A 230,686-nucleotide genomic window follows, 5' to 3' on the forward strand; every position below is an offset into this window, starting at 1 on the left:
ATTTGAATAATCATCTCTATCACCCTTTCATTCATCATTATGATATACATTTCTTAATTAGTAAATGCTTGATTTTTAAAGGCTCGTACTATAAAATTTTAAAGTATAGAATATGAAATGAGGGAGTATGCTATGAGCGATAATATAGACTACAAACAAAAGGCATATGACCAGCTAAGTCAAGATGCAGATAAAATTTTGCAGTTGATTAAATTACAGATGGATAATTTAACGATGCCTCAATGTCCGTTATATGAGGAAGTTTTAGATACACAAATGTTTGGTTTAAGCCGTGAAGTAGATTTTGCAGTAAGAATCGGACTTGTCGATAGTGATGAAGGAAAGGCTTTACTGACATCTTTAGAAAAGGAACTTTCAAAATTGCATGATGCATTCACCAATATTTAAGGGGTTGGGTCAATATTTTGGTGCCCGACCTCTATTTTTTAGAAATGAGCGGATTTAATGATTTATTTAAAGAGATTCTTTCGTTACGTTAAAGACAACACAAAATATGTTGATTTTCCTTTGTTAATCACTTATGTAGTGCTCGCTTTAATTGGACTCGTAATGGTATATAGTGCGAGTATGGTTGCTGCAACACGTGGTACATTAACAGGCGGTACGCCCGTCAGTGCGAATTACTTTTATATTCGACAGTTATTTGCAATTATATTAAGTTTTGGCATAGTTTTTGTTATGACATACTTTATGTCCATTAACTTGCTTTATAATAGAAGGTTGCAGCAATATGCAATCTTTGGCATTATGGCACTGCTCATTCTGACACGTATATTTGGTCGTGAAGTTAATGGTGCAAAAAGTTGGCTACCACTTGGATTTATGCAGCTGCAGACATCAGAACTATTAAAACTCGTCGTCATTATTTATTTAGCATATATATATAATAAAAAACGTAATCTTGATAAGTTAAGTGTGGATATTATTGCACCGCTTATACTTGTTGGACTTTGTTCAGGACTTGTATTAATGCAGAATGACTTAGGTTCTACATTATTAATTTTAATGATCGTAGGTAGTATTTTCCTTTATTCAGGAATTGCGATAAAGACTGTATTGAAAATGGGGGGTATCATTTTCGGTGGTTTGATCACGGCAGCACTTTTTTCTTTTGGAACTGGATTAACGAACTTTCTTGGTGCCCATCAGAAACAACGTTTTGAAGTGTTGGCAAACCCGTTCGCAGATGAAAGCGGGGCAGGGTATCATTTGTCTAACTCATTACTTGCAATTGGTAACGGTGGGATATTCGGTAAAGGGCTTGGTAATGGTGTGATGAAACTCGGTTACTTACCGGAGCCGCATACGGATTTTATATTCGCAGTTATTGCTGAAGAACTTGGCCTCGTTGGCGTACTCGTAATTATTAGTTTGCTGTTCTTTATTGTATTTAAAGGATTTATTTATGCAGCGACAGCGCGTACGATGTTCCATAAGCTTATTTGTGTCGGTGTTTCTAGTTATATCGGTATTCAGACGTTCATTAATTTAGGCGGTATTTCAGGATTAATTCCGTTAACAGGTGTGCCATTGCCATTTTTAAGTTACGGTGGTTCAAGTTTATTGAGTTTATCAATCGCGGTCGGTTTACTGTTAATGACTTCAAAAGATATAAAAAGAGACAATGAAAGAAGAACACGTTGATTGAATAAGAAAAGCGCATTACAGAGCAAATTGCTTTGTAATGCGCCTTTTTTATAGTATGAATTCATTTGATTATGTGAAAACGTTAACAATATGACAACTTCGTGTCACTTACAGTGCAACTTAAGATTCCCGTCATTTATATACTATAATAAGTGCGTACGATAATACGACCAGGAGGCATCATATGAAAACAATCAAAAAATTACTCGTTGCAAACCGTGGTGAAATTGCAATACGTATATTCAGAGCAGCGACTGAGCTGCATATTCCGACAGTCGCAATTTATGCAAAAGAAGATAAAGGGGCATTACATCGCTATAAGGCGGATGAAGCATATTTAATTGATAGTACAAGTCCATATCTGGATATTGAACAGATTATTGCTTGTGCAAAAAGTTGTGGTGCAAATGCAATCCACCCAGGATATGGTTTTTTAAGTGAAAATCAAACCTTTGCTGCTCGATGTGCTGAAGAGGGAATTATTTTTATCGGTCCTGAAATTAAACATTTGAATATGTTCGGTGATAAAGTAAAAGCGAGAGAAACAGCTATTGCTGCGGGTCTACCGATTGTACCTGGTATGAATGAAGCAAATATCGAAAGTGATGCTGTAAAACAATTTGCACAACAGCACTATCCCGTTATTATTAAAGCAATTTCTGGTGGTGGTGGAAAAGGAATGCGTATCGTTCATGATGCGACTGAACTGGAAGAGGCAATCATTCGTGCACAATCGGAAGCGGAAAAGTCATTTGGAAAAAGTGAAGTTTATATCGAGAAATATATAGAGAATCCAAAACATATTGAAGTTCAGATTATTGGTGACACGCATGGTAATATCGTTCATTTATATGAAAGGGATTGTTCTGTACAGCGTCGCCATCAAAAAGTAGTTGAAGTTGCACCTTCAGTTGGCCTATCTCAAAAACTACGTGATGAGATATGTCAGGCAGCATTACATTTAATGCAGCAGATTGAATACGTGAATGCAGGAACAGTAGAATTTCTAGTGAGCGGTGAAGATTATTATTTCATAGAAGTAAATCCACGCATACAAGTGGAACATACGATTACTGAAATGGTGACGGGTATTGATATCGTAAAAGCTCAAATATTAATTGCTGAAGGTGCAGCATTATCAGATCCACGCGTTGCAATTCCTGAGCAATCTCACATTATTACTCATGGCTTTGCAATTCAATGTCGTATTACAACTGAAGATCCATTAAATAACTTTATGCCAGATGCAGGGACTATTACTGCGTATCGCTCAAGCGGTGGATTCGGTGTTCGTCTTGATGCAGGTGATGGATTTCAAGGCGCAGAAATCTCTCCGCTTTATGATTCACTGCTCGTTAAACTTTCAACACACGCGCTTACGTTTAAGCAGGCAGAGGAGAAAATGGTGCGTTCACTGAAAGAAATGCGTATTCGCGGTATTAAAACGAACTTACCGTTTTTATTAAATGTCGTGTCACATCCTAAGTTTATTGAAGGTGATTATAATACTGGTTTCTTAAATGAATATCCTGAACTTTTTAATATCGCTGTGCCAAGAGATAGAGGTTCTAAAACGCTCTCGTATATCGGGAACGTTACTGTAAATGGTTTTCCGGGCATTAAATCGAATGAAAAACCGAAATTAGCGTCATTTATAAACAAATTTAATTTACCTGATTACGAAGGTACGAAACAGTTGCTTGATACACATGGAGCCAATTACGTTGCAGACTGGATAAAGCGACAGGATGATGTCTTAGTAACTGATACAACGTTTAGAGATGCACATCAGTCACTTCTTGCAACACGTATTCGAACGAAAGATATGCTGAATATTGCACACGATACAAGTCATATTATGAAAAACAATTTCTCTCTTGAAATGTGGGGTGGTGCAACATTTGATGTCGCATATAATTTTCTGAAGGAAGACCCATGGGATAGATTGAAACAGTTAAGAAAAAGAATTCCGAATGTGTTATTCCAGATGTTGTTCAGAGCATCCAATGCAGTAGGTTATAAAAATTATGCAGACAACGTTATTGAACGATTTGTGGCTCAAGCAGCTGAGCATGGCATCGATGTATTCAGAATTTTTGATTCTCTGAACTGGCTTGATCAGATGAAAGTCGCAAATGAAGCAGTTTTGAAAGCCGGAAAAATTTCTGAAGGTGCAATATGTTATACAGGAGATATATTAAATCCGAATCGCTCTAGTATTTACACACTTGAATATTATTTAAAAATGGCTAAAGAGATGGAGCAAGAAGGGTTTCATATATTAGCGATAAAAGATATGGCAGGCTTGCTGAAACCTGAAGCGGCTTATACTTTAATCAGCGCTTTAAAGGCAGAAGTTTCAATGCCGATTCACCTGCATACACACGACACGAGTGGCAATGGCATCATGATTTATAATAGAGCGATTGACGCAGGCGTTGATATTATTGACACTGCATTAAGTACGATGAGCGGATTGACGAGTCAGCCATCAGCGAACAGTTTATATTATAGTCTTGAAGGTAAAAAGCGCAATTTACGTTTAAATATTGAAGGCGCAGAACATTTATCTAAATATTGGGCACAAGTCAGAAACTATTACAAAGATTTTGAAAGTGACATTAAATCACCCCATACTGAAATATATCATCATGAAATGCCGGGAGGTCAATATTCAAACATTGAACAGCAGGCAAAAAGTTTAGGTTTAGGCGATAAGTTTGAAGATGTAAAAGCAATGTATGCACGCGTAAATCTCATGTTTGGTGATGTAGTGAAAGTAACACCTTCGTCAAAAGTTGTTGGAGATATGGCGCTATATATGGTGCAGAATAATCTTGATGAAACGTCTGTTATAGAAAGAGGAGAGACGCTTGATTTTCCTGAGTCAGTCGTTTCATTCTTTAAAGGCGAAATCGGGCAGCCGGTGAATGGTTTTCCTGATACATTAAGCAAAGTTGTATTGAAGGGTAAACCACAAATGCATGAACGACCAGGAAAGTTGCTAGAAGATGTTAATTTTGAACAGCTAAAAGAGAAACTCTCGTCACGATATAGTACGTTAACTGAAGAAGATATTACGAGTTATGCGATATATCCGAAAGTGTTCGAGGCATATAAACAAACAGAAGCGCAGTTTGGTAATGTGTCTTTACTAGATACGCCTACATTTTTCTATGGTATGCAAAAAAATGAAACTGTTGAAATTGAAATTGATAACGGTAAAACATTAATCATTACATTACTTAGTATCGGACATGTTCGTGAAGATGGTACGAGAACACTGTACTTCGAACTCAATGGTATGCCAAGACAAGTTGTAATCCAGGATAAAAAAGCACATGTTTCAAATGATGTGATGAAAAAAGCCGATCGCAGCAATATAAATCATATCGGTGCACAGATGCCTGGAACTATTGGTGAAATAAAAGTTTCTGTTGGCGACAATGTAAAAAAAGGTGATGTGTTATTAATTACAGAAGCGATGAAGATGGAAACGAGTGTGCAGTCACCAGTAGATGGTGTCGTAAAACAAATACACGTAACAAAAGGTTCATTAATTCAAACTGATGACTTATTAATTGAACTTGAAGCATAAAAAATCCCGAAAGACATGTGTCTTTCGGGATTTTAATTTAATTATTTCGCTCTGTTTATTAACAATATGAAGTAGCAGAGTAAACCGAATAATAACGTAATAAATAATGCATGAAGTAATGCAATATACAAGTTAACCGTCGTAAATATCGTTAATGCACCAGTTAATACTTGTAAACAAATTAGAATGAAGGCAATAAGATAGCCATATTTAATTACACGATACTGACTATAGTTTCTAATCGCATGAAACGCAACGTATGTCAGCCATATAAATAAAATAAATGCTAACGTTCTATGGCTCATCTGTACCCATTCATAAAAGTTCTGCGGTAAAGAAAATTCACCATTACGACAAAGTGGCCAGCTCGTACAGGCTAAACTTGCTTTTTCGTGTCTTACAAGTGCACCACTATAGATTACAAAGTAAATATAACTTGTTATACCGATTGTATGACGTCTCAGTTTTGGTTGCAATACGAGCATCGTTGCGTCGAATTTCTGATCCACTTCAAATATTAATAATGTAAGCAATAGAACAGAACTAAAGCTGATCAGTGAAATACCGAAATGAAGTGCCAGTACGAAACCATTTTGCTGCCATATCACTGCTGCTGCTCCAATGAGTGCCTGTGCGAATATAAATCCGATACTCATCGAACATAAAAACTTAGTTTCCTTTTTGTAACCGATGTACTTCATACTTAAAATTACAAGCCATGTCACACTGATCAGCGCTAGTCCTGAAACGCCACGATGTGCAAGTTCGATTAATGTTTCTTTCGGAATATAAGTTGGTAAAAACTTGCCGTGACAAAGTGGCCAGCTACTACCACATCCATCAGCAGAGCCTGTTTTCGTAACGAGTGCACCGCCTATTTGCACAAATAGCATCAAAATCGTGGTGAATAGCGATAACCATTTTAAATTTTTCTCCTTTAACAACAAAAACACCTCTATCTATATTCTTAACATTTAACATAATTATCGTATAATCATATATAAATAGTATATACTTAAGTAATAGTATAACAATCATATGAATAATTAAATGTGTCACATTTGTGAACAAATGCGTTAATTCATAAAAAAGAAAAATGTCACAATTTAATTTCGAAAATGTATAGAAAATGTGACAGTTTTCATATATTATTGTTATTATATGCGTTAGTATTGTAAAAGGAGGGTGAAAATGCAGAATGAACACATTTTAAATGGTGTTAAACCTATAGAGCGGCGTCTGACTATTAAAGATGTAAAGGCTATCATTAAACTAGGACTCGTACAAGGCAATTTAATACCAGCGTTTGCAGGTGCGTTTATAGCGATTATGTTAAGCGGACGTTCATTTTTAAGTAGTATACCTGAACTTTTAACGATGCTGATTGGCACTACACTTATTATGGCAGGAAGTTGTGCTCTGAATAACTATTACGACCAGGATATCGATCGTATTATGCCAAGTAAGCAAACGAGGCCGTCTGTTACAGGTAAGATTTCATCAAACGCAATATTGCGATTAAGTTTTATCTTAATGGCAATAGGAGAAGTTTTCCTGTTTATGATAAACGCTGAAGCCGGAATTATCGGTTTTCTCGGAATCTTTGGTTACGTTGTGCTTTACTCGATCTGGTCAAAGCGACACCTTGTTTCAAATACTATAATAGGTAGTTTTCCAGGTGCGATTCCACCACTTGTGGGTTATGCAGCTATCGAACCATCACTTAGCAAAGTGGCCTGGATGTTATTCATCATTATGTTTATATGGCAACCTGCGCATTTTTATGCACTTGCGATTAGACGCAGCGATGAATATGCACTTGCAAACATTCCGATGTTGCCATCTGTAAAAGGGTTTAAACGTACGAGAGTTTCAATGCTGTTTTGGGTATTGCTCTTATTACCGACACCATTTTTCATGACTGAACTCGGAACAATATTTGTAGTACTTGCTTCGGTATTAAATCTGGGATGGCTTTTGTTAGCGATTTCTGGATTTAAATCAAATGTTAAAGAAAATAAATGGGCAATGACAATGTTTATTTATTCTTTAAACTATTTGATGATATTTTTTGTTATGATAGTAGTAGTTACATTAATTCAAACAATTTGATTATGAATGGTGAAAGAGGGGTTAGAATTAAATGAAAAACAAGTTTAAAAATGTAAAGCTGATGGGTTTAATTGCATTATTGTTAACTGTATTAGCAGGATGTGGTAAACCTGAACTTTCTGCTTTACGTCCTGCAGGGGAAGTTGCAAGAGATCAGTTTAACTTAATGATGCTTGCAGTAGGTATTATGGTTTTCGTTATTATCATAGTTGTTATTATTTTCGTATTAGCAGTAATTAAATTCCGTCGTGGCAAAGTTGGAGAAGACTTTGTACCGAAAGATGTTCACGGAAACCATACATTAGAAATTATATGGACAACAATTCCAATTATCCTTCTGTTAATCTTAGCGATTCCAACAGTAATGCTTACTTTTAAATTAGCGGATACGAAAGCAATGGATAAAGTAGATGCTAAAGGTAAGAACAAGGAAATGGTTGTTAATGTAACTGCAAATTTATACTGGTGGGAATTTGAGTATCCTAACGAAGAAATCGTAACAAGTCAGGAATTAGTCGTTCCTACAGATACGAAAGTATACTTCCGATTACATTCAGCGGATGTTAAACACTCATTCTGGATTCCGGCAGTTGGTGGTAAATTAGATACAAACGTAGAAAACATCAACAAATTCTATTTAGTGTTTGATGGCGATAAAGCTAAAGAAGCAAAGAACATGTTCTATGGTAAGTGTGCGGAGCTTTGCGGACCGTCACATGCTTTAATGGACTTCAAAGTAAAAACGATGTCTAAAGAAGATTTCAAAACTTGGGTATCTGATATGAAAGCTATCAAAAAACCAGTAGCAACAACTGATGCTAAAGAAGGAGAAAAAGTCTTCAAACAATCTTGTCAAGGTTGTCATGCTGTAACACCAACTGGTAAAGGTGCGAAAGGTCCAAACTTAACAACATTTGGAGATCGTAACCGTGTTGCTGGTGTAATGGAACACAATGAAGAAAACCTTAAGAAATGGATTAAAGATCCAGAATCAGTTAAGCCTGGTAATACAATGACAGGTGCTTACAAAGTTTCAGATAGTGAGATTGATGCTTTAGCTAAATACTTAATGGAACGAAAAGTTGAAAAGTAATCATTAAAGGGAGGGTACTCAATTGTCTACACAAAAAAAACGTGGTTTATTAATGGAATACTTGACAACAGTAGACCATAAAAAAATTGCAATTTTATATTTAATCATGGGTGGATTATTCTTCGCCATGGGTGGTATCGAAGCGATGATCATTCGTATTCAGCTTGCAGTTCCAGAAAATGATTTCGTTTCTGCTGGTTTATTCAACGAAATGATTACGATGCACGGTACAACAATGATTTTCTTAGCGGCTATGCCGTTACTCTTTGCATATATGAATGCAACAGTACCTTTACAAATTGGAGCGCGTGACGTTGCGTTCCCATTCTTAAATGCTTTAGGTTTCTGGTTATTCTTCTTCGGGGGAATATTCTTAAACTTATCTTGGATTTTAGGTGGCGCACCTGATGCTGGATGGACTTCTTATGCATCACTTTCACTTGCGTCTCCTGGGCATGGTATTGACTTCTATGCATTAGGTTTACAAATTTCAGGTGCAGGTACTTTAATTGCTGGGATTAATTTCGTGGTTACAATTGTTAATATGCGTGCACCAGGTATGACATTTATGCGTATGCCATTAATGACTTGGACAACTTTAGTTGCGTCTGCATTAATCGTATTTGCATTCCCACCACTTACTATCGGATTATTCTTATTAATTTTCGATAGAATGTTTGGTACAGGATTCTTCATAGTATCACAAGGTGGTAACACAATTATCTGGGAACATTTATTCTGGATTTTCGGTCACCCTGAAGTTTATATTTTAGTGTTACCGGCATTCGGTATTTTCTCTGAAATTTTTGCTACTTTCTCAAGAAAACGTTTATTCGGATATTCAGCAATGGTATTTGCTACTGTTTTAATCGGTTTCTTAGGATTCATGGTTTGGGCACACCACATGTTCACTGTAGGTTTAGGACCAACAGCTAACGCAATTTTCGCAGTTGCAACGATGGCAATCGCAGTTCCAACTGGGGTTAAGATCTTTAACTGGTTACTTACAATCTGGGGTGGTAGCATTGAGTTTACTACACCAATGTTATACGCATTAGCATTTATTCCATCATTCGTTATGGGTGGTGTGACTGGTGTTATGCAAGCTTCAGCACCAGCTGACTATCAATACCACGATTCATACTTTATCGTAGCGCATTTCCACTACGTAATTGTAGGTGGGGTAGTGTTCGCATTATTAGCAGGACTGCATTTCTACTGGCCATTAATGTTTGGTAAGATGTTAAGTGAAAAATTAGGTAAAGTTTCATTCGTATTATTCTTTATCGGTTTCCATTTAACGTTCTTCTTACAACATTTCTTAGGTTTAATGGGTATGCCACGTCGTGTATTCACTTACCTACCTGGTCAAGGGTATGACACATACAACTTAATATCTACAATTGGTGCATTAACAATGGCAGTTGCAGTAGTTGTATTATTAATCAACGTTATTATAACGACAGTAAAAGGACCAAAAGTTGGTCGCGATGCTTGGGGCGATGGTCGTACATTAGAATGGGCATTACCAATTCCGGTTCCATTCTACAACTTTGCGCAAACACCACTTGTACGTGGTTTAGATGCATTTGATTTAGAGAAGAAACAAGGTAACGGTGAAATTTTACCTGCGGAATCGTTAGGTGACATTCACATGCCGAATAACACAATCTTACCTTTCGTTCAATCACTAGGATTATTCGTTGCAGCGTTTGGTGCATTATACTTAGCGGATGGTAAAGAGTGGGCGTTAGACGCAGTTAAGAACTTACCAACTCAACCTTGGGCACCATTTGTATTAATCATCGGATTAGCAATTACAGCAGGTGCTATGATGGCACGTTCATTAAAAGATGATCATGGTTATCATATTACTAAAGAAGAGCTTATCGAGTATGAAAGAGGTGTTAAATAATGGCACATCACGAAGAACAGATGACAGTAGAAAGATGGCCAAGCCATCCTGAAACAGCTTCGTTAGAAGGTAAAAACAAATTATTAGGATTCTGGATTTTCTTAGGTGGAGAAACAGTATTATTCGCATCACTATTTGCTACTTATTTAGCACTTAAAGATCATGTACCAAGTGAAGATCACTTATTAGCTAAAGATTTATTCCACTTACCACTTGCATTTGTAATGACGATGTTACTATTAACATCGTCACTTACGAGTGTTTACGCACTATATCATATGAAGAACTTTGAATTCAAAAAAATGATTACTTGGTTCATCATTACTGTAGTATTAGGTTTAGGATTTTTAGGGCTGGAGATTTATGAGTTCGTTGAGTATATCCACAAAGGGCATACTTTCCGCTCAAGTGCTTTCGGTTCATCATTCTACTTCTTAGTAGGGACACACGGATTCCACGTTATTATCGGTTTAACTTGGATTATCCTGTTAATTATTCGTAATATGAAACGTGGATTAAGTGTATATAACGCTGCGAAATTCAATACAGCTGCATTATACTGGCACTTTATTGACGTAGTTTGGGTATTCATCTTTACAGTAGTTTACTTGTTAGGGGTGTTAGGATAATGACGAACGAACTTAATAAGACAGAATTTAATAAAGAACGTTATGAGTTTGAAAAACGTGCGAGAACTGAAGAAATGAGAATGCAGGTTACTACTTTTGCTGTGATGATTTTCTTAACGTTTGTCGCATTTGCAATGGTAGCTGCAGGATTAAGTAAAGAATTTATCGTACCAGTAGTATTATTACTTGCTTTAATTCAAGTTATTTTACAATTCTACTATTTCATGCATATGAAACATAAAGGACATGAAACAGCGAAGTTATTTATTCTGACTGGATTATTCTTTGCAGCAAGTTTCATCGTTATGGCGTTATATCTCGCTTGGATTGGTGATCCATTGAAATAATAAAAACCCGGAGCAATCCGGGTTTTTATTTTTGCCACAAATTAGTTGAAATATTGTGCGTTTTTATTCCTTAATTACGTTATAATACAATTATATGAAGTAAATTTATGGAGTGATTTTATGGGTAGTATTAGCTCAATCAGGATCTTCGGATTTTTAGCGAACTGGAGTCCATTCTTTTTAGTTGCCATTATTTTCACGACTATCGTCTTCTTTTTACTAACAGGCAGATGGCGTCATGAAATACCTGGAAATCGACCACTAAAAAAGTCAGAAGGTATCATATTTGTTATTTGCATGATATTACTATATGCAATGAAAGGTTCACCAGTTGATTTACTCAGTCATATTATCTTTAGTTTTCATATGCTGCAGATGGCAGTAATGTATTTAATGATTGTGCCATTATTATTTTTTGCGATTCCTGAATACTTAATTGATTATTGTGTTAAACAGCCTTATATTGAACGCGTATTTAATTTCTTTACACGTCCAATTATAGCGTTGATTACGTTTAACGGGCTATTCTCAATTTATCATATACCTGAAATTTTAGATGGTTTAAAACAAAATGCGACACTGCATTCATTGTTTACAATTTTATTGTTCATTACAGCAGTGTTTATGTGGTATCCAATCTTTAATAATACGAATTTAGAAAGAAAGAAATTATCAGGTCTGATAAAGATAGGGTATATCTTTTTAATCGGTGTGTTACTTACGCCGGCATGTGGCTTAATTATATTTGCAACGCATCCAATGTATAAAACTTATACAGATCCAGCAGCATGGATGAGTGCGATGAGTTTATGTGTTCCAACAGGTACATTGCAGGATATCGTACAAAATTCCGGAATAAGTGGTCCGCAATATTTTACGAACATGACACCGAAAGACGATCAGCAGACGGGTGGCGTTATCATGAAAGTCTTACAGGAAGTATTCTTTGGTGTTATGATGTTCCATGTATTCTTTAAGTGGGCAAGAGATGAAAGACGTACACCGGACGAGATTACTGAGCAAAGCTTGAAGGAAATGCAGCAGCAGGAAGCATACTTTAACCAATACAGATAGGAGACATTTATGAATTTACCAATTTTACCTACAATCAGTACAACATTTATCGTTATTAGTGCAATTCTCGTAGCAATCGGATGGTTTAAAATTGCAAAGCGTGATATTGAAGGTCATAAGAAAGTGATGTTATTCGCAGGGGCAGCAGCACTTACATTCTTTATTATTTATGCAACACGCACAGTATTCATCGGTAACACAGCTTTTGGTGGACCTGATAATATAAAACCATACTATACGATTTTCTTAATCTTCCATATTTGCTTAGCAACGCTTGGCGGAGGACTTGGATTATTTAACATCATTACAGGTCTGAAAAACAATTTAAAACTTCATCGCAGAGTAGGGCCTATCGCATCAGTTATCTGGTTTTTTACAGCAATTACTGGTGTAGCAGTATACATGTTACTTTATGTTTTTTATAAAGGTGGAGAAACGACTTCAGTCATTAAAGCAATTATCGGAAGTAGTTTCTAAAAAAAGGAATGCGCAATTTTGCGCATTCCTTTTTTTATATAATTCCTTTTTATTAAATTTTAAAGTCTAAGTTAAATGCACCAGACTCTAAAATGATCAGGATAACGATGAGTATAATTGGCCCTATAAAGAAACCGACAAATCCCATCAGCTTTAAACCGATAAACATTGCAATTAAAGTAGGCAGCGGACTTAAACCAACGCCTTTACCCATAACTTTCGGTTCTAACACTTTTCTTTGCACGAGCAGGAATACTGATAATACGATGAGTTTTATTGCAAGTGCCGGATCACCAGTAATATATGCATACAAAGCCCATGGAATTGTTACACCCGTTGCACCAAGTATCGGCAATAAATCAACGAGACAAATAATAAAGCTTAATACGAGTGCATTTTTCGGAGTAATAAACAATAGTCCGATAAATGTGAAAAACCACGTAATACCAGATAAAATAAACGCAGCACGTAACATACCGAATATAGATGTTGAGATTCTACGCCATATATATAACCCTTTATTGTATGTATTCTCATATGTATGTGCCTTAATAAATGCCTGTATATTTGGAATCTCTAGCATAAATAAAAAGAGTGCCACTAAAAATACGAGCAATGTAATAAATGTTTCCGGTAAACTTGCAACTAAGTTTGTTATACGTTCAACATTAAAGTAATTGAGTATCGCGTCTCTTATGTTGAATAGAAATTTTTGAGTTTCATTGAATAAAGCATCCGACACATTTTCCGGAATAATTTTTGATAATCTCTCTTCAAATATACTCCATGCACTTAGCAGGTTATTCATTTTATCCGGTAAATCTTTTGAGAACTGGATAATGTGCTGAATGAGCTTCGTAAGGAATAAATACATAAAGAGTAGTAGTAATGATAAAATCGACGTGTAGATTATCGATACGCTCCACTTTCTGCTATTTACCTTTTGTTCAAGTAGCTTAACGAATGGTTCTATCATAAGTGCGAAAAGTAAAGCTACGATAAGTGGTACTGAAATTGGGACGATAAAATAAAGAAAGAGTAACGTAATAATAATAATAGATACGATTGTTATATTTCTTTTTGTTATAAAACGTTTGAACATTGCAACACCTCATTTCACATAATAAACAACCGAATGAAACATAAAGTATGCATCATTCGGTTCATATACATCATAATTATTTTTGGATTGCTACGATATCGTTATAAACTTTCGTAATCGTACGTTTGCAATGTTCAACAAGTTTGTCAGAGAAATACTCATCTTCACCGTATTCAACACCCGTTGGATAATAATGCTTTCCTAAGTAAGGGTCCATCATCTGAAGTTTGGCATCACGAGCACCAACATCCCCTTCGACTGCATAACCTGGAATACGCAGGTAGTAAATGCCTTCTTCTAATTCATATTTCAAATCATACGTCACACGTTCATAATCCCAATGTCCACCTAAAACAAAACCATGCTTGTTCATAACATGCTGGATTAAAGATTGATCAGCAATGATCGTTTCAATGCCTGAATTTGCGAATACCATATTAAAGTTCCTCCCTAAGTCATTCTACTTCTAATTTTATGATAAAATCATAGTTTCTGCAATCGAATATTCATTTGATTTTAAATAATGTTAAAATAGTAATAGAATAAAGTATAAACGTAAGAAATAGAGGTGTGTTTTTGAAAAGTATATTGCTTAAATTATTATTTATTTTCCTTGTATCGATTTTTATGTTTTATTTGTTTTATTCTCCGTCGATCAAGTTTGATATATTAGAAAACCCGGCAAAGGACAAGGTTGCTCATAAAACGATTAAAAAGACTGAGCAGCAAAGTCATAAAGTGAAATTGACAGAAGGTGTCGGTCAATACGTTGGAAAGTCTATCGATGAGTTGACGAAAGCATTTGGCTATCCGAAACGTATTTATAAATCGAATTACAGTTATAGAAACTTCATATTTACGTTTAAGAATCAGTATTATATAGTCGGCGTAAAAGATAATACGATTAAAATGATATATGCGACGGGTAAAGAAGCGAACGTATATCCATACAAAATATATAGTGAATCAGGAAAAATTTTTAACGGTGGGAATGTTGTTTCTGAACCTATCATCTCAACGAAAGATGGAGATTATCAATTTCAGTTATCTGAAGCAGATATAAAGACACAGGCGTTAGTAGAATATGAAAATTTATTTATGCAGGTATTTATTGATCGCTTCACTAATAAAGTGCTTGCAGTCAGATATTTATCGCCTGATACTCTCGTGGAGATGCAGCCATATGCACTGAGCTATAATGGGAAAACAATTGAGAGAAAGATAAACGATGAAAAACATAATATTGAGGAAGGTGTCAATAACAGCAACAGTGTACTGACGATGTTCGAACTTACGAATTTAATGAGAACGTTAAATGATAATCTGGCGCTTAGTTCAAATGAAACAATCAATCATATCGCGCAAATTCAAGTCATGAAATTAAGTCAATCTAATCAAAAAGTAACATCTGTAGAAAATGAAATTGGTTCACAACTTAATGATGAAGGAATACAGTTTAACCATTTAACACAAAATATTGCGGTAAATTATGAAGATATTCCAGCGCTCATCAATAGCTGGATGAACTCGAGCGAACACCGTGAGCATATGCTTGATGATCAAGTGAATGAAATGGGTGGCGGTATATCAGCGCAATATAATTCTATAGTATTTATAGATAATCAATCATTAAATGAAGAGCAGGAAGTGAAATCTTGATATATACGGAAGAAATTTTTAGTTGTCTTGATAATGCAGAAACGATTAATAAAATGCTGTTAAATAGTGGCGCATATAACAATTATAAAGCGCAGTCTGTAAAAATCAATTTTGATACAGAAGTACAGCAATTAAAACGGGAATTTCTGAAAATTAAAGAACGATATGATGAAGTACAGCGGTTCGGAAGATATCATCCTGATTATACTGAAGTGATGATGGAGACGAGACGTCGTAAAAAATTATATGATATGCATCCTGACGTCGTTCAATTCAGACAGTATGAAACGCAGTTACAAACGTTACTGGATGAAATTATTACGATTGTTGCACATGCAATTTCAAATGAGGTAAAAGTTGAAAGAGGGAATCCTTTCTTTGTTGATCATTCATGCAGCTCAAATTGCGGCTGTAGTTAGGAGATAGCTATGAAAGAGAAGAAACTGATACATCAATGGATTAAAAAAGTTGAATTTTTAAATAGACCTGATGAAACGTTATATAAACATCGCAGTACGGATATTTTGTACACAAAATGGATGAGTCAATATGTACTGAAATATATTCACTTTAAGTTTCATGAAAAAGTATTATGTATCGGGTGTCATGGTGGTAAATGGGTGAGCGATATTGACAAGCAGGTGAATATAAAAGGATTTATTCTGGATCAGTCCATTCGTCTACTACAGCATGCGATGCATCTGTATCCCCATTTTAACTATGATATTTCAAACTATCAGCTTTCTTATAAAAACCGAAAATTTCATAAAGTAATCATTAATCAACGGTTTGAAAGTTTCTATGAACAGCAATTATTACTCACCGAACTTGAACGTGTCCTTAAAAAGAAAGGGCGTATCATTTTGTTTCAGCGAAAGTCCTTTATATTATCTAAACAAAATTTATCACAATTAATAGAACATACGCATCTTGAAATTATACAGTCAACAGCATATAAAAATATGGTGGTATATGAGTTGAAACATAATATAAAACAATAAAATCGTCGGGTATCCCGACGATTTTATTGTTGTTTAAGGCGAACTGCGATATCTGGTCGATCTGTAACGATAGTATGGGCACCATTCTTTAACAGTTGTTTCATCTGGTCAATACTGTTAATAACCCAGTAGCCTGGTGCTACATTTTGTTTTTGAAGCCATTGAATGAACTTTTGTGTATCGAGTGCAATACCGTTAAATTGCACAGGTATTTGAAATGTATCAGCATCAATACGTATAAAATTCCCGTATCCTGACTGGAACATTAAAAATGTTTTCGCAACTTCACCCTGACCGGCACCATATGCAACTTTTGCATCACATCTGTTTCTAAAGCGTTTGATCTGAGCATCATAGAAACTTGTGATAACAACACGGTCAAATGCGTCACAGTATTTAATAACGTTATAGAGCGCTTCAATTACGTAGCGACCTGCATGCGTGTCTGGTGCATCCTTAATATCGATATTAATGCGCATTTCAGGGAATGCATTAATGAGTTCGTGTAACGTCACGACTTTACAGTCTGCGTGATGACGATAAGGGAATGCACCGTTTAAATCTTTAAATTGGAACCCGAAATCAAGTTGTTTTAATTCATTTAATGTATGATCAAATACAAGACCGGAACCATTACTTACACGGTCAACAGTTTCATCATGTAACACAACGACTTGATGATCTTTCGTTAAGCGTATATCAATTTCGAAACCGTCAACACCGAGTGCATGAGCATTGTTAAATGCGGCCATCGTATGTTCAGGGCGTAAGTATAAGCCACCACGATGTGCAAATATGTATGGCGCGCGTCCGTTGAAGAACGGTTTAACCGACTTTGCTTCCGGTATTGATTTTCTTTTTGCAAGCGTTGTTGTAATAGCATATGCTGCACTTACGGCAATAACTGATTTTATATATTTATTCACGTTAAATCCTCCGTTAATATTTGATAATTTAATTTTATCAGAACTAATGGTACTATAAAAGAAATGAAAAACGAGAGGAACATGGTAATGACATTAGTGGATCGTACGCAATTAATTGTATATATAAAAAGTCCGAAGCACGAAAGACAAATTCGTAAATTCGGACACATTACATATATTAACCGCAATGAAAAATGGTTATCACTTTATATTAATACAGATAAACTTGAATGGACGATAACGCAACTTGAAAAACTTAAGTTTGTGACTAACGTTATCGGATCAAATTATAAGGAACTCAAAACGGATTACGCTAATACATTGGTGGAATAATGCGCTGCAAGCGAAGCACACCCGTTAAGTACTGATAATAAAGCTCATCTTCATAAAAGTGCTGTTTACTTTTAATTTCGTGTTCTTTTATATCAATACCATATGTTTCTGCCCATCCTTTTAATAATTCATACTTTTTACTTGGACCATTATATGGGTACTTGATACATTCAAAAATGCTGTACATTGCCTGAAATTTATCATTTGCAGGTTGCATAATTAATATACATGAAGTTTTTGGCTCAGTTTCAAGTGTAGTATGCAGAAACAATAAACAATGGATACGTTCATGGTTGTATTTCATGAGTTGTTCAAATTCAAACAGGTCACTTAAGCCAGACCCGAGTGGAATAAATGTTTGTTTCATAATTTGCTCCTTTATAAATGTTAATAAAATCATTATACTAAATAATTGTGAAATAGAATATGGAGGTTTTTATGAGAGTAATCGGAGGGAAATATAAAAGGTTTCCATTAGAAGCGCTAAAAGGGGTAACGAGTCGCCCAACAACAGACAAAATTAAAGAGACAATGTTTAATATTATCGGGCCATTAGAAGGTACTGGTCTAGATTTATTTGCCGGGAGTGGTGCGCTTGGGATAGAAGGGTTGAGCAGAGGACTTGAACACGTTATCTTTGTAGATGGTAGTTTTCAGGCCGTACAAGTAATCAAGAAAAATACTTCAAAGTTAGATGAACAAGTAGAAGTATATAAAAACGATTATAAACGTGCATTAAAAGCATTAGTGAAGCGTGATATTCAGTTTGATATGATTTTTCTTGATCCACCATATGATAAAGGAATAATAGATGATGCGCTGCCATTTATACGTGAAAACAATTTACTAAAAACGAATGGGCGAATTATGATAGAATGTGAAAAGCATGAAGTGATAGATACGTTAGATTATGAAGTATTAAAACATGAAAACTATGGCATTACAAAATTAATTTTATTAAGAGGGGTATCATGAAAAATATAGCAGTTGTTCCAGGAAGTTTTGATCCGATAACATTAGGACATTTAGACATTATTAAGCGAAGTGCAGGATTGTTTGATGTTGTACACGTTTCTGTACTAAATAATGCGAGCAAACAAGGATTCTTTTCGATAGAGGAACGTATCGAAATGATTCAGGAAGCGGTTAAAGACATTCCGAATGTTGAAGTAGCTTACTTTCAAGGATTACTCGTTGACTACTGCAGGAAAGTCGGCGCAAAACAAATTGTACGTGGACTACGTGCGGTCAGTGATTTTGAATATGAAATGCAGCTGACGAGTATGAATAAAAAACTGGATGATGATCTTGAAACATTGTATATGATGACGAACAATCAATATTCATTTATTTCTTCAAGTATGACAAAAGACGTAGCGAAATACGGGGGAGACGTATCGAGTATCGTTCCACAAAATGTTGAACGTGCTTTAAAGGAAAAATATGCACAGTTGCATCAGTCATAATAAAAAGACCTGCTTAAGGTCTTTTTATTATGACTGGCGTATTAAAATCTGTCCGTTCGCAGTCTGATATTAAATTATAAATTTCAGTCGCTTTCGTTTCGAGCGCAAAATAATGATGATTGTCCCGGTTTACATTCGTGATAACAGGTACAGAACATTTTTGTTTGATGGCTTTTAAATATTGACGTCCGTTCTCGTTCATTGCAAGAATACGCAGTGCATTTATTTCTGGGTGCTTATCCATTTCTGTAATATTAAGTAGTACGTAGCTTAAAAGTCGTCTTATGCGTGCTTTTGAGTAACGTTTCGTGCTTAATAGTTCAATATAATGGTCGTAACACTGTGCATCATGTATATATTTTTTTAATCTGTATTCAAGGCCTTCGTACATCGTATAAATTTGTTTCAGCTCATCTATATCCTTTTGAATGACTGCATATTTAATCAGTAAAAATAGACGATTCTTATTTAAAGTGTTTGCGATGAATTCAGCAGAGGTAGCTGGTATTGCATGGTGATATGTACTATTCTCTTCATGAGCACGTCTAATCGCGGTGGCGCTGGATATTGTTCCACTTAAATGTTCATCCCGATAATCGTTATTAATTCTTTCAATCGGCAGCATGTCAATTTCAGGATAGATACGTTCGGCTTGTCTGATGTACTGTACAGCAAGGATATCATTACTTTTTAAATTTGTATCCATTAAAGCAGCATATCCGGCATCCGATCTATTTAATGTTTTATTATTAATCTGCTGTGCTGTTATTTGTAATTGAGAGAGATTACTCTGTTCACTGCCGAATGATAATATGTCTGCATTAAGTAGTTTTGCAACTGTAATACCACCATATGCAAAATCATCAGCAAAACTCAGTGCATAAAATTGTGGCAGTTCAACGACGAGGTCACAATGCGCAATTGCCATTTGCGCACGCTGGAACTTGCTCACAAATGCCGGTTCACCGCGTTGTGTAAACTGCCCACTCATTATAGCGATGATGAGATGGTCAGGAAATTTTTCTTTTATTTTTTTTATTTGATATAAATGTCCGTTATGAAATGGATTATATTCTGCAATGATCGCAATAGCCTTCACTAGTATTTCCCCTTATAAGCGTATATAATTACATTGTAACAGATATATCTGTTAAGAAAATATCTTGACAAAGTATACGAATAAAGTGTAGAATAAATTTTGTGTTTGTAAGAGGTGAAACCATATGAAATGGTCATTAACTGAACTAAGAAAGCATCGTGATAATGCTTTGTCAGTTGATTCAGAAATCAACTTAAATGAATTAATCAAAAGTCTGGACTTAGTCGATTTATCTCCAATTCGTGTTGAAGGTAAGCTGACACCAAAGTCTGATGAAGTTATCGCAGACTTACATCTGACAGGTCATTACGTTATGACTTGTGCGAGATCTCTCGAAGATGTAATCGTTCCGTTTGATATCCAATCGATAGAATATTTTGATGATAGTGAATTTGAAGTTGACTATGAAGATAACAGACATCCATTAGAGAATGGTGTGATTGACCTTAAACCTGTTATCCAGGAATTAGTCGTACTCAACAAGCCTGCACGTGTGGTAAAGGATAATGTTGAACTGACATCAATGAAAGGTAACGGTTGGGAAGTTATTGATGAAAGTCAATTAGAAGAGGAATTACCTAAGGTTGATCCTAGGTTAGCGAAACTTCAAGCTTTAAAAGACAGTATGTCTGAATAATAAGTGATAGGAGGCAAAAACAATGGCAGTTCCATTTAGAAGAACATCTAAAACAGCAAAAAGAAAACGTCGTACACACTTCAAATTATCAGTGCCTGGTATGGTAGCATGTCCATCATGTGGAGAAATGAAGTTATCTCACCGCGTATGTCCAGCATGTGGATCATACAATGGTAAAGAAGTAGTTTCTAAATAATAATTATAGTCATCGTCTTGACTATTGCTGAAGCGTTAAGTTTTGATTGTCAAAACTTAACGCTTTTTTATTTTGCTTTTTTTCAAGCCGTTAAATTGTGTTTTATGAATATAAACTTTATACTGAATATTGATTATATGTGAGGTGTGAATAACTGTGAAACAATATAAAAAAATAGAAGACGGCAAAGGATCATTTATTGACCGTTTAATACATACAGAAGACTTTAAACCGTTCTATCATTATGTGCTGAATGAATCAGGATTCAAAGAGAGAAATGAGGTCGCTCGCAACGGTTTAGAAAGTCAGTTAGGAGATGTTATTCAGTCATATATTGGTGATGACATTTCAGATGCGCAGCAAAACAATATTGAAGCTTTAAAATCAGGGCATCAAGTTGTTGTTGGGGGTCAGCAGGCAGGCTTATTTGTAAGTCCGCTATATACCATTCATAAGATTATTTCAATTATCGTGATGGCGAAAGAGCAATCAATAAAACTTAATAAGCTAGTCATTCCAGTGTTCTGGATAGCTGGTGAAGACCATGACTTTGATGAAGTTAATCATGCGAATGTATATGATGAAAACAGCATTATACATCGCGTGAAATATTATTCAAAGCAGGAAGTAACCGATTCTGTTTCGAATGTTCAAATTGATCGAGATGCATATATGACTGCGCTTAATAAAATGTTTACACTGCTCGGTGAAACAGAACATACGAAAGTAATATATCAGAAGCTGCGCGATATTCCGGGTTACTGGACGGAACACTTTAAATCCATACTTCAGACGTTATTTAAATCACATGGAGTCTTATTTATTGATAGTCAGTATAAGCCGCTCCGTGCATTAGAGCGACATATATTAAAGTGGCAGTTTGAACATCATGAAGCAATAGATGCGGCTTTTCGTAATGGACAGAATGCATTTGAACAATTAACTTCAGAACGACAAATAATTACAGATACGAATGTACATTTATTTTTACAATATGATGGCATGCGTCAGCTGTTAAAGTTTGATGGTAACGAATATATATTGCCGAAATCAGGCGTTGCTTTAAGCAAGGAAGAAGTGCTTGCAATTATAAAACATGAACCAGAGCGTATATCAAACAATGTCGTAACGCGTCCGTTAATGCAGGAAAGTGTATTTAATACTTTAGCATTTATCGGTGGCCCTTCAGAAATAAAATATTGGGGAGAATTAACACAAGTTTTTGAATACGCCCAAATAAAAATGCCGTTAGTAGTACCCCGTATGCGCATAACATATATGACGCAGGAGCTTGAGAAAATTATTACACGCTACGACATCTCACTTGAAGGATTATTCGCAAACGGCATTGATGAATATGTTGATACATTTTTAAAAACGAAAGAAAACTATATGGTCGAACAGGAAATACGTGCGATAGAAACGCAACTTGAAGCGTCATATGAATCATTAATACAATCGGGTGATAGTGCTTTAGCACATATTGCAAAATCGAATGTAGCGCATCATAAAGTACAGTTTGATTATATGCTTGAAGCATACCGTAAAGAAATAAAAAGAAAGTATACAACTGAGCTCAAACATTTTACAAAAATTAAAAACGAACTCAATCCAGATGGTCTGCAGGAACGTGTTATGCATCCGGTACAAATAATGAACCGATACGGCATCCATATATTTGATGATGTATTGAATGCGTTTGACCAATATCAATATGAACATATTATTCTATTAAGTAACTAACAAAAGAACCACAACAGAAGTTATTCTGTTGTGGTTCTTTTGTTAGTTTATCCAATGTCACCACTTTATGCGCAATATTATCTATATTAATAAACATTCCCCCACATGTCACCACTATGTGAAAACATTGAAAATCTTGAATTCACTACTGTTTAAAAATACAAAATAAAAAGTTGTAAAAAGTTTTGTATAATTAGTGGAGGAAAGTGGGGTATTGTGGTAAATTATAGTTAAGGCGAGGTGAAACGGAATGTTTATGGGTGAATTTCAGCATCAACTGGATGCAAAAGGACGAATGATTGTACCTGCTAAATTTCGCGAACAATTAACTGAACATTTCGTAATTACACGTGGCCTTGATAAATGTCTTTTCGGCTATACGCTGGATGAGTGGGCAATCATTGAGGAGAAATTAAAAGCATTACCACTCACAAAAAAAGACGCTAGAAAATTTATGCGTATGTTTTTCTCAGGTGCTGTTGAAGTTGAAGTTGATAAGCAAGGCCGAATTAATATTCCGAAACATTTAATGGAGTATGCGGGCTTATCGAAAGAAGCAACAGTTGTCGGTGTTTCGAGTCGCATTGAAATTTGGGATCGTGCACAGTGGCAGCAGTTTTATGAAGCAACAGAAGATGAATTTGAGACTATCGCTGAAGATTTAATTGATTTTGATTTATAGGAGGATATTATGTTCCATCATGTAACCGTATTATTAGAAGAAACAGTCGATCAGCTTAATATTAATCCAGATGGCATTTATGTTGACTGTACGCTAGGTGGAGCAGGTCATAGTCTTTATCTTGTTCAGCAACTTAAAGGCGGAAGATTAATATCTATTGATCAGGATCAAACAGCAATTGACAACGCACACATCATTTTGAAAGACCATTTAGATAAAGTTACCTTCGTAAAAGATAATTTTCGCAATTTATTTTCTATTTTAAGTAAATTAAATATTGCAAAAGTTGACGGAGTTTTATACGATTTAGGTGTATCAAGTCCTCAGCTCGATATTGGTGAACGTGGTTTTAGTTATCATCAAGAAGCAAAACTTGATATGCGTATGGATCAATCTCAACCACTTTCAGCATATGAGGTAGTTAATGAATGGCCATACGAGAAACTTGTATCAATATTCTTTCGATATGGTGAAGAGAAGTTTTCTAAACAAATAGCACGAAAAATTGAGGCAGAACGTGAAGTGAAGCCGATTGAAACAACGACAGAATTAGTAGAGATTATTAAATCAGCAATACCGGCACCTGCAAGGAGAACTGGTGGTCATCCCGCTAAACGTGTTTTCCAGGCAATACGTATTGCTGTAAATGACGAACTCGGTGCCTTTGAAACATCAATTGAGCAAGCAATCGATTGTGTCAAACCAGGTGGACGTATTTCAGTGATTACATTCCATTCACTTGAAGATCGTTTATGTAAACAAGTGTTCCAAGAATATAGTAAAGGTCCGGAAATTCCTCGTGGCCTTCCTGTTGTCCCTCCTGAGTATCAACCGAAACTTAAAAAAATTACAAGAAAACCAATCACATCATCAGAAGAGGAATTAAAAGAAAACAATCGAGCAAGAAGCGCTAAGCTAAGAGTAGTAGAAATTTTAAAATAAAGAGGTGACAACATGGCAGTAGAGTATATTAATTCAAACTATTACAATCAGGTCAATGAGCAAGTTAAAGTAAAATCGGTATCAAAAACTCATGTTGTTTCTCTTTCAAGATTAGAGAAATTTATTTACTTAACATTAGTGTCATTGATTGCGTTTGTCAGCATCTATATGCTATCTTTGAAATACGATGCGTATCAAACGAATACACAAATTGCTGCAGTAGAAGGTGAAATAGTACATCAGCAAAGTGTGAATGGGGAATTAAATTCAGAAGTGATGAAGCAATCATCATATGAACGTGTCTACAGTAAAGCAAAATCTTACGGATTAAGCTTGAAAAACGATAACGTAAAGGTAGTGCAGAATAATGTCACGAAGTAGATTAAAACTTAAGAAAAACAAAATAGGAGCAGTCCTCTTGATTATGCTATTCGGACTGCTCTTTTTTTCATTGATTTTTAAATATAGCTTTATTATGCTGACAGGGCAATCCAGTGGGCAAGATCTTGTAATGCGCGCTAGTGAAAAGTATGTTCGTAATATCGTGAATCAACCTGAACGCGGGAAAATTTTAGATCGTAATGGCCAGATTCTAGCTGAGGATATCGAATCATATAAACTTGTTGCAGTACTTGATGAACGCATTTCAAAAGGTAGTAAAAAACCGAAGCATGTTGTTGATAAAAAGAAAACTGCAAAAGCATTATCAAAAATAATCGATATGAAAGAAAAAGAGATTTACAAAGTATTAAGTAATAAAAAGGCGTTCCAGGTTGAGTTTGGTAAAGCCGGGAGAGATTTGACGTTCGAACAGAAACAGTCAATACAAAACTTAAATGTGCCAGGATTAACATTTTTCTCTGAGAAAAAACGATTTTATCCAAATGGTAACTTTGCATCACATTTAATCGGATTAGCAGAGAAGAATGGTGATACGAATGTAATGACAGGTATGCTTGGTACTGAAAAAATCTTCGATACGTATTTAGCAGGTAAACCAGGTAAAACGACCTTTAAACAGGATATATGGAACTACGTGTTACCGAAGTCAGGTAATGTTATTCCAGCACAAAATGGAGATAATGTTCAGCTGACAATTGATAAAAATATACAAATATTCGTTGAAGATTCACTAGATATGATGGTGGCCCGTTATAAGCCGAAAGATATTTTTGCGGTCGTTATGGATGCAAAAACTGGTGAAATTCTAGGTAGTAGTCAGCGCCCAACATTTAATCCGGAAACGCGAGAAGGGTTTGGGGAAAAATGGGCCAATGATTTATATCAGAATACGTATGAGCCAGGATCAACGTTTAAAACATTTGGTCTGGCAGCTGCAATACAGGAAGATAAATTTAATCCGAAAGAAAAGTACAAGTCAGGTGAAAGAGATATTAATGGAATCACAATCTCAGACTGGAATGACGTTGGTTGGGGAATGATTTCAATGAACCGAGGTTTCCAGTTATCTTCAAACGTTTTAATGATGAAACTTCAGGACGAAGTCGGTATTGATAAGATGAAAACTTATTATGAAAAATTTGGTTTTGGAAGTTCGACGCATTCGCTGTTTGATTCAGAAGCAACGGGTCATATTTCATGGGGGGACGAACTGAGTCAGAAAGTTAGTGCTTTCGGTCAGTCAACAACTGTTACACCTGCACAAATGCTGCAGGCTCAATCCGCAGTGTTGAATGATGGAAATATGCTCAAACCTTACTTCGTTTCTTCGATTAAAGATCAGGATAAACAGTTGATTTATAAAGGGAAAAAAGAAATCGTCGGCAAACCGATTACGAAAACGACGGCACATAAGACGATGGACCAGCTTTATGATGTTGTTTACGGTAAGGAAATGCATGCATACAATTATCGTCTTGATGATTATAAAGTTGCAGGTAAAACGGGAACAGCACAAGTGCCTGATACTGAAAAAGGAGGCTATGTGCAAGGCGCCAATCCATATATGGTTAGTTTTATGGGACATGCCCCCGCAAATGATCCGAAAGTCGTAATATATTATGGTATGTCACTTGCACAAAAAAATGATGCTGAAGCATATGCGCTTGGAGTTTCTAAAGGATATAAACCGTTAATGGAGAACACACTCAAATATTTAAATGTTGGTTCTAAAGCGTCAGCAAAAGAACAACTCGTATTTAATGCACCGGACACGGAATCGGATGCGACTGAAAAGGCGATTGAAAAGCTTGAAAAAGCATCGCTTATGCCTATACAGATCGGTAAAGGCGAAAAAGTAATAGCGCAATTACCCGTTAAAGATACAAAATTATTAAAAGATGACAAAGTTTTTATATTAACTGATGATAATATTACAATGCCTGATGTTAGCGGCTGGAGTAAACGTGATTTATTGATGCTAAAAACTTTGACCGGCATAGAGATATCCTTCAAAGGAAGCGGCTATGCGGTAAAACAATCTATAGATCCTGGGACAGCAATCAAAAAAGGTGATAAGCTGAAGATAGAGCTGGATTCATTGGATCCAATCAAACAATCTCCAGTATATAAAGATGTTCTCAATGAAAAGTTACAACAGGAAAAAGAAATGCTGAAAAAACAAATTGAAGCTGAACATAAAAATAACAAATCAACGAACTAATTAAGAAAGGAAATCAGTATAACTGATATGTGAATGTTATGAATGAAATTTATTTTGGAATTATCGCTTTCGTACTTACTGCGATTTTAGTACCGTTATTTATCCCGTTGCTTAAAAGAATGAAATTTGGTCAGTCTATTCGGGAGGAAGGACCAAAGAGTCATATGGTTAAAAGCGGTACACCGACTATGGGAGGCCTTACATTTTTAATTAGTACGATCGTACTTAGTGCAGTTGCATGTATGTTTGTAGAAGATAATGGCCCATTAATCCTGCTCATTTTAGTTACACTTGGATTTGGATTAATTGGATTTGTTGATGATTATATTATAGTCGTAAAAAAGAATAACCAAGGTTTAACATCAAAACAGAAGTTTCTTTTCCAGATTATCATTGCGGTGTTATTCTACGTAGTAAGTAATGTTTTAGGATTACTTACTTTAAGTAATGAAATTAACATTCCGTTTACAGATTCAGGAATTCCGTTATCAGTATTTTACGTTGTATTCATCGTATTCTGGCAAGTTGGATTTTCAAATGCTGTAAATTTAACGGATGGATTGGATGGTCTTGCTACCGGCCTATCTATAATCGCATTCGGCTGTTATTTCTATTTAGCACAGTTACAAGGTGCTACGGCAATGAGTTTCTTCCTTGCAATTCTTATCGGAAGTTTATGTGGATTTTTACTTTATAACAAAAACAAAGCAAAGTTATTTATGGGTGATACAGGATCACTAGCACTTGGTGGTGTTATTGCTACAGTATCGATTATGCTGAATCAGGAACTAACGTTAATTTTAATCGGATTTGTATTTGTTATTGAAACTTTATCTGTCATGATGCAGGTAACGTCATTCAAATTGACAGGAAAGCGCATATTTAAGATGAGTCCGCTGCACCATCATTTCGAAATGGTCGGTTGGAGCGAATGGAAGATTGTAACGGTATTCTGGATTGTAGGTATTATTACGGGTGTTATCGGAATTTATTTAGGAGTGAATTAAATGAAAGCAATCAGTAAATATAAAGGACAGCACATATTAGTGTTAGGTCTCGGGAAAAGTGGTTTTGAAACAGCGAAATTACTCCATCAACTCGGTGCTATCGTTACGGTTAATGACAGTCAGGATGTGACGCACACTGATGCATATAAAGCATTAACTGAAATGGGGATTAATGTTGTAAGTGGAGCACACCCGATTAGTTTGTTGGAGAACACTTCATTAATAGTTAAAAACCCTGGTATTCCATATACAGTTGCATTACTAAAAGCAGCAGATGAAAGACAAATTCCGATTATAACAGAAGTTGAACTTGCATATGAAATTAATGAAGGTGCGATTATCGGTATTACAGGTACAAATGGAAAAACAACAGTGACATCTTTAATAGGAGATATGTTTAAACATAGTGAGAAAGACGGTTTATTATGTGGTAACATTGGATTCGTCGCTTCTAAAGTAGCACAAAATGCCATGGAAGCGGATACTTTAATAATGGAGATGTCATCATTCCAATTGATGGGTATAAATAAATTCAGACCACATATCGCACTCATTACAAATATATATTCTGCACATCTGGACTATCACGGGAGTCAGGACAATTACGTATCAGCTAAGTTTAATATTACTAAAAATCAAACTTCATCTGATTATTTAATATTTAATTATAAGCAGCGTGAATTATTGAATAACTATGATATACAATCAAAAATTGTTTATTTTTCAGCGGACGAAGTCGTTGAAGGTGCTTATATTAAAGACGATAAAATTTACTTCCTTGATGAATTTATTATGCATGTAAAAGATGTTGTTTTACCTGGTAAACACAATCTGGAAAATGTACTGTCGAGCATCGCTGCAGCGAAACTATTCAATCTTGATAATGAATGTATTATTAAGACATTAACAACGTTTGAAGGCATAAAGCACCGTCTTCAGTTTGTAACTGAAACTAATGGTGTTAAGTATTACAATGATTCCAAGGCAACAAATACGTTAGCGACGACATTTGCGCTTGATTCGTTCACACAGCCGATTCATTGGCTGGCAGGAGGATTAGATCGAGGTAATGGGTTTGAAGACCTGGATGCGCACGTAGATCATGTTAAACGTATGTACATATTCGGTGAAACGACACAAAAACTTATTGCGTTTGCGAAACAGCACAATATTCCATATACACAATGTGATGACGTAAAAGATGCGGTACATCAAACAACAACTTATACAACAAATGGAGACGTCGTATTATTAAGTCCGGCGTGTGCAAGCTGGGATCAATATCCAACATACGAAGTGCGAGGAGAACACTTTATCGGCCAAGTGAAATTAATTTAGAGGTGAAATTATGGATGATAAAATAATTCACGCACCAAAATTTGATACTGCAAGACGTAAAAGAAGAAAAAGAAGGCAACGTATCCAGTTGACGATATTTCTAGCGATTGTCGCAATTGTTGCGCTTATATTATTTTATATGTTTTCAAATATAAGCTACGTTAAATCAATTTCTGTAAACGATACGACAATAAACAGCTCGAAATCGATTAAAGAACAGTCGGGCATTACAAAAAATATGAGAATTTACAGTCTTGATAAAAATCAAATCGTATCACGTATCGAATACTTAGATGGTGTTAAGAGTGTAACCGTTCACCGTTATTTTCCGAATATAGTAGCGATTGAAGTTGAGGAATATAAAGTACTTGGTGTCGTAAAAGATGATGATTCGTATCATCCAGTACTTGAAAATGGGCAAATCTTACACAAAGTAAAATTTGATCGACCATCAGATGTACCAGTACTGAATAATTTCAGTTCTAAAGCGCTTAATCAACTTGTTAAAGTGCTGTCGACGAGTAAGGAAGAAATTATTAATCAAATTTCAGAAGTTAATTTCATCCCGAAGGAAGAAGCGACAAACCGTGTTCAGTTTTATATGAAAAATGGACTTGAAGTGATTGGTGATATGCGTACGATTGATGATAAGCTGAACTATTTTCCAGGTATGGCAAGTAAATTAAAGAAAGATAGCCAGGGGCGTATATTAAAACCGGGCATAATAGACCTTGAAGTTGGGGCTGTATTTATTCCATATGAATCAAAGAAGGCTGAAGCAAGAAGACTGGAACTTGAAAAAGAAATGGAAAAAAACTCTGAGAAGGATAAAGCAGAATTAGAAAAATCAGTTGAAAAACTTAAAAAAGAGTTAAATCAAATTAAATCAGAACAATAATAAGTATCAATTTTCAAAAAAAATTGTATAAAATTCATAAAATAGTTTATAGTTTTTTAAATTATGTCTATAATAAGAATAGTGTATGATTGAATAAAATGTGTTTAGGGGGTGCCTATCGATGGAAGAACATTACTACGTTTCTGTAGATATAGGTTCATCGAGTGTAAAAGTAGTGGTAGGAGAAAAGTTTCATAATGGCATTAATGTGATAGGTACAGGCCAGACTTTTACTACAGGTATTAAAAACGGAATGATAGACGACTTTGATGTCGCACAACATGCGATTAAAGATACAATTAAGAAAGCACAAATTGCATCAGGCATAGAGATAGAAGATGTTTTCTTAAAAATGCCAATCATTTATTCAGAAATTCATGATGTAGTTCATGAAATTAAGTTTGATGGCACGTCTACTGAAATTACTGGAGAACATGTCGAGGATGTATTAGATGGTATCCGTGCTAAAAACAGTGCGAAAGACATCGAAATTATCGGTGTTTATCCAAAAATGTTTAAAGTAGATGACCTGCATGAAGTGTCTGATCCGAAAGAAATGGTTGCAACTCAGAGTTTATCAGTAGATGCTGGTGTTATAACGATGGAAGGCAGCGTACTGATTAACATACTGAAATGTGTGGAAAGTTGCGGTGTTCATGTACTTGATGTATATTCTGATGCATATAACTATCAGCATATATTAACACCAACTGAAGTTGAACTAGGAACATGTGTTATTGACATCGGTGACCAGTTAACACAAGTTGCATACTATGAGCGTGGGACATTATTTGATGCAGATCATATTCCGATGGCAGGAAGTGTAATTTCAGAAGATATCGCAGAAGCTTTAAATATTTCATTTGACGATGCTGAGAAAGTAAAAGAACAATATGGGCATGCGTTTTATGACTTAGCAAGCGAACAGGACGTATTCAACGTTACGCAAATTGATGCTGAAGCACCTGTTGCTTTCAGCCAGAAAGATTTAAGTGATGTTATTGAAGGTACTGTTGAAGAAATTTTCCTTGAAGTTTTTGATTTACTACAGGAAATGGGATTAGATAAAATTAATGGTGGATTTGTTTTAACAGGTGGTTCAAGTAACTTACTTGGTATTAAAGAACTACTTACGGATATGGTAAGTGAAAAAGTAAGAATTCATGTTCCACAGCAGATGGGGATAAGAAAGCCTGAATTTACATCTGCAATTTCAACGATTAATAGTGGTATTATCTTTGATGAATTATTAGATTATGTTACAATTAATAATCATGATGTACCTTCTGAAAGTGAAGAAGTGCCGGCAGAATCTGAGCCGCGCAAAAGTGCTTTTGATGGATTATTTAAACGTAAAAAAGACACAGTTGAAAAAAGTGTGTACACTTCTAAAGAAGATACACATCAATCAGCGCAATCGTCTGAAACGATTGACAATGAAGAAGAAAAACCAAGTGTAATGAAAAAGATAATGAAATCATTATTTGATTAAAATTGGCCATTTATAATATTAGGAGGAAAAACAATGTTAGAATTTGAACAAGGCTTTAATCACTTAGCAACTTTAAAGGTAATCGGTGTAGGTGGAGGCGGTAACAACGCTGTAAACCGAATGATCGATCACGGAATGAACAACGTAGAATTTATTGCGATTAATACGGATGGCCAAGCTTTAAACTTATCTAAAGCTGAATCAAAGATTCAAATCGGTGAGAAATTAACGCGTGGACTTGGCGCTGGTGCTAACCCTGAAATTGGTAAAAAAGCAGCAGAAGAATCTCGCGAACAAATAGAAGACGCAATTCAAGGTGCGGATATGGTATTCGTAACTGCTGGTATGGGTGGCGGTACTGGTACTGGTGCAGCTCCTGTAGTTGCAAAGATTGCTAAAGAAATGGGTGCGTTAACTGTAGGTGTTGTTACACGTCCATTCTCATTTGAAGGTCGTAAGCGTCAAACACAAGCAGCAGCTGGTGTGGAAGCAATGAAAGCAGCTGTTGATACATTAATCGTAATTCCAAACGATCGTTTATTAGATATCGTTGATAAATCAACACCAATGATGGAAGCGTTTAAAGAAGCAGATAACGTTTTACGTCAAGGGGTACAAGGTATTTCTGATTTAATCGCAGTATCAGGTGAAGTAAACTTAGACTTTGCTGACGTTAAAACTATTATGTCTAACCAAGGTTCTGCATTAATGGGTATCGGTGTATCAAGCGGAGAAAACCGTGCGATTGAAGCTGCTAAAAAAGCAATTTCATCACCATTACTTGAAACATCTATCGTAGGTGCACAAGGGGTACTGATGAACATTACTGGTGGCGAATCGTTAACATTATTTGAAGCACAGGAAGCAGCAGACATTGTTCAGGATGCAGCAGATGAAGATGTAAACATGATATTCGGTACTGTAATTAACCCTGAATTACAAGATGAAATCGTAGTTACTGTAATTGCGACAGGATTTAACGATAAACCGACACGTTCAGTGTCACCAGCAAGCACATTTGGTCACTCTGCTCCAGTTCAGGAACGTGAAGTGCGTAAAGAAACGCCAGTACAGGAAACTAGAGAGCGTCAATCAAATGAAGAAGGTCTGGATGTACCGAGCTTTATCCGTGATCGTGGTTCAAGAACACGTCGCTCAAGAAGATAATAAGATTTGAACTTATAAGGAGTGGACCATTTTCGTGTTCACTCCTTTTTCATTTAGGAGGAAATAATGGATATCTTCAAACGCAAAGTAAACACATTTAACTTTAGAGATGATGAATACATCATCGGAATAACGTCTCGTAATGGTGGTGTCAGTGCATATCCAGAAGCATCATTGAATATGGCACGTTATATTAACGATCTTAGTGAGAATGTAACGGAAAACCAAAAACGTGTCGCAGCAGAAATTGATATGGATACGTCAACGTGGATTTTTCCGATACAAACACATGGCAACAATATTGAATATGTCTCTAAAAAAGATAGAGGCACGAATATTTCTCAATTAAACGAAGGTTTAAATGATTGTGATGGACTTTATACGTATAATAAAGAGGTATTATTAACAATGTGCTTTGCCGATTGTGTACCGGTATATGTTTACAGTGAAGTCGATGACTTTATTGCATTAGGACATGCTGGTTGGCGTGGAACAGTCGGTTTAATCACGGATAAGTTAATTCGAGCATATGCAGGGGATCCGCATCACCTTCACGTCGTTATCGGCCCATCTATTAACGGTGCAGCGTATTATGTGAACGAAGATATTAAACAGCAGTTTTTAAACTTAAACTTAAATTTAGAAGATTGTTTTACAGCAGTCGAAGGGGAATATGAGATTGAATTAAAGGAAATTAATAAGCGTATCGCACTAAATAGTGGTATACTCGAAAGTCACATTCATATCTCAAATTATTGTACAGCACAATCAATCGAAAATTTCTTTTCTTACAGAACTGAAAAAGGGCAGACTGGAAGAATGCTAGCATATATCGGAAAGAGGGAGAATAATGGACGTTAAACACAACTTACAGCAAATTCAGACTGAAATTCAATCTGCATTACAAAAGTCAGAACGTAATGAAGCTCCGACTATTATTGCAGTTACGAAATATGTTACAATAGACCGTGCTAAAGAAGCAGTTGACGCAGGTATTACGCATCTTGGTGAAAATAGAATAGAAGGATTTCTTGAAAAACAGAGTGCGATTACTGGTGTTTCGATGCATTTTATTGGTACACTGCAAACACGTAAAGTTAAAGAAGTGATTAATCATGTCGATTACCTACATTCTTTAGATCGCATGTCTTTAGCGAAGGAAATAAACAAACGTGCAGAAAAAACGATAAATTGTTTTGTGCAGGTGAATATAAGCGATGAAGCTTCAAAACATGGATTAAAGCAGGAAGAAGTACTTGACTTTATTCGTGCATTAGCAGATTATGAGCGTATATGTGTAGTTGGGCTTATGACAATGGCACCTATCGATGCGACAGATGAAGATTTGAGAAGTTATTTTAAAGCGCTTAAAGCACTTCAGTTAAATGTTCAGTCAGAACAGCTTCCATATGCACCATGTACGGAGTTATCTATGGGGATGAGTAATGATTATACGATTGCAGTCGAAGAAGGTGCAACGTTTATTCGCATCGGTACGAAGTTAGTCGGATAGGAGGATATTATGGCATTTAAAGATGTATTCAAAGGATTTTTTACATATGATGAAGAAGAAGTATATGTAGAGGAAACAAAGTCGGAAACACCATATAAAAAACAGGCACCTAAAGAGCCGACACAACAAAGTAAAGTCGTGCGTAAAGAAAATTTTCAAAAACAAAGTAAACCAACAGTGAAAGTGAATGAAGAAAAAGTGACGAAAGCGAATGTGGTAAATATGCATAATGATACAGTGAATGTAAGTTCAAAAGTATGTTTATTTGAGCCTCGTGTATTTTCCGATACACAGGATATTGCAGATGAACTTAAAAATCGTCGTGCAACGCTCGTTAATTTACAGCGAATTGATAAAATTTCGGCGAAGCGCATCATTGATTTTTTAAGTGGAACAGTTTATGCAATCGGTGGCGATATTCAGCGCATTGGACAGGACATATTCCTGTGCACACCGGATAATGTGGAGGTTGCAGGTTCTATAACAGAAATGCTTGATGCTCCGGAAGATGAGGGTATTGAATGAACACGTTTATGATTGTGCTATATTTATTTAAAACGATTATGACATTACTTAATATATTATACTGGGGTATGATAATATACTTTTTTATGTCATGGTTACCAGGCGCGAGAGAATCTAAAGTTGGTAGAATGATGCAGAAAGTATACGAACCAATACTTGACCCTTTTAGAAGAGTCATTCCGCCACTTGGGATGTTTGATATTTCTTCTATTGCAGCGTTAATTGTGTTTAGATTTTTTATGGTAGGACTTTCAGCCATTTTTAATTTAATTTTAAGTAACTTAATATAACATTTACCGGCCAGTAGATAGCGATCACGTGCAATAGCACTCAGTACGTAACTACAGCCGGTATATTACGTTTAAGAAAGGAAAATTATGAGTATTTATCAGCATTTCAGACAAGAAGAGATTGAAACGGTAAAGTTGCTTGAACAGCTCGTTGCACAAGCTGAAAGTCAGTATGCACCGATGTTGACACATTTCCTGGATCCTCGTCAACAATTTATACTCACAACGCTCGTAAATCGAACGGAATTACATGTCCATTTTTTTGGAGGCAGTGGGGAACGAGAGCGCATGCGTGCATTAATTTATCCGTATTATTACGTTCTTCAGGATGAAGATTTTGAAGTCAGTGCATTTCAAATAAAGTATGCTGAAAAATTTGTGACGTTAACACATCGTAATGTTTTAGGTGCGTTAATGCAACTCGGATTCAAACGTGAATACCTTGGGGACATTATAATAGGTGATACGATTCAAATCGTTATTGCAACGCATTTAAACGAATATATTAAGCAGCATTTAACGAAACTAAAAAGTTCATCTGTAAAACTCATTCAAATTGATCCAAATGCATTGACGAATCCTGTAGAGACGTATCAATCATTTGATGCAACAGTTTCAAGTTTAAGGCTTGATAATATCATTTCTGAAATGATGCGAAAATCAAGAGCTGTTGCTCAAAAACATATTGAAGCAGGCAAAATTAAAGTAAATCATGTTATAATAGACAAAGTAAGTTTCGTACTTGAATCTGGCGATACGATTTCTATTAAAGGATATGGTCGTGCGCAACTTATTGAAATTGGTGATTTAACGAAGAAACAAAAATATCGCATTACATATAAAACATTATTCAACTAATTTATGAGGTGGAAATATGAAATATAGTCCTGAAGAAATTAAGTTAAAGCAATTTAATGTCGTTCATAAAGGATTAAATGAAAATGAAGTCAGAAGTTATCTTGAAGAATTAAGCAATGAACTAGAAACATTAAGACGTGAGAAAAAAATGCTTGAGCAATTGATTGCTGATAAAGATGAAAACATCAATCGCTTCAAAAGCGTGGAAAATACAATCTCTGAATCTATTTTAGTGGCACAACGCGCAGGAGATGAAATAAAAGCTGCTGCCGGCATGCAGGCAGATGTTATTATTAAAGATGCAAAAAGCCATGCAGACGTTATCGTTAACGATGCGATGCAAAAAGCACGTGAAATCGCATACCAGACAGAAGATATGAAACGTCAGTCAAAAATTTTCAGATCGCGTTTTCAGTTGCTTGTACAGGCACAGCTTGATCTGCTGAAAAATGAAGACTGGGATTACTTACTGAACTATGACCTTGATACACGTCCTTTAGAAGAGAACCAACAACTGCAAGCTGATGAACAAATTACAGAAAATCAAGGTGGCGGTTCATTAACAGAAAATGAAAGTTCAAAAAACTAACACTTACGTTTTTTAATATTTCATGTTAATATTATGATTAACAAATACGCAGAACCGGATTAACGACGCATTATGAAAGCGAACGAGGGATAGTGAGAGCCTCGACATAATGACTTTAATCAGATCAGTCTGCAATTAAAAAAATACAATAAATTTAAAGTGAGCTCTGTATGAGTTAATCCAGGTGGTACCGCGGCAATTGTCGTCCTGATTAATGATTATGTGCTCACTTTTTTTATTAAAGGAGAATGGATATGAACTATAAAGATACGTTATTAATGCCAAAAACTGATTTTCCGATGCGTGGAGGTCTTCCGAATAAAGAGCCTCAAATTCAGGCAGAATGGGAAGATAAAGATTTATACAAAAAAATTACTCAAAAAAACGAAGGTAAAACGCCTTATATTCTTCATGATGGACCACCATATGCAAATGGCCAGATTCATATGGGACATGCATTAAACAAAATTATTAAAGACTTTATCGTGCGTCATAAATCAATGACAGGATATTATACACCATTTGTTCCGGGTTGGGATACGCATGGACTTCCGATTGAAACGGCATTAACGAAAAAAGGCGTTGATCGTAAATCAATGTCTGTTGCTGAATTCCGTGAACTTTGTCGTCAATATGCATTAGAACAAGTTGATATGCAGCGTAATGATTTCAAACGTCTTGGATTAAACGGAGACTGGGCAAATCCTTACATTACATTACAGGAAAAGTTTGAAGCTGAACAAATTCGCTTATTTGGTGAAATGGCTGCTAAAGGATATATTTATAAAGGAAAAAAACCAGTTTACTGGTCACCTTCAAGTGAATCATCATTAGCTGAAGCAGAAATTGAATACCAGGATAAAGTATCACCATCAATTTATGTTCTTTTTGATGTGTTAGATGGCAAAGAAAAAGTAGATGCACATGCAAAATTCGTTATTTGGACGACAACACCATGGACGTTGCCAGCAAACGTTGCAATCGCATTAAATAAAGATTTAGATTACGTACAAGTACGTGTCAATGATGCGTCTTATATCGTAGCACAAGCTTTACTTGATAATGTATGTGAAGCGGTTGGTTGGGATAAAGAAAGCGTACAAATTGAAAAATCATTTAAAGGTTCTGAATTAGAATTCGTAAAAGCACGTCATCCTTTTATCGACCGTGAATCATTAGTAATTTTAGGTGATCACGTTACTACAGATGCAGGTACAGGTTGTGTACATACAGCTCCTGGACACGGGGAAGATGACTTTATCGTAGGTCAGAAATATGAATTAGACGTTATTTCACCAGTAGATGAAAAAGGTGTATACACGAGCGAAGCTGGAGAGTTCGAAGGCATGTACTATGATAAAGCGAATAAAGTAATCACGGAGAAACTTGAAGCGTCAGGTCATTTATTGAAGCTTGATTTCTTCAAACACTCGTACCCACATGATTGGAGAACGAAAAAACCTGTAATTTTCCGTGCGACACCACAATGGTTTGCATCAATTAACAAAGTACGTCAAGATATTTTAAATGCGATTGAAGAAACGGAATTTAAAGTAGACTGGGGTAAAACACGTATTTACAACATGATTCGTGACCGTGGGGATTGGGTAATTTCACGTCAGCGTGCTTGGGGTGTACCGCTTCCTGTATTTTATGCAGAAAATGGCGACATTATTATGGATGAAGCAGTCATTGAACATGTTGCGAAACTAGTTGAAGCACACGGATCAAATGTTTGGTACGAAAGAGAAGCAATAGATTTATTACCAGAAGGATTCACGCATCCAGGTAGCCCAAATGGCGTCTTCACGAAAGAAACAGATATTATGGATGTATGGTTTGATTCAGGTTCATCACATCGTGGTGTATTAGAAGCGCGCCCTGAATTATCATTCCCGGCAGACTTATACTTTGAAGGTAGTGACCAGTATCGTGGCTGGTTTAACTCTTCAATTACGACAGCTGTTGCAACACGTGGGAAATCACCATATAAAAAACTTTTATCACATGGTTTCGTAATGGATGGTCAAGGACGTAAAATGAGTAAATCTCTTGGGAATACGATTCTACCTGAAAAAGTAGTGAAACAAATGGGTGCGGATATTATCCGTCTTTGGGTTATGTCTGTTGACTATTTAGCGGACGTACGTATTTCTGATGATATTTTAAAACAAGTATCTGAAGTTTACCGTAAAATCAGAAATACATTTAAGTTCTTATTAGGTAATGTCAATGACTTTAATCCTGCAACGGATAGCGTTCCATATGCTGAACTTAAAGAGATTGATCAGTTTATGCTGAATAAATTATATGCATTTATCAATAATGCACATAAACATTACGAAAATAATGACTACTTATTCATGTATCAGGAATTACAAAACTTTATTAACGTAGAATTAAGTAACTTTTACTTAGACTACGGTAAAGATATTTTATATATCGAAGGTGAAAACAGCCATATTCGTCGTAGTATGCAAACAGTTATTTATGAAGTGTTAATGTCAATGACAAAAATGTTAGCACCGATTATTCCGCACACTGCTGATGAAATCTGGAGTCATACACCTCACGTAACTGAAGAAAGTGTACATTTAGCTGATATGCCTGAAGTGAAAACAGTAGATACTGATTTAATTGCGAAGTGGGATCATTTCCTTGAAATTCGTGATGACGTATTAAAAGCAATCGAAGAAATGCGTAACGAAAAAGTTATCGGTAAATCACTTGAAGCAGCTGTATACATCCATGCAAAAGATGAAGCAGATCAAGCGCTACTAAAATCGTTTGATAATTTACATCAATTATTTATTACATCTCACGCGGAAGTTGTTGATTCACCGCAAGGTAAAGATTATCAACTGAGTAATGTACTCGTTAAACATGCTGAAGGAGAAAAGTGTGAACGCTGCTGGAATTACTCTAAAAAGTTAACAGATGCAAGCCATGCATTCCCTCATGTTTGTCCAAGATGTTTATCAGTATTAGAAGACTAGAATGAAAACCAGGAGAATTCCTGGTTTTCTTTTTTATTTTAAAAGAGTTACTTAAAACTTTTATTTATAATAACAATATTATGTAAACTATAAGTTTGAAGACGTGAAGATAATAATGTGTTAAAATAACAAAGATTGGAGTGAAAACATGAAGAAACAATATCGCGTTGTACCTATGGCAATTTTATCGTTCTTTTTTATTATATTAGATCAAGGGACAAAATATATTATCGTAAAAACGATGGACGTTGGGGACAGCATTCCTGTAATCGGAGATATTTTAAAAATTACATCGCACCGTAATTATGGTGCTGCATGGGGGATGCTGCAGAATCAAATGGTGTTCTTTTATATTATTACGGTTATCGTTTTAGTGGCATTAATTTATTTCTATATTAAGGAAGCGGGGAATCATTTATTGATGCAAACGGGACTAATGTTAATATTTGCTGGTGCTATCGGGAATTTTATTGATCGATTATTCCGTGGTAATGTCGTTGATTTTATTGATACGAAAATCATTAATTATGATTTTCCGATATTTAATGTCGCAGATAGCTGTTTAACGATTGGTGTATTCATTTTACTTTATGAACTATTATTTAACCAAAAAGAGGAGAAACAACATGGAAACATATAATTTTGAAATAAATGAAGAAGAAGTTGGGCTACGCATCGATAAATTTTTAGCAGATGCAAACCCAGATTGGTCACGCAGTCAAATTCAGGACTGGATTAAAAATGATTTAGTACTTGTTAACGGGAAAGTGATTAAATCTAATTACAAATTGCGACTAAATGATGAAATCGCAGTTACAGAAAAACCGGTAGAAGAAATCGATTTAGTAGCGCAGGATTTAGGCATTGAAATTTATTATGAAGATAAAGATGTTGCAATTGTTTACAAACCTAAAGGGATGGTTGTTCATCCTGCACCAGGGCATCCGGATGGCACGCTTGTAAATGGATTAATGTATGCGATTACGGATCTATCAGGAATAAATGGAGAAATTAGACCAGGTATCGTGCATCGTATCGATAAAGATACGTCAGGTTTATTAATGATTGCTAAAAATGACATTGCGCATCGTGGTTTAGTAGACCAACTTGTTGATAAATCAGTAACACGTAAATATACAGCACTTGTGCATGGCGTTATTCCACACGAATTTGGAACGATAGATGCGCCAATCGGACGAAATCAGAAGGATCGTCAGGAAATGGCAATTGTTGATGACGGAAAAAATGCTGTTACACATTTTAATGTACTTGAAACATTTGATAAATATACACTCGTTGAATGTGTGCTTGAAACAGGAAGAACGCACCAGATTCGTGTACATATGAAGCATATCGGATTCCCATTAGTAGGAGATCCTAAATATGGACCGAAAAAAACGATGGATATCGGTGGTCAGGCGTTACATGCTGGTGTATTAGGATTTGAACATCCTGTAACTGGAGAATATATTGAAAGAACAGCACCACTTCCTGAATACTTTGAGGAATTGTTAAGAAAGTTAAGAAAGTAAAGTGTAATTTTACTTTTATGATTGACAAATTCGTTCAGAATGTTAGTATTAATTTAAATAAATCACGTTAAGCTTTTAAATAAGTCCAGAGAGGCTTATAAGGCGTCGAGAAAACCTCACGTCTATTTGACGTGAGGTTTTTTAGGAGGAAAATGATGGATAAACGTGTAATTCTAGATGATAAAGCAATCGATAGAACTTTAACACGCATTGCGCACGAAATATTAGAGAATAATAAGGGTGCGCAAAACCTATGTTTACTCGGCATTCGAACGCGTGGTATTTATCTTGCGAAACGTATTCAGTCTAAAATTGAGAAAATCGATGGTATTACTGTACCGACCGGTGTTCTGGATGTAACACAATATCGTGATGACGTTACAGACCGCGTATCACAGGATGTGATTGCATACACGATTGATACTGATATGAACAACAAGCATGTTGTTATCGTAGATGATGTACTGTATACAGGTAGAACAGTGCGTGCATCACTGGATGCAGTGCTCGACCATGTACGTCCAAAACGTATTAGTTTAGCAACACTTGTTGATCGAGGACATCGTGAACTTCCGATTCGTGCAGACTTTATCGGAAAGAATATTCCGACTGCACTGAGTGAGGAAATCGTAGTAACGCTTGATGAAATTGACGATAAAACACAAGTATATATTAAATAATCCTTTTAAATTGGTACGAGAGACCAGCAAAGGGTTTAAGTGATTACGGACACTTAAGTCTCTTTGCATACGCAAAGAGACTTTTTTTTATAAAATGGAGGGATATTATGACAAACGAAGAGATTTATGAAAGAACAGTAGAACCAATTTTAGATGTACATGAAAAACCGAAAGCAAATGAATGGTTATTACTCAGTTCACAACATTTATTCGCAATGTTTGGAGCAACAGTTCTCGTGCCTTTCCTGACAGGTTTACCTGTTTCAGCAGCACTCATTGCATCAGGAATTGGAACATTGCTTTACATATTAATTACAAAAGGAAAGATACCTGCTTATCTCGGATCAAGTTTCGCGTTTATAACGCCTATTATTGTCGGTCTAAAAACGCATAGTTTAGGCGAAATGCTTATGGCGCTTTTCATGAGTGGATTAATGTACGTAGTGATTGGGATACTTATTAAATTTGTCGGTGTAAACTGGTTGCTGAAATTATTACCACCAGTTGTTGTAGGACCGGTTATCATGGTCATCGGACTAGGGCTTGCGCCTGTAGCTGTGAATATGGCGATGTATACGAACAGTGGAACGATGGAAGGCTACAGCGGAAAGTATTTATTCATCGCATTTGTAACGCTTTTAACGGTCATTATTTTCTCTGTTTTGGTTAAAGGGTTTTTATCGATTATTCCAGTGCTCATCGGCATTATAACAGGATATATTACAGCTTTAGCATTAGGTGTCGTTGACTTCAGTGGCATACAAAAAGCAAAGTGGTTCCAGCTGCCTGATGTGCATGTACCATTCGTAAGTTACACACCAAGTTTTGACTGGATGCTGATTTTAATTATGTTACCAATCGTGTTTGTAACTGTAAGTGAACATATCGGACACCAAGTCGTTATAAACAAAATTGTCGGACGCAACTTCTTCAAAAATCCTGGGCTTCACCGTAGTTTAATCGGTGACGGAGTTTCAACAATGGTTGCTTCAATTATCGGTGGGCCACCGAGTACGACTTACGGTGAGAATATCGGCGTACTTGCAATAACAAGAATTTATAGTGTATGGGTTATCGGAGGCGCTGCAGTCCTTGCATTAATTCTTGGGTTTGTTGGGAAATTTACTGCATTAGTATCAAGTATACCAACACCGGTTATGGGCGGTGTGTCTATACTATTATTCGGTATTATCGCGTCAAGCGGACTCAGAATGTTAGTGGAATCAAAAGTTGATTTTGGAGATAAGCGTAACTTAGTTATCGCTTCCGTCATATTAGTACTTGGTATCGGTAAAGCACATCTTGACTTCTCTTTCGGACAAATTAACTTAAATATTGAAGGTATGGCATTAGCGGCGCTTGCAGGTATTTTACTTAATGCGATATTACCGGAATCGAAAGTATACGAAGAATATTAAGGGGTGGAAAAATGAAACATCTACATTCAATAACAGCATTATCAAATCAGGATATAATGGACACGATTCATCGTGCGATTGCTTTAAAGAATGGCAAAACGCTTCATTGTGGCAATATTTTTACGGCGAATTTGTTTTTTGAGAACTCTACACGCACGAAATGTTCATTTGAAATGGCTGAAAGGAAACTTGGTTTACAAGTGATTCCGTTTGATACGAGTACTTCAAGTGTTTCAAAGGGTGAAAGTTTATATGACACATGTAAGACACTGGAGGCTATTGGTTGTGACGTGCTTGTCATTCGACATCCAGAAAATGAATATTATAAACAGCTTGAAGGTTTAAATATTCCGATTATCAATGGTGGTGATGGAAGTGGCCAGCACCCGACGCAATGTTTACTGGATCTTATGACGATTTATGAAGAATTTGGTAAATTTGAAGGATTAGAAATCATCATTTGTGGTGATATATTAAATTCTCGCGTCGCAAGAAGTAATTACTACGCGTTAACGAATCTCGGTGCTAATGTGAAATTTGTAGCCCCAGAAATTTGGCAGGATCATTCATTACCTGCCTCGTATGTGCATATCGATGATGTTATTAATAAAGTAGATGTATGTATGTTACTTCGTGTTCAGCACGAACGCCACGGAGATACAAATAAAGGTTTTTCTAAAGAAAGTTATAATGCGCAGTTCGGACTTACGAAAGCGCGTTATGATCAACTGAAGGATACTGCAATCGTTTTACATCCGGCACCAGTTAATAGAGATGTAGAAATTGATAGCGACTTAGTGGAAGCACCGAAGTCACGCATATTTAAACAGATGGAAAACGGTGTGTTTACACGTATGAGTATTTTAAGTCAAGTAATAGAAAATAATCGATAGGAGTGTTTAATATGTCAACATTATTAAGAGGCGGAAAAGTATTAGTAAATGGTGAACTTGTTACAAAGGATATTCGCATTGAAGACGGTAAAATTACTGAAATGGGTGAGCAGTTAAACGTTTATAATTCAGAAATTATAGATCTTGATGGCAAGTTTGTAACACAAGGTTTCGTCGATGTTCATGTTCATTTAAGAGAACCTGGGGGCGAACATAAGGAGACGATTGAAACAGGTACACGCGCTGCAGCACGCGGTGGGTTTACGACTGTATGTCCGATGCCAAATACAAGACCAGTACCTGATAGTGTAGAACATATAGATGCATTGAATGAATCGATTAAGAAAAATGCAAAAGTGCGTGTATTACCTTACGCATCAATTACAGAACGTCAGCTTGGTAAAAATTTAGTAGACTTTAAAGCTTTAAAAGAACACGGAGCATTCGCATTCACAGATGATGGTGTCGGTGTACAAACTGCATCAGTAATGTATGAAGCGATGCAGCAGGCAGCAAAACTAGATATGGCAATCGTTGCACATTGTGAAGATAATTCACTCATTTATGGAGGCGCGATGCACGAAGGTGAAGTATCACGTGCACTTAACATTCCTGGTATACCATCGATATGTGAAGCGGTTCAGATTGCACGTGATGTACTCTTAGCCGAAGCAGCAGACTGCCATTATCACGTATGTCACGTATCAAGTAAAGAAAGTGTGCGTGTAATACGCGATGCTAAGCGTGCCGGCATTCGTGTAACAGCAGAAGTTACCCCACACCACTTACTATTAAATGAAACGGCAATTACAGAAGATGATGCGATATTAAAGATGAATCCACCTTTAAGAAGCACAGAGGATCATCAAGCATTAATTGAAGCATTACTAGATGGCACAATTGATTTTATCGCAACAGACCACGCACCGCATGCAGCAGATGAGAAGAATCAGTCGATGACAAAAGCACCATTTGGTATTGTTGGAAGTGAAACGGCGTTCCCATTACTGTATACGAAGTTTGTTAAAAATGGTGACTGGACACTTGCACAACTTATCGATTATTTAGCGGTGAAACCTGGAGAAGTATTCGGATTACCTTATGGTAAAGCACTTGAAGTAGGAAGTATTGCAGATATCGCAGTTATCGATTTAGATGAAGCGTATGAAATTAAAGCTGAAGATTTCTTATCTAAATCAAGCAACACACCATTTATCGGTGAACGCGTATACGGTAACGTTAAATTAACTTTAGTCGAAGGACAAATTGCATATCAGGAGGGGCAACATGCGTAAACAAAGATTTCTAGTATTAGAAGATGGTACAACATTTAAAGGATACAGATTCGGTAGCGATAAAGAAGTAGTAGGTGAAATTGTATTTAACACTGCAATGACAGGTTATCAGGAAACATTATCTGATCCATCATACACAGGTCAGATTATTACATTTACGTATCCTTTAATCGGAAACTATGGAATTAATCGTGACGATTTCGAAACATTAAATCCATCACTTAAAGGTATGGTCGTACGTGAAGCATGTGAATTACCGAGTAACTTCCGAAATATGGCGACGCTTGATGAAACGTTAAAAAATTATGATGTACCGGGAATTGATGGTGTCGATACGAGAAAGTTAACGCGTATTATTCGTCAGCATGGTGTGCTGAAAGCAGCGATCATTAACGAGGAAAAAGATATTGATGCGACGATTGAACGTTTAAAAACAGAAGTTTTACCGACGGATGAAGTTGCACAAGTTTCGACGAAAAGTCCATATATTTCAACGGGGCATGATTTACGCGTCGTACTGATTGACTTCGGAAAGAAAGAAAACATTGTACGTGAATTAAACTTGCGTGGATGTGACGTAACCGTTATGCCATATACAACAACTGCAGAAGAAATTTTAAGATTAAGACCTGACGGTGTGATGTTATCAAACGGACCAGGAAACCCTGAAGTCGTTACTGAAGGAATTGAGATGATTAAAGGTATTTTAGGAAAAGTACCATTCTTCGGAATTTGTCTTGGACATCAATTATTCTCACTTGCTTGTGGTGCAACGACATTCAAGATGAAATTCGGTCACCGCGGTGCGAACCACCCTGTTAAAAACTTAGCAACAGGTAAGATTGAAATTACATCTCAAAACCATGGTTATGCAGTAGATCCTGAATCAGTTAAAAACACTGATTTAGAAATTACACATATTGCATTAAATGACGGTACTGTAGAAGGTGTTAAACATAAAACATTACCTGCATTCTCAGTACAGTATCATCCAGAAGCTTCACCAGGACCACATGATCCAAACTATTTATTCGACCAGTTTATTGACTTAATGAAAGAAAATAAGGAGCGTGTCACAAATGCCTAAACGTAATGATATTAAATCGATTCTTGTAATTGGCTCGGGTCCGATTATTATCGGACAAGCTGCTGAGTTCGACTATGCGGGAACTCAAGCGTGTCTTGCACTTAAAGAAGAAGGGTATAAAGTAATACTCGTAAACTCAAATCCTGCAACAATTATGACAGATACTGAAATTGCAGATAAAGTGTACATTGAACCGTTAACATTAGATTTCGTTGCACGAATTATTCGTAAAGAGCAACCGGATGCTTTACTTCCGACATTAGGTGGACAAACAGGTTTAAATATGGCTGTCCAGTTACATGAAGCAGGTATATTAGAAGAGAACAACGTAACATTACTAGGAACGAAATTATCATCTATTGAGCAGGCCGAAGACCGTGATTTATTCCGTAATTTAATGAATGAATTAGGAGAACCAGTTCCTGAAAGTGATATCGTAAACACAGTACAGCAAGCGATAGACTTTGCAACGAGTATTGGATACCCGGTTATCGTTCGTCCGGCATTTACGATGGGTGGAACAGGTGGCGGTATTTGTCACGATGAAAAAGAATTAATTGAAATCGTTACAAACGGATTAAAGTATTCGCCTGTGACACAATGTTTAATCGAAAAATCAATTGCAGGTTATAAAGAGATAGAGTACGAAGTAATGCGCGATTCAAACGATAATGCAATCGTAGTATGTAACATGGAGAACATTGACCCTGTCGGCATTCACACAGGAGATTCGATTGTTGTTGCGCCGAGTCAGACACTTGCTGATAAAGAATATCATATGCTGCGTAACGTATCATTAAAAATTATTCGTGCATTAGGAATTGAAGGTGGATGTAACGTACAGTTAGCATTAGATCCACATTCATTTAATTACTACATCATTGAAGTGAATCCACGTGTATCACGTTCGTCAGCACTTGCGTCTAAAGCAACAGGTTATCCAATCGCGAAACTTGCAGCGAAAATTGCTGTAGGATTAACACTCGATGAAATGATGAACCCTGTAACAGGTACAAGCTATGCAGCATTTGAGCCGGCACTGGACTATGTTGTTTCTAAAATTCCTCGTTTCCCGTTTGATAAATTTGAAAAAGGTGAACGTGTACTTGGAACACAAATGAAAGCAACTGGTGAAGTAATGGCAATCGGTCGTACGTATGAAGAGTCACTGCTTAAAGCAATTCGCTCGTTAGAATACGGCGTACACCATTTAGGTTTACCAAATGGTGATCAATTTGAACTTGACTTTATTAAACGCCGTATCGGTGAACAGGATGACGAACGTTTATTCTTTATCGGAGAAGCAATTCGTCGTGGAGTGACATTGGAAGAAATTCATGAAATGACAAAAATTGATTATTTCTTCTTAAATAAATTCCAGCACATTATCGATATCGAACATGATTTAAAAGAAAATGCTGGTGATATTGACCGTTTAATCTGGGCGAAAAAATATGGCTTCAGTGATAGAGTTATTGCACATCGCTGGAACATGACAGAAAAAGAAATATATGATTTACGTCATGAAAATAATATTTTACCAGTATATAAAATGGTAGATACATGTGCATCTGAATTTGAATCGAATACACCTTATTTCTATGGAACGTATGAAACTGAAAATGAATCTATACGATCACATAAGAAGAAAGTTGTCGTACTTGGATCTGGTCCAATTCGTATCGGTCAAGGGGTAGAGTTTGATTACGCAACAGTACATGCTGTATGGGCAATTCGTGAAGCAGGGTATGAAGCAATCATTATTAACAACAACCCTGAAACGGTATCTACTGACTTCTCAATTTCAGATAAATTATACTTCGAACCTTTAACAGAAGAAGATGTAATGAATATTATTAATCTTGAACAACCTGAAGGTGTCGTTGTTCAGTTCGGTGGTCAAACGGCAATTAACTTAGCAGATAAATTAACGAAATATGGCGTTAAAGTATTAGGTACATCTTTAGAAAACTTAGACCGCGCCGAAGACCGTAAAGAATTCGAAGCGTTAATGCAGAAGATTGAAATCCCACAACCATTAGGGAAAACTGCAACATCTGTTGAAGAAGCAGTTGCGAATGCGAACTTTATCGGTTATCCGGTTCTTGTACGCCCTTCATACGTACTTGGTGGACGTGCGATGGAAATCGTATATAATGAAGCAGAACTTGTAAACTACATGACACAAGCTGTTAAAGCGAGTCCTGAGCACCCTGTATTAATTGATAGATATTTAACAGGTAAGGAAATTGAAGTCGATGCTATTTGTGACGGTGAGACGGTCGTAATTCCAGGTATTATGGAACATATAGAACGCGCTGGTGTCCATTCTGGTGACTCTATTGCAGTATATCCACCGCAAACATTAACTGAAAAGCAAATTGCGACGCTGGAAGATTATACGAAGCGTTTAGCACATGGATTAGAGATTAAAGGGTTACTGAACATTCAATATGTTATTAGTAATGATGAAGTATTCGTACTTGAAGTAAACCCACGTGCAAGTCGTACAGTACCATTTTTAAGTAAAATTACCGACGTACCGATGGCAAACTTAGCGATGAAAGCTATATTAGGTGAAACGTTAGCATCGAAAGGTTACAAAGATGGACTTGTTCCTTACAAAGAAGGTGTTTATGTAAAAGCGCCGGTATTTAGTTTCTCTAAACTTAAAAATGTTGACATAACACTTGGTCCTGAGATGAAATCTACAGGAGAAGTTATGGGTAAAGATATGACGTTAGAAAAAGCACTTTATAAAGGGCTTGTAGCAAGCGGTCTGCAAGTGAAGGATCACGGAACTGTACTCATTACAGTTGCGGATAAAGATAAAGCTGAAGCGCTTGGACTTGCAAAGCGTTTCCATGAAGTAGGGTATCGTATTATGGCAACAAGTGGTACAGCGAAATTACTTCAGGAGAATGATATTCCTGTAGTGGAAGTGAGTAAGATTGGAAGCGAATTTAACTTACTGGATGTTATTCGTGATGGACATGTACAAATCGTCATCAATACAATGACAAAAGGTAAACAAATTGAACGTGATGGCTTCCAGATTCGTCGTGATTCAGTTGATAATGGTGTACCATGTTTAACATCACTTGATACAGCACGTGCATTACTTGAAGTCATTGAAAGCATGACATTTAATATGAATCAAATGTAGGGGGTCTATTGATGCAGGAAGAAATGCGAGTCGTTAAACAAACAAGTATCGCAAGAAATATATTCGAAATCGTTTTACAAGGTGATATTACGAAAAATATGACTACACCTGGTCAGTTTGTGCATATACGTGTTGGGAACAGTTCAGAGTTTATGCTGAGACGTCCAATTTCTATCTGCTCAGTAGATCAACAGGCGCAGACTTTAACATGTTTATATCGAGCTGAAGGTAAAGGTACAATGCAGTTATCACAACTGAAATCAGGAGATACAGTAGACATATTAGCGCCTCTTGGTAATGGTTTTCCAGTTGAAGCTACACAAAAAACGGCATTACTCATCGGTGGAGGTATCGGTGTACCACCGTTATATGAACTATCTAAGCAATTAAATGCACGTGGCATTAAAACAATCCACGTGCTCGGCTTTCAGTCGGCTGATGATATGTTTTATATTGATGCTTTTGAAGCGCTTGGTAAGACACATGTTGCAACAGTCGATGGTACTTACGGTACAAAAGGTTTTGTAACTGATGTTATTCAAGCATTACCGGTGGACTATGATACGTTCTACACATGTGGTCCAATCGTCATGATTAAGGCAATTCAGGAAACTTTACCGAATACGCCTGGATACGTATCATTAGAAGAGCGTATGGGATGCGGTATCGGTGCATGTTATGCATGTGTATGTGAAGCGGATAATGAAGATGGCTACGTGAAGATTTGTACGGATGGCCCAGTATTTGAGAAAGGGGCACTTGCACTATGAGATTAAATGTTGAATTGCCAGGTTTAAAGTTAAAAAATCCAGTAATGCCTGCAAGTGGATGTTTTGCTTTTGGTAAAGAGTATGCCCAGTTTATGGACTTAAACGAACTTGGTGCAATAATGATTAAAGCAGCGACACCAGAACGCAGATTCGGAAATCCGACGCCGCGTGTTGCAGAAACGTCTAGCGGAATGATCAATGCGATAGGACTGCAGAACCCAGGTGTGGACCATATTATTCAGCACGAACTGAAGTGGCTGGAACAATTTGAAACACCAATTATCGCAAACGTTGCAGGATCTAAAGTTGAAGATTATGTAGAAGTTGCTGAAAAGATTTCAAAATCTCCAAATGTATGTGCACTTGAATTAAATATTTCTTGTCCAAACGTTAAAGAAGGCGGTATACAGTTTGGAACAGACCCTGAAACAGCTAAAGAATTAACACGTAAAGTTAAAGCCGTTTCAAGCGTTCCTGTATACGTCAAGCTTTCTCCGAATGTTACAAACATAGTAGATATGGCGAAAGCAGTTGCTGAATATGCGGACGGTATTACGATGATTAATACGTTAGTAGGATTAAGAATCAATGAAAAAACAGGTGCTCCAATTATTTCTAACGTAATCGGTGGATTAAGTGGCCCTGCTGTTAAACCAGTTGCGATGCGAATGGTTTATGAAGTGCGTCGCGCATTACCGAATATTCCAATTATCGCTATGGGTGGTGTCACAGAAGCACAGGATGTTATCGACTATATTTCAGTTGGTGCAGATGCGGTTGCGGTTGGTACAGCTAACTTCCAGAACCCAACGGTTTGCAAAGATATTATTGATGCATTACCAAATCTTTTAGATAAATTAGGTGTTCATCATATTCATGAATTAAAAGGTCGTACACAGGAGGCAGTTAAATGAGTAAACCGATTATCGCATTAGATTTTAAAGATATGGATGCTGTCAGAAATTTTTTAAGTCCTTTCGAAGAATCGTTGTTTGTTAAAGTAGGGATGGAACTATATTTACAGAATGGTCCTGATATCATTAAAGAAATTCGTAATCAAGGTCATGAAATTTTTTTAGATTTAAAGTTGCATGATATTCCAAATACGGTTGGTCAGGCGATGAAAGGTGTAGGAAAACTTGATATTCAGATGGTGAATGTACATGCAGCAGGAGGTTCTATTATGATGCAGCGTGCACTTGAAGGATTACGTGACAGTGGCAGTACTGCGTCACTTATTGCAGTTACACAGCTGACAAGTACTTCAGAACACATGATGCAACAGGAACAGAACATTCAGTCTTCAATAAATGACAGTATATTAAACTATGCAACGTTGGCTCAGAAATCTGGCCTCGACGGTGTTGTGTGTTCAGCGAACGAAAGTGCAATGATTAGAGATGCACTAGGGACATCATTCCTGAAGGTGACACCTGGTATTCGTACACTTACTGATGCTAAAGGTGATCAAGTGCGTGTAGCGACACCTGAATTTGCTAGAGAACATGGTTCAACGCATATCGTTGTTGGACGTTCCATTACTAATGACGCAAATCCAGTTGAGAAATATAAACAAATTAAGAAAGCGTGGGAATTAAATGTTAAATAAAGAAATCGCAAAAGCATTACTTGACATTGAAGCTGTATCATTACAACCCAATGATATGTTTACATGGTCATCTGGTATTAAAAGCCCGATTTATTGTGATAACCGTTTAACGATGAGTTATCCGGAAGTCCGTGATCAAATTGCTGAAGGTTTAAAATCAATAATTGAAACGCATTTCAGTAATGCAGAAGTGTTAGCAGGAACTGCTACAGCAGGTATTCCACACGCAGCATATACATCTCAGAAGATGAATTTACCGATGAGTTATGTCCGTTCATCAAGCAAAAAGCACGGTAAAGGCAATCAAATTGAAGGCCGAGTATTAGAAGGTCAGAAAGTCGTTGTAGTAGAAGATTTAATTTCTACTGGGGGTTCAGCGATTGAAGCTGCAGATGCGTTAAAAGCGCACGGTGCGGATGTATTAGGCATCGTTGCAATATTTACATACGGGTTAAGCAAAGGGAAAGAACGATTAAAAAGTGCGGGCTACGAATATTATACATTATCAGACTTTGATAGTTTAGTAGAAGTGGCAAGTGAAACTGGTAAAATTGAAGCGAGTGATATTGAAGGATTAATCAACTGGCGCGATAACTTATAAGCAAATTAAAACTGTTTAATGTATACTTACATTAAGCAGTTTTTTTGAGGTGAAAATATGGGAAAATGGGATCATATTAATAACTTTATTACGGATGAACAATCAAAGCAGCCGTATGCACATCAGAAAGGTACAGTTTCTAAAAAGAAAAGCAAACGTGCAAAATTAGTTGCACAAGTAAAACGCCCAATTAAAGAATTTGATTATCGTATTGATTCATTTTTAAATTATGCATATCGATCATTTGTAATGCCAAATAAAATTATTGATAATCAAAAAAGTAGTAAATATTTTTATTTTGCATTGATGAATTTCGGAATCTTTTTACTGATGCTATATTTGCTCGGAGCATTTCATTTAAGAATGTTCAATAATGCAGAAGGGTTAAACTATGTTATAAGTGGTGGTACATTTGCGCTTGTGGCAATTTTAATGACATATTTGATTCAGATGCTTGCATTAAATCGTACGAATAATTTTTATAAAGTGTTTGTAGATACGATTAGTTATTATACGTTATACAACTTTTTTATATTGCTTGAGCTTGTCAGTATTTATACGTATCCGGATATTGTAATGATTTTTTATACGATTCGTTTTCTTATAATTATGATTGTTCCGATTAAACTTTTCTTTACATATAAAGAGATGAGTAAAGTTGAAATCGATGTTTTTCCGCTTCAGATCATTTTCATTGTTATTATGGTCACGTATATTTATATAACGCGAGATATGACCTGGCTCAACTTCTTTAAATTTGTGCCGATGGAATAAAGTGTTCTATATCAAATTAACCCTGGTGAAAACATCAATTGATGTTTTCATCAGGGTTTTTAAAATTATTTAAAGAATATATCGTTTATGTTATTTGCTAAAGTCTCTATATCGTCACTAATGAGTGAAACGTATAGTTTAATTTTAGGTTCTGTACCTGAAGGACGTAATGCAATCCAACCGTTGTCAAAATGAAATTTCAGAACATTTGCTTGCGGTAGATCAATCGGATGCGTTTCATTACCGACATAGCGTGTTTGTGCTAAATAATCATCAACTTGTGTTACTTTTAAACCGGCAATTTCAGTTGGGAAACTATTGCGTGCATCTTTCATAATTTGTGCAATATGTTGCGCACCTGATTGTCCATCAAATGTATGTGCAAACAGCTTTTCTTCATATTTACCGTACTTTTGATAAATGTCATGCATCTCATCAACGATAGTTAAATTATTGTTTTTAAGTGTACTTGCAAGCTTAATAATGAGCGGCACAATTTGTACGGCATCTTTATCTCGAACGAACGGTCCGGCCATAAAGCCGTAACTTTCTTCATATCCGAATATATAATTGTAATCATTATTCGCTTCAAACTGTGCAATTTTTTCTGCGATGAATTTGAATCCTGTTAATACATCGAACATTGTAACATCATTCGCTTCAGCTATCTTACGTCCAAGTTCACTCGTCACAATTGATTTCACTGCCGCTCTGTTTTGAATGTGCGCTGTTGATCGAATACGATCACTTAAGAGAAGCGCACCAATCTGATTCCCGTTAAAGTAATGGAACTGTCCATTCACTTGTGCGACAATTCCCATACGGTCTGCATCAGGATCCGTTGCAATTAATAAATCTGCGTTTGATTGTTTCGCATATGCAACCGCCATATCAAATGCATCGTGATCTTCAGGATTCGCAGATTTTACAGAAGTGAAGTCAGCATCAGGAATGGCTTGTTCAGACACAATTTCATATTGCGTAAAATTCAGCGCATCTAATATTTCCGGGACAATCGGTACACTCGTACCATGAAGACTCGTGAAAACGACTTTTAAATCACTTTCCGGAATTTCTTTCACGAGTTTCAATACTTCATTCTTATATGCATCGATGACTTCTTGCTGCACATATGCTATTAAACCACTTTCAATTAGCTGTGATTTATTTTCGAAAGGTAAAGAGAAAACATCGTCAATTTCATCGATAAACTGACTGACACGCTGAGAAGCTTCAAGTGCCATCTGTCCTCCGTCTGGACCATAAATTTTAATACCATTATATTCTGGTGGGTTATGACTCGCTGTGATCATTACACCTGCATCTGTCTGTAAGTGTCGGACTGAAAATGATAATTCAGGTGTCGTATGGTAACGGTCAAATATATATGTTTTAACATTGTAATGACCTAAAACTTCTGCAATTGTATCACAGAACTCAGGTGATAAATGTCTCGTATCATAAGCGATGACGACAGAAGGGTTAGCTTTAACAGAAATTAAATATTTAGCTAAACCAGTTGCTACTTTTTGAACGGTATATTTATTCAATCGGTTTGGCCCCAGCCCAATTTTACCGCGAATGCCAGCAGTACCAAATGCTAAATTACCGAGAAAACCATCCTGTTTTTCCTGCTCTGAAAGTGATGCATATTGCGTACTACTTATTAAACTATTATCAATATAAGTTTCCCAAGACTTCTGTATACTCAATTGTGCCATCTCCTCTATATTTATTAATTCTATTAAAGCATGAAATCAAATATTTAACTACTGATATCGTATTGCATTATAGTTCTTTCTTAAGCAATATACATTGGTACGGTAACAGTGTTACTTCGTGTTGAATTGTTCCGATGTCTGTTTCAACATTTGATAAACTGATTTCATATGTACCGTTTCTCGGTAAATTGATTGTATGATTCAGTTTCGTAGGATTGAACAGTAATATGAACTCTGTTTTACGATCAAATAGTAAAATGCCGAGTAATGGTTGTTCGATATTCAGCTGAATAATACGTTTCAAATAGTTGTGTGATTTAAACACTGGAAACTGCTTTTTTATTTGCAGGGCTTTCGTTATACATTTAATATGGCTGTCATATTTAATCCGTCTATTCCAGTCGATACGATTGATAAAATCACTTAAATTATATGTGTTCCCATGACCGTATTTCGTACGATAAAACTCCTGACCAGCATGAATGAATGGTGTACCATGCGCAAGTATTGTAAAAATGGTCGCCATCTGTTGTATACGGTGCTGGTAGTCAATATCTTTATGCGTCGTAAAATTAATACGATCGAATAGTGTATGGTTATCATGTACTTCAACATAATTGATAGATTGTTCAGCGGGTATGACTGAACGATTACCGGTAAATAATTGAAACATACGTTCATAATATCTACCTTTTCCGTTAAAGTAACCCCGATCCTTCAAATCAAAGTTATTGCCTTTTAAAGTATCCCGAAATTCATCATTAAAGAAGTGAATATTCTTAACAAATCGAGCTTTATCATGCGTCGTCTTTAATATATCAGGCATCGCACTGTTTAAGTGCCATCCTTCACCTAATAAAAAGGAATATGGATTTTTCTCTTGCGTACGTTTTTCAATTAACTGCATCGTCGTAATATCGATAACGCCCATTAAATCAAATCTGAAGCCGTCAATTTTAAAAGTATCCATATAATAATCAATCGTTTCGAGAATAAACTTTTGCATCATAATACGTTCAGTTTTAATATCATTTCCTACACCAGTCCCGTTACTTAAAGTACCATCATCATGATAACGAAAATAATAACCCGGAACGAGTTGTTCAAAAGGGGATGTTTCTCTTTTAAATACATGATTGAAAACGACATCAAGAATAACACCGATACCAGATTGATGATATTTCTGAACGACTTGTTTTAACTCTTCAATGCGCACTATTGGATTCTCAGGGACGACTGAATAACTGCCATCTATCGTCTGATAATATTCAGGGTCGTACCCCCAGTTATAATGTTCTTCAAAATGTATATCATCGACGCGTGCAAAATCATTAATTGGTAAAAGCTCAATATGTGATATGCCGAGACTTTTTATATAATCAAATCCGGTCGTATGCCCAGTATTCGTTTTTGTGTTTTCTTCAATTAAACCGATTAACTTACCCGCATGTTTAATACCGCTATTTGGATGCATTGAGAAATCTCTGACGTGCAGTTCATATATACTTACATCTTCTTTTTGTGTTTGCATAAATGTACTGTCAAACGACTTTATTTGCTGGAAATCTATGACGAGACTTTTTTTACCGTTTATTGTTAAGCCTTTTGCATAAGGGTCATTAATGTATTTCACTTGATGATTCATCGTTACTTCGTATTGATATGAAACACCGTGTAAATTTTTCGGTACTGTTACTGAATACGTGCCATTTTGTTTGCGCTGCATTATATATGCACCTTGTGCAGTCATAACGCGAATCGATTGTGCAACTGGTGACCAGACTGAAAATGTCGTGTTGTTTTCATGAACGGTTGAACCTAATGTTTCTTCAGATGCATCGTACTTTTGTTCAAATGCTTCAGTACGTGTAATAGCCCCGATATATAGTGGATAAATTTCGTTGTCATATTCTACAAAACTTGCTTTATTTAAATGTATCGGACGACTCAGTTCAAATTTTTGAATGCACTTTTCTGCATGTAGTATGTGAATCTCTTTCATCATATTACTTCTGTCATGAATAAGCACTGGCGCTTTCGTTAATGGTTTATCTGAAATAAATGTGATTAAACAGAAATCATCGATATAAGCCTGTATCATAACCACCCTCCTAATCGCTTTACATTATAACGTGTTCATAATAAGATATAAAATCTTTTATTTTGAAACTTTAAGTAATATTTTTCATTTGAATGGGTATTGTATATAATCTGAAATAATTTAACATTTTATAATGTTAAATTAACACATCATTCACATTTTTCAATTATAATGAAAATGGTAAAGGAATGGAGGCGTGAGATGGTTACACAATTAGATACATATTTATTTCATCAAGGAACACATTATGCTTCATATCAATTTATGGGTGCCCATTTCAATGGTGAACAAAATGATACAACATTTACAGTGTGGGCCCCAAATGCGCAGCACGTCTATGTTGCAACAGATGAAAACGATTGGACCGGAGAAAACTTTGAACTTACAAAAATACCCGATAGTGGACTTTTCACCGGTACGTTTGCATTAAGTTTAAATACTGTTTATAAGTATAAGATTATTACATCGTCCGGGAATACAATTTATAAATCTGATCCTTATGCATTTTATGCAGAACGAAGACCGAATACTGCATCAATTGTTACAAATACATCTTATGAGTGGACGGATGATGCGTGGCAAAGGAAAAAGTGTGACCCGTATGACAAACCTATAAATATATATGAAGTGCATCTCGGTACGTGGAAGAAACATGATGTACAACGCCACGAAGATGAATCCATTGATTCATATACAGACAGAACACATTTTACTTATAAGGAAATGGCGGACACATTAATTCCATACGTAAAGGAAATGGGTTACACACATATTGAAATTATGCCGATTAGTGAACATCCATTCGATTTATCGTGGGGATATCAAGTGACAGGTTACTATGCACCAACATCGAGATTCGGAACGCCTCAGGATTTTAAATACTTTGTTGATATGTGTCACAGTAATAATATCGGTGTAATCCTTGACTGGGTACCCGCACATTTCTGTAAAGATGATCATGGATTACGATTATTTGATGGCACACCTATATATGAACATCAGGATGCATATCGTGCTGAGAAACGTGGTTGGGGGACGTTAACATTTGACTTCGGTCGTACAGAAGTGCAGAGTTTTCTTATTTCAAACGCTTTATTCTGGATTAATGAATATCATATTGATGGGTTACGTGTCGATGCTGTCCATTCAATGACAGATTTAAATTTTGAGAATTACGATGAACATGAGCGCATTTATAATGATGACGGCACGTCTATTAATAAAGAAGCAATAGCATTTTTACAGAAATTGAATACGGAAGTGTTCAGAAATAATGCGCATACATTGATGATTGCAGAAGATTCCTCAAAAATGAAAACTGTTACAACTGCTGTTAAAGATGGCGGACTCGGCTTTAATTTCAAGTGGGATCTCGGGTTTATGCATGATACGTTAAATTATATGGCACTTGATCCAATAGAGCGACAGCATCATCATAAACTGATTAATTTTCCGATGATGTATCGATACGATGAAAACTTTATACTACCATTCTCACATGATGAAGTCGTTCACGGTAAACTAAGCATGCTCGATAAAATGCCGGGCGACCAGTGGCGAAAGTTTGCGCAATATAGACTATTATATGGATATCAGTTAACACAACCCGGCAAGAAACTGAATTTCATGGGAAGCGAAATTGGTATGTATGCAGAATGGAAAGATAAAGAACAAGTAGACTGGTTTTTACTCGATTATCCGATACATCATGGCTTACAGACATATGTAAAGGACTTAAATCATCTCTATAAGAAAGAACGTGCATTGTTTGAACTTGATTATGTGCAATCTGGTTTCAAATGGATTGATGCAGATAACAACAGTGAAAACATTGCAAGCTATATCCGCACAGATCGTAATGGTGAGAGTTTAATCATTATTTTAAATTTCTCACCGAATGTATATTATGATTTCCCGCTCGCTGTAGATCAGCCGGGTAAATATAAGGAATACTTCAACTCAGACCATAAACAGTATGGTGGATCACATCAGATTATTCATAAGTATTTATTCTCACAACAAAACGCGACAAATGGTTTTGAACATTCAATTCGCGTGAAAGTTCCACCGTTTGGATTTGTAATTTATAAAAAAGTGAAAGAAAGAAAAACGAAAAAGAAATTGCAAAAAATATAAAATGAGGATTGATGACAATGGCAAATGAAGTAGTAGGGATGTTATTAGCAGGTGGTAAAGGTTCAAGGTTAGGTCAGCTTACAAAAAATATTGCAAAACCAGCAGTACCGTTCGGTGGAAAGTATAGGATCATTGATTTTACATTAAGTAATTTATCTAACTCAAACATTACGACAGTCGGTGTACTCGTTCAGTATGCACCGCTTATGTTAAATCGTCATATAGGTCTCGGTAAACCGTGGTCATTAGACAAAGAAAATGGCGGCGTTTCTGTTCTCGCACCGTTTGCAAATCAGGAAGGTGCTTCGTGGTTTGAAGGGACTGCAGACGCGATTACGAAAAATATTCATTTTATCGATCAATATGACCCTGAATATTTACTTATTCTCTCAGGGGATCATATATATCAGATGGATTATCAGAAAATGCTTGATTTTCATAAAGAGAATCAGGCGGATGCTACAATTTCAGTAATTGAAGTACCGATTGAAGAAGCAAGCAGATTTGGAATATTAAACACTGAAGAAGATTTAAAGATATATGAGTTTGATGAAAAACCGAAAGTCCCGAAAAATAATTTGGCATCGATGGGAATATATATTTTTAACTGGCGCATTTTACGTGAATACTTAATTGCTGATGAAAATGATGAAAATTCAGATCATGATTTCGGACATGACATTATTCCGAAAATGTTACATGATCATAAACGTCTATATGCGTACCGTTTTGATGGATACTGGAAGGATGTCGGAACAATCCAGTCATATTGGGAAGCGAATATGGATTTGCTGGACGAAGACTTAAAGGAACTTTTAAACAGTAAAACTTGGCCAACATATTCACATGAAGAGAATTTACCGCCGCAGTATATCGGTAAAAATGCGGATATCGACAATTCACTCGTTTGCCCGGGGTCATTTATTTTCGGTCATGTGAATCATTCGATTTTATTCAGTGAAGTTACAGTTGGAGAAGGTTCACAAGTTGTTGATGCAATCATTCATCCGAAAACTGAAATCGGAAAAAATTGTACAATTAAAAAAGCAATCATAATGGATAATCTAAAAATAGAAGATGGTATTGTCATTGACGGTTCTGAAGCGGATGAACCTATTGTTGTCGGAAAAAATAATATTCATGAATTTACTGGAGGTGAAGCATAATGCGCACATTAATGGGATTAATTAATTTATCAAATGAACATGAATATCTTGAAGAATTAACATACTTTAGAAATGGCGCAAGTGTTCCCTTTGCAGGACGTTATCGATTAATTGATTTCAGTCTGTCAAACATCGTAAATTCATGTGTGGATGAAGTTGCGATATTCGTTAACCAGAAGTATCGTTCGCTACTCGACCATCTTGAAAATGGAGATAATTTCGGACTTGACGATCGAAAATCACGATTATTCGTGCTGCCACCTGACTGGCATGATCCTTCTGATTATTCACGAGGTGAGTTAAGACATTTTCATAATAACCGTGATTTCTTCCTGAGAAGTAATGCAACAGATGTTATTATTTCAGGATCACAGTTTATCGCGAATACAGACTTTAAAGATGCATACAAACATCATATTGAAAGTGAAGCAGATGTTACATTAATTTCTGAACATATAAATGAGCTTGAAGAGATGCATCAACCGTTACTCCGTGTACATCATGAAGGTACGAAAGTCACGTATATTAATCATGATAACGACCACCATCATGTTTTTACAGGTACGTATATCATTAAGAAGGAGAAACTATTTGAAGTGATGGATTTCTGTATACAGAACTATAAGGAAAACTTCTTCTTTAATGGCATATTAGAAAGAATAGATGCTTTAAATGTTTCGTTTTATGATATTGATGAGGAAACGATGTATATCAATTCCCTTAAATCATTTTACAAAAATAATTTACGCATTCTTAATCCTGAACGCTATAAGGCGATTTTTATGAAAGAAAATCGCATTAAGACAAAAATTTCAAATCAACCTCCAACGAAATATAGTGGAGATTGCACTGTTCACAATTCAACGGTCGCGAATGGTTGTGAAATAGAAGGCCATGTTGAAAACAGCATATTATATCGAGGTGTGTGTGTTGAACGAGGTGTAACGATTAAAAATTCTATTATTATGACGAACTGTCATATTAAAGAAGGTGCCGTTTTAGAAAATGTCATATTAGATAAAGATGTTATCGTCAACAGCAATCAAAAACTCATCGGTTCTTGTGATAAACCATTTGTCGTAGCGAAACGTCAGACTATTTAACGAAAGATGGGATAAAAATATGAAAAAAGTACTATTTGTTGCATCGGAATGTACACCATTTTTTAAGTCTGGTGGACTTGCTGATGTTATCGGTAGTTTACCGCAATATCTGGAACGAACGGGCGAATGCGAAGTACGCGTCATTTTACCGCTGTACAAAGATCTGAACGAATCGTATCGTGCTCAACTAAAAGAAGAAATGGTTTTCCAGACACAAGTCGGATGGCGCTTCCAGTACACACGTATACTATCATTAAAATTAAACGGCATTATGTATTACTTTGTAGACAATATGCACTATTTCAGTCGTGATGCGCTTTATGGTTACGGTGATGATGGTGAACGATTTGTATATTTTTCTAATGCAGTCATTGAGTTTATATATCGAGGAGATTATAAACCTGATGTATTACACGGTCATGACTGGCAGGCAGGTGCAGCAGTTGCAATTTGTAATATAAAAAAGCCGGTACAAAGCATAAAAACGGTATTCACGATTCATAACCTTAAATATCAAGGTTTATTGATGTATGATGCGTTTGAGAATTTATTTAACCTTGATCGCATTCACTTTGCAGGGTTTGAGTGGGGCGGTATGCTGAATTTAATGAAAGCAGCCATTTTTCATGCAGACAAGATAACTACGGTTTCACCGAGTTATGCAGAGGAGATTAGGACGCCATATTACGGAGAAGGGCTTGAAGATTTACTGAATATGCGTAGTCGAGATTTAGTCGGGATTGTTAACGGTATTGATGTTAAAGATTATAGCGCACTGTATGACAAAGCACTCGCTGTTAACTTTAAAAGCTCGATCGATAAGAAGCGACAGAACAAATGCGCACTGCAGGAGCAATTTGGGCTTCCGGTTCATTCAGATACGCCATTATATTCAATCATTACGAGAATGGTAGAACAAAAAGGACTGCATCTTGTGATGAGAATTATGGAGGAGTTTGTCCAGAATGATATCCAACTTGTCATAATGGGAAATGGCGACAAAGAATTTGAAGATTATTTTAAGTACCTTGAAGAAAAGTACTGTGACAAAGTAATATTTTACCGAGGTTTTGATGAACAGCTTTCAAGACGCATCTATGCGGCGAGTGATTTCTTTATTATGCCGTCGAAATTTGAACCTTGTGGACTGAGCCAGCTTATTGCATTACAGTACCGCGCAATCCCAATCGTACGTGAAACTGGTGGTTTAAGAGATACAGTACAACCTTTTAATGAAATTACGCTGGATGGTACAGGTTTATCATTTGCAAATTATAATGCACATGAACTACTGGATCGATTAAAGGCTTCATTGAAGATTTTTAATGATGATCATCAATACAAAGCACTAATTAAAAATATTACTAAAGTAAACCATAGTTGGGATGCTTCAGCTGAAAAATATTTAAAATTATATTAAGGAGACTGCAATGAAAACTTATACTAAATCAGAATTTCGTAAAAAGTTAGAAATGAAGTTGACGAATAAAAGAACAGCAACATTAGAAGCCTCTATGAATAACGATTTATTTTATGCGATTTGTTCGTTATTAAAAGATGAAATTAATCAGGCAGGTTTAGAAACGAAACAAAATAATATTAAACAAAAGCGACGTCAAATAAACTATATTTCTATGGAATTTTTGATTGGAAGACTGATTGAGAGCAATTTACTCAATGCAGGACTACTTGATGTATGTAATGAAGTGTTAATCGAATTAGGAAAGGATCCGAAAGCAGTATACAGTGAAGAGAATGATGCCGGTCTTGGGAACGGTGGATTAGGACGACTTGCAGCTTGTTTCCTTGATTCCATCGCTTCACTTGGGTATATGGGTAATGGATTTGGAATACGCTATCGCTACGGATTATTTGAGCAGCGTATCGTTGATGGCAATCAAATCGAATTACCGGATAACTGGTTACAGGAAGTATATCCATGGGAAACGAGACGTATTGAAGAAGCAGTTCATGTTCATTTTGGTGGTGAAGTGACCGCTGAACAATTAGCAGATGGTAATTTAAAGTTCAATTATAAAAATCAGGAAACTGTACTTGCAGTACCTTACGATGTAGGTGTTGTAGGTTATGATAATGACGTTGTTAATCAATTGAGATTATGGAGTGCTGAATTACCGAATGATACAGTTGATGCGGATTATTCGAATCGTTTAGAACATATGCAAAGTGTTGAGCGAATTTCAGGATTTTTATACCCGGATGATTCAACAGAAGAAGGCCGTTTCCTAAGATTGAAACAGCAATATTTTTTAGTATCTTCTACGATTCAGACATTAATTAAACAATATAAAGAACGTTATCAGTTACCGATTACAGAATTCCATAAGTATCACTGTATTCAAATTAATGATACGCACCCAACATTCGGAATACCTGAACTGATGCGTATTTTAATGGATGAAGAAGGATTAGGCTGGGATGCGGCATGGGAAATCGTTACGAAAACATTTGCGTATACGAACCATACAATTATGCAGGAAGCACTTGAAAAATGGCCTGTATCTCAAGTAAACCGCGTTAACCCAAGAATTTTCATGATTATTAATGAAATAAACGAACGTTTCTGTAGAGAAGTGTATGATAAACATCCTGATATGCGTGATAAAATTAGTGATCTTGCAGTTATTAGTCATGACGTTGTACATATGAGTAAACTTGCAATTGTTGGATCATTCAGCGTTAATGGTGTTGCTGCGCTGCATTCACAAATTATTCAAGATCATACATTCAATGATTTCTACAAAATTACACCGGAGAAATTTAATAATAAAACGAACGGAATCACACATCGACGCTGGTTAATGGTATCAAACCCGAAGTTAACGCATCTTATAAATGATGCAATTGGAGACAACTGGATTAAATATCCTGGAGAACTGACACAACTGATGCGTTATTACAACGATACATCATTTTTAGACCAACTTGCAGAAGTGAAGCTGCACAATAAACAAGTATTACAGGAAGTGATATATAAGCAGACGGGAATTGAAGTTGATGCAACTTCTGTATTTGACGTACAAGTGAAACGACTTCATGAATATAAGCGTCAACTACTGAATTTATTACACATTATTTACTTATATAATGAAATTAAGCGTAAACCGTCGATTAAAATTCAACCACGAACATTTATATTCGGCGCGAAGGCAGCACCAGGGTACCATATTGCGAAAGAAGTTATTAAATTAATTCATGCAGTCGCAAATGTCGTTAATCATGATAGCGATGTCGCAGATCGAATTAAAGTTGTGTTTTTAGAGAATTATAATGTTACACTTGCAGAAGACATTATGCCTGCAGCTGAAATTTCTGAACAAATTTCAACAGCATCGATGGAAGCATCGGGGACTGGTAATATGAAAATGATGATGAACGGTGCGATAACACTTGGTACGATGGACGGTGCAAACGTTGAAATTGCGGAGCTTGTCGGTAATGAAAATATATTTATTTTCGGACTAAGTTCAGAAGAAGTAATCCAATATCAATTAAATGGTGGGTATCGTGCCGAAGACATTTATAAAACAGATGTACGTGTGAAAAGTGCGATGGATGCTCTTATTAATGAACAGTTCGGACATGATTATGCGTTTAATGATTTATACTATCATATATTAACGAATAATGATCCGTACTTTATATTGAAGGATTTCAATGCTTATGTAGATATTCATCTTACTGCGATGGCAACATATCAGGATAAGAAGAAATGGAATCAGATGAGTTTAATGAATATTATGAAGTCTGGTTCATTTTCAAGTGATAGAACGATTAAACAATATGCAACTGATATATGGAAGTTGAAATAATCAAAAACTGAGACGGCATCGTCTCATTTTTTTTGTTGAAATTTTACATCAATCTGTTATACTAAATGTATAACAACCATATATTTTTTGTATTAAAATCTGTTCTATAAATCGTATAACAAATGGAGGTGTATGACGATATATATTGAATTAAATGAAGAAAGTACAACACCTGTATATTTGCAGCTTGCAAATGCGATTATTGCGAATATAGCATCAGGAAACGTAGTGCCATATGATGCTTTGCCTTCAAGCAGAAGTTTAGCGCGTGGATTACAAATAAACATGCATACTGTGAATAAAGCATATCACTATCTGGAAGATAAAGGGTTAATCTTAGTTCAGCCTAAGTCAGGTGCGATTATTCATCCGGATGCATTGAAGACCGCGACGAAAGCTGAACAGGAAGATTTACTGGAGCGTTTAAAGCCAATAATAGATGAAGCAAAATGTAAGCAGCTCGATGTATCGGAATTATTAAAAACTTTAGAGGAGCGTGAATAATATGGAAGCCGTAATTACAACGATTATTGTACTTTGTACTGGTTTACTTTTTTTACTGAATGCACGATATATTAGACGCAACATTCTTTTTAGTGTATATGTGCCAGATGATAAACGTACTGATAATAATGTTTTGAATATTGCACGTACGTATAAAAGAAATGTATTCATAATGAGTATATTATTTGCTGTTATTAATTTAATTTTAATGACGATTTTACAGTCTGAATTGGCGTTTATTCTATTTACGTTACTGTTATTTCTATTGATCATCGCAATGATATGGATATATAGAAGTGCTTTTAATCAGATGAGGTTTTTAAAAGAGAAAGAAGACTGGATGGCAAACATTAAAATGTATAAAGCTGTTGATACAAGTTTAATGGATGGAGAAAATTCGACGACATCATACTTCTATTTAATACAATTATTAATGCTTTTTGCAGCGGTTATATATGTCGCAATTAATTATCATACAATTCCATATACAATTGCGACACACTGGGGACTAAATGGTGTGCCGGATGATTGGAGCGATAAAAACATAATTACTGTATTCTTCCCGGCAGGTATGGCACTGTTTATGATATTTGTACTGTGGGGTTCAAGTAAAGGGTTAACTTTCTACCAGGTAAATGTCAATCCTGCGAATAAAGAAGCTTCGAAAAAATATGCGGCAAATACAAAACGCAATAACGAAATGTTACTTCATGTCATATCTTTTATTATGACAATTTTATTTATCTTCATTCTCGTAAGACCTGTATTGTTCGGTAAAGAATATATGCCGCCATATATAATGGAAAGTATTATATTTATATCTATAGTAGTCGTTGTTTTCGGTATTGTTCAGCAAATCAGTAACGATAAGAAATATCGCGCCTCAGCTGCATTAAATGATAAAGCACCGTATCATAACGAAAAAAATTATATATGGGGATTGTTTTATTATAATAAAGAGGATGAAAATGTATGGGTTCCAAAAGTCTCTGAGTTTGGAATGACACTTAATATGGCAAGACCAGCTGCATGGTTTATCTCATTTATGATCATTGTGTTTCCAATCATACCAATTGTGATAATGATTATTATGACTTGAGTTAAATCATTAATATGTTCTGGGATATGTGTGAATTTAAATCAAACCGGGATATTCCAGTGAAGTAATTTGAAATGTTGTGACAGTGATCGTTAAAAGCTAAGCGAATGCTTAGCTTTTTTAATTTTTTAAAAATAAAATTTTGAAAAGTGTAAAAAGAATATGACAATTAACAGCTAATATTTGTTATTATAGAAAGGACATGTGTATATATAATAAAAACAGAAAGGGATTGTTGTTGTGGATATTTTAATAGGAACAGGTTTCTTACTTCTTGTTCTCGTGTTGTTTACGTTATTTACGTATAAAGCGCCATCTGGTATGAAAGCAATGGGCGCATTAGCAAATGCAGCGATTGCAACATTTCTTGTCGAGGCATTTCAGAAATATGTTGTAGGCAATATATTTGGAATAAAGTTTCTCGAAGAATTAGGTGATACAGCTGGAAGTCTCGGTGGTGTTGCTGCAGCTGGATTAGTTGCATTATCTATCGGTGTTTCTCCTGTTTATGCACTCGTTATTGCAGCGAGTTGTGGCGGTCTTGATTTATTACCAGGATTCGTTGCAGGTTATGTTGTTGGTTATATTATGAAGTATGCAGAAAAATATGTACCTGAAGGTGTTGATTTAATTGTAGGCATTATCTTTATTGCACCACTTGCAAGAATGCTTGCAATGCTTGTTACACCTTTGGTGAATAATACATTAATTAAAATTGGAGATGTTATACAGCAATCGACAGAAGCAAGTCCACTTATTATGGGATTTGTACTTGGTGGTATTATTACAGTTGTTGGAACAGCACCACTGAGTTCGATGGCGTTAACTGCATTACTCGGACTAACAGGGTTACCGATGGCAATAGCGGCTATGGTATCATTCAGTTCAGCATTTATTAATTCTACAATGTTCTATAAATTGAAGTTGGGCGATCGTGCTTCTATCGTAGCTGTTGGAATCGAACCATTATCACAGGCAGATATTATATCTTTAAACCCAGTACCGATATATTCGTGTAACTTTATCGGAGGTGCACTTGCTGGTATGGTGATTGCACACTCTGGAATGATTAACGATGCACCTGGTACTGCGAGTCCATTAGCCGGATTTTTAGTAATGTTTGGTTTCAATGATCCGCTGCAAATTATCGGATGGGGTAGCGTTATTGCAATTATTTGTTTAATTGTAGGGCTCATCGGTAGTCGCATATTCAAGTCATATCCATTGCGCAGGAAAGCAGAGTTCTTATAATGTGCAGTTATACATCTAAAGTATGACCGTGTGAGAATATCTTTTTATATAATATTAGTGTTATAATAGTATAGAATTTTTATATAAGGAGATAGTATATGTTAAAAGAGATTAAAGAATGGGTAATATCGATAGTTGTTGCAGTTATCGTATTTATGATTGTACATACATTCTTATTTGCGACGTATTCGGTAAATGGGGACTCTATGTATCCAACATTTAAAGATAAAGAACGTGTCATAATAAATAAGATTTCAACGCGTTTGGACAGTATTGATAGAGGAGACATTATCGTATTCCATACGGATACGAATAATGATTATATTAAGCGTTTAGTTGGTAAACCTGGTGATACGGTAGTGTACAAAGATGACAAGCTTTACATAAATGGTAAATTCGTTCAGGAAGATTATTTGAAGGAAAATCGTCAGAACAAAACAAATGAAAAATTAACAGATGATTTTTCGGTAGATACTTTAGTAAATTCAAATGGCAGTAATACAATTCCAGAAGGAAAATATTTAGTGCTTGGCGATAATCGTGAAGTTAGTCTTGATAGTAGAAGAGAGTTAGGACTTATTAATAAAAGCGACGTCGTAGGAAAAGTTTCATTACGTATATGGCCGATCAATGCATTTGCAACCGATTTTTATGAATCAAATTTTGATTCAGTAAATAAATAGAAATAATAAAGTCCCGGGATGAGTTATCCCGGGACTTTATTAAAAGAAAAACTGAGACATTCGTCTCAGTTTTTTATTATGCAGTTACCCATTGTGATGGGCCAGCAGTGTTATATAATTTTACAGCTGCTTGATCCTGAATGTATTCTGGTGCTGATGCTGGTGATTTACCAACCCAACCTGCAGGAGCTACTGAATCCCAAGTTGATTGTAAGAATTGATATTTACCTGCTGCTCCTGAAGTAGGGTTGATTGCACGAATATTTCCACCTGATTCACGTTGAGCAATTAATTTTAAATGATCGTTTACTTGAACATTAGAACCAGTTGAAGCTTGATAGCTTTGAGCTGGTGCTTTATAAGTTTGAGGTGCTTGATAGTTTTGTGCTTTAGGTGCTGCATACGTTTGAGCTGGTGCTTGAGCTACAGGTGCTTGTGCTTGAACAGCCGGAGCTTCTTGTTTGAAGTTATTGTTTACAACTGAGCTGAATACTTCTGAATCAGCTGCGCCAGTGTATTTGTATTCCCATGTCCAGTATGCACCATTTGACTCGAAATTGAAGTTATATCCATCTTTTGAAAACTCATAATGGTATGCACCTTTGTGTACCGGGTTTTCATTTAAAGCTGATGGGTTGTTTAAAGCTAAGTTTGCTAACTCTGCTTTGTTAACTTGAGTTTGTTGTGTTGTTTCTGCTGCATCTGCGTGAGATGCTGATACTCCTGTTACGCCTAATGCTAATGCTAAAGATGAAGTCATAATTGCTTTTTTCATTATATAAAATCCTCCAGTTAATTTCTAAATTAATTTTTAATTTTAAGTTTTGCCAATCGAATAATTGATTGGTCAAGTGACACTACATACACTAACACATAAAAAATGCTCGTGCGTTACAGCTATATAACAAATCATTGATTTAATGAAATGTTATTGTAATATTCGTTTGAAATATGTCGAGCTGTAACTGGACATAATTTAAACATATATATTTCATCATTACAAACAAAAAGGGATAATTTTAAATGTAAGAAAATATTATTTGGAAAAAATTTTAATGAATTATTATTTAATCATTCAACTATTAATTTTGAAAAGAACTGTCGTACCAACACGTTTAGAAGTATGTAAAATTTTGTTAGTAATGTCATTCGTTTTTTATTATTTTTTTAATAAAAATATTAAAAATTTTTATTAATTAAAGTCAAAGATAGTCAAATAATAGTTTGACTATCTTTGATTTAAGGTGTATAATGTAATTGTAGAGGAGATAAGAAACCTCTGCAAATATGACAAACAATTGAATATAGGAGTGATTATTTATGAATAACGGAATTTTTGATAGCAATTTTGATGCAATTTTTAATAGAATGTTTAACGAAATGAATAATGGACAAGTTTCACGTAAGTTTTATATTAATGGACAGGAAGTTCAGCCTGAGGCACTGATGCAGGAAGGAAACGTACTGCCACAGCAAAATAAACAAAGTGGTGATAGCTTTTTAACTAAGATAGGTAGAAATTTAACGGAAGAAGCAAGAAATAACTTGTTAGATCCTGTAATTGGTCGTGACAAAGAAGTACGTCAAGCTGCTGAAGTTTTAAGCAGAAGAATTAAAAATAACCCTATTTTAGTCGGTGAAGCAGGGGTTGGTAAGACTGCAGTTGCTGAAGGTTTAGCCCAAGCAATCGTAAAAGGTGATGTTCCTGCATCCATTAAAGATAAAGATATTATCTCAATTGATGTATCGTCTCTTGAAGCAGGTACACAATACCGAGGTGCGTTTGAGGAGAATGTACAGAAGTTACTTGATGAAGTAAAAGAAAAAGGAAATGTTGTATTATTCATTGATGAAATTCATCAAATTATTGGTAGTGGCGCGACTGGTGGAGATTCAGGCAGTAAAGGATTATCAGATATATTAAAGCCTGCTTTAAGTCGTGGCGAAATCTCGATTATTGGAGCAACGACTCAAGATGAATATCGTAATAATATATTAAAGGATCCGGCACTGGCGCGACGATTCAATGAAGTAGTAGTCAATGAACCATCTAAGTCAGATACAATTGAAATACTAAAAGGAATCAAACATCAATATGAACAACACCATAATGTCGTAATTGAAGACGATGTTTTAGAAACAATTGTCGCATTATCAATTCAGTATATGCCTAGCCGCATGTTACCGGATAAAGCGATTGATCTGATGGATATTACTGCAGCACATATTTCTTCACGAAACAATGTCGTCGATAAAGTTGAAACAGAGAATGAAATTGAGCAGTTAGAAACTGAAAAACTTCAGGCAGTTGATAAAGAAGACTTCAGCCATGCACATGATTTACAAATGAAGATTAAATCATTACAAGATCAGTTATCACAAGAAATTGTAAGCAATCACGTTACGAAAGAAGATGTATCAGCTACTGTAGAACGTATAACAGGTGTTCCGGTATCGCAAATGGATAATAATGAGATTGAACGTCTTAAACATATGCAATCCAGACTTGAAGGTAAAGTCATTGGCCAGGATGAAGCAGTTCAGGCAGTAGCGAAAGCAATAAGACGTAATCGTGCAGGATTTGATGACGGTAATCGACCAATAGGTAGCTTCTTATTTGTAGGACCTACAGGTGTCGGTAAAACAGAACTTGCAAAACAATTATCGTTAGAACTATTTGGTACGACTGATTCAATGATTCGCCTTGATATGAGTGAATATATGGATCAGACTGCTGTATCTAAAATGATAGGTACGACAGCTGGTTACGTCGGTTACGATGATAATTCAAATACATTAACAGAACGTGTACGCCGTAACCCATATTCAGTCATTCTGTTAGATGAAATTGAGAAAGCGAACCCTCAAATATTAACATTATTACTGCAACTATTAGATGATGGTGCATTAACTGATGGACAAGGTAATACAGTAAACTTTAAGAATACAATTATAATCGCAACAAGTAACGCTTCATTTGGTGAGGATAGAGACCGTGCTTCTATATATGAAGAGTTACAAGGATACTTCAGACCTGAATTTTTAAATCGATTCAATGCAATAGTGGAGTTTAAACATTTACAAAAAGATGATTTAAAACAAATCGTCAACTTAATGTTAGATGACGTAGCACAAGTAGTTGCTCGTAAATCTATTGAAATGGGAGTAACTGACCGCGCTAAAGATTGGTTAGTAAATCATGGTTATGATAAGGCGCTTGGAGCGAGACCGTTACGACGCTTAATAGAAAGTGAAGTGCGTGATACAATTACAGATTATTATTTAGATCATACGGATATGACGCACGTAATGGTTGATGTAAGCGAATTTGATGATGGATTAATCGTAAAACAGTAATACTAATATAGAAAGTACCAGAATATCGATTATTCTGGTACTTTCTTGTTTAAATAGTTATTGCGTAGTTGGGCTACATAGTCATCTTCAGGTGTGATCATCACAGTAATTTGATCAGTATACGTTACAAAGCCCGGCTTAGCGCCACTAGGTTTGTGGACATGCTTAATTTCTGTATAGTCAACAGGTATTTTTGAAGAACCATGTGCTTTTGAGAAATGTCCCGCAAGAATTGCAGCGTCTTCAATTGTGCCGTCTGTAGGATTGCTATCCATTATTACAACGTGACTACCTGGAATATCTTTCGTATGGAACCAGAGGTAATTATTTCGACTGAGTTTGTGCGTTATATATTCATTCTGGAGGTTATTGCGTCCAACGACGATTTCCTGTCCGTCACGAGATAAATAATAATCTATTGATGACTGCTGATTCTTTTTAGATTGCTTTGATTTATGTTTCTTTTTAATTAAATTCTGTTCTGCAAGTTCAGTTCTAATATCATCGATATCATCTACTGAAATATGATCAAGTTGCATTTGTATCGTTTCAATATATGCAATTTCATCCTGAGTTGCTTTTATTTGTTCAGCAGCATGTGCTTTTCGAGTTTTTAATCGGTTGTACTGCTTATAATAATATTGAGCATTCTCAGCTGGAGACTTTCTCGGATTCAACGGAATTGTAACAGTTTCTTCATTATAATAGTTTACAGTTGTAAGTTCATCCATACCTTGTTTTAACTGATACATATTACTCGTAATCAATTCACCAAATAAATTCATTTCATCCATGCGCTTTGTCTGTTCAAGCTCATCGACAAGTTTTGCAAGTTTTTTTTCATTTTTCTGTAACAATGAATTAAGATGGCGAGATAAGTCATTTGTCTGATTACGCACACGTTCACGTACTGCGCGATCTTTATAATAATCATCCAGCATCGTGCTTAAACTATCATATGTTTTAATTTCTGTACTATGTGCAACAGGTCTGAAATAAAAATCTTCTCTTCCATCTACCTTAAAAATTGCGGGATTAGATTTTATCAATTGCATAAATTGATTGAAAGCACGATCAATATCACTATCCATCGATAACATTTCTTTTACTGCTAGTGGGCTGAAACCTTCAAGGTGTTTAAGAACTGCTTTATGAATAGGAAGTGACATTTCTAGTGCATCTTGAATGGAATCAACTTCAAAAGGATTTGTTTTCTTTTCAGTCGGAGGAAATTCATAATTAAAACCAGGCATTAAAGTTCTTGCGCTATTCGTATTAGGTGTTAAATGTTTAAAGCTATCTAATATTTTATTGTTTTCATCCGTTAAAATAATGTTGCTATGTTTCCCCATAATTTCTAAGTAGAGATGACGTTTAATGCGGTCTCCAATTTCATCTGTATTATTAATGATGAAATGAACGATACGGTCATTTCCAATCTGATTGATATGTTCGATAATACCACCTTCTATATGTTTGCGTAACACACGCAGGAACATTGGTGGTTCAAATGGATTATCAAATTGATTGTTCGTTATATGCATACGAGCGAAATTTGGATGGATTGATAACATCAGTTTCTGATTTTTGCGGTTCGCTCTAATCGTTAATATCACTGTATACTGATCGGGTTGAGTAATTTTATTAATACGCGTCGTTTCCAAAAACGATAATTCCTTAATGATCTGATGCGTAAATAAGCCGTCAAATGCCATGTTTTCACCTTCTTTATATAATGTTTATAGTGTAACATGAAATAACAATTTCACAAATGAATGTTTCATCTATATTTTTCTTGTTGTTTATGATAAATTTAATTTATATCATTTTTTATGAAAGGTCGTAGACATGGATATAGAAAAAGGATTGTTAATAGTTTTATCAGGTCCATCTGGAGTAGGTAAAGGGACTGTACGTCGTGCAATTTTTGAAGATCCGGATACTGATTTTGAGTATTCTATTTCAATGACGACAAGAAATATGCGTGAAGGCGAAGTTGATGGTGTAGATTACTTCTTTAAAACGAGAGAAGAATTTGAAGCATTAATTGAACAGGATGCATTTATCGAATATGCTGAATATGTAGGCAATTATTACGGTACACCTGTCCAGTACGTAAAAGATACGATGGCACGTGGTAAAGATGTATTCTTAGAAATTGAAGTAGAAGGTGCAAAGCAAGTCCGTAAGAAATTCCCGGAAGCTTTATTTATCTTCTTAGCGCCACCGACGCTTGAACATTTAGAAGAGCGTTTAATCGGTCGCGGTACAGAAAGTCAGGAAGTCATTAATCATCGTATTTGTGAAGCACGTAAAGAAGTTGAAATGATGAACTTATACGATTATGTCGTGATTAATGATGAAGTAATGGATGCAAAAGAAAAAGTTCAGACAATAGTTGAAGCTGAACATTTAAAACGTGAGCGTGTAGAAGCACGATTCAGAAAAATGATACTGGAGGCAAAGTAATGTTATATCCACCGTTAGATAAATTAAAAGAGAAAGTAAATTCAAAGTATTTAATTGTTACATTAGCAGCAAAGCGTGCCCGTGAAATGCAGGAACACCCTGATGTTAAATTAATCGATAAATACAATTCTTATAAGCCAGTTGGTCAATCTTTAGAAGAAATTGCAGCTGGTAAAATTCATATTACAAGCGAACACCCTGTTGAATAGTATAAACTGACAAATGTAATGTTTGTCAGTTTTTTTATAGGAGGAAACAATGAAAATTTTATTAGGCGTTACTGGTGGTATTGCGGCATATAAAGCGATAGATTTAACGAGTAAACTTGTACAGAATGGACATGAAGTACGAGTAATTATGACGGAAAGTGCAGAGCAGTTTGTGACACCGTTACCATTTCAGGCTTTAAGTAGAAACCCTGTTTATACTGATATATTCCATGAGCAGAACCCTGCTGAAATACAGCATATCTCACTCGGAGACTGGGCAGATATAATGATAATTGCGCCATTAACTGCGTCAACACTTGGAAAAATCGCCCATGGCATCAGTGATAATATGCTGTGTGCGACAGTACTTGCATTTAAGAAACAAATATATTTAGCACCAGCAATGAACAGCAATATGTACGAAAACATTGCAGTACAAACCAATATCGATACGCTTAAAAAGCGTGGTTTTAAATTTATTGAACCTGGAGAAGGATTTTTAGCTTGTGGTTATGTTGCGAAAGGACGTATGAGTGAGCCACTCGATATTATGCAATATATTACCGAAGATAATATTGAGAAAGACTTAACCGGTATGAACGTGCTTATTACTGCCGGGCCTACAATTGAAACAATAGACCCTGTACGTTATTTGACGAATAGGTCATCTGGAAAAATGGGCTATAGTTTAGCACAAGCTGCAAGTTTGAGAGGCGCGAATGTTACGTTAGTTTCAACAGATGTCGGTTTACAAGTTCCAAGCGGTGTACGCCATATTAAAATTGAAAGCGCACAAGATATGTTTAACGCAGTAAAAGATAATATGGAACAGCATATTATTATTAAAGCCGCTGCTGTAGCAGACTATACGCCGTCAGAAACATACGAGCAGAAGCTGAAGAAACAAGACGGTGATTTAACACTGACACTTAAACGTACAGAAGACATACTAAAGTATATCGGTGAACATAAGACGTCCCAATTCGTAGTTGGATTTGCTGCTGAAACGGAGCATGTTGAAAAATATGCACGCGGCAAATTAATCAAGAAAAATGCAGATGTTATTGTTGCTAATAATGTCGGTGATAAGTCTATCGGATTTAAATCGAATGACAATGCTGTAACAATGTATTTTAAAAATGGAACGCAAATTGATATTCCGAAACAGTCAAAGTTAAACATCGCACATGAAATATTATCACATGTAAAAGAGAAGGGATTTAAGTGATTGCTAAAGTTATCGTAGACGTTAATAGTAAACGTGTTGATAAGTTATTTGATTATGTCATACCAGAACATCTGGAACGTGATATCGTACCGGGTCAGCGTGTCGCTGTGCCGTTCGGTCCACGAAAAATTCAAGGCTATGTCATTGAAGTTACAGAAAATGCAGCTTACGATAAGTTAAAGCCAATCATCCAAATTCAGGATTACATACCTGAACTTACTGCTGAACTAATAGAGTTGAGTCACTGGATGAGTTTTTCGCATGTGTCTAAACGAATTGCTGTGCTTGATGCAATGTTGCCAAATGCGATTAAAGGGAAGTATAAGAAGATATTTCGTTTAATAGACGACGCACAAGTGCCCGATGACCTCATACAATATTTTAAAGACGATATGATAACGCTTGAACGTGCACAGCAACTCGAAATAATAGAGCGCTTAAAGCCATATATAAAAGATGGCAATATTGTTGAAGACATTGAAGTCTCTCAAAAATATCAGAAAAAGACTTTCGTTGGTGTAAAGCTCAATCAGTCGAATATAGATGAAATTCTCGCGCAGTTAAAAACAGAAACACAAATTCGAGCGATAGAACTGATTCATGATGCAGGCGAATTGACATTAATCGAACTGAAAGAAGAGGGGATATCAAACGCTGTCGTCAATAACTTAGTCCAAAAAGGAGTTTTAGAGAAAATTAATATTGAAACGACGCGTGATCCATATGCGCATAAAATTTTCTTTGAAGATAAAGAAAAGGCGCTGCATGATGAACAGCAAGCGGCATATAATGCTGTTATGGCAAGTATCAATAATAATCAGTCGGAAACATTTCTATTACACGGTATTACTGGAAGCGGTAAGACAGAAGTGTATCTCCAGCTAATAAAAGAAGTATTGGATAAAGGGCAGGATGCTATCGTACTCGTGCCGGAAATTGCATTGACCCCTCAGATGGTTAACCGCTTTAAATCCCGCTTCGGAGATGAAGTAGCTGTACTGCACTCAGGACTATCTAACGGAGAACGTTATGATGAATGGCGTAAGATAAAGATGGGAGAAGCACGTGTATCTGTCGGTGCGCGTTCAAGTATATTCGCACCGTTTAAAAATATCGGTATTATTATTATCGACGAAGAGCATGAAACAACTTATAAACAGGAAGACTATCCAAGATACCATGCCCGTGAAATTGCGGAATGGCGAGCGCAGTACCATCACTGTCCACTCGTACTCGGAAGTGCCACACCGTCACTGGAAAGTTATGCACGTGCAGAAAAGGGTGTATATACGAAACTCGAAATGTTAACACGCGCTAACAAATCTGCAATGCCTGAGATGATCGTCTCAAATATGCGAGATGAACTGATGAGTGGAAACAGATCAATGTTCTCTAACATACTGCATGATAAGATTCAGGAGAAGATTGATAAAGGAGAACAAGTCGTGCTCTTCTTAAATAGAAGAGGACACGCACAGTTTATGTTATGCCGTGATTGTGGACACGTACCGATGTGCCCGAATTGTGACATTAGTTTAACGTATCATAAATATACGGATGAGCTGAAATGTCATTATTGTGGACATAAAGAACCACCTGTTAATACATGTCCGAGCTGTGAAAGTGAACATATACGTGAAATGGGTGTCGGTACGCAGAAAGTTGAAGAGATAATTTATCAGACGTTTCAAAATGCTAAAGTCATCCGTATGGATAATGATACGACGCGTAAAAAAGGTGCACACGAACGACTGCTTGAACAGTTTAAAAACGGAGAAGCAAATATTTTACTCGGTACACAGATGATTGCAAAGGGACTGGATTTCCCGAATATTACACTTGTTGGTGTACTGAATGCAGATACGATGCTGAATTTACCCGACTTCAGAGCAAGTGAGAAAACATTCCAGCTTATAACACAAGTTGCAGGACGTGCAGGACGTAGTGATAAGTTAGGAGAAGTCATTATACAGACATATAATCCTGAACACTACGCGGTACAACACGCAGTAAATTATGACTATAAAGCATTTTTCAAAGAGGAGATGGAATATAGAAGACTCGGTAAGTATCCGCCGTACTTCTATATGATTTATCTCAATATGCAGCATTATAATTTAAAGACCGTGCTGACTGAGAGTAAGCATATACATGACATATTAGTACAACACTTATCACCGAAAGCATATATACTCGGACCAGCACCAAGCCCGATTGCAAGAATTAATAATCAGCATCGCTTCCAGATTTTGATTAAGTTTAAATCAGAACCGGAGCTGTTAAAGGCACTCAATTATCTCGATGACCATTATCATGAACTGTTTGTGAAAGATAAGTTCTCACTGCATATTGATATAAACCCGTATATGATGATGTAATCATTCGTCATATCTCTTAAAATATAGTAAAATAACACCGAGCACTCTCTTTAACTTTGTTTAAGGAGAGTTTTATCATTTATATCAATACGTGGTAATACAGTGCGTTTTCATGTAAAATAGAATGATTGAAGATATAAAGGAGAAGTTACGTGATTAAACAATTAATAGAAGAACAAAACCCATTGTTACATCGTGAAGTTAAGGATGTTACACAGTTTGATGCAAGTTTAAAGGCATTGATCAAAGATTTAGAGGATACTTTATTTCATCATAATGGTGTTGGTATTGCTGCACCTCAGATCGGTGTTGATTTAAAGGTTGCTTTAGTGGATATGGAAGCTGATGGTATATTGCAACTTGTGAATCCGAAGATTGTTTCTTATTCAGAAGAGACAGAAAGCGATGTAGAAGGTTGTCTTTCAATTCCCGGCGTATTTGGTCTTGTTGATCGTTCGATTGAGATTGTGATTGAAGCAAACGATTTAGATGGTAATAAGATTGAAATGACTGCATATGATGATATTGCGCGTATTATTCAGCATGAAGTGGATCATTTATATGGTGAACTGTTCACAGAAAAAATGACGAAACAGTTAACTGAGGAAGAATTGGAGGAGATGTACGGTGAGTAATATTATTTTTATGGGTACGCCTGACTTTTCAGCACCAATTTTAAAGGCATTGCATGAAGCGCATGGTGTCAGTCTCGTCATAACACAGCCGGATAAGCCTGTTGGTCGTAAGCGTGTTTTAACACCGCCTCCTGTTAAAGTAATGGCAGAAAGTTTAGGGATTGAAGTATATCAGCCCGAATCGATGCAAAGTGATGAAGCGTTTGAGAAAGTAAGTGCGCATAGTCCTGATTTAATCATTACAGCTGCTTTCGGTCAGATTTTACCGGAGCGCGTTCTTGATATTCCACGTCTAGGTTGTATAAATGTACATGCATCGTTACTTCCGAAGTACCGTGGTGGTGCACCGATTCATAAATCGATTATTAACGGTGAAAAGTATTCTGGTGTGACGATTATGTATATGGTTAAACGTTTAGATGCAGGCGATATGATCGACAGCGTCAAAGTACCGATTGAAATCGATGATACTGTCGGAACACTGCATGATAAGTTAAGTGATGCAGGTACGAAGTTATTAATTGAAGTAATGCCGAGTGTACTAAATGGTACGAATAACCGCACACCTCAGAATGATGATGAAGCGACATTTGCATCAAATGTCAGCCGTGAAGAAGAGTATGTCACTTTTGACCGTTCGGCACTTGCAGTTCACAATCACATTCGTGGTTTAAGTCCGTGGCCTGTTGCATTTGCAAACTTTGATGGTAAAGTGATGAAACTATGGGCATCTGAAATAGCAGATGGTAAAGGTGCACCTGGTGAAGTTATTCAGGCTGATAAAGCAGGACTTGTTATAGCTACAAATGATGGTGCTGTGCGCATCACGTCATTACAACCAGCTGGTAAAAAACGCATGGATGCTGCAAGTTTTGTAGCAGGTGCGAAGTCACAACTCGTTGGGATGAAATTTAATGAAGCATAACGTGAGAAGTGTTGCACTTGAAATATTAGATGCAGTTTTAACTGAAGGTGCGTATAGTAATTTACTGATTAATGAAGCAATTAAAAAAGGATACGTTGAACCTGTTGACCGTGCACTTTTGACAGAACTTGTATATGGGACACTGCAGCGTAAACTGACGCTCGAGTTTTATGCGGCACCTTACATTAAAACGAATATTAAAGGTTGGATGAGAAGGCTCGTTTTAATGAGTATTTATCAGCATGTATATCTTGATAAAGTGCCGGATCACGCGATTATTAATGAAGCTGTTGAAATTACGAAACGTCGTGGTTCAATTGGCGGTGCAAATACTGTAAATGCGATATTAAGAAACTTTCAGCGTAATCCATTACGTGATTTGAATGAAATAAAGGATGACCTGAAACGATTAAGTGTTACGACAAGTACGCCACTTTGGTTGATCAAACACTGGAATACGCACTTTGGATTTGATACAACGCGCGACATGGCAGAAGAATTTCTGAATTATCCAGATACGACAGTTCGTGTGAATACGACGAAGATTACGCCTGAAGATGCAATAACGCGTTTAACAGAAGCGGGGTATACTGTAGAACAATCAGAGATTATTCCGGAATGTTTAACGATTGACGGGCCACCGATTGTACAGCATGAATTATTTAAACATGGTTTCTTAAGTGTTCAGGATGCTTCAAGTATGCTTGTTGCGAATGTACTTGACCCACAACCGGGTGAAACAATACTGGATACGTGTAGTGCACCTGGTGGAAAAGCATGTCACATCGCAGAGAAGATGAACCGTACTGGCCATATCGATAGTCACGATGTGCACCCACATAAAATTGATTTAATTCAATACAATATTACGCGTCTATCACTGCGTAATATTCATCCAAGTGTGCACGATGCAACCATACCATTTGATAAACAGTATGATCGTGTGCTTGTAGATGCACCGTGTTCAGGATTTGGTGTGATGAAACGTAAGCCGGAGATAAAGTATGAGAAGTCGCAAAAGGATATCGATACACTTTGGCCGCTGCAGCTTGAAATATTGAAAAATGCGGCTAACGCAGTGAAACCTGGTGGAGTTCTCGTATATTCAACTTGTACAATCGAACAGATGGAAAACGAAAATGTCGTCTATTCATTTATTAAACAAAATGATGAATTTGAAATAGAACCGATTCATTTACCGGTTATCGGTGAGAAAAAATTATTGCAGGTGTTGCCACAGGACTTTAATTCTGACGGCTTCTTCATTGCAAAACTTAGAAGGAAGTGTAAGTAATGGCATTATTAGAAAAGAAAAATAAAAAGTTTATGCCGAACTTTGAAAAACCATCGATTTATTCATTACAACTCGATGCATTAAAAGATTGGTTAGCAGATCATGGACAACAAAGTTTCAGAGCGAAACAGATTTTTGACTGGTTATATGTAAAACGTGTCAATTCATTTGAAGAAATGTCAAATTTATCGAAAGATTTACGTAAAGTGTTAGATGCTAACTTTACGATGACTGCTTTAAAAACAGTTGTGAAACAAGAGAGTAAAGACGGTACAATTAAATTTCTATTTGAATTACAAGATGGATATACGATTGAAACTGTATTAATGCGTCATGATTATGGAAATTCAGTCTGCGTTACAACGCAGGTAGGCTGTCGTATTGGATGTACGTTCTGTGCATCTACTTTAGGTGGGCTTAAACGAAACCTTGAAGCAGGAGAAATTGTAGCGCAAGTATTGAATGTACAAAAAGCACTTGATGAAGTTGATGAACGTGTCAGCCACGTAGTCATTATGGGAATTGGTGAGCCATTTGAGAATTATGATGCAATGATGGACTTCCTGAAAGTCATAAATCATAATGACGGTTTAAACATTGGTGCAAGACATATTACTGTATCAACATCAGGGATTATTCCGAGAATATATGACTTTGCAGATGAAGCGTTACAAATTAACTTTGCATTAAGCCTTCACGGTCCGAACAATGAAATTAGAAGCAGATTAATGCCGATCAACCGTGCTTATGATTTAGAAAAACTCATGGAGTCAATTGAGTACTATGTTAATAAAACAGGTCGTAGAATTACGTTCGAGTACGGCTTGTTCGGTGGTGTGAATGATCAGGTGCATCATGCGAAAGAACTCGCACAACTCATTAAACATTTAAATTGTCATGTGAATTTAATACCTGTAAACCACGTTCCAGAACGCGACTATGTACGTACGCCGAAAGAAGATATATTTAAGTTCGAAAAGGAATTAAAACGTAATGGTATTAATGCTACAATTAGACGTGAACATGGTTCAGATATTGACGCAGCATGTGGTCAATTAAGAGCGAAAGAGAGACAAGAAGAAACGAGGTAGAGATATGCACGCACGTTTTTTTACCGATATCGGTCCGTCAAGAAATAGAAATGAAGATGCAGGTGGCGTTTATTACAATCATACCGGACAAATGCTTGCAGTAATTTGTGATGGTATGGGAGGTCATAACGCAGGTCATATTGCGAGTACATTTGTAGATGAACTGATTAGAATGCGTTTTGAATCTGAGAATTTTATTGAATTTGAACACGCAGAAAGTTGGTTGCGTTCAACGATTTCTGAAATTAATAGAGAACTGTATAAACAATCGCATATGGATGATGCTAAACATGGAATGGGCACGACATTAGTATGTGCACTTCTGTATGATAACCATGTCGTTATCGCAAACGTTGGCGACTCTAGAGCTTACTTAATCAATGAACGAGAACTAAGACAAGTTACGAGCGACCATACGTTTGTGAATCATCTGTTACTTGCTGGTGGGCTCACACCTGAACAGGCGAAAAATCATCCACAGCGTAATTTTATTACGAAAGTTATGGGATCGGATAAACGTATTCATCCAGATGTTTTCGTATACGATTATAATAGATATAATTATATTATGTTAACTACAGATGGATTAACGGATTTTGTAGAAGAATATGCGATACACGAAGCTTTTAAATCTGAAACTTTTATCAATGATATTGGAAATCAATTGATTCAAAAAGCACTTGATAATAGTGCCAGAGACAATATTTCTATCGTTATCGCTCCGTTAAAAGGAGGCAGATAATATGATTGGCACTATTATAAGTGAACGTTATAAACTGCTGAAATATATCGGTGGCGGAGGTATGAGCAGTGTTTACTTAGCCGAAGATATAATATTAAATCAGCATGTCGCAGTTAAAATTATTAATATCCCACATATCGATGTCGATCGTGCGGTTCAACGTTTCGAGCGTGAAGTGCAGAATGCTACGACTTTGTCACATCCAAATATTGTGAAAGTTCTTGATGTTGATGAGGATGAACGCCATTATTATATGATTATGGAATATGTCGAAGGCCCGACCTTACATGAATATATAAAAGAAAATGGTCCGTTATCTGCAGAAGAAGCGGTGTTCTTTGCAAAACAAATATTACGTGGTATAGAGCATGCGCATTCACATCGGATTGTGCATCGTGATATAAAACCTCAGAATATATTAATGACGGATCAGAAAGAATTAAAAATATCGGATTTTGGGATTGCCCGTGCATTAAGTGAAACGGCGATGACACAGACGAATCATATTATGGGAAGTGTTCATTACTTATCACCAGAGCAGGCAAAAGGTGTCAGAACAGATGAATCTAGTGATATTTATTCAATCGGCATTGTACTATATGAAATGCTGACAGGTCATCCGCCTTTTGAAGGGGAGTCTGCAGTAAGTATTGCAATAAAGCATATTCAGGATGCGATACCGTCAGTACGTACAGAAAATAAGTCGATACCTCAAAGTCTGGAAAATGTCGTAAATAAAGCGACGATGAAAGACAAATTGCGTCGTTATCGAACAACTCAGGAAATGTATGATGATTTAAGGACAGTTCTGGATGAATCACGCCTTGAAGAAGATAAAATTGAAGAAGTCGATGATAAAACGAAACTTATTCCAATCGTTGATGACAAAGTGATTAAAAATGAAAAGAAAAAAGAATCTTTCGTTCCAGTACAAAAACCGAAACAAAATCGTAAAAATCGAAAGTGGTTGTTATTTTTAATTCCACTAATTTTAATGTTTGTATTAAGTGCGGCAGTTTATGCAACGCTATTCATGGAGTCAAAATCTACTGTTCCGGATTTAAAAGGTAAATCTTTACTACAGGCAACTGAATTGTTACACGAACATAATTTAAGAAAAGGCGAAGTTCAGTATACGTATACGACGAATGAAGAGAAAAATAAAGTCATCCGTTTTTCTCCTGGAGTCGGCGAAAAAGTTAAAGCGAATACGAAAATTGATTTAACAATTTCTAAAGGACAGGAAAAATTTGAAGTTAATAATTATATTGGCAAAAATATTAAAGATGTAAAAAAAGAGCTTGAAGATGCGAATTTTAAAAATGTCAGCTTGAAAGAAGTTCACGACATGGCGCCATCAGGTCAAGTGTTAAAACAAAGTATAGAGAACGGTATGAAAGTCATCCCGGAAGAGACTGAATTAGAACTGACAATATCTAAAGGTATAGAACAAATTTACGTGCCAGACTATACCGGTAAATCATTTGCGAAAGCTAAACATGAATTAGAGTCTTCAGGGTTTATCGTAAATGTATCAGCTAGAGAATATTCGGATGATATAGAAAAGGATAAAGTAATTTCACAAGATGTCTATAATATTAATTATCAGTATGGTTCTCAAATTAATTTTGTCGTTTCTAAAGGTAAGGATAAGAACGAAAAACAAAAGGATGACAAAGAAAGTGAAAATGATAATTCTGATGAACAAAGTTCACAATATGATAAAACATATTATGGAACGTTTACAATTCCTTACCGAGGAACTGGGGATAAACAGAAAGTAGAGATTTACATTCAGGACGATTCAAACGACATTGATAAACTAAAAGAAAGTTATGAGACGAAAAATAGTACAACGAAAAACTTTAATCTCGTTATTACGCCTGATGAAGATGGTGAGATTCTCGTTAAGATTGACGGTAAAACGTATATACATGAAAAAATAAAATATGATAGTCTTGGGAATTAACTGGTTACAGATGTAACCAGTTTTTTTCTTTCTTCATAATATGTATAATATGAATGAAGGGGGAGTGTTCATGAAGTACCATCATATATTTAATGCAGTTAGTGATAAAATTAGCGAAGTACTCCATATTCAGGATGAAGAAACGAAGGAAGTTTATATTAATATCATTAAACAGTTATCGCCCGGAAATGACTATACATTCGTTGAAATTATGAAAGAATATATCGCGGAATATCAACAGAAAAGCTTTCAGTTCTATCAATATAAAGCGAATAATGGATTCGTTGTGAATCGATCACAATACGGGCTTGAAGTTGTTGAAGTTAATAAAGATACAAGATTTGTTGTCGGGGATATGATTACCCATTTAAGTAATGATGCTGTTGACGTACTGAGTGAACGCTACCGTAAACTATTATTTCACGATGCGATTGAGCGTCAGGAATGGTCGAATTTAATTTTGAAACAAGTTGATGCAACAGTAAAGCGTAGTAGTGAATCGTATGAATTTGAACTCAAAAGATTTGAAATAGCAGATCCTTTTGTACATAAAACAGAAAGTTATCAGCATGTATTAATATATGCTCCGGAACAGTTGCATGAGATTAAAAGCGAAATTTCAACTGAACTACCAATTATACTGGATGTCCGTTATACAGAAGGAACGGCGTCAGTATTTGACATTAAACCTGAAGTCATATTGATGAGCAGACATACGAAAGGAAGTATTGAACAATATATTGTGGAAGCTGATGCTTTAAAAGTCGGTGAAGCATCGTTCGGTGCATTAAGTGAATATGAATCGATACAACTTGGTCAATATACATTTGAATATGGTGTTACAGGTGAAAGAACCGCATATCCTGACGTAGAGATCATCAATCATGCATCAGATGATCAAATAATGGAATTTGCAAAGCGACATGTTATGAATCACTTATAAAGGGTAAAGTGTTTATATAATTATTTCAGGAGGGTATAACTATGGGTAAAAGAATTCCTAAAGATCGTGGTATTGATAACTCACTAAAAATTATGAAAGAAGGATATGAGTACGTACCTTCTCGCATGAAAAAATTTAATACGAATATATTTGAAACGAATGTTTTAGGTGGAAAGACTGCTGTTGTCATTAGTGGTAAAAACGCTGCAGAATTGTTTTACGATAATGATAAAACTGAGCGTAAAGGCACTTTACCGAAACGCGTCGTTAAAACTTTGTTTGGAAAAGGTGCGATTCATACGACAGCAGGAAAAACACATCTTGACCGAAAAGCGCTTTTTATGTCATTGATGACAGATGAGAATCTTGCGTATTTAAGGAAGCTTACACGCAATTACTGGTTCCAGAATATAGAAAATATGCAGTATCAGCATAAAGTAAATGTATATAATGAATCTACAGTGTTGCTAACAAAAGTTGGATTAAGATGGGCGGGTATCGTTGAGAATCCAGACAATATTAATAAAATGGCTGACGATATGAATAAGATGATTGATTCTTTCAGTGCTATCGGTTCACTATATGGTGGCTATAGAGAAGCTAAAAAAGCACGAGCACGTGTAGAACAGTTTTTAGAAGATCAAATTGTTGCAACGCGTAAAGGGAAAATCCATCCAGAAAAAGGGACGGCTTTATACGAATTTAGTCATTGGGAAGATATGAATGGTAAACCGATGGATGCAAGACTTTGTGCTGTAGATTTAATGAATGTGATTCGCCCACTCGTAGCAATTAATAAATTTGTCAGCTTCGGCGTACTCGCGCTTCATGAATTTCCAGGTGAGCGTATACGTGTTGCTTTAAACGAAGACGACTATGCCTATAAGTTTGTTCAGGAAGTAAGACGTTACTATCCATTTGTTCCATTTTTACCAGGTAAAGCGAAAGAAAATATTACGTTTGAAGGATATAAAATTAAAAAAGATACGATGATGGTGCTTGACGTTTATGGTACATTACATCGCGATGATTTGTTCAGTGAACCAGATCGCTTCAATCCATATCGATTTGATGCATGGGATGGTAGTCCATTTGACCTTATTCCGCAAGGTGGGGGAGATTATTATACGAACCATCGTTGTGCAGGTGAGTGGATGACGATTATTATTATGGAAGAAACGATGAAGTTCTTTGCAAATGAAATTTCATATAATGTACCACCACAGGACTTTACTGTAGATACGACGAAGTTCCCGGGTAAAGTAGCATCTGGTATGGATATAGAAGATATAAAAGTAAACATAGACCGTACAAAATAAAACTGAGGCAATTGCCTCAGTTTTATTTTGTAATTTCACCTTTCCAGTCATCCATCCCTTGATCAACAACAGTAATATTAATGCCTTCTTCATATAAGTATTCAGCAGCCTGTAAAGCACGGCCACCACGTTTACATAAAATGATGTATTCATCTTCCGAATTAAATTGACTTAATTGATCAGGAATTGTATTTAAAGGAATGTTAATTGCTGATTTTATATGGCCTTCAGCAAATTCTTCAGGTGTACGTACGTCAATAATATGTGCGTCAGTTCCTGTTTGTAGTGTATCCTGTAGTGCATCTAATGTAATATGTTTCAATTTAAAGACCTCCTTTTTGTTTATGATACTATGTTTGGGATAAAATTAAAAATAAAAGGAGGAGATGTATTGCTATTATTTACGAACCCACTTGAGCAGATTCAAGCGTATATTACAGATAAAACTGCACACTTCCAGGAGATGGTGGACTATTTAACGACATTGGTGTTATTAGGTTTTGGAATTATCGTTCTTATATTAGTGGTCACATTATTTTTACTGTACAAAATATACAGACAAACAAGTAAAGGTTATGTTGATCGCATTCGAGCAGAAGTTGAACGTGACTTAATTCAGAAATATCAGCTGGAACTTCGTGAAGATTACAAAAAATACTTGCAAAAAAAGTAGTTGTCATTTAATCAATATAGGAGTATGAATATGTTAAGTATGTCACAATATTGCCACTTGTTGCACTTGATGTTCTTACTTTTTCATCATAAACTATTTGTGAAATACATCACAAGGAGAATAGAAAATGAAACAGCAGGCAGATTTAGAAAGCGAATTTTTTTACGGTAGATTATTGATGGAAGGTATCCAGCATACTGTAACGACGAAACAAGGTTTGATTTCAAGCTTTACGATAAGATATTTATTGCGTGCAATGATGGCAGGGTTTATCATAGCGCTGATCACAATTTTTACGTGGAAATTAAAAATTGATTTTTTAAAAGTGACAGATTCAGGAGTTGCGGCTCTCATTGGAGGGGTCGGCTTTAGTGTCGCCCTTGTATTTATTATGTTTACGTATTCAGAGTTGCTGACGAGCAACTTTATGTATTTTACTGTAGGGATGTATTATAAAACGATTGATTTATACCATGCGCTGCTCGTGTTTCTTGTCTGTTTCATCGGAAATATTCTCGGCGGACTCGTTTTGTTTTTAATGCTTTCTTTTTCTACATTACTGTCTGATGATATGATAAAATTGATGATAACTATTACAGAATATAAAGCGCATACATTAACAGCACATGATATATTTATTCGTGGAATTTTTGCGAATTTCTTTATTAACATTTCAATCATTGTTTCAATGCATTTTAAGGAAGCATTTCCGAAAATGTTCGTATTGATGATTGGTGTTACGATATTTGCGTACATGGGTTATGAACATGTTATTGCGAATGGTATAATATTTACTGGTGCAGTCGTTAATGGAATAAGTTCTGAGTATTACCTTGATATCATTAAAAATATTATTATGAGTGGTCTAGGTAATTATATTGGTGGCGGTTTATTAATCGGTTTGTTTTATGCGTATTTAAATGCGCCAAAATCTTCTAAATGAGGTGAATGTTATTAAAGGTCAAATCATAAAAGCATTAAGTGGTTTTTATTACGTAAAGTATAATGATGAAATTTATCAATGTCGTGCACGTGGTAATTTCAGAAAGAAAGGGATAAATCCACTCGTAGGTGATTTCGTTACATTCCAGATAGAGAATGAAACGGATGGCTACATACTATCTATAGAAGAAAGAACGAATTATATGGTAAGACCGCCAGTTGCAAATATTGAACGTGTGATTATCGTAATGAGTGCAAAGGAACCAGAATTCAGTTTAAACTTACTTGATAAGTTTCTCGTAAAGGTTGAATCTTATCATATTGAACCCGTAATTTTAGTGACAAAGCGAGATTTATTATCGGCATCTGAATGCAGCAAAATCGAAAATCATTTAGCATATTATACATCGATCGGATACGAGACGTACTTCGTTTCAAATTTAAATACGCAGTCTTATGACACGCTTGTAAAAGGGATAACAGTACTTGCTGGTCAGTCTGGTGTTGGGAAGTCATCATTTATTAATAGTTTAATACCTGATGCGAACTTAAATACTGGCGTTATTAGCAACGCGTTAAATCGAGGAAAACATACGACGAGGCATGTTGAATTGATACCGTTACAAAATGGTTATATTGCGGATACACCAGGATTTAGCTCATTGGATCTTGATAATATCGAAAAAGTCACATTAAAAAATATGTTTCCTGAATTTATCGCCATTGCTGATGCATGTAAGTTTAGAGAATGCCTGCATATCAATGAACCGAAATGTGCGGTTAAAAGCGCTGTAGAAGCAGGTGAAATACTACAGACACGATATGACCATTATTTACAGATGATACGGGAAATTGAATCTAGAAAGGTGAGATATTAATGAAAGTAGCACCGAGTTTATTATCATGTAATTTTATGAAATTAGAAGACGAAATCAATGCAATTGAAGCTGCTGGTGCAGATTACTTACATTTCGATGTAATGGACGGTATGTTCGTTCCGAATTTATCGTTTGCATTTCCGATATTACAGCAAATTAGAGCGCATACGAAAATGACGATTGATACACATTTAATGGTAAAGAAACCAGAACGTTATATTCAGGCCTTTGCAGATGCGGGTAGTGATATTATTACCGTTCATGTTGAAGCAACCGAGCATATACACCGTACTTTACAGCTTATTCGTGATACTGGAAAAAAAGTCGGAATCACTTTAAATCCGGGCACACCTATAGAAGTATTAATGCCTGTATTGCACATGGTAGATCTTGTGCTCGTAATGACAGTTAATCCTGGATTTGGTGGCCAGTCATTTATTCAGGAATGTTTAAGTAAAATTGAATTTTTGAAAAATTATCGAAATGAACACCAACTTACATATGAAATCGAAGTAGATGGTGGCGTCAATGATGTAACTGCGCAGTATTGTATCGATAGTGGGGCGGATGTTCTTGTAGCAGGCTCTTACTTTTTTAAACATGATGACTATTCGATGCCTGTCAGAGCGCTGAAGGGAGAATAGTATGAACTTACATATTATTTGTACGAAGTTAGATGTAGATGATTCAATCTTTGAACAATATCGTGATGATGACTGGATTGGTGTTGATTATGGTGCGTTAATGCTCATTGAACATAATATTAGACCGATTGCAGTATTCGGAGATTTTGATTCAATCGATGAAAATGAGCGCGCGCGCATTGAAAATGAAATTGAAATCGATTATTTACCCGCAGAGAAAAATGAAACGGATTTAGAAGTGGCGCTTCAGTATGCGAAAGATTTAGGTTATCAGAAAGTATTCATTCATGGTGCTACTGGTGGTAGACTGGATCACTTTTTAGGTAATTTACAGACGTTATTACATCCGGAAGTATTATTATCTCAAAGTGAATTTATTATGGTGAACGATCAAAATACGATTCAAGTACTTGCAGCGGGAACGCATATCATTGAGAAGGAATATGATAAGAAATATATTTCGTTTATTCCAGTTAATGATGGGGTCATATTGACTTTAGTAGGATTCAAATATGATGTTGAGCGGTTTGAAGTAAATTTAGGAATTACGAGAACTGTTTCGAATGAATTTCAATCAACGCGAGCTGAAGTAACAGTTGAGCAAGGTATGGTATATATAATTCAAAGTAAAGAATAAAAAAAGACCTTTCACACAAAGGTCTTTTTTGTATCTATATATTCAATTAAACACGTGTCACTTTACCTGATTTTAATGCACGAGCTGAAACCCATACACGTTTAGGCTTACCATCTACTAAGATGCGGACTTTTTGTAAGTTTGCTCCGAAGCGACGTTTGCTGTAGTTCATTGCGTGAGAACGATTGTTACCTGTTACGGCTTTACGACCAGTAACATGACATACTTTAGCCATTGTTTTTGCCTCCTTTAATAGAATATAGAGATACACTTATCTTTTACATACTATAACAATTTAACATAATTCAATTTGTATTGCAATAAATTTTTGTCATTCGTCGTATGTGCAAATAATCGATTTTCTTTTATTTTAAATGATATAAGTTCAAACTAATAAAATTATTTTTAAGATTAAACGAGACAATTCTTGTAATTATGAATATTTATTGATTATAATAATGTGACGAGTGTATAAACAAGGAGGCAGTGAAATGACATTAGAGATTACAAATGAATTTGGTTCAATCGATATTTCAAGTGATGTAATCGCAACGATTGCAGGTGGTGCGGCAGTTGAGTGTTACGGCATTATCGGTATGGCAAGTAAACATCAGGTGCGAGACGGCATTGCTGATATTTTAGGACGAGATAACTATTCTAAAGGTGTTATCGTAACGAATAAGGACGGTATTTTAGATGTTGATATGTATATTATCGTAGCTTACGGCACTAAAATTTCAGAAATTGCGAGTAACGTTCAGTCTACAGTTAAATACACTTTAGAGAAAACTTTAAACTTAACGGTGAATTCAGTGAACATTTACATTCAAGGTGTACGTGTCATCAAGCTGGATGATGAAGAATAGGGAGGATTTCATAATGAAAACAATTGACGGCAAGCTATTTGCTGAAATGATAATTACAGGGGCAAATAACTTATCTCAAAACGCTGACTATGTAGATTCACTGAATGTCTTTCCAGTACCAGATGGTGATACTGGGACGAACATGAATCTTTCTATCAGTTCAGGTGCGAAAGAGACTGAAGAGAATATTGAAGCGCATATCGGTAATGTAGGTATCGCTTTCTCTAAAGGACTATTAATGGGTGCACGTGGTAATTCTGGTGTTATATTATCACAGTTATTCCGTGGTTTTTCAAAATATATTGAAGCGGAAAGTGAAATTGACAGTACGAAATTTGCGAAAGCATTCCAGGCTGGTGTGAAAACTGCATATAAAGCAGTAATGAAACCAGTTGAAGGTACAATTCTTACTGTAGCGAGAGAAGCATCTGAAGCTGCAATGAAAGCAAGTGAAACAACAGATAATTGTATAGAAATTATGGAAGCACTTGTGAAAGAAGGTAACGCATCATTACAACGTACGCCGGATTTATTGCCAGTACTTAAAGAAGTTGGCGTTGTAGATAGTGGTGGACAAGGTTTAATGTATGTGTATGAAGGATTCCTTGCAGTACTAAAAGGAGAAAAAATCGCTGCACCTGTAAAACGCGATATCGATGATAACTTTATTAACGATGAACACGATTTCGGTGATGTTGTAAAAACGGAAGATATCGTACCTGGGTTCTGTACAGAATTCATGGTTCGTTTCAAAGAAGGTATGAAACCATTCAGCGAAGATCAATTTAGAGAAGATATGTCGAAGTTCGGTGATTCTTTATTAGTAATTTCAGATGATGAAATTGTAAAAACACATGTTCACTCGGAAACTCCAGGTGAAGCATTAACATATGGTAGTCAGTACGGTGAAATTATTAAAATTAAAATTGAGAATATGCGTGAACAACACCGAGAAGTATTACGTAAACGTGGTGTTAAAGAAACGACAAATGAAATCGCTAAAGTAGAAAAAGCATTAATTACGATTTCTATGGGTGATGGCATTACTGAATTATTTAAATCTATCGGTGCGACACATGTTATTAGTGGTGGTCAAACGATGAATCCATCAACTGAGGATATCGTAAAGATAATCGAAGCGAGTGGCTGTAAAGAGGCGGTTGTATTACCAAATAATAAAAACATTATTATGGCTGCAGAGCAAGCTGCAGAAGTTGCTGAAATTCCGGTTGCAGTTGTTCCGACTAAAACAATTCCACAAGGTTTAGGTGCGATGCTTGCATATAATCCTGAAGCATCTTGCGATGACAATAAAGAATCGATGACTGAAGCGATGCAGCATGTTAAATCTGGTTCTGTAACGTATGCAGTAAGAGATACATCTATTGATGGTGTAAATATCGAAAAAGATGCATTTATGGGTATTAATGAAGGTAAAATCACAGTATCTGATAAGGATCAGAATAAAGTATGCATCGAACTGTTAAAATCTATGATTGATGAAGACTCTGAAATTGTAACGATTATTAAAGGTGCTGATGCAACAGATGATAATGTCGCTGCGATTGAAAACTTCTTAACAGAAAATTACGAAGATGTAGAAATTGAAATTCAGGATGGAAAACAACCGATATATAGCTTTATGTTTTCTGTAGAATAAGTTAATCTATAAGTATTAGAACTACACTGTACAGTGTAGTTCTTTTTCAATGAAATTAAGGGGGAAAATTATGAAATATAGAAGCGTTTTTGATATTATAGGGCCAGTGATGGTAGGACCATCATCTTCACATACAGCAGGAGCAGTAAGAATTGGTCTCGTCGCAAGAGATTTATTCGGAGGTACTCCGGAAGTCGTTGACATATATTTATACGGTTCGTTTATGGAAACGTATAAAGGACATGGCACGGATGTTGCTTTAGTTGCAGGATTATTAGGATTCGATACAGATGATAGTAGAATTCCGGATAGTTTAGCATTAGCTGAAGCGGCTGGACTGCAAATTAATTTTATCGAGATGACAGAGGAAAGAAGTCATCCTAATACTGCGATATTAAATATGAGAAGCATGGACCAGCAATTATCAATTGAAGGTATTTCTATCGGTGGTGGTAAAATAGAAATCGTCGCATTAAATGGTTTCCAAATTGCGATTTCAGGCAACTACCCGGCGCTATTAGTATTCCATAAAGATACTTTCGGAACGATTGCGAAAGTAACAACAATTTTAAGTAAGCACGAGATTAACGTTGGACAAATGCAAGTTTCCCGCAAGGAAAAAGGAGATTTAGCATTAATGACGTGTGAGCTTGATGATGAAATAACAGATGAAATCATCGATGAAATTAGACGTTGTGATGGAATTCAAACTGTTACGTTAATGACAGAATCATAAAAGGGGAGAAAGTATGTTTAAAAGTGTAGAAGAACTTATTCAAATTTGTGAAAGAGAAAATAAAAGTATTTCAGATGTAATGATCGCTCAGGAAATGGCTGTTTCAAAACAAAGTTATGAAACAGTAATGGCGAATATGGAACGAAATTTAAATGTAATGGAACAAGCAGTTGAACGTGGATTAAATGGTGTCTCAAGTCCAACAGGATTGACTGGTATGGATGCTGTTAAATTACGTGATTATATCGCTAAAGGGAATACTTTAAGCGGTGAAACATTACTGGATGCAGTTTCAAAAGCAGTTGCAACAAATGAAGTCAATGCAGCAATGGGATTAATATGTGCAACACCAACGGCTGGTAGTGCAGGCGTTGTACCTGGAACACTATTTGCAATGAAAGCGCGTCTGAATCCGACGAGAGAAGAGATGGTTAAGTTTTTATTCACAACTGGTGCATTCGGCTTTGTCGTTGCAAATAATGCATCGATATCGGGCGCTGCAGGTGGGTGCCAGGCAGAAGTTGGTAGTGCGGCAGCAATGGCAGCAGCAGCAATAGTTGAGATGGCAGGCGGTACGCCACAAATGAGTGCGCATGCATTTAGTATATGCCTGAAAAACATGTTAGGACTTGTATGTGATCCTGTTGCAGGGTTAGTTGAAGTTCCTTGTGTTAAACGTAATGCAGCTGGTGCTTCTAATGCAATTGTTTCTGCAGATATGGCACTTGCAGGTGTTGAAAGCAGAATACCGACAGATGAAGTGATCGAAGCAATGTACAAAATTGGATTAACGATGCCAAGTGCGCTGCGTGAAACAGGACGTGGAGGTCTCGCAGGTACTAAAACCGGCCAGGAAATGAAGGAAAGAATCTTTGGAACAAAATCAGCATCTTCTTACAACGGATAGTAAACTTGAAGATTTAAAAGGTGTAGGGCCGAAGTCTATCGAACATTTAAATACGTTGAACATTCATTCGATAGAGGATCTTATTTTATATCTACCTTATAAATTTGAAGATGAAACGGTTGTGAATTTACATGATGCTGAAGATAAAGCAAAAATAACGGTGCAGGGTGAAATTTACTCTGCACCTGTTTTAGCACACTTCGGTCGTGGAAAATCGAAAGTTTCGTTTCATATGATGGTAGATAATGTGGCTGTTAAAGTTGAATTTTTTAATCAAATGTATGTCAAACGAATAGCAGAAACAGGGAAAACAGTTAAAGTGACTGGCAAGTGGAACAAAGCAAGACAAATTATACAAGGTAGTAAAATCAATGAAGATTTGGGCGGTGTAAGTCTCGTCCCACAATATAGTTTAAAAAGTTTAATTAAACGCGCAAGTTTTAGAAAAATGATAGAAAGCGCATTTCATGAAGTGACGATACAGCCTTTTTTACCAGCTCAGTTAATTGAAAAATATAAATTATGGGATTTGAATCAATCAATTTATGAACTGCATTTCCCGACAAGTCATCAACATCTGCAGCAGGCAAGGAGGAGTTTTGCCTTTTGTGAGTTATTGTTATTTCAGCTGAAGATGCGGATGCTGAACCAACTTGAACAAAAAGATGCACCAAACAGTAAAGTACATTACGATATAAAACGAGTAAAAGCATTCATTTCAACATTACCATTCGAACTTACAGATGCTCAAAAGCAAGTTGTAAATGAAATCTTTCGAGATATGAAGCACGAGAATCGCATGAACCGTTTGCTTCAAGGTGACGTAGGATCTGGTAAAACAGTCGTTGCTGCAATTTGTATGTTTGCGTTAATGACTGCTGGCAGACAAAGTGCACTTATGGTCCCTACAGAAATTCTTGCTGAACAACACGCAGAAAGTCTGGCGCAATTATACGGGGAACAATTAAATATCGCGTTGCTGACGAGTTCAATAAAAGGGAAGAAGCGGGCACTCATACTTGAAGCACTTGAACGCGGTGAAATAGACGTTATTGTTGGGACACATGCACTCATCAGTGAACCTGTAAAGTTTCATGATCTAGGACTTGTAATTACTGATGAACAGCATAGATTCGGAGTAAATCAACGTAAATTACTGCGTGAAAAAGGGAATGATGCGAACGTATTATTTATGACAGCGACACCGATACCACGTACACTTGCAATTTCCGTTTTTGGTGAATTAGATGTGTCTACTATAAAGCAGATGCCTAAAGGTCGTAAACCCATTATTACGGAGTGGGCAAAACATGAAGAAATTGAACTTGTACATGAGAAAACAGCGCGTGAAATTAATGCAGGCAGACAAGTGTACGTCATTTGTCCTTTAATAGAAGCGTCAGAACATCTTGATGTAAAAAATGCAGTTGAAATTTATGAATCGTATCAAGCAAGATTTGGTATAGATAAAGTTGGTTTATTACACGGCAAAATGAAAGCTGAAGAAAAAGATGAAGTGATGAATAAGTTTCAAAATCATGATTTTGATGTTATAGTATCTACAACAGTTGTTGAAGTCGGCGTAAATGTTCCGAATGCAACGATGATTGTCATATATGATGCAGAACGCTTCGGTCTTTCTACACTTCACCAATTACGTGGTCGTGTAGGAAGAAGTTCATATCAAAGTTATTGTATGCTAATCGGTAATCCTGAGAGTGAAACCGGTATTGAACGACTGCAAATAATGACACAAACAACAGACGGATTCGTGTTAAGTGAGAAGGATCTTGAAATGCGTGGTCCAGGAGATTTCTTTGGCGTGAAACAAAGCGGATTACCTGATTTTAAAGTCGCAAATATTGTTGAAGATTATCGTATGCTCGAAGTTGCCCGGGATGAAGCAAGTGAATTAATTTTAAGCGGGGCATTAAATGTGCCTGAGCTATGTAATTTGAAGTTACGTGTAGAAAAAGAACTGAAAGCACACCAACTGGATTAAAGGAGATAGAAATGAGAGTAATTATTAGATTGATTGGCGTTTTACTTATTGGTGCTGCAATCACAATGTTTTTCTGGCAGGACATTCGTGCATATTTTACGAATTCCGTTAATGAGAAAATCATTAAATCATATGAGAAAAATGAAGACCATGTTAAAGTAAATGAATTTGAAAAATGGGTTACGAAAACAGAACCTGAAAAACTAAAATTAAAAGATAATATGCTTGGTTATTTAAAAATTAAAGCAGCAAAAATTAATGAACCTTTGTATAAAGGACCAGCAACACAGGAAGCTATGAAAAATGGTGTTGTACTTGTGGATAAAGGTGAAAAGTTAACAGAACAAAATGTTGCGATTGCAGGACATCGTGTTGAAGGTGCGGGGATTCGATTTAATTATTTAGACCGTGCAAAAGTAGGCGACAAAGTTGAACTATTATCACGATCTGGAACGAATGTATATGAAATATATAAAATTTATAATGTAAAACCGACAGAAGTTGGTGTGTTAGATGAACATCCAGGAAAGCCTCAGGAATTAACATTAATTACATGTGAGGAATATAATCCGGATACGTTATTATTTGAAAAACGTATGATCGTAAAAGCTGAAATTATTGAGAAAAATGGTGTTAAAGTTAAAAAGAAAAACTCAGAAATAAAGAAAGCAGCATAAGCAAATAAGGCTTTAACTGCAACAAGCAAAATCGAGCAAAACTAATAAATCGCTATTTGTGGTGCACCCCAAAAGTTAGACTTAAAATCTAACTTTTGGGGTGTTTTATTTGGCTAAATATGATTTGGAATTCAAGCTGAAAATCGTAATTGAATATATTAATGGCACAGGTGGATTCAGTGTTGTTGGTAAGCGTAATGGTATAAGTCGCTCTATGGTTAGAGATTGGTATAGAGCATATAGTGCCTTCGGCATTGAAGGGTTAGAAAGAAAAAGAAGTAAGAAGAAATACAGTTTAGAGGATAAGATTGTTATACTGAGATGGATGAAAGAGAATAATGCTTCATTAAGTATTACTTCAACCAAATTCCGTATTAATAATCCATCTCTTATATCTTCTTGGGTGAATGCTTATAATAAGCATGGTATTGATGGATTATCTGAAAAGAAGAAAGGAAGTCCATCTATGAAGAAGAAAAAAATTAATAATGGTAATAGTGACTATGTGAAAAAAATTGAACATGAAAATGAACTTTTAAGAGCTGAACTTGCCTATATAAAAAAGTTGAAAGCTTCAGGGATAAGTATACCGAACCGACTGCTAAAATCGAATCAAGAGTCATTAAAGAGCTCCGAAAAGATTTCAAATTAAACATTGTCCTTGAAGCACTGAAATTCCCAAAATCTACATATATGTATTGGCAGAAGCAGTTTGATAAAGAAAATAAGGATCAGAAAATAGAAAATCAAATAAAGGAAATTTTTGAGGAAAACGCCATGAATTATGGCTACAGAAGGATTACAGGTGAACTTAGAAATAGAGGATATATTATTAATCACAAGAAAGTTCAGAGAATCATGAGTAAATTGAATTTAAAATCAATCTCATTTACTAGAAAAAATAGAAAATATTCATCCTACAAAGGAAAAATTGGCCGTATCGCTGATAATTTGGTTAACCGTAGGTTTGATACAAATATTCCCTATCAGAAAATAACTACAGATACATCAGAGTTTAAATACCATTATCTTAATGAAAATGGTTTAATTTGTACTGGGAAGCTTTATCTTGACCCATTTATGGATTTGTTTAATAGAGAAATTATCTCATATAGTATATCCAAAAAGCCAAATGCAGAAGGTATTATGTCAGCACTTACAAAAGCTGTGGCATTAACAGATGCATGTGAGTTTAGAAGAACTTTTCATAGCGATCAAGGTTGGGCTTATCAGATGAAAAAATATAGGCAAAAGCTTAAAGATAATAAAATATTTCAGAGTATGTCCCGTAAGGGAAATTGTCTGGATAACTCGCCGATGGAGAGCTTTTTCAGTATTTTAAAACAGGAAATATTCTACGGAAAAGTTTATGAAAGTTATGAACAACTTGAAGTAGCAATTGAAAATTATATATGGTATTACAACAATAAGCGAATTAAATCAAAATTAGAATGGAAGAGCCCGATAGGGTTCAGAGAAAGTAGACTAAATGTAAAAATTGCATAAAAAAATGGAATGGATTTCTCCATTCCAAATAGTCTAACTTTTAGGGTTCACTACAATTTGATTTATTGTTTTTGTTCGGTTTTATTTTTGTCCGATTATTTTATTATTGCAGTGTTTTTATATTTTTGTTATATTTACTAGTATTAAGACCAACTACTAAAAAGGGAATTGAGTACATGAAAAAGTTGACAAAGAAACAAAGACAGGAACAATTATTACAACTGTTAGAAAACGATCCGTTTATTACCGATGAAACGTTAAGTCATGAATTTAATGTGAGTATACAAACCATTCGTTTAGATCGACTTGAGCTTAATATTCCTGAACTAAGAGAACGTATAAAAAAGGTTGCAGAAAAATCTCACGACGAAATCAGAACATTGCCGATGGACGATATTATCGGTGAAGTTATAGATATTTCACTTGATAATATGGCAATTTCAATACTTGATATAAAAAAACAGCATGTTTTCAGCAGAAATAATATTGCTCGCGGCCACTTTTTGTTTGCACAGGCAAATTCTTTATGTGTCGCTTTATTAAATGATGAATTTGCACTTACAGTTTCAAGCACGGTCCAATTCCAAAAACCTGTAATGCTAGGAGATAGAGTCGTTACTAAAGCAGTATTACGTGAGAAAAAGGATAAACGTGCTAAAATTGAAGTGTTAAGTACAGTCAATCAGACACAAGTGTTTTACGGGGAATTTGAAATGTATTACAACAATAAAGGAGCTTCATTATGATAAAAATTGCTGTTGATTTACACGGTGGAGATAACGCGCCACATATTGTTTTAGATGGGATTGAAATGTTTTTAGATCAATTTGATGATGTTGAGATTCATTTATATGGTGATGAATCAAAAAATCATATTCAGCATCCGAATTTAAAAATCCATCATACGACTGAAGTCATTACGATGGATGATGAACCTGTTCGTGCAATTAGACGAAAAAAAGATGCATCGATGGTACGTGCAGCAGAAAGTGTAAAACTAAAGGAAACAGATGCGATTGTATCTGCGGGTAACACGGGTGCACTCATGGCAGCTGGACTGTTTGTGATTGGTCGTATTAAAGGGATTGAACGACCAGCACTGGCGCTAACACTCCCTACAATTAATGACGAAGGTTTTATGCTGCTTGATATGGGGGCAAATGCAGATGCTAAACCTGAATATTTAGTACAATATGCAAAGATGGCTACCATTTATGCGAAGAAAAATCGTGGTATAAAAAACCCAACTGTCGGATTAGCGAATATCGGGACTGAAGATAAAAAAGGCAACCAACTTGCCCGAGATACATTTAATTTATTAAAAGAAGATGATTCGATTCACTTTATTGGTAACGTTGAATCTAAAGCATTACTGAATCATGCTGCAGATATCGTCGTTACAGATGGATTTACGGGTAATATGATTTTGAAAACATTGGAAGGAACTGCAAACAATATTTTTAAGATGCTTAAAGAAACGTTAATGTCATCAACAAAAACAAAACTTGCTGCAGCGTTAGTAAAAAAAGATTTAATGCAGCTTAAAAATAAAATGGACTATTCAGAATATGGGGGTGCTGTATTGTTTGGTGTAGATGGGATTGTCATTAAAGCACATGGCTCAAGTGATAAAAAAGCATTCTTTAATGCACTGAAACAAGCGCGCCAATCTGCTAAGGAAGATGTAACGAATTTATTGAAACAAGAGGTGACACATGAGTAAACGTGCTTTAATTTTTCCAGGTCAAGGTTCTCAATTTGTTGGTATGACTGAGGACTTTAATGAAAGTGCACAAGCAACACTTAAGGAAATGAATGCACTATTAAATATTGATCTACTATCAATGATGCACCATGATGAAAGAATAAATGAAACAACATATACACAACCTGCAATTTTAATGCACAGTATTGCATTATATGAACAATATAAGGGGAAGTATGATTATTGTTTAGGTCATAGTTTAGGAGAATTCAGTGCGTTAGTTGCAGCAGGCGTACTCACGAAGGAAGCGGCAGTTCAAATCGTTTATAAACGTGGGCAGCTAATGAACGAAGCGTATCCGAACGGTATCGGTAAAATGGCAGCAATTATGGGGACAAAACGTGAAGTAATTGAAGATGCTTGTGCTGCGATAAGTAATCACGAACAAGTATTAAATATCGCAAATATTAACGGACCAGGACAAATTGTTGTTTCAGGACATAGTGAAGCGATAGATGCGCTTATTGAACAAAAACAAGCGCTCGGTCTGAAAAAAGTAATACCTTTAAACGTTAGCGGACCGTTCCATTCAGAACTCATGAAAGTTATCGAAAGAGATTTCGAAAACTTTATCAATCAATTTGAATTTTCAGATGCAGTAGTGCCTGTTATTCAGAATGTAACAGCAACTCCAGTTACAGATGCAGATGAAATAAAAGCAAATTTAATTAAACAATTATATTCTCCAGTAGAATTTACAAATTCAATTCAATATTTAATTGATAATGGTGTAACCGAATTTGTTGAAGTTGGCCCTAAAAATGTACTCACTTCATTAGTGAAGAAAATTAATCGTGATGTTAATACGATTAACATTGCAACGACAAATGACTTAAGCGAGGTATAGTATGAAAACAGCAATAGTTACAGGAAGTTCTAGAGGTATCGGAAGAAGTATTGCAATCGCACTTGCACAGAATGGCTTTAATGTTGTCGTTAACTATTCAGGAAATGCAAGTAAGGCGGAGGCGGTAGTCGACGAAATAAAAATATTAGGGCAGGATGCATTTGCGATTAAAGCAGATGTCAGCAATATGGACGAAGTGAAGGCGATGATCGATAAGACGATTGAAACATTTGGAACAGTAGACTGTATCGTTAATAATGCAGGTATCACAAGAGATAATTTAGCGATGCGTATGAAATCTTCTGAGTTTAATGATGTTATTAATACGAACTTAACAGGTGTATTCAATGTTATTCAGGCCGCTACTAGACAACTGCTACGTCAGAAGTCAGGAACAGTTATCAATGTGAGCAGTATCGTTGCAAGTATCGGTAACGCGGGACAGGTGAACTATGTTGCAGCTAAAGCAGCGGTTGAAGGTATGACAAAAACATTTGCACGTGAATTTGCAAGTCGTGGTATACGTGTCAATGCAGTTGCACCTGGCTTTATTAAAAGTGATATGACAGACGTGTTAGATGAAAAGCTCGTGGAACAGATGAAATCACAAATTCCTTTAGGTCAGATGGGGGAACCTGAAGATGTTGCGAATATGGTAGCATTTTTAGCGAGTGACAAAGCAAGTTACATTACAGGCCAAACTTTCCATGTTAATGGTGGAATGTATATGCAATAATTAGTTTGAATACGATTATTTTAAGGAGGTGAAATAATGGAAAACTTCGACAAAGTAAAAGATATTATCGTAGATCGTCTAGGTGTTGATGCAGACAAAGTTACTGCTGATGCTTCATTTAAAGATGATTTAGGTGCAGATTCATTAGATATCGCTGAGCTAGTGATGGAACTTGAAGATCAATTTGGAACTGAAATTCCGGATGAAGATGCTGAAAAGATCAACACTGTAGGTGATGCAGTGAAATACATTGAATCATTAGAAAAATAATAAAATCAATAATATATGGTCCGAACAGAATGCATTTTAGCAAATTGTTCGGATTTTATATTTATTTTATGTATAATGGCTTTTTTTTATGCATTTTTTAACGTAAAATAGTATAGATACTAAGGAGGTACACATGAATAAACGACAAATCATAATTGATAAATTTAAGTTGAGATTAAATGAAACACTATTGAATTTAAACATAAAGCCGAAACAAATTGAACTCTACATACAGGCATTTTCACATTCTAGTTTTATAAACGATTTTAAACTGGCTAAAGTTGAAGATAACGAGCGTTTAGAGTTTCTTGGAGATGCGGTGTTAGAATTGATGGTTTCACAGTACTTATTTCAAAAACATCCAGATATACCTGAAGGAAAGTTGACGAAACTAAGAGCTGCGATAGTATGTGAGCCTTCACTTGTGACATTTGCAAAACTGCTGAACTTTGATCAGCTGATTTTACTTGGTAAAGGTGAAGAGAAAACTGGGGGCAGAACGAGGCCTTCGTTAATTGCAGACGCTTTTGAAGCGTTTGTAGGTGCATTATATTTAGATCAGGGACATGATATGACGAAGCAGTTTTTCGATTACTTTATTTTCCCTGAAATTACAGAGGAACTAATGCATGGTTTGATAGATTATAAAACGTACTTACAGGAATATATTCATAAACTTAAAAATTTACAAGTAACATATCATTTGATTAAAGAAGAAGGGCCAGCCCACTTTAAAACATTTACTTCAGAAGTGAGAATTGAAGGTGAAATGATTGGTATCGGTGCTGGTAGAACGAAAAAAGAATCCGAGCAGAAAGCGGCACAGGCAGCACTTAATCTGCTCACGTCAGGAGAATAACTATGGTTTATTTAAAGACGGTAGAAGCGACAGGATTTAAATCATTTGCAGATAAAACGACTGTAATGTTCGATGAAGGCGTTACTGCCATTATAGGGCCGAACGGTTCAGGAAAAAGTAATATAACAGATGCGATTAAATGGGTGCTTGGAGAGCAGTCTGCTAAATCGTTGCGTGGTGGAAAAATGGAAGATATTATCTTCTCTGGCGCAAAGGACAGGAATGCAACCAATTACGCAGAAGTGACACTTACGATTGATAATCATGAACGTAATTTATCAATCGATGCCGATATCGTTGCTATTACACGTAAATTATATCGTTCAGGTGATAGTGAGTATTTAGTTAATAAACAGAAAGTAAGACTTAAAGATATTACAGAATTATTTTTAGATAGTGGATTAGGTAGAGACGCATTCAGTATTATTTCACAAGGTAAAGTCGATCAAGTATTAAATGCGAAACCTATCGAGCGCAGACAGCTTATAGAAGAAGCGGCAGGCGTATTAAAGTATAAAAAACGCAAAGTTGAAACAGAACATAAATTAGAAGATACGATGAACAATTTAAATCGTGTGCATGATATTATATTCGATTTAAAGGATCGCGTTGAACCATTAAAGATAGAGGCGAGTATCGCAGAAGAATATATCGCACTGTCAGAAGAGATGAAAGATGCGGACATACAAGTAACTGTTCACGATATAAAAACAAATAACGAGCAGTATCAGCAAATCCAGAATGATATTCAGTCATTTGAAGCACAAAAAGAGTTTAAATTGAATAAAAATGAACGTTTGAACGAACAACTTAATGCGAAAAAACAACTGTTAACAGAAGAAACGAAAAGTCTGGAAAGCGATAAATCAAACTTATTGCAAATTACAGAACAGATTGAACGTAATATCGGTCTTCTTAATGTGAACAAAGAGCGACTGAATCATCAGACGAGCAATATTGAAGAGAAACATAAACTTCAATCAAAAATGAATGATGATTTAAAGCGACTAAAGATGAGTTCAGATAAACATGTTACGAAAATTAAAGCGTTAAAAAATGAACGCGTTAAGCTAAAGGATAAACTTTCTGAAACGGAGCAGTCAAAAACAGCACTTGAAGAAGATATTGACACTTTAATTGAAGAAACAAGAAGTGAATATTACGAGCAGTATACATTAAAGACGAAGCTTGAAAATGATATTCAGCATATGCGTTCCCGAATAGATGCGTTTAACGATGACAAAGCTGTAGAAGTTCATGACCAGGTTAAAGCGGAATATGCATCATTATTCGAAAAACATCAATCTATTATTTCAAAAATAAATGAAACCGAGCAGCGCGTACAGCAAAAACGCGCTGAATATACGGAGCAGCAACAACATATCCAGCAGAAAAAACAAACATATTTCAAGGACAATGAACAGCTGAAACAGGCAGAACAACACTTATCATCTTTAGAACACAAACTTAATCGTTTAAAGATGATACAGGAAGAATTTCAAGGATATTATCAAGGTGTAAGATTGTTATTAAAAAATAAACAGCAACTTAAAGGTATTCATCATACAATTCTTGATTTAATATCTATTGATGGACAGTATAATGATGCACTTGATAGTGCGCTTGGTGGGATACTACAGCATATCGTAGTTGATGATGCATATGCAGCACAATCTGCAATTGAATTTTTAAAGTCAAAAAAAGCAGGGCGTGCAACTTTTTTACCGCTGAATGTAATAAAACCTAGAAATATACAACAAAATTTACTAACGGGATTACAACAATTTGAAGGGTTCATTGGAACGCTGAGCCAACTGATTCACGTTGACGCAGCTTACAAACATATTATAGATAATGTTGCAGGTCATATTATTATTGCAACAAATTTGACGGAAGCAAATAAAATCGCGAAGTTTGCGGAATATCGTCATAAAGTTGTAACGCTAGACGGACAAGTTGTCAATACCGGTGGTTCTATGACCGGTGGGAGTAAACAAAAGCCAACACAGGCTTTAACATCAAGAAATGAACTCAATCAGCTTTCATCTCAATATGAAACATTTAAAGCGCAAACAAATGAGCTGAAAGAAAAGGTTGTTGCATTAAATGAATCAATCGCAGAAGAAGAATTTCAGTTAGAGCAGGATAAACAAGAAGGAATCTCGCTTCGCGATGTTCTGCACCAGCACAAGCTGCTGAAAGAAGAATTAAATGCACAGTTAGAGCGTCTGCAATCTCAGATTGATCGTTCAGAGCAATATGAAAAGGTGCGTAATGAAGTTGCACAATTAAAGCTGGATAAAAAAGAATGTGAACAGCAAGTATCAGAAATTGAAACAAAGCTTTCTGCATTAACTGATAAGATAAAAATGTATCAGGACAGTGCAACTAATAAAAAATCACTATTTGATGCATTACAGAGTGAATTACAGCAACTGCATAAATCGATAACGCAGTTAGATGCCGATATACAATATGAAATGAAGTTGCAAAAAGATGTAACACAACAAATAGAGGAAATAAACGAAGCATTATCACAAATTATAACGGACACTAACCTTATTGATCCGGAAGCAATTCAAACAGAGATTGCGCAGTTACAACATAATATAGACAGTGATAACGTAATTAAAACGGACATTATTAATAGCATTGCGCAATATAACAGCAATATAGAAACTTTAAATGAATCAATTGCTTCACTTGAATCAGATATTAGAGCAATAACACTTGAAATTAACGGACTTGTGAATGGGATTGGCGAGCTTAAAAGTCAGTATTCGAGACTCGATGTTTTAATTGACAACTTAATAGAACATTTGAATTTTACATATGAAATGACATATGAAGCTGCAGAAAAATATATGGATGAGCATCAATTGAAAGTTCGTGATGACAGTCACCTGAACGAACTCAGAAGCCGTGTAAAATTAACGAAGATAGCAATTGATGAACTTGGTCCTGTCAATATGAATGCAATTGAACAGTATGCGGCTGTTAGTGAACGCTATGAGTTTTTACAGTCACAGGAAGCTGATTTGTTAGAGGCTAAAGATAATTTAGAGTCTATAATTGAAGATATGGATAAAACGGTAACTGCCAGATTTAAAGCGACCTTTGATATTGTGTCCCAGGCATTCGAACAAATATTTAAACAGTTGTTCGGTGGAGGAGAAGGCCGACTCATATTAACGGAAAATGACTATTTGAATAGCGGTATCGATATATTTGTCCAGCCTCCTGGTAAAAAGCGTCAGCACTTATCACTGCTATCCGGTGGAGAACGCGCGATGACAGCGATCGTATTGTTGTTTGCGATATTAAATGCTAAACGTGCACCATTTGTTATACTTGATGAAGTAGAAGCTGCGCTCGATGAAGCAAATGTTAGTCGATTCGCGCAATATTTGACGACGTTAAAGGAACAGACCCAGTTCATCGTCATCACACATAGAAAAGGAACGATGGAAGAAAGTGATCGTCTTTACGGTGTAACGATGCAGAATTCAGGTATTTCAAAACTAGTAAGTGTAAATTTAAAGGAAATTGATGATAAAAAATTCAAGGAGTTGACAAAATGAGTTTCTTTAAAAAATTAAAAAATAGGTTTGTCGGCAATGATAATAAAGATAATTTAGAGCCTTTATCACCGGATGAAACTGTAGATGTACAACAGGAGGATCCAGTACATCGTGCTGAAGTCTCTGAAAGTGAAGCACATAGTACAATTATAGAACAACCGAAAAAAAATGAGAAAAAGTCAGAGTGGGAATTTGACTTTGATGATGATGATTTAATTTCAATTGAAGAATTTGAAGAACTTGAAGCTCAGCAAATCGGTGCAAAGTTCAGAGAAGGATTAGAAAAGTCCCGAGAAAATTTCCAGAACCGCTTAAACGACTTACTTGCGATGTATCGTACTGTAGATGAAGATTTCTTCGAAGCATTAGAAGAGATGCTCATTCAGGCTGATGTAGGGTTTAATACAGTAATGGAATTAGTAGAATCTTTACGAATGGAAGCGAAGCGTCGCAATATTACAGATACTGCTGATTTAAGAGAGGTTATCGTTGAAAAGATCGTTGAAATATATGAGCAGGAAGACGATAAACTTCAGGAAATGAACATTCAGGAAGATGGATTAACGGTTATATTAATGGTTGGTGTCAACGGTGTCGGTAAAACAACGACGATTGGTAAGCTTGCCCATCGATACAAAGGACAAGGAAAAAAAGTTATGCTTGCAGCCGGAGATACATTCCGTGCAGGTGCGATTGAGCAGCTGCAAGTATGGGGAGACCGTGTCGGAGTTGAAGTAATAAAACAAAGTGAAGGTTCAGACCCGGCAGCAGTTATGTATGATGCAATCGGTGCTGCTAAAAATCGTGGTGCTGATATTTTAATTTGTGATACTGCAGGACGTCTGCAAAACAAAGCAAATTTAATGACTGAACTGGAAAAAGTTAAAAAAGTATTATCTCGTGCAGTACCAGGTGCGCCACATGAAGTATTATTAGCTTTAGATGCAACAACAGGTCAAAACGCACTTGTACAGGCAAAGGCATTTAAAGAAGTAACGAATGTGACAGGTATCGTATTAACGAAACTTGATGGTACAGCAAAAGGAGGTATCGTTCTTGCGATAAGAAATGAACTGCATATCCCTGTAAAATATGTCGGTCTTGGTGAAAAACTTGACGATTTACAACCATTTGATGCCGAAAGCTATGTTTATGGCTTGTTTGCAGATATGATTGAAGCTTCTACTGAAGAAGACAATAAAGCAGCAGAACAATTGAAAGAAGCAAGTACAGATGAATGATTTGCTTAAGACGATGCGTATGAATTATTTGTTTGACTTTTATCAATCGCTGTTAACTGATAAACAAAGAAATTATCTGGAGAAGTATTATATGGATGATGAATCGTTGTCTGAAATCGCAGAAACGTTTGATGTGTCGAGACAGGCGGTTTATGATAATATAAGACGTACGAGTGAATTGCTTGAAGAATATGAAGCAAAACTTGGATTATATAAGAAGTTTGAAGAGAGACAGGCGATTTATGATAAGATTATGGCGCTTAACGTACTTGAATCAGACAAACAACGTATTACAGAATATATAGAACAATTACAAAGAATAGAATAGGGGGTCATTGTATGGCGTTTGAAGGATTATCAGATAGACTCCAGGCTACAATGCAGAAAATAAGAGGTAAAGGTAAAGTTACCGAAGCAGATATTAAAACAATGATGCGTGAAGTTCGACTTGCATTATTAGAAGCAGACGTAAACTTTAAAGTAGTGAAAGAATTTGTTAAAACAGTATCGGATCGTGCGATAGGTTCAGATGTCATGCAGTCTTTAACACCTGGACAGCAAATCATTAAAATCGTTCAGGAAGAGCTTACGACATTAATGGGCTCTGAAAATACACAAATTAATATGAGCAAAAAGCCGCCGACAGTTGTAATGATGGTCGGTCTGCAAGGGGCAGGTAAAACGACAACTGCTGGTAAACTGGCACTGTTAATGCGCAAGAAGTACAATAAGAAACCATTACTTGTAGCATGTGATATATATCGACCAGCTGCGATTCAGCAATTACAAATAGTAGGGAAACAGATTGATATCCCGGTGTTTACGCTAGGCGATCAAGTTTCACCAAAAGAAATTACAGAACGTGCATTACAACATGCTAAAGAAGAACATTTAGATTTCGTTATCATAGATACTGCAGGTCGACTGCATATCGATGAAGCGTTAATGAACGAACTTGTTGAAGTAAAAGAAGTAAGTAAACCTGATGAAATTATGCTTGTCGTAGATTCTATGACTGGTCAGGATGCCGTTAACGTAGCGGAAAGTTTTGATAATCAACTGAATATTACAGGTGTCACATTAACGAAACTCGATGGTGATACACGTGGTGGTGCGGCACTGTCAATTCGTAGTGTAACGCAAAAACCGATTAAATTTGTAGGTATGAGTGAAAAGATGGACGGGTTAGAACCATTCCATCCTGAACGTATGGCTTCACGAATTTTAGGTATGGGAGATGTACTGAGCCTCATTGAAAAAGCGCAGTCTCAAGTAGATGAATCAAAGGCGAAAGAATTAGAACAGAAGATGAAGACGTCTTCATTTACGTTTGATGATTTCCTTGAACAGTTAGAGCAAGTTAAAGCACTTGGACCGCTTGATGAACTCCTTAAGATGATTCCTGGCGCGAATAAGATGAAAGGTTTGAACAACGTCAATATGAATGCGAAACAAATTGACCATGTTCAGGCGATTATTCGATCGATGACAAAAGAAGAGCGTAACAATCCTGCAATTATAAACGTCTCAAGAAAGAAACGTATTGCTAAAGGTTCAGGCAGAAGTTTATCTGAAGTTAATAAACTGATAAAACAGTTTGAAGAAATGAAGAAGATGATGAAACAGTTTACAGGAATGAAAAAAGGTAAAAAAGGCCGTAACCCATTCCAGGGTATGAACTTACCATTTTAAATAAAAAAGCAGAAAAAACTTGATTTTTTCTGCTTTTTATATTAAATTATACTCTGTAAAGAAAAAACACTTTACAGGGAAATGGATTCCTGTTAATATTAGTACTTGAGAAAAGATTAGAAATGGAGAGATTTATAATGGCAGTAAAAATTCGTTTAACTCGTATGGGTTCTAAAAGAAACCCATTCTACCGTATCGTAGTAGCAGATGCTCGCGCACCACGTGATGGTCGCATCATCGAAGCAATTGGAACATACAATCCAGTTGCAAAACCTGAAGCAGAAATCAAAGTTGATGAAGCTTTAGCTTTAAAATGGTTAGCAGATGGCGCTAAACCAACGGATACAGTTCGTAATATCTTATCAACACAAGGTATTATGGAGAAATTCCATAACCAAAAAATCGCGAAGTAATTGCGATGGAAAAATTAATACAAACAATTGTTACGCCGCTTGTTGATCATCCGGAAGATATTAAAATCGTCAAGGAAGAACACGCATCAAGCATTACTTACCGCTTATCTGTTCACGAAAGTGATATGGGTAAGGTTATCGGTAAACATGGACGTATCGCGAAAGCGATGCGCACAGTTACAAGTGGTGCAAAGCATACAACGAGTAAGAAAGTGTTTGTAGAAATTGATTAAGAGTGCCTTTTTTGGTACTCTTTTTTTATGAGATGGAGGTTATGTAAATGGAAATAAACGTAGGTAAAATTGTGAATACACATGGTGTAAAAGGCGAAGTTAAAATATTAACCGCATCTGACTTTGCGTCAGAGCGCTTTAAGCCTGGTAAAGTGCTGATGATTCCATTTAAAGAAGAGAAAGTAACATTGACAATTAAGTCATACCGCACACATAAAAACTTCCATATGGTTTCATTTGAAGGTTTAAACAATATTAATGATGTTGAAAAGTATAAAGGACTTGATGTATTTCAAGATATTGAAAACGAAGACATTGTTCTTGATGAACATGAATATTTCTACTCGGATATAATTGGTTGTACGGTTTTTGATGATGCACGTGAAATTGGTACAGTTAAGGAAATATTTGAAACTGGTGCAAATGATGTATGGGTCGTTCAAGGTGAGAAGGAATATTTAATTCCATATATTGAAGATGTAGTGAAATTTATTGATATTGATCATAAAAAAATCATTATTGAACCGATTGAAGGATTATTAGAATGAAGATAGATTTTTTAACGCTATTTCCTGAAATGTTCGAAGTGCTGAACCATTCGATAATGAAGCGTGCGCAGGACAAAGGCATCGTTCAGTTTAATGCTGTTAACTTCAGAGACTATGCAGGCAATAAACATCATCAAGTTGATGATTATCCGTATGGTGGTGGTCAAGGGATGGTTTTAAAGCCGGAACCGATTTTTAATGCACTTGACGCATTAGACAAAACAGATAAAACGCGGGTTATCCTTATGTGCCCGCAAGGCAAACCGTTTACGCAGAAGGTCGCAGAATCTTTAGCAGAAGAGTCGCACTTAGTGTTTATTTGTGGTCATTATGAAGGGTATGACGAACGTATACGTGAACATCTTGTTACAGATGAACTATCAATCGGAGATTATGTACTGACTGGTGGAGAACTTGCAGCAATTACGATGACAGATGCAATTGTGAGACTTATTCCGGAATCTATTAAAGAAGAAAGCCATAAAGATGATTCCTTCTCTACAGGGTTGTTAGAACACCCACAGTATACGCGTCCTGCTGATTTTAATGGAATGAAAGTACCGGACGTACTATTAAGTGGTAATCATAAAAACATTGAGACATGGCGTCACGAAATGCGTTTAAAACGTACTTATGAGCGCAGACCCGATTTGCTGGAAACATATCCTTTAACGGATTCAGATTACAAATATATAGAATCATTACAAAAATAAAATAACTGTCAATATATATTGCTTTACAGGGTGAAATGTGATATTATTTTAAAAGTGTGAATCACACATTAATCACTATGATCCGCTGAGCAAAGACTTAAGAACATAGGCAGAAGGAGAAGATAATATGAATAACAAATTAATCGATGCTATCACAAAAGAACAATTACGTACGGACATTCCTGCATTCCGTCCTGGTGACACTTTAAAAGTTCACGTACGTATCGTAGAGGGAACTCGCGAACGTATCCAGGTATTCGAAGGTGTAGTAATTAAACGTCGTGGTGGAGGAATTTCTGAAACTTTCACAGTTCGTAAAATTTCATACGGTGTAGGTGTTGAGCGTACATTCCCTGTACACACACCAAAAATCGAGAAAATTGAAGTATTACGTCGTGGTAAAGTACGTCGTGCGAAGTTATACTACTTACGTAGCTTACGTGGTAAAGCTGCACGTATTAAAGAAATCCGCTAATAATACAAGCTGTCCAATGATTGTTCAGCATAATAAAAGCGTGAGACAATTGTCTCACGCTTTTATTTTTTTAAGTTTTAAACGTCGAACGTAAAAGAATGTTAAAATCATTCCGAGTATAGAAATAATCTGCATAATACGGAAATAAGGTGGCGTATATTTTATCGTAATATGTTTTGCGTCCTTGTCAACTTTGACTGCCGTCATCAAATAATTTCCTTCCATAATCGGTGCATCTTTTCCGTCAACGTTTGCTTTCAAACCTTCTAAATACGGCACAGGAATTACAACATAACCTGCTTTATGCTTCGCAAGCGTTATTTCCATCTTATCTTTATTTTTCTTAAAGAGATGCGTATTCTGATTTTTAGAAGCTGATTTCAAATGTTCATAATCTTCGTCATAAATACCAAGTAATTTATATTGATACGTACCTGGTTTTAATTTTAATTCTACTATATCTGAAGCTTTTACTTTTAATGTAATAACCGGATTGAATCGACGATAATCATCATTCAGTGGTTTTCTTGATTGATAAATTTCATTTATCCATACGTAATGATAATCTGTCGCTGTTTTAGATTCTATTGCCATCGTGACATATAGATCTTTTGCATTTTTTATTTTGTCTTTATTTAATTTATAAGTGATGCCGCCATTCTCTGTTGTAACAACGAGTTTTTCCCCATTTAATGAAGCGCCTCGTAAATTTTCTTTTACATTATCCTTTAAGTTTGCAGTTGGTTTTACTTTTGAATTTGCTGCTTTTGCATCGTTTAAAACGACACCATCAAGCATCGCATGCTCACGGTCTATTGGCTGTTTTAAATCTTTCGCATCAAACACTTTGTCGGTTACACGAACGAAAGGTAGAGGATGCGTATTATTATAGACGTAATATTTTTTTGATAAATCATTTTCTGCGTATAAGTTGCCACGCTCATAGCCATAAGGTATTGTGATGGATTCATTCTCTCGAACAATCTGATTGACATTAAACAAACTATTAAGGTTCGCGCGTTCTCCAAGTCTGTAATAAATTGAGTTACTATCAGTGTCCATTGTGATATTCAAATCTTTGTCATAAAACTGATAAATGTCTTTATTGAATATACTTGAGTATAGTTTAACACCGTTAAATTGCTGTAACATCGGTGTATTATGCGTAATCGATGTTTGCCAGTCAATGCGATCAACTGGCTTTTGATGTTCTTTAATTTCATTAATAATACGCTTTTGTATCGGTGAATTGTATTCCTTAGACGTAATATAATCAATATTGCGTTCCTTTTCAGGGTGCAGCGTATCAATCTGTTCAGTCATATATCCATAAACGAAGAAATTTGTCATGATAAATATCGTAACGTGCGTTAAAATATAACTCAGTCGATGTTCATTATAAATATAATATCCGATAAACAGACAGAAGATCGGTATGAAAATTAACCATATTAAAAATTTTTCATGACCGACGATTGATATTGGATAAATCAGTGCTGCAGGTATTAATGATATAAAGAATGATTTTATCGTCAACTCACTTAATTTGTTAAGATAAATCGCCGATAAAACTGAAGTCGTAAAAACTAACAAATATATCCATCGTCTTTGATCGATTGAGAATCCGTTAAAGAAACTATCAAAATATGGACTTAAAGAGCCGATCATAAAAATTAATGAAAGAATTGCATATAGTCTGTAATCATAATGTTTATATAATGCAAATGTTGCTAAGGCAATTACTGCAACTGCACTAATAACGACATAGTACCCATCGTAAAATAAATTATAAAATCCGACCATATCAATAATTGGATTGAGTTTAATAGGCGAGAGTGTACGGTCATTCATTAAATAACTCGTTGCACCTGTAAAAAATCCGACGCTGCTGATCATTAATGCAAGTAAGCCGCTAATGCTACCTGTTAACAATTTTTGCTTACGATTCAGTATATCTGATTCTTTTTGAAAAAGTGTTCTGTATATGAAATATATAGACACAAAAATAAATTCATAATAACTGAAGTAGAAATTTGCATGTAATGTTAAAGCGATTGAAATGATGAACAGTAGCGGTTTTCTTTCCTTGAATAATCGCTCTAAGCCTAATATCGTCATTGGAAGCCATAGCATTACATCACTGAAGAAACTCCATGTAAACGTAAAGAAATAATATGCTGTAGACCAGCCATACATAAATGATCCAGTAAATGATGCAAATCGATTTAACTTCATATATCTTAAAAACTTATAAGTCACAAAGAAGATTAAAGTCAGTTTTATTATCGAGATGAAGATTTGATTTTTTACCCAGAAAACCGGATCCGTCACATCATATGGTAAAAACAAATCACCGATGTAAACGAATATAAAGTTCATATACGTTATTGGTGACGTAGCATAGTAATAGGAAAGACTCTTAAAGAAATCTCCGCCAATACCAAAGTCCATATCATAAAAAAAGTGGAAATGTGAAAACTTATTATACAAGTACATCTGAAACGGAATCATCTGTGCGATGCCGTCACCTTTTCCAGTGAACAATGTACCGCGATCAAACATTCTGTATAGTACAACACTATGTGCAATGATTGCACATAGTATTGAAACAAGCAGTATTGTTATATTTGGAAATCGTTTAATGGTTCTTTTCATGCTGTTCTAACCTCACAAATTTCAAGTATAGTAATGCAAGTATTATACCGACCAATGATAATGAAATCATTAATTTAAAGTATGGTGGTGTATATTTAAAAATAACTGTTTTCGTATCTTTAGTGACAGGTACTGTTGACATAATGTAATTACCACGTTTTACTTCTGTTTTTTTACCGTCAACATATGCTGTCAGACCATCTCTGTAAACGATAGGCACAACCATTGTACCGTCTTTTGATGATTTTAAAGACACAGTCATCTTATTACCTTCATCTTTAAATTTATATTGTACAGACTGCTTTACATTTGATAAGTGTTTATAATCTTCACCGTATATACCATTTACTTTTAATTTATATGTACCTGGTGTAAGGCCGATTAATATTTTATTGTTATCAGGAGATTTCACTCGGTACAATAAGTCATCATAATGCGTACGGTATTTGCTCGTCTGGAATAATCGGTTGTTTGCATATTTGTTAACGTTAATTTGATGATTTGTGATTGGTTCTATAATTTCAACATGCATATCTAAATAGAAATCATTATATTTTTTCTTTATTGCTTCAGGTATTTCAATTATGAGTCCGCCGCTTGGAGGATTTACCTTTAATCTTTCATTGTCTGAAATCCATGATGCACCACTTGCAGTTATTTTGACCTGATCAAGTAAGTTTTCTGCGTGGTTTAATTTAAAGTTTGTCGGTTCGTCGTCAGATACGATACCTTCAATCATTGCATGTTCACGGTCAATAATTGTTGAAACATCGTTTGTATTCATAAATTTATCAGTTATTCGCACGAATGGAACGGGTTTAACATTTTCATATGTCTTATATTTTCCATCATCCTGAATTAGCTTGAAGTTTTCTGGAATATCAGTCTGATATGATTTTCTAACAAGATATTTTACATTAAATAGAGAAGCTAAATTACTTCTTGACTGGAATGTCGAGTAGCGACTTACAGATTCTTCCTTCAAGTTAATTTTTAAATCTTTAAAATAAAAATCAACGAGTGCACCATCAAAAATACTCGAATATAAACTTACTCCTTTAAAACTTTGGTACATTGGTGTGTTATCTTGTTCCAAAACACGCCAGTCTATACGTTCATCGTCAGAAACTTTATCTTTAACCTGGTTGATAATATACTTTTGTAATGGTGAATCATATACACTCGATTCAATATAAGTCATTTTTGCGCGTTTATCTATGCCTGGATTATAATTATCCAGTTTATTATGCACGCGAATAACATCCCAGTTAAAAACCAGTATAAGTGCAATCATAAGTCCGTATAGCAATTGCTGTTGCTTTTTATTCTGTATTAAGAGCACAGTAAGTCCTATGATGATGATGACCGGCATAATATAAATCCATGATACTGCTTTATGAATCATAATATGACTGATGATTACAATAATACTGCCCGGAACAATTGAGATTAAATATTGTTTTACAGGAATCGTTCTAAAGCGCATTATATACATTCCAATTAATCCACTCGTGAAAAATGATATTAAATAATGCCAACGTTTCTGTGGTGCACTAAATCCATTGAATACTGAGTCAATGAATGGAGTAAAACTTAAACACATCAATATGATGGACATTATACTAAAGAACTTATAAAAGTAATTATCATATAGCTTAAAAGTAAAAATTGCCTGTACTGCTAAAAATAATACAATGACTAAATAATTATCATAAAATATATTTGCATTTTGATCGAATGGATCAAAAAGAGGGATTCCTGCTTTGTAAGGAGCACGTTCATTTTGTAAAAAGCTTTTTACACCGTAGAAGAAGAACATACTGCTAATCATTATCCCGATAATTGACATTGTCACAAAATGAATCCATTGTACTTTACGTTTTACAGTGTCGTATTTTGATGTAAATATGTTTCTTGCTATAAAATAAATAAGACCTGCTAGTAGATGATAATAAGCAAAATAAAAATTATTAATAAATATAAGCGCTACAGCGATAATGAAGACTGAGCGTTTTTTATTCTGTATGAAACATTCAATACCAAGCAGCATAAGTGGTAAAAAAATAAAAACATCACTAAAAAATGACCAGTATAAAGTGAATCTGAAATAAATTGCAGACATTACAAACAAAAATGCTGCGAGCAATGCTGAAGTATCATTTAGTTTAATTTTTCTGAAATATAGATAGCTAAACAAAATAGCGACAGAAGATTTAAATATTGATACATAAAAGGCATTTTTTGCCCAGAATGTAACAGAATCTGTTCTAAAGTTCAGAAATAAATCAAGAAACCAAACAATAATGATATTAATGTAATAAATAATATTTGTTGAATAATAATATGCTAGATCAGTGAAGTAATCACCGCCAAGACCGAAATCCATACTATAGAAAAATTCACCTTTTATAAATTTCTGATATAGGTAAAGTTGCATTGGCAGCATTTGTTCAAGCCCATCATTTGGGCCAGTAAAAATAGTACCATCTTTTAAAAAACGGTAAATATAAAAACTGTGACCAAAAAGGGCAAGAAGTAAAACAATTACTGGGATAAATATTTTTCTGTTGTTTTTCATAATTTACTCCTTTGTTAGTATATAAGTTGTTACTAAATAAGTTATGGGTATCGTAAAAATTAATGCTGGGAAAGGGGCATACACTTTATCGATATGTAGTAGTTCTACAAATATAAAAAGTAATAACGTTTGGATGCCCATATTTACGACTTGTGTTAATGGAAATTGAATGAATTTTTTTAATGTTGGTGAGACTTTATAAACAAAGTAACAGTTTAGAAAATATGAAACAATAAAAGAAGCGACAAATCCTGTTAAGTGACTTGGTAAGTAACTTATATTCAGCACCTTTAATAACAGCAAATAAACGAAATAATAATTGAATGTATTGATCACACCTACAACAATAAACTTAATAAGACGGCTATAGCGATTTATCATGCGCGATTTCTCACTTTCTTCTGAATGTCTGTTTCATTAATATTAGTATCGCAGATGATATAATGCGGTCGACCTTTCGTTTCATAATATATTCTGCCGATATATTCACCGATTATGCCTAGACCGAACAATTGTACTGAGCCTAAAAATAAAACTGAGGCGATAATCGTGAAATACCCAGGCTCTTCAATACCATGACTTAATATTTGAATAAATGTAATCAGAATATAGAGTAAACATAATGCCATCGTAACGGCACTGAAATGAAAACAAAGACGTAAAGGTTTATTGTTGTAACTAATAATACCGTCAATTGCATAGTCGATAAGCCGTTTTGGTGAGAAAGAAGAAGTGCCTTCATGGCGTTCTACATTTTTGAAATTAATCGTTTTCTTTTTAAAACCGATCCATTCAAATATCCCTTTAGAAAACCGATTGTATTCTTTTAAAGATAAGATGCTGTCAATAACACGTCTAGATATTAAACGGAAATCACCTTCACCATCTGTAAGTTTAATATCAACTGCATTATTAATTAATTTATAGAATAGCTGTGTCGGTAATTTTCTAATGACATGTTCGCCAGTTCGATCTCGTTTCATTACGACTTGATCATAACCTTCATTATAATAAGCAATCATTTCTGGAATGCGTTCTGGTGGGTGCTGCAAGTCGGCATCAAGAATGATGGCACAGTCACCAGTACAAGCATTAAGACCTGCAAGCATTGCAGACTCCTTGCCGAAGTTTCTTGAAAATGAAATATACTTTAATTGAGAAAATAATTGTGCTTGCTGTTTAATGATATGTAATGAATCATCTTTACTGCCATCATTGACGAGTATCAACTCATACTCATATTGATACTGTTGCATAGTTTGATCTATTTTTTCGGTAAGTAGCCGAATATTTTTTTCTTCATTATAAATTGGTGCAATAAGTGAAATTAACATAGTGGCTCCTTTAATATGTGTTAAAATATAAATAAATCATAAAATTATTTTAACATACAATGTTAATAATAATAGTTAAACATTATTATATTAAATTAGTAGAAAGTAGTGAAATTATGGCAATACAATGGTTCCCTGGACATATGGCGAAGGCAAGGAGAGAAGTAACGGAGCAGTTGAAGCTTGTCGATGTAGTTTTTGAATTAGTAGATGCACGCATCCCTTACTCTTCAAGAAATCCGATGATTGACGAAGTGATTAAGGACAAGCCGCGTGTCGTATTATTAAATAAGATGGATATGGCAAATTTAAATGAAACAAAAAAGTGGATGTCTTTCTTTGAAACACAAGGTTTCTATCCTGTTCTGATCGATAGTAAAAATGGTAAAAATTTATCTCAAGTGACGAAAGCTGCAGAAATTGTTACGAAAGAAAAGTTCGAGCGCATGAAACAAAAAGGATTACGACCACGTGCCATTCGTGCAATGATCGTTGGTATACCGAACGTTGGTAAATCAACATTGATAAATCGTCTTGCGAAGAAATCAATCGCTAAAACTGGTAATATGCCGGGTGTTACAAAAAAACAACAATGGATTAAAGTTGGCAAGACATTAGAATTATTGGACACACCAGGTATTTTATGGCCTAAATTTGAAGATCAGACTGTCGGTAAAAAATTAAGTTTAACAGGTGCAATTAAAGATAGTATTGTACATCTTGATGAAGTGGCGATTTATGGAATTGAATACTTGCAGTTAAGAGATTTAGCAACATTGAACAAGCATTACAATATTAATGTAGAGCAGGATACACCTTATATTGAAGTGTTTGATGCAATCGGAAAAAGCCGAGGATTGAAACTAAAAGGAAATGAAATTGACTATGAGTCAGTAGTAGAATTGATCATTAGAGATATTAGAAACGAAAAAATTGGTAAGTATACGTTCGACCATATTTCAATGTTAGAGGCTAGCGATGAAGAGTAATCAATATACTATTGCAAAACTGAAAGAAGAAGTAAGCGCGATGCAACTATCAGAACTCGCTGATTTTTTTAGTGGAGAGACAAGAAGTGGTGCGCTAAAAGTAAGACAAGCGAGAGAAAAACTAATAGCACTTGAATTAAAAGCGATAGAGAAATATTCGCAAATGCTGGAATATGAGCACCGATATAACGATAAAGTCGTATGTGGTATTGATGAAGTTGGTCGAGGTCCATTAGCGGGACCAGTAATTGCATGTGCAGTAATCTTAAATGATGGACATCAGTTTATCGGGTTGAACGATTCAAAACAATTATCGAAGCAAAAACGAACGTTAATGTACGATGCATTAACACAATCAGTCACATATGCAATTGGAGAAGCGAGTGTAGAGGAGATTGATGCGCTGAATATTTATGAGGCGACAAAACTTGCAATGCATAGAGCAATTCAGCAATTACCAGTTCAGCCTGAAGTATTACTGATTGATGCGATGAAGCTAGATACCGGTTTAATTGAGGAATCTATTATTAAAGGTGATACGAAAAGCATTTCTATCGCTGCAGCTAGTGTTATTGCTAAAGTGTACCGAGATCAGTTGATGGAAGAAATACATAATGATTTTCCGTTTTACGACTTTAAACATAATGCTGGATATGGTACTAAAAAACATATAGAAGGCTTGAAGCAATACGGGATAACAAACCATCATCGAAAATCATTCGAACCGATCAAATCTATGTTAAAAACTGAAGGAAATGCAAAGACAATTACGAAACAATCGTAACTGTCTGTTTTTTTAAGCGTTTGCGGTTTACAATAGCGCTTTCATTTTTTATAATTGGAACGTAAGCTAAATTAATGCGCACTATAGGAGGATGGACAATGAATATCCATGAGTATCAAGGGAAAGAAATTTTTCGCTCTATGGGTGTAGCAGTTCCAAACGGTTCTGTTGCTTATACACCTGAAGAAGCAGTTGAAGTAGCTAAAGGTCTTAAAGAAGGGGTTTACGTTGTTAAAGCTCAAATTCACGCTGGTGGCCGTGGTAAAGCTGGCGGTGTTAAGATTGCAAAATCTTTAGACGAAGTTGAAAGCTACGCGAAAGAATTACTTGGAAAAGTATTAGTTACGCATCAAACTGGTCCTGAAGGTAAAGAAGTTAAACGTCTTCTTGTTGAAGAAGGATGCGATATTCAAAAGGAATATTATTTAGGGTTCGTTTTAGACCGTGCTACAGATAGCGTAGTATTAATGGGGTCTGAAGAAGGTGGAACTGAAATTGAAGAAGTTGCTGAAGCAACACCTGAAAAAATCTTCAAAGAAGTAATCGATCCAGTTGTTGGATTAATGCCTTATCAAGCACGTCGTTTAGCATTTAACATTAACATTCCGAAAGAATCAGTAAATAAAGCAGTAAAAATTATGTTAGGTTTATATGATGTATTTATGAAGAAAGATGCATCTATTATTGAAATTAACCCGCTTGTAACGACAGGCGACGGTGAAGTTTTAGCGCTTGATGCTAAAATTAACTTTGATGCAAATGCATTATTCCGTCAAAAAGACGTTATGGAATTACGCGATTTAGATGAAGAGGATCCAAAGGAAATTGAAGCATCTAAATATGATTTATCATATATCGCTTTAGATGGAAATATCGGTTGTATGGTAAACGGTGCCGGTCTTGCAATGGCGACGATGGATACAATTAATCATTTCGGCGGAAATCCGGCGAACTTCCTTGATGTAGGGGGCGGCGCAACAAAAGAGAAAGTTACTGAAGCATTCAAAATCATTTTAGGTGATGAGAAGGTTGAAGGTATTTTCGTTAATATCTTCGGTGGTATCATGAAGTGTGATGTTATTGCTGAAGGTGTTGTTGCAGCAGCGAAAGAATTAGCATTAACAATTCCGTTAGTTGTACGTTTAGAAGGTACTAACGTGGATCAAGGTAAAGAAATTCTAGGTAATTCAGGATTAGCAATTACACCTGCAAGCACAATGGCTGAAGGTGCACAAAAAATCGTTGAATTAGTAAAAGAAGCTAAATAGGAAGCGGGGATAATCGTGGGAGTATTTATTGATAAAGATACGAAAGTAATCGTACAAGGTATTACAGGATCAACAGCATTATTTCATACGAAACAAATGATAGAATATGGTACTAAAATTGTTGCAGGTGTAACACCAGGTAAAGGTGGCATGGAAGTTGAAGGTGTACCTGTATTCAATACAGTTGAAGAAGCAGTAAAAGCTACAGGTGCTACAGTATCAGTTATCTATGTTCCAGCACCATTTGCTGCAGATGCAATTGTTGAATGTGTTGATGCAGAATTGGATTTAGCAATCTGTATTACAGAACATATTCCAGTATTAGATATGGTTAAAGTAAAACGTTATATGCAAGGTAAGAAAACACGTTTAGTTGGACCAAACTGTCCAGGTGTTATTACTGCAGATGAATGTAAAATTGGAATTATGCCTGGATATATTCATAAAAAAGGTCACGTTGGCGTTGTAAGCCGATCTGGTACTTTAACTTATGAAGCAGTTCATCAGTTAACACAAGCTGGCATTGGTCAAACGACAGCTGTTGGTATTGGTGGAGATCCAGTAAATGGTACAAACTTCATCGATGCGTTAGAAGCGTTTAATAATGACCCTGAAACATTAGCTGTTGTTATGATCGGTGAAATCGGTGGAACAGCAGAAGAAGAAGCCGCTGAATGGGTTAAAGCAAACATGACAAAACCTGTAGTAGGCTTTATCGGTGGTCAGACAGCACCTCCTGGTAAACGAATGGGACATGCTGGAGCAATCATTTCTGGTGGTAAAGGTACAGCAGCAGAAAAGATTAAAACGATGAACGCTTGTGGTATTAAAACTGCAGCAACACCTTCTGAAATCGGTTCGACATTAATCGAACGCATTAAAGAAGAAGAAGGTTTATACGAAAAATGTTTAACAGTTAAATAATAATGTGTTTTACCTCATATAACCTGCAAAAATTCCAATTTTTGTAGGTTATATGAGGTTATTTTTGTTTTTGCAACTAATGTTTACAATTTTTAATAATTAAACGACAATCAATTAAAAATTTGAAGTTATGCTTATCGTGAGGTGAAGACATGAAACATGAACATATGCAAATTTTAAAACTCGTATATGCTGGTTTTTCAACGCGTGAGCTCCATAAAATATATAATGCTTATCAAACATTCAACTTAAATTTCAGACGATTAATGCCACTACTTATCTCGCTTCTAAACTGCAAACATCAAACATTATCAAGTAAAATCACGAAGTTTTATGCTCTGGACGAAGCACATATATTAACCGAATTAGAACAAAAACAAATACATACTGTATTTTATAATGACAATGATTATCCCACATTACTGAGACAAATTTACGACTTCCCGTTTTTGTTATTTGTTAGAGGTAATCGTTTCTATCTCAATGAAAAGAAGTTTTTAGCAGTTGTCGGAAGTAGAAACGCTACAGACTATACAGCAAACGTATTGGAACAAATTATGCCTGACCTCGTTTCAGAGCATATATGTATCGTCAGTGGGCTTGCTAAAGGTGCTGATAACTATGCGCACCTCTCATGCAATTATCATAACGGAAAAACAATCGGTGTGCTTGCGTTCGGACATGATTTTGTTTATCCGGAAGATACTGCAATTATTAGAGGTTTAATGGAGAATGTACATTTAGTAATAAGTGAGTATGCACCGCATACACCAATTCAGAAGTTTCGTTTTCCTGAAAGAAATCGCATAATAAGTGGGCTGTGCCAAGGTGTCCTGATCACTGAAGCGAAGGTGAAAAGTGGAAGTATGATTACAATAGATCAGGCACTTGATCAAAACCGAAATGTTTATTGCATACCAGGACGAATTGATCATGAATTATCAATGGGTTGTAATTACAAAATTAAAGAAGGTGCAAAATTAGTGCAATGCGCACACGATATATTAGAAGATTTTCAATAATAAAGGTCAAATTGAAAATTCACTTTCGCCATTTTATATTTGACAAGCGATTATGTATACGTATATTATTTATCATTGAATACAAATTAAGTTAAAGGGGGATGTGCAATTGGCAGAAAATCTCGTCATTGTTGAATCGCCTGCAAAAGCTAAAACAATCGAAAAGTATTTAGGAAAGAAATTTAAAGTCGTCGCATCGATGGGCCATGTGCGTGATTTACCACGTAGTCAGATGGGCGTTGATACTGAGAATGATTTTGATCCAAGATATATTACGATAAGAGGTAAAGGGCCAATCGTTCAGGAGTTAAAAAAACATGCAAAGCGTGCAAAACATGTTTATCTTGCGAGTGACCCGGACCGCGAAGGTGAAGCAATTGCGTGGCATTTAGCACACATATTAAATATAGATGAACAAGCTGACAGTCGTGTCGTATTTAACGAAATAACGAAAGATGCAGTTAAAGAAAGTTTTAAACATCCAAGAAAAATTGAGCAGAATTTAGTTGATGCTCAGCAGGCACGCCGAGTTCTTGATCGATTAGTAGGTTATAATATTTCGCCAGTATTATGGAAAAAGGTGAAAAAAGGACTGTCTGCAGGTCGTGTTCAATCTGTAGCCCTGAAACTCATCATTGATAGAGAAGAAGAAATCAATGCATTTAAGCCTGAAGAATACTGGACGATTGATGGTTTATTCGAATTTAAAAAGAAGCAATTCAAAGCTAAGTTTTTACATGAACAGAATAAACCTAAAAAGTTGAAGCAGGAAAGTGATGTTAAAGCGATCGTTTCACAGCTGAAATCAGACCAGTTTAAAGTAACGGACGTTACGAAAAAGGAAAAGTTAAGAAACCCGGCACAGCCATTTACGACAAGTTCACTTCAACAGGAAGCTGCACGTAAACTGAATTTTAAAGCGAGAAAAACGATGATGCTTGCGCAGCAGTTATATGAAGGGATTGACTTGAAAAAACAAGGGACGGTCGGTTTAATTACATATATGCGTACAGATTCAACGCGTATTTCTGATACCGCTAAAAATGAAGCGGCATCGTATATTGAAGCGCAGTATGGCAAGGAATATTTGTCTAAACGTAAAGGTAAGAGTGGAGGCGCACAGGATGCGCATGAAGCGGTGCGTCCAACGTCTGTACTCCGTACACCAAATGATATGAAACCATTTTTATCACGAGACCAGCTGAGACTTTATAAACTCATTTGGGAACGTTTTATGGCGAGTCAGATGGCAGCAGCAGTAATTGATACTGTGAGTGTTGATCTCGTACAGGATAATATTAAATTTCGTGCTAATGGTCAGACTGTTAAATTTAAAGGATTTATGAGTGTGTATATTGAAGGACAGGATGAAGAATCTGATGAAGGTGAAAACAAGCTACCAGTTCTGTCAGTCGGTGATGAAGTTAAAGCAGTGAATATTGATGAAAATCAACATTTCACACAACCACCACCACGCTACACTGAAGCGCGTCTTGTAAAAACTTTAGAAGAAAAGGGAATCGGTCGTCCGTCAACATATGCACCAACATTAGATACGATTCAAAAACGAAATTATGTTAAAGTAGATCAGAAAAAATTCTATCCGACAGAACTCGGTATCATCGTTAACGAATCTGTTAAAGAATATTTTCCTGAAATTATAGATATTGATTTCACAGTAAATATGGAAACGTTACTCGATAAAATTGCAAGTGGAGACATGGACTGGAAGAAAGTAATTGCGACATTCTACGGTGACTTTAAAACACATGTTGAACGCGCTGAGTCTGAAATGGAGAAAATCGAAATTAAAGATGAGCCTGCAGGAGAAGATTGTGAGAAATGCGGTTCACCTATGGTATATAAAATGGGGCGCTACGGTAAGTTCATGGCTTGCTCTAACTTCCCGGACTGTAGAAATACGAAGGCAATCGTTAAAACAATCGGCGTTCCTTGTCCTAAATGTAAAGATGGAGAAGTCGTTGAACGTAAATCAAAGAAAAACAGAATTTTCTATGGATGTAACAACTTCCCTGAATGTGATTATTTATCGTGGGATAAACCGATTGCACGAAATTGTCCGAAATGTGAAACACAACTCGTTGAACGTAAGAAAGGTAAACAGACGCAAGTGGTTTGTACAAATTGTGACTACGACGAAAAGCCACAATAATGGATTAATGTTTAACACATGTTAAGATGAGAACAGATTAGAAAATAATCTGTTCTTTATTATTTTTAAAAAAGTTTAAACATTCAAACATAAATGGTTTATTTCATCTTAAATTTGTAATACAATCATGAAGGATTAACTCAGGAGGAGATTAAATGAAAACTGTAAATATAATTGGCGCTGGTTTAGCGGGTAGTGAGGCGGCGTATCAGTTAGCGAAACGCGGCATTAAAGTTAAATTATATGAGATGCGACCTGTAAAACAGACACCTGCACACCATACGGATAAATTTGCGGAATTAGTATGTTCTAATTCGCTTCGTGGTAATGCTTTAACGAATGCTGTCGGTGTTTTAAAGGAAGAAATGCGACGTCTTGACTCACTTATTATTAAAGCAGCAGACAATGCAAGTGTACCAGCTGGTGGTGCGTTAGCTGTAGACCGTCATGAATTCAGTGGCTATGTCACCGACACATTGCGTCAGCATGAAAACATTGAAGTAATCAATGAAGAAATTACGACGATTCCGGATGGGCCAACGATTATAGCAACTGGTCCATTAACAACAGAAAGCTTATCAAAGCAAATTCAGGCGTTAACAGGGCAGGAGCATTTATATTTTTATGATGCAGCGGCTCCGATTATCGAAAAAGACTCTATCGATATGAATAAATTATATTTAAAGTCTCGATATGATAAAGGTGAGGCAGCTTATTTAAACTGTCCGATGACTGAAGAAGAATTTAATACATTTTATGATGCCTTACTAGAAGCGGAAGTTGTGCCACTTAAAGAATTTGAAAAAGAGATATACTTTGAAGGGTGTATGCCTTTTGAAGAGATGGCAAAACGCGGTCGTAAAACATTATTGTTCGGACCGATGAAACCAGTAGGACTTGAAGATCCTAAAACAGGAAAACGACCGTATGCTGTCGTACAATTACGTCAAGATGATGCAGCAGGTACACTGTATAATATTGTAGGTTTCCAGACCCATTTAAAATGGGGGGCTCAAAAGGAAATATTAAAACTGATCCCTGGATTAGAAAATGTTGAAGTTGTGAGATATGGTGTGATGCATCGTAATACATTTATCAATTCCCCGACAAACTTGCAGCAGACATATCAATTTAAAGGGAATGACAACTTATTCCTTGCAGGTCAGATGACAGGAGTAGAAGGATATGTAGAAAGTGCGGCAAGTGGACTTGTTGCTGGTATTAATATGGCGAAGTTAATTGAAGGTAAACCTGTTATTACGTTCCCTGAAAATACAGTAATCGGTGCGATGGCATATTACATTACGCATACAAGTAGTAAAAACTTCCAGCCGATGAATGCAAACTTCGGGTTACTCCCTTCACTCGATAAGCGTATTAAAGATAAAAAAGAACGTTATGAAGCACTTGCAGTACGTGCATTAGATACGCTGGAACATTTTAAAGTGACATTATAGTATATTAGTTGTGTACAAAAAATAAATTGTGTTACAATTCAGATAAATAGGAGGTAGTATGGAAAATAAAGATATTTCGTGTTTTTTACAATATTTAAAACTTGAAAGAAACTTTTCAGAACATACTGTCGAAGCCTATCATAAAGACATTTTACAGTTTACACAATTTTTAAAGCAAGAAGGACTGGATATTCAGTCCTTTGAATATCGTGATGCGAGAAACTTCCTTGTTCGTCAATATAATAAAGGGCTTGGGCGTACTACAGTATCGAGAAGAATCTCAGCGTTACGTTCTTTTTATGCGTTTTTATATGAAGATCGTGAACACAATCCTTTTTCGCAACTCGTTCACCCGAAACAGAAGAAGTATTTACCTGAGTTCTTTTATGAGAAAGAAATGGCATTAATTTTTAATAGTATTGATATGTCAAAACCATTTGCATTAAGAGACAGGTTTATTCTTGAAATGTTATATGCAACGGGTATGCGTGTTTCAGAATTTATCAGTTTATCCGCTGATGATTTTGATATGTCAACGCAAACGGTAAAAGTGCTCGGAAAAGGTCGGAAAGAAAGAATTGTGCCATACGGAGCATTTGCTCAGCAGGCACTTGAAGATTATGTACAATTCAGAAATTCAAGAAATGTTACGCATGACTATTTACTTATAAATCAGCAGAATGGTCCACTTACTACAAGAGGGTTAAGCTACATTTTAAATAATATTATTAAAAGAAGTGGGGCTGATGGCCATATACATCCGCACAAATTGCGTCATACATTTGCGACGCATCTGCTGAATAATGGTGCTGACTTAAGAACTGTACAAACGTTACTCGGTCACGAAAGTTTATCGACGACGAGTAAATATACACACGTAACGAAGGAACACCTGAGAAAATCATACATCAATGCACACCCACGTGCATAAGGAGTGAAATAATGAACAATCAATTACATGCGACAACGATATTTGCAATCAGACATAATAGTGGTGCGGCGATGAGTGGGGACGGTCAAGTTACACTCGGCCAGCAAGTAATAATGAAACAAACGGCTAGAAAAGTACGCAGATTATTTAATGATGAAGTTATCGCTGGTTTTGCAGGAAGTGTCGCAGATGCGTTTACATTGTTTGAGAAGTTTGAAGCTAAATTACATGAATATAACGGTAACTTATCAAGAGCAGCAGTTGAACTGGCTAAAGAATGGCGTGGAGACAAAATGTTACGTCAACTGGAAGCGATGTTAATTGTAATGAATAAAGACGAGCTTCTTGTTGTCAGTGGTACTGGAGAAGTTATTCAGCCAGATGACGATATTATTGCTATTGGCTCAGGTGGTAATTATGCGTTAAGTGCCGGGCGAGCATTAAAGCGTCATGCACCAATGATGTCAGCGAGAGAAATTGCGCAGGCTTCACTTGAAACAGCAGCTGATATATGTGTATTTACAAATCACAATATTATTATTGAAGAGTTATAACAGGAGGTTCATTATGGACGCAACAAACTTAACACCAAGACAAATTGTGAATCATCTTGACGAACATATTATTGGTCAGCAGGATGCAAAACGAAAAGTCGCGGTAAGTCTTCGTAACCGTTACCGCCGAATGTCTCTCGGTGAGGATATACAAAAAGAAATAATCCCTAAAAATATATTAATGATTGGGCCGACTGGTGTTGGTAAAACAGAGATTGCTAGACGAATGGCAAAACTAGTTGGAGCACCTTTCATTAAAGTTGAGGCGACAAAATACACAGAAGTTGGTTATGTTGGTCGCGACGTAGAAAGCATGATAAGAGATTTAACAGAAAATGGTGTACGTCTTATAAAAGAGAAGAAGAAACAGGAAGTGCTTGAGGAAGCAAAACGAAATGCTGAAGAGCGCCTCGTAAAATTGCTCGTTCCTGCAATGAAAAAGAAAGAAAACAAATCAAGCAATCCATTTGAAATGTTGTTTAATCAAACGGTACAGGAAGAAGAGGACGCACCGGATGAACACATTAAACTTAAAAGAAAAGATATTAAAGAGAAGCTTGCAGCTAAACACCTTGAAGATGAAACTGTTAAAATAAAAGTGGAACAATCATTTAAAGGGTTGAATATGTTCGGTATGGATTTGCAGAACAATGGTATGCAGGATATGTTTAGTCAAATGATGCCGAAACAAAAAGTTGAACGCACTTTAAAGGTTTCACAAGCGCGTGAGGTTTTAATTGATGAAGAAGCATCTAAACTGATTGACGAAGAGGCACTGCATAGTGAAGCGGTGATGTTAACAGAACAGATGGGTATCGTGTTCATTGATGAGATTGATAAAATTGCAGGAGGCAACCAAGGTCCTGATGTTTCACGTCAGGGTGTTCAACGTGACATTTTACCAATCGTTGAAGGTAGCGTCGTACAGACGAAGTATGGTGCTGTCAATACAGAGCATATTTTATTTATCGGTGCTGGTGCATTCCACGTATCTAAGCCGAGCGATTTAATTCCGGAGCTGCAAGGACGTTTTCCAATTCGTGTTGAACTTGAAAAACTTTCAGCTGAAGATTTTAAACGTATTTTAACTGAACCAAAATTATCATTACTGAAACAATATGAAAGCTTACTTGCAACTGAAAATGTTACAATTCATTTTACTGATGAAGCAATCGACAAATTAGCTGAAATGTCATATGAAGTGAATCAGGAAACAGATAATATCGGTGCGAGAAGATTGCATACGATATTAGAAAAAATGCTTGAAGATTTGCTGTTTGAAGCTTCTGAAATGCCAAATGCACACGTTGATATTACGGCACAATATGTAGATTTAAAACTTGGTAATATAACAAAAAATAAAAATTTAAGTGAATATATATTATAAAGGAGATTAACGATGGAACTATTACAGAGAACACGTAAAATCAACAAATTATTACAGGAACATAAAGGACTTGCAGTAGACTTTAAAGAGATGGCTGATTATTTAGGTGCAGCGATGCAGTCTAACGTATTTATTTTATCTCGCCGTGGTAAGCTATTAGGATTTGGTGTTAATGAACTTTTAAAAAATGAACGTATTATTAAAATGCTGGAAGAAAGACAGTTTCCAGAAGAATATGTAGATTTATTGCTAAATATCGAAGGAACGAAAAGTAATATTACTTTAGAAAATGAATTGTCAGTATTTCCATCAGAAAATGCAGATTTATTCAGTAAGTCTAATACGGTAATTATTCCGATAAAAGGTGGCGGAACTCGTTTAGGAACGTTAGTACTTGGTCGTGTTGATAAAACGTTTAACGACGAAGATCTAGTACTAGGTGAATATGCAGCGACAGTTGTTGGTATGGAAATTTTACGTGAGAAGCACGCGGATATCGAGAAGCAGGCGCGCGATAAAGCGGCAATTAATATGGCAATTAACTCTTTATCTTACTCTGAAAAAGAAGCGATTGAACATATCTTTGAAGAACTTGGAGCACCAGAAGGCTTACTTGTCGCATCTAAAGTTGCTGATCGTGTCGGTATTACACGTTCTGTTATCGTTAATGCATTACGTAAACTTGAAAGTGCTGGTGTAATTGAGTCACGTTCACTCGGTATGAAAGGTACATTTATTAAAATTAAGAAAGAGCATTTCCTTGAAGAACTTGCTGCATCACATTAAGCTAAGAATATATTATTAAGCATAAGAAACATAAAATTTTTCTTATGCTTTTTTTATTTTTATTATTGAAAGAAATAATTGTATATGCTATATTTATCTATGGCTAAAAAAAGCCAAATTCACACATTACAGATAAGTATTTCGGATGGTGCAACAAAAGTTGTTTCTGAAATTGCCTGTAATGGCGGAATAAAACCAATTAGGAGGAAATTAAAATGGCAGTAATCTCAATGAAACAATTGCTTGAAGCTGGTGTACACTTCGGTCACCAAACACGTCGCTGGAACCCAAAAATGAAGAAATATATCTTCACTGAAAGAAATGGTATTTATATCATTGACCTTCAAAAAACAGTTAAGAAAGTTGAAGAAGCTTATAACTTCATGAAATCTATTTCTGAAGAAGGCGGTACTGTATTATTCGTAGGTACTAAAAAGCAAGCTCAGGAAGCGATTAAAGAAGAAGCTGAACGTTCAGGTCAATTCTTCATCAACGAACGTTGGTTAGGTGGAACTTTAACAAACTACAAAACAATTTCTAAACGTGTAAAACGTATTTCTGAAATTGAAAAAATGGAAGAAAACGGTACTTTTGACGTTCTTCCTAAAAAAGAAGTTGTTGAACTTAAAAAAGAATATGATCGTTTAATCAAATTCTTAGGCGGAATTCGTGAAATGAAATCTATGCCTTCAGCTTTATTTGTTGTTGACCCTCGTAAAGAGCGTAACGCAATTGCAGAAGCTAAAAAATTACACATTCCAATCGTTGGTATCGTTGATACAAACTGTGATCCAGACGAAATCGACTACGTAATCCCTGCAAACGATGATGCTATTCGCGCCGTTAAATTATTAACTGGTAAAATGGCTGATGCAATCTTAGAAGGTCGTCAAGGCGTATCTAACGAAGAAGTTGCAGCTGAACAAAACATCGATTTAACTGAAGAAGCTGAAGCTAAAGTAGAAGAAACTACTGAAACAACTGAAGCTTAATTGACTTAAAAAGTGATAAGTGTATAACATTTATCACTTTTTTTAAAAGCTACAATTAGCGTTTTAATTTAAAATTTAGTAATATATAATCGTAAACACAATTCTCTGGAGGTATTATACATGGCTATTACAGCACAATTAGTTAAACAATTACGTGAAAGAACAGGCGCAGGTATGATGGACTGCAAAAAAGCATTAACTGAAACAAACGGAGATATCGACGCAGCTGTTGATTACTTACGTGAAAAAGGTATTGCTAAAGCAGCTAAGAAAGCTGACCGTATCGCAGCTGAAGGTTCAACTTATGTTGCATCAGTTGGAAATACAGCAGTATTATTAGAATTAAACTCAGAAACTGACTTCGTTGCACGTAATGAAGGTTTCCAAGCATTAGTTAAAGAAATGGCTGATCATATTTTAGCTACAAAACCAGCTGATTTAGATGCATTAATGGCGTCTGAAATTGAAGCAGGTAAAACTGTTGAAACTAAAATGAATGAAGCAATTTCAACAATCGGTGAAAAATTAACTTTACGTCGTTTCGTTTTAGCTGAAAAAACAGATGCAGATGCATTTGGTGAGTATTTACACATGGGTGGACGTATCGGTGTATTAGCAGTTGTAGAAAACTCTACAGATGCAGACGCTGCGAAAGATGTTGCAATGCATATTGCTGCATTAAACCCTAAATTCGTTTCTCGTGAACAAGTTTCTGCTGAAGAATTAGATCACGAAAAAGAAATTTTAAAACAACAAGCATTAAACGAAGGTAAACCAGAAAATATCGTTGAAAAAATGGTAGAAGGTCGTTTACGTAAATATTTAGAAGAAATTTGTGCAGTTGATCAACCATTCGTTAAGAATCCGGATCAAACAGTTGCAGAGTTCTTAAAATCTAAAGGTGGTACATTAAAATCATTCGTACGTTACGAAGTTGGAGAAGGTATCGAGAAACGTCAAGATAACTTCGCTGATGAAGTAATGGGGCAAATGGGTAAATAATGATCATTTAAAAGACACTTCGGTGTCTTTTTTTATACATATAAAACAAATATTATACATATAATGATTTATTTAAACGCCATTTATTGATATAATGGCTATAGTTTTGTGTACAGTACACATATTTTTGAGAGGACGGATAATGATGATAGAAACTTCTAAATATAAACGTGTCGTATTAAAGTTGAGTGGGGAAGCGTTAGCTGGTGAGAAAGGCTTTGGTATTAACCCGTTTATTATTAAAAGTGTAGCGAAACAAGTTGCGGAAGTCGCTAAAATGGACTGTGAAATTGCTGTAATTGTTGGTGGTGGCAACATTTGGCGTGGTAAAACTGGTAGTGACTTAGGTATGGACCGTGGAACAGCTGATTATATGGGTATGCTTGCTACTGTAATGAATTCATTAGCATTACAGGATTCATTAGAACAGCTTGACTGCGATACACGCGTACTTACTTCAATCGAAATGAAACAAGTTGCAGAACCTTATATTCGCCGTCGTGCTATTCGTCACCTTGAAAAAGGACGTGTCGTTATTTTTGCAGCAGGTATCGGAAACCCTTACTTCTCTACAGATACGACAGCGGCATTACGTGCTGCGGAGATGGAAGCAGATGTAATCTTAATGGGTAAAAACAATGTGGATGGCGTATACTCAGCGGATCCAAAACTTGACCCGAACGCGAAAAAGTATGAAACATTGACATACATTGAAATGTTACAGGAAGGTCTTCAAGTAATGGATTCAACTGCAAGCTCATTCTGTATGGACAATGATATTCCGCTCGTGGTATTCTCAATTATGGAAGATGGTAACATTAAACGCGCAATAATGGGCGAAGAAATCGGAACAACAATTACGAAATAATTTTAATATTGAAGGAGATATAATTATGACGACTGAAATTTTAAACGAACTAAAAACTAAAATGGAAAAAAGTATTGAAAGTTTGCAACGTGATTTAGCAAGCATTCGTGCTGGACATGCAAACGCTAACCTTTTAGATCGTGTATCTGTAGTATATTACGGTGCTGAAACGCCAATTCAGCAATTAGCTGGGATTTCAGTACCTGAACCTAGAATGCTTTTAGTAACGCCATATGATAAAACATCAATCGATGATATTTTAAAGGCAATCAACATGGCAAACTTAGGTGTTAACCCAACATCTGATGGGAACGTTATTCGTATTACTGTCCCAGCTTTAACTGAAGAGCGCCGTAAAGAGCTTGTAAAGGATGCTAAAAAAGAAGCTGAAAATTCAAAGATTGCAATTCGTAACATTCGTCGTGATGCGAACGATGCGCTTAAGAAAGCTGAAAAAGCAGGGGAAATTACTGAAGATGATTTAAAATCATTTACAGAAGATGTTCAAGCTGAAACGGATAAATTCATTAAGAAAATTGATGATTTAACTGCAGCTAAAGAAAAAGATATTCTGGAAGTATAATTACGAATCAGAACATATGATGAAAAAGTGGCGAGTCAAATGAATTTTGACTCGACTTTTTTTTGTGAATTTCATGAATATACATATAGATTATGATAGAATATAGTAATAAGTTGAAATACGGAGGTTGCGATGTTTCCATTTAAGAAGCGAAAAGCAATAAAAAATAATAACATTAATGCGGCACAAATTCCGAAACATATTGCAATCATTATGGACGGAAATGGCCGATGGGCAAAACAGAAAAAAATGCCGCGTATAAAAGGACATTATGAAGGCATGCAGACCGTAAAGAAAATTACGAGATATGCCAGTGATCTAGGTGTAAAGTACTTAACGCTGTATGCATTTTCAACTGAAAACTGGTCACGTCCTAAAGATGAGGTTAATTACTTAATGAAACTGCCGGGTGATTTTTTAAACACGTTTTTACCGGAACTCATAGAAAAAAATGTTAAAGTTGAAACAATCGGTTTTATTGATGATTTACCGGAACACACAAAAAAAGCAGTGTTAGAAGCGAAAGAGAAAACGAAACATAATACAGGTTTAACGCTCGTGTTTGCACTGAATTATGGTGGGCGTAAAGAAATTATTTCAGCAGTGCAGTTAATCGCAGAGCGTTACAAATCTGGTGAAATTACTTTAGATGAAATTAGTGAGACGCATTTTAATGATTATTTATTTACAGCAAATATGCCTGATCCTGAGTTGTTAATTAGAACTTCCGGTGAAGAACGTTTAAGTAACTTTTTAATTTGGCAATGCTCATATAGTGAGTTTGTATTTGTAGATGAATTCTGGCCAGATTTTAATGAAGAAAGTTTAACACAATGTATATCAATATATCAGAATCGTCATCGACGTTTTGGTGGATTATAAGGAGTAAATCATGAAGACAAGAACGATTACAGCGATTATAGCTATGGCAATATTTTTACCGGTAGTTGTTTATGGTAAATTACCACTGCTAATTATGGCGTATTTATTGGCGATAGTTGCACTTAAAGAAGTATTAAATATGAAAAACATAAAACTATATTCACTGCCAGGAATATTCAGCGTAATAGCGCTTTGTTTAATTATGTCACCGGAAAAAAGTAAACTTGTTTCACTCGATTACCAAGTTCCGTTTTTAATATTAATCAGTTTAATTATGCTGAGTTATACTGTAATGAGTAAAAATAGATTTAACTTTGTTGATGCGGCGTTCTGTATGTTAGCTGTAGCGTATGTCGGTATTGGATTTATGTACTTTTATGAGACGCGTAACAATGGTTTAATCTACATATTATTTGCATTGTTAATTGTTTGGGTAACGGATACTGGAGCTTACATATTCGGAAGATTATTCGGTAAAAATAAACTATGGCCTGAAATAAGTCCGAATAAAACGATAGAAGGATTTATCGGTGGTATATTATGTTCAACAATTATTGCTGTCATATTTAGTTTGAATTACGATATGCCTTTATCGATGATTCCACTAATTTTAGTGACATGGTTATTTAGTATGTTTGGTCAGCTGGGTGATTTAGTTGAAAGTGCATTAAAACGTCATTTCGATGTTAAAGATTCTGGTAATTTATTACCAGGACACGGTGGTATACTCGATAGATTCGATTCATTTATTTTCGTATTACCGTTAATGAACATCTTATTAATCAGTTTCAAATAATACAATATAATACATTACACTTAAATGGTTTTTAATATACGAATCGTTTAAGTGTTTTTTTATTATGATTTATAAATTTATGTTAGAATATAGCTATTAAACGTAAAAAAGGTGAAGTAATGAAAAATATAGGAATTCTAGGTGCTAGTGGATCGGTTGGAACGCAAGGTCTGGATATTATTAGACAGTTCCCTGAGCAATATAAACTTGTAAGTTTTTCAGTAGGGAAAAATACAGCTCTCGCAAACGAAATAATAAAAGAATTTAAACCTGAAATTTGCTGTGTTCAAAGTGAATCAGATATTCAAAAAATTGAAGATCAATCTATCAAGATTGTATACGGTAATAAAGGATTACTGGAAATTGCCGCATATCATAAAAATGACATGCTGCTGAACTCAATTATGGGTAGTGTAGGCTTAAAGCCAACAGTTCACGCCATAGAGCATGGCGTTGACATAGCACTTGCAAACAAGGAAACGCTCGTTGTTGCAGGTGAAATCATTATGCAGCTGGCACGTGAACATGATGTTAATATTATACCGGTGGATTCTGAACATTCAGCGATTTTTCAATGTTTAAATGGTGAAGAACATAAAAATATTGAGAAATTAATAATTACAGCAAGTGGTGGATCTTTCAGAGATTTAACACGTGAACAGATAAAAGATGTAACCGTACAGGATGCCCTGAATCATCCGAACTGGTCAATGGGTAAGAAAATTACGATTGATTCTGCTACGATGATGAATAAAGGGCTTGAAGTTATAGAAGCAAAGTGGCTGTTTAATATGCCAATTGAGAAAATTGAAACGCTATTGCATAAACAGAGCATTATCCATTCGATGGTAGAATTTAATGATACGAGTGTTATTGCTCAGCTCGGTACACCGGATATGCGTATGCCGATATTATATGCATTCAGCTATCCTGATAGGTTGCCACGAGATGCAGAACGATTGGATTTAGCAGCTATCGGTCAGCTTGATTTTAAAGCGATGGATTTTGAACGTTACAAATGTCTTGCACTTGCATATGAAGCGATTAAAACAGGCGGGACGATGCCTGTTGTGATGAATGCAGTCAATGAAGTTGTCGTACAGCAATTTCTCGATGAAGAAATTGGATTTCTGGATATCGAAACGATTATTGAACGAGAAATGCACGCACATGACGTAATTCAAAACCCTGATTTAGATACGATTCTTGAAATAGATGCGAAATATAAGTCTAGAAAGTATGAGGTGTAACGATGGTAGGATTTTTAGCCTTTATATTTGTTTTTGGATTACTCGTTACTGTGCATGAGCTCGGTCATTTAATATTTGCAAAACGTGCGGGTATTATGTGTCCGGAATTTGCGATAGGAATGGGACCGAAAATTTTCTCGTATAAAAAGAATGAAACGTTATATACGATCAGATTATTACCTGTCGGTGGCTATGTGATGATGGCTGGAAGTGGAATGGAAGAAAATCCGCTTAAACAAGGAATGCAAGTTGATGTTAAGCGTAATGATGAAGGTGAAGTTACGCATATTATTCTTGATGATCAGCATCAGTTTCAGCAGATTGAGCAATTAGAAGTAATCGACAGTAATTTTGATGATGCGATGTTTATTGAAGGTGTGAATCAATATACGAATGAACAAGAACGACTTAATATTGCAGAAACTGCATACTTTGTGCGTGAAGGTGATTTAATACAGATTGCACCACCAAGCAGACAGTTCAGAACAAAAAAACCTTGGCCGAAGTTTTTAACGTTATTTGCAGGGCCGTTTTTCAATTTCCTATTAACGTTAGTGCTATGCATTATTATAGCGTTTATAGTTGGATCGCCTACAAATACAGTTGGTGAAGTTGCGAAAGATTCTCCTGCTTTATCTGCTGGACTCAAACCAGGCGATACAATTGTTCAGCTTAATGATGAAAAAATTGACTCATTCAGAGATATTAAGTCTTATTTACAGAATAACGGAGACAAATCCGTTTCAGTAACTGTTGAGCGTGATGGTAAAAAAGAAACGTTGCAGCTTAAACCAGCTAAAGTTGAAGCGAAAGTTTCTAAAACGAAAACTCAGACATCATATCAGATTGGTTTCATGCCGAAGAAAACTTTTTCATTAACAGACCCATTTATAGATGGATTCAATGAGACGATGCGTTACGCAACATTAATATTTACATTACTGATTGAGCTCTTTACATCAATTTTTACAGGTAGCTTTTCATTTGATATGCTTAACGGGCCGGTCGGTATATATAAGTTCACGGATTCTGTAGCACAGCAAGGGTTTCTACCATTACTTGGACTTGCTGCGATGCTTTCTGTAAATATTGGGATCATGAATTTAATTCCGATTCCGGCGCTGGATGGCGGTCGAATATTATTTGTATTGTATGAAGCGATTTTCAGACGTCCAGTCAACAAACGTGTTGAAATGATTATTGTTGGTGCTGGTGTCGTATTTATGTTCTTTGTTATGATTATGGTAACATGGAACGATATATCTAGATATTTCCTTAAATAAACAGCAGTTTGCTGTTTATTTTTTTGTTTTATTAATCATTAATTTATTATATGATATAAGTATTATAGATTTTAGGAGGCAGCTATGAAACAGAGTAAAATGTTTATTCCAACATTAAGAGAAGTCCCAAGTGATGCTGATAGTAAGAGTCATCAGTTATTATTAAAAGCAGGAATGATTAAACAAGTCGCAAGTGGTGTATATAGTTACTTACCGATTGCTAAGCGTGTGTTAAATAAAATCGAGTCAATCGTTCGTGAAGAGATGGAAGCGATTGATGGTGTAGAAATATTAATGCCTGCCTTACAGCCTTCTGAACTTTGGAGTGAGTCTGGTCGCTGGCAAAGTTATGGTGCTGAACTTATGCGTATGACTGATCGTCATGGTCGTGAGTTTGCACTTGGGCCAACACACGAAGAGATAATTACTTCACTCGTTCGTGATGAATTAAAGTCATACAAGAAATTACCGGTAACATTGTTCCAGATTCAGAACAAGTTCCGTGATGAAAAACGTCCGAGATTCGGTTTATTACGTGGTCGTGAATTTATTATGAAAGATGCTTATAGTTTCCATGCAAATGAAGCATCTCTTGATGAAACGTATCAGGATATGTATGATGCATATTCGAAAATTTTCACGCGTTTAAACTTACAGTTCCGTCCGGTTATTGCAGATAGTGGTGCAATCGGTGGTAGTCATACGCATGAGTTTATGGCGCTTGCTGAAATTGGTGAAGATACAATTTGTTATACGGATGGTAGTGATTATGCTGCAAACATTGAGAAAGCAGAAGTTGTATATCACCCAAATAAGAAACATACTGAAATTCAGGATTTAGAGAAAGTTCATACTCCTGGCGTTAAAACAGCTCAACAGTTAGCGGATTTCTTAAATCGTAATTTAGATGAAATTGTGAAATCTATGATCATTAAAGTGGACGATCAGTTTGTAATGTTCTTAATTCGTGGTCATCACGAATTAAACGATATTAAAGTGAAATCATTCTTTGGAACTGAGCATGTTGAAATGGCGACAGATGATGAAATACGTTCAATCTTAAATGCTAGCCCAGGTTCTTTAGGACCAGTCGGTGTAGATAAAATTGACATATATGCAGATAACAGCGTTCAGGATTTAAATAATTTAGCTGTCGGTGCAAACGAAGATGACTATCATTTTGTAAATGCAAATATTGAGCGTGATTTCAAAATTAAAGGTTTTGGTGATTTCCGATTCATTTTAGAAGGCGAACCTGCTGCTGACGGTAGTGGTCCTATCAAATTTGCAGAAGGTATTGAAATCGGACAAGTATTTAAATTAGGTACGAAGTATAGTGAGAGTATGAATGCGACGTTCTTAAATGATCAGGGACGCGCTGAGCCGATGGTAATGGGTTGCTATGGTATTGGTGTATCACGTACGTTATCAGCTGTTATTGAGCAGCATCATGATGATAAAGGAATTATATGGCCTACATCCATTACACCATTTGAAGTGCATATTATTAGCGTGAATCCAAAACAGGATGCACAAAAGCAGCTTGCAGATACTTTGTATGATACGTATCGTACACAATATGAAGTTTTATATGATGACCGTGCTGAACGTGCTGGTGTTAAATTTAATGATGCAGATTTAATCGGTATTCCGGTACGTGTTGTTGTTGGTAAACAAGCAGCAGAAGGTATTGTTGAAGTTAAAAACAGACGTACGGGCGAAGCTGTTGAAGTACATGTAGATGCATTAAGCGAAACGATTCAATCAATTTATACATCATTTGAATCATAATTTGATATAATGAATAATAAAAGTAATACGCAGTTGCGTGTTACTTTTTCATTTTGAAGGTGGTAAAGAACGTGACAATAACAAATAATGAAAAGTTTAAAGTATTGCTTAAACAGCTTCAAATAGAAGATTTATTTATTCTGCCTGATATAGATAAAGCGGAGTTGACAAAGATAGATGTATATAAAAATGACCGTAAATGGCATATGTACTTTAAATTTGAAACGCACCTGCCATATGAACTGTTTGCTTTATTAAAAGAAAAGATTAAAGAACATTTTGAACATATTGCAGCTGTAACATTCGAAATTGAAGTCAGAGACGCACTGGATACAGATAAAGTTCGCGCGTACATCCCTTATGCTATCGGTGAAACGAATATGAGTCCAAGTCTTAAACATCAGTTAAACAGTAAAAGTTTTACGTTTAGTGGAGATGTACTTAAGTTTAATGTGACGAATGATATTGAAAAAGTGCATTTTGAAAAGAATTGTAATGGCGCTTTATTAAAGGCGTTTAAAAACGTCGGGTTTAATGTTACGCAATGTGTATTCGAAGTTTCACATAATGATGCTGAAGCAGAGTTGGCCTCACTTGAAGCATACATTCAGGAAGAAGAAGAGAATCATAGCAAGATTATAAGAGAAAAAATGATAGAGCGTGAAAAACAACGTAAAGATGACGATAGTCCTGAAATTACGAAGTGTCAAATCGGTAAACCGATACAGGTGGAACAAGTTAAACGTATTGAAAGTATTATAGAAGAAGAGTATAAAGTAGCACTTGAAGGTGTTGTATTCGATATTGAGATTAAAGCGCTGAAAAGTGGTCGTCATATCGTTCAGCTTAAAATTACAGATTATACAGATTCATTAATTGTAAAAATGTTTACTAGAAAAGGTAAAAATGATCTGGAACATTTTGAGTCATTGAAAATAGGGGACTGGATTAGATGTCAAGGTCGTATTGAAATGGACACGTTTGTAAGAGACCTTGTTATGATGATGGAAGACGTTGAAGCGATCAAAAAGCCGGAGAAAAAAGATAAAGCTGAAGAAAAACGCGTAGAGTTCCATTTACATAGTGCGATGAGCCAGATGGATGGTGTGACGCATATCAGTAAATATGTTGCCCAAGCTGCTAAATGGGGACATAAAGCAATTGCGGTCACTGACCATAATGGATGTCAGGCATTTCCTGATGCGCATGCTGCTGCTAGTAAAGCGGGTATCAAAATGATTTATGGTGTAGAAGGTATGCTTGTAGATGATGGGGTTGCAATCAGTTATAAACCACAGAATATTCCTTTGAAAGATGCAACGTATATTGTATTTGACGTTGAAACGACAGGTTTAAGTTCGCAATATGATAAAATCATTGAGCTTGCCGCAGTTAAAGTTAAGGGTGGAGAAATTATTGACAAGTTTGAGCGATTCAGTAATCCGGGAGAACGATTAAATGAAACTATTAAAAATTTAACTGGAATTACAGATGATATGCTTGTCGATGCACCTCCGATTGAAGAAGTACTAAATGATTTCAGAGCGTTTGCAAAGGACGCAATCTTTGTCGCTCATAACGCAAGCTTTGATATGGGCTTCATTGATACAGGGTTTGATCGTCTCGGATATGGACCAACAACAAATGCTGTTATCGATACGTTAGAATTATCCAGAACAATAAATACAGAGCTTGGAAAACACGGTCTTAACTTTTTGGCGAAGAAATATGGCGTCGAACTTACTCAGCACCATAGAGCGATTTATGATGCAGAAACAACTGCGCATATTTTCGTGAAAATGTTAAAGCAGATAGAAGAACTGGGCGTTACGAACCACAATGAAATTGATGCAAAGTTATCTAATAAGGATGCATATAAACGTGCACGACCGATGCATGTTTCATTAATCGTTCAAAATAAGCAGGGATTGAAAAACTTATTTAAAATTGTAAGTGATTCAATGGTTGAATATTTTTACAGAACACCTCGTATACCACGTTCTTTATTAAATGAATATCGTGAAGGTATATTAGTTGGTAGCGCGTGTGATAATGGAGAAGTGTTCACTGCAGTAATGCAGAAGGACCAGGATGAAGTAGAAAAAATCGCTAAGTTTTATGATTATCTTGAAGTCCAGCCAAAAGCGCTTTATCAGCATTTACTGGATAAAGATTTAATACGCGATAATGAGACGATGGAAGAAATTTATAGTCGTATCATTGCAGTCGGTGAAAAACTCAATATTCCAGTAATCGCTACTGGGAATGTACATTACTTAAACGAACACGATAAAATTGCACGTGAAATTCTTATCGCTTCAAATCCAGGTAACCCATTGAACCGACAAACATTACCTGATGCACACTTCAGAACGACTGGCGAAATGCTCGATGCTTTTCATTTCTTAGGTGAAGAGAAAGCATACGAGATTGTTGTTAAGAACACGAACGAACTAGCAGATCGTATTGATACGGTTGTGCCAATTCAGGATAAATTATTCACACCGAATATTGATGGTGCAAACGAAGAGATTCGTGAGATGAGTTATGCACGTGCGCGAAGTATATATGGAGATGAGCTTCCAGAAATTGTAGTAGCCAGACTAGAAAAAGAACTGGAAAGTATTATCGGGAATGGTTTCGCAGTTATTTATTTAATCTCACAAAAACTTGTAAAGAAAAGTTTAGATGATGGCTATCTTGTAGGAAGTCGTGGATCAGTTGGTTCCAGTTTCGTTGCAACGATGACTGAAATTACAGAAGTAAATCCATTACCGCCACATTATATTTGTCCAAAATGTAAATCGAGTCATTTCTTTGAAGATGGTAGTGTAGCAAGTGGTTTTGACTTACCAGATAAATCATGTCCAACTTGTAACGTGCCGTATATAAAAGAAGGTCAGGATATTCCATTTGAAACGTTCTTAGGATTTAAAGGTGACAAAGTACCCGATATCGATTTAAACTTCAGTGGTGAATATCAACCGGTCGCACATAATTATACGAAAGTACTGTTCGGTGAAGATAAAGTATTCCGAGCAGGTACAATTGGTACGGTTGCCGAGAAAACAGCGTTTGGTTACGTAAAAGGGTATATGAATGATGCAGGTGTTCATAAACGCGGTGCTGAAATTGATAGACTTGTTAAGTCATGTACGGGTGTGAAACGTACGACAGGACAGCACCCGGGGGGTATTATCGTTGTACCGGATTATATGGATATATATGATTTTACTCCGATTCAGTATCCAGCAGATGATCAGTCAAGTGCATGGAAGACGACACACTTTGACTTCCATTCTATACATGATAACCTACTTAAGCTTGATATATTAGGACACGATGATCCGACGATGATCCGTATGTTACAGGACCTATCTGGGATGGATCCAAAAACAATACCAGTTGACGATAAAGAGACGATGAAAATATTCTCAAGTCCGGAATCACTCGGTGTAACTGAAGATGATATATTATGTAAAACAGGTACGCTTGGGGTTCCGGAGTTTGGTACTGGATTCGTAAGACAAATGTTAGAAGATACGAAACCTTCTTCATTCAGTGAGCTTGTTCAAATTTCAGGTTTATCACATGGAACGGACGTATGGCTGGGCAATGCTCAGGAGTTAATTAAAAGCGGAACGTGTGATTTAAGTTCTGTTATCGGTTGTCGTGATGATATCATGGTCTATTTAATGTATGCAGGTCTGGAACCTTCGCTAGCGTTTAAAATTATGGAATCCGTACGTAAAGGAAAAGGGTTATCAGATGAATTTGAAGCTGCGATGCGTGAAAATAACGTACCAGAATGGTATTTAGATTCATGTAAAAAAATTAAATATATGTTCCCGAAAGCCCACGCTGCGGCATATGTTTTAATGGCAGTGCGAATTGCGTACTTTAAAGTACATCATCCACTTTATTACTATGCAAGTTACTTTACAGTTCGTGCAAGTGACTTTGACTTATTGACGATGACGAAAGATAAACATACGATAAAAGCAACTGTAAAAGATTATTACAGTAGGTTTCACGATCTTGCGAAGAAGGAAAAAGATGTTCTGACCGTGCTTGAAATTACGAATGAAATGGCACAACGAGGATTTAAAGTACAACCGATTTCTTTAGAGAAAAGTACTGCATTTGAATTCATCATTGAAGGGGATTCATTAATACCACCGTTTATTGCAGTACCAGGTCTCGGCGAGAACGTAGCAAAACGTATCGTTGCAGCACGTGAAGAAGGGCCTTTCCTATCTAAAGAGGAACTGAATAAAAAAGCGGGTGTATCACAAAAGATCATCGAATATTTAGATGAGCTTGGAAGTTTATCAGGTATGCCTGACAAAGCACAACTCTCAATATTTGATTTGTAATCATTTGAAGAAATCATTCGTTTATGTTATGATTTAATTGTTAAAGAAAATACTCTACTAGCGAAAAGAGTGGGAATTCCCGCTCTTTTCTTACGTTTATGTTAGGAGGATTATATGAGTAAAGTTACAGAACGTGTAGAAACGATTTGTCAGCCTATTGTTGAAGCCCTTGGATTTGAACTTGTTGATGTGGAATACGTGAAGGAAGGTCCGGATTTTTATTTACGTATCGCTATTGATAAGCCGGGGGGCATTGATATTAGTGACTGTGCAATTGCGAGCGAAAAAATTAGTGAAGTGATGGATAAGGAAGATCCAATTTCAGAAGCATACTTCCTTGACGTATCATCACCTGGTGCTGAACGTCCGCTTAAGAAAGAGAAAGATTATATTAACGCAATCGGAAAAAATGTTTACGTTAAACTATATGAGCCAATTGAAGGCGATAAAGAGTGGATTGGTGAACTAAAATCCGTTACTGAAAACACGATTTTAATTTCAGCTAAAATTAAAACAAGAAAGAAAGAGATAGAAATTGACCGTAAACGTATCGCAAAGATTCGTTTAACCGTCATTTTATAGGAGGCAGCTATGAAAAATAACGAATTATTAAATGCGATTGATTTCCTTGAAAAAGAAAGGTCAATTCCACGTGAAGTATTAATTGAAACAATAGAAGCGGCGTTAATTACTGCTTATAAAAAGAATTACAACTCTGCTAATAACGTACGCGTTGAGTTAAATATGGACAACGGTGCATACCGTGTATACTCTCGCAAAGATGTTGTTGACGAAGTTTCAAATCCAAGAGAACAAGTGAGTCTTGAAACAGCATTACTTTCTAATCCAGCATATGAAATCGGAGATATCTTTGAAGAAGACGTTACACCGAAAGATTTCGGTCGTGTTTCTGCACAAGCTGCAAAGCAAGCTGTATTACAACGTTTACGTGATGCAGAGCGTGGTATTTTATACAATGAGTTCATCGATAAAGAAGATGATATTATGACTGGAATTATTGACCGCGTCGATCACCGCTATGTTTATGTAACTTTAGGAAAAACAGAAGCTGTATTATCTGAAGCTGAAAGAAGTCCGAACGAAGTTTATCGTCCAACTGAGCGTATTAAAGTGTATGTAAACAAAGTTGAGCAGACAACTAAAGGACCACAAATTTTCGTTTCGCGTAGCCACCCTGGATTGTTAAAACGTTTATTTGAACAGGAAGTTCCTGAAATCTTTGATGGTACAGTTATCGTTAAATCTGTTGCGCGTGAAGCGGGTGACCGTTCTAAGATCAGCGTTTACTCTGAAAATCCTGATATCGATGCAGTTGGTGCATGTGTAGGTACTAAAGGTGCACGTGTTGAAGCGGTTGTGGAAGAATTAGGTGGAGAAAAAATCGATATTGTTGAGTGGAGTGCAGATACGAAAACATTCGTAAAAAATGCATTAAGCCCATCTCAAGTAATAGAAGTGTTAGTTGATGAAGAAAATCAATCGACAACAGTAATTGTACCAGATTACCAATTATCACTTGCAATCGGTAAAAAAGGTCAGAATGCAAGACTTGCTGCAAAACTTACAGGTTGGAAGATCGACATTAAATCAGAAACAGATGCTAAAGAAGCGGGCATTTATCCTGAAGAATAGGGGGACTTTTATGAAACAACGTAAAATACCCATGAGAAAATGTATACTATCAAATGAGATGAAACCTAAACAAGAGATGGTTCGTGTCGTAAAAAATAAAGAAGGCGAAATATTCGCAGATGCTACCGGCAAACAAAATGGTCGTGGAGCATACGTTTCTATGGATTTAGAGATTGTGAATAAAGCACGTGAAAAGAAAAAACTTGAACAGTATTTTGAAGCTGATACTGAAACATTAAATCCGGTATATGATGAAATTATTCGTTTAATCTATAGAGAAATGATACCGAAACGATGACTTCAAAAGATAAATTATTAAATTTATTAGGTTTAGCAATGCGTGCGAGAAAGCTATCTACCGGAGAAGAACTCGTACTGAATGATGTGCGTAGTAAACGTGCGAAGCTAGTAATTATTTCAACGGATGCATCAAATAATACAATAAAGAATGTTTCGAACAAATGTCAGTCATACAATGTACAGCTTGAGCAAGTATGTACAAGATATGAACTCGGTTATTCGCTCGGCAAGGATGCTCGTGTGACGATAGGCATACTTGATGCTGGATTTGCGAAATCAATGAAGGATTTGATTCGGGACATGAATGAGGAGAGAAGCTATGAGTAAAAAAAGAATATACGAATATGCAAAAGAAGTTAGTTTAAAGAGTAAAGATATTATCGATGCTTTAAAGAAAATGAATATTGAAGTATCAAGTCATATGCAGGTAATTGAGGCGAAAGAAATTACTGCATTAGATAAAATCTTTAAAAAATCAGAAGAGAAAGCTGAAGCGAAGATAGAACAAAAAGCTGAAGCTAAAACAGAAGTGAAAAAAGAAGAACAAAAAGTAGAGAAGAAACAAAACAATCAAAGTAAGCCACAAAATAATAACCAGAAACGTAATCCTAATCATAGACCAGGCAGCAATAATAAACCTGGTACTGGTGGGCCTAATAAAAACAAAAAAGGTAAGGGTAAAGGCAAACAAAAACCTGAACCAAAACAAGAGGCACCTGTCGTTAAAGAAACACCTTCAAAAATTACGTATGAAGAAGGTATTACTGTAGGTGAACTAGCAGAAAAATTAGGAAAAGATGCTTCTGAAATCGTTAAAAACTTATTTATGGTTGGTATTATGGCAAACATAAACCAATCATTAAATGAAGAAGCAATTGAGTTAATTTGTGATGAGTATGGTGTAGAAGCTGAATTAGAAGTAGTTGTAGATGCAACTGATTTAGAAACATACTTTGAAGATGTAGATGCAAATGAAGAAGATATTATGGAACGCCCACCTGTTGTTACGATCATGGGGCACGTTGACCACGGTAAAACAACATTACTGGACTCTATCCGTAATACACGTGTAACTGCTGGAGAAGCTGGTGGTATTACACAACATATCGGTGCTTACCAAATTAAACATAATGATAAACCAATTACATTTTTAGATACACCAGGTCACGCGGCATTTACAACAATGCGTGCACGTGGTGCGAAAGTAACAGATATTACAATCTTAGTAGTTGCAGCAGATGACGGTGTAATGCCACAAACAGTTGAAGCGATTAACCACGCGAAAGCTGCAGAAGTACCGATTATCGTTGCTGTTAACAAAATTGATAAACCGACAGCGAATCCAGATCGCGTTATGCAAGAATTAGGTGAGCACGGTTTATATCCTGAAGATTGGGGCGGAGATACAATTTTCGTACAAATCTCTGCGATTAAAGGTGACGGAATTGAAGATTTATTAGAAATGATTCAGCTTGTAACTGAAGTTGAAGAATTAAAAGCAAATCCGAAACGTACAGCAATCGGAACTGTTATTGAAGCAGAATTAGATAAATCTCGTGGACCTGCAGCATCATTACTCGTACAGGATGGAACACTTGAAATTGGTGATTCTATTGTAGTCGGTAATACATTCGGACGTGTTCGTGCGATGGTTAATGATCTAGGTAAACGTATTAAATCTGCTGGCCCATCATTACCAGTTGAAATTACTGGATTACAGGATGTACCATTAGCAGGAGATCGATTCGTTGTATTCAAAGATGAAAAACAAGCGCGTCGTATCGGTGAAGCACGTCAGCAACAGAACATTTTAGCACAACGTCAGGAATCTCAAAAAGTTTCACTTGATAATTTATTCGAACAGATGAAACAAGGTGAGATGAAAGACTTAAATGTTATTATTAAAGGTGACGTTCAAGGTTCTGTAGAAGCATTAGCAGCTTCACTTATGAAAATTGATGTAGACGGCGTAAATGTTCGTATAATTCATACAGCAGTTGGTGCGATTAATGAGTCTGACGTTACATTAGCATCAGCATCTAATGGTATTATAATCGGATTTAACGTACGCCCGGATGCAAATGCGAAACGTGCTGCTGAAGCGGAAAATGTAGATATGCGACTACACCGCATTATTTATAAAGTTATCGAAGAAATTGAAAGTGCGATGAAAGGGATGCTTGATCCTGAATTCGAAGAGAAAGTTATCGGTCAGGCTGAAGTTCGTCAAACGATCAATATATCTAAAGTTGGTACGGTTGCAGGATCTTATGTTACAGAAGGTAAGATTACACGTGACTCACAAGTACGTATCATCCGTGATGGTATCGTCGTTTATGAAGGTCAAGTTGATGCGCTTAAGCGTTTCAAAGATGACGTTCGTGAAGTAGCACAAGGTTATGAGTGCGGTATCACGATTGAAAACTTCAACGATGTTAAAGAAGGCGACATATTTGAAGCTTTCGTAATGGAAGAAATTAAGAGAGTTTAATACCGCATGGTTAAGCTATTTCTGAGAGTTGAAAGAAGAGAAGACTAAACTATTTAAATTACACTTTCAATGAAATTTCAGAAAAATTTAAGATGCGAGATTGCAACTCATCAAAAGTTTAAAGAAGTATGATATTGTAAACTACAATTTAAAAACACTTTACTATTTAATTAAAATAATTTAATTAATAGTGAGGTGTTTTTTTGTGTCTAAAAGATTAAATTCGAGAAGACTTAGAAAAGTTGAAAAGGTTGGAGATTTTGAAAAAATTAAACATATCGTTCTTGAAGATAAAGAATTACAAAACTTATCTAGAGCGACTATCATTAATTACAATAAAGTATTTACATCTCTCAGTATATTCTTTGATGAAATTGATGATCCATTGCAAATAACTGAAAAACAAGCTAGAGAATATATCAGGTATTTAAAGAACGAGCATATTCATTATAGGGATAAACTACGTCATAAAAATGAAGTTAGAGGACTAAAAGCAAGTACAATTAACACATATATTAAGTTATGCAAGTCGATTTATCAGACTTTACTTGAATTAAATTATATTGAGAGTAATCCATTTAAAGATATTAAATGTTTAAAAAGACAGAATGAGCGTATAAAAACGATACCCCCTGAAGACATAAATAAATTATTAAATTCATTAGACACAAGTTACTATACAGATTTCAGAATGTTTACAGCGATTCATGTATTTCTTGATACATTCGGGAGGATAGATGAAGTTTTAAATATAAAGATATCAGATATTGATTTTGATAAACGCTCTATTTACTTTCCGAATACAAAGAATAACGAAGGTAGGTATGTGATGTTTAGCTTAAAGACAAAGAAATTATTAGTAGAATTGATTGACGAAATGAGAGATTACAATAATGATTACGTATTTTTAGCAGTTGACGGTAGTAAATTTACTAATCAGGCATTTAGAAATCAATTAAAAAAGTATTGCAATGAATACAATATAAAAACAAATATAACTCCTCACATGTTTAGACATACCGCATCAATGTTGTTTCTTGAGAATGGTGGGAACATTAGAGTGTTACAAAAGATATTGGGACATAAAAAGTTAGCAACTACTGAAATATACGCACATGTTTCAGAAGACTTAATGACGTTACAACAAGAAAACTATAGTCCTTTAGATCAAGTACTTGGGAAACAAAAGAAATACACAAGAGATAGAAGTAAAAGATTAAAATAAATAGAAGTTAAGGAGAAGATACAAATGAACAATAATAAAGTTATTACATTTACATTGGTAGTAGAAGATTTAAGTGACAAACAAATTAATATAATAGAGTCAAATCACATTGAAGATGTTGTTACACTTCTAAGATATAGTGAAGAAGAACAGACAGTTACATTCAAAGGGGAATTGCTAACAGGTATAACAATTGAAGATTTTCATTAGATTTGTTGACACTGATTAATATCAGTGTCTTATTTAATTTGGTATTAAATTATAAATAAGTCTAAACGTAGAAACATTAAAGCAATCTCACTTATGTATACTATAAGTAAGATATAAATCAAAATCATACAGAATAAACTCACTTCAGTAGTCAACAAGACAAAGTAAGTAGATAACATTCAGAAATAAATGAAGTCGTGAGATTACATAAATCTATGTTGCTAGAAGATTAAAACAACGTATCAGATCATTACGTTCTTGAAGCAATATAAAGCACATAACATTGAATTGTAATCAATCAATAGAAATCATTAATAAGTTGATAACGTTCGATATACGTTAGATATGAAGCTACAAGACAGTAGATAAGCTAATGAAAGAAATGATTACTTCAGCTTCAGCAGGACATCACACGATATGTTTATTTAATGTTTAGAGAGCGTTCAAGAGCATGTAATGAATTATGATATTAATCATTTTGAATATCTAAAAGTCGCTCAGATTTGATTTATAGAGTGAATAAGAATATATCTGAAGTTATGAAATTGAGATATTAAAAGAATGATTTTATTGAGATTATTTAAAAAACAAACTTGTATGTACATGTATAGACAGTTGAGCATATCTCATTTGTTATAGAAATTTTCGAAAACGATATGAAAATAGACTAATTCAGAAAGTAAGAATGTTGTCATATCAACGTTTGTAGCACCTGATAAAATGCGAGTTTACTAAAATTTTAATTATTTCCCAACTTTAAAATTGTTATAAAGTCCTTGCGGAATAAGAGTTTAGAAGCGGTCTAAAGTTTGGGAAATATATTCAAAATGAATTTCTAATATTTCAGCAGTATTTGAAACGTAGTCATTTTTTGCTTGTAGAACACTTATAAAGTGATGTTTTTAAGCATGGTAGATTTATATCAAGAATAGACGAAAAGGCTTGTTATACCGCTTCAAATTGTGTTTTTCAGTATGAAATAGATTTCTTTAGCAGGGAGGGTATTAAAAGATTATTACGTTTTGAATTGAGTGATAGTTGATGTAACTGATGTCTGATCACGTACTTGATTAAGATAAAGTAAATTACAGGTATTCATTCAACATTCTATAAGAAGATTTTAAGATTGCTGAAGCAATTCAGGAACACGGGACTGTATAAAGTATCATTAGATGACTTTAAAGAGTTGTTAGACATTCCTAGTAGCTATCAGATGAGTGATATTGATAAACGTGTATTAAAACCAATTCAGCGTGATCTTGCTGATAGCTTTCAGAATTTAGAAGTTAAGAAGATTAAAAAGGGGCGTAAAGTTGTAGCTTTAGAATTTACTTTTGATAAAGAGAATTTAAAAAAGAAAAAGAATGAACAAAATGAGATTAAGATTGATGAAGAATTGAGAAAGCAATCTGAAGAGATGTTTAAAGAATTTATAAAATAAAACAATTCAGCACCCACTAAAATTGTGATTAGTGAGTGCTTTTTATATGCTTCAAACCCTTGATGTTACTAGGAGTTGACAAATAAACATACCTTTGGTAAAATTCTTATATATAAAGTATCCCATCACTCAAGTTTAACATATTATTATCTAGTGAGTCAATGGATAATTGAAAATAAATTAAAAATTTTTGAGAATGTAATTTCAATAGACACATAAAGAGCTTACACATTAGTGTTCAAATTTATGTACTTGTACCTGTATAGAATTTATAGAGAGAGGTTTAACAGTTTCCTTTCAGATTAACGTTCTGAGTGCAGTGTACACACTCAGAGCCTTTTTCTTTTAGCTAACTTTTAAACACTTATGTATAAATTTATGAGAAAGGATATGAGCAGAAATATGAATAAAAAAATAAGAAACAGACTGATTGCATACAGAAATGATAACTGTTTACCTCCAATTACTATACTTGCTGAAGAGATTGGGATCACAAGAAGTTATCTCACAATGTTTCTAAACGGTAAAACAACACTAGGATATAAGAAGTTACAGGCAATCGAGAAGTTTTTAATCAGACACAATGCGTGAAACATTTCGTGAAACAATTCAATTTTGGGACTTTTAAAAAAGTTGAGGGGACGTCGTTCTTTTGAACTCATTCAGTTTAAGCGTTCAATTTTGACGGGGGATTTTTAGACACGCTCAGATTTGAGCACATTAATTTTCAATCAGGATCAATAACTAAAACTAAATACAACTAAAATCATCATTTTTCCCTTGTTTTACAATGCTTTTGATTATGACACCCGTTTAACTAATAAAGTTACTCTATATATACTGTATTAGTTAATGAGGTGTCATAATTAAACCCCTTGCTAGATAAGGCTTTTTTCATGATTTTAGTTGTTAAATTTATCAAAAGGAGAAACATAATGACAATTGAATATGAAATTAAGAATCAAACTAAGAAAGAAAAGAAATCAATCGAATATGACACACTGTTATCACTTGAAAATTGCTCACTAGACACTTTAGAAATCTTACAACACTTCTATTACTCAGATGATATTGAACAATACAAACGCAATAAATCTCTGAGAGCTAGTAAAGCTGAAGACTTAGAGAAAGAATTGAAACGTTTCTATGAACATATCACTCATGAAAAAATAGGACGTAAAAAGTATTTCAAACTCAATGGACTGTACGATATAGAACTATTGCCACTTCAAAAGGAAACGAAAGCAGGTAAGAATAAACTCAGAGCAACACTTGAAGCAATCATCTTATATGTACTTAAAAATAAAGTAATCACTGATACAGATATGACTACAAACAAATGGCTCATCAAATTAGGCTTAGTTTCTGAAAAAACGATACGAGGTTACACACGATTTAATAGTAATATAACTTACGATAAATTTATCAATACACACTTTACTGAAACATTCAATGATCCAAAGATTACTTATTTTGATTTTAAAGTAAATCAAAAGTATACAAGAGAACTATCAACGAAAGAGAAGTTTAATTTACTTAAAGTGTATTATAGTCATGTTGATACAATCAGAAACACTTTTAACAATGCTTTGATGAATTTAGAGAAACATAATCTAATCATTCATAACCCTGAAATTTATTACGGTAAAACTGAGAATGACTTAATGAGATTGGAATTAGAAGAGATAAAGAAGTTTATTGAGATACAAAATGAACTCAAAGAGAAATTAGGTTTAGAGAAGAATCGAAAGTATTATATGAACGCTAAGTTTAAAACAGCATTAAAAATACGATTAGAGCAAGGACTAGAAGTAAAATTATACAACGGTAAGACGATTAGTAACGTATACACTTCAGTATTTAAGCAGAAAGCAATCATTAATAAGTTTAGTAAAAAACAACTCAACAAATACTTTGAAAAGAACGCAGACGTAAAGAAGATGTATGACTTACTTACACATGAGCTTATGCAAAATTACAAAGGTGCTATAGTTGATAAATTAAATCAGCTCTATGAGAGAGAGAAGCAAAGCAAAGTTAAATACTTTGAGGACGAGAAAAAGAATAAGCTGAATGAACTTGAATTGATGATAAAAAACAAAAAAGCTCTAGGAAAAACAGAGAAACTTAAAGATAAGATCATCAATGAATATAAGAATTTAATACAGTTGCAAGAAATTTACGGAAATTTATTAAACTGTAAAGCTGAAGAGATTACTCAGAGTTACAATAATTATTTAAAAAAAGCAAATTAATTTGAAAGGAAACTATTAAACTATGAATAACTTACAAGAAAAACTAAATACACTTATTGCAGAAGATAAAGCAAGATTAATCAGAATTAAGAAAGAGAATGAATACTATATTACTACTGAAGCTGAGTTGTATGTATTAAATACAAAAGATAACTCTGTAACGACTAAGAAACCATATAAAAGAAACGCTAAAGGTTACTTAGCTTATTCAATTCATAAATTAGAGTATGTGCACAGATTAGTTGCTGAAGCATTTTTAGAAGACTTCTCAGAGCATTTACAAGTTAATCACATAAATAAAAATATTAGCGATAACAGACTGAGCAATTTAGAAATGTGTAATAATAACGACAACAAACAACACGCTATTATCTCTGATCGTATAAATTGGATTGTATCAATAGCAGAAATCAGAGCTATGCAAGAGATTAAGCAATCAGACAATGTTAATGTTATCGTTGAAGCATTAGACTTTCATAAATCAATTACACACTTTTTACATGATACTGAAGAAATCGCATAAACTAAGAGAGTATTACTGTTGATTCAGTAGTACTCTCTTTTTTTGTTTATATTCAATTCACTCAGAGCGATTTTAAGAGCATTTTAAATGTTTAAGCGTACATTTATACACTAAGTGTGCTTAAAATCGACTTCAGCAAACGTTAGTTCAGATTTTTCATATCGATTTGAAGCAATTACAATAGAATTGTAGTCAATTTCATACATAAGGAGTTGCTTCAATGTGATACCATCAAACATATTTATTACAAAAATGTTGTTTGATATTCTTTACTACAATATGCCTATGAGCAATGATTTTGATCGTACTAGCGTTATCTTAACTAATTTACACTTAAATGAATTTATAGAAGTTGTACCTGCTAACAAAGAGCGTACAAAAGCAAAGTACAGACTAACAGAAAAAGGCTATGCTTTGCTAATGTACTCATTTAAGTTTAATTAATCGTATAGACCGCTCATTGCAGTAGTAATTGATTGATTTAGCACATCTTGATTAATTCCAATGTAACGCAACGTTACACTTTGTGAAGAATGATTAAATAGATCCATTAATAAAGCAACGTCATTTGTTCGCTTGTAATAGTGATAGCCGAAAGTTTTTCTCATTGAGTGTGTGCCAATGTCAGATATTCCGATACTTTCAGCAGACTTATTTAATATTCTGTATGCTTGTACTCTAGAAATTGCTTTCTGTTGTCCGTCTTGATTTAGCTTGTTAGATTTAAACAGATAATCATCATCATTTAAAAACTTAATGTAATCATCAATATCATTTTTAATGTGAAGTAATGTTATTGTTTTGTTCTTTTTAGTTTTGCTTTCTTTCAGCTTCAGTTGATAGTCTTTAATATCTTTCTTTTTTAACGTTAGCATGTCACCAACTCTTAAACCGCAATTGATACCTAACACAAACAAAAACACATCTCGATTGCTACCGTAATAAGCAAGGCTCTTTTTTAATTCTTTTATATCTTCAATATTCCTAATCGGTTCAACTGTTTTCATCTTCATCAACCTTTCAATATGTATCTTTTAATGTAATAACTTATATCATTATGTTACATTATTTAATTGATTTTTGTCAAGTGTTGATTTAATAGTATTTATCATGTAACATAATTACAATTGTGTTACTTAAAATTATATCAATTAGTTTTATTTACAAACATAATATAGTTAATTTGAGTTAATTATTTTCGTTTTTCAAATGCGTCACACCAACAATTAAACAAAATCATTATTTTATCTATGAGAAAAATTTTTACTATGCAATATATTTTCCCTAATATTTGTTTTAAAATACACCTATTAATCATTATACTTAGATTGTATAATGTCATTTGATATTGAAAAATATCAACTATAAAACAGGAATAGTGAATATATCTATATGAAGTATAAATTTCTATCCATCATTCTATTTTTAATATTCATAAGTATAGTTTTTAATTTCTATAACAAAACTAATAACTGGGCTTGGGATTTATTAAATATCAATCAAAACAACCCCAAAAACTTAGAGACTAAAGTGGCACGTATGATGCAAATTTAAAAAGAATTGGAGATTAATAAGTGATTATAAAACTTAATAATATTAATATAGATTTTGATTTAGAAAATGAAATACCTTATTTTCAAGTGTCAGATGAAAATAAGGTACGGTTTGATATAGATAGTCTTAACAAGAAAGATATTACCTCTTTGATTAATAACATATTTAAAGAAAGTACAACAAATTGTTCATTCCTTTCTGAATTTATAAAGCCTGTAAAATTTAAAGAAAAAACGAATATTGGTCGATACATTTCGATTAATAACTGGCATGAAACCATTCATTCAGAGAATGATACATATGTTATTTCAACTATAAAAAATATCACACAAAAAGATATTAATTCATATGTTCTTTATATAAAAAGAGGTCTTGTAGAGCCATTCATTGTATTCTACAACGATGAAAATATGCTTTACATTAGTAATTCTGTTATAGATATTATTAGTGACTCAATTGAGTTCATTTCATCAGTAAAAGACACGTTCGCAAATCATATTTGTGTAGAAGATTAAATTTAAACAAGACCCAAGCATAGTCATTTCTATGCTTGGGTCTTGTTACATTCTGACCGCTTCTCTATCCTTTTTTGTATCGCTTAATTCATGATGAGTCAATCGATCAACTACAAACTCACTATCATCATTAATCAATTGCATGAGTCTTTTTGCTGTACCACTCGGAATATTTACTCCTCGTTCCCACGCATCTACTGTCTTTTTAGATACTCCTAACAATATGCTTAATTCTTTACGACTCATACCTAATCGTTCCCTGATGGTTTTAATATCTTGTACGTTATATTCAGATAAATAAAAAAAGCCAATCAAATTAATGATTAGCTTTATAAACATTATATTCTTTTAATATGTAAAGAAAAATTAAGAAAAATAATCCAAATGGAATAAAACGAACAACGATACATTTAAATTTTTTTGTGTGAACAGTGTAGTTTATACATTATTTTCTCCATCTAATTTAGTAATCAGCTTTAGAAATATTGAAATAGATGGCGAACAATATAGTAGAAGAAATGAATGGTTTTTTATCAAAAATGGAGATATAAGAAATATTGCTAATGCAGTGGGTGATAGAGAAATTTATATGGATACAAAAGGTTACGGAGATGAAAGTTTTGTTTATAACTATTTATCAGCAAACAAAAAGTATTTAAATGATACGTCAAGAAAATTAATTGTTAAAGCAGTAGATATTATTAAAGAGACGTTTCCATATAGAAAAATGATTCATGAGCAAAACCCAGAATATCATCTTAACACTTGGGACGCAAGTTGGTATCAAATCAAAAAACTTTCTGAATATACTTGCGAGGACAAATTTAGAGATCATAATATTTTGTGGAAACAACTTACTAATGAACTTTTAGAAATGAGCGAAGAATTAAATTTTATTAAGCATAGTGAATAATATTAAATTTCTTTGATTTGTTAAATACTTTATAAATAATATGCTCTAAAAACATTATATGATTAACGTAAACTAGTAGCTCTTATTATGGTAGAATTAACTTATTTTATTTATAATATACAGAATTAAAATATTAATTTTTTTGACAGTAACCATTACTATAAGCTATAATCTAATTAATTAAATAGTAAAGATTGTAGTTATATCAATACTTCAAAGAATATTATTGTAAATGTTGGAACGATTGAAAACTTCAACGATGTTAAAGAAGGCGACATATTTGAAGCTTTCGTAATGGAAGAAATTAAGAGAGTTTAATTCAATATTTTAACATTAGAATTTTATATTTAAACACTTCACTATTATCGGTGAAGTGTTTTTTATTATTATTTAGTACTTTTTTTTATTTCGTGATATGATATTAAAATTAACCTGATTATCATTTGTAAATTTAAGATTTCAATCTCCTTTAATTGACTTAAACCTACTCTAATTCGTATAATAAAGGTCAATCGATAAATTGAGGTGAATAAAATGAGTTTAAGAAGTGAACGTGTTGGTGAACAGCTGAAGAAAGAGATAAGTGAGATCATTAACCAGAAATTAAAAAATCCTAATGTTGGTTTTGTTACAGTAACAGAAGTTGAAATTACAGGTGATTTAAGTTTAGCGACTGTATACGTTACGGTTTTAGGTGAAGAGAAAGAACGTACAAAGACTTTAGAAGGTTTAGAGAAGTCTAAAGGATTCATCAAATCAGAAATTGCACATCGCATGGATTTACGTATCGTTCCGGATTTAAAATTTAAATACGATGAGTCAATTGATTATGGTAATAAAATTGAACGTATGATTGCCGAATTGAATAACAAAAAATAATTGGCTTAGAGTAATTAATCTTTAATTACTCTAAGCTATTTTTTTTGGTAAAAAACTATGAATTGTTTGAAATTTCCAAAAGGCGACATTTTAAACGACAAATGTCTATTTTTATATTTCATCAATTCATTTATAGTTAATTTATATATGTAAGATACGAATACTTTTGATCTGATTAATAATTATGCAAATTAACTTAATATTATATATTGAGTTGGTTAAATTTCATCGTTGATAAGACTATTGAGATTAATATCGTATTGCAAGATTATTATGTAAATTGAAGTGTTTGTATCTTATTTTTATTCATTAACCTGGAGTGATTATATGGAAACGTTTGTGAAAATAATTGGGAATTTTGTTTTATTTTATCCCATTGTTATGTCATTGTTCTGGATTGTAGGAACAATACTATATTTTTTTATTATTGAAATAAGGTTGAAAAAGAAAGTAAATAAAGAAAATTTACCTGGTATAACTTTTATTATTCCATGTTATAACGAAGAAGAAACAGTTGAAGATACGATACGTAGTGTTCTAAAAATGTCTTACCCTAATAAAGAAATTATTGCCGTTAATGATGGTAGTAGTGATAATACTGCTAAAGTATTATCACAGTTAGAAGAAAAATTAGATTTTAAGTTTTTAAATATTGTAAATAATAAAGGAAAAGCTCATGCATTAAATAGAGCAGCTGAAATTTCTACTAATGAATATATTATTTGTATCGACGCCGATACGATAATTGAAGATATAGCACCGTATTATATGATGGAAAGATTTAATAATAATCCAACATTAGCTGCTGTTACTGGAAATCCAAGAATTAGAAACAAATCAACTTTATTAGGAAAAATTCAAACAATTGAATATGCAAGTATGATTGGCAGTATTAAACGTGCACAGACTATGAATGGATATATTAACACGATATCTGGAGTATTTACTTTGTTTAAACGTGAAGCACTTGAAAAAGTTGGTTATTGGGATATGGATATGATTACTGAAGATATCGCAGTTAGTTGGAAATTCCATTTAAATGGTTATCACATTGAATATGAACCGAGAGCGCTTTGCTGGATGCTCGTACCAGAGACTCTTTCAGGGTTATTCAAACAGCGTATAAGATGGGCGCAAGGTGGACATGAAGTTTTATTAAGAGATTGGAAAGAAATGAGACATCAAAAAAACTTTTCTTTATGGTTTTTATTTGTAGAACAAGTTCTATCTATTATTTGGGTTTATGGTGTTGTAGTTTTATTGATACTTTCTATACTTAAGAATAATTATCTAGATTTTTATTACTACGATTATGATTTTAGTTTATTACTATATTCAGCATTATTATTGACATTTGTTAATTTAATTCAATTTACATTATCGTTATTTATCGACAGCAAATATGAGAAGAAAAACATGTGGTATGTATTCTTTTTAGTCTGGTATCCAACGTTTTATTGGTTTTTAAATGCATCTACTGCAATAATTGCATTTCCAAAAGCACTTAGAAGAAAGAAAGGGGAATTCGCTACATGGTCAAGTCCAGACAGAGGAAATATCCAACAGTAAAATCACATTTAAATATTTTTCGTGAATGTATAATTTATTTCTTTTCTTTAAGTTTATGGATGTATTGCATCGCAGTTGTTGCTATATTAGCGATTTTATTCAGCAGAATTAATAATTATGAATTTAAGTTGATTAGAAATGCATTAAATATAGAATTATACCAAGTATATGATACCGCAGTCATACTCGGTTATGTATCGATATTTATTACAATATATTTATTATTAAGCTATATCATTAATATGAAACTCAGAGAGAAGCGATCAAATGAAAAATAATTTAAGGATAATCGTTATTATCGTATTAATAGTGGCATCGATTTTTAGCGTTGATCAACAAACAAAGGCAAACACGGACAATGAACATAATAATAAACTCAATAAAACTAATGGCTGTATTGCATTAAATTATCATCGTATTAGAAAAGATACTTTATTAGATAAAATATTACTATTAATTACTAACAGTAAAGAAATGAGTTTATATAGTATTACAGATACGGAATTTGAAGAACAACTTAAATGGTTGAAAAATCATAATGCAACTTTTGTTTCCATTGATGAACTCATAAAATATAAAAAAAATAATAAATTTCCAAAAGGTTGTGTATTTTTAAATTTTGATGATATGGATATTTCAACATATGAGGTTGCACATGAAATTTTAAAAAAGCATAAATTAAAAGCAACTGGATTTATTATCAGTAGCGCTATTGGACAGGATGATTTCAATAATTTACAAATTACGACACAGAATCAATTAGATGAAATGTATGATAGCGGAGTATGGACTTATGGTTCTCACACACACAATTTGCATGATTTAAAAGGAGATGTATCAGTACTTGTTGATGAATCTGATAAAGTTGCTGATGATGCAAAAAAATCAAAGCGTTATTTGCAAACGAACTTTTCAGAAACTGATGCTATCAGTTATGCATATCCTTATGGTCAGTACAATGATGAAACTATTAAATCAATTAAGAAATCTGGGTTTAAATATGCATTCACATTAAAAGAAGATATTATCACTAAAAAAAGTAATGATTATGAATTACCTAGAATTCTTGTAAATCATGATTCATTTGTACATGTTGTGACAAAGTGGAAAGGTTTTGAACAAGATGAATAAAAAAGTTGAATTAAATTATTTGAGAAGTTTGTTATGTGTATTTGTAGTAGTTACGCATTTGTTTACTCAGTATACAATTAATACTAGTCCAGATGATAAACAAATTGAAACGCTTTATTGGGTTCGTATGCTTTTCATTATTGGTACACCTGGCTTTATCATGTTAAGCCAAGTATTAATTACGATGAATTATAAAATTAAACTTCCACCAAACTTTCTTTTGCAACGTATAAAATATATTTTAATTCCTTACCTTGTTATTGGTACTTTTTACTCTTTTAGTGAGTACATGTATTTGCGTCGTCCGTTTAATTTAATATTTTATGATGCAGTAATAAAGGGGAACTGGTACGGCTACTTTATATTAGTTATCTTTCAGTTTTATTTACTTACAAAAGTAATATATTTTATTAATCAAAAATTTAACATTAATATTTTTAAGTCAAAAATAATAATCACGATTTCTGTTATTATTAATATGGTTTATTTATACAATTTTGAAAATAATACGCAATTTTTAAATTTAGTAGAGAATCACTACTATTTATCTCCTAATACTTTTATCTTTGGATGGATTGGTTATTATTTTGTAGGATCATTTATTGGACTGTATTATGAAGAAATTCTAAATTTTTTATCAGAATATATAAGCATCATGATTTTTTCAATAATTATTTCGTTTGTATTTTTTATATTTTCACAAAAACATGATTTTTGGACTGTGACAAGCTTTAATTGGTCAATATTTCCGTATTGTATTGTTATGTTTTTAGCAATTCTAGTATTTGCTAAAACTATTATTCCATTTATGTTTAAATTTTTTACTATTGTTAGTGCATATTCATTTTTTATTTATTTAATTCATCCGATGCTTATCGACACAATATATATTTATACGAGTCGATTCGAAGGATATACAATACTCTTTATAATCATAAGCGTATTGATTACATTAGGATGTTGTATTGGAATTGGTTTACTTTTCAAAGAGATGAGTTTTTCAAAATTTATTGTCGGAAAAGGTCCATTTCAAATAGAAGAAGGTAATATTAAAGTTGAAACTTAACATCAATAGACCAAACACACTTTTTCATGTAAACTATTCTAGAGTTTACTGAAGGAGTGTTTTTTTATGGATGGCATTATCGGTATTAACAAAGCACGCGGTATGACAAGTCATGATGTAGTGTTTAAACTGCGTAAAATTTTAAAAACGAAGAAAGTTGGTCACACTGGCACGCTGGATCCTGAAGTGGATGGTGTATTGCCGATTTGTGTCGGTAAAGCAACGCGTATTAGTGACTATGTAATGCAAAGTGGTAAACGTTATGTTGCAGAAGTAACGCTTGGCATAAAAACGTCTACAGAAGATGCACACGGTGATGTAATTGAGCAGATTAATATTAATCATGGTGGTTTTTCTGAGCAGCAGGTGGATGATGTACTATGTGATTTAACAGGTAGTATAAAACAAATTCCTCCGATGTATTCAGCTGTTAAAGTAAAAGGACGAAAGTTGTATGAATATGCACGTGAAGGTATTGAAGTTGAGCGACCTGAACGTATTGTTGAAATTTATGATTTAAAGCGAACAAGTGCAGTACGTTATATCGATAATAAATGTGTATTCAATATTGAAGTGGCATGTGGTAAAGGAACTTACATCAGAACACTTGCGACACAAATTGCGGATAAGCTCGGTACAATTGGGCATATGTCAGATTTGACACGTACAGAAAGTGGTGGTTTTAAGCTTGATGAATGCATCACGCTGGATGCGTTACGTGAAGTACCGTTTGAAGAAATAGATTCGTATTTTAAACCGATTGAAGCAGGTCTTGAACATATGCCACATGTTGCGGTCGATGAACCGACTTCTGTAAAAATTTTATTTGGTCAGAAACTGCGTCAGATGAGCCCGCCAATTGAAGATGAGACGGTGATGACGTACAATGATAAAGTAATCGCAATCTTTATACCTGATGAAAAACATCCGGGTTTAATAAAAGCGAAAAAAGTATTTAATTAGGGGATTATTATGAAAACAATAGAAATGATACATCCGATAGAACTATGTTACGAACATGAACCTTGTGCACTTGCAATTGGTTTTTTTGATGGTATTCATACAGGTCACCAGAAAGTAATTGAAACAATGTCTCATATTGCAGCTGAAAGAGGTTTGAAAAAAGCTGTGATGACATTTGATCCGCATCCATCCGTTGTATTAAACCCAGAGAAACAGCGAACGGATTATTTAACACCGATGCACGAGAAAAAGCGAATTTTAGAAAATTTGGGCATCGATTACTTATTCATTGTTCCTTTTACATCGTCTCTTGCTCAAATGGAAGAGCGCGACTTTATTGCAAATTACTTTACTAAAAACAAAGTGAAAGAAGTCGTTGCCGGATTTGATTTTACTTATGGTAAATATGGAAAAGGTAATATGCTCAAACTTGAAGCGGATAAAGATGGCTTTGAAGTAACGATGGTTGAACGCCATGCTTTAAATGATGAAAAGGTATCGACAACTTTAATTCGTAAAGATTTAAAAGAAGGCAATATAAAACCTGCGAATAAACAACTGGGACGACCGTATAAAATTACAGGACTCGTTGTTCAAGGTGAAAAGCGTGGCCGTACGATTGGATTTCCAACGGCAAATGTTGAGCCGAATGAAAACTTTGTTTTACCGCGACTAGGCGTTTATGCTGTCACGATTAAAATTGAGCAGACAGGTAAAGTTTATAAAGGGGTATGTAATGTAGGTGTAAAACCGACATTCCATGATCCTGAGAAGCAGCAAGTTTCTATAGAGGTCAATATCTTTAATTTTTCTGATTCGATATACGGTGAGCGCGTAGAAGTTGAATGGCATGATTTCCTACGCCCTGAGCAAAAGTTTGATGGTATTGATAGTTTAATTGCTCAAATCAATAAAGACAAAGAAAAAGCGATTGAAATTTTAAATACATTACACATTGATTAATGATTGATTATTTTCGTAATCATGGTATAATAACGAAGTACCTTTCCTTGGCTTATAGATCACTCCGACTTTATGCTCAGGTTATGGTGTAAATTAAATTTATAGGAGGCTATTAACAATGGCAATTTCACAAGAACGTAAAAACGAAATCATTGCACAATACCGTGTACATGAAACAGACACAGGATCACCAGAAGTACAAATCGCAGTTTTAACAGCAGAAATCAATGCGTTAAACGAGCATTTACGTACGCACAAGAAAGATCACCATTCACGTCGTGGTTTATTAAAAATGGTAGGTCGTCGTAAAAACTTATTAACTTACTTACGTGAGAACGATGTTCAACGTTACCGTGAATTAATCAAATCATTAGGATTACGTCGTTAATTCTATTTTTAATCGAAAGAAACATCCGTTTCTTTCGATTTTTTTATGCATTTTATGACATAATATGAAATGTCATGTTATGATTAAGGATATATGTGAGAGAGGAGATACAACATGTCTCAAGAAAAGAAAGTATTTAAAACTGAATGGGCGGGTCGTCCATTAATTATTGAAACGGGCCAGCTTGCAAAACAGGCAAACGGTGCCGTTCTCGTTCGCTACGGTGATACAGTTGTATTATCAACAGCTACAGCAAGTAAAGAACCGAGAGACGTAGATTTCTTCCCGTTAATGGTCAATTACGAAGAGAAATTATACGCAGCTGGAAAGATTCCTGGTGGATTTAATAAACGTGAAGGACGTCCCGGTGAGGATGCAACGTTAACATCTCGTTTAATCGACCGTCCGATTCGTCCTTTATTCCCGAAAGGATATCGTCATGATGTACAAGTGATTTCAATTGTAATGAGTGTTGATCCTGATAACTCTCCTGAAATGGCTGCAATGATTGGTTCATCAATGGCTTTATCAGTATCTGATATTCCATTTGAAGGTCCGATTGCTGGGGTAAATGTAGGGTTAGTAGATGACAAGTTTATTATTAATCCAAACGTTGCTGAACGTGAAGTTTCAACGCTTGATCTGCAAGTTGCAGGTCACTTTGATGCTGTCAACATGGTTGAAGCAGGAGCAAAAGAAGTTCCGGAAGACAAAATGTTAGAAGCAATCATGTTTGGACATGCCGAAATTAAGAAACTTGTTGAATTCCAGAAATCAATTATTGATGAAATTCAACCTGTAAAATCTGAGTTCGTTCCAGTTGAAACTGATGCTGAACTTGAAGCAAAAGTAGAACAACTCGCAGAAGAACTTGAATTATCAAAAGCAATTCAGACACAGGAGAAGGTAGCACGCGAAGAAAATATTACAGCGATTAAATTACAAGTCATCGAAGCATTTGAAGGTGAGGATGAAATGGTAATTACTGCTGTTAATAAAAAGTTCGATGCATTAATTAAAGAGGAAGTGCGCCGCCTTATTACTGAGGAAAAAGTACGCCCTGATGGTCGTCGTCCGGATGAAATTCGTCCGCTAGATTCTGAAGTTGGTATTTTACCTCGTGCGCATGGCTCAGGGCTATTTACACGTGGACAAACGCAGGCGTTATCAGTTGCAACACTTGGTGCGCTAGGTGAACATCAAATTATTGATGGCTTAGGTGTAGAAGAAGAGAAACGCTATATGCACCATTATAACTTCCCAAACTTCTCTGTAGGTGAAACAGGTCCGATTCGTGCGCCTGGTCGTCGTGAAATCGGTCACGGTGCTTTAGGAGAGCGTGCACTGTTACAAGTAATTCCGGATGAGAAAGAATTCCCTTATACAATTCGAGTTGTATCAGAAGTTTTAGAATCAAACGGTTCAAGTTCACAAGCTTCAATTTGTGGTTCTACGTTAGCGTTAATGGACGCAGGAGTTCCAATCAAAGCACCTGTTGCAGGGATTGCAATGGGATTAGTTACGAAAGATGACAATTATACGATTCTTTCTGACATTCAAGGTATGGAAGATGCATTAGGTGATATGGACTTTAAAGTTGCAGGTACGAAAGAAGGTATTACTGCGATTCAGATGGATATTAAAATTGATGGATTATCTGAAGACATATTACGCGAAGCATTAGAACAGGCACGTATTGGCCGTCTGCATATAATGGATCATATGTTAAGTACAATTAGTGAGCCAAGAAAAGAATTAAGTCAGTATGCACCTAAAATTGAAATCATTCATATTAATCCAGATAAGATTCGTGATGTTATCGGACCAGGTGGTAAGAAAATCAACGAAATTATTGATGCAACTGGCGTAAAACTTGATATTGAACAAGATGGTACAGTATTTATCGGTTCAAGTGATGCTCAGATGATTCAGGAAGCGAAAAAGTTAATCGAAAACATTGTGCGTGAAGCTGAAGTAGGTCAGATTTATATGGCAACAGTTAAACGTATTGAGAAATTTGGTGCATTCGTAGAAATCTTCCCAGGAAAAGATGCGCTTGTGCATATATCTCATATAGCACTAGAACGCATTAACAAAGTAGAAGATGTCGTAAAACTTGGTGATCAGTTCTTAGTTAAAGTAACGGAAATTGATAAACAAGGACGTGTTAACGCATCACGTAAAGTGCTGTTAGAAGAAGAAAAGAAAGCATCTGAAGAGAAATAATCTTAAAGGTGAGACGGCTGTCTCACCTTTTTATAATGGTAATGTGAGGTGAAATATTGAAACATTTACAATTAAATAATGGCATGCAGTTTGCATGGCATCATACGAATTTAGAAGTCGTTCATATTGGATTATATATTAAAGCAGGCACGATAGATGAATATCATTATCCACCAGGTATCGCACATTTCATCGAGCATATGGTTTTTAAAGGTACAAATAAGTTCCAGTTCCAGGAGCTATCGGAAAAAATCGATGCACTTGGTGGAGAGGTGAATGCGTATACGACAAAAACGTATACTTGCTATACGATTAAAACATTGAAGCGTTTTGAAGCAGAAGCGATTGAACTATTAGAAGAAATGGTTTTTCATGCGACGTTTCCACCGGATGAAATAGAAAAAGAACGACAAGTCATTCTTGAAGAAATTAAGATGATTGAAGATGACGACGAGGAACGTGCTTTTGAACAATTCGAAAGTGAATTATTTAAAGGTACTGTATTTAGCACGCCAATTCTTGGAACAGTAGAAAGCGTTAATGCAATCACTAGAAATATGCTACAAAGTTTTTATTATCAATTTTATCAAACGAATAATATGATTTTGTCTTATGTAGGTACGAATGAACAGCAGATTAAAAAGATATTCCAGCAAATAGATTGTTCGCATAGTGTAACGTATCATGATAAAGAATTTAAAGTAAATCATGTAAACATTGAACACCATAAGGAAAGTATGGAACAGGCACATGTAATTCTTGCACATGAAGGCATCGGTTATCTCGATGAGCAGTCTGCGGTATATGAAATCATCAATAACTTTTATGGTGGCAGCATGACAAGCTTTTTATTCCGCAAGCTTAGAGAATCACTTGGATTATGTTATGCCTTATATTCTTCAGTAGATGCGTATAAAGAAGGTGGCGTACTTTATACATATTTTGCAACAGATGCGAAAAATATAACGCTATGTTTAGAAGAAATTAACAAAATTCACAATGAACTTGCGCAAGGTATTAATATACAACTGCTGACGAAGACGCAACATTATTTAGTAACGAACTTATATATGAATTTAGATTATGATGGTTCGATAATGGAGCATATGGGTAAAAGCTTGATGCTATATAATAAAATTTACGAAATAGAGGCGCTTGAACAAAAAATTATGAATGTGACACTTGATGAAGTTAATAACGCATTGAAGTTATTTGAGAAAGCGTATGCAAGTTACCGAATTTACTAGGTTTTTATAGATAATAAATGCATTAAGGAGTATAATGAAATTGACTATATAAACAAGGAGATGTAACTATGGTATTTGATAAGATTCAAGTGAATGATTCAGTAATTGAAGCAGAAGGGCGTTTCAGAATTGAAGATGAAACTGTAAAAGTTTCTACAACTAGCGAAGATGTAGGTCTTGTCTTCAAACAAATTGAAACAACTAATGCCCCGGTCAAGCTTGTACTATTCAAAGGTGAAACTGATCGTTATGCATCTGCAGGTTTAACGTTAAAGCATTATACACTCGCTGGTGGAGAGTTCAAGATGGAATTAGAAAAATAATATGCATGCACAACCTACTGATGAAGGTTGTGCATTTTTTATTGTTAATTCCTCTCTGATTAGCTTATAATATAAAGAGTATATAATTGAACGGGTAAATATTAGGAGGAAATATTTTGAATTTAGTAAAAAAAGAAAATGAACATATAAAGATGACACCACTTGGCGGTGTAGGTGAAATTGCAAAAAACATGTATATCGTTGAAGTAGACGATGAAATGTTTATGTTAGATGCAGGGTTAATGTTCCCGGAAGATGAAATGTTAGGGATTGATGTTGTTATTCCGGATATTAATTACGTGTTAGAAAACAAAGAAAAACTTAAAGGTATCTTTTTATCGCATGGACATGTTGACGCTATCGGTGCACTAAAGTATATTATGAATCAGATCGATGCTCCGATTTATGGTTCTAGACTAACAATAGCGCTCGTTAAGGACCGTATGAAAGATGCAAAAATTAACAAAAAGATTAAATATTATACTGTAAATAATGATTCTGTTATGCGTTTTAAAAATGTAAACGTATCATTTTTCAGTACATCTCATAGTATACCTGATAGCTTAGGTATTGTAATTCATACATCACATGGCGCGATAGTTTATACTGGGGAATTTAAATTTGATCAAAGTTTATCTGGAAGTTATCGTCCAGATATAACGAAGATGGGTCAAATTGGTGATAATGGCGTATTAATGTTGATCAGTGATTCAACTGAAGCTGAAAAGCCTGGATATAATACACCTGAAAACGTGATTGAAAGCCATATTAATGATGAGTTTGCTAAAGCGAAGGGACGCATTATCGTATCATGTTATGCATCAAACTTTATTCGTATTCAGCAAGTTTTAAATAGTGCTGCAAGAAATAACCGTAAAGTATCATTTTTAGGTAAGTCATTAGAAAGCTCATTTAATATCGCGAGAAAGTTAGGTTATTTCGATATTAAGGAACAATTACTCATCCCGATTAAAGATGTAGAGAAATATCCGAAGAATGAAGTGGTTATAATAGCTACAGGTACGCAGGGAGAACCGATTGAAGCGTTAGCACAGATGGCTATGAATAAACATAATATTTTAAACATCGAAGAAGGTGACACAGTATTTATTACGACGACACCATCATCTAATATGGAAGTTATATTAGGGTCAACGATAAACCACTTAGTTAAAGCGGGTGCACACGTTGTACCAACAAATAAAAAGATTCATGCTTCTGGACATGGGTGTATGGAAGAGTTAAAGTTAATGCTTAATTTGATGAAACCGACTTATTTTGTACCAGTACAAGGTGAATTTAAAATGCAGATCGCACATGCGAAGTTAGCAGCAGAAGCGGGTGTGCTACCAGAACATATTTTCTTATTAGAAAAAGGAGACTGTTTAAACTTTGATGGTGAACACATGCTACCTAATGAAAAAGTAACTGCAGGGAACGTTTTAATTGATGGTATAGGTGTAGGGGATGTCGGTAATATTGTACTTCGAGACAGAAGATTGTTAAGTGAAGATGGTATATTCATTGCTGTAGTGACAATCGACCCTAAAAATCGTACGATTGTCGCGGGACCGCAAATTCAGTCAAGAGGATTTGTATATGTACGTGAGAGTGAAGCATTACTTAAGGAAGCTGAAGAGAAAGTACAGGCGATAGTTGAAGAAGGTTTAACTAAAAATAAAATTGAATGGGCAGAAATTAAACAGGAAATGCGTGACAAGTTAAGTAAGTTGCTATATGAACATACGAAGCGTCGTCCGATGATCATCCCTGTGATTTCAGAAATTTAATTCAAGAATAAACAAGCTATTATTAGCTTGTTTATTTATTTAGTAAAGTAGGTGTTAATATGGCAATTAAGAAAAAAACGAGAAAGAAAAGACGACCGGCAAAAAAGAACAACACGACGCCATACCGTTACTTATTTGCGTTAATAATAATATCTGCCATGGTGATCGGGATGCTGCAATTTGGAATTCTTGGCACAGGTATTGATAGTTTGTTTGCCTATTTAACGGGTAGTGCAAGGTTTTATGTGTATATACTTATAATATTAATTACGATGTATTACGCCGTTAATAATAAAATGATTCCACTGAACAGACGTGTTAACGGATGGTTGTTTATGCTTTTTGCATTTCCATCATTTTTACAGGTGATTCAGCATATTATAAATGGTAAAACAATCAAACCGATATTTAATACAATTTATGAGTTACAGTCACGAACAGGCATTCATTTCTTTGGCGGTGGCATTATCGGTTACATTTATGATGTTCTGTTCAGTACGTTATTAAGCACTGTCGGTTCCTTAATGCTTTCTATCGTTATGGTCGTGATGAGCATACTGCTAATTTTAGGTAAGTCAATACGTTTAGCTGCTCAACAACTGCTTCATTTTATAATTAATCGTGTCAAAGACATACAAAAAATGATTACAAATTATTACAATCATAAACGCTCGCAAAAAGAAACAAAAATTGAAAATCATGAACAACCAGCAGACGTTACGCATTTAGAGGAGGTAACAGAAGTTGAGGAAATTCCGATATATGACGGAAATACGTCGGTTATAAAAGACGATTTACCAATCGAAAAAGTTGAGCAGAATGCCTATCAGCAAACGATTGAAGAAGTCGATCAAATACATGAGCAACCTATTTCTGAAGATGAAAATATAAACTATAAACTACCACCAATTCATTTACTGAATGCCGCTACAGAGAAGGCGAAAAACAATATGCAAATGGTAAAAAAACGCGGACAATTGTTGGAGACGACATTGAAGAATTTCGGTGTAAATGCAAAAGTAAGTCAGATTAAAATTGGTCCGGCAGTTACACAGTATGAAATTCAGCCAGCGATGGGCGTTAAAGTGAGTAGAATTGTTAATTTACATAACGATATTGCACTCGCACTTGCAGCAAAAGATATTCGTATTGAGGCACCTATTCCCGGAAAGTCTGCTGTTGGGATAGAAGTGCCGAATCAGACGATATCAATGGTAACTTTAAGAGAGGTCATTGAAGCATCACCAGTAACGGATAATAAATTAAAAGTCGTACTTGGTAGAGATATTTCAGGTGATGCCATTACCGCAGAACTGGATAAAATGCCGCATTTACTCGTTGCAGGTGCAACAGGGAGTGGTAAGTCTGTATGTATCAATGGAATTATTACGAGTATACTGATGCACGCAAAACCACATGAAGTTAAATTAATGATGATTGATCCGAAGATGGTTGAGCTGAACGTATATAATGGTATTCCACACTTGTTAACACCTGTTGTAACAAATCCACAAAAAGCCGCGCAGGCATTACAAAAAATTGTTGGTGAAATGGAACGTCGCTATGACTTGTTCAGTCATACAGGCACGAGAAATATTAAAGGTTATAACGATTATTTAGAGCGACAAAATAAAGAACTGAATGAAAAAAATGCAAAATTACCTTATATAGTTGTCATCGTTGATGAGCTCGCTGATTTAATGATGGTTGCAAGTAAAGATGTAGAAGCGGCGATTATGCGCCTTGCACAGATGGCGCGTGCTGCTGGTATTCATCTTATTATTGCGACGCAACGTCCTTCTGTCGATGTTATAACGGGCTTAATTAAAGCGAATATCCCGTCACGTATCGCTTTTAGTGTGAGTAGTGCTGTCGACTCAAGAACAATATTAGATAGCCAAGGCGCTGAAAAACTACTCGGTAAAGGAGATATGTTATATTTACCTTATGGGCAGTCTAAGCCGACGAGAATACAAGGTGCATTTTTATCAGATGCTGAAGTTGAAGCTGTAGTAAACTACGTTACAAGTCAGCAGTCTGCAAATTATATTGAAGAAATGAAACCGGATGCAGTAGAAGAAAGTGAAAGTCATTCAGAAGATGAATTATATGCAGATGTATATGCATTCGTTATTGAAAAACAAAAAGCGTCAGCGAGTTTATTACAGCGACAGTTTAGAATTGGATATAATCGTGCTGCAAGGTTAATAGATGAGCTGGAAGCAAACGGTGTTATCGGTCCTGCAACAGGAAGTAAACCGAGAAGTGTACTAATAGAGGCTAACGAAGAATAGGAGAGAATAACGTGTCTGCAAATCAAGACGTTGTATTAGCAAAAGATTGGATATTATCAAAAATTCAAACAGGTGAATTAAAGCGTGGGGATGCATTGCCATCACATTATGATATTTCAAGACAGATTAATATATCAAGAGATGCAATTGAACTTGCATTTCATGAACTTGTAACAGAGCAAATCATAACGGAGCACTTTCAGGAAGGATATTCTGTAAAAGTAGCGCCACCATTTGATTATCCGGTAGATGAACTAAAAAGTATAACGATGATGTTTGAAGAAGCAGGTTTTCGTGCGGGTACATTGATTTTAAGTCAGGATTTAGAACAACCATCACTCGATGATAAAGTCGTTTTAAATATTAATGATGATAGAAGCATTACAGTAATTGAAAGAATACGTACAGCTGATGACAATCCTGTTGTATATTGCCTTGATAAAATTAACCTTGAATCTTTTAATGTTTATGCATCCAGCCAATCACGATCATTATTTGAAATGCTACATGATAGTGGTATTTCGATTCGCTATGCAACGACTGAGATTGAATCACTTGGATATGAACCATATATTTCAAATGCATTGCAATGTGCACCAGAAGATAGCTTATTACTATTCAGACAAGTTCATTATAATGATCAGGATGAGCCGGTATTATATTCAATGAATTACTTTAAATCCAGTCAAGTTAAGTTTAAAATTAAACGAACGATAAGAAAATAGGAGAACGTTATGCAGCAAAATATAGAAATATTGAGCACAAGTAAATTTAAAACGGTATCTTTAGTTTTGAAATTTAAAGCACCGCTTCATGAAGAAACAATGACCGTTCGAAGTGTATTGTCAAAGTTGATTCATAAGACAACTGCAAAGTATAATACGGAAATTGATATGATGAATCATCTTGCCGATTTATATGGTGCACATTTATACAGTTCTGTAATTAAACAGAATAACGCACACGTATTAACGATTGGTATCGATATTGTGAATGATAAGTATTTATCAGATTCTAATGTTTTAGAGGCGGCATTTCAGCTGTTACACGAAGTGTTGTTTAATCCGAATGTCGTAAATGGAGCATTCGTTAGTAAACAAGTAAAGCAGGAAAAGCGATTACTAAAAAATAAATTTGAATCTATTAAAGAGAATATTGGGCAATATGGATTTTATCAGTTACTCAAATCGATGTTCCACGATGATCCAAATCGTTTACCGAGTTTTGGTGACGAACTACAATTGGACAATATAGATGGGAAGCAACTTTATGCAGCGTTTGAAAGTATGAAAAAGAATGATGAAATTCATTTTTATACTGTTGGAGAAGTTTCACTTGATAAAATATATGATCTTTACTCGAAATATATTGGATTAGAAGCGAATATTGTGAAATTACCGGAGTTCATTATTGAAAAGAACGCTAAGCCTGCCTACATTGAAGAAAAGATAAAAACGACGCAAGCGCGTTTAAACATCAGCATGAAATTTGATGTTGTACATCCGGAGAAGTCATACTTTAGTTTCATTGTATTAAATCATTTATTCGGTGGCGATCCTTCAAGTATGCTTTTTATGAATGTCAGAGAAAAGATGAGTTTAGCTTATCAAATACATAGCCAAATTGATGCACGTCATGGGTTATTATATGTACTTGCTGGTGTCAATCAGGATAGCCGTAAGCAGGCCATCGATACAATTATTGATCAATTTGACCGCATAAAAAGCGGCACGTTTGATGAATCGGCAATCGTGCTTTCAAAACGCTTGATCATAAACAGCAGATTAGAGTCGATGGACCGCCCGAAAGGATTTATTGAAGCAACTTTTTCAAATACATTCGGAAAACAAATAACAAATGATGAGTGGATTAAGGGGATTCAATCTGTAACAAAATCGGATATTATAGAACTCGCAAAAACCGGATATTTCCACACCATTTATTGTTTAACAAGTGAGGATTACAATGAAGAAAACATATTATAATCGTGTAGATGAAACGTTATATGAATTTAAACTGGACAATGGATTAGACTTATTCATTATTCCTAAACATGGCTTTCAGAAATCTTATGTAACAATGACTGCAAAGTATGGTTCCATCCATAATGATTTTTATATTGATGATACATTGATGCATATGCCAAAAGGTATTGCGCATTTTTTAGAACATAAAATGTTTGAAAAAGAAGACGGTGATATGTTTAATGCATTTTCGAAATACGGAAGTTCTGCAAATGCGTTTACATCTTATGATAGAACGAGCTACTTGTTTACAACAGTGGAAAGTTTAAAAGAAAACATCAAGTTATTGATGGACATGCTGAATACACCATATTTTACAGAAGAAAGTGTACAGAAAGAAGTTGGAATCATCGCTGAAGAAATAAAGATGTATCAGGATCAGCCGAACTATAAACTTTATTATCAGACGATGAATGCAATGTATCACACGCATCCAGTAAAGTATGATATAGCAGGTACAGTAGATAGCATATCTGAAATTACTGATAAAACACTTTATCAATGTTTTGAAACGTTTTATCATCCTGAAAATATGGTGATGTTTATCGTCGGCGATGTAGATCCATTTGATTTATATACATATGTAAATGAAATAAGTTATAAACATAAAGAATTTAACGATGTCATGCTAATGGCGTTTGAAGAGCCTGCTAATGTTTATCAACCATATATCCAGTCATTTGAAAACGTGCAGAAAGATAAGTTAATGCTCGGAATTAAAACCCAGATTCACACGTATGAGTCATCTCATATGAAACTGGAGATGGAAGTATTGTTTGCACTTGATTTATTATTTGGTGAACAGACCGAATTTTATCAGTCGTTATTAGAAGATCACCTTATTGATGATAGTTTCGGATTCAACTTTATTATTGAACCGACGTTTTCTCATATTTTAATTGCAGGTGCTACAGATCAACCAGAAGTGCTGAAGGAGCGTCTATTAAATCAACTGCATAACTTTGAAGCATTATATGATCAGACTGCATTTGATCGCCTCGTAAAGCAAACAATAGGTGAATATGTATCCAGTATGAATAGCCCGGAATATATCGCAAATCAATTCACACGTTATTTCTTTAATGGTGCTATTTTATTTGATTTACTTCCAATATTAGAAAGCCTTTCATTAAGTGGCTGTATTCAAACTTATAAAGCGACAATTTCCGGTGCTGCAGTTACGGATAGCAGGATGTTGCCGAATGGGTAAATATATCGTTCTTGGTGCGAGTGGTGATATTGGCCGTCAAATCACTCATGATCTTCTGGATGCTGGTCACGAAGTCATTGCACAGTACTTTAATACGTGTTTAAGTGAACTTCAAGAGGCATTTAATGGTCGAGCAGTTTCTTTTATAAAGCTTGACCTATGTAAGCCATTGCTGCAAAATCCATTTGAACCGTGGATGATCAATCATGTCGATGGGCTTATATATGCAGCGGGGCGTTCATATTTCGCTGAGCTTAAGGACGTGTCAAATGAGGCGATCGATGAACAATACAATATTCACTTTTTTAATTTAATTAAATGTGTTCAATACACTTCTAGTGGTTTATTACAAGGTGTGCGTGGTAGAATTGTTGTAATAAGTTCTATCTGGGGAGAAACAGGAAGCAGTATGGAAAGCATATATAGTGGCTTTAAAGCAGCGCAAATCGGCTTTATTAAGTCGATTGCAAAAGAATATGCGCGAACAAATGTTACGGCAAATATTATTGCTCCTGGCATCGTAAAAGGTCGTATGACAGATGCACTCGGTAGTGATGTTGCTGATGTTATAGAGCAAATCCCCCAGCAAACACTTGTAAAACCATCTGAAATTAGTTTCGCAGTGCTTCAGTTACTGGATATGCATGCGCAATCCGTTACAGGTACTGTAATGCGTATCAATGGTGGATGGTACATATAGGAGGGCATTATGGAACAAACGTTAAGAAAAGAATGGTATCTGGAGTATGAAATCGTGATTAACCGTGCAGGTTTACTCGGCGATGTATCAAGTTTACTTGGTGCGTTGGGCATCAGTATTGTTACGATTAATGGTGTTGATCAAGGTAAACGCGGTCTGTTAATTAAGACAGATAATGAAGAAAAGGTAAAACGTTTTGAGCATATTATCAGTCAGCTGGATGATATTGAAATCGTTAAATTACGTAAACCACGATTAACAGACCGTCTTGCTGTAAGGCATGGACAGTATATTCAAAAGGATACGAATGAAAAAAATACTTTCCGTTTTGTACGTAAAGAACTCGGTATACTTGTTGACCTCATGGCAGAATTATTTAAAGAGGATGGTCACAGATTAATTGGTATACGAGGTATGCCACGTGTTGGTAAAACAGAATCTATCGTTGCAGCGAGTGTATGTGCGCATAAGAAGTGGTTGTTTATTTCATCTACAATGATTAAACAGACCGTTCGAAATTCTCTTTTTAAAGGTGAATATGACGATAAACATATTTATATTATCGACGGTGCATTGTCGATAAAGCAGAACCATGAACATCTTGATTTAATCAAGGAAGTGATGGCGTTACCTGCAACTAAAGTAATAGAACATCCAGATTTATTTGTTCAGAAGACAGATTATTCTATCGAAGATTTTGATTATATTATCGAAATACGAGAAACAGAAGATCAGGAAATTACGTATGAACAATTATCAAAAAATAATCTATTTGATAATAATGACTTTGGATTCTTTTTATAAAGGAGTACGTTAATGAAACAAATTGGTCAAAAACTAAGATCTAAACGAGAATCACTAGGAATGACATTGATTGACCTGGAAAAGAAAATAAAAATTCAGAAGAAATATATAGAAATGATTGAGAAGAACGATTTCAACCGTTTGCCAAATCCTGATTATACGAGAGGATTTATTGAAAAATATGCGAGTGCAGTTAACTTAAACGGTTCAGAATTAATTCAACAGCATGAGTCAGAGCTTCCAGAAAGAAAGATTTCAGCGAAAGAAGCAATCGATAATATGAAGCAATCACTCGTTGAAGAAAAAGATCAAACAGCGCGTAAGATGATTGCAATTATTTTAAGTATATTAGCAATTTTATTCGTCATTTGGTTTTTAAGCCAGTTTTTAATTAAAGATCGTGATCATGCTTTTAAACCTGCATCAATCAATCCTTCCCGTAATGTAAACGTTGAAAAGAAAGAAGAAGTTACCCCAAAAAAGAATGTGCAGAAAAAGTCACAGCAAAAGCAGGAAACGAAATCGTCTACGAATGTTGTTTATAAAAACTTTGATGGTAGTAATTTGAGTTACGAAATTAAGACAGATGAACCTTTACAAATTAAAATTGATTCAAAAGTACCGAACTGGGTGCAAGTGTTTGATAATAACAAGAAAAATTATGCTTATAAAGAACTGAAACAGGAAACGTTCAATATAGATAAAGATGTTAAAGATGTAACAATTATATCTGGAAATTCTACATCGACAGATATCTATATTAATAAACAGAAAATTTCGATTCCGAAAGAAGCAGAAAATCTCATTACGAGAACATACTATTTTAAAGTAGTAAAAAACTAGAGTTAGGATGAATTATATGAATATACCAAATCAGATTACTGTTGCGAGAGTACTCCTCATACCAATCTTTTTAATTTTTTTACTTGCAGATTTCGGTATGGGTAAAATCGAAATATTAGGGTCACAAGTGATGCGTATTGAGCAGTTTATTGCTGCATTGATATTTATTTTTGCGTCATTGACAGATTGGATTGACGGTTATTTAGCACGTAAGTGGCAACTCGTTACGAATATGGGGAAATTTTTAGATCCTCTAGCGGACAAATTACTTGTATCGAGCGGTCTCATTGCACTTGTTGAATTAAATATCATTCCATCATGGATTGCAATCGTTATTATTGCACGTGAGTTTGCGGTAACAGGACTGAGATTATTGCAAATTGAACAGGGGTTTGTTTCTGCAGCAGGTCAGCTCGGTAAAATTAAAACTGCAGTTACGATGTTATCTATGACATTACTACTGTTGAATGAGCCATTTTCACAATGGACTGGTATTGATGCAGGTTATTACTTAATGTATGTTGCTGTATTCTTTACGATTTTATCAGGTATTGAATACTTTTATCATGGGCGAGATGTATTTAAAAATTCTAAATAATTTAAAGCACAATGCTTGTATAATGCAGGCATTGTTTTTTATTGCAGAAATTAAATAATTTCGCGTTATTATTAAATAATTGCATAAAATATAAAAAATAAATCGCTTACACGTTCTTATTTTTGAATTTTAGCATAAAAAATACAAACAGACGTTCGCTTTTTGCTTGCTATTTTTTATAGATATGCGTATAGTAGTAAATGTAGTTCATCACTTTATAAAGTATTGAAATTTAAATATAGAAACATTTATTTATTCATCAGGAGGAATAATATGAGCGAAAGACAGAAGGCTTTAGATACAGTTATTAAAAATATGGAGAAATCATTCGGTAAAGGTGCTGTAATGAAATTAGGAGATAGTACAGACCGTAATGTTTCTACTGTTTCAAGTGGCTCTATTACTTTAGATAGTGCACTTGGTGTAGGTGGATATCCAAAAGGACGTATCATCGAAATATATGGTCCTGAAAGTTCAGGGAAAACGACAGTTGCTTTACATGCGATTGCTGAAGTTCAGCGTCAAGGTGGGGTTGCAGCATTTATTGATGCAGAACATGCATTGGATCCGGTATACGCTAAAAATTTAGGTGTAGATATTGAGAATTTATATTTATCTCAACCAGACCACGGTGAGCAAGGTTTAGAAATCGCTGAAGCATTCGTGCGCAGTGGTGCAATTGATATCATTGTTGTCGATTCAGTTGCAGCATTAACACCGAAAGCAGAAATTGAAGGTGAAATGGGAGACTCGCATATGGGGCTTCAGGCGCGATTAATGTCTCAAGCTTTGCGTAAACTTTCAGGCTCAGTTTCTAAATCGAATACAATTGCAATTTTCATCAACCAAGTTCGTGAAAAAATTGGTGTTATGTTCGGTAATCCTGAAACGACTCCTGGTGGTCGTGCACTTAAGTTCTACTCTTCAGTACGTTTAGAAGTACGTCGTGCAGAACAGTTAAAACAAGGGCAGGATATTGTCGGAAATAGAACGAAAATTAAAGTTGTAAAAAATAAAGTTGCACCACCATTTAAAGTTGCTGAAGTTGATATTATGTACGGTAAAGGGATTTCAAGAGAAGGTGAAATCGTTGATTTAGGTGCAGAGTATGAAGTACTTCAAAAAGCAGGTGCATGGTATTCATATGACGGAGAACGCATCGGTCAAGGTCGTGAGAACATTAAGACATTCTTAAAAGAAAATCCAGAAGTGAGAGATGAAATCGATCAGAAAATCCGAAAAGCGATGGGTGTCGGTGCATCACTTGAGCAGCCAGAGACACCAAAAGATGTCGTTGGAGAAGATGATTTGTTTGATGGGGAATTAGAATAATCAGTTAACAGAGAAAGGGCATTATTCCTTTCTCTGTTTTGTAATGTATTTATAATAAAATTAATATTACAATAAATTGCGTAAAATATTGTAAATTTATATATTTAATTTTTTATGACTGCTTGACGAGTATACTACATAAACGTACAATTAATTTATATGAAGCCATTTCATATACTGTTTTATTGATATATAAAAGCAAATAAGGAGGTGTTTATGTGAGCTTAACTATCCTCTTATACATTTTGCTTAGTATCATAGTCGGTGTTGCTATTGGTTACTTTGTTGCAAAAAATATGTTGATGAATCAGCAAATACAAGCAAGAACAACTGCTGAACATATTGTAGCAGAAGCAAACAAAGAAGCTGAAAGTCTTAAGAAAGAGAAACTTCTTGAAGCAAAGGAAGAATATCAAAAACGAAGTGATCGTCTTGAAGAAGATTACAAAGATAGACGTTCTGAACTTGCCAGACAAGAAGCAAGACTCCTTCAAAAAGAAGAAAACTTAGATCGTAAAAGCGACCTTTTAGACAAAAAGGATGATCTTTTAGAACAAAAAGAATCTAAAATTGAAGAAAAGCAACAGCAAGTAGATGCGTTAGAGCAAAGTGTTCAAGGTATCATAGCAAAACATGAACAGGAATTAACACGCATCTCCGGATTGACACAAGAAGAGGCGAAACAAGAAATTATTGATCAGGTTGAAGAAGAGTTAGCACATGATATTGCAGTCATGGTAAAAGAAAAAGAGCAGGAAGCAAAACAAAATGTCGATAAAAAGGCAAAGATGCTTTTAGCTACAACAGTACAGCGATTAGCTGCTGAACATACTTCTGAATCTACAGTTTCTGTAATTAACCTTCCAAATGATGAGATGAAAGGTAGAATTATCGGTCGTGAAGGTCGAAACATCCGTACTTTAGAAACATTGACAGGTGTTGACTTAATCATCGATGATACGCCAGAAGCAGTTATTTTATCAGGTTTTGATCCAATACGAAGAGAGATCGCAAAGACAGCACTGGAATCATTAGTGTCTGATGGTCGTATACATCCAGGACGCATTGAAGAAATGGTCGAAAAAGCGAGAAAGTCAGTTGATGAAATTATCCGAGAAGCAGGCGAAGCTGCAACGTTCGAACTCGGAATACATAATTTACATCCTGATGTCGTAAAAATTCTTGGACGTATGAAATATCGTACAAGTTATGGCCAGAATGTGTTAAAACATTCAATTGAAGTTGCACATCTATCTGGTATGCTTGCAGCCGAATTAGGTCAAGATGTAGCACTTGCAAAGCGTGCAGGTTTACTGCATGATATCGGGAAAGCGATCGATCACGAAGTAGAAGGTTCGCACGTTGAAATTGGTGTAGATCTTGCGAAAAAGTATCGCGAGCACCCTGTAGTGATAAATGCAATTCACTCACATCATGGAGATATAGAGCCAAATAGTATTATTTCAATTCTTGTGGCAGCTGCAGATGCTTTAAGTGCAGCACGTCCAGGTGCAAGACGTGAAACGTTAGAAAATTATGTACGACGTTTAGAACGTCTTGAAGAAATCTCAGAAAGTTATGATGGTGTTGAGAAATCATTTGCAATTCAGGCTGGTAGAGAAATTCGAATTATTGTAACTCCTGAAGAAGTCGATGATTTAAAAGCACATCGAATCGCAAGAGATATAAAAAATCAGATTGAAGAAGAACTTCAATATCCTGGACATATAAAAGTTACTGTTGTACGTGAAATGCGTGCAGTAGAATACGCAAAATAAAAATAGAAAGCGCATTTGCGCTTTCTATTTTTTACATTGTCGACCAGTATTGCATGATTGAAAGTCCGATTGAAAAAATGATACCACCGACAAGTGCAGATTTATATTTCGGACGTTGCTTTACTGTTCTGAATATATTGCTGATGCGGTCACATATTAAATATGTCGTAAAAAATACAATAAATAAAACGAGAGTAGTTCCTAAAGTATGCATATTATCACCTCAATCTTATTATACGCATATAAATCATTTAATTCAGTTGAAATTTTCTATATAATAAAGACAAATAGAGTAGGGGTAGTGAATTATGAGGATATTATTTATCGGAGACGTTGTAGGTGCAGTTGGGCGAAACATGTTAAGTGAATACTTACCACAATTAAAGAAAAAGTATGCACCGAATATTACGATTGTAAATGGTGAAAATGCCGCACATGGACGTGGTATAAATGAAAAGATATTTAAAGAAATGATGACACTTGGCGTTGATTGTGTAACGATGGGGAATCATACATATGGTGTACGTGATAGTTATGACTTATTAAACAGCAGCAATAAAATCATTCGTCCTGCTAATTTTCCTGATGCAGCACCAGGTAAAGGGATGGAAATAATTAAATTTAACGATAAAAAAATAGCAGTAATCAATTTGCAGGGCCGTGCATTTATGATGCAAAGTGACTGCCCGTTTAAGAAGTTTGATGCACTCTATGAAATTGCGAAACAGGAAACGGATTATATATTTGTAGACTTCCATGCAGAAACGACGAGTGAAAAAGGGGCATTCGGCTATTATGCAGATGGTCGTGCAAGTATTGTCGTCGGAACGCATACACATATTCAGACAAGTGATAGCAGAATTCTACCGAATGGGACTGCATTTATTACGGATGTAGGTATGACTGGGTTTTATGATGGAATACTCGGAATTAACAAAGATGAAGTCATCCATCGATTTTTAACCGGGATGCCTGTAAAGCATGTCGTTCCCGATAGTGGCCGTGGGGTATTAAGTGGTATATATGCTGAACTGAAATCTGACGGAACTGCAAAGAAAATAGAACGTATTTTAATTAATGAAGATCATCCATTATAAGGAGCAACATCATGTTAAAGAAAAAAGAATTGACTAAACATACAATTCAAAATGAATATTATAATTATATAGCGTTAGAAAGATTTGATTACGATATGATTATGCATTTTTATCAGGTAGTTCCTGAAGGTATTGTAAAACAATGTTCACTCATTATGTCGATGATAAGCGCGAAATTAATAAGTGAATCTTTAGCAGCGTCGATTGAAGATTTTGAAGATGAAATTATGGATATTAAGACATATCGCTCTGAGTTGTATAACACAAAGACACCAATTTGTGAGTTAGAAAAAACATTGAAATATGTCAATAACATCGTCGTGAACTTTAATCATATTTCATTTTTACTGGAACTTTACTATGAAGGTCCGGATAAGGATGAGCAAGTTGCGAATATAATATTAAGTCCTGAATTGACGAAATATTTATATTCAAAAATTAATGCTGTTGTATATGCGTACGAAACACAATATGGTGAAATTAACTTAAAGGATTATCTCGTTTAATTATCGGCCATTCGACTGATTTTTATGCAAAATGCCTATGTCTGTTATATAGACATAGGTTTTTCTGTTATATTAGAGATAGTTAAATTAGGGAGGAATTGTTTTGAAGACACAAATTTCTTGGAAAGTCGGCGGTCAGCAAGGTGAAGGTATTGAAAGTACTGGAGAAATATTTTCAACGGCACTCAACCGTTTAGGCTATTACTTATATGGATATCGTCATTTCTCATCACGTATTAAAGGTGGTCATACTAACAATAAAATTCGTGTATCTACGACACCTGTATATGCGATAAGTGATGATCTAGATATCCTTGTTGCATTTGATCAGGAGACAATTGATTTAAATTATCATGAATTAACAGATGAAGGGATTATTCTTGCAGATAGTAAGTTTGATCCGGTAGCACCTGAAGATTATAAAGGTGCATTTATCAGCATGGGCTTTACCGAAATAGCGAAAGAACTTGGAACGGCATTAATGAAAAATATGGTTGCAGTCGGTGCAACAGCGAACTTAATCGGTGTAGATTTAAAACATTTTGAAGTGCTTGTTGATGATTTATTCGCAAAAAAAGGCGAAAAGATTTGTGCATTAAATAAAGAAGCGCTTCATAAAGGATTTGCGGAAATTGAAAGCCACACGGAATTAACATCTGATTTTAAATTAGAACCGTCAACAGAAGCGGGTCATTTATTTATGATTGGTAACGAAGCGATTTCACTTGGCGCATTAGCAGGTGGTGCTCGATTTATGGCTGCTTACCCGATTACACCGGCGAGTGAAATTATGGAGTATATGATTGATAAATTGCCACGCTTTGGTGGAACCGTTATACAGACAGAAGATGAAATTGCAGCAGCAGTGATGGCAATAGGTGTGAACTATGCAGGCGTACGTGCATTTACAGCATCAAGTGGTCCTGGATTATCATTAATGATGGAAGCAATCGGACTTAGTGGTATGACAGAGCAGCCATTAGTAATCGTAAATACGATGCGTGGTGGTCCTTCAACAGGATTACCAACGAAGCAGGAGCAATCGGACTTAATGCAGATGATTTATGGCACACATGGTGAGATTCCGAAAATTGTGCTTGCCCCAACTACAGCAGAAGATGCGTTTTATTTAACAAATGAAGCATTTAACTTAGCTGAAATTTATCAATGCCCTGTTATTATTTTAAGTGATTTACAATTGTCACTCGGTAAACAGACAGTACCAGTACTGGATTATACAAAAATAAATATTGACCGTGGTGCACTCGTTACTGAAGTTGAAGCAAGTGAAGATAAAGCTTACTTCAAACGATATGCAGTAACAGAAAGCGGTATTTCTCCTCGAACGATTCCTGGAGTTAAAAATGGTATTCACCACGTAACAGGTGTTGAACATAACGAAGAAGGTAAACCGAGCGAATCACCTGTGAATCGTGCTAAGCAAATGGAAAAACGCATGCGCAAACTGGAAAAATTAAAGATAAATGAACCAGTCGTTTATCATAAACATCATGATATATCTGATGTATTAGTTATCGGATATATTTCAACGTACGGTGCAATAGATGAAGCAATCAGCAGAGTGGACGGTAAAGTGAATCAGCTCCATATAAAACAGCTCCATCCATTCCCTGCTGAAGAAGTACAAAATGCAATCGATAATGCGAAGAAAGTTATTGTTGTAGAGCATAACTTTAATGGACAGCTCGGACAAATTATTAAGATGAATACACATCATCAAGGTAAGCTGATTCAAATGAGTAAATATGATGGCACACCATATTTACCACATGAAATTGAAGCGAAAATCAATGCAACTTTAAAGGAGTTAATATAGATGGCAACATTTAAAGATTTCAGAAATAATGTGAAACCGAACTGGTGTCCTGGATGTGGAGACTTCTCAGTACAAGCTGCGATTCAAAAAGCATGTGCAAATATTGGCCTTGAGCCAGAACAACTTGCATTAATTACAGGTATCGGTTGTTCAGGACGTTTATCAGGATATGTGAATTCATACGGCGTCCATTCTATTCATGGACGTGCATTACCAATGGCACAAGGTGTGAAGATGGCAAATCAGGAGTTGACAGTAATCGCTTCTGGTGGTGATGGAGACGGATTTGCGATTGGAATGGGACATACAATTCATGCACTGCGTCGTAATATCGATATCACATACATCGTTATGGACAATCAAATTTATGGCTTAACGAAAGGTCAGACATCACCGAGCTCTGCACATGGGTTCGTAACAAAAACAACGCCTAAAGGGTCAATCGAAAAACACGTTTCACCACTTGAACTTGCATTAGCGAGTGGGGCAACATTTGTTGCGCAAAGTTTCTCAAGTGATATTAAAGATTTAACTGCGATTATCGAAGCGGCAGTCAATCATAAAGGGTTTTCATTCGTAAATGTATTCTCACCATGTGTGACGTACAATAAAGTGAATACGTACGATTGGTTTAAAGAAAACTTAACGAAATTATCAGATATTGATGGATATGATTATAAAAATAAACAACTTGCTATGAATACTGTACATGAGCATAATGGACTTGTAACAGGTATTGTGTATCAGGATACAGAAGCACCGACATACGAGTCACAAATCGAAGGATATAGTGACAACTTAACGAAGGCAGATTTAAACATTAAGCAGGAAGAATTTGATGCATTAATGGCGCAATTTAAATAAAACTTAATAATATAGTATAAATGGTGTACATTCATTAATATAAAACTGTTATACTGAGTTAGAACAAAATAAATTAACTATAAACACTAGGGGAGTTACTCTGAGAATGGATCCGTCCTAAACCCTTATATACCTGATCTGGGTGAAACCAGCGTAGGGAAGTGCCAATCGACACAACCTGCAGTCAGGTTGTGTTTTTTTGGAGGCTAATATGAATCAAAAGTTATTATTAAGTACAAGTTGTGTTATTTTACTGGCAGGTTGTGGCGATAAAGCTGCAGATAAAGGTAAAGACTCAAAAAATGAAAAAGTAACTATCATGCTGGATTGGACGCCGAATACGAATCATACAGGATTATATGTGGCACAGAAGAAAGGTTACTTTAAAAAACAAGGGCTTGACGTTGAAATTAAGACTCCTGGTGAAGTTACGGCAGATCAGTTAATCGCAGCAAACAAGAAGGATGTTCAGTTTGGGATTAGCGCTCAGGAAACTGTAACACAATCACGTTCAGAAGGTATACCCGTTAAATCTATCGGTGCAATAATTCAGCACAATACGAGTGGATTTATGAGCTTAAAAGAGAAAAATATTAAGACACCAAAAGATTATGCAGGTAAAACTTATGGCGGTTGGGGTGCGCCGATTGAAAAACCTATGATAGATGCTGTTATGAAAAAAGACGGTGCTTCTGTAAACGATACGAAAATTATTAATATGGGCAATACAGATTTCTTTACGGCTTCAAAGAAAAATATTGATTTCGCGTGGGTTTATTACGGATGGACTGGTATTGAAGCAAAAACACGTAATATAGATGTAAACATGCAGTATTTAATTGATTATGATAAAAACCTTGATTACTATACGCCAGTTGTAATTGCAAACGAGCAATATTTAAAGTCTAATAAAGAAACTGCTAAGAAATTTATGACTGCACTTAAAGAAGGATATGAATATTCAATTAAACATGATAAAGAAAGTGCAGATATATTAATGGAAGCTGCTCCTGAACTTAAAAAGCAGGAAAAATTAGTCTATGAGTCGCAAAAGTATTTATCGCCTAAATATCAGGATGATGCGAAGTACTGGGGCTATCAGCAAGAACGCATCTGGAAAAATTTCGGTCAATTTATGAAAGATAATAAAGTTATCACGAAAGATTTTGTAGCAAAAGATGCTTTTACAAATGAATTTGTGGAGGAAAAATAATGGCAGATACGATTATGAGTATACAAATTATCCCGAAAACACCAAACGGTGAAGATGTTATTCCATATGTTGATCGAGCAATACAAGTAATAGATGATTCAAACCTTAAATATTATGTAAGTCCACTTGAAACAAGTATAGAAGGGGATATGAGTGAATTGTTATCATTGATTGAAAAGATGAATAAGGCGATGCGAGAAATGGGTTGTGCATCCATTATTTCTCAAGTGAAGTTTTATCATGCTGAACATGTATCAATGGATTCACTTGTTCAGAAATATAGATGATTAAGTATATAAAATTTCTTATATTTTTTATAAGTTTGCTCATAACATGGGAAGTTCTTGTACGTATATTGCATGTTGATGAATATACTTTACCGGCACCTAGTGCAATTTTTATTAGCTTCTTTAATGATTTCAGTACATATCATGTTCATTTATATCCGACGATGCAGCTCGTTATTTTAGGAATGATATGTTCTGTAATATGCGGTGTTTTTGTCGCTGTACTATTACGTTTAGTGCCGGTGTTAAACGATTATATTTACCCACTGCTTATAATGAGTCAGAATGTACCGGTCATTGTTATTGCGCCATTACTTGTCATTTGGTTTGGGTTTGGCATTTTGCCAAAGTTAATTGTGATTACTCTCGTATGTTTCTTTCCGATTACTGTAAGCTTACTTGAAGGATTTAATGAAACAGATAAAGATTTAGAGAAATATATGAAAATGATGGGCGCTACACGACTAGAGCGATTTTTTAAACTGGAATGGCCAAACAGCATGCCGTTTTTCTTTAACGGATTAAAAATTGCCGGTACATACTCTGTTATGGGGGCGATTATTTCTGAGTGGCTCGGAAGCGATAAAGGATTAGGAAAGTTTATGCTGATCGCACAACGTGCTTTTCAAGTCGATCAAGTATTTGTAGCAATTGTATGGATTATAATCTTTGCGATGGTAATGTATTCAATTATATATATAATTCAACGTATTATATTGAGGTGGCAGCGATGAAACCTATTATTCAACTTCAAAATATTATGCATCGTTATGATAAGGATTTAGTCATAAAAGATGTGAATATGGAACTCAATCAAGGTGAGATTGTTGCACTTATCGGTCCGAGTGGTAGTGGCAAAAGTACGATAATGAATATCATTGGTGGACTCATTCATCCGACAGATGGCGCGTGTTACTTAAATGGTACGACAGGTCATGTGTCGTTTATGCCTCAGACGCATTCATTAATGCCTTGGCGTACGGTCATTCAAAATATTGAACTTGCATCAGAAATTAAAGCGAATGTGAGCGAAAGTAACGCAATAAGCTTACTGGAAAGAGCAGGATTTCTTTCAATCAAGGATAAGTATCCGCATGAACTATCAGGAGGAATGAAACAGCGAGTTTCGTTTCTTCGCGCGCTCAATACGACCCACCAGTTACTATTGTTGGATGAACCATTTTCTGCACTTGATGAAATAACGCGAAATGATATGCAAGTATGGCTGAAATCATTATTAAGTGAAAGTGATAAAACAGTCTTAATGATTACACATAGTATTGATGAGGCGATAAAGATGAGCAGTCGAATATTAGTTTTAAATGAAAAGCCTGCAACGATAATTCAGTCAATTGATGTATCTGATCAGTTAACAGTAGCGCAATCGGCTCAATTAAAAGCAAACATTATACAACTATTAAAATAACCGAATGTGATATCACATTCGGTTATTTTTAATTAATGCTTTCTATTAGTGTTTCGTTTCATTTTTCTGCGAACAAAGTATGATTGGACGAAACTGAAAACTGCAGGTAATACAGAAATTAAAATGATTAATATTAATACAATTTCAAAATTGTCTTTGACAATTTTAATGTTACCGAAAAAGTATCCAGCAGACAGACATATGCCGACCCATAAAATTGCGCCGATTATATTATACGTAATAAAGTATCCATAGCGCATTTTACTTGCGCCGGCAACAAAAGGAATAAACGTTCTGATAAATGGCATAAAACGTGCAATAGCAATTGTTTTACCACCGTGTGTATTAAAGAAATCTTCAGCTTTATCTAAATGTTCCTTTTTTATAAATTTTCCAAGTTTAGGGTGGTTGTATACACCTAAACCTAAAAATTTCCCGATGTGATAATTAACCGTATCACCGATGATTGCAGCGGCAGTCAGTACGAAAAATAAAATCCAGATGTTCAGTGCACCTTGAGGTGCAAGTGCACCAGCCGCAAACAACATCGAGTCACCAGGTAAGAACGGCATTATGACTAAACCTGTTTCAACGAATACGATCGTAAATAAAATTGCATACGTTAAAGTACCATAATCTTTCACGATATTTACTAAATGCTCATCTATGTGAAGTATAAAATCTATGAGCTGTGATATAAATGACATGGGATAATCCTCTTTTCTACAATATTTAATTATTATACTTCATTTTTAAGAAAGTTGCGATAAATAGAGCATAAATTATACATTTCGGAAACCGATATGGCACAATAATATATAATACAGTTTATGGAGGGGAAATGATGAGAGAAATAATAAAATTTACTTTTCCATATCGTTTGTGGATTGTTATTGCTTTATTGCTTATGCTTGCAGAATTAGCAGTAGAACTCAGTCTCCCGATAATACTTTCATTTATCATCAATGATGGTTTGATGAAAGAAAATATGGATGCAACACGTTTTTATTTAATACTGCTACTCGTATTAAGCGCATTTGCGTTTATTTGTGGTGTAGTCAATTCCTTTATTGCAAGTCATGTTTGTCATGGTTTTTCATTCGACTTAAGAACTGCATTATTTAATAAAGTACAGCAATTTGCTTTAAAGCATATTGAAAAGTTTAAAACTTCAAGTTTAATTACGAGACTTACAAACGATGTCATCGCTTGTGAAATGGTATTGTTTATGAGCTTAAGGATAATGCTGAGAGCGCCGTTGCTCGTTTTAGGAAGCATTATTATGAGTTTTATCGTAGCGCCGCATTTAGCGTTATATTTACTTATCGGTGCACCATTAATATTTATTTTTTTATATTTTACATCTAAAAAAGGAATGCAAATTTTCCTGAAAGTTCAGGAGAAATTAGATCATCTTAATCGCAACGTACAGCAGAATTTATCCGCAGTACGAATGATTCGTGCAAATATGAGTGCGGATTATGAAACGATGAAGTTTGGCATTACTGCGTTATCGCTTAAAGATGATACAACAAAAGCACTTAAATTAATGGAGAGAATTTTACCGTTTCTGCTCATCGTTATGAATAGTTCATTGTTATTAATTATTTATATCGGAGCACTTGATATAACAGAAGGCGTTCTAAATGTAGGGGCGCTTGTTGCTGTGATCAATTATGCACTAAGAATGCAAGGTGGCTTTTCAATGTTTGCGTTCATTATCATTGCGTTTTCAAGAGCGAAAGCAAGTGCTGACAGAATGCAGGAAATTCTGCTGACTGAAACATCTTCAGATGATCATACAGAGCAAATTGAAATATCAGGTGGTGCTTCAGTATCATTCAGAAATGTTTCATTCAAATATCCACTGAGCCACCAATATGCACTTAAAGACATCACTTTTAATATAGATGCAGGTGAAAAATTTGTCATCATGGGGGCGACTGGTTCAGGAAAAAGTGCACTGCTGAGTTTGCTACCGAGAATGTATGATGTAAGTGAAGGGGAAATACTTATAAATGGCATTAATATTAAATCAATTGATACTAATATATTAAGAACAATGATTGGATACGTGCCACAACGGAACATTCTTTTTACGGGTAGTGTGTTTGATAACATTATATTCGGTAATCGTCAGGCAGAGACAGAAGACGTAACAGAGGCTACTAAAATTGCACAAGTCCATCAAAATATACTTGATTTTGATGATGCATATGGAACAAAAGTTGGCCAGGAAGGTGTAAATTTATCGGGTGGTCAAAAACAGCGCTTAGCGATTGCGAGAGCAGTGATTAAATCACCGAGTATACTTATTTTAGACGATAGTACGTCAGCACTTGATGTTCATACAGAAAATAATTTGTTCGAAGCATTATCAAAACTCAGTATGACAAGAATAATCGTTACACAGAAGATTCAAACAGCGAAAAGTGCAGATCATATACTCCTGCTGGATCAGGGAGAGATTGTTGCGTTCGGTACACATAACGCGTTACTTAAGTCGTCGCAACTGTATAAAGCAATCAATGATTCTCAGGAAAGAGGTGATTCAATTGATTAAATCTATATTAGGACACCCCGTCATCTTAACGAAAGAAGATATAAAAGAAAGTAAAGTTAAGAAAACGGATCAACGTGGTAACCCAATTGCAAAGTCTAAAAACTGGAAGTATTCGTTACGTCGAATATGGTCACTTATGGAAGGACAGAAATGGAAGCTGGCAGTTGTAATTATTTCCGTTATCATTTCCTCACTTTTAGGATTGTTAGGACCGTACTTAATCGGTAAACTAATTGACGATAAAATATTAACACAACGTTTTGATGGTATTGAGATTGATTTACTATTATTACTTCTTATCTTTACCGGACTCTCACTGTTTTCATATATTGCGGCGATATTAATGGTTACAATAGCACAAGTTGCAGTATACAAATTAAGAATGTTATTGTTCAGAAGTTTACAAAAATTACCGATACCTTTTTTCGATAAACGTCAGCACGGTGAACTGATGAGTCGTATGACGAATGATATCGATACGATATCGCAAGTGCTTAATTCATCATTCATACAATTTACATCATCAATTATTACAATTATCGGAACAATTATCGTTATGATAATGTTAAGTCCAATTTTGACATTGCTGACGATGCTGATCATACCTTTAATGTTTATTGCGATGCGATGGATTACGAATCGAACGAGTATATTATATAAAAGAAGACAAAAAGCAATAGGTGAAATGAACGGATATATAGAAGAAATTATATCAGGACAGGAAGTTGTTAAACTATTCACGAGAGAGCAGTATGTAATAGAAGGATTCAGTGAGAAAAATAAACAAGTGCGCGATACAAGTTACTGGTCAGTATCGTACTCCGGATTAATACCGAAAGTAATGAACTTCTTTAATAACTTATCGTTTGCGATTGTCGCCGGTATTGGCGGGATACTTGCGCTAAACGGACATAATATTACAGTAGGGACGATCGTTATATTTGCAGAGTATGCAAGACAATTTACAAGACCGTTAAACGACTTAGCAAACCAATTTAATACAGTATTATCTGCGTTAAGCGGTGCAGAACGTGTCTTCGAAATAATAGATACAGAGCCAGAAGAAGATATAAGTGGTATAAATGAAAAATTAAACATAAGTGGAAATATCGATTTTAACAATGTAACATTTAAATACAATGAACAACAGGAGCGACCGACGATTAATAATGTATCAATCAATTTAAAAACAGGAGAATCACTTGCATTAGTAGGTGCAACCGGTGCAGGAAAAACAACATTAATGCAGTTGTTAGCGCGTTTTTATGAAATAGGTCAAGGTACTATACAAATCGATGGTATCAATATTAAAGATATACCGAAAGCAACATTAAGAAGTCAAATGGCGTATGTATTACAGGATCCGTTTATATTTGATGGTACAATACGTGAAAACATTAAATATAGAAATCAGAATATCTCGGATGAAGTGATGATTCAAGCAGCAAAAGATGCAAATGCTTATGACTTTATTATGAGACTTGAACATGGCTTTGATACAGAAATCTCATTTGAAGCGACACATCTTTCTCAAGGGGAAAAACAACTTATCAACATCGCAAGAGCACTCATACTTGATCCGAGAATATTACTATTGGATGAAGCTACAAGTAATATAGATACGGTTACAGAAATGAAATTGCAGCAAGCGATAGAAAGACTAATGGAGAACAGAACGAGTATTATCATTGCACATCGATTAAATACGGTTAAAAAGGCAGATAAAATAGTCGTTCTGGAAAAAGGTGAAATTATTGAACAAGGGTATCAAAAAGATTTAATTGTATCAAATGGTGTTTATGCGAATATGTTAAAAAGTGGAGATGAAGCGTTGTTAGAATAAATTTCATCCGTCATTAATATATAAATGACGGATGAAATTGTAGTTGAAGCATATTAAAAATAAAAATATATCGTAGTACAATCAAGAATATTACGAAACGCCTACAAAAGTAAAAATGCTTTGAAAATCTATGTTTAAACCTTTATACTATAGTAATGATATTATGAATAAAATGGGGTTATATAAAATGAACGAAGAAGGAAGATTACAAAGGTCAGATGCGAAAGTAAATGCTGTTCCTGAAAAAGATTACAGCAAATATTTTGAGCATGTTTATCAAGGACCAAATTTAAAAGAAGCAAAGCGTCGAGGCAAAGAAGACGTAAAGTATCATAACGATTTCAAAATTGATGAGCAATATCGTGGATTAGGTCGTGGTCGTAAATTCTTCATCCGTACTTATGGTTGTCAGATGAATGAACATGATACAGAAGTAATGGCAGGTATTTTTGAGGCTTTAGAATATGAAGCGACGACTGATGTAAATGAAGCGGATGTTATTTTATTAAACACGTGTGCGATTCGTGAGAACGCTGAGAATAAAGTTTTTGGTGAAATCGGTAATTTGAAACACATTAAACAGGCGAAACCTGATGTGCTTATCGGTGTATGTGGCTGTATGTCACAGGAAGAATCTGTTGTAAATAAAATTTTAAAATCATATCAAAACGTTGACATGATTTTTGGAACGCATAATATTCACCGTTTACCAGCAATTTTAGATGAAGCATATATGTCTAAGGCGATGGTCGTTGAAGTATGGAGTAAAGAAGGTGACGTAATTGAAAACCTTCCTAAATCACGTTTAGGTGATACGAAAGCATGGGTTAATATTATGTATGGTTGTGATAAATTCTGTACATACTGTATCGTACCGTTTACACGTGGTAAAGAGCGTAGCCGTATGCCAGAAGAAATTATTGCAGAAGTACGTGACCTTGCACGTCGTGGGTATAAGGAGATTTGTCTTCTCGGGCAGAACGTTAACGCATATGGAAAAGATATTGAAGGTTTAAATTACGGTTTAGGTGATTTACTTGCGGATATCCAGAAAATTGATATTCCACGTGTTCGCTTTACAACGAGTCATCCGTGGGACTTTGATGATCGATTAATTGAAGTAATTGCAGCAGGTGGCAATATCGTGCCGCATATTCATTTACCTGTTCAAAGTGGGAATAATGAAGTACTTAAAATTATGGGACGTAAATATACACGAGAAAGTTATTTAGAGCTGATCGGTAAAATTAAGCGTGCGATGCCGGATGTAGCATTAACGACTGATATTATCGTTGGTTATCCGAACGAAACAGAAGAGCAGTTCCAGGAAACATTATCATTGTATGAAGCAGTTCAATTTGATCATGCATATACGTATTTATATTCACCACGTGAAGGGACTCCGGCAGCAAAAATGAAAGACAACGTTCCGATGCGCGAAAAGAAAGATCGTCTGCAGCGTTTAAATAAACTTGTAGGTGATTATACTGAGCGAGCGTTATCTAAATATTTAAATGAAGAAGTTATTGTGCTTTGTGAAGGGCCTTCAAAGAAAAATGATGAGATCTTAGCTGGTTATACAGAGAAGAACAAACTCGTAAACTTTAAAGGACCTAAAGAAGCTATTGGTCAATTTGTAAAATTGAAAGTAACTGAGACGAAACAATATTCAATGAACGGTGAAATGATTGAAATAATAAAACCATTAGAGGTGTAGATATGTATACAAACGATGAAATTTTAGCAAAAGCAAAAGAACTTGGTAAAATGATGGCAGAAACAGAAGCGGTTGAATTTTTCAAACGTGCCGAAGCACAAATTCATGAAACGCAAGTCGTTCGTGAAAAGATGGCATCTTTAAAATCATTACAGAAACAAGCTGTGAATTTTGAGCAGTACGGTAAGGAAAAAGCATTAGGTATGGTTGAAGAGAAGATTGCTAAAGTTGAAGCAGAACTTGATGAAATGCCGATTGTTGACCAATTTAAAGAAGCGCAGTTTGAAGTGAACGGCTTACTTCAAATGGTATCACATGCCATTAGCCAAACAGTAACAGATGAAATTATTATTTCAACAGGTGGCGATTTATTAACAGGTGAAACAGGCGCGGAAAAAGCAAACGCAGCACCTGGTTGTGGAAATTAATAATAATATAAAGGGGTTGAGACGATTTTGTCTGAACCTCTTTTTTAGACAATTCCAATTTTGAAAATAAGAAATAAAGGATTGAGATTATGTCAAAGCCAACACCAATGATGACGCAATACTTACAAATGAAAGAACAATATAAAGACTGTATTTTATTTTTCAGACTCGGCGATTTTTATGAGATGTTTTATGAAGATGCAGAATTAACAGCGAAAGAACTTGAAATCACACTTACGCGTCGAGATAAAAAAAATAATATACCAATGTGTGGCGTGCCACATCACTCAGCGAAAGCATATATTGAAAGATTAATCGAAAAAGGATATAAAGTTGCAATTGCTGAACAGATGGAAGACCCAAAGCAAGTTAAAGGTATGGTCAAACGTGAAGTTGTAAAAATTATCACACCTGGTACAGTAATGGATGACATGATCAGCGAGAATGAAAGTAATTATATTGCGAGTATTTATTATGAGGATTCATTTACTATTGCATATAGTGATGTTTCAACTGGTGAGTTAAAAGTAACACAATTAAGTGAAGATGAAATGCTGAATGAACTTGCATCAGTAAATCCGAAAGAAATTATTACGAATATTCATCTGAATGAAGTATTACTTTCGAAAATTAAGATGATCACTGAAGTTATTTCTCGTTTTGAGATAAATGATACGTTTGAACAGGCGAAAAGTGTAAGTGAAGCGATGCAACCTGCTGTAAATTTGCTGTTATCTTATATACAATACACGCAGATGAGTGCACTCGTGCATATTGATAATGCAGTACATTATGAACCAGTTCATTACATGCGTCTCGATATGTATGCAAAGCGTAATTTAGAGTTAACAGAAAGTATTCGTCATAAAAATAAGAAAGGTACGTTGTTATCTATCTTTAATCAATGTAAAACACCGATGGGGAATCGATTAGTAAAGGAATGGATAGAGCGTCCACTTCTGAATCAGCATGAAATCGAAATTAGACATAATGGTGTAGAGCTATTTAATAATCATTTCATTTTAAGACATGAATTACGAGAAGCTTTAACACATGTCTATGATATTGAACGATTAGCAGGGCGCGTACAGTTCGGTAATGTAACTGCAAAGGATTTAATTCAGTTAAAGTATTCATTAGAGCAATTACCTGTGATTCATAAGTTACTTACACCTCATAAAGCTGTCATTCATACACTCGATAATATTGATGCGCTCTCACCTTTATATGAAACGCTAGAGTCGAGCTTACTTGACGAAGCGCCAACTTCAATTAAAGAAGGTGGTATATTTAAAGATGGATTTAACAAGGATATTGATGATTTAAGATTCGCATCAAAAAATGGTAAACAGTGGCTCAATGAACTGCAGGCGAAAGAACGTGAACGTACAGGTGTAAAATCATTAAAAATTGGTTACAATAAAGTTTTTGGATACTATATTGAGATTTCTAAGGCTAACCTTGTCAATTTAGATGTAGAAGCATTTGGATATAATAGAAAACAGACGTTGAGTAATGCTGAAAGGTTTATTACGGATGAACTTAAGGAAAAAGAATCTCTTATTCTCGGTGCAGAAGATAAATTAATGAATTTAGAATACGAACTGTTTATTAAATTGAGAGATTATGTGAAGTCGTTTATTTTAAACTTGAAGCAGCAAGCGAAAAATATTGCCGTACTTGACTGTCTGCAGAACTTTAGTGAAGTTGCTGTAAAACATCAATATGTGAAGCCGGTTATTTCAAGTACAAAAACTTTAAACTTAAAGGATGCCAGACATCCTGTAGTAGAAACAGTTATGGAAAGAGACCAGTATGTCGCAAATGACTGTTTACTCGATACACATACATTTATATATTTAATAACTGGACCGAACATGAGCGGTAAAAGCACATATATGAGACAAGTTGCGCTTATTAGTATTATGGCGCAAATGGGTGCATACGTTCCGGCGTCATTTGCTGAAGTGCCGATATTCGATCAAATTTTTACTAGAATTGGAGCTGCAGATGATTTAGTTTCAGGTCAAAGTACTTTTATGGTAGAAATGCTGGAAGCGAAAAACGCACTACAAAATGCAACTGAAAACAGTTTAATTATATTTGATGAAATAGGTCGTGGAACTAGTACATATGATGGGTTATCATTAGCACAGTCGATGATTGAGTATGTTCATAATAAGATAGGGGCAAAAACACTTTTCTCAACACATTATCATGAACTTGTAGATTTAGAAAAGTCACTGGACGGTTTAAATAATATTCATGTGGCAGCGAAAGAGTATAATGGTGAGTTGATATTCTTACATAAAATTATGCCAGGTGCTGTTGAAAACAGCTATGGTATACATGTTGCAAAGCTTGCACAATTACCGGATGATATTATTGAGCGTTCACGTGAATTATTAGAAGCATTTGAACAAAACGATACTACGAAGCATCAAAGTACAATTAAAGAAACTCAACCATCATTTGATCTGTTCAATGACACGCATATTCCTGAGGCGAAACATGAATATGAATCGATTATTAAAGATATAGAAAAATTATCTATAGATACATTAACGCCGGTAGAAGCGTTACTGAAGTTACAGGAACTTAAATCCCGATTAAAGTAGGTGAATTACATGGGAGTTATAAAAGCACTACATAGCTCGATAAGCAATAAAATTGCAGCAGGAGAAGTAATTGAACGCCCGCAGTCAGTTGTAAAAGAGCTCGTTGAAAATGCAATTGATGCAGGAAGTACGGTCATTACTGTTGAAGTTGTAGAAGCGGGTTTAAATAAAATAAAAGTTACGGATAACGGTTCAGGTATACAGGAAGACGATCTTGAACTGATGTTTATGAGACATGCAACGAGTAAAATCGAAAATGATCATGATTTATTTCATATCCGCTCACTTGGGTTCAGGGGTGAAGCTTTAGCTTCAATCGCTTCTGTTAGTAAAGTACGCGTTATTACGTGTTATGATGGGGAAATAGGCCGTCAAATCGATGTAATTGACGGAGAAATAGTGAATAAGACGTTAGCACATGCGCGACAAGGTACGGAGATTTCAGTTGAAGCACTATTTTACAATACGCCTGCGCGCCTTAAATATGTGAAAAGTTTGCATACGGAACTCGGGAAAATTACGGATATTATGAATCGATTTATTATGAGTTTTCCACATATTAGATTTACTTTGGTCAGTGATGAAAAAGTGTTAATTAATTCGAGTGGTAATGGTAATATGCAGGAAGCAATGTCGAAGATATATGGTATGAAAATTGCGCAGGACCTCGTTGAAATTAATGGTGAAACTGGAGACTATAAAGTGACAGGTTATATAGCGAAACCAGAACATACGAGAAGTAATCGTCATTATATGTCACTATTTATCAATGGAAGATATATTAAGAATTTCATGCTTACGAAAGCGATTCTTGAAGGGTATCATACATTACTGCCAGTTGGTCGATTTCCGGTGCTTGCGATACATATAACGATGGACCCGGCACTTGTAGATGTAAATGTCCACCCTACAAAACAGGAAGTAAGATTATCGAAAGAACCACAACTTATGGCGTTAATATCGCAACTAATAAAAGAAAAAATCTGGCAGCAAAATTTAATTCCAAAAGTTGAGAAAAAATCGGTTCTTGAGCAATTTAAACAGCAAAAGTTCGAATATGATCTCAAAAATAAGTCACATAAAGATGAATTAAACCAAATTGTACAGGAAAGTAATGAATCTGTGGAAGCTACTGAGCCGATATTACAAAAGGAAGAGACGAAACAAATTCTCAATTATGAGAATAATGATCGCGATAAAGCAAATGATTCAAATTCTGTGAAAGAATTATTCAGGGAAACAATTGCGTTTCAGGATAAAACGGCAGATGAGCCTATTCATTCTGGAGATAACTCTGAACGAACTAAAAGCGTTCACGATGAAAAACAATTACCAGAACGTTCAATCCCATATATGGAAGTCGTTGGACAAGTACATGGGACGTATATTATTGCACAAAATGATGAAGGCATGTATATGATTGACCAGCATGCAGCACAAGAGCGCATTAAATATGAGTATTTCAAAGCGCGTATTGGTGATGTCGGTATGGAGATGCAGTCACTCTTAATTCCGGTTACGATAAATTTAAGCACTGATGAAGCAATCAATATTCAGAAAATAAAACCTCTACTCGAAGACATTGGTATAACACTCGAGCATTTCGGAGGTAATGATTACGTCATTAATGAAGTGCCAGTCTGGTTTCCGGAGCAATACGAAGAAACGCTGCAGGAACTTATTGATTTTGCATTTGACAATAAACGCATTGATTTGAATAAATTTAGAGAAGAAACAGCAATAATGATGAGTTGTAAAAAGTCGATAAAAGCAAATCATTATTTACGAATAGATGATATGAATTACTTAATTCAGGAACTGGCTGAAACGAAGGAACCTTATACATGTCCACATGGACGACCGATAATTATACAATTTACAACTTATGAATTAGAAAAATTATTTAAGAGAGTGATGTAATGATACTGCCTGCGATTCGATCAATGAAAGATTTAGAAAAATTTATAAAAACGAGCTACGATACGTGTGTCATTTTGGACGTGCATATCGGACATGTTAGTAATTACATTAATATATTAAAAGCAAATCAAAAATCTGCATTCATTCATATAGATTTGATCAAAGGGATGTCTACAGATGAATTTGCGGCTGAATATATTATCCAGAAGTATAAAGTGGATGGCATTGTTTCCACTAAACCAAAAATAATAAAACGTGCAAAGCAACTCGGTGTTAAGACGATATTACGCACATTTATTATAGATTCAAGTGCATTAAAGAAAAGTTATGCATTAATTGAAGCAGCAGATCCCGATTATGTTGAAGTATTACCTGGTGTTCTTTACAAAGCTATCTCAAATATTCACAAAGTGACGGGTAAACGCATTATTGCTGGTGGACTTATTGAAGACAAAAATGAAGTGAGAAAAGCATTGGAAGCGGGTGCACAATGTGTAACGACGAGTAATTCTACATTATGGAAAGATTGTGAATAAATAGATTGACACCGTTTTCAATTTTATGTATGATGGTTACAAGTTAATAATTTGGGACGAGTATAAGAGACCTCTAATAAACGTATTAGGGGTCTTTTTGTCTTTTTTTAACTAAATTAATTTTTGAGGAGTGGATTTATGAGTCATTTTATCGGGGAATTAGTGGGAACGGTTGTATTAATTTTGTTTGGCTGTGGTGTGAATGCAAACGTAAATTTAAAAGGCACTTATGCAAAAGGAGCTGACTGGATTGTTATTGCATTCGGATGGGGATTAGCAGTTGTAATGGGTGTTTACGCTGTCGGTTCGATTTCGGGTGCACATCTTAATCCGGCAGTAACGCTCGGAATGGCTGTAGACGGTAGTCTTCCTTGGCGTGAGGTCATTCCATACATTTCAGGGCAGATGATCGGTGGTGTAATCGGTGCTGCACTCGTATGGTTCCAGTTTATGCCGCACTTTAAAGAAGAAGAGGATGCAGGAACGAAATTAGGGGTGTTTGCAACTGGCCCTGCATATCCAAACTATGTATCAAATTTCGTGTCAGAAATAATCGGTACAGCTATTTTACTTATGGCATTATTGTTTATCGGTGGTAACAAATTCTCAGAAGGTTTAAATCCACTAGTAGTTGGGGCATTAATTATTGCGATTGGCTTAAGTTTAGGTGGAACTACAGGATATGCAATTAACCCGGCACGTGACTGGGGTCCGCGTATTGCACATACGATTTTACCGATACCAGGTAAAGGACATTCAAACTGGAAATATGCAGTTGTACCAATGGTCGGTCCAATGGTAGGTGCAATATTTGGTACTACTTTATATCATGTATTATTTAAATCAGATCAATTTGTCATGTTTATTATTTCAATCGTATTAATTGTTTTAACACTTATTTTAGGTGTAGTCTTAAATAAAGCAATCTTAAAGAATGAAAAAGTAGATCTATTATAAAACAAAAGGGTGATGACTATGGAAAAGTATATTTTATCGATTGATCAAGGTACAACGAGTACACGCGTAATTTTATTTAATAAAGATGGAGAGATTAAAGGGGTTTCCCAACGCGAATTCACACAACATTTTCCGAAAGCTGGATGGGTGGAACATGATGCGAATGAAATTTGGTCAACTGTACTTTCATGTTTCGCATCTGTTTTAACTGAATCTAATATTAAACCAGATCAAATTGCAGGTATCGGTATTACGAACCAACGTGAAACGACTGTTGTCTGGGACAAAACAACTGAACGTCCAATTTACAATGCAATTGTATGGCAATCTCGTCAGACACAGGATATTTGTAATGACTTAAAGGATAAAGGTTTAGAAGATGAATTCCGTGATAAAACTGGATTATTATTAGATCCTTACTTCTCAGGAACGAAAGTAAAGTGGATTCTTGATAATGTTGAAGGTGCCCGTGAAAAAGCTGAGAATGGTGACTTACTATTTGGAACAATTGATTCATGGCTCGTTTGGAAGCTTTCTGGCTGTAAAGTACATGTAACGGATTATTCGAATGCTAGTAGAACGTTAATGTACAACATTCATGAGCTGAAATGGGATGAGAAGTTATTAGAATATTTAACTGTTCCTGCTTCAATGCTGCCAGACGTTCGTCCTTCAAGTGAAGTTTATGGTAAAACTGCAAATCATCATTTCTTCGGACATCAGATTCCGATATCAGGTATTGCCGGGGATCAGCAAGCCGCATTATTCGGACAAGCTTGTTTCGAGTCAGGAGAAGCTAAAAACACATATGGTACTGGATGTTTCATGTTAATGAATACAGGTGAAAAAGCAGTTAAAAGTGAGAATGGTTTATTAACAACGCTTGCATATGGTATTGATGGAAAAGTTAATTATGCATTAGAAGGATCGATTTTTGTAGCAGGTAGTGCAATTCAATGGCTACGAGATGGTATGCGTATGATTCAGGATGTACCTCAAAGTGAAGCTTATGCAACACAAGTGACAGATGCAGATGGTGTTTATGTTGTACCAGCATTTGTAGGATTAGGTACACCTTACTGGGACTCTGAAGCACGAGGTGCTGTATTTGGATTGACGCGTGGTACAAAGAAAGAACACTTTATCCGTGCAACACTTGAATCATTAGCGTATCAAACACGTGACGTATTAGATGCAATGGAAAAGGATGCGAAAATTGAACTTAAAACATTACGTGTAGATGGTGGTGCAGTTAAAAATGATTTCTTAATGCAATTCCAGTCTGATATTTTAGATGTTCCTGTAGAGCGTCCTGAAATTAACGAAACAACTGCATTAGGTGCAGCTTATTTAGCAGGTCTTGCAGTTGGTTACTGGGAATCAAAAGAAGAAATCCGAAATCGCTGGAATTTAGAAAAACAATTTGATCCAAAGATGGACGAAACAAAGAGAGAAGATTTATATAAAGGATGGCAAACTGCCGTTAAAGCTACACAAGTATTTAAAAAATAAAAATCTGGAGGAATTATAATGCAACTTTCAAGTCTGAATAGAAATCAAACTTTGAACAAAATGAAAAACAATACGTATGATGTCGTTGTTATCGGTGGGGGAATTACTGGTGCTGGAATTGCACTGGATGCAGCTCAGCGCGGTATGAAAGTCGCACTTGTTGAAATGCAGGATTTTGCAAGTGGTACATCATCACGCTCAACGAAACTTGTTCATGGTGGATTACGTTACTTAAAACAGCTGCAAATTGGTGTTGTAAGTGAGACTGGGAAAGAAAGAGCGATTGTATATGAGAATGGACCACATGTAACGACACCAGAATGGATGCTCTTACCGATGCATAAAGGCGGTACATTTGGACCGACAACAACGTCTCTTGCATTAAAAGTATATGATTATTTAGCGGGTGTGAAAAAATCAGAAAGAAGAACGATGCTTTCTGCAAAAGAAACGTTAAATAAAGAGCCACTTGTTAAAAGTAAAGGATTAAAAGGTGGCGGCTATTACGTTGAATATAAAACTGACGATGCGCGAATGACAATCGAAGTAATGAAGCGTGCAGCTGAATTTGGTGCTGATATATTAAATTATACGAAGGCAGCAGGATTCACTTATAATAAGAAGAAAAAAGTTGATGGTATCGAAGCAATTGATACGATAACTAATACAAAGTTTACGATTAAAGCACTTAAAGTAGTCAATGCATCAGGACCTTGGGTAGATGAAGTGCGTGGCGCAGATTATTCTAAAAACAATAAGCAATTACGCCTGACTAAAGGGATTCACCTCGTGTTCGATGAAAGTGTATTTCCGCTTAAACAAGCTGTTTATTTCGATACAGAAAGTGACAAGCGTATGATATTTGCAATTCCGAGAGATGGAAAAACTTATGTCGGAACGACGGATACTTTTTATAATAACGATAAAACGAGTCCTAAAGTGACACAGGAGGATCGTGATTATATTATAGATGCAATTAATTATATGTTCCCAACTGTAAATGTTCAGGATAGCGATATTGAATCGACATGGGCTGGTATTAGACCGTTAATTCTTGAAAAAGGGAAAGATCCATCTGAAATTTCACGTAAGGATGAAATATGGGAAGGAAAATCAGGCCTTCTCACAATAGCCGGTGGTAAATTAACAGGGTATCGCCATATGGCTCAGGATATTGTTGATCTTGTTGCGAAACGTTTAAAAGAAGAGCATAAATTAACGTTCAAAGAAAGCAATACGAAACATACAACGATGTCAGGTGGAGATGTTGGTGGCAGCTCAAACTTTGCTAACTTCATTGAGCAAAACCTTAAACCGGAAATGTATCACTATTTACCAGAAAGCGACCAACGCTTCCTGATTAAAAAGTACGGCTCAAACGTTGATAAATTGTTCAGTATTGCACATGCGAAACATGAAACTTTTGTTAATGGTATGCCTTTATCTTATTATGCACAGCTTGTCTATACGGTGCAGGAAGAAATGGTTATGAAGCCTACAGATTTCTTAACGAGACGAACAGGAGATTTATATTTCAATATAAATAATGTAGAAAAATATAAAGATGCTGTAATAGAAACGATGGCAAAATTATTAAATTATGATAACGCACAAATTACGGAGTATTCACGTGAATTAGAACAGAAAATTCACGAAGCAAAAGCACCATCTATTCAAGTATCTGTGGAATCATAAGAAATTTATTCGAGAGATAGAGACTTAAGTCTCTATCTTTTTTCGATTAACAGACGAAAATTTTTGTCACAGCCTTTTAATATTGTGACGTTTCAATTGTTTTTCTTTATAATAGAATTGAGGTGAAATTGTAATGATAACGAAGAAGTTAATCACACTTAAAGATAATACACGAATAGAATATAAATTATACCGCTGTAATGATGCAAAAGGTGTGATACAAATGCTGCATGGTATGGCTGAGCATATGGAGCGATACGAACCGGTATGTAAGTATTTTAACGATCTGGGCTATGATGTTCTGATTCATAATCACCGTGGACATGGAGAGAATATCGATGAAAAATTAAGAGGACATTTTCCATCTGTTGATACATTAGTCAAAGATGCATATGAAATATTTGAGACATTCGCATTCAAAGGAGAGCATGTTTTATTTGGTCATTCTATGGGCAGTATTGTAGCGCGAAAATATGTGATCCAATACCCTGGATTGTTTGATAAGCTGATTTTATCAGGAACTAGTTTTTATAATAAAAAGTTTGAAGCAGCGTCTATGATTTTAAAGCCTTTACTCAAAATTCACCCTGAAAATAAAAAGCTCGATTTTGTAAATATGATTACGTTGAGAGATTTTAATAAGTCATTTAAACCGCTTCGAACAGAAAGTGACTGGCTCAGTTTTAACGAAGATAATGTCGATGCATTTATTAACGATCCTTATACGGGTTTCAATATGTCAATCGGTGCGCTCAATTCAATAAATGAATCATTGAAGTATGTCAGCAGAAAACAGAATGTTAAGCGCATGAATAAATCCCTTAAAGTATTATTAGTTGCAGGGAACGATGATCCATTTTCTAATTTTGGTAAAGGTGTTATAAAAACAGGGAAGCTGTTTAAAAGTTGTGGTATTACACATGTATATTTACAGTTATATGAACATGCACGCCATGAAGTGCTATTTGAGCGAAATCAGCGAGAAGTATTAAATAATATGAGAAAGTGGTTAAGTTATGAATAAAATTCCGTTAATTGTTATCGTTGGACCTACTGCTGTTGGTAAAACTGCATTAAGTATTGAAGTAGCAAAAGCTGTAAATGGTGAAATAATAAGTGGAGATGCTATTCAAGTATACAGAGGTATGGACATCGGTAGTGCAAAGATTAGCGAGGAAGAAATGGATGGTATTCCACACCATTTAATTGATATAAAGAATCCGGACGAAACGTATTCAGCAGCTGAATTTAAAGCACATGCAGAATATTTAATTGAAGATATTTATACCCGCGGCAAAATACCGATGATCGTTGGTGGTACAGGATTATATATTCAAAGTGTATTATATGAATATGAGTTTGTTGAAGAAGATAAAAATAAAAAAGCAAAACTAATGGATCAATACGAACAATATGATAAAGATGCTTTATATGAAATATTGCTGAATAAAGATCCACTTGCAGCAGAGCAAATTCATAAAAATAATCGTCAACGTGTATTACGTGCCATTACATATTTTGATATGCACGAAACATCTATAACGAACCAGAAAAAAAGTCAGACATTAAGTTCAAAGTATGATACATTAATTATAGGACTTAATATGCCGCGTCCTAAATTATATGATAGAATCAACCATCGTGTATTACTCATGATAGAACAAGGACTTGTTCAGGAAGTGAGTACATTGTTAAGTAAAGGCTATAGAGGGAAACAAAGCATGACTGCAATAGGATATAAAGAGATAATTCCTTATATAGATGGAGAAGTTTCATTGAATCAAGCGGTAGAAAGTTTGCAGCAAAATTCTAGGAATTTCGCAAAGCGTCAATTGACGTGGTTTAATAACCAGATGGCAATTGAATGGTTTGACACTTCTGAGTTAACGATTGGATCAATCGTTGAACAAATTACAACAAATATAAAGGGGAATTATAATGACGAATACAGCTAACCTGCAGGATACATTTTTAGACAACTACAAAGAGAATCAGCAGGAAATAACAGTCTTTTTAACGAATGGGTTTCAGATGAAAGGGACTGTACTGGACTACGATAAGTACGTTATATTACTGAAAGTCGGAGACAAACAAAATTTAATTTACAAACATGCAATCAGTACATTTGTAGAATAATATACTCAATAATAAAGAACAACTCCTAATCGGAATTGTTCTATTTTTTTACAAATATTTTTCGATATACTGTTTTAGTTGCTCTGGTGTTTTAGTTGGTGCGAAACGCTCAACAACGTTACCTTCACGATCGATTAAAAATTTCGTGAAGTTCCATTTTATTTTATTTCCCATAAGACCTTTAGTCTCATCTTTCAAATACTTAAATAAAGGGTGTGCCTCATCACCGTTTACATTAATCTTTTCATGAATTGGAAATGTAACCCCATAGTTCAATCTGCAGTTTTGTTCAGCTTCTGCTCCGCTTCCGGGTTCCTGGCCACCGAACTGATTACAAGGGAATCCAAGTACTGTGAATGATTGATCCTTATATTGCTGGAATAGTTTTTCCAGTCCATCAAACTGTTTTGTAAATCCACACTCACTTGCAGTATTAACGATAAGTAGTACTTGTCCTTTATACTTTGATAAAGTATAATCCTCGTGATTGGCTTTCGTTACGGTAATATCATAAATCGACATAAATTCGCATCCTTTCAAAATATGTTAAAATGAAGTATCAATCATTTGAGGTGGAACATTGAAAGATACTAATATATCAATTGAACGTGCTCTTATTATAGCAGTTCATTTAAAAAAGGACGACGAATTTAACTTTAATGAATCTGTAAATGAACTTAAGTCACTCTGTGAAACAGCTGGGCTTTATGTTACAGGTGAAATTATTCAGAATAAAGATAGAACGGACAACCAATATTACCTTGGTAAAGGTAAAGTTGAAGAAATTGTAGCATTGCGTGATCGTGAAGACGTGGAATTTGATATTGTAGTCGTCAACAGTGAATTAACGACAAGTCAGTCTAAACACTTGAATGAAGTGTTGGACTGTAAAATTATTGACCGTACACAGTTGATTCTTGATATTTTTGCGCAACGTGCAAAAAGCAGGGAAGGTAAACTGCAGGTGGAACTTGCGCAGTTGGAATATTTATTGCCAAGATTATCAGGCCACGGTTTAAGCTTATCCAGACTTGGTGGAGGTATCGGTACGCGTGGACCTGGTGAGACAAAGCTGGAAATGAATAGGCGTCATATTAGAAGTCGGATTCATGATATAAAAATACAGCTGGAAACGATTAAGCAGCATCGCAAGCGCTATAGAGAAAACCGAAAAAAAAGAAATGTATTTCAAGTTGCGCTCGTTGGATATACGAATGCCGGGAAATCTTCATGGTTTAATGCGCTCTCCGATAGTGAAACATATATGGAAGATTTATTATTTGCCACGCTTGATCCGAAAAGTAAAATTATGAAACTACACGAAGGCTATCCTGTATTACTGAGTGACACTGTTGGCTTTATTCAGCAGCTGCCAACACATTTAATCGAAGCTTTCAGTTCAACATTAGAAGAAGCAAAATATGCGGATATTTTAATTCATGTCGTCGATAGAAGTCATCCAAACTATTTGAATCATATCGATACTGTTTTAAATTTATTGAAGGAACTTGATATGGAAAAGATTCCTATGCTCACATTATTAAATAAAAAGGATAAGATCGATACTTTTGTTTCACCAACAGGGAATGATCAGCTCGTTGTGTCAGTTTATGATAATGAAGATCAGCACCATATTCATGAGCAGCTGATTAAGATGATGCAGCGATCAATGAAGCAATACGCAATTCAAATTCAAGATGATGCAGGGCAATGGATTGCATATTTAAAGGAAAATACATTAACGACAGATGTTACCTATAATGAAATTACGAATTTGTACGAAGTATTAGGTTATGAACATGACCAGGAAGGTATTATCGATAAATTATTAAGAAATGAACATATAAAGAGGTTATAAATTAAATGAATATTACTGAAAATAGACAATTACAGCAATTAATTGAACAAAATGAGATGAAAATTGAGCCTGTTTTTAAAAAAATAGATCAAGTAGCATTATTCAATCAGAAGAAAGTACTTGATGCTTTTAATGAAATTAAAATAACCGATGCAGATTTAGGTGGGACGAATGGTTACGGTTATGATGATAGTGGTCGCGATAATCTGGAAGCTGTTTATGCACAAGTCTTTAAAGCAGAAGATGCAATCGTAAGACCACAAGTAATCAGTGGCACGCATGCGATAACGCTTGCTTTAAGTGCAAATTTAAAGCATGGCGATGAATTGATCTACATTACAGGTAAACCGTATGACACGTTACTTGAAGTCGTTGGTGTCACAGGTAATGGTATTGGATCACTCATTGAAAACGGCGTGTCATATAAAGACATAGCGCTTCTTAATGATGAAATCGATATCGAGCGTGTACTTCAATCTATTACAAAGAAAACGAAAGTTATCGGAATACAACGCTCAAAAGGGTACAGTTCACGTAAGTCGTTAACCGTAAATCAAATCGGTGAAGCAATTCAAGCGATAAAAGCAGTGCATCCGAATATTATTATATTTGTTGATAACTGCTACGGAGAATTTACTGAATATAGAGAACCGATTGAAGTCGGTGCAGACATTATAGCGGGATCCCTTATTAAAAACCCAGGTGGTGGATTATGTAAGATTGGTGGTTATATTGCTGGACGTAAAGATTTAATTGAACGTGTCGGGTACCGATTAACTGCACCCGGAATTGGTAAAGAAGCGGGTGCCTCACTTTACAGTCTGCACGAAATGTATCAAGGCTTTTTCTTAAGTCCGCACGTTGTCAGTCAGTCATTAAAAGGTGCAGTATTTACAAGTGCAATGTTACAGTCACTGAATATGAATACGACACCAAAGTGGGATGACGAAAGAACGGATTTAATACAATCTGTCATCTTTAACGATAAAGAAAAGATGATCACATTTACACAGGCAATACAAATGGCATCTCCAATTAACTCTCAATATCTACCGATGCCAGCGTATATGCCGGGGTATACAGATGATGTAATTATGGCAGCAGGTACATTTATTCAGGGTGCTTCTATAGAATTAACCGCGGATGGTCCGATACGTGCACCATATGAAGTATATGTGCAAGGTGGATTAACATATGAGCATGTTAAGCTTGCAATTATAAAAGCAATAGAAATATTAATTGAAAAGAACATAATATCATTATAAAATAATCCATGTAAGGTTTCCTTACATGGATTTGTTTTTTGAAAAAAAGTATGTTAAATTACAAATATGTTCGAGAGGGAGTTATTAAATGAGTGATTCAATAAGAAGGAATATGGCAGTTTTTCCTATGAGTGTCGTCATGAAATTAACGGAATTAAGCGCCAGACAAATCCGATATTATGAGTCGCAATCATTAATTTCACCTGAGAGAACGCGTGGGAATCAAAGATTATTTTCGATGAATGATCTGGATTTATTACTTGATATTAAATTGCTTTTAGAAAAAGGATTTAACATGAAGCGAATCAAATCCATCATAGCTGAAGAAAAATCACAACAACCTACATTTGAGATTAAAGAATCTCTGGATTACGAAGTTACAAAGTTAGACCGTAGTACAGTACCGATTAACCGCGGTGATTTATCAAGATTTTTCAACTAAAAAACTGGAGGCTATTATGGCTAAATTTACAAGAGAAGACATTATCAAATTAGCAGAGGAATCAAACGTACGTTATTTAAGATTACAATTTTCGGATATTTTAGGAACGATTAAAAACGTTGAAGTACCGATTAGTCAGTTAGAAAAAGTTCTAGATAATGAAATGATGTTTGATGGTTCATCAATCGAAGGATTTGTGCGTATCGAAGAGTCAGATATGAAATTACATCCAGACTTAGACACTTGGGTTATTTTCCCATGGACATCAGACAAAGGTAAAGTTGCACGCTTAATCTGTGACGTATATAAACCAGATGGCAAACCGTTCGCTGGAGATCCACGTAGCAACTTAAAACGTGTTTTAAAAGAAATGGAATCGCTAGGATTTACTGACTTTAACTTAGGACCAGAGCCTGAATTTTTCTTATTCAAATTAGATGAAAAAGGTGAGCCGACACTTGAATTAAATGATAATGGTGGATACTTCGATTTAGCGCCAACTGACTTAGGTGAAAACTGCCGTCGTGACATCGTATTAGAACTTGAAGATATGGGATTTGATATCGAAGCGAGTCACCACGAAGTAGCGCCAGGTCAACATGAAATTGACTTTAAATATGCAGATGCAATTACAGCATGTGATAACATTCAAACATTCAAATTAGTCGTTAAAACAATTGCACGTAAACATAATTTACATGCAACATTTATGCCAAAGCCATTATATGGTGTAAGTGGTTCAGGTATGCACTTTAACGTTTCTTTATTCAAAGGACCAAAAGAAAATGCTTTCTTTGATCCAAACGGTGAAATGCAGTTATCTGACGATGCACGTCACTTCATCGCAGGTGTGTTAAAGCATGCGAGAGGATTTACTGCAGTATGTAATCCACTTGTTAACTCTTACAAACGTTTAGTTCCTGGATACGAGGCACCTGTTTATATCGCTTGGAGCGGTCAAAACCGTTCACCATTAATTCGTATACCATCTTCACGTGGATTATCTACGCGTGTAGAAGTACGATCAGTTGATCCATCTGCTAACCCATATATGGCATTAGCAACAATTCTTCAAGCAGGGTTAGATGGAATTAAAAATAAATTAGCTTGTCCGGCACCAGTTGATCAAAATATTTATGAAATGAACCGTGAAGAACGTGAAGCAGTTGGTATCGAAGATTTACCATCAACACTTTACACTGCAATCAAGTCGATGAAAGAAGACGACATGATGAAAGAAGCATTAGGTGAACATATTTACCGTGCATTTATCCATTCTAAATCTATCGAATGGGATATGTATAGAATGCAGGTAAGTGAGTGGGAGCGCGACCAGTACATGAAGCAGTATTAATAGATGAAACCCTTTAACCATTACGGTTAGAGGGTTTTATTTTGTTTTGACTATTATTTATTAACAGTATACAAATTTATTTAAAATTATTATAATGATTTTTAAGAAAATTTTAAAAATATAATTTATTAACAAAGTTTTAATTGTTTAAATTGTTAAAATGTTTTAACATAATAATATAAAGATATATGTATTAATGTATTTTTAAGTTTATTTGAAGTGGTGGAATTTTTTTATGGAAATAACAAAGTTGATTGAAAAATATCAAAAACAACAAAAGTTATTAGAGTCACTTATTAATCAGAATGATATACATCAAAACTCAATTTTACTTTCGAAAATCGATGTTTATGAAGAAGTCATTAAAGATCTGCAGAATTTAAAAAAAGACTGAATGAATATATTTTGTTTGTAATTCTAACGCACTAAGATATATAATTGTTAGGATAAAAACAAAATGGAGGCAGAACAATGCCTGAAAAATTAAAAAAGCAATTTATTGCATATCGGAATATTGTAAAGTCTGATAGCCCACTTTATCATTTCATTTCAAATGAATTAATTAATGATGAAGTATTCTTACTGCGTCTAAAACCTTATGTTTCTGATGTTGGTTTTATACCAATGTTTTTTGCAGCAACGCTTAAATGTTTATATGAAAATGATAATGCATTAAGAAAATACTATTTAAATTTCACAGAGCATCCTAAAGCGCCGAGTGATAAGTTACTTATATTATTTAAAGTATTTGTTTATGAACATTTTGATTCTATTATGCTCGATGTTAGGCGATTTGATTTAAAGAAAAATATTGTTGAGCGCTCGTCAGTACTTGTACCTATTTTTACTGAAATTATTAAATCGAGTGGGAAAACTAATTTTAATGTGATTGAGCTTGGTACAAGAGCCGGGCTTCTATTAAATTATGATTGGTACGGCTATACTTTTAATAAATCAATAAGAGTAGGAGATCCTGATACATTTAATATTAAAGTGCATATCGATCATTATGATGATTTATCTTCATTAGAACCGATTGTACATCCCATCAGAAAAATTGGTATAACGCGTAATAAAATGGATATTACTGTTGATGAGGAACATTACTGGCTTCTGAGTCTATATTATCCGGAAGAACAGAAAAGACGAAAATATTATAATAAAGCGAGGAAAGTATTTCTCGAACATCCTGTAGAAATTTTTGAAGGGGATGAAATTTCGTTGCTAAAGGAACATATAGCACAATTGCCTGATGATGAACCAATAATTATTTTCCATATGCATGTTACGAAGCACTGGTCGGATGAGAAGAAACAGTCATTGCTATCATTAATACAGCAATATGCAATAGATAAAGAAATATATCACGTTCATCATCAAATATTTAATTCTGATATATACCTTGATTCATTTATTGATGGACAATTGAGGCGTGAGAAACTTGCTCACTTTAATTTAAACCAGTTAAAGATTGACTGGTTATATAATCAACCTATTGTCTTTTAACTCTAATCGTTAAACATAATAATCCGGAAGATCCAGAATTTTAATTCTGAAACTTCCGGATTATTTTATTGCTCATTATCTGTATTAAAATATGCTTTGTATACTGCACGAGTCGCTTTATCCGCATCATTTTCCTCGATACCAAACATCATACTTATTTCTGAGGAACCTTGATTTATCATTTTTAAATTTATATTTTCATTTTGAAATGCTTCAGTTGCTTTATTCGCTGTCCCAACTAATGTTTTCATACCGAGACCTACAATCATAAGTACAGCAATATTTTTTTCGATGGATAATGCATCGACGTGAAGCTCCTGAATTATTCTGTTTTTCAGTACTTCTTCCTTATTATGGAGCTGATGTGCTCGTAATATAACGCTAATATCATCTATTCCAGAAGGCATGTGTTCATATGAAATATTAAGATCTTCTAAAATAGAGAGTAAACGCCTTGTAAATCCAATCTCTCTATTCATTAAATATTTCTTCATATTTATACTCACAAACCCTTTATCACAACTTACGCCTACAACACCAGTTGAAGTTCTCGTTGTCGTTATTAAAGTGCCCGGATGATCTGGTTCGTTTGTATTTTTAATGTTTACTGGAATATTAGAACGATAAACGGGTAATAATGCTTCATCATGAAAAACATTAAATCCGGCATACGATAGTTCACGCATCTCTTCATATGTTAATTGTAATATCGATGCCGGATTGTTCACGACATTTGGATTTGCTGAGAAGATACCGGATACATCTGTAAAGTTTTCATAAACACTACAATTCATACTACTTGCGATAATAGCGCCAGTAATATCACTGCCACCACGTGAAAATGTATTAACATCTCCACTTTTGTTAATGCCGAAGAATCCGGGAATTATAACTTTACCTTCAATATGATTTAAATTCTTATTGATAAGTTCATAGCTTTCGTTCAGCACTATCGCATTACCTGGTTCGTCTGAAACAAATAATCCAATTTCTCCAGGTGATAAATAAGTCGTTTTAATGCCTTGTTCATTATTATAATTTGCAATTAATTGTGCATTAAAATCTTCTCCACAACTTTTTAGTGCATCAGTAAGTCGATTGGGATTATTTTTGTAATGGTTAATATATTCGTGTATTACATCATTAAAATGTGAGATTAATGAATGGTTAACTTCAAGTCCATTTTCGATATGTTTATATCTATTTAAAATTTGTTCAATAATTTCATCATAATTACTTCCCTCTAATATTGCTTCAACTAAAGCAATGAACATATCCGTCACTTTAACATCTTCTTTAAACCTTTTACCAGGTGCAGATACGATGATATATTTTCGTTCTGAATCATTATTGATTATGTTTAATATCTTTCTGATTTGATGCTCGTCTGCAACACTTGATCCTCCAAATTTACAAACTTTCATAATATCCACTCATTTCTCTTTGTTTATCGTTAAATTATCTATAAAATGTAATAAGAAACTAATGATTTAAAATTTAAATAAAATTATTTCTTAACTGCTTTACATTGTCGATGTATTAGTTATACTATATTTATAAATCTATTTCAAGAATACAAGTGTATTTTTGAAAAATACACATCAGGAGTGAATCGAATGAAGAAGATTAATATCGCATTACTGGGGTTAGGTACAGTTGGTAGTGGTGTTGTTCAAATATTGTTAGAAAATTATGAACAAATAAAGGAGAAACATCGTGCAGATATTACGATAAGCAAAGTTCTAGTTTCTGATACAACAAAACCCCGTAATATTGATACCTCAAAAATTCAACTCACTGATAATATTGAAGATATATTTAATGATAACGAGATTGATGTATATATAGAGGTTATGGGTGGTATTGACAAAACGAAGGATATATTGTTACATGCACTGAATCATAAAATTCATGTCATTACAGCGAATAAAGATTTACTTGCGGAACATTTAGAAGATCTTGAAGAAGCAGCACATTTAAATGGTGTTTCTTTAAAATATGAAGCGAGTATTGCAGGTGGTATTCCTGTTGTGAACGCATTAAATTATGGATTAAATGCAAACGGTATCGGTAAATTTATGGGGATTTTCAACGGAACTTCAAATTTTATTCTCAGCAAGATGACGCATGAAAATTTATCTTATGAAGAAGCATTAAAAATCGCGACAGATTTAGGTTATGCAGAGTCTGATTCTAGTGCAGATGTTGATGGCATTGATGCTGCACGTAAAGTGACAGTGATGAGTTATTTAGCATTCAATCAATTTAAACAGTTAAAGGATTGTGAATATACAGGTATTCGTGATGTTACACGCGCACACATTGAGATTGCTAAGGCGTTCGATTATCGAATTAAACTTATCGGAAAAGGAGAAGTTCAGGGTTCTGAAGTCTCACTTTCAGTTGCACCGATGTGTATACCGGTTCACCATCAATTATCACATGTTGAAAATGAATACAATGCTATTTATATTGATGGTAATGCTGTCGGAGATACGATGTACTACGGTAAAGGCGCAGGTAGTTTAGCGACAGGTAGTGCAGTAATGAGTGATCTACTTAATGTTATTGAACTTATGGGAACAAATCTTCATAACTTACCGCTTCATCTTGAAGTTGAACAATTAACAGTTCAGCAATTGGAACAGTATTTAGTCATTATCGATTTATATGCGGATAGTGATGTTGCTGAAATTATGAATGAATTGAAATCAGAACGACATTTAATTCAAGACGGTACTTTAGCACTTGAAATTAATGGTTCGGTTAATACTGAATATTTAGAAAGTAAACAGTTGAATTATAAATACTATAGAATTGAAGGTGTTAAATATGAATAGATGGTTAGGGTTAATTGAAGAATACAAATCATTTTTACCGGTAAATAACGCAACACCGAAACTTACATTAAATGAAGGCGGAACACCTTTAATTTACTGTGAATATTTATCTGATGTGCTTGAAAACGAAGTATACGTTAAATATGAAGGTGCAAACCCGACAGGTTCATTTAAAGATAGAGGAATGGTAATGGCTGTAGCAAAAGCTAAAGAAGAGGGGAAAGAAATTGTAATCTGTGCTTCTACAGGTAATACGTCAGCTTCAGCAGCAGCATATGCAGCGCGTGCTGGGTTAAAAACAATTGTAGTCATACCTGAAGGTAAGATTTCGATGGGTAAACTTGCACAGGCGATAGTGTATGGTGCAGAAATTGTTTCAATAGAAGGGAGCTTTGATGAAGCGCTGAAGATTGTACGTAAAGTTGCTGATAAGCGAGATGATATTGCGCTTGTAAATTCGGTGAATCCGTATCGTTTAGAAGGACAGAAAACAGCTGCTTTTGAAGTTGTAGAACAACTCGGAAGTGTACCACATATTCTCGCAATCCCAGTAGGAAATGCAGGGAATATAACTGCGTACTGGAAAGGATTTAAAGAATATGATGAAAAACATCATATAGGATTACCCAAAATGTACGGCTTTCAGGCTGATGGTGCAGCACCGATTGTTAAAGGTCATGTCATTGCGCAGCCAGAAACGATTGCGACAGCAATTCGTATAGGTAATCCTGCCAGCTGGAAATTAGCAGAAGCAGCGAGAGACGAGTCTAATGGATTAATCGATGCAGTAACTGACGATGAAATTCTCGAAGCATATCACATAATTACAACTAAGGAAGGTATATTTGCAGAACCAGGTAGTAATGCAAGTATCGCGGGATTATTGAAATTAAAGAAAAATAATCAACTTCCGAAAAATAAAAAAATTGTTGCAGTGTTAACAGGTAACGGATTAAAAGATCCACAAACTGCGATTGATTCAATTGATATCCAACCAGAGGTCCTGAAAAATGATGAAACTGAAATTATTAAATATATCGAGGGACGCGTATAATGCTATATATTAAAGTACCGGCCTCGACATCAAACTTAGGACCTGGATTTGATTCAATCGGTATGGCCGTCAATATTTATTTAGAACTGGAAGTAGAAGAAAGTAACGAATGGGACATTCAGCATTTAGGGGATGTATTGTCAGAACTGAGTAACGATGAAAATCATTACATCAGGAAAATGTGTGAACATTTTATGACTCATTTTAATTTGGAGAGTAAAGCGTTCAAAATTATTATGTATTCGGATATACCTTTAGCCCGTGGATTAGGAAGTAGTGGTTCTGCATTAATTGCGAGTCTTGAAATTATTAATCATTTTTATCAGTTAAATTTAAGTGAGGAAGAACGTATTCGTATACTATCAGAGATAGAAGGACATCCTGATAATGTTGCACCGAGCATAAAAGGAGGTATCGTTGCAGGTTATTATAATAATGCAACGAATGAAACGGTTACGTTATCCGTACCTGTAATTAAATGGCCGATAATGGTCGTTATACCAAATTATGAACTTAAAACAGAAGCAGCAAGAAATGTACTGCCAGATAATATGGCGTTCGATGAAGCAGTAAAAGCAGGTTCAATCGCAAATATGTTAGTTGCTGCTTTGTATGCGAAAGATTACAGCATTTTAGGTGAAATGATGATGAATGATTTGTATCATGAACAATATCGTGCACATCTTGTACCACATTTCCAACGCGTTAAAGATGCGATTACGGAAAACTGTTACGCATTTTTAAGTGGTGCAGGTCCATCAATCTTTATCGTGTGTCATCCGGATTATTATGATGAGAATCGTTTTAATTTATTAAAACTACCAGATTGCGAAGTGAAAAGTATTGAGCCGGACCAAGAAGGTGTTATTACATTCGAAAAAGATGGTCATATGTTAAACTAATACTATCAATTTTAGGAGTGGTTACATGAAGTATAAAATGATCGTATTAGACATGGATGACACATTACTGACATCCGACAATGAAATATTACCATCTACGAAAGAAGCATTAATAAAGGCGCAGCAATTGGGTGTTAAAGTAGTACTGGCTTCCGGAAGACCGACTGGCGGAATGATGGATGCCGCAAAGGAGCTTCAGCTTGATAAGTTTGATTCTTATATTATTAGCTATAATGGTGCAGCAATTTATGATATGGCAAATGCACGTTTTGTAGAAAAAACGTATGTTGACAGTACTCAGTTTAAAGAAATTGTTGCATTTTTAAGAAACGAAAATATTATGGCACTTTCTTATAAAGATAATAAAATTTATTATGAAGGAACATCTGAATACGAGCATGTTGAAGGAGAGCTTACTGGTCTTGAAATGGTGAAAACAACTGACTTATTAAAAATGATTCAAACAGATGTTCCGAAAGTAATGGGAGTAGGTAATATAGAGCATATTTCTAAGTTAAATATTAAGCTCAATGGTAAATTTGGAGAACAAATTCATGCGACGACTTCAAAGCCATTCTTTCTTGAGTTTATGAATAAAGACGTCTCAAAAGGAAAAGTGTTAGCGCGTTTTCTGCAGCATCTCAATATAAATACTGACGAAATCATTGCCTTTGGTGATAGTAATAACGACAAAGATATGCTTGAAGTTGCAGGTCTTGGTGTTGCAATGGGTAACGCAAATGACTCAATTAAAGCAGTTGCAGATATCATTACTCTAGATCACAATGAAGACGGTATATATAAAATTATAGACGAATATATAATAAACAAGCACAAATAAGTGCTTGTTTATTTTCTTTTATATTGGTAGCCTGCTAAAAGTGCTGTTACCGTATTTAAAATAGGGGTATGAAGTTGATAAGATGATGCTAATTGGTGGATATATCCTTGAATATATTCGAACTCGGTAAGTCTGTTTTCATAAACATCATAATACATAGACGTCCCCATTAAAGGGTGATAAGTTTTATAGATGGCCATAATATTTTCAATCGTATCATCACCTAGTGCTATACCATGTCGACGTGCTACAGTACAGCCTTCTGCTAATAGCTGTTCGGTCAAAGATTCAATTTGTTTTTGTTCTAACACTTGTGCTGTATTTTTTGTAAGTGCAGTAATGGTATTAATACCTAAGTTCACAAGTAATTTAAACCATTGTTTTTCTTGATGATTTTCATCCAGAACAATATTTAATTGTGACAAATCTGTGTACTGCTTTAATGTAATTAATTTATCAACATCCGGTAATATGAGTGTATTGTCCTGGTAGTATATAACTTCATCATTCTTTTTCTGACCACTAATATAAACTACAGCATGATAAGTGTATGGATGATTGAATAAATCAACTTGTGAAATGCCATTTTGACAAATGATAATATTTGTCTGATCATGACACATATTAAGTACATCTTCAATAATTGTTTTAGTAGCTGTCGCTTTAACACAAATGTAAATCGTATCATATTGTGTTTTAGTAGGTAGTATTTTTGTTATTTTCTTTGTTTCTATCGGTTTATCATTTTTAGTGATATATAGTTTGCGCGCTTCCTTCGCATAAATATCAATATCAATTTCATGATTATCCTTGAGTAAGTAATAGAGTATACTACCAACTGCACCAGCACCAATAATTGCATGTTTTTGCATAATTTCTCCTTTAAAAATGGATGTTTTATATATACAATTATAACGATTAATCATATAATAGCACTAGAAATTTTATTGAGGTGAAGAAGTTGCGAACAACACAGGAATTACTGAAGATGAAACAGCAAAATGAAAAAATTACGATGATGACCGCTTATGATTATCCGAGTGCAAAACAAGTTGAAGCAGCAGGCATCGATACAATACTTGTCGGAGATAGTTTAGGTATGACCGTACTTGGTTATGAATCAACAGTTCAAGTAACGCTTGATGATATGATTCATCATGCAAAAGCAGCAAGAAGAGGTGCCCCAAACACATTTATCGTTGCAGATATGCCGATTGGTAGTGTAGGTATAAGCGACCAGCAGGACTTAAATCATGCACTACGTTTATATCAGGAAAGTGGTGCAAATGCGATTAAAGCAGAAGGCGCACACTTGGCATCATTTATTCAGAAATGTAAGCAAATAGGTATCCCTGTTGTAAGCCATCTCGGCTTAACACCACAATCTGTAGGTATTATGGGCTATAGTGTACAGGCAAAGACGAAAGAAGCTGCTGAACAGTTAATAGAGGATTGTCTAACGATGGAAGCAGCAGGTGCGATTATGATTGTTCTCGAAGTGATTCCAAGCGATTTAGCAGAAGCAATCAGTAAAAAAGTAAGTATACCGGTTATCGGTATCGGTGCTGGAAACAAAACAGATGGTCAAGTCCTTGTATATCATGATGTATTGCAATACGGACAGGAACATCGCGCAAAGTTTGTAAAAGTGTATGGAGACTTTTCAGTTGGTGTAGAAGCACTTCGTACTTTTAATGAAGAAGTAAAAAGTGGTGCATTCCCGACAGAAGCACATACGTATAAAGCGAAAGTTATGGGAGAACTCAATCATGACTAAAAGAATTACAACAATTAAAGAAATGCAGGAAATTACAACAACACTAAAATTACAAGGTAATACAATCGGATTTGTTCCGACAATGGGTGCTTTGCATGAAGGGCACCTTACTTTATTGCGTAAAGCTAAAAGTGAAAATGATATATCGATTGCAAGTGTATTTGTGAACCCTTTACAATTTGGTCCAGATGAAGATTATGAAGATTATCCGAGACAAATAGAAATTGATGAGCAGTTGCTAATTGCTAATGGCATAGATTATTTATTCTATCCGTCAGCTGAAGAAATGTATCCAACTGTTCCGATGACGATACATGTAGGTGAAATGGCTTCAGTACTTGAAGGCGCTAAAAGACCAGGTCATTTTGATGGTGTAGTGATGGTTGTAAACAAATTATTTAATATTGTACAGCCTGATAAAGCATATTTCGGTAAGAAGGACGCCCAGCAACTTGCAATTATTGAAGCGTTGGTTAAATTATTTAATCATAATATTGAAGTTATTGGTGTAGATATTGTTCGAGAAAATGACGGCCTTGCAAAAAGCTCACGAAATGTTTATTTAACGGAAGACGAACGTCTTGAAGCAGTTGCACTGTCTGAAAGTTTAAAAGAAGCAAATAAATCCTTTCAAAATGGTGAAAGAAATGCAGGGAAACTTCAAAGTATTGTAATAAACTATTTAACAAAGCATACAAAAGGAAAAATTGATGAAGTAGCGGTATTTGCATATCCGGAACTTAAACCTGTTGATACAATTACTGGACAAGTATTTATATCTATCGCTGTGAAATACAGTAAAGCACGCTTAATTGATAATATTATATTAAAGGATGAACGAAATGATTAGAACGATGATGAACGGTAAAATACACCGTGCACGAGTAACAGAAGTGAATTTAAATTACGTCGGTAGTATTACAATTGATCAGGATATTTTAGATGCAGTCGATATTTTACCGAATGAAAAAGTAGCGATTGTAAACAATAATAACGGTGCAAGATTTGAAACATACGTGATATCAGGAGAAAGAGGTAGCGGTGTAATTTGTTTGAACGGTGCTGCGGCGCGTTTAGTTCAAAAGGATGATATCGTCATCATTATGAGCTATGTAACGATGACGACGGATGAAGCACGTGTACATGTACCGAAAGTCGCCGTCATGAATGAAAAGAATGAAATCATAGAACGATTGCATGAAAAAGAAGCAACGATAATTATGTCATAAGGCAGATTAATAGTTCCCACTACAACAAAACCGAACAAAAACTATAAATCAAAGTGTAGTGCACCCCAAAAGTTAGACTTAAAATCTAACTTTTGGGGTGTTTTATTTGGCTAAATATGATTTGGAATTCAAGCTGAAAATCGTAATTGAATATATTAATGGCACAGGTGGATTCAGTGTTGTTGGTAAGCGTAATGGTATAAGTCGCTCTATGGTTAGAGATTGGTATAGAGCATATAGTGCCTTCGGCATTGAAGGGTTAGAAAGAAAAAGAAGTAAGAAGAAATACAGTTTAGAGGATAAGATTGTTATACTGAGATGGATGAAAGAGAATAATGCTTCATTAAGTATTACTTCAACCAAATTCCGTATTAATAATCCATCTCTTATATCTTCTTGGGTGAATGCTTATAATAAGCATGGTATTGATGGATTATCTGAAAAGAAGAAAGGAAGTCCATCTATGAAGAAGAAAAAAATTAATAATGGTAATAGTGACTATGTGAAAAAAATTGAACATGAAAATGAACTTTTAAGAGCTGAACTTGCCTATATAAAAAAGTTGAAAGCTTCAGGGATAAGTATACCGAACCGACTGCTAAAATCGAATCAAGAGTCATTAAAGAGCTCCGAAAAGATTTCAAATTAAACATTGTCCTTGAAGCACTGAAATTCCCAAAATCTACATATATGTATTGGCAGAAGCAGTTTGATAAAGAAAATAAGGATCAGAAAATAGAAAATCAAATAAAGGAAATTTTTGAGGAAAACGCCATGAATTATGGCTACAGAAGGATTACAGGTGAACTTAGAAATAGAGGATATATTATTAATCACAAGAAAGTTCAGAGAATCATGAGTAAATTGAATTTAAAATCAATCTCATTTACTAGAAAAAATAGAAAATATTCATCCTACAAAGGAAAAATTGGCCGTATCGCTGATAATTTGGTTAACCGTAGGTTTGATACAAATATTCCCTATCAGAAAATAACTACAGATACATCAGAGTTTAAATACCATTATCTTAATGAAAATGGTTTAATTTGTACTGGGAAGCTTTATCTTGACCCATTTATGGATTTGTTTAATAGAGAAATTATCTCATATAGTATATCCAAAAAGCCAAATGCAGAAGGTATTATGTCAGCACTTACAAAAGCTGTGGCATTAACAGATGCATGTGAGTTTAGAAGAACTTTTCATAGCGATCAAGGTTGGGCTTATCAGATGAAAAAATATAGGCAAAAGCTTAAAGATAATAAAATATTTCAGAGTATGTCCCGTAAGGGAAATTGTCTGGATAACTCGCCGATGGAGAGCTTTTTCAGTATTTTAAAACAGGAAATATTCTACGGAAAAGTTTATGAAAGTTATGAACAACTTGAAGCAGCAATTGAAAATTATATATGGTATTACAACAATAAGCGAATTAAATCAAAATTAGAATGGAAGAGCCCGATAGGGTTCAGAGAAAGTAGACTAAATGTAAAAATTGCATAAAAAAATGGAATGGATTTCTCCATTCCAAATAGTCTAACTTTTAGGGTTCACTACAAAGCGCGATTTAATAGTTTTGCTCGGTTTTTGCGTGTTACAGAAAACTTTATGTCTCAGCCTCTATTTTGCAGTATGTGTCCATTCATGCGCATTTCGATGAAGTTTCGTATGGGCAAAAATGTGATCAGCAGCATAATCCTCATTCGTATAAACGGTAATATCATAAAATACCATATCTTCTTCGAATGATTCGTTTAAATACGTATCTTTAAGATGATTGAATAATCGTACCATTGCTGTTCGATCGAGTCCCGGATATTCTCGTAAAATTTTCTTTATTATTTGGTTATGCTTATTATATACACCTTGAACGACAATCACAAACTTCTCATCCGTTTTTAATACATCGTCAAATAAATCTATTTGTCCGTTGCTCATATTCATCACTCCTTAATTTAATTATACATAGAAACGCCATACATTGTACAGAATGTATGGCGTTTTCGTTATAGTTTATGTTCGTCCAGATTAATATCTTCTAACTTAACGATTTTTGTTTTATGAATGAATTTATAGCCGAAATAAATGACGATTGCAGCAATAATTGGTAAATAAGATTCGAAAACTTTCGCATAATGCATTGCTTTTAAGTCTCCGAAAGACTGACCGATTAAAAGAAAGAGTATCGTGATAATAACGATGACTGGACCTAATGGAAAGAGCGGTGCTTTATATGGTAACAGTTTATTTATATCTTTTTGCTGTTTTTTAATAGCACCTCTTAACCTCATATGACTGATAACACTAATCATCCAGACGATTAATACTAACGAGCCGACCATACTGAGTAGTTTTCCGTAGCCACCCATATTGACGTTTGCGTATATTAACGTAAGAATGATAAAACATGTCGTTACAATCAATGCATTAAATGGCATATTATTTTTATTCAGTTTACCTAAAAACTTAGGTGCTTTATTATCGCGACTTAAAGATAATAATAAACGACTCGTTGCGTATAAGCCAGAATTTCCGGCACTTAATACAGCAGTAAGTATAACAGCATTCATAACGGATGCTGCAAATAATATACCTACTTTATCAAAGATAATTGTAAATGGACTCATTGCAACGTCGTTATTTTCATTTATAAGTAACGGGTCTGTATACGGAATAATACATGAGATTACAAATATAGATCCGATATAAAATAATAATATTCTCCAGAATACTTGCTTGATTGCTTTAGGCATCGATTCACTAGGATTTTTTGATTCACCAGCGGTAACGGCAATAACTTCAGTACCGCCAAATGAGAATCCCGCTACGATTAACACGCCGAGTAAACCGAACACGCCATTATGAAATGGTGCATCACCAATCGTAAAGTTTATAAAACCGATAGGAGCGCCACCAATGATTCCGAAAATTAACAGGAAGCCCATAATTAAAAATACAAATATCGTTATTACTTTTATTATCGCAAACCAATATTCAGCTTCCCCGAATGATTTCACAGAGAATGCATTTAACATAAATATTAAAGCCAGAAAAATCAAACTCCATATAAATGGATGAATTCCTCCGAATAACTCCCAGTAACTTAATACTTTAGCTGCCGATAAAATATCAACACTTGTGACTAAACTCCAGATGATCCAGTAAAACCAACCAACTGTAAAGCCAGCAGCAGGGTCAATAAATCGACTTGCGTATGCATTAAATGCTCCTGATACAGGGTAGAAAGTTGCTAGCTCACCGAGCGCTGTCATTAAAAAGTAAATCATTACCCCAATGATTAAATATGCGAGAATTGCACCTCCGGGACCTGCTTGAGCTACAACTGCACCACTAGCCATAAACAACCCGGTCCCAATAGATCCTCCGATTGCTATCATTGAAATATGACGCGTTTTTAAATCTCTATCCATTTGGTTATTTTCCATATCATCACCTGACCTTTCAAAAATATAGTTATTATTGTATGACAATTATGAAAATTTAGCAAGAAAAAGGTTTAATGCGTTCATGCTTTTAATTGCTAAAGTATTTAAGAATTATTTCTGATGCTTGTCGTCCACCCATAATATTCCGGCTCATTGGACCAACATATAGTTCTGTATATGGACCTGTAACAATTAAATTAGGTATCCATTATAATTTTTCATTATAGACCTCTATTAAATAAATTAATAAAAAGTCCGTACAGCAATAATAAAAATTTGCCGAACGGACTTTTTAATAGGCAAATTGCCTAGTGTCGTATAGTATATTTAAACGCGAGTTGCGCATTTAACAAAGATTATTTTGTTTCACGATGTAAAGTGTATTTTTTTAATCTAGGGCAGTATTTCATTAATTCAATACGCTCAGGATTATTTCTTTTATTTTTTTTCGTAATATAGTTTCTATCTCCACATTCTGTACAAGCTAAAGTAATATTTACTCTCATTTTGTTCACTCCTATAATAATTTGTTTTAGTTTAATATAATATCAGGGTTTGTTTCTGCTACCGTAAATTGAGGTAGGGGATCATTAAATGTTGCCCAGTCCATCTTCATTTCTTTATCTGTTAATAAACAGTTGTCAAGGTCAGATGTTATTTGCTGTTGATTCATTTCGATACCGATAAATACGATTTCTGTCTGACGGTCACCGTATTCATCCCATCTCTCTTTAAGCGTAGGGTCTTCTTTCATTTCCAGAGCGATGTCATCTTCACTTAACGTTGCAATCCATTCACCAGCACCTTGAATCTGCATCGAATTGCCGGCCTGACTGATCAAACCGCACATATCATTACGAGATGCAAGCCAGAAGAATCCTTTAGATCGAATAACATCAAGTGAGAAGTTTTCAAGAAAATGCATAAAACGTTCAGGATGGAAAGGACGTTTTCTTCTATACACAAATGAGCCAATACCATATTCTTCAGTTTCCGGTGTATGCTCGTTATTTAATTCTTTCAACCATCCAGCACTTTGAGATGCTTTTTCAAAGTCAAATAACTTCGTGTTTAAAATTTTATCCATCTCAATTTTTGAGTGATCTGTCTCATAAATGAGTGCATCTGGGTTTAACTGATGAATTAATGCACGTAGTTCTTTAACATCTTCTTCATGCACTAAATCTGTTTTATTTAACAGAATAACATTTGCAAATTCAATTTGATCAATTAATAAGTCAATGACTTCACGCGTATCATGCTCATCATTTGCCATCTGGCGTTCAAGCAGCGATTCACCTGATGCATAATCATCCCAGAATCTATTCGCATCAACAACTGTAACCATCGTATCTAATACTGTATTTTCACTTAAGTTTATACCAAGCACTTCATCGTTTAATGTTAACGTTTGAGCTACCGGTAAAGGTTCAGAAATGCCTGTTGATTCAATAACGATATAATCTAGTTCTGAGGCTTTAATTAATTTATCAATTTCAATTAGCAAATCTTCACGCAACGTACAACATATACAACCATTTTGTAACTGTACCATTTTTTCATCTGTACGTGACATATTTACTAAGTCAGCGTCAACATTAATCTCGCTCATGTCATTTACGATGACACCTACGCGTTTATCTTCATTATTCATTAATATATGATTGAGTAATGTTGTTTTTCCGCTTCCTAGAAAGCCACTTAATACTGTAATAGGGACTTTCAAATGTACAACCTCCAATTCGTAATCATTACGTTTTACTATGATATATGTTTTCATTCATTTTGTAAAGCATATTTCAATAAATTTATGAATTAATTTTTTATTCTTATATCATTGTATTTATTAACTGTTGCAATTTATTTGGATTGAGTATAGAATATTAAAACGTAACGATTACGAAATAGGAGATGAAGCAATGAAGAAGTATTTTTCATTATTATTAGTAGCGATGTTAGTTTTATTAGCTGCTTGTGGAAGTAAAGAAGAAAAAAGTGATGGCAAGTTAAAGGTATATACGACAGTATTTCCTTATAAAAGTATTATTGAGCAAATTGGTGGTGACCATGTAGATGTTACATCTATTTACCCACAAGGCATTGATATCCATTCATTCGAACCAACACAAAAGGATACAATGCGAATTGCAAAATCTGACTTATTTATTTATTCAGGTGAGGCTTTAGATGCTGTGGGTGGAAAGATAGATAAAGTTGTTAAGGATAAAACAAAAGTAGTCGCACTTGATAAAGCGATTAAAGAATCAGATATGATTGCTGGTGAAGCACATGATCATGATCACGAAGGACATGGCCACGATCATGAAGCACATGAAGATGAACACGATCACGAAGGTCATGATCACGGGGCACATGACCCACATATTTGGTTAGATCCTGTATTAAACAAAGCATTTGCGAAACAAATAAAAGATGAATTAATCGCAAAAGATAAAGCAAATGAAAAAGTATACGAAGAAAACTATAAAAAGCTAATTAAAGATTTAGACGAAATCGATATGGAAATGAAGAAAGTAACAAAAAATAAAAAACATGATACAGTATTCATTTCTCACGATTCATTAGGATATTTAGCACACCGTTACGGATTTAAGCAAGAAGGTGTTTCTGGTATGAATAACGAAGAACCATCTCAAAGTGATATTATTAATATGATTAATAATATTGATAAAACAAAAGCTTCTGTTATTTTATATGAACAGAACATTCCGACAAAAACAGCAGACATCATCAAAGATAAAACAAAAATTGAAACAGCAAAGTTTCATAATTTAGCTGTTTTAACGAAAGACGATAAAAAAGATGTAACATATCAGGACTTAATGAAAGAAAATATTAAATCAATTGATAAAGCATTAAACAATTAATAAGGAGAGATTATTTGGCTAAAAAATCAAAAATTGCAAAAGAACTTAAAAGACAGGAACTTGTAGAAAAATATAAAGAACAACGTGCTGCACTAAAAGCTGCAGGGGATTACACAGCATTAAGTAAGCTCCCACGAGATTCTTCTCCGTCAAGATTGACTAGCCGTTGCCAAATGACAGGAAGACCGCGTGGTGTATATCGTAAGTTTGGACTATCACGTATCGCTTTAAGAGAGCTTGCACATAAAGGGCAATTACCTGGTGTAAAAAAAGCAAGTTGGTAAAACGATTGAACATCAATACCCCGAACAATAACGAAGTTATTGTTCGGGGTATTGTTTTGCATCCGCGCGTCATATGGTATAATATTATGAACATAAGTGACAAGGGAGTATTGAAATGAAAGATAAAATTACAGCTTCATTGCTGATTACAACTGAAGATAAAATATTAATTCAGGATACTGGCAATAAAGAAATGAAACTGCCAGGTATCGTTAAAAAAGGTCAGCATACGATAAAGCAAACAGCAGAACAGTTTGCACGTAAGTTGAATAAAAACATAAAAGTAGGCGGTATTTTATTTGTTGTAGAGGAAAAAAAGACTTTTAAAGGTTTTATCTTTGAATCACGAGTTCATGATACAGCATTTGTATTTAATACGAGAAATAATGAAACATTTAAAGTGAGCCATCCTTATGCATGGCTTGATTTTGAACATTTGGATCAACTCGATATTGCTGACGAATTAAAACAGTTGATCATTTCAAATCAAGTGAT

The 230,686-nt window shown here is 35.1% G+C and carries 224 protein-coding genes and 1 riboswitch (2 of these 225 cut by a window edge); of the genes, 195 read left to right on the forward strand and 29 right to left on the reverse strand.

Annotated features, from left to right (window positions below):
- Window positions 1-11, reverse strand: partial view of a hypothetical protein gene (locus LAU42_RS04240; protein ID WP_224184731.1) — the beginning only. 466 nt of this gene lie to the left of the window's left edge; only the first 11 of its 477 coding nucleotides appear in the window; it begins with the start codon at window positions 9-11; the stop codon falls past the left edge of the window.
- Window positions 12-132: 121 nt separating this feature from the next.
- Between LAU42_RS04240 and LAU42_RS04245 the strand changes: the two genes are divergently transcribed.
- The 3 genes from LAU42_RS04245 (at window position 133) to LAU42_RS04255 (ending at window position 5,266) form a co-directional block, all read left to right on the forward strand.
- Window positions 133-408, forward strand: coding sequence for an Fpa/YlaN family protein (locus tag LAU42_RS04245; protein WP_224184447.1), 276 nt, complete (start codon window positions 133-135; stop codon window positions 406-408).
- A gap of 57 nt (window positions 409-465) precedes the next feature.
- On the forward strand, window positions 466-1,665 hold the full coding sequence (locus LAU42_RS04250; protein ID WP_224184448.1) for an FtsW/RodA/SpoVE family cell cycle protein: 1,200 nt from the start codon (window positions 466-468) through the stop codon (window positions 1,663-1,665).
- A 187-nt stretch (window positions 1,666-1,852) separates the two neighbouring features.
- Complete coding sequence (locus LAU42_RS04255; RefSeq protein ID WP_224184449.1) at window positions 1,853-5,266, forward strand: pyruvate carboxylase; 3,414 nt, start codon at window positions 1,853-1,855, stop codon at window positions 5,264-5,266.
- A gap of 41 nt (window positions 5,267-5,307) precedes the next feature.
- Here the strand turns inward: LAU42_RS04255 and LAU42_RS04260 are convergent, their stop codons facing one another.
- The gene (locus tag LAU42_RS04260; protein WP_277602379.1) at window positions 5,308-6,210 is read right to left on the reverse strand and encodes a COX15/CtaA family protein; all 903 of its coding nucleotides are present in this window, start codon (window positions 6,208-6,210) and stop codon (window positions 5,308-5,310) included.
- A 247-nt stretch (window positions 6,211-6,457) separates the two neighbouring features.
- Between LAU42_RS04260 and cyoE the strand changes: the two genes are divergently transcribed.
- From cyoE to LAU42_RS04295, 7 genes are all read left to right on the forward strand, one after another.
- Window positions 6,458-7,378: a heme o synthase gene (gene cyoE / locus LAU42_RS04265; RefSeq protein ID WP_224184451.1), complete on the forward strand. Its 921-nt coding sequence runs from the start codon at window positions 6,458-6,460 to the stop codon at window positions 7,376-7,378.
- Between the two features lie 31 nt (window positions 7,379-7,409).
- Window positions 7,410-8,471 carry a cytochrome c oxidase subunit II gene (gene coxB, locus LAU42_RS04270; RefSeq protein ID WP_224184452.1) on the forward strand — a complete coding sequence of 354 codons (1,062 nt, stop codon included), beginning with the start codon at window positions 7,410-7,412 and terminating at the stop codon, window positions 8,469-8,471.
- A gap of 52 nt (window positions 8,472-8,523) precedes the next feature.
- Entirely contained in the window at window positions 8,524-10,386 is a 1,863-nt protein-coding gene (locus tag LAU42_RS04275; protein WP_224184732.1) for a cytochrome c oxidase subunit I, read from the forward strand.
- Window positions 10,386-11,015, forward strand: a complete 630-nt coding sequence (locus tag LAU42_RS04280) for a cytochrome (ubi)quinol oxidase subunit III (protein WP_224184453.1) — start codon at window positions 10,386-10,388, stop codon at window positions 11,013-11,015. The genes LAU42_RS04275 and LAU42_RS04280 overlap by 1 nt, the downstream gene beginning before the upstream one ends.
- Window positions 11,015-11,362 carry a cytochrome C oxidase subunit IV family protein gene (locus tag LAU42_RS04285; RefSeq protein WP_224184454.1) on the forward strand — a complete coding sequence of 116 codons (348 nt, stop codon included), beginning with the start codon at window positions 11,015-11,017 and terminating at the stop codon, window positions 11,360-11,362. Before LAU42_RS04280 ends, LAU42_RS04285 begins: the two co-directional genes overlap by 1 nt.
- A 120-nt stretch (window positions 11,363-11,482) precedes the next feature.
- The gene (ctaG, locus tag LAU42_RS04290) at window positions 11,483-12,436 is read left to right on the forward strand and encodes a cytochrome c oxidase assembly factor CtaG (RefSeq protein ID WP_224184455.1); all 954 of its coding nucleotides are present in this window, start codon (window positions 11,483-11,485) and stop codon (window positions 12,434-12,436) included.
- A 9-nt stretch (window positions 12,437-12,445) separates the two neighbouring features.
- Entirely contained in the window at window positions 12,446-12,913 is a 468-nt protein-coding gene (locus LAU42_RS04295) for a DUF420 domain-containing protein (RefSeq protein WP_224184456.1), read from the forward strand.
- A 52-nt stretch (window positions 12,914-12,965) separates the two neighbouring features.
- Here the strand turns inward: LAU42_RS04295 and ytvI are convergent, their stop codons facing one another.
- Both ytvI and LAU42_RS04305 read right to left on the reverse strand, forming a co-directional pair.
- Window positions 12,966-14,015, reverse strand: coding sequence for a sporulation integral membrane protein YtvI (gene ytvI / locus LAU42_RS04300; RefSeq protein WP_224184457.1), 1,050 nt, complete (start codon window positions 14,013-14,015; stop codon window positions 12,966-12,968).
- A 76-nt stretch (window positions 14,016-14,091) separates the two neighbouring features.
- Entirely contained in the window at window positions 14,092-14,451 is a 360-nt protein-coding gene (locus tag LAU42_RS04305) for a YugN family protein (RefSeq protein WP_224184458.1), read from the reverse strand.
- A gap of 191 nt (window positions 14,452-14,642) precedes the next feature.
- Here LAU42_RS04305 and LAU42_RS04310 point away from each other — a divergent pair, with 191 nt between their 5' ends.
- The 3 genes from LAU42_RS04310 to LAU42_RS04320 are packed head-to-tail and all read left to right on the forward strand — an operon-like array spanning window position 14,643 to window position 16,675.
- Complete coding sequence (locus tag LAU42_RS04310) at window positions 14,643-15,674, forward strand: CAP-associated domain-containing protein (RefSeq protein WP_224184459.1); 1,032 nt, start codon at window positions 14,643-14,645, stop codon at window positions 15,672-15,674.
- Window positions 15,671-16,093 (forward strand): YlbF/YmcA family competence regulator, encoded by a 423-nt coding sequence (locus tag LAU42_RS04315; RefSeq protein ID WP_224184460.1) that lies wholly within the window; start codon window positions 15,671-15,673, stop codon window positions 16,091-16,093. The genes LAU42_RS04310 and LAU42_RS04315 overlap by 4 nt, the downstream gene beginning before the upstream one ends.
- Window positions 16,094-16,102: 9 nt before the next feature.
- Entirely contained in the window at window positions 16,103-16,675 is a 573-nt protein-coding gene (locus LAU42_RS04320) for a class I SAM-dependent methyltransferase (RefSeq protein WP_224184461.1), read from the forward strand.
- 23 nt (window positions 16,676-16,698) lie between these two features.
- Here the strand turns inward: LAU42_RS04320 and LAU42_RS04325 are convergent, their stop codons facing one another.
- Window positions 16,699-17,601 (reverse strand): glycerophosphodiester phosphodiesterase family protein, encoded by a 903-nt coding sequence (locus tag LAU42_RS04325; protein WP_224184462.1) that lies wholly within the window; start codon window positions 17,599-17,601, stop codon window positions 16,699-16,701.
- An 87-nt stretch (window positions 17,602-17,688) separates the two neighbouring features.
- On the opposite strand from LAU42_RS04325, the gene LAU42_RS04330 reads away from it, so the two are divergent.
- A complete protein-coding gene (locus LAU42_RS04330) occupies window positions 17,689-17,934 on the forward strand; it encodes a DUF2129 domain-containing protein (protein WP_224184463.1) in 246 nt (81 codons plus the stop codon).
- Here the strand turns inward: LAU42_RS04330 and LAU42_RS04335 are convergent.
- Window positions 17,915-18,301, reverse strand: a complete 387-nt coding sequence (locus LAU42_RS04335) for a DUF7147 family protein (protein WP_224184464.1) — start codon at window positions 18,299-18,301, stop codon at window positions 17,915-17,917. The genes LAU42_RS04330 and LAU42_RS04335 overlap by 20 nt on opposite strands.
- A 71-nt stretch (window positions 18,302-18,372) precedes the next feature.
- On the opposite strand from LAU42_RS04335, the gene rsmD reads away from it, so the two are divergent.
- On the forward strand, window positions 18,373-18,909 hold the full coding sequence (gene rsmD, locus LAU42_RS04340; RefSeq protein ID WP_224184465.1) for a 16S rRNA (guanine(966)-N(2))-methyltransferase RsmD: 537 nt from the start codon (window positions 18,373-18,375) through the stop codon (window positions 18,907-18,909).
- A complete protein-coding gene (coaD, locus tag LAU42_RS04345) occupies window positions 18,906-19,400 on the forward strand; it encodes a pantetheine-phosphate adenylyltransferase (RefSeq protein WP_224184466.1) in 495 nt (164 codons plus the stop codon). Before rsmD ends, coaD begins: the two co-directional genes overlap by 4 nt.
- 13 nt (window positions 19,401-19,413) lie before the next feature.
- Here the strand turns inward: coaD and LAU42_RS04350 are convergent, their stop codons facing one another.
- Window positions 19,414-20,499: a tRNA(Met) cytidine acetate ligase gene (locus tag LAU42_RS04350; RefSeq protein ID WP_224184467.1), complete on the reverse strand. Its 1,086-nt coding sequence runs from the start codon at window positions 20,497-20,499 to the stop codon at window positions 19,414-19,416.
- 124 nt (window positions 20,500-20,623) lie between these two features.
- On the opposite strand from LAU42_RS04350, the gene LAU42_RS04355 reads away from it, so the two are divergent.
- The 32 genes from LAU42_RS04355 to LAU42_RS04510 all read left to right on the forward strand — a co-directional run bounded on the left by LAU42_RS04355 (window position 20,624) and on the right by LAU42_RS04510 (window position 53,820).
- Window positions 20,624-21,136, forward strand: coding sequence for a YceD family protein (locus LAU42_RS04355; protein ID WP_224184468.1), 513 nt, complete (start codon window positions 20,624-20,626; stop codon window positions 21,134-21,136).
- Window positions 21,137-21,158: 22 nt separating this feature from the next.
- Window positions 21,159-21,332: a 50S ribosomal protein L32 gene (gene rpmF / locus LAU42_RS04360; RefSeq protein ID WP_224184469.1), complete on the forward strand. Its 174-nt coding sequence runs from the start codon at window positions 21,159-21,161 to the stop codon at window positions 21,330-21,332.
- A gap of 156 nt (window positions 21,333-21,488) precedes the next feature.
- On the forward strand, window positions 21,489-23,075 hold the full coding sequence (bshC, locus tag LAU42_RS04365; protein WP_224184470.1) for a bacillithiol biosynthesis cysteine-adding enzyme BshC: 1,587 nt from the start codon (window positions 21,489-21,491) through the stop codon (window positions 23,073-23,075).
- Between the two features lie 250 nt (window positions 23,076-23,325).
- Window positions 23,326-23,757, forward strand: coding sequence for a division/cell wall cluster transcriptional repressor MraZ (gene mraZ / locus LAU42_RS04370; protein WP_224184471.1), 432 nt, complete (start codon window positions 23,326-23,328; stop codon window positions 23,755-23,757).
- A gap of 9 nt (window positions 23,758-23,766) precedes the next feature.
- Window positions 23,767-24,699: a 16S rRNA (cytosine(1402)-N(4))-methyltransferase RsmH gene (rsmH, locus tag LAU42_RS04375; protein ID WP_224184472.1), complete on the forward strand. Its 933-nt coding sequence runs from the start codon at window positions 23,767-23,769 to the stop codon at window positions 24,697-24,699.
- 12 nt (window positions 24,700-24,711) lie between these two features.
- Window positions 24,712-25,080 (forward strand): cell division protein FtsL, encoded by a 369-nt coding sequence (ftsL, locus tag LAU42_RS04380; protein ID WP_224184473.1) that lies wholly within the window; start codon window positions 24,712-24,714, stop codon window positions 25,078-25,080.
- Window positions 25,067-27,322 carry a penicillin-binding transpeptidase domain-containing protein gene (locus LAU42_RS04385; protein WP_224184474.1) on the forward strand — a complete coding sequence of 752 codons (2,256 nt, stop codon included), beginning with the start codon at window positions 25,067-25,069 and terminating at the stop codon, window positions 27,320-27,322. The genes ftsL and LAU42_RS04385 overlap by 14 nt, the downstream gene beginning before the upstream one ends.
- A 38-nt stretch (window positions 27,323-27,360) precedes the next feature.
- Entirely contained in the window at window positions 27,361-28,329 is a 969-nt protein-coding gene (gene mraY, locus LAU42_RS04390; RefSeq protein ID WP_224184475.1) for a phospho-N-acetylmuramoyl-pentapeptide-transferase, read from the forward strand.
- Window positions 28,330-28,338: 9 nt separating this feature from the next.
- A complete protein-coding gene (murD, locus tag LAU42_RS04395; protein ID WP_224184733.1) occupies window positions 28,339-29,667 on the forward strand; it encodes a UDP-N-acetylmuramoyl-L-alanine--D-glutamate ligase in 1,329 nt (442 codons plus the stop codon).
- Window positions 29,668-29,677: 10 nt separating this feature from the next.
- On the forward strand, window positions 29,678-30,565 hold the full coding sequence (locus tag LAU42_RS04400) for a cell division protein FtsQ/DivIB (RefSeq protein WP_224184476.1): 888 nt from the start codon (window positions 29,678-29,680) through the stop codon (window positions 30,563-30,565).
- Between the two features lie 121 nt (window positions 30,566-30,686).
- Window positions 30,687-32,057 (forward strand): cell division protein FtsA, encoded by a 1,371-nt coding sequence (gene ftsA, locus LAU42_RS04405; RefSeq protein WP_224184477.1) that lies wholly within the window; start codon window positions 30,687-30,689, stop codon window positions 32,055-32,057.
- A 33-nt stretch (window positions 32,058-32,090) separates the two neighbouring features.
- Window positions 32,091-33,224 (forward strand): cell division protein FtsZ, encoded by a 1,134-nt coding sequence (gene ftsZ, locus LAU42_RS04410; RefSeq protein ID WP_224184478.1) that lies wholly within the window; start codon window positions 32,091-32,093, stop codon window positions 33,222-33,224.
- Between the two features lie 66 nt (window positions 33,225-33,290).
- A complete protein-coding gene (gene pgeF, locus LAU42_RS04415; RefSeq protein ID WP_224184479.1) occupies window positions 33,291-34,085 on the forward strand; it encodes a peptidoglycan editing factor PgeF in 795 nt (264 codons plus the stop codon).
- The gene (locus tag LAU42_RS04420) at window positions 34,075-34,737 is read left to right on the forward strand and encodes a YggS family pyridoxal phosphate-dependent enzyme (RefSeq protein ID WP_224184480.1); all 663 of its coding nucleotides are present in this window, start codon (window positions 34,075-34,077) and stop codon (window positions 34,735-34,737) included. Before pgeF ends, LAU42_RS04420 begins: the two co-directional genes overlap by 11 nt.
- A gap of 9 nt (window positions 34,738-34,746) precedes the next feature.
- Window positions 34,747-35,262 carry a cell division protein SepF gene (locus tag LAU42_RS04425; protein WP_224184481.1) on the forward strand — a complete coding sequence of 172 codons (516 nt, stop codon included), beginning with the start codon at window positions 34,747-34,749 and terminating at the stop codon, window positions 35,260-35,262.
- Window positions 35,259-35,552 (forward strand): YggT family protein, encoded by a 294-nt coding sequence (locus LAU42_RS04430; protein ID WP_224184482.1) that lies wholly within the window; start codon window positions 35,259-35,261, stop codon window positions 35,550-35,552. The genes LAU42_RS04425 and LAU42_RS04430 overlap by 4 nt, the downstream gene beginning before the upstream one ends.
- An 87-nt stretch (window positions 35,553-35,639) precedes the next feature.
- Window positions 35,640-36,410: a YlmH family RNA-binding protein gene (locus LAU42_RS04435; protein ID WP_224184483.1), complete on the forward strand. Its 771-nt coding sequence runs from the start codon at window positions 35,640-35,642 to the stop codon at window positions 36,408-36,410.
- A 16-nt stretch (window positions 36,411-36,426) separates the two neighbouring features.
- Window positions 36,427-36,999 carry a DivIVA domain-containing protein gene (locus tag LAU42_RS04440; RefSeq protein WP_224184484.1) on the forward strand — a complete coding sequence of 191 codons (573 nt, stop codon included), beginning with the start codon at window positions 36,427-36,429 and terminating at the stop codon, window positions 36,997-36,999.
- A 254-nt stretch (window positions 37,000-37,253) separates the two neighbouring features.
- Window positions 37,254-39,995 (forward strand): isoleucine--tRNA ligase, encoded by a 2,742-nt coding sequence (gene ileS / locus LAU42_RS04445; RefSeq protein ID WP_224184485.1) that lies wholly within the window; start codon window positions 37,254-37,256, stop codon window positions 39,993-39,995.
- Window positions 39,996-40,143: 148 nt separating this feature from the next.
- Window positions 40,144-40,635 carry a signal peptidase II gene (lspA, locus tag LAU42_RS04450; RefSeq protein ID WP_224184486.1) on the forward strand — a complete coding sequence of 164 codons (492 nt, stop codon included), beginning with the start codon at window positions 40,144-40,146 and terminating at the stop codon, window positions 40,633-40,635.
- On the forward strand, window positions 40,622-41,527 hold the full coding sequence (locus LAU42_RS04455; RefSeq protein ID WP_224184487.1) for an RluA family pseudouridine synthase: 906 nt from the start codon (window positions 40,622-40,624) through the stop codon (window positions 41,525-41,527). The genes lspA and LAU42_RS04455 overlap by 14 nt, the downstream gene beginning before the upstream one ends.
- A gap of 155 nt (window positions 41,528-41,682) precedes the next feature.
- Window positions 41,683-42,207 carry a bifunctional pyr operon transcriptional regulator/uracil phosphoribosyltransferase PyrR gene (gene pyrR / locus LAU42_RS04460; protein WP_224184734.1) on the forward strand — a complete coding sequence of 175 codons (525 nt, stop codon included), beginning with the start codon at window positions 41,683-41,685 and terminating at the stop codon, window positions 42,205-42,207.
- Between the two features lie 107 nt (window positions 42,208-42,314).
- On the forward strand, window positions 42,315-43,625 hold the full coding sequence (locus tag LAU42_RS04465; RefSeq protein WP_224184488.1) for a uracil-xanthine permease family protein: 1,311 nt from the start codon (window positions 42,315-42,317) through the stop codon (window positions 43,623-43,625).
- 11 nt (window positions 43,626-43,636) lie between these two features.
- The gene (locus tag LAU42_RS04470; protein WP_224184489.1) at window positions 43,637-44,518 is read left to right on the forward strand and encodes an aspartate carbamoyltransferase catalytic subunit; all 882 of its coding nucleotides are present in this window, start codon (window positions 43,637-43,639) and stop codon (window positions 44,516-44,518) included.
- An 11-nt stretch (window positions 44,519-44,529) separates the two neighbouring features.
- Window positions 44,530-45,813, forward strand: coding sequence for a dihydroorotase (locus tag LAU42_RS04475; protein WP_224184490.1), 1,284 nt, complete (start codon window positions 44,530-44,532; stop codon window positions 45,811-45,813).
- The gene (locus LAU42_RS04480) at window positions 45,806-46,900 is read left to right on the forward strand and encodes a glutamine-hydrolyzing carbamoyl-phosphate synthase small subunit (protein WP_224184491.1); all 1,095 of its coding nucleotides are present in this window, start codon (window positions 45,806-45,808) and stop codon (window positions 46,898-46,900) included. Before LAU42_RS04475 ends, LAU42_RS04480 begins: the two co-directional genes overlap by 8 nt.
- Complete coding sequence (gene carB, locus LAU42_RS04485; protein WP_224184492.1) at window positions 46,893-50,066, forward strand: carbamoyl-phosphate synthase large subunit; 3,174 nt, start codon at window positions 46,893-46,895, stop codon at window positions 50,064-50,066. Before LAU42_RS04480 ends, carB begins: the two co-directional genes overlap by 8 nt.
- An 11-nt stretch (window positions 50,067-50,077) precedes the next feature.
- Window positions 50,078-50,836 carry a dihydroorotate dehydrogenase electron transfer subunit gene (locus tag LAU42_RS04490; RefSeq protein WP_224184493.1) on the forward strand — a complete coding sequence of 253 codons (759 nt, stop codon included), beginning with the start codon at window positions 50,078-50,080 and terminating at the stop codon, window positions 50,834-50,836.
- Window positions 50,833-51,750: a dihydroorotate dehydrogenase gene (locus tag LAU42_RS04495; RefSeq protein ID WP_224184494.1), complete on the forward strand. Its 918-nt coding sequence runs from the start codon at window positions 50,833-50,835 to the stop codon at window positions 51,748-51,750. Before LAU42_RS04490 ends, LAU42_RS04495 begins: the two co-directional genes overlap by 4 nt.
- Complete coding sequence (gene pyrF / locus LAU42_RS04500; RefSeq protein ID WP_224184495.1) at window positions 51,747-52,445, forward strand: orotidine-5'-phosphate decarboxylase; 699 nt, start codon at window positions 51,747-51,749, stop codon at window positions 52,443-52,445. The genes LAU42_RS04495 and pyrF overlap by 4 nt, the downstream gene beginning before the upstream one ends.
- Window positions 52,435-53,046 carry an orotate phosphoribosyltransferase gene (pyrE, locus tag LAU42_RS04505; RefSeq protein ID WP_224184496.1) on the forward strand — a complete coding sequence of 204 codons (612 nt, stop codon included), beginning with the start codon at window positions 52,435-52,437 and terminating at the stop codon, window positions 53,044-53,046. Before pyrF ends, pyrE begins: the two co-directional genes overlap by 11 nt.
- A 57-nt stretch (window positions 53,047-53,103) precedes the next feature.
- The gene (locus LAU42_RS04510; protein WP_224184497.1) at window positions 53,104-53,820 is read left to right on the forward strand and encodes a hypothetical protein; all 717 of its coding nucleotides are present in this window, start codon (window positions 53,104-53,106) and stop codon (window positions 53,818-53,820) included.
- A 65-nt stretch (window positions 53,821-53,885) separates the two neighbouring features.
- Here LAU42_RS04510 and LAU42_RS04515 read toward each other — a convergent pair whose 3' ends face one another.
- A complete protein-coding gene (locus tag LAU42_RS04515) occupies window positions 53,886-55,526 on the reverse strand; it encodes a phospho-sugar mutase (RefSeq protein ID WP_224184735.1) in 1,641 nt (546 codons plus the stop codon).
- Between the two features lie 82 nt (window positions 55,527-55,608).
- Window positions 55,609-57,642, reverse strand: coding sequence for a type I pullulanase (gene pulA / locus LAU42_RS04520; protein WP_224184498.1), 2,034 nt, complete (start codon window positions 57,640-57,642; stop codon window positions 55,609-55,611).
- Between the two features lie 201 nt (window positions 57,643-57,843).
- Here pulA and glgB point away from each other — a divergent pair, with 201 nt between their 5' ends.
- The 9 genes from glgB (at window position 57,844) to lepB (ending at window position 69,417) form a co-directional block, all read left to right on the forward strand.
- The gene (glgB, locus tag LAU42_RS04525; RefSeq protein WP_224184499.1) at window positions 57,844-59,778 is read left to right on the forward strand and encodes a 1,4-alpha-glucan branching protein GlgB; all 1,935 of its coding nucleotides are present in this window, start codon (window positions 57,844-57,846) and stop codon (window positions 59,776-59,778) included.
- 11 nt (window positions 59,779-59,789) lie between these two features.
- On the forward strand, window positions 59,790-60,944 hold the full coding sequence (locus tag LAU42_RS04530; RefSeq protein WP_478337326.1) for a glucose-1-phosphate adenylyltransferase: 1,155 nt from the start codon (window positions 59,790-59,792) through the stop codon (window positions 60,942-60,944).
- On the forward strand, window positions 60,944-62,047 hold the full coding sequence (gene glgD / locus LAU42_RS04535; RefSeq protein WP_224184501.1) for a glucose-1-phosphate adenylyltransferase subunit GlgD: 1,104 nt from the start codon (window positions 60,944-60,946) through the stop codon (window positions 62,045-62,047). The genes LAU42_RS04530 and glgD overlap by 1 nt, the downstream gene beginning before the upstream one ends.
- A 19-nt stretch (window positions 62,048-62,066) precedes the next feature.
- Window positions 62,067-63,467, forward strand: coding sequence for a glycogen synthase (locus tag LAU42_RS04540; protein ID WP_224184502.1), 1,401 nt, complete (start codon window positions 62,067-62,069; stop codon window positions 63,465-63,467).
- A 10-nt stretch (window positions 63,468-63,477) separates the two neighbouring features.
- The gene (locus LAU42_RS04545; protein WP_224184503.1) at window positions 63,478-65,880 is read left to right on the forward strand and encodes a glycogen/starch/alpha-glucan phosphorylase; all 2,403 of its coding nucleotides are present in this window, start codon (window positions 63,478-63,480) and stop codon (window positions 65,878-65,880) included.
- A 132-nt stretch (window positions 65,881-66,012) separates the two neighbouring features.
- The gene (locus LAU42_RS04550) at window positions 66,013-66,384 is read left to right on the forward strand and encodes a GntR family transcriptional regulator (RefSeq protein ID WP_224184504.1); all 372 of its coding nucleotides are present in this window, start codon (window positions 66,013-66,015) and stop codon (window positions 66,382-66,384) included.
- Window position 66,385: 1 nt separating this feature from the next.
- Window positions 66,386-67,483 (forward strand): DUF1648 domain-containing protein, encoded by a 1,098-nt coding sequence (locus tag LAU42_RS04555; protein ID WP_224184505.1) that lies wholly within the window; start codon window positions 66,386-66,388, stop codon window positions 67,481-67,483.
- Between the two features lie 240 nt (window positions 67,484-67,723).
- Complete coding sequence (locus LAU42_RS04560; protein ID WP_224184506.1) at window positions 67,724-68,734, forward strand: PTS sugar transporter subunit IIC; 1,011 nt, start codon at window positions 67,724-67,726, stop codon at window positions 68,732-68,734.
- A 98-nt stretch (window positions 68,735-68,832) separates the two neighbouring features.
- The gene (gene lepB / locus LAU42_RS04565) at window positions 68,833-69,417 is read left to right on the forward strand and encodes a signal peptidase I (RefSeq protein WP_224184507.1); all 585 of its coding nucleotides are present in this window, start codon (window positions 68,833-68,835) and stop codon (window positions 69,415-69,417) included.
- Between the two features lie 76 nt (window positions 69,418-69,493).
- On the opposite strand, the gene LAU42_RS04570 is transcribed toward lepB, so the two are convergent.
- A complete protein-coding gene (locus LAU42_RS04570) occupies window positions 69,494-70,192 on the reverse strand; it encodes a transglycosylase family protein (RefSeq protein ID WP_224184508.1) in 699 nt (232 codons plus the stop codon).
- 545 nt (window positions 70,193-70,737) lie between these two features.
- Here LAU42_RS04570 and LAU42_RS04575 point away from each other — a divergent pair.
- A complete protein-coding gene (locus tag LAU42_RS04575; RefSeq protein ID WP_224184509.1) occupies window positions 70,738-72,774 on the forward strand; it encodes an ATP-dependent Clp protease ATP-binding subunit in 2,037 nt (678 codons plus the stop codon).
- Between the two features lie 29 nt (window positions 72,775-72,803).
- Here LAU42_RS04575 and LAU42_RS04580 read toward each other — a convergent pair whose 3' ends face one another.
- Window positions 72,804-74,489: an Rqc2 family fibronectin-binding protein gene (locus LAU42_RS04580; RefSeq protein ID WP_224184510.1), complete on the reverse strand. Its 1,686-nt coding sequence runs from the start codon at window positions 74,487-74,489 to the stop codon at window positions 72,804-72,806.
- A 133-nt stretch (window positions 74,490-74,622) separates the two neighbouring features.
- Between LAU42_RS04580 and gmk the strand changes: the two genes are divergently transcribed.
- The 12 genes from gmk (at window position 74,623) to LAU42_RS04640 (ending at window position 87,976) form a co-directional block, all read left to right on the forward strand.
- Window positions 74,623-75,243, forward strand: coding sequence for a guanylate kinase (gene gmk / locus LAU42_RS04585; protein WP_224184511.1), 621 nt, complete (start codon window positions 74,623-74,625; stop codon window positions 75,241-75,243).
- Window positions 75,243-75,452 (forward strand): DNA-directed RNA polymerase subunit omega, encoded by a 210-nt coding sequence (gene rpoZ, locus LAU42_RS04590; RefSeq protein ID WP_224184512.1) that lies wholly within the window; start codon window positions 75,243-75,245, stop codon window positions 75,450-75,452. Before gmk ends, rpoZ begins: the two co-directional genes overlap by 1 nt.
- Window positions 75,453-75,501: 49 nt before the next feature.
- The gene (gene coaBC / locus LAU42_RS04595) at window positions 75,502-76,680 is read left to right on the forward strand and encodes a bifunctional phosphopantothenoylcysteine decarboxylase/phosphopantothenate--cysteine ligase CoaBC (RefSeq protein WP_224184513.1); all 1,179 of its coding nucleotides are present in this window, start codon (window positions 75,502-75,504) and stop codon (window positions 76,678-76,680) included.
- Window positions 76,677-79,058 carry a primosomal protein N' gene (gene priA, locus LAU42_RS04600; RefSeq protein WP_224184514.1) on the forward strand — a complete coding sequence of 794 codons (2,382 nt, stop codon included), beginning with the start codon at window positions 76,677-76,679 and terminating at the stop codon, window positions 79,056-79,058. Before coaBC ends, priA begins: the two co-directional genes overlap by 4 nt.
- Window positions 79,059-79,210: 152 nt before the next feature.
- Window positions 79,211-79,693, forward strand: coding sequence for a peptide deformylase (gene def, locus LAU42_RS04605; RefSeq protein WP_101034971.1), 483 nt, complete (start codon window positions 79,211-79,213; stop codon window positions 79,691-79,693).
- On the forward strand, window positions 79,686-80,618 hold the full coding sequence (gene fmt / locus LAU42_RS04610) for a methionyl-tRNA formyltransferase (protein WP_224184515.1): 933 nt from the start codon (window positions 79,686-79,688) through the stop codon (window positions 80,616-80,618). The genes def and fmt overlap by 8 nt, the downstream gene beginning before the upstream one ends.
- Window positions 80,608-81,912 carry a 16S rRNA (cytosine(967)-C(5))-methyltransferase RsmB gene (rsmB, locus tag LAU42_RS04615; protein WP_224184516.1) on the forward strand — a complete coding sequence of 435 codons (1,305 nt, stop codon included), beginning with the start codon at window positions 80,608-80,610 and terminating at the stop codon, window positions 81,910-81,912. The genes fmt and rsmB overlap by 11 nt, the downstream gene beginning before the upstream one ends.
- Window positions 81,912-83,003, forward strand: a complete 1,092-nt coding sequence (rlmN, locus tag LAU42_RS04620; protein ID WP_224184517.1) for a dual-specificity RNA methyltransferase RlmN — start codon at window positions 81,912-81,914, stop codon at window positions 83,001-83,003. The genes rsmB and rlmN overlap by 1 nt, the downstream gene beginning before the upstream one ends.
- 4 nt (window positions 83,004-83,007) lie before the next feature.
- Window positions 83,008-83,745, forward strand: coding sequence for a Stp1/IreP family PP2C-type Ser/Thr phosphatase (locus LAU42_RS04625; protein ID WP_224184518.1), 738 nt, complete (start codon window positions 83,008-83,010; stop codon window positions 83,743-83,745).
- Window position 83,746: 1 nt separating this feature from the next.
- Window positions 83,747-85,714, forward strand: a complete 1,968-nt coding sequence (pknB, locus tag LAU42_RS04630; RefSeq protein ID WP_224184519.1) for a Stk1 family PASTA domain-containing Ser/Thr kinase — start codon at window positions 83,747-83,749, stop codon at window positions 85,712-85,714.
- Window positions 85,715-85,784: 70 nt separating this feature from the next.
- Window positions 85,785-86,657, forward strand: a complete 873-nt coding sequence (locus LAU42_RS04635) for a hypothetical protein (RefSeq protein WP_224184520.1) — start codon at window positions 85,785-85,787, stop codon at window positions 86,655-86,657.
- A gap of 41 nt (window positions 86,658-86,698) precedes the next feature.
- Window positions 86,699-87,976, forward strand: a complete 1,278-nt coding sequence (locus LAU42_RS04640; protein ID WP_224184521.1) for a cytochrome P450 — start codon at window positions 86,699-86,701, stop codon at window positions 87,974-87,976.
- Between the two features lie 22 nt (window positions 87,977-87,998).
- Here the strand turns inward: LAU42_RS04640 and LAU42_RS04645 are convergent, their stop codons facing one another.
- Window positions 87,999-88,298, reverse strand: coding sequence for a rhodanese-like domain-containing protein (locus tag LAU42_RS04645; protein ID WP_224184522.1), 300 nt, complete (start codon window positions 88,296-88,298; stop codon window positions 87,999-88,001).
- A gap of 69 nt (window positions 88,299-88,367) precedes the next feature.
- Between LAU42_RS04645 and LAU42_RS04650 the strand changes: the two genes are divergently transcribed.
- The 5 genes from LAU42_RS04650 (at window position 88,368) to LAU42_RS04670 (ending at window position 91,750) form a co-directional block, all read left to right on the forward strand.
- Window positions 88,368-88,649, forward strand: a complete 282-nt coding sequence (locus LAU42_RS04650) for a hypothetical protein (protein WP_224184523.1) — start codon at window positions 88,368-88,370, stop codon at window positions 88,647-88,649.
- A gap of 127 nt (window positions 88,650-88,776) precedes the next feature.
- A complete protein-coding gene (locus LAU42_RS04655) occupies window positions 88,777-89,592 on the forward strand; it encodes a formate/nitrite transporter family protein (RefSeq protein ID WP_224184524.1) in 816 nt (271 codons plus the stop codon).
- Window positions 89,570-90,469: a ribosome small subunit-dependent GTPase A gene (rsgA, locus tag LAU42_RS04660; RefSeq protein ID WP_224184525.1), complete on the forward strand. Its 900-nt coding sequence runs from the start codon at window positions 89,570-89,572 to the stop codon at window positions 90,467-90,469. Before LAU42_RS04655 ends, rsgA begins: the two co-directional genes overlap by 23 nt.
- Complete coding sequence (rpe, locus tag LAU42_RS04665; protein ID WP_224184526.1) at window positions 90,469-91,113, forward strand: ribulose-phosphate 3-epimerase; 645 nt, start codon at window positions 90,469-90,471, stop codon at window positions 91,111-91,113. The genes rsgA and rpe overlap by 1 nt, the downstream gene beginning before the upstream one ends.
- 1 nt (window position 91,114) lies before the next feature.
- Complete coding sequence (locus LAU42_RS04670) at window positions 91,115-91,750, forward strand: thiamine diphosphokinase (protein WP_224184527.1); 636 nt, start codon at window positions 91,115-91,117, stop codon at window positions 91,748-91,750.
- Between the two features lie 46 nt (window positions 91,751-91,796).
- Here the strand turns inward: LAU42_RS04670 and rpmB are convergent, their stop codons facing one another.
- Window positions 91,797-91,985 (reverse strand): 50S ribosomal protein L28, encoded by a 189-nt coding sequence (gene rpmB, locus LAU42_RS04675; RefSeq protein ID WP_219494595.1) that lies wholly within the window; start codon window positions 91,983-91,985, stop codon window positions 91,797-91,799.
- 256 nt (window positions 91,986-92,241) lie between these two features.
- Here rpmB and LAU42_RS04680 point away from each other — a divergent pair, with 256 nt between their 5' ends.
- The 23 genes from LAU42_RS04680 to rplS all read left to right on the forward strand — a co-directional run bounded on the left by LAU42_RS04680 (window position 92,242) and on the right by rplS (window position 113,477).
- Window positions 92,242-92,616, forward strand: a complete 375-nt coding sequence (locus tag LAU42_RS04680) for an Asp23/Gls24 family envelope stress response protein (RefSeq protein ID WP_224184528.1) — start codon at window positions 92,242-92,244, stop codon at window positions 92,614-92,616.
- 10 nt (window positions 92,617-92,626) lie between these two features.
- Window positions 92,627-94,276, forward strand: a complete 1,650-nt coding sequence (locus LAU42_RS04685) for a DAK2 domain-containing protein (RefSeq protein ID WP_224184736.1) — start codon at window positions 92,627-92,629, stop codon at window positions 94,274-94,276.
- A 70-nt stretch (window positions 94,277-94,346) separates the two neighbouring features.
- The gene (gene sdaAB, locus LAU42_RS04690) at window positions 94,347-95,012 is read left to right on the forward strand and encodes an L-serine ammonia-lyase, iron-sulfur-dependent subunit beta (protein ID WP_224184529.1); all 666 of its coding nucleotides are present in this window, start codon (window positions 94,347-94,349) and stop codon (window positions 95,010-95,012) included.
- A gap of 13 nt (window positions 95,013-95,025) precedes the next feature.
- Window positions 95,026-95,919 (forward strand): L-serine ammonia-lyase, iron-sulfur-dependent, subunit alpha, encoded by an 894-nt coding sequence (sdaAA, locus tag LAU42_RS04695; RefSeq protein WP_224184530.1) that lies wholly within the window; start codon window positions 95,026-95,028, stop codon window positions 95,917-95,919.
- Window positions 95,885-97,921 carry an ATP-dependent DNA helicase RecG gene (recG, locus tag LAU42_RS04700; protein ID WP_224184531.1) on the forward strand — a complete coding sequence of 679 codons (2,037 nt, stop codon included), beginning with the start codon at window positions 95,885-95,887 and terminating at the stop codon, window positions 97,919-97,921. Before sdaAA ends, recG begins: the two co-directional genes overlap by 35 nt.
- 11 nt (window positions 97,922-97,932) lie before the next feature.
- The gene (locus LAU42_RS04705; protein ID WP_224184532.1) at window positions 97,933-98,598 is read left to right on the forward strand and encodes a class A sortase; all 666 of its coding nucleotides are present in this window, start codon (window positions 97,933-97,935) and stop codon (window positions 98,596-98,598) included.
- Window positions 98,599-98,707: 109 nt separating this feature from the next.
- Window positions 98,708-99,250 (forward strand): helix-turn-helix domain-containing protein, encoded by a 543-nt coding sequence (locus LAU42_RS11930; protein WP_325051779.1) that lies wholly within the window; start codon window positions 98,708-98,710, stop codon window positions 99,248-99,250.
- A complete protein-coding gene (locus tag LAU42_RS11935) occupies window positions 99,220-100,104 on the forward strand; it encodes an IS3 family transposase (protein WP_338147638.1) in 885 nt (294 codons plus the stop codon). Before LAU42_RS11930 ends, LAU42_RS11935 begins: the two co-directional genes overlap by 31 nt.
- 176 nt (window positions 100,105-100,280) lie before the next feature.
- Complete coding sequence (gene fapR / locus LAU42_RS04715) at window positions 100,281-100,850, forward strand: transcription factor FapR (RefSeq protein WP_224184534.1); 570 nt, start codon at window positions 100,281-100,283, stop codon at window positions 100,848-100,850.
- On the forward strand, window positions 100,847-101,827 hold the full coding sequence (gene plsX, locus LAU42_RS04720) for a phosphate acyltransferase PlsX (protein ID WP_224184535.1): 981 nt from the start codon (window positions 100,847-100,849) through the stop codon (window positions 101,825-101,827). The genes fapR and plsX overlap by 4 nt, the downstream gene beginning before the upstream one ends.
- Window positions 101,820-102,716, forward strand: a complete 897-nt coding sequence (gene fabD, locus LAU42_RS04725; RefSeq protein WP_224184536.1) for an ACP S-malonyltransferase — start codon at window positions 101,820-101,822, stop codon at window positions 102,714-102,716. The genes plsX and fabD overlap by 8 nt, the downstream gene beginning before the upstream one ends.
- Window position 102,717: 1 nt before the next feature.
- Window positions 102,718-103,452 carry a 3-oxoacyl-[acyl-carrier-protein] reductase gene (gene fabG / locus LAU42_RS04730; RefSeq protein WP_224184537.1) on the forward strand — a complete coding sequence of 245 codons (735 nt, stop codon included), beginning with the start codon at window positions 102,718-102,720 and terminating at the stop codon, window positions 103,450-103,452.
- A gap of 36 nt (window positions 103,453-103,488) precedes the next feature.
- Window positions 103,489-103,722 carry an acyl carrier protein gene (locus LAU42_RS04735; protein WP_086042355.1) on the forward strand — a complete coding sequence of 78 codons (234 nt, stop codon included), beginning with the start codon at window positions 103,489-103,491 and terminating at the stop codon, window positions 103,720-103,722.
- A 133-nt stretch (window positions 103,723-103,855) separates the two neighbouring features.
- Entirely contained in the window at window positions 103,856-104,581 is a 726-nt protein-coding gene (rnc, locus tag LAU42_RS04740; protein WP_224184538.1) for a ribonuclease III, read from the forward strand.
- Window positions 104,582-104,583: 2 nt separating this feature from the next.
- Window positions 104,584-108,162 carry a chromosome segregation protein SMC gene (smc, locus tag LAU42_RS04745; RefSeq protein WP_224184539.1) on the forward strand — a complete coding sequence of 1,193 codons (3,579 nt, stop codon included), beginning with the start codon at window positions 104,584-104,586 and terminating at the stop codon, window positions 108,160-108,162.
- On the forward strand, window positions 108,159-109,403 hold the full coding sequence (gene ftsY / locus LAU42_RS04750; protein WP_224184540.1) for a signal recognition particle-docking protein FtsY: 1,245 nt from the start codon (window positions 108,159-108,161) through the stop codon (window positions 109,401-109,403). The genes smc and ftsY overlap by 4 nt, the downstream gene beginning before the upstream one ends.
- Entirely contained in the window at window positions 109,396-109,731 is a 336-nt protein-coding gene (locus LAU42_RS04755; RefSeq protein WP_224184541.1) for a putative DNA-binding protein, read from the forward strand. Before ftsY ends, LAU42_RS04755 begins: the two co-directional genes overlap by 8 nt.
- A gap of 11 nt (window positions 109,732-109,742) precedes the next feature.
- Window positions 109,743-111,095: a signal recognition particle protein gene (ffh, locus tag LAU42_RS04760; RefSeq protein ID WP_224184542.1), complete on the forward strand. Its 1,353-nt coding sequence runs from the start codon at window positions 109,743-109,745 to the stop codon at window positions 111,093-111,095.
- A gap of 137 nt (window positions 111,096-111,232) precedes the next feature.
- Window positions 111,233-111,508 carry a 30S ribosomal protein S16 gene (gene rpsP / locus LAU42_RS04765; protein ID WP_041635895.1) on the forward strand — a complete coding sequence of 92 codons (276 nt, stop codon included), beginning with the start codon at window positions 111,233-111,235 and terminating at the stop codon, window positions 111,506-111,508.
- 5 nt (window positions 111,509-111,513) lie between these two features.
- Window positions 111,514-111,741: a KH domain-containing protein gene (locus LAU42_RS04770; protein ID WP_224184543.1), complete on the forward strand. Its 228-nt coding sequence runs from the start codon at window positions 111,514-111,516 to the stop codon at window positions 111,739-111,741.
- A 47-nt stretch (window positions 111,742-111,788) separates the two neighbouring features.
- Window positions 111,789-112,289 (forward strand): ribosome maturation factor RimM, encoded by a 501-nt coding sequence (gene rimM, locus LAU42_RS04775; protein WP_224184544.1) that lies wholly within the window; start codon window positions 111,789-111,791, stop codon window positions 112,287-112,289.
- A complete protein-coding gene (gene trmD, locus LAU42_RS04780) occupies window positions 112,286-113,002 on the forward strand; it encodes a tRNA (guanosine(37)-N1)-methyltransferase TrmD (RefSeq protein WP_224184545.1) in 717 nt (238 codons plus the stop codon). The genes rimM and trmD overlap by 4 nt, the downstream gene beginning before the upstream one ends.
- Window positions 113,003-113,129: 127 nt before the next feature.
- On the forward strand, window positions 113,130-113,477 hold the full coding sequence (gene rplS, locus LAU42_RS04785; RefSeq protein WP_224184546.1) for a 50S ribosomal protein L19: 348 nt from the start codon (window positions 113,130-113,132) through the stop codon (window positions 113,475-113,477).
- Between the two features lie 54 nt (window positions 113,478-113,531).
- Here the strand turns inward: rplS and LAU42_RS04790 are convergent, their stop codons facing one another.
- Genes LAU42_RS04790 through LAU42_RS04805 form a run of 4 tightly spaced genes read right to left on the reverse strand, consistent with a single transcriptional unit; the run spans window position 113,532 to window position 120,044 of the window.
- Window positions 113,532-116,132 (reverse strand): YfhO family protein, encoded by a 2,601-nt coding sequence (locus LAU42_RS04790; RefSeq protein WP_224184547.1) that lies wholly within the window; start codon window positions 116,130-116,132, stop codon window positions 113,532-113,534.
- On the reverse strand, window positions 116,116-118,710 hold the full coding sequence (locus tag LAU42_RS04795; RefSeq protein ID WP_224184548.1) for a YfhO family protein: 2,595 nt from the start codon (window positions 118,708-118,710) through the stop codon (window positions 116,116-116,118). The genes LAU42_RS04790 and LAU42_RS04795 overlap by 17 nt, the downstream gene beginning before the upstream one ends.
- Before the next feature lie 3 nt (window positions 118,711-118,713).
- A complete protein-coding gene (locus tag LAU42_RS04800) occupies window positions 118,714-119,091 on the reverse strand; it encodes a GtrA family protein (RefSeq protein ID WP_224184549.1) in 378 nt (125 codons plus the stop codon).
- Complete coding sequence (locus tag LAU42_RS04805; protein ID WP_224184550.1) at window positions 119,088-120,044, reverse strand: glycosyltransferase family 2 protein; 957 nt, start codon at window positions 120,042-120,044, stop codon at window positions 119,088-119,090. The genes LAU42_RS04800 and LAU42_RS04805 overlap by 4 nt, the downstream gene beginning before the upstream one ends.
- Window positions 120,045-120,160: 116 nt before the next feature.
- On the opposite strand from LAU42_RS04805, the gene ylqF reads away from it, so the two are divergent.
- The 33 genes from ylqF (at window position 120,161) to LAU42_RS04965 (ending at window position 156,240) form a co-directional block, all read left to right on the forward strand.
- Window positions 120,161-121,033, forward strand: a complete 873-nt coding sequence (ylqF, locus tag LAU42_RS04810; protein WP_224184737.1) for a ribosome biogenesis GTPase YlqF — start codon at window positions 120,161-120,163, stop codon at window positions 121,031-121,033.
- Window positions 121,023-121,817, forward strand: a complete 795-nt coding sequence (locus LAU42_RS04815; RefSeq protein WP_224184551.1) for a ribonuclease HII — start codon at window positions 121,023-121,025, stop codon at window positions 121,815-121,817. The genes ylqF and LAU42_RS04815 overlap by 11 nt, the downstream gene beginning before the upstream one ends.
- A 98-nt stretch (window positions 121,818-121,915) precedes the next feature.
- Window positions 121,916-123,085, forward strand: coding sequence for an ADP-forming succinate--CoA ligase subunit beta (gene sucC, locus LAU42_RS04820; RefSeq protein ID WP_224184552.1), 1,170 nt, complete (start codon window positions 121,916-121,918; stop codon window positions 123,083-123,085).
- Between the two features lie 15 nt (window positions 123,086-123,100).
- Window positions 123,101-124,009 carry a succinate--CoA ligase subunit alpha gene (gene sucD / locus LAU42_RS04825; protein WP_224184553.1) on the forward strand — a complete coding sequence of 303 codons (909 nt, stop codon included), beginning with the start codon at window positions 123,101-123,103 and terminating at the stop codon, window positions 124,007-124,009.
- Between the two features lie 152 nt (window positions 124,010-124,161).
- Window positions 124,162-125,031: a DNA-processing protein DprA gene (gene dprA / locus LAU42_RS04830; RefSeq protein ID WP_224184554.1), complete on the forward strand. Its 870-nt coding sequence runs from the start codon at window positions 124,162-124,164 to the stop codon at window positions 125,029-125,031.
- A 103-nt stretch (window positions 125,032-125,134) separates the two neighbouring features.
- Window positions 125,135-127,204 (forward strand): type I DNA topoisomerase, encoded by a 2,070-nt coding sequence (gene topA / locus LAU42_RS04835; protein WP_224184555.1) that lies wholly within the window; start codon window positions 125,135-125,137, stop codon window positions 127,202-127,204.
- Window positions 127,205-127,359: 155 nt separating this feature from the next.
- Window positions 127,360-128,661: an FADH(2)-oxidizing methylenetetrahydrofolate--tRNA-(uracil(54)-C(5))-methyltransferase TrmFO gene (gene trmFO / locus LAU42_RS04840; protein WP_224184556.1), complete on the forward strand. Its 1,302-nt coding sequence runs from the start codon at window positions 127,360-127,362 to the stop codon at window positions 128,659-128,661.
- Between the two features lie 58 nt (window positions 128,662-128,719).
- Window positions 128,720-129,592, forward strand: a complete 873-nt coding sequence (gene xerC / locus LAU42_RS04845) for a tyrosine recombinase XerC (protein ID WP_224184557.1) — start codon at window positions 128,720-128,722, stop codon at window positions 129,590-129,592.
- 8 nt (window positions 129,593-129,600) lie between these two features.
- Complete coding sequence (hslV, locus tag LAU42_RS04850) at window positions 129,601-130,146, forward strand: ATP-dependent protease subunit HslV (RefSeq protein ID WP_224184738.1); 546 nt, start codon at window positions 129,601-129,603, stop codon at window positions 130,144-130,146.
- Between the two features lie 13 nt (window positions 130,147-130,159).
- Window positions 130,160-131,533 (forward strand): ATP-dependent protease ATPase subunit HslU, encoded by a 1,374-nt coding sequence (hslU, locus tag LAU42_RS04855; RefSeq protein WP_224184558.1) that lies wholly within the window; start codon window positions 130,160-130,162, stop codon window positions 131,531-131,533.
- A 12-nt stretch (window positions 131,534-131,545) separates the two neighbouring features.
- Entirely contained in the window at window positions 131,546-132,319 is a 774-nt protein-coding gene (codY, locus tag LAU42_RS04860) for a GTP-sensing pleiotropic transcriptional regulator CodY (protein ID WP_224184559.1), read from the forward strand.
- A gap of 99 nt (window positions 132,320-132,418) precedes the next feature.
- Window positions 132,419-132,544 (forward strand): hypothetical protein, encoded by a 126-nt coding sequence (locus LAU42_RS11845; RefSeq protein WP_277602380.1) that lies wholly within the window; start codon window positions 132,419-132,421, stop codon window positions 132,542-132,544.
- Window positions 132,535-133,311 carry a 30S ribosomal protein S2 gene (gene rpsB, locus LAU42_RS04865; protein WP_224184560.1) on the forward strand — a complete coding sequence of 259 codons (777 nt, stop codon included), beginning with the start codon at window positions 132,535-132,537 and terminating at the stop codon, window positions 133,309-133,311. Before LAU42_RS11845 ends, rpsB begins: the two co-directional genes overlap by 10 nt.
- Window positions 133,312-133,431: 120 nt before the next feature.
- Entirely contained in the window at window positions 133,432-134,313 is an 882-nt protein-coding gene (gene tsf, locus LAU42_RS04870) for a translation elongation factor Ts (RefSeq protein WP_224184561.1), read from the forward strand.
- 145 nt (window positions 134,314-134,458) lie between these two features.
- Window positions 134,459-135,181 carry a UMP kinase gene (gene pyrH / locus LAU42_RS04875; protein ID WP_224184739.1) on the forward strand — a complete coding sequence of 241 codons (723 nt, stop codon included), beginning with the start codon at window positions 134,459-134,461 and terminating at the stop codon, window positions 135,179-135,181.
- Window positions 135,182-135,206: 25 nt separating this feature from the next.
- Window positions 135,207-135,764, forward strand: coding sequence for a ribosome recycling factor (frr, locus tag LAU42_RS04880; protein ID WP_224184562.1), 558 nt, complete (start codon window positions 135,207-135,209; stop codon window positions 135,762-135,764).
- A 132-nt stretch (window positions 135,765-135,896) separates the two neighbouring features.
- Window positions 135,897-136,646, forward strand: coding sequence for an undecaprenyl pyrophosphate synthase (locus tag LAU42_RS04885; protein WP_224184563.1), 750 nt, complete (start codon window positions 135,897-135,899; stop codon window positions 136,644-136,646).
- Between the two features lie 10 nt (window positions 136,647-136,656).
- Complete coding sequence (locus LAU42_RS04890; RefSeq protein WP_224184564.1) at window positions 136,657-137,442, forward strand: phosphatidate cytidylyltransferase; 786 nt, start codon at window positions 136,657-136,659, stop codon at window positions 137,440-137,442.
- Between the two features lie 119 nt (window positions 137,443-137,561).
- Window positions 137,562-138,692: a 1-deoxy-D-xylulose-5-phosphate reductoisomerase gene (gene dxr, locus LAU42_RS04895; protein WP_224184565.1), complete on the forward strand. Its 1,131-nt coding sequence runs from the start codon at window positions 137,562-137,564 to the stop codon at window positions 138,690-138,692.
- A 2-nt stretch (window positions 138,693-138,694) separates the two neighbouring features.
- Window positions 138,695-139,975, forward strand: a complete 1,281-nt coding sequence (gene rseP, locus LAU42_RS04900; protein WP_224184566.1) for an RIP metalloprotease RseP — start codon at window positions 138,695-138,697, stop codon at window positions 139,973-139,975.
- Between the two features lie 84 nt (window positions 139,976-140,059).
- Window positions 140,060-141,766 (forward strand): proline--tRNA ligase, encoded by a 1,707-nt coding sequence (locus tag LAU42_RS04905; RefSeq protein WP_224184567.1) that lies wholly within the window; start codon window positions 140,060-140,062, stop codon window positions 141,764-141,766.
- A 71-nt stretch (window positions 141,767-141,837) separates the two neighbouring features.
- Window positions 141,838-146,142 carry a PolC-type DNA polymerase III gene (locus LAU42_RS04910; protein ID WP_224184568.1) on the forward strand — a complete coding sequence of 1,435 codons (4,305 nt, stop codon included), beginning with the start codon at window positions 141,838-141,840 and terminating at the stop codon, window positions 146,140-146,142.
- 114 nt (window positions 146,143-146,256) lie between these two features.
- The gene (rimP, locus tag LAU42_RS04915; RefSeq protein ID WP_224184569.1) at window positions 146,257-146,724 is read left to right on the forward strand and encodes a ribosome maturation factor RimP; all 468 of its coding nucleotides are present in this window, start codon (window positions 146,257-146,259) and stop codon (window positions 146,722-146,724) included.
- A gap of 9 nt (window positions 146,725-146,733) precedes the next feature.
- Window positions 146,734-147,795, forward strand: coding sequence for a transcription termination factor NusA (gene nusA / locus LAU42_RS04920; RefSeq protein ID WP_224184570.1), 1,062 nt, complete (start codon window positions 146,734-146,736; stop codon window positions 147,793-147,795).
- 10 nt (window positions 147,796-147,805) lie between these two features.
- Complete coding sequence (gene rnpM / locus LAU42_RS04925) at window positions 147,806-148,093, forward strand: RNase P modulator RnpM (RefSeq protein WP_224184571.1); 288 nt, start codon at window positions 147,806-147,808, stop codon at window positions 148,091-148,093.
- Window positions 148,090-148,422: a YlxQ family RNA-binding protein gene (locus LAU42_RS04930; protein WP_224184572.1), complete on the forward strand. Its 333-nt coding sequence runs from the start codon at window positions 148,090-148,092 to the stop codon at window positions 148,420-148,422. The genes rnpM and LAU42_RS04930 overlap by 4 nt, the downstream gene beginning before the upstream one ends.
- Window positions 148,415-150,586, forward strand: coding sequence for a translation initiation factor IF-2 (gene infB, locus LAU42_RS04935; RefSeq protein WP_224184573.1), 2,172 nt, complete (start codon window positions 148,415-148,417; stop codon window positions 150,584-150,586). Before LAU42_RS04930 ends, infB begins: the two co-directional genes overlap by 8 nt.
- 190 nt (window positions 150,587-150,776) lie before the next feature.
- Window positions 150,777-151,811: a tyrosine-type recombinase/integrase gene (locus LAU42_RS04940; RefSeq protein WP_224184574.1), complete on the forward strand. Its 1,035-nt coding sequence runs from the start codon at window positions 150,777-150,779 to the stop codon at window positions 151,809-151,811.
- 24 nt (window positions 151,812-151,835) lie between these two features.
- On the forward strand, window positions 151,836-152,021 hold the full coding sequence (locus LAU42_RS04945; protein ID WP_224184575.1) for a hypothetical protein: 186 nt from the start codon (window positions 151,836-151,838) through the stop codon (window positions 152,019-152,021).
- A gap of 1,126 nt (window positions 152,022-153,147) precedes the next feature.
- Window positions 153,148-153,462 (forward strand): replication initiation protein, encoded by a 315-nt coding sequence (locus LAU42_RS04950; RefSeq protein ID WP_241426526.1) that lies wholly within the window; start codon window positions 153,148-153,150, stop codon window positions 153,460-153,462.
- A gap of 402 nt (window positions 153,463-153,864) precedes the next feature.
- Window positions 153,865-154,053 carry a helix-turn-helix domain-containing protein gene (locus LAU42_RS04955; RefSeq protein WP_224184576.1) on the forward strand — a complete coding sequence of 63 codons (189 nt, stop codon included), beginning with the start codon at window positions 153,865-153,867 and terminating at the stop codon, window positions 154,051-154,053.
- Window positions 154,054-154,397: 344 nt separating this feature from the next.
- Window positions 154,398-155,717 (forward strand): hypothetical protein, encoded by a 1,320-nt coding sequence (locus LAU42_RS04960; RefSeq protein ID WP_224184577.1) that lies wholly within the window; start codon window positions 154,398-154,400, stop codon window positions 155,715-155,717.
- A 22-nt stretch (window positions 155,718-155,739) separates the two neighbouring features.
- Window positions 155,740-156,240, forward strand: a complete 501-nt coding sequence (locus LAU42_RS04965) for an HNH endonuclease (RefSeq protein ID WP_224184578.1) — start codon at window positions 155,740-155,742, stop codon at window positions 156,238-156,240.
- Window positions 156,241-156,350: 110 nt separating this feature from the next.
- On the opposite strand, the gene LAU42_RS11850 is transcribed toward LAU42_RS04965, so the two are convergent.
- Complete coding sequence (locus LAU42_RS11850; protein WP_277602381.1) at window positions 156,351-156,479, reverse strand: hypothetical protein; 129 nt, start codon at window positions 156,477-156,479, stop codon at window positions 156,351-156,353.
- Between the two features lie 46 nt (window positions 156,480-156,525).
- Here LAU42_RS11850 and LAU42_RS04970 point away from each other — a divergent pair, with 46 nt between their 5' ends.
- Window positions 156,526-156,684, forward strand: coding sequence for a hypothetical protein (locus LAU42_RS04970; protein WP_224184579.1), 159 nt, complete (start codon window positions 156,526-156,528; stop codon window positions 156,682-156,684).
- On the opposite strand, the gene LAU42_RS04975 is transcribed toward LAU42_RS04970, so the two are convergent.
- The gene (locus LAU42_RS04975) at window positions 156,681-157,247 is read right to left on the reverse strand and encodes a tyrosine-type recombinase/integrase (RefSeq protein ID WP_224184741.1); all 567 of its coding nucleotides are present in this window, start codon (window positions 157,245-157,247) and stop codon (window positions 156,681-156,683) included. The two genes, LAU42_RS04970 and LAU42_RS04975, sit on opposite strands and share 4 nt — an antisense overlap.
- A gap of 567 nt (window positions 157,248-157,814) precedes the next feature.
- On the opposite strand from LAU42_RS04975, the gene LAU42_RS04980 reads away from it, so the two are divergent.
- The gene (locus tag LAU42_RS04980; RefSeq protein WP_224184580.1) at window positions 157,815-158,309 is read left to right on the forward strand and encodes a phage tail protein; all 495 of its coding nucleotides are present in this window, start codon (window positions 157,815-157,817) and stop codon (window positions 158,307-158,309) included.
- A 45-nt stretch (window positions 158,310-158,354) separates the two neighbouring features.
- Here the strand turns inward: LAU42_RS04980 and LAU42_RS04985 are convergent, their stop codons facing one another.
- A complete protein-coding gene (locus tag LAU42_RS04985) occupies window positions 158,355-158,648 on the reverse strand; it encodes a helix-turn-helix domain-containing protein (RefSeq protein WP_224184581.1) in 294 nt (97 codons plus the stop codon).
- A gap of 85 nt (window positions 158,649-158,733) precedes the next feature.
- Between LAU42_RS04985 and LAU42_RS04990 the strand changes: the two genes are divergently transcribed.
- From LAU42_RS04990 to rny, 23 genes are all read left to right on the forward strand, one after another.
- On the forward strand, window positions 158,734-159,222 hold the full coding sequence (locus LAU42_RS04990; protein WP_224184582.1) for a hypothetical protein: 489 nt from the start codon (window positions 158,734-158,736) through the stop codon (window positions 159,220-159,222).
- Window positions 159,223-159,756: 534 nt separating this feature from the next.
- Complete coding sequence (rbfA, locus tag LAU42_RS04995) at window positions 159,757-160,101, forward strand: 30S ribosome-binding factor RbfA (protein WP_224184583.1); 345 nt, start codon at window positions 159,757-159,759, stop codon at window positions 160,099-160,101.
- 327 nt (window positions 160,102-160,428) lie between these two features.
- Complete coding sequence (gene pgaC, locus LAU42_RS05000) at window positions 160,429-161,670, forward strand: poly-beta-1,6-N-acetyl-D-glucosamine synthase (RefSeq protein ID WP_224184584.1); 1,242 nt, start codon at window positions 160,429-160,431, stop codon at window positions 161,668-161,670.
- 59 nt (window positions 161,671-161,729) lie between these two features.
- A complete protein-coding gene (locus LAU42_RS05005; protein WP_224184585.1) occupies window positions 161,730-161,948 on the forward strand; it encodes a hypothetical protein in 219 nt (72 codons plus the stop codon).
- A gap of 31 nt (window positions 161,949-161,979) precedes the next feature.
- On the forward strand, window positions 161,980-162,801 hold the full coding sequence (icaB, locus tag LAU42_RS05010; protein WP_224184586.1) for an intercellular adhesin biosynthesis polysaccharide N-deacetylase: 822 nt from the start codon (window positions 161,980-161,982) through the stop codon (window positions 162,799-162,801).
- On the forward strand, window positions 162,794-163,867 hold the full coding sequence (locus LAU42_RS05015) for an acyltransferase family protein (RefSeq protein WP_224184587.1): 1,074 nt from the start codon (window positions 162,794-162,796) through the stop codon (window positions 163,865-163,867). Before icaB ends, LAU42_RS05015 begins: the two co-directional genes overlap by 8 nt.
- A 66-nt stretch (window positions 163,868-163,933) precedes the next feature.
- Window positions 163,934-164,830, forward strand: a complete 897-nt coding sequence (gene truB / locus LAU42_RS05020; protein ID WP_224184588.1) for a tRNA pseudouridine(55) synthase TruB — start codon at window positions 163,934-163,936, stop codon at window positions 164,828-164,830.
- A gap of 9 nt (window positions 164,831-164,839) precedes the next feature.
- Complete coding sequence (locus LAU42_RS05025; RefSeq protein WP_224184589.1) at window positions 164,840-165,793, forward strand: bifunctional riboflavin kinase/FAD synthetase; 954 nt, start codon at window positions 164,840-164,842, stop codon at window positions 165,791-165,793.
- A gap of 118 nt (window positions 165,794-165,911) precedes the next feature.
- Window positions 165,912-166,181 carry a 30S ribosomal protein S15 gene (gene rpsO / locus LAU42_RS05030; RefSeq protein WP_015912457.1) on the forward strand — a complete coding sequence of 90 codons (270 nt, stop codon included), beginning with the start codon at window positions 165,912-165,914 and terminating at the stop codon, window positions 166,179-166,181.
- A 114-nt stretch (window positions 166,182-166,295) separates the two neighbouring features.
- The gene (pnp, locus tag LAU42_RS05035) at window positions 166,296-168,407 is read left to right on the forward strand and encodes a polyribonucleotide nucleotidyltransferase (protein WP_224184590.1); all 2,112 of its coding nucleotides are present in this window, start codon (window positions 166,296-166,298) and stop codon (window positions 168,405-168,407) included.
- A 56-nt stretch (window positions 168,408-168,463) separates the two neighbouring features.
- The gene (locus tag LAU42_RS05040; RefSeq protein ID WP_224184591.1) at window positions 168,464-169,654 is read left to right on the forward strand and encodes a M16 family metallopeptidase; all 1,191 of its coding nucleotides are present in this window, start codon (window positions 168,464-168,466) and stop codon (window positions 169,652-169,654) included.
- Between the two features lie 68 nt (window positions 169,655-169,722).
- Window positions 169,723-169,977 carry a hypothetical protein gene (locus LAU42_RS05045; RefSeq protein WP_224184592.1) on the forward strand — a complete coding sequence of 85 codons (255 nt, stop codon included), beginning with the start codon at window positions 169,723-169,725 and terminating at the stop codon, window positions 169,975-169,977.
- A 116-nt stretch (window positions 169,978-170,093) separates the two neighbouring features.
- The gene (gene rnjB, locus LAU42_RS05050; RefSeq protein WP_224184593.1) at window positions 170,094-171,767 is read left to right on the forward strand and encodes a ribonuclease J2; all 1,674 of its coding nucleotides are present in this window, start codon (window positions 170,094-170,096) and stop codon (window positions 171,765-171,767) included.
- A 59-nt stretch (window positions 171,768-171,826) separates the two neighbouring features.
- Window positions 171,827-174,061 (forward strand): FtsK/SpoIIIE family DNA translocase, encoded by a 2,235-nt coding sequence (locus LAU42_RS05055; RefSeq protein WP_224184594.1) that lies wholly within the window; start codon window positions 171,827-171,829, stop codon window positions 174,059-174,061.
- A gap of 11 nt (window positions 174,062-174,072) precedes the next feature.
- On the forward strand, window positions 174,073-174,786 hold the full coding sequence (locus LAU42_RS05060) for a GntR family transcriptional regulator (protein WP_224184595.1): 714 nt from the start codon (window positions 174,073-174,075) through the stop codon (window positions 174,784-174,786).
- 9 nt (window positions 174,787-174,795) lie between these two features.
- The gene (gene yfmF, locus LAU42_RS05065) at window positions 174,796-176,046 is read left to right on the forward strand and encodes an EF-P 5-aminopentanol modification-associated protein YfmF (protein ID WP_224184596.1); all 1,251 of its coding nucleotides are present in this window, start codon (window positions 174,796-174,798) and stop codon (window positions 176,044-176,046) included.
- Window positions 176,027-177,295: an EF-P 5-aminopentanol modification-associated protein YfmH gene (yfmH, locus tag LAU42_RS05070; protein ID WP_224184597.1), complete on the forward strand. Its 1,269-nt coding sequence runs from the start codon at window positions 176,027-176,029 to the stop codon at window positions 177,293-177,295. Before yfmF ends, yfmH begins: the two co-directional genes overlap by 20 nt.
- Window positions 177,288-177,995, forward strand: coding sequence for an SDR family NAD(P)-dependent oxidoreductase (locus tag LAU42_RS05075; RefSeq protein WP_224184598.1), 708 nt, complete (start codon window positions 177,288-177,290; stop codon window positions 177,993-177,995). The genes yfmH and LAU42_RS05075 overlap by 8 nt, the downstream gene beginning before the upstream one ends.
- Window positions 177,996-178,004: 9 nt before the next feature.
- The gene (locus tag LAU42_RS05080; protein ID WP_224184599.1) at window positions 178,005-178,799 is read left to right on the forward strand and encodes a YmfK family protein; all 795 of its coding nucleotides are present in this window, start codon (window positions 178,005-178,007) and stop codon (window positions 178,797-178,799) included.
- A 12-nt stretch (window positions 178,800-178,811) separates the two neighbouring features.
- Window positions 178,812-179,642: a helix-turn-helix domain-containing protein gene (locus LAU42_RS05085; protein ID WP_224184600.1), complete on the forward strand. Its 831-nt coding sequence runs from the start codon at window positions 178,812-178,814 to the stop codon at window positions 179,640-179,642.
- Between the two features lie 16 nt (window positions 179,643-179,658).
- Window positions 179,659-180,240, forward strand: a complete 582-nt coding sequence (pgsA, locus tag LAU42_RS05090; protein WP_224184601.1) for a CDP-diacylglycerol--glycerol-3-phosphate 3-phosphatidyltransferase — start codon at window positions 179,659-179,661, stop codon at window positions 180,238-180,240.
- A 273-nt stretch (window positions 180,241-180,513) separates the two neighbouring features.
- Entirely contained in the window at window positions 180,514-181,572 is a 1,059-nt protein-coding gene (gene recA / locus LAU42_RS05095) for a recombinase RecA (protein ID WP_224184602.1), read from the forward strand.
- A 218-nt stretch (window positions 181,573-181,790) separates the two neighbouring features.
- Window positions 181,791-183,350, forward strand: coding sequence for a ribonuclease Y (gene rny / locus LAU42_RS05100; protein ID WP_224184603.1), 1,560 nt, complete (start codon window positions 181,791-181,793; stop codon window positions 183,348-183,350).
- Between the two features lie 31 nt (window positions 183,351-183,381).
- Here the strand turns inward: rny and LAU42_RS05105 are convergent, their stop codons facing one another.
- The gene (locus LAU42_RS05105; RefSeq protein ID WP_224184604.1) at window positions 183,382-183,564 is read right to left on the reverse strand and encodes a hypothetical protein; all 183 of its coding nucleotides are present in this window, start codon (window positions 183,562-183,564) and stop codon (window positions 183,382-183,384) included.
- A gap of 94 nt (window positions 183,565-183,658) precedes the next feature.
- Here LAU42_RS05105 and LAU42_RS05110 point away from each other — a divergent pair, with 94 nt between their 5' ends.
- The 8 genes from LAU42_RS05110 (at window position 183,659) to LAU42_RS05145 (ending at window position 190,580) form a co-directional block, all read left to right on the forward strand.
- Window positions 183,659-184,447: a TIGR00282 family metallophosphoesterase gene (locus tag LAU42_RS05110; RefSeq protein ID WP_224184605.1), complete on the forward strand. Its 789-nt coding sequence runs from the start codon at window positions 183,659-183,661 to the stop codon at window positions 184,445-184,447.
- Between the two features lie 11 nt (window positions 184,448-184,458).
- The gene (locus LAU42_RS05115) at window positions 184,459-184,953 is read left to right on the forward strand and encodes a hypothetical protein (RefSeq protein ID WP_224184606.1); all 495 of its coding nucleotides are present in this window, start codon (window positions 184,459-184,461) and stop codon (window positions 184,951-184,953) included.
- Window positions 184,954-185,056: 103 nt separating this feature from the next.
- A complete protein-coding gene (locus tag LAU42_RS05120) occupies window positions 185,057-186,790 on the forward strand; it encodes a 2-oxoacid:acceptor oxidoreductase subunit alpha (RefSeq protein WP_224184607.1) in 1,734 nt (577 codons plus the stop codon).
- A complete protein-coding gene (locus LAU42_RS05125; RefSeq protein ID WP_224184608.1) occupies window positions 186,791-187,654 on the forward strand; it encodes a 2-oxoacid:ferredoxin oxidoreductase subunit beta in 864 nt (287 codons plus the stop codon).
- A gap of 78 nt (window positions 187,655-187,732) precedes the next feature.
- Window positions 187,733-187,831, forward strand: a riboswitch (TPP riboswitch).
- Between the two features lie 34 nt (window positions 187,832-187,865).
- Window positions 187,866-188,867, forward strand: coding sequence for an ABC transporter substrate-binding protein (locus LAU42_RS05130; RefSeq protein WP_224184609.1), 1,002 nt, complete (start codon window positions 187,866-187,868; stop codon window positions 188,865-188,867).
- On the forward strand, window positions 188,867-189,154 hold the full coding sequence (locus LAU42_RS05135; RefSeq protein ID WP_224184610.1) for a thiamine-binding protein: 288 nt from the start codon (window positions 188,867-188,869) through the stop codon (window positions 189,152-189,154). Before LAU42_RS05130 ends, LAU42_RS05135 begins: the two co-directional genes overlap by 1 nt.
- A gap of 35 nt (window positions 189,155-189,189) precedes the next feature.
- Window positions 189,190-189,888, forward strand: a complete 699-nt coding sequence (locus LAU42_RS05140; protein ID WP_224184611.1) for an ABC transporter permease — start codon at window positions 189,190-189,192, stop codon at window positions 189,886-189,888.
- Entirely contained in the window at window positions 189,885-190,580 is a 696-nt protein-coding gene (locus LAU42_RS05145; RefSeq protein ID WP_224184612.1) for an ABC transporter ATP-binding protein, read from the forward strand. The genes LAU42_RS05140 and LAU42_RS05145 overlap by 4 nt, the downstream gene beginning before the upstream one ends.
- 32 nt (window positions 190,581-190,612) lie before the next feature.
- Here LAU42_RS05145 and LAU42_RS05150 read toward each other — a convergent pair whose 3' ends face one another.
- On the reverse strand, window positions 190,613-191,287 hold the full coding sequence (locus LAU42_RS05150) for a DedA family protein (protein WP_224184613.1): 675 nt from the start codon (window positions 191,285-191,287) through the stop codon (window positions 190,613-190,615).
- A 134-nt stretch (window positions 191,288-191,421) separates the two neighbouring features.
- On the opposite strand from LAU42_RS05150, the gene LAU42_RS05155 reads away from it, so the two are divergent.
- The 13 genes from LAU42_RS05155 (at window position 191,422) to hfq (ending at window position 208,505) form a co-directional block, all read left to right on the forward strand.
- Window positions 191,422-193,143, forward strand: a complete 1,722-nt coding sequence (locus LAU42_RS05155) for an ABC transporter ATP-binding protein (RefSeq protein WP_338147635.1) — start codon at window positions 191,422-191,424, stop codon at window positions 193,141-193,143.
- Window positions 193,127-194,986, forward strand: a complete 1,860-nt coding sequence (locus LAU42_RS05160) for an ABC transporter ATP-binding protein (protein WP_338147636.1) — start codon at window positions 193,127-193,129, stop codon at window positions 194,984-194,986. The genes LAU42_RS05155 and LAU42_RS05160 overlap by 17 nt, the downstream gene beginning before the upstream one ends.
- Window positions 194,987-195,173: 187 nt before the next feature.
- Entirely contained in the window at window positions 195,174-196,703 is a 1,530-nt protein-coding gene (gene miaB / locus LAU42_RS05165; protein WP_224184744.1) for a tRNA (N6-isopentenyl adenosine(37)-C2)-methylthiotransferase MiaB, read from the forward strand.
- 2 nt (window positions 196,704-196,705) lie between these two features.
- Window positions 196,706-197,131, forward strand: a complete 426-nt coding sequence (locus LAU42_RS05170) for a YlbF/YmcA family competence regulator (protein ID WP_224184614.1) — start codon at window positions 196,706-196,708, stop codon at window positions 197,129-197,131.
- Between the two features lie 89 nt (window positions 197,132-197,220).
- On the forward strand, window positions 197,221-199,749 hold the full coding sequence (mutS, locus tag LAU42_RS05175) for a DNA mismatch repair protein MutS (protein ID WP_224184615.1): 2,529 nt from the start codon (window positions 197,221-197,223) through the stop codon (window positions 199,747-199,749).
- Between the two features lie 9 nt (window positions 199,750-199,758).
- Complete coding sequence (gene mutL, locus LAU42_RS05180; RefSeq protein ID WP_224184616.1) at window positions 199,759-201,669, forward strand: DNA mismatch repair endonuclease MutL; 1,911 nt, start codon at window positions 199,759-199,761, stop codon at window positions 201,667-201,669.
- Window positions 201,669-202,205 (forward strand): glycerol-3-phosphate responsive antiterminator, encoded by a 537-nt coding sequence (locus LAU42_RS05185; protein WP_224184617.1) that lies wholly within the window; start codon window positions 201,669-201,671, stop codon window positions 202,203-202,205. Before mutL ends, LAU42_RS05185 begins: the two co-directional genes overlap by 1 nt.
- A gap of 138 nt (window positions 202,206-202,343) precedes the next feature.
- Window positions 202,344-203,162, forward strand: coding sequence for an MIP/aquaporin family protein (locus tag LAU42_RS05190; protein ID WP_224184618.1), 819 nt, complete (start codon window positions 202,344-202,346; stop codon window positions 203,160-203,162).
- 18 nt (window positions 203,163-203,180) lie between these two features.
- Window positions 203,181-204,674, forward strand: a complete 1,494-nt coding sequence (gene glpK / locus LAU42_RS05195) for a glycerol kinase GlpK (RefSeq protein ID WP_224184619.1) — start codon at window positions 203,181-203,183, stop codon at window positions 204,672-204,674.
- Between the two features lie 18 nt (window positions 204,675-204,692).
- The gene (locus LAU42_RS05200) at window positions 204,693-206,369 is read left to right on the forward strand and encodes a glycerol-3-phosphate dehydrogenase/oxidase (RefSeq protein ID WP_224184620.1); all 1,677 of its coding nucleotides are present in this window, start codon (window positions 204,693-204,695) and stop codon (window positions 206,367-206,369) included.
- Between the two features lie 133 nt (window positions 206,370-206,502).
- A complete protein-coding gene (locus LAU42_RS05205; RefSeq protein WP_224184621.1) occupies window positions 206,503-207,393 on the forward strand; it encodes an alpha/beta fold hydrolase in 891 nt (296 codons plus the stop codon).
- On the forward strand, window positions 207,386-208,324 hold the full coding sequence (gene miaA, locus LAU42_RS05210; protein WP_224184622.1) for a tRNA (adenosine(37)-N6)-dimethylallyltransferase MiaA: 939 nt from the start codon (window positions 207,386-207,388) through the stop codon (window positions 208,322-208,324). The genes LAU42_RS05205 and miaA overlap by 8 nt, the downstream gene beginning before the upstream one ends.
- Window positions 208,308-208,505 (forward strand): RNA chaperone Hfq, encoded by a 198-nt coding sequence (hfq, locus tag LAU42_RS05215; RefSeq protein WP_224184623.1) that lies wholly within the window; start codon window positions 208,308-208,310, stop codon window positions 208,503-208,505. Before miaA ends, hfq begins: the two co-directional genes overlap by 17 nt.
- Before the next feature lie 48 nt (window positions 208,506-208,553).
- Here hfq and LAU42_RS05220 read toward each other — a convergent pair whose 3' ends face one another.
- Window positions 208,554-209,027 carry a glutathione peroxidase gene (locus LAU42_RS05220; protein ID WP_224184624.1) on the reverse strand — a complete coding sequence of 158 codons (474 nt, stop codon included), beginning with the start codon at window positions 209,025-209,027 and terminating at the stop codon, window positions 208,554-208,556.
- Window positions 209,028-209,085: 58 nt separating this feature from the next.
- Between LAU42_RS05220 and hflX the strand changes: the two genes are divergently transcribed.
- The 6 genes from hflX to LAU42_RS05250 all read left to right on the forward strand — a co-directional run bounded on the left by hflX (window position 209,086) and on the right by LAU42_RS05250 (window position 214,930).
- Complete coding sequence (gene hflX / locus LAU42_RS05225) at window positions 209,086-210,363, forward strand: GTPase HflX (RefSeq protein WP_224184625.1); 1,278 nt, start codon at window positions 209,086-209,088, stop codon at window positions 210,361-210,363.
- Window positions 210,364-210,368: 5 nt separating this feature from the next.
- The gene (locus tag LAU42_RS05230) at window positions 210,369-211,628 is read left to right on the forward strand and encodes a methionine gamma-lyase family protein (protein ID WP_224184626.1); all 1,260 of its coding nucleotides are present in this window, start codon (window positions 210,369-210,371) and stop codon (window positions 211,626-211,628) included.
- Between the two features lie 88 nt (window positions 211,629-211,716).
- Complete coding sequence (locus LAU42_RS05235) at window positions 211,717-212,070, forward strand: MerR family transcriptional regulator (protein WP_224184627.1); 354 nt, start codon at window positions 211,717-211,719, stop codon at window positions 212,068-212,070.
- 16 nt (window positions 212,071-212,086) lie between these two features.
- A complete protein-coding gene (gene glnA, locus LAU42_RS05240; RefSeq protein WP_224184628.1) occupies window positions 212,087-213,424 on the forward strand; it encodes a type I glutamate--ammonia ligase in 1,338 nt (445 codons plus the stop codon).
- Between the two features lie 235 nt (window positions 213,425-213,659).
- The gene (locus tag LAU42_RS05245; RefSeq protein ID WP_224184629.1) at window positions 213,660-213,818 is read left to right on the forward strand and encodes a hypothetical protein; all 159 of its coding nucleotides are present in this window, start codon (window positions 213,660-213,662) and stop codon (window positions 213,816-213,818) included.
- A 77-nt stretch (window positions 213,819-213,895) separates the two neighbouring features.
- Window positions 213,896-214,930 carry a DUF2332 family protein gene (locus LAU42_RS05250; RefSeq protein ID WP_224184630.1) on the forward strand — a complete coding sequence of 345 codons (1,035 nt, stop codon included), beginning with the start codon at window positions 213,896-213,898 and terminating at the stop codon, window positions 214,928-214,930.
- Between the two features lie 65 nt (window positions 214,931-214,995).
- Here the strand turns inward: LAU42_RS05250 and LAU42_RS05255 are convergent, their stop codons facing one another.
- Entirely contained in the window at window positions 214,996-216,354 is a 1,359-nt protein-coding gene (locus tag LAU42_RS05255; RefSeq protein WP_224184631.1) for an aspartate kinase, read from the reverse strand.
- Between the two features lie 192 nt (window positions 216,355-216,546).
- Between LAU42_RS05255 and LAU42_RS05260 the strand changes: the two genes are divergently transcribed.
- Genes LAU42_RS05260 through LAU42_RS05275 form a run of 4 tightly spaced genes read left to right on the forward strand, consistent with a single transcriptional unit; the run spans window position 216,547 to window position 220,567 of the window.
- On the forward strand, window positions 216,547-217,770 hold the full coding sequence (locus tag LAU42_RS05260; RefSeq protein ID WP_277602382.1) for a homoserine dehydrogenase: 1,224 nt from the start codon (window positions 216,547-216,549) through the stop codon (window positions 217,768-217,770).
- Entirely contained in the window at window positions 217,763-218,824 is a 1,062-nt protein-coding gene (gene thrC, locus LAU42_RS05265; RefSeq protein WP_224184632.1) for a threonine synthase, read from the forward strand. The genes LAU42_RS05260 and thrC overlap by 8 nt, the downstream gene beginning before the upstream one ends.
- The gene (gene thrB, locus LAU42_RS05270) at window positions 218,824-219,726 is read left to right on the forward strand and encodes a homoserine kinase (protein WP_224184633.1); all 903 of its coding nucleotides are present in this window, start codon (window positions 218,824-218,826) and stop codon (window positions 219,724-219,726) included. Before thrC ends, thrB begins: the two co-directional genes overlap by 1 nt.
- A 25-nt stretch (window positions 219,727-219,751) precedes the next feature.
- Window positions 219,752-220,567, forward strand: a complete 816-nt coding sequence (locus tag LAU42_RS05275) for a Cof-type HAD-IIB family hydrolase (RefSeq protein WP_224184634.1) — start codon at window positions 219,752-219,754, stop codon at window positions 220,565-220,567.
- An 8-nt stretch (window positions 220,568-220,575) separates the two neighbouring features.
- On the opposite strand, the gene LAU42_RS05280 is transcribed toward LAU42_RS05275, so the two are convergent.
- Entirely contained in the window at window positions 220,576-221,439 is an 864-nt protein-coding gene (locus tag LAU42_RS05280) for a 2-dehydropantoate 2-reductase (protein WP_224184635.1), read from the reverse strand.
- An 89-nt stretch (window positions 221,440-221,528) separates the two neighbouring features.
- Between LAU42_RS05280 and panB the strand changes: the two genes are divergently transcribed.
- The 5 genes from panB (at window position 221,529) to LAU42_RS11945 (ending at window position 225,076) form a co-directional block, all read left to right on the forward strand.
- Window positions 221,529-222,344, forward strand: coding sequence for a 3-methyl-2-oxobutanoate hydroxymethyltransferase (gene panB / locus LAU42_RS05285; RefSeq protein WP_224184636.1), 816 nt, complete (start codon window positions 221,529-221,531; stop codon window positions 222,342-222,344).
- On the forward strand, window positions 222,337-223,194 hold the full coding sequence (gene panC / locus LAU42_RS05290; protein WP_224184637.1) for a pantoate--beta-alanine ligase: 858 nt from the start codon (window positions 222,337-222,339) through the stop codon (window positions 223,192-223,194). The genes panB and panC overlap by 8 nt, the downstream gene beginning before the upstream one ends.
- Window positions 223,187-223,573 carry an aspartate 1-decarboxylase gene (gene panD / locus LAU42_RS05295; protein WP_224184638.1) on the forward strand — a complete coding sequence of 129 codons (387 nt, stop codon included), beginning with the start codon at window positions 223,187-223,189 and terminating at the stop codon, window positions 223,571-223,573. The genes panC and panD overlap by 8 nt, the downstream gene beginning before the upstream one ends.
- A 106-nt stretch (window positions 223,574-223,679) precedes the next feature.
- The gene (locus LAU42_RS11940; protein WP_325051779.1) at window positions 223,680-224,222 is read left to right on the forward strand and encodes a helix-turn-helix domain-containing protein; all 543 of its coding nucleotides are present in this window, start codon (window positions 223,680-223,682) and stop codon (window positions 224,220-224,222) included.
- Window positions 224,192-225,076, forward strand: coding sequence for an IS3 family transposase (locus LAU42_RS11945; protein ID WP_325051780.1), 885 nt, complete (start codon window positions 224,192-224,194; stop codon window positions 225,074-225,076). The genes LAU42_RS11940 and LAU42_RS11945 overlap by 31 nt, the downstream gene beginning before the upstream one ends.
- Before the next feature lie 117 nt (window positions 225,077-225,193).
- On the opposite strand, the gene LAU42_RS05305 is transcribed toward LAU42_RS11945, so the two are convergent.
- The 4 genes from LAU42_RS05305 to LAU42_RS05320 form a co-directional block, all read right to left on the reverse strand.
- The gene (locus LAU42_RS05305; protein ID WP_224184639.1) at window positions 225,194-225,511 is read right to left on the reverse strand and encodes a hypothetical protein; all 318 of its coding nucleotides are present in this window, start codon (window positions 225,509-225,511) and stop codon (window positions 225,194-225,196) included.
- 68 nt (window positions 225,512-225,579) lie between these two features.
- Window positions 225,580-227,019, reverse strand: coding sequence for an amino acid permease (locus tag LAU42_RS05310; protein WP_224184640.1), 1,440 nt, complete (start codon window positions 227,017-227,019; stop codon window positions 225,580-225,582).
- A 356-nt stretch (window positions 227,020-227,375) separates the two neighbouring features.
- On the reverse strand, window positions 227,376-227,525 hold the full coding sequence (gene rpmG / locus LAU42_RS05315; protein WP_086042448.1) for a 50S ribosomal protein L33: 150 nt from the start codon (window positions 227,523-227,525) through the stop codon (window positions 227,376-227,378).
- Window positions 227,526-227,551: 26 nt separating this feature from the next.
- The gene (locus tag LAU42_RS05320) at window positions 227,552-228,799 is read right to left on the reverse strand and encodes a GTP-binding protein (protein ID WP_224184641.1); all 1,248 of its coding nucleotides are present in this window, start codon (window positions 228,797-228,799) and stop codon (window positions 227,552-227,554) included.
- A 139-nt stretch (window positions 228,800-228,938) separates the two neighbouring features.
- On the opposite strand from LAU42_RS05320, the gene LAU42_RS05325 reads away from it, so the two are divergent.
- The 3 genes from LAU42_RS05325 to LAU42_RS05335 all read left to right on the forward strand — a co-directional run.
- Window positions 228,939-229,907, forward strand: a complete 969-nt coding sequence (locus tag LAU42_RS05325; protein WP_224184642.1) for a metal ABC transporter solute-binding protein, Zn/Mn family — start codon at window positions 228,939-228,941, stop codon at window positions 229,905-229,907.
- A 14-nt stretch (window positions 229,908-229,921) separates the two neighbouring features.
- Window positions 229,922-230,191: a 30S ribosomal protein S14 gene (rpsN, locus tag LAU42_RS05330; RefSeq protein WP_224184643.1), complete on the forward strand. Its 270-nt coding sequence runs from the start codon at window positions 229,922-229,924 to the stop codon at window positions 230,189-230,191.
- Between the two features lie 115 nt (window positions 230,192-230,306).
- Window positions 230,307-230,686, forward strand: the 5' portion of a protein-coding gene (locus LAU42_RS05335) for a hypothetical protein (protein ID WP_224184644.1). 34 nt of this gene lie beyond the right edge of the window; only the first 380 of its 414 coding nucleotides appear in the window; its start codon is at window positions 230,307-230,309; its stop codon lies beyond the right edge, outside the window.

This window comes from Macrococcus armenti (assembly GCF_020097135.1).
GTDB lineage: Bacteria > Bacillota > Bacilli > Staphylococcales > Staphylococcaceae > Macrococcoides > Macrococcoides armenti.

Excerpts from the sequence above, each read along its gene's own strand:
- LAU42_RS04680 (WP_224184528.1), top strand. The coding sequence starts at position 92,242 with ATGACATTAGAGATTACAAATGAATTTGGTTCAATCGATATTTCAAGT.
- codY (WP_224184559.1), top strand. The coding sequence starts at position 131,546 with ATGGAACTATTACAGAGAACACGTAAAATCAACAAATTATTACAGGAA.
- pyrE (WP_224184496.1), top strand. The coding sequence starts at position 52,435 with ATGTTAAATAAAGAAATCGCAAAAGCATTACTTGACATTGAAGCTGTA.
- LAU42_RS04245 (WP_224184447.1), top strand. The coding sequence starts at position 133 with ATGAGCGATAATATAGACTACAAACAAAAGGCATATGACCAGCTAAGT.
- LAU42_RS04285 (WP_224184454.1), top strand. The coding sequence starts at position 11,015 with ATGACGAACGAACTTAATAAGACAGAATTTAATAAAGAACGTTATGAG.
- LAU42_RS05205 (WP_224184621.1), top strand. The coding sequence starts at position 206,503 with ATGATAACGAAGAAGTTAATCACACTTAAAGATAATACACGAATAGAA.
- LAU42_RS04890 (WP_224184564.1), top strand. The coding sequence starts at position 136,657 with ATGAAGACAAGAACGATTACAGCGATTATAGCTATGGCAATATTTTTA.
- lspA (WP_224184486.1), top strand. The coding sequence starts at position 40,144 with ATGAAGAAACAATATCGCGTTGTACCTATGGCAATTTTATCGTTCTTT.
- LAU42_RS04885 (WP_224184563.1), top strand. The coding sequence starts at position 135,897 with ATGTTTCCATTTAAGAAGCGAAAAGCAATAAAAAATAATAACATTAAT.
- LAU42_RS04550 (WP_224184504.1), top strand. The coding sequence starts at position 66,013 with ATGACGATATATATTGAATTAAATGAAGAAAGTACAACACCTGTATAT.
- LAU42_RS05185 (WP_224184617.1), top strand. The coding sequence starts at position 201,669 with ATGATACTGCCTGCGATTCGATCAATGAAAGATTTAGAAAAATTTATA.
- dprA (WP_224184554.1), top strand. The coding sequence starts at position 124,162 with ATGAAACATGAACATATGCAAATTTTAAAACTCGTATATGCTGGTTTT.
- LAU42_RS04570 (WP_224184508.1), bottom strand. The coding sequence starts at position 70,192 with ATGAAAAAAGCAATTATGACTTCATCTTTAGCATTAGCATTAGGCGTA.
- rpsO (WP_015912457.1), top strand. The coding sequence starts at position 165,912 with ATGGCAATTTCACAAGAACGTAAAAACGAAATCATTGCACAATACCGT.
- panC (WP_224184637.1), top strand. The coding sequence starts at position 222,337 with ATGACTAAAAGAATTACAACAATTAAAGAAATGCAGGAAATTACAACA.
- xerC (WP_224184557.1), top strand. The coding sequence starts at position 128,720 with ATGGAAAATAAAGATATTTCGTGTTTTTTACAATATTTAAAACTTGAA.
- LAU42_RS05015 (WP_224184587.1), top strand. The coding sequence starts at position 162,794 with ATGAATAAAAAAGTTGAATTAAATTATTTGAGAAGTTTGTTATGTGTA.
- LAU42_RS04735 (WP_086042355.1), top strand. The coding sequence starts at position 103,489 with ATGGAAAACTTCGACAAAGTAAAAGATATTATCGTAGATCGTCTAGGT.
- LAU42_RS05005 (WP_224184585.1), top strand. The coding sequence starts at position 161,730 with ATGTATTGCATCGCAGTTGTTGCTATATTAGCGATTTTATTCAGCAGA.
- carB (WP_224184492.1), top strand. The coding sequence starts at position 46,893 with ATGCCTAAACGTAATGATATTAAATCGATTCTTGTAATTGGCTCGGGT.
- ftsY (WP_224184540.1), top strand. The coding sequence starts at position 108,159 with ATGAGTTTCTTTAAAAAATTAAAAAATAGGTTTGTCGGCAATGATAAT.
- ctaG (WP_224184455.1), top strand. The coding sequence starts at position 11,483 with ATGGGTAGTATTAGCTCAATCAGGATCTTCGGATTTTTAGCGAACTGG.
- LAU42_RS04495 (WP_224184494.1), top strand. The coding sequence starts at position 50,833 with ATGAGATTAAATGTTGAATTGCCAGGTTTAAAGTTAAAAAATCCAGTA.
- pyrH (WP_224184739.1), top strand. The coding sequence starts at position 134,459 with ATGATAGAAACTTCTAAATATAAACGTGTCGTATTAAAGTTGAGTGGG.
- LAU42_RS04490 (WP_224184493.1), top strand. The coding sequence starts at position 50,078 with ATGCAGGAAGAAATGCGAGTCGTTAAACAAACAAGTATCGCAAGAAAT.
- LAU42_RS05045 (WP_224184592.1), top strand. The coding sequence starts at position 169,723 with ATGGTATTTGATAAGATTCAAGTGAATGATTCAGTAATTGAAGCAGAA.
- fabG (WP_224184537.1), top strand. The coding sequence starts at position 102,718 with ATGAAAACAGCAATAGTTACAGGAAGTTCTAGAGGTATCGGAAGAAGT.
- rsmH (WP_224184472.1), top strand. The coding sequence starts at position 23,767 with ATGTTCCATCATGTAACCGTATTATTAGAAGAAACAGTCGATCAGCTT.
- LAU42_RS05220 (WP_224184624.1), bottom strand. The coding sequence starts at position 209,027 with ATGTCGATTTATGATATTACCGTAACGAAAGCCAATCACGAGGATTAT.
- LAU42_RS04355 (WP_224184468.1), top strand. The coding sequence starts at position 20,624 with ATGAAATGGTCATTAACTGAACTAAGAAAGCATCGTGATAATGCTTTG.
- LAU42_RS04470 (WP_224184489.1), top strand. The coding sequence starts at position 43,637 with ATGAAACATCTACATTCAATAACAGCATTATCAAATCAGGATATAATG.
- LAU42_RS05255 (WP_224184631.1), bottom strand. The coding sequence starts at position 216,354 with ATGAAAGTTTGTAAATTTGGAGGATCAAGTGTTGCAGACGAGCATCAA.
- LAU42_RS04430 (WP_224184482.1), top strand. The coding sequence starts at position 35,259 with ATGAACACGTTTATGATTGTGCTATATTTATTTAAAACGATTATGACA.
- LAU42_RS04625 (WP_224184518.1), top strand. The coding sequence starts at position 83,008 with ATGCACGCACGTTTTTTTACCGATATCGGTCCGTCAAGAAATAGAAAT.
- fapR (WP_224184534.1), top strand. The coding sequence starts at position 100,281 with ATGAAAAAGTTGACAAAGAAACAAAGACAGGAACAATTATTACAACTG.
- LAU42_RS05110 (WP_224184605.1), top strand. The coding sequence starts at position 183,659 with ATGAGGATATTATTTATCGGAGACGTTGTAGGTGCAGTTGGGCGAAAC.
- LAU42_RS04455 (WP_224184487.1), top strand. The coding sequence starts at position 40,622 with ATGGAAACATATAATTTTGAAATAAATGAAGAAGAAGTTGGGCTACGC.
- hslU (WP_224184558.1), top strand. The coding sequence starts at position 130,160 with ATGGACGCAACAAACTTAACACCAAGACAAATTGTGAATCATCTTGAC.
- frr (WP_224184562.1), top strand. The coding sequence starts at position 135,207 with ATGACGACTGAAATTTTAAACGAACTAAAAACTAAAATGGAAAAAAGT.
- LAU42_RS04965 (WP_224184578.1), top strand. The coding sequence starts at position 155,740 with ATGAATAACTTACAAGAAAAACTAAATACACTTATTGCAGAAGATAAA.
- pgsA (WP_224184601.1), top strand. The coding sequence starts at position 179,659 with ATGAATATACCAAATCAGATTACTGTTGCGAGAGTACTCCTCATACCA.
- trmD (WP_224184545.1), top strand. The coding sequence starts at position 112,286 with ATGAAGATAGATTTTTTAACGCTATTTCCTGAAATGTTCGAAGTGCTG.
- thrC (WP_224184632.1), top strand. The coding sequence starts at position 217,763 with ATGAATAGATGGTTAGGGTTAATTGAAGAATACAAATCATTTTTACCG.
- rimP (WP_224184569.1), top strand. The coding sequence starts at position 146,257 with ATGAGTAAAGTTACAGAACGTGTAGAAACGATTTGTCAGCCTATTGTT.
- pnp (WP_224184590.1), top strand. The coding sequence starts at position 166,296 with ATGTCTCAAGAAAAGAAAGTATTTAAAACTGAATGGGCGGGTCGTCCA.
- rsmD (WP_224184465.1), top strand. The coding sequence starts at position 18,373 with ATGAGAGTAATCGGAGGGAAATATAAAAGGTTTCCATTAGAAGCGCTA.
- mutL (WP_224184616.1), top strand. The coding sequence starts at position 199,759 with ATGGGAGTTATAAAAGCACTACATAGCTCGATAAGCAATAAAATTGCA.
- rpe (WP_224184526.1), top strand. The coding sequence starts at position 90,469 with ATGAAAGTAGCACCGAGTTTATTATCATGTAATTTTATGAAATTAGAA.
- rnc (WP_224184538.1), top strand. The coding sequence starts at position 103,856 with ATGAATAAACGACAAATCATAATTGATAAATTTAAGTTGAGATTAAAT.
- LAU42_RS05305 (WP_224184639.1), bottom strand. The coding sequence starts at position 225,511 with ATGAGCAACGGACAAATAGATTTATTTGACGATGTATTAAAAACGGAT.
- trmFO (WP_224184556.1), top strand. The coding sequence starts at position 127,360 with ATGAAAACTGTAAATATAATTGGCGCTGGTTTAGCGGGTAGTGAGGCG.
- pyrF (WP_224184495.1), top strand. The coding sequence starts at position 51,747 with ATGAGTAAACCGATTATCGCATTAGATTTTAAAGATATGGATGCTGTC.
- coxB (WP_224184452.1), top strand. The coding sequence starts at position 7,410 with ATGAAAAACAAGTTTAAAAATGTAAAGCTGATGGGTTTAATTGCATTA.
- gmk (WP_224184511.1), top strand. The coding sequence starts at position 74,623 with ATGGATATAGAAAAAGGATTGTTAATAGTTTTATCAGGTCCATCTGGA.
- LAU42_RS05135 (WP_224184610.1), top strand. The coding sequence starts at position 188,867 with ATGGCAGATACGATTATGAGTATACAAATTATCCCGAAAACACCAAAC.
- LAU42_RS04385 (WP_224184474.1), top strand. The coding sequence starts at position 25,067 with ATGTCACGAAGTAGATTAAAACTTAAGAAAAACAAAATAGGAGCAGTC.
- LAU42_RS04755 (WP_224184541.1), top strand. The coding sequence starts at position 109,396 with ATGAATGATTTGCTTAAGACGATGCGTATGAATTATTTGTTTGACTTT.
- rsmB (WP_224184516.1), top strand. The coding sequence starts at position 80,608 with ATGAAGCATAACGTGAGAAGTGTTGCACTTGAAATATTAGATGCAGTT.
- LAU42_RS04465 (WP_224184488.1), top strand. The coding sequence starts at position 42,315 with ATGACAAACGAAGAGATTTATGAAAGAACAGTAGAACCAATTTTAGAT.
- LAU42_RS04575 (WP_224184509.1), top strand. The coding sequence starts at position 70,738 with ATGAATAACGGAATTTTTGATAGCAATTTTGATGCAATTTTTAATAGA.
- rpmG (WP_086042448.1), bottom strand. The coding sequence starts at position 227,525 with ATGAGAGTAAATATTACTTTAGCTTGTACAGAATGTGGAGATAGAAAC.
- LAU42_RS04970 (WP_224184579.1), top strand. The coding sequence starts at position 156,526 with ATGAGCAATGATTTTGATCGTACTAGCGTTATCTTAACTAATTTACAC.
- coaBC (WP_224184513.1), top strand. The coding sequence starts at position 75,502 with ATGAAAATTTTATTAGGCGTTACTGGTGGTATTGCGGCATATAAAGCG.
- rnpM (WP_224184571.1), top strand. The coding sequence starts at position 147,806 with ATGAAACAACGTAAAATACCCATGAGAAAATGTATACTATCAAATGAG.
- LAU42_RS04670 (WP_224184527.1), top strand. The coding sequence starts at position 91,115 with ATGAACTTACATATTATTTGTACGAAGTTAGATGTAGATGATTCAATC.
- LAU42_RS05280 (WP_224184635.1), bottom strand. The coding sequence starts at position 221,439 with ATGCAAAAACATGCAATTATTGGTGCTGGTGCAGTTGGTAGTATACTC.
- LAU42_RS05115 (WP_224184606.1), top strand. The coding sequence starts at position 184,459 with ATGTTAAAGAAAAAAGAATTGACTAAACATACAATTCAAAATGAATAT.
- LAU42_RS05235 (WP_224184627.1), top strand. The coding sequence starts at position 211,717 with ATGAGTGATTCAATAAGAAGGAATATGGCAGTTTTTCCTATGAGTGTC.
- LAU42_RS04705 (WP_224184532.1), top strand. The coding sequence starts at position 97,933 with ATGAGAGTAATTATTAGATTGATTGGCGTTTTACTTATTGGTGCTGCA.
- glpK (WP_224184619.1), top strand. The coding sequence starts at position 203,181 with ATGGAAAAGTATATTTTATCGATTGATCAAGGTACAACGAGTACACGC.
- mraZ (WP_224184471.1), top strand. The coding sequence starts at position 23,326 with ATGTTTATGGGTGAATTTCAGCATCAACTGGATGCAAAAGGACGAATG.
- LAU42_RS04530 (WP_478337326.1), top strand. The coding sequence starts at position 59,790 with ATGACAATGGCAAATGAAGTAGTAGGGATGTTATTAGCAGGTGGTAAA.
- plsX (WP_224184535.1), top strand. The coding sequence starts at position 100,847 with ATGATAAAAATTGCTGTTGATTTACACGGTGGAGATAACGCGCCACAT.
- LAU42_RS04795 (WP_224184548.1), bottom strand. The coding sequence starts at position 118,710 with ATGAAAAACAACAGAAAAATATTTATCCCAGTAATTGTTTTACTTCTT.
- LAU42_RS04930 (WP_224184572.1), top strand. The coding sequence starts at position 148,090 with ATGACTTCAAAAGATAAATTATTAAATTTATTAGGTTTAGCAATGCGT.
- hfq (WP_224184623.1), top strand. The coding sequence starts at position 208,308 with ATGACGAATACAGCTAACCTGCAGGATACATTTTTAGACAACTACAAA.
- LAU42_RS04310 (WP_224184459.1), top strand. The coding sequence starts at position 14,643 with ATGTTTTATTTGTTTTATTCTCCGTCGATCAAGTTTGATATATTAGAA.
- LAU42_RS04475 (WP_224184490.1), top strand. The coding sequence starts at position 44,530 with ATGTCAACATTATTAAGAGGCGGAAAAGTATTAGTAAATGGTGAACTT.
- thrB (WP_224184633.1), top strand. The coding sequence starts at position 218,824 with ATGCTATATATTAAAGTACCGGCCTCGACATCAAACTTAGGACCTGGA.
- miaA (WP_224184622.1), top strand. The coding sequence starts at position 207,386 with ATGAATAAAATTCCGTTAATTGTTATCGTTGGACCTACTGCTGTTGGT.
- truB (WP_224184588.1), top strand. The coding sequence starts at position 163,934 with ATGGATGGCATTATCGGTATTAACAAAGCACGCGGTATGACAAGTCAT.
- LAU42_RS05025 (WP_224184589.1), top strand. The coding sequence starts at position 164,840 with ATGAAAACAATAGAAATGATACATCCGATAGAACTATGTTACGAACAT.
- LAU42_RS04250 (WP_224184448.1), top strand. The coding sequence starts at position 466 with ATGATTTATTTAAAGAGATTCTTTCGTTACGTTAAAGACAACACAAAA.
- pgaC (WP_224184584.1), top strand. The coding sequence starts at position 160,429 with ATGGAAACGTTTGTGAAAATAATTGGGAATTTTGTTTTATTTTATCCC.
- ileS (WP_224184485.1), top strand. The coding sequence starts at position 37,254 with ATGAACTATAAAGATACGTTATTAATGCCAAAAACTGATTTTCCGATG.
- LAU42_RS04815 (WP_224184551.1), top strand. The coding sequence starts at position 121,023 with ATGAAGAGTAATCAATATACTATTGCAAAACTGAAAGAAGAAGTAAGC.
- LAU42_RS04440 (WP_224184484.1), top strand. The coding sequence starts at position 36,427 with ATGAAATATAGTCCTGAAGAAATTAAGTTAAAGCAATTTAATGTCGTT.
- ylqF (WP_224184737.1), top strand. The coding sequence starts at position 120,161 with ATGGCAATACAATGGTTCCCTGGACATATGGCGAAGGCAAGGAGAGAA.
- LAU42_RS04545 (WP_224184503.1), top strand. The coding sequence starts at position 63,478 with ATGAAAACTTATACTAAATCAGAATTTCGTAAAAAGTTAGAAATGAAG.
- LAU42_RS05145 (WP_224184612.1), top strand. The coding sequence starts at position 189,885 with ATGAAACCTATTATTCAACTTCAAAATATTATGCATCGTTATGATAAG.
- LAU42_RS04555 (WP_224184505.1), top strand. The coding sequence starts at position 66,386 with ATGGAAGCCGTAATTACAACGATTATTGTACTTTGTACTGGTTTACTT.
- LAU42_RS04425 (WP_224184481.1), top strand. The coding sequence starts at position 34,747 with ATGGCATTTAAAGATGTATTCAAAGGATTTTTTACATATGATGAAGAA.
- LAU42_RS05310 (WP_224184640.1), bottom strand. The coding sequence starts at position 227,019 with ATGGAAAATAACCAAATGGATAGAGATTTAAAAACGCGTCATATTTCA.
- ytvI (WP_224184457.1), bottom strand. The coding sequence starts at position 14,015 with ATGTTCAAACGTTTTATAACAAAAAGAAATATAACAATCGTATCTATT.
- LAU42_RS04435 (WP_224184483.1), top strand. The coding sequence starts at position 35,640 with ATGAGTATTTATCAGCATTTCAGACAAGAAGAGATTGAAACGGTAAAG.
- rpmB (WP_219494595.1), bottom strand. The coding sequence starts at position 91,985 with ATGGCTAAAGTATGTCATGTTACTGGTCGTAAAGCCGTAACAGGTAAC.
- LAU42_RS04275 (WP_224184732.1), top strand. The coding sequence starts at position 8,524 with ATGGAATACTTGACAACAGTAGACCATAAAAAAATTGCAATTTTATAT.
- smc (WP_224184539.1), top strand. The coding sequence starts at position 104,584 with ATGGTTTATTTAAAGACGGTAGAAGCGACAGGATTTAAATCATTTGCA.
- ftsZ (WP_224184478.1), top strand. The coding sequence starts at position 32,091 with ATGTTAGAATTTGAACAAGGCTTTAATCACTTAGCAACTTTAAAGGTA.
- rpsP (WP_041635895.1), top strand. The coding sequence starts at position 111,233 with ATGGCAGTAAAAATTCGTTTAACTCGTATGGGTTCTAAAAGAAACCCA.
- LAU42_RS04635 (WP_224184520.1), top strand. The coding sequence starts at position 85,785 with ATGAAGTACCATCATATATTTAATGCAGTTAGTGATAAAATTAGCGAA.
- LAU42_RS04770 (WP_224184543.1), top strand. The coding sequence starts at position 111,514 with ATGGAAAAATTAATACAAACAATTGTTACGCCGCTTGTTGATCATCCG.
- LAU42_RS11850 (WP_277602381.1), bottom strand. The coding sequence starts at position 156,479 with ATGTTTGATGGTATCACATTGAAGCAACTCCTTATGTATGAAATTGAC.
- LAU42_RS04655 (WP_224184524.1), top strand. The coding sequence starts at position 88,777 with ATGAAACAGCAGGCAGATTTAGAAAGCGAATTTTTTTACGGTAGATTA.
- miaB (WP_224184744.1), top strand. The coding sequence starts at position 195,174 with ATGAACGAAGAAGGAAGATTACAAAGGTCAGATGCGAAAGTAAATGCT.
- LAU42_RS04790 (WP_224184547.1), bottom strand. The coding sequence starts at position 116,132 with ATGAAAAGAACCATTAAACGATTTCCAAATATAACAATACTGCTTGTT.
- rplS (WP_224184546.1), top strand. The coding sequence starts at position 113,130 with ATGAATAACAAATTAATCGATGCTATCACAAAAGAACAATTACGTACG.
- LAU42_RS04330 (WP_224184463.1), top strand. The coding sequence starts at position 17,689 with ATGACATTAGTGGATCGTACGCAATTAATTGTATATATAAAAAGTCCG.
- pgeF (WP_224184479.1), top strand. The coding sequence starts at position 33,291 with ATGGATATCTTCAAACGCAAAGTAAACACATTTAACTTTAGAGATGAT.
- LAU42_RS05130 (WP_224184609.1), top strand. The coding sequence starts at position 187,866 with ATGAATCAAAAGTTATTATTAAGTACAAGTTGTGTTATTTTACTGGCA.
- LAU42_RS05245 (WP_224184629.1), top strand. The coding sequence starts at position 213,660 with ATGGAAATAACAAAGTTGATTGAAAAATATCAAAAACAACAAAAGTTA.
- LAU42_RS05075 (WP_224184598.1), top strand. The coding sequence starts at position 177,288 with ATGGGTAAATATATCGTTCTTGGTGCGAGTGGTGATATTGGCCGTCAA.
- yfmF (WP_224184596.1), top strand. The coding sequence starts at position 174,796 with ATGCAGCAAAATATAGAAATATTGAGCACAAGTAAATTTAAAACGGTA.
- sdaAB (WP_224184529.1), top strand. The coding sequence starts at position 94,347 with ATGAAATATAGAAGCGTTTTTGATATTATAGGGCCAGTGATGGTAGGA.
- LAU42_RS04295 (WP_224184456.1), top strand. The coding sequence starts at position 12,446 with ATGAATTTACCAATTTTACCTACAATCAGTACAACATTTATCGTTATT.
- dxr (WP_224184565.1), top strand. The coding sequence starts at position 137,562 with ATGAAAAATATAGGAATTCTAGGTGCTAGTGGATCGGTTGGAACGCAA.
- mutS (WP_224184615.1), top strand. The coding sequence starts at position 197,221 with ATGTCAAAGCCAACACCAATGATGACGCAATACTTACAAATGAAAGAA.
- rpsB (WP_224184560.1), top strand. The coding sequence starts at position 132,535 with ATGGCAGTAATCTCAATGAAACAATTGCTTGAAGCTGGTGTACACTTC.
- rseP (WP_224184566.1), top strand. The coding sequence starts at position 138,695 with ATGGTAGGATTTTTAGCCTTTATATTTGTTTTTGGATTACTCGTTACT.
- rbfA (WP_224184583.1), top strand. The coding sequence starts at position 159,757 with ATGAGTTTAAGAAGTGAACGTGTTGGTGAACAGCTGAAGAAAGAGATA.
- ftsL (WP_224184473.1), top strand. The coding sequence starts at position 24,712 with ATGGCAGTAGAGTATATTAATTCAAACTATTACAATCAGGTCAATGAG.
- LAU42_RS05325 (WP_224184642.1), top strand. The coding sequence starts at position 228,939 with ATGAAGAAGTATTTTTCATTATTATTAGTAGCGATGTTAGTTTTATTA.
- fabD (WP_224184536.1), top strand. The coding sequence starts at position 101,820 with ATGAGTAAACGTGCTTTAATTTTTCCAGGTCAAGGTTCTCAATTTGTT.
- LAU42_RS04905 (WP_224184567.1), top strand. The coding sequence starts at position 140,060 with ATGAAACAGAGTAAAATGTTTATTCCAACATTAAGAGAAGTCCCAAGT.
- LAU42_RS04305 (WP_224184458.1), bottom strand. The coding sequence starts at position 14,451 with ATGGTATTCGCAAATTCAGGCATTGAAACGATCATTGCTGATCAATCT.
- LAU42_RS04510 (WP_224184497.1), top strand. The coding sequence starts at position 53,104 with ATGGGAAAATGGGATCATATTAATAACTTTATTACGGATGAACAATCA.
- LAU42_RS04800 (WP_224184549.1), bottom strand. The coding sequence starts at position 119,091 with ATGATAAATCGCTATAGCCGTCTTATTAAGTTTATTGTTGTAGGTGTG.
- LAU42_RS04335 (WP_224184464.1), bottom strand. The coding sequence starts at position 18,301 with ATGAAACAAACATTTATTCCACTCGGGTCTGGCTTAAGTGACCTGTTT.
- LAU42_RS04580 (WP_224184510.1), bottom strand. The coding sequence starts at position 74,489 with ATGGCATTTGACGGCTTATTTACGCATCAGATCATTAAGGAATTATCG.
- LAU42_RS05085 (WP_224184600.1), top strand. The coding sequence starts at position 178,812 with ATGAAACAAATTGGTCAAAAACTAAGATCTAAACGAGAATCACTAGGA.
- rpmF (WP_224184469.1), top strand. The coding sequence starts at position 21,159 with ATGGCAGTTCCATTTAGAAGAACATCTAAAACAGCAAAAAGAAAACGT.
- LAU42_RS05080 (WP_224184599.1), top strand. The coding sequence starts at position 178,005 with ATGGAACAAACGTTAAGAAAAGAATGGTATCTGGAGTATGAAATCGTG.
- LAU42_RS05105 (WP_224184604.1), bottom strand. The coding sequence starts at position 183,564 with ATGCATACTTTAGGAACTACTCTCGTTTTATTTATTGTATTTTTTACG.
- LAU42_RS04540 (WP_224184502.1), top strand. The coding sequence starts at position 62,067 with ATGAAAAAAGTACTATTTGTTGCATCGGAATGTACACCATTTTTTAAG.
- LAU42_RS04960 (WP_224184577.1), top strand. The coding sequence starts at position 154,398 with ATGACAATTGAATATGAAATTAAGAATCAAACTAAGAAAGAAAAGAAA.
- LAU42_RS05170 (WP_224184614.1), top strand. The coding sequence starts at position 196,706 with ATGTATACAAACGATGAAATTTTAGCAAAAGCAAAAGAACTTGGTAAA.
- LAU42_RS05260 (WP_277602382.1), top strand. The coding sequence starts at position 216,547 with ATGAAGAAGATTAATATCGCATTACTGGGGTTAGGTACAGTTGGTAGT.
- LAU42_RS05155 (WP_338147635.1), top strand. The coding sequence starts at position 191,422 with ATGATGAGAGAAATAATAAAATTTACTTTTCCATATCGTTTGTGGATT.
- ftsA (WP_224184477.1), top strand. The coding sequence starts at position 30,687 with ATGGAAGAACATTACTACGTTTCTGTAGATATAGGTTCATCGAGTGTA.
- yfmH (WP_224184597.1), top strand. The coding sequence starts at position 176,027 with ATGAAGAAAACATATTATAATCGTGTAGATGAAACGTTATATGAATTT.
- LAU42_RS04400 (WP_224184476.1), top strand. The coding sequence starts at position 29,678 with ATGGATGATAAAATAATTCACGCACCAAAATTTGATACTGCAAGACGT.
- sdaAA (WP_224184530.1), top strand. The coding sequence starts at position 95,026 with ATGTTTAAAAGTGTAGAAGAACTTATTCAAATTTGTGAAAGAGAAAAT.
- LAU42_RS04480 (WP_224184491.1), top strand. The coding sequence starts at position 45,806 with ATGCGTAAACAAAGATTTCTAGTATTAGAAGATGGTACAACATTTAAA.
- rlmN (WP_224184517.1), top strand. The coding sequence starts at position 81,912 with ATGGCATTATTAGAAAAGAAAAATAAAAAGTTTATGCCGAACTTTGAA.
- recA (WP_224184602.1), top strand. The coding sequence starts at position 180,514 with ATGAGCGAAAGACAGAAGGCTTTAGATACAGTTATTAAAAATATGGAG.
- LAU42_RS04805 (WP_224184550.1), bottom strand. The coding sequence starts at position 120,044 with ATGTTAATTTCACTTATTGCACCAATTTATAATGAAGAAAAAAATATT.
- LAU42_RS05055 (WP_224184594.1), top strand. The coding sequence starts at position 171,827 with ATGGCAATTAAGAAAAAAACGAGAAAGAAAAGACGACCGGCAAAAAAG.
- LAU42_RS05230 (WP_224184626.1), top strand. The coding sequence starts at position 210,369 with ATGAATATTACTGAAAATAGACAATTACAGCAATTAATTGAACAAAAT.
- rsgA (WP_224184525.1), top strand. The coding sequence starts at position 89,570 with ATGCGCCAAAATCTTCTAAATGAGGTGAATGTTATTAAAGGTCAAATC.
- tsf (WP_224184561.1), top strand. The coding sequence starts at position 133,432 with ATGGCTATTACAGCACAATTAGTTAAACAATTACGTGAAAGAACAGGC.
- LAU42_RS04280 (WP_224184453.1), top strand. The coding sequence starts at position 10,386 with ATGGCACATCACGAAGAACAGATGACAGTAGAAAGATGGCCAAGCCAT.
- lepB (WP_224184507.1), top strand. The coding sequence starts at position 68,833 with ATGTTAAAAGAGATTAAAGAATGGGTAATATCGATAGTTGTTGCAGTT.
- panD (WP_224184638.1), top strand. The coding sequence starts at position 223,187 with ATGATTAGAACGATGATGAACGGTAAAATACACCGTGCACGAGTAACA.
- rimM (WP_224184544.1), top strand. The coding sequence starts at position 111,789 with ATGGAAATAAACGTAGGTAAAATTGTGAATACACATGGTGTAAAAGGC.
- LAU42_RS04985 (WP_224184581.1), bottom strand. The coding sequence starts at position 158,648 with ATGTTTATAAAGCTAATCATTAATTTGATTGGCTTTTTTTATTTATCT.
- pyrR (WP_224184734.1), top strand. The coding sequence starts at position 41,683 with ATGGATAAACGTGTAATTCTAGATGATAAAGCAATCGATAGAACTTTA.
- LAU42_RS11845 (WP_277602380.1), top strand. The coding sequence starts at position 132,419 with ATGGCTAAAAAAAGCCAAATTCACACATTACAGATAAGTATTTCGGAT.
- pknB (WP_224184519.1), top strand. The coding sequence starts at position 83,747 with ATGATTGGCACTATTATAAGTGAACGTTATAAACTGCTGAAATATATC.
- ffh (WP_224184542.1), top strand. The coding sequence starts at position 109,743 with ATGGCGTTTGAAGGATTATCAGATAGACTCCAGGCTACAATGCAGAAA.
- LAU42_RS05200 (WP_224184620.1), top strand. The coding sequence starts at position 204,693 with ATGCAACTTTCAAGTCTGAATAGAAATCAAACTTTGAACAAAATGAAA.
- cyoE (WP_224184451.1), top strand. The coding sequence starts at position 6,458 with ATGCAGAATGAACACATTTTAAATGGTGTTAAACCTATAGAGCGGCGT.
- LAU42_RS05250 (WP_224184630.1), top strand. The coding sequence starts at position 213,896 with ATGCCTGAAAAATTAAAAAAGCAATTTATTGCATATCGGAATATTGTA.
- LAU42_RS05190 (WP_224184618.1), top strand. The coding sequence starts at position 202,344 with ATGAGTCATTTTATCGGGGAATTAGTGGGAACGGTTGTATTAATTTTG.
- LAU42_RS04255 (WP_224184449.1), top strand. The coding sequence starts at position 1,853 with ATGAAAACAATCAAAAAATTACTCGTTGCAAACCGTGGTGAAATTGCA.
- glnA (WP_224184628.1), top strand. The coding sequence starts at position 212,087 with ATGGCTAAATTTACAAGAGAAGACATTATCAAATTAGCAGAGGAATCA.
- glgB (WP_224184499.1), top strand. The coding sequence starts at position 57,844 with ATGGTTACACAATTAGATACATATTTATTTCATCAAGGAACACATTAT.
- coaD (WP_224184466.1), top strand. The coding sequence starts at position 18,906 with ATGAAAAATATAGCAGTTGTTCCAGGAAGTTTTGATCCGATAACATTA.
- pulA (WP_224184498.1), bottom strand. The coding sequence starts at position 57,642 with ATGATACAGGCTTATATCGATGATTTCTGTTTAATCACATTTATTTCA.
- LAU42_RS04955 (WP_224184576.1), top strand. The coding sequence starts at position 153,865 with ATGAATAAAAAAATAAGAAACAGACTGATTGCATACAGAAATGATAAC.
- LAU42_RS04975 (WP_224184741.1), bottom strand. The coding sequence starts at position 157,247 with ATGAAAACAGTTGAACCGATTAGGAATATTGAAGATATAAAAGAATTA.
- infB (WP_224184573.1), top strand. The coding sequence starts at position 148,415 with ATGAGTAAAAAAAGAATATACGAATATGCAAAAGAAGTTAGTTTAAAG.
- rpoZ (WP_224184512.1), top strand. The coding sequence starts at position 75,243 with ATGTTATATCCACCGTTAGATAAATTAAAAGAGAAAGTAAATTCAAAG.
- LAU42_RS04640 (WP_224184521.1), top strand. The coding sequence starts at position 86,699 with ATGGGTAAAAGAATTCCTAAAGATCGTGGTATTGATAACTCACTAAAA.
- LAU42_RS05275 (WP_224184634.1), top strand. The coding sequence starts at position 219,752 with ATGAAGTATAAAATGATCGTATTAGACATGGATGACACATTACTGACA.
- LAU42_RS04945 (WP_224184575.1), top strand. The coding sequence starts at position 151,836 with ATGAACAATAATAAAGTTATTACATTTACATTGGTAGTAGAAGATTTA.
- mraY (WP_224184475.1), top strand. The coding sequence starts at position 27,361 with ATGAATGAAATTTATTTTGGAATTATCGCTTTCGTACTTACTGCGATT.
- LAU42_RS04320 (WP_224184461.1), top strand. The coding sequence starts at position 16,103 with ATGAAAGAGAAGAAACTGATACATCAATGGATTAAAAAAGTTGAATTT.
- LAU42_RS05320 (WP_224184641.1), bottom strand. The coding sequence starts at position 228,799 with ATGAAAACATATATCATAGTAAAACGTAATGATTACGAATTGGAGGTT.
- sucC (WP_224184552.1), top strand. The coding sequence starts at position 121,916 with ATGAATATCCATGAGTATCAAGGGAAAGAAATTTTTCGCTCTATGGGT.
- LAU42_RS05125 (WP_224184608.1), top strand. The coding sequence starts at position 186,791 with ATGGCAACATTTAAAGATTTCAGAAATAATGTGAAACCGAACTGGTGT.
- glgD (WP_224184501.1), top strand. The coding sequence starts at position 60,944 with ATGCGCACATTAATGGGATTAATTAATTTATCAAATGAACATGAATAT.
- LAU42_RS04420 (WP_224184480.1), top strand. The coding sequence starts at position 34,075 with ATGGACGTTAAACACAACTTACAGCAAATTCAGACTGAAATTCAATCT.
- nusA (WP_224184570.1), top strand. The coding sequence starts at position 146,734 with ATGAAAAATAACGAATTATTAAATGCGATTGATTTCCTTGAAAAAGAA.
- LAU42_RS05150 (WP_224184613.1), bottom strand. The coding sequence starts at position 191,287 with ATGTCATTTATATCACAGCTCATAGATTTTATACTTCACATAGATGAG.